197 protein-coding genes, 5 tRNA genes, 1 pseudogene and 1 riboswitch (2 of these 204 running past the window's edge) are annotated in these 230,686 nt (G+C 56.3%); of the genes and pseudogenes, 111 read left to right on the top strand and 92 right to left on the bottom strand.

Features of this window, described 5'->3' with window-relative positions:
* Positions 1-213: the final stretch of a glucose-6-phosphate dehydrogenase gene (zwf, locus tag IPM59_07900; GenBank protein MBK9215510.1), read on the top strand. 1,287 nt of this gene lie to the left of the window's left edge; 213 of the gene's 1,500 nt are visible here — the last part of the coding sequence; its start codon lies off the left edge, out of view; the stop codon is at positions 211-213.
* Between the two features lie 48 nt (positions 214-261).
* On the opposite strand, the gene IPM59_07895 is transcribed toward zwf, so the two are convergent.
* The gene (locus IPM59_07895; GenBank protein MBK9215509.1) at positions 262-2,022 is read right to left on the bottom strand and encodes a PD40 domain-containing protein; all 1,761 of its coding nucleotides are present in this window, start codon (positions 2,020-2,022) and stop codon (positions 262-264) included.
* A 123-nt stretch (positions 2,023-2,145) separates the two neighbouring features.
* On the opposite strand from IPM59_07895, the gene IPM59_07890 reads away from it, so the two are divergent.
* The 5 genes from IPM59_07890 to IPM59_07870 are packed head-to-tail and all read left to right on the top strand — an operon-like array spanning position 2,146 to position 7,827.
* A complete protein-coding gene (locus IPM59_07890; protein MBK9215508.1) occupies positions 2,146-2,709 on the top strand; it encodes a sigma-70 family RNA polymerase sigma factor in 564 nt (187 codons plus the stop codon).
* Positions 2,706-5,285 carry a serine/threonine protein kinase gene (locus tag IPM59_07885; GenBank protein ID MBK9215507.1) on the top strand — a complete coding sequence of 860 codons (2,580 nt, stop codon included), beginning with the start codon at positions 2,706-2,708 and terminating at the stop codon, positions 5,283-5,285. The genes IPM59_07890 and IPM59_07885 overlap by 4 nt, the downstream gene beginning before the upstream one ends.
* Positions 5,286-5,309: 24 nt before the next feature.
* The gene (locus IPM59_07880; GenBank protein ID MBK9215506.1) at positions 5,310-6,614 is read left to right on the top strand and encodes an HlyC/CorC family transporter; all 1,305 of its coding nucleotides are present in this window, start codon (positions 5,310-5,312) and stop codon (positions 6,612-6,614) included.
* Positions 6,615-6,667: 53 nt separating this feature from the next.
* A complete protein-coding gene (locus tag IPM59_07875; GenBank protein ID MBK9215505.1) occupies positions 6,668-7,330 on the top strand; it encodes a peroxiredoxin in 663 nt (220 codons plus the stop codon).
* Positions 7,327-7,827, top strand: a complete 501-nt coding sequence (locus IPM59_07870; protein ID MBK9215504.1) for a biotin/lipoyl-binding protein — start codon at positions 7,327-7,329, stop codon at positions 7,825-7,827. The genes IPM59_07875 and IPM59_07870 overlap by 4 nt, the downstream gene beginning before the upstream one ends.
* Positions 7,828-7,896: 69 nt before the next feature.
* Here the strand turns inward: IPM59_07870 and IPM59_07865 are convergent, their stop codons facing one another.
* From IPM59_07865 to IPM59_07835, 7 genes are all read right to left on the bottom strand, one after another.
* Positions 7,897-10,476 carry a PIG-L family deacetylase gene (locus tag IPM59_07865; protein ID MBK9215503.1) on the bottom strand — a complete coding sequence of 860 codons (2,580 nt, stop codon included), beginning with the start codon at positions 10,474-10,476 and terminating at the stop codon, positions 7,897-7,899.
* Between the two features lie 14 nt (positions 10,477-10,490).
* A complete protein-coding gene (locus tag IPM59_07860) occupies positions 10,491-12,173 on the bottom strand; it encodes a sodium:solute symporter (protein ID MBK9215502.1) in 1,683 nt (560 codons plus the stop codon).
* A gap of 131 nt (positions 12,174-12,304) precedes the next feature.
* The gene (gene mutL, locus IPM59_07855) at positions 12,305-14,224 is read right to left on the bottom strand and encodes a DNA mismatch repair endonuclease MutL (protein ID MBK9215501.1); all 1,920 of its coding nucleotides are present in this window, start codon (positions 14,222-14,224) and stop codon (positions 12,305-12,307) included.
* A 1-nt stretch (position 14,225) separates the two neighbouring features.
* Positions 14,226-15,908 (bottom strand): bacillithiol biosynthesis cysteine-adding enzyme BshC, encoded by a 1,683-nt coding sequence (gene bshC / locus IPM59_07850; protein MBK9215500.1) that lies wholly within the window; start codon positions 15,906-15,908, stop codon positions 14,226-14,228.
* A gap of 117 nt (positions 15,909-16,025) precedes the next feature.
* Positions 16,026-18,155: a hypothetical protein gene (locus IPM59_07845; GenBank protein MBK9215499.1), complete on the bottom strand. Its 2,130-nt coding sequence runs from the start codon at positions 18,153-18,155 to the stop codon at positions 16,026-16,028.
* Between the two features lie 212 nt (positions 18,156-18,367).
* Complete coding sequence (locus tag IPM59_07840; protein MBK9215498.1) at positions 18,368-20,779, bottom strand: PKD domain-containing protein; 2,412 nt, start codon at positions 20,777-20,779, stop codon at positions 18,368-18,370.
* A gap of 288 nt (positions 20,780-21,067) precedes the next feature.
* Complete coding sequence (locus IPM59_07835) at positions 21,068-22,357, bottom strand: Glu/Leu/Phe/Val dehydrogenase (GenBank protein ID MBK9215497.1); 1,290 nt, start codon at positions 22,355-22,357, stop codon at positions 21,068-21,070.
* A gap of 293 nt (positions 22,358-22,650) precedes the next feature.
* Here IPM59_07835 and IPM59_07830 point away from each other — a divergent pair, with 293 nt between their 5' ends.
* The 4 genes from IPM59_07830 to IPM59_07815 all read left to right on the top strand — a co-directional run bounded on the left by IPM59_07830 (position 22,651) and on the right by IPM59_07815 (position 25,821).
* Positions 22,651-24,039: a tetratricopeptide repeat protein gene (locus tag IPM59_07830; GenBank protein ID MBK9215496.1), complete on the top strand. Its 1,389-nt coding sequence runs from the start codon at positions 22,651-22,653 to the stop codon at positions 24,037-24,039.
* Positions 24,036-24,626: a hypothetical protein gene (locus IPM59_07825; protein MBK9215495.1), complete on the top strand. Its 591-nt coding sequence runs from the start codon at positions 24,036-24,038 to the stop codon at positions 24,624-24,626. Before IPM59_07830 ends, IPM59_07825 begins: the two co-directional genes overlap by 4 nt.
* Positions 24,623-25,186 carry a hypothetical protein gene (locus IPM59_07820; GenBank protein MBK9215494.1) on the top strand — a complete coding sequence of 188 codons (564 nt, stop codon included), beginning with the start codon at positions 24,623-24,625 and terminating at the stop codon, positions 25,184-25,186. Before IPM59_07825 ends, IPM59_07820 begins: the two co-directional genes overlap by 4 nt.
* A gap of 203 nt (positions 25,187-25,389) precedes the next feature.
* Complete coding sequence (locus tag IPM59_07815; protein MBK9215493.1) at positions 25,390-25,821, top strand: hypothetical protein; 432 nt, start codon at positions 25,390-25,392, stop codon at positions 25,819-25,821.
* Here the strand turns inward: IPM59_07815 and IPM59_07810 are convergent.
* Together IPM59_07810 and IPM59_07805 are read right to left on the bottom strand one after the other, a co-directional pair.
* Complete coding sequence (locus IPM59_07810; GenBank protein ID MBK9215492.1) at positions 25,818-27,563, bottom strand: VCBS repeat-containing protein; 1,746 nt, start codon at positions 27,561-27,563, stop codon at positions 25,818-25,820. The two genes, IPM59_07815 and IPM59_07810, sit on opposite strands and share 4 nt — an antisense overlap.
* A 57-nt stretch (positions 27,564-27,620) precedes the next feature.
* On the bottom strand, positions 27,621-29,417 hold the full coding sequence (locus tag IPM59_07805) for a VCBS repeat-containing protein (protein ID MBK9215491.1): 1,797 nt from the start codon (positions 29,415-29,417) through the stop codon (positions 27,621-27,623).
* 228 nt (positions 29,418-29,645) lie between these two features.
* On the opposite strand from IPM59_07805, the gene IPM59_07800 reads away from it, so the two are divergent.
* The 17 genes and pseudogenes from IPM59_07800 to IPM59_07720 all read left to right on the top strand — a co-directional run bounded on the left by IPM59_07800 (position 29,646) and on the right by IPM59_07720 (position 43,546).
* Positions 29,646-30,872: a glycine cleavage system protein T gene (locus tag IPM59_07800; GenBank protein ID MBK9215490.1), complete on the top strand. Its 1,227-nt coding sequence runs from the start codon at positions 29,646-29,648 to the stop codon at positions 30,870-30,872.
* Between the two features lie 72 nt (positions 30,873-30,944).
* Entirely contained in the window at positions 30,945-31,334 is a 390-nt protein-coding gene (gene gcvH / locus IPM59_07795) for a glycine cleavage system protein GcvH (GenBank protein MBK9215489.1), read from the top strand.
* Positions 31,335-31,413: 79 nt separating this feature from the next.
* On the top strand, positions 31,414-32,742 hold the full coding sequence (gene gcvPA, locus IPM59_07790) for an aminomethyl-transferring glycine dehydrogenase subunit GcvPA (protein MBK9215488.1): 1,329 nt from the start codon (positions 31,414-31,416) through the stop codon (positions 32,740-32,742).
* Positions 32,743-32,800: 58 nt separating this feature from the next.
* Positions 32,801-34,054, top strand: coding sequence for an aminotransferase class V-fold PLP-dependent enzyme (locus tag IPM59_07785; GenBank protein MBK9215487.1), 1,254 nt, complete (start codon positions 32,801-32,803; stop codon positions 34,052-34,054).
* A gap of 4 nt (positions 34,055-34,058) precedes the next feature.
* Positions 34,059-35,573 carry an aminomethyl-transferring glycine dehydrogenase subunit GcvPB gene (gene gcvPB, locus IPM59_07780; protein MBK9215486.1) on the top strand — a complete coding sequence of 505 codons (1,515 nt, stop codon included), beginning with the start codon at positions 34,059-34,061 and terminating at the stop codon, positions 35,571-35,573.
* Positions 35,574-35,806: 233 nt separating this feature from the next.
* Complete coding sequence (locus IPM59_07775) at positions 35,807-36,136, top strand: hypothetical protein (protein ID MBK9215485.1); 330 nt, start codon at positions 35,807-35,809, stop codon at positions 36,134-36,136.
* A gap of 13 nt (positions 36,137-36,149) precedes the next feature.
* A complete protein-coding gene (locus IPM59_07770; protein ID MBK9215484.1) occupies positions 36,150-36,698 on the top strand; it encodes an SRPBCC family protein in 549 nt (182 codons plus the stop codon).
* A 238-nt stretch (positions 36,699-36,936) separates the two neighbouring features.
* Positions 36,937-37,410, top strand: coding sequence for a hypothetical protein (locus IPM59_07765; GenBank protein MBK9215483.1), 474 nt, complete (start codon positions 36,937-36,939; stop codon positions 37,408-37,410).
* 85 nt (positions 37,411-37,495) lie between these two features.
* Positions 37,496-38,590, top strand: a pseudogene (locus tag IPM59_07760) (Re/Si-specific NAD(P)(+) transhydrogenase subunit alpha).
* A 141-nt stretch (positions 38,591-38,731) separates the two neighbouring features.
* A complete protein-coding gene (locus IPM59_07755; GenBank protein MBK9215482.1) occupies positions 38,732-39,193 on the top strand; it encodes an NAD(P) transhydrogenase subunit alpha in 462 nt (153 codons plus the stop codon).
* A 26-nt stretch (positions 39,194-39,219) separates the two neighbouring features.
* Positions 39,220-39,528 carry a hypothetical protein gene (locus tag IPM59_07750; GenBank protein MBK9215481.1) on the top strand — a complete coding sequence of 103 codons (309 nt, stop codon included), beginning with the start codon at positions 39,220-39,222 and terminating at the stop codon, positions 39,526-39,528.
* 514 nt (positions 39,529-40,042) lie between these two features.
* On the top strand, positions 40,043-40,495 hold the full coding sequence (gene tnpA / locus IPM59_07745; GenBank protein ID MBK9215480.1) for an IS200/IS605 family transposase: 453 nt from the start codon (positions 40,043-40,045) through the stop codon (positions 40,493-40,495).
* 252 nt (positions 40,496-40,747) lie between these two features.
* Entirely contained in the window at positions 40,748-42,148 is a 1,401-nt protein-coding gene (locus IPM59_07740) for an NAD(P)(+) transhydrogenase (Re/Si-specific) subunit beta (protein MBK9215479.1), read from the top strand.
* Positions 42,149-42,155: 7 nt separating this feature from the next.
* Entirely contained in the window at positions 42,156-42,521 is a 366-nt protein-coding gene (locus IPM59_07735; protein MBK9215478.1) for a hypothetical protein, read from the top strand.
* Positions 42,517-42,732, top strand: a complete 216-nt coding sequence (locus IPM59_07730) for a DUF4926 domain-containing protein (GenBank protein MBK9215477.1) — start codon at positions 42,517-42,519, stop codon at positions 42,730-42,732. Before IPM59_07735 ends, IPM59_07730 begins: the two co-directional genes overlap by 5 nt.
* 176 nt (positions 42,733-42,908) lie before the next feature.
* Entirely contained in the window at positions 42,909-43,154 is a 246-nt protein-coding gene (locus IPM59_07725) for an AbrB/MazE/SpoVT family DNA-binding domain-containing protein (GenBank protein ID MBK9215476.1), read from the top strand.
* Positions 43,151-43,546, top strand: coding sequence for a hypothetical protein (locus tag IPM59_07720; GenBank protein ID MBK9215475.1), 396 nt, complete (start codon positions 43,151-43,153; stop codon positions 43,544-43,546). The genes IPM59_07725 and IPM59_07720 overlap by 4 nt, the downstream gene beginning before the upstream one ends.
* 555 nt (positions 43,547-44,101) lie before the next feature.
* Here the strand turns inward: IPM59_07720 and IPM59_07715 are convergent.
* Positions 44,102-44,503 (bottom strand): (2Fe-2S) ferredoxin domain-containing protein, encoded by a 402-nt coding sequence (locus tag IPM59_07715; GenBank protein MBK9215474.1) that lies wholly within the window; start codon positions 44,501-44,503, stop codon positions 44,102-44,104.
* Between the two features lie 97 nt (positions 44,504-44,600).
* Here IPM59_07715 and IPM59_07710 point away from each other — a divergent pair, with 97 nt between their 5' ends.
* Positions 44,601-46,238, top strand: coding sequence for a trypsin-like peptidase domain-containing protein (locus IPM59_07710; GenBank protein MBK9215473.1), 1,638 nt, complete (start codon positions 44,601-44,603; stop codon positions 46,236-46,238).
* Between the two features lie 25 nt (positions 46,239-46,263).
* On the opposite strand, the gene epsI is transcribed toward IPM59_07710, so the two are convergent.
* Both epsI and IPM59_07700 read right to left on the bottom strand, forming a co-directional pair.
* Positions 46,264-47,835, bottom strand: a complete 1,572-nt coding sequence (gene epsI, locus IPM59_07705) for an EpsI family protein (protein ID MBK9215472.1) — start codon at positions 47,833-47,835, stop codon at positions 46,264-46,266.
* 56 nt (positions 47,836-47,891) lie between these two features.
* Entirely contained in the window at positions 47,892-48,779 is an 888-nt protein-coding gene (locus IPM59_07700) for a polyprenyl synthetase family protein (GenBank protein ID MBK9215471.1), read from the bottom strand.
* 87 nt (positions 48,780-48,866) lie between these two features.
* Here IPM59_07700 and IPM59_07695 point away from each other — a divergent pair, with 87 nt between their 5' ends.
* On the top strand, positions 48,867-49,346 hold the full coding sequence (locus IPM59_07695; GenBank protein MBK9215470.1) for a flavin reductase family protein: 480 nt from the start codon (positions 48,867-48,869) through the stop codon (positions 49,344-49,346).
* A gap of 223 nt (positions 49,347-49,569) precedes the next feature.
* Entirely contained in the window at positions 49,570-52,083 is a 2,514-nt protein-coding gene (locus IPM59_07690) for an adenosylcobalamin-dependent ribonucleoside-diphosphate reductase (protein ID MBK9215469.1), read from the top strand.
* Positions 52,084-52,161: 78 nt separating this feature from the next.
* Here the strand turns inward: IPM59_07690 and IPM59_07685 are convergent, their stop codons facing one another.
* Positions 52,162-54,129 carry a hypothetical protein gene (locus tag IPM59_07685; GenBank protein MBK9215468.1) on the bottom strand — a complete coding sequence of 656 codons (1,968 nt, stop codon included), beginning with the start codon at positions 54,127-54,129 and terminating at the stop codon, positions 52,162-52,164.
* Positions 54,130-54,373: 244 nt separating this feature from the next.
* Here IPM59_07685 and dacB point away from each other — a divergent pair, with 244 nt between their 5' ends.
* On the top strand, positions 54,374-55,957 hold the full coding sequence (gene dacB / locus IPM59_07680; GenBank protein ID MBK9215467.1) for a D-alanyl-D-alanine carboxypeptidase/D-alanyl-D-alanine-endopeptidase: 1,584 nt from the start codon (positions 54,374-54,376) through the stop codon (positions 55,955-55,957).
* 108 nt (positions 55,958-56,065) lie between these two features.
* Here dacB and mpl read toward each other — a convergent pair whose 3' ends face one another.
* From mpl to IPM59_07655, 5 genes are read right to left on the bottom strand one after another with little or no spacing between them, the layout of a single operon-like run.
* Positions 56,066-57,484 (bottom strand): UDP-N-acetylmuramate:L-alanyl-gamma-D-glutamyl-meso-diaminopimelate ligase, encoded by a 1,419-nt coding sequence (gene mpl / locus IPM59_07675; protein MBK9215466.1) that lies wholly within the window; start codon positions 57,482-57,484, stop codon positions 56,066-56,068.
* The gene (locus IPM59_07670; protein ID MBK9215465.1) at positions 57,485-58,093 is read right to left on the bottom strand and encodes a hypothetical protein; all 609 of its coding nucleotides are present in this window, start codon (positions 58,091-58,093) and stop codon (positions 57,485-57,487) included.
* Positions 58,094-58,097: 4 nt separating this feature from the next.
* Positions 58,098-60,167 (bottom strand): S46 family peptidase, encoded by a 2,070-nt coding sequence (locus IPM59_07665; GenBank protein MBK9215464.1) that lies wholly within the window; start codon positions 60,165-60,167, stop codon positions 58,098-58,100.
* A 20-nt stretch (positions 60,168-60,187) separates the two neighbouring features.
* Positions 60,188-61,348, bottom strand: a complete 1,161-nt coding sequence (locus IPM59_07660) for a pyridoxal phosphate-dependent aminotransferase (protein ID MBK9215463.1) — start codon at positions 61,346-61,348, stop codon at positions 60,188-60,190.
* Between the two features lie 13 nt (positions 61,349-61,361).
* Positions 61,362-61,979, bottom strand: coding sequence for a DNA-3-methyladenine glycosylase (locus IPM59_07655; GenBank protein MBK9215462.1), 618 nt, complete (start codon positions 61,977-61,979; stop codon positions 61,362-61,364).
* A 67-nt stretch (positions 61,980-62,046) separates the two neighbouring features.
* On the opposite strand from IPM59_07655, the gene IPM59_07650 reads away from it, so the two are divergent.
* The 5 genes from IPM59_07650 to IPM59_07630 all read left to right on the top strand — a co-directional run bounded on the left by IPM59_07650 (position 62,047) and on the right by IPM59_07630 (position 68,544).
* The gene (locus tag IPM59_07650; GenBank protein ID MBK9215461.1) at positions 62,047-63,369 is read left to right on the top strand and encodes a thioredoxin domain-containing protein; all 1,323 of its coding nucleotides are present in this window, start codon (positions 62,047-62,049) and stop codon (positions 63,367-63,369) included.
* Positions 63,370-63,384: 15 nt separating this feature from the next.
* Positions 63,385-64,236 (top strand): glutaminyl-peptide cyclotransferase, encoded by an 852-nt coding sequence (locus tag IPM59_07645; protein MBK9215460.1) that lies wholly within the window; start codon positions 63,385-63,387, stop codon positions 64,234-64,236.
* A complete protein-coding gene (locus IPM59_07640) occupies positions 64,233-64,709 on the top strand; it encodes a nucleoside deaminase (GenBank protein MBK9215459.1) in 477 nt (158 codons plus the stop codon). The genes IPM59_07645 and IPM59_07640 overlap by 4 nt, the downstream gene beginning before the upstream one ends.
* A 94-nt stretch (positions 64,710-64,803) precedes the next feature.
* The gene (locus IPM59_07635) at positions 64,804-66,210 is read left to right on the top strand and encodes an FAD binding domain-containing protein (protein MBK9215458.1); all 1,407 of its coding nucleotides are present in this window, start codon (positions 64,804-64,806) and stop codon (positions 66,208-66,210) included.
* Positions 66,211-66,288: 78 nt separating this feature from the next.
* On the top strand, positions 66,289-68,544 hold the full coding sequence (locus IPM59_07630) for a molybdopterin-dependent oxidoreductase (GenBank protein ID MBK9215457.1): 2,256 nt from the start codon (positions 66,289-66,291) through the stop codon (positions 68,542-68,544).
* A 16-nt stretch (positions 68,545-68,560) separates the two neighbouring features.
* On the opposite strand, the gene IPM59_07625 is transcribed toward IPM59_07630, so the two are convergent.
* The 6 genes from IPM59_07625 to IPM59_07600 are packed head-to-tail and all read right to left on the bottom strand — an operon-like array spanning position 68,561 to position 74,348.
* Positions 68,561-69,850, bottom strand: coding sequence for a serine hydroxymethyltransferase (locus IPM59_07625; GenBank protein MBK9215456.1), 1,290 nt, complete (start codon positions 69,848-69,850; stop codon positions 68,561-68,563).
* A complete protein-coding gene (locus tag IPM59_07620; GenBank protein ID MBK9215455.1) occupies positions 69,843-70,067 on the bottom strand; it encodes a hypothetical protein in 225 nt (74 codons plus the stop codon). The genes IPM59_07625 and IPM59_07620 overlap by 8 nt, the downstream gene beginning before the upstream one ends.
* Positions 70,043-70,615 carry a hypothetical protein gene (locus IPM59_07615; protein ID MBK9215454.1) on the bottom strand — a complete coding sequence of 191 codons (573 nt, stop codon included), beginning with the start codon at positions 70,613-70,615 and terminating at the stop codon, positions 70,043-70,045. The genes IPM59_07620 and IPM59_07615 overlap by 25 nt, the downstream gene beginning before the upstream one ends.
* Positions 70,612-72,615: an NAD-dependent DNA ligase LigA gene (ligA, locus tag IPM59_07610; GenBank protein ID MBK9215453.1), complete on the bottom strand. Its 2,004-nt coding sequence runs from the start codon at positions 72,613-72,615 to the stop codon at positions 70,612-70,614. Before ligA ends, IPM59_07615 begins: the two co-directional genes overlap by 4 nt.
* Before the next feature lie 3 nt (positions 72,616-72,618).
* The gene (locus tag IPM59_07605) at positions 72,619-73,647 is read right to left on the bottom strand and encodes a Rieske 2Fe-2S domain-containing protein (GenBank protein ID MBK9215452.1); all 1,029 of its coding nucleotides are present in this window, start codon (positions 73,645-73,647) and stop codon (positions 72,619-72,621) included.
* A gap of 2 nt (positions 73,648-73,649) precedes the next feature.
* A complete protein-coding gene (locus IPM59_07600) occupies positions 73,650-74,348 on the bottom strand; it encodes a GNAT family N-acetyltransferase (protein ID MBK9215451.1) in 699 nt (232 codons plus the stop codon).
* Positions 74,349-74,533: 185 nt separating this feature from the next.
* On the opposite strand from IPM59_07600, the gene IPM59_07595 reads away from it, so the two are divergent.
* The 3 genes from IPM59_07595 to IPM59_07585 are packed head-to-tail and all read left to right on the top strand — an operon-like array spanning position 74,534 to position 77,700.
* Positions 74,534-76,087 (top strand): DnaJ domain-containing protein, encoded by a 1,554-nt coding sequence (locus tag IPM59_07595; protein MBK9215450.1) that lies wholly within the window; start codon positions 74,534-74,536, stop codon positions 76,085-76,087.
* A 59-nt stretch (positions 76,088-76,146) separates the two neighbouring features.
* On the top strand, positions 76,147-76,767 hold the full coding sequence (locus IPM59_07590; protein MBK9215449.1) for an HD domain-containing protein: 621 nt from the start codon (positions 76,147-76,149) through the stop codon (positions 76,765-76,767).
* A complete protein-coding gene (locus tag IPM59_07585) occupies positions 76,768-77,700 on the top strand; it encodes a hypothetical protein (GenBank protein ID MBK9215448.1) in 933 nt (310 codons plus the stop codon). It abuts the gene before it with no gap.
* Here the strand turns inward: IPM59_07585 and IPM59_07580 are convergent.
* A complete protein-coding gene (locus IPM59_07580) occupies positions 77,690-78,979 on the bottom strand; it encodes an MFS transporter (GenBank protein ID MBK9215447.1) in 1,290 nt (429 codons plus the stop codon). The two genes, IPM59_07585 and IPM59_07580, sit on opposite strands and share 11 nt — an antisense overlap.
* An 88-nt stretch (positions 78,980-79,067) precedes the next feature.
* On the opposite strand from IPM59_07580, the gene IPM59_07575 reads away from it, so the two are divergent.
* Positions 79,068-80,030, top strand: a complete 963-nt coding sequence (locus IPM59_07575) for an NADPH:quinone reductase (GenBank protein ID MBK9215446.1) — start codon at positions 79,068-79,070, stop codon at positions 80,028-80,030.
* Positions 80,031-80,067: 37 nt separating this feature from the next.
* Here the strand turns inward: IPM59_07575 and IPM59_07570 are convergent, their stop codons facing one another.
* From IPM59_07570 to IPM59_07550, 5 genes are all read right to left on the bottom strand, one after another.
* Complete coding sequence (locus tag IPM59_07570; protein ID MBK9215445.1) at positions 80,068-81,942, bottom strand: bifunctional homocysteine S-methyltransferase/methylenetetrahydrofolate reductase; 1,875 nt, start codon at positions 81,940-81,942, stop codon at positions 80,068-80,070.
* A 123-nt stretch (positions 81,943-82,065) separates the two neighbouring features.
* Positions 82,066-82,141, bottom strand: a riboswitch (SAM riboswitch).
* 73 nt (positions 82,142-82,214) lie between these two features.
* Complete coding sequence (locus IPM59_07565) at positions 82,215-83,591, bottom strand: hypothetical protein (GenBank protein MBK9215444.1); 1,377 nt, start codon at positions 83,589-83,591, stop codon at positions 82,215-82,217.
* Positions 83,592-83,642: 51 nt separating this feature from the next.
* Positions 83,643-84,260 (bottom strand): hypothetical protein, encoded by a 618-nt coding sequence (locus tag IPM59_07560; GenBank protein ID MBK9215443.1) that lies wholly within the window; start codon positions 84,258-84,260, stop codon positions 83,643-83,645.
* A gap of 10 nt (positions 84,261-84,270) precedes the next feature.
* Positions 84,271-85,104 carry a bifunctional DNA-formamidopyrimidine glycosylase/DNA-(apurinic or apyrimidinic site) lyase gene (mutM, locus tag IPM59_07555; GenBank protein ID MBK9215442.1) on the bottom strand — a complete coding sequence of 278 codons (834 nt, stop codon included), beginning with the start codon at positions 85,102-85,104 and terminating at the stop codon, positions 84,271-84,273.
* A gap of 205 nt (positions 85,105-85,309) precedes the next feature.
* A complete protein-coding gene (locus tag IPM59_07550; protein MBK9215441.1) occupies positions 85,310-86,350 on the bottom strand; it encodes an NDP-sugar synthase in 1,041 nt (346 codons plus the stop codon).
* A 176-nt stretch (positions 86,351-86,526) separates the two neighbouring features.
* Here IPM59_07550 and IPM59_07545 point away from each other — a divergent pair, with 176 nt between their 5' ends.
* The gene (locus IPM59_07545; protein ID MBK9215440.1) at positions 86,527-88,599 is read left to right on the top strand and encodes a tetratricopeptide repeat protein; all 2,073 of its coding nucleotides are present in this window, start codon (positions 86,527-86,529) and stop codon (positions 88,597-88,599) included.
* A gap of 34 nt (positions 88,600-88,633) precedes the next feature.
* Here IPM59_07545 and purH read toward each other — a convergent pair whose 3' ends face one another.
* Positions 88,634-90,211 (bottom strand): bifunctional phosphoribosylaminoimidazolecarboxamide formyltransferase/IMP cyclohydrolase, encoded by a 1,578-nt coding sequence (gene purH / locus IPM59_07540; protein ID MBK9215439.1) that lies wholly within the window; start codon positions 90,209-90,211, stop codon positions 88,634-88,636.
* A 421-nt stretch (positions 90,212-90,632) separates the two neighbouring features.
* Here purH and IPM59_07535 point away from each other — a divergent pair, with 421 nt between their 5' ends.
* From IPM59_07535 to IPM59_07525, 3 genes are read left to right on the top strand one after another with little or no spacing between them, the layout of a single operon-like run.
* Entirely contained in the window at positions 90,633-91,853 is a 1,221-nt protein-coding gene (locus IPM59_07535) for a hypothetical protein (protein ID MBK9215438.1), read from the top strand.
* Positions 91,850-92,980: a hypothetical protein gene (locus IPM59_07530; protein ID MBK9215437.1), complete on the top strand. Its 1,131-nt coding sequence runs from the start codon at positions 91,850-91,852 to the stop codon at positions 92,978-92,980. Before IPM59_07535 ends, IPM59_07530 begins: the two co-directional genes overlap by 4 nt.
* Positions 92,977-93,276 (top strand): Smr/MutS family protein, encoded by a 300-nt coding sequence (locus tag IPM59_07525; GenBank protein ID MBK9215436.1) that lies wholly within the window; start codon positions 92,977-92,979, stop codon positions 93,274-93,276. The genes IPM59_07530 and IPM59_07525 overlap by 4 nt, the downstream gene beginning before the upstream one ends.
* On the opposite strand, the gene IPM59_07520 is transcribed toward IPM59_07525, so the two are convergent.
* Positions 93,273-93,500: a hypothetical protein gene (locus IPM59_07520; GenBank protein ID MBK9215435.1), complete on the bottom strand. Its 228-nt coding sequence runs from the start codon at positions 93,498-93,500 to the stop codon at positions 93,273-93,275. The genes IPM59_07525 and IPM59_07520 overlap by 4 nt on opposite strands.
* Positions 93,501-93,603: 103 nt before the next feature.
* Between IPM59_07520 and IPM59_07515 the strand changes: the two genes are divergently transcribed.
* The 4 genes from IPM59_07515 (at position 93,604) to IPM59_07500 (ending at position 95,410) form a co-directional block, all read left to right on the top strand.
* Positions 93,604-94,491: a dienelactone hydrolase family protein gene (locus tag IPM59_07515; protein MBK9215434.1), complete on the top strand. Its 888-nt coding sequence runs from the start codon at positions 93,604-93,606 to the stop codon at positions 94,489-94,491.
* 76 nt (positions 94,492-94,567) lie between these two features.
* A complete protein-coding gene (locus IPM59_07510; protein MBK9215433.1) occupies positions 94,568-95,002 on the top strand; it encodes a hypothetical protein in 435 nt (144 codons plus the stop codon).
* 182 nt (positions 95,003-95,184) lie between these two features.
* Positions 95,185-95,260, top strand: a tRNA-Val gene (locus IPM59_07505).
* A gap of 73 nt (positions 95,261-95,333) precedes the next feature.
* Positions 95,334-95,410: transfer RNA gene (locus tag IPM59_07500), tRNA-Asp, on the top strand.
* A gap of 52 nt (positions 95,411-95,462) precedes the next feature.
* Here the strand turns inward: IPM59_07500 and IPM59_07495 are convergent.
* From IPM59_07495 to IPM59_07475, 5 genes are all read right to left on the bottom strand, one after another.
* Positions 95,463-96,008: a hypothetical protein gene (locus tag IPM59_07495; GenBank protein MBK9215432.1), complete on the bottom strand. Its 546-nt coding sequence runs from the start codon at positions 96,006-96,008 to the stop codon at positions 95,463-95,465.
* On the bottom strand, positions 95,996-96,271 hold the full coding sequence (locus IPM59_07490) for a hypothetical protein (GenBank protein MBK9215431.1): 276 nt from the start codon (positions 96,269-96,271) through the stop codon (positions 95,996-95,998). Before IPM59_07490 ends, IPM59_07495 begins: the two co-directional genes overlap by 13 nt.
* 88 nt (positions 96,272-96,359) lie before the next feature.
* Positions 96,360-96,944: a GTPase domain-containing protein gene (locus IPM59_07485; protein ID MBK9215430.1), complete on the bottom strand. Its 585-nt coding sequence runs from the start codon at positions 96,942-96,944 to the stop codon at positions 96,360-96,362.
* Between the two features lie 36 nt (positions 96,945-96,980).
* Positions 96,981-97,349 carry a four helix bundle protein gene (locus tag IPM59_07480; GenBank protein MBK9215429.1) on the bottom strand — a complete coding sequence of 123 codons (369 nt, stop codon included), beginning with the start codon at positions 97,347-97,349 and terminating at the stop codon, positions 96,981-96,983.
* 38 nt (positions 97,350-97,387) lie between these two features.
* Positions 97,388-97,798, bottom strand: a complete 411-nt coding sequence (locus IPM59_07475; protein MBK9215428.1) for a roadblock/LC7 domain-containing protein — start codon at positions 97,796-97,798, stop codon at positions 97,388-97,390.
* A gap of 420 nt (positions 97,799-98,218) precedes the next feature.
* Between IPM59_07475 and IPM59_07470 the strand changes: the two genes are divergently transcribed.
* The 3 genes from IPM59_07470 to glmS are packed head-to-tail and all read left to right on the top strand — an operon-like array spanning position 98,219 to position 102,589.
* Positions 98,219-99,289 (top strand): YvcK family protein, encoded by a 1,071-nt coding sequence (locus IPM59_07470; protein MBK9215427.1) that lies wholly within the window; start codon positions 98,219-98,221, stop codon positions 99,287-99,289.
* A 30-nt stretch (positions 99,290-99,319) separates the two neighbouring features.
* Positions 99,320-100,723, top strand: coding sequence for a bifunctional UDP-N-acetylglucosamine diphosphorylase/glucosamine-1-phosphate N-acetyltransferase GlmU (gene glmU, locus IPM59_07465; GenBank protein ID MBK9215426.1), 1,404 nt, complete (start codon positions 99,320-99,322; stop codon positions 100,721-100,723).
* A gap of 3 nt (positions 100,724-100,726) precedes the next feature.
* Positions 100,727-102,589, top strand: a complete 1,863-nt coding sequence (glmS, locus tag IPM59_07460) for a glutamine--fructose-6-phosphate transaminase (isomerizing) (protein MBK9215425.1) — start codon at positions 100,727-100,729, stop codon at positions 102,587-102,589.
* On the opposite strand, the gene IPM59_07455 is transcribed toward glmS, so the two are convergent.
* The 11 genes from IPM59_07455 to IPM59_07405 form a co-directional block, all read right to left on the bottom strand.
* On the bottom strand, positions 102,590-103,612 hold the full coding sequence (locus IPM59_07455) for a hypothetical protein (GenBank protein MBK9215424.1): 1,023 nt from the start codon (positions 103,610-103,612) through the stop codon (positions 102,590-102,592).
* Between the two features lie 17 nt (positions 103,613-103,629).
* Positions 103,630-104,442, bottom strand: a complete 813-nt coding sequence (locus IPM59_07450) for a polysaccharide export protein (protein MBK9215423.1) — start codon at positions 104,440-104,442, stop codon at positions 103,630-103,632.
* A gap of 53 nt (positions 104,443-104,495) precedes the next feature.
* Complete coding sequence (locus IPM59_07445) at positions 104,496-105,887, bottom strand: TIGR03013 family PEP-CTERM/XrtA system glycosyltransferase (protein MBK9215422.1); 1,392 nt, start codon at positions 105,885-105,887, stop codon at positions 104,496-104,498.
* Positions 105,888-105,902: 15 nt separating this feature from the next.
* Positions 105,903-106,919 carry a CpsD/CapB family tyrosine-protein kinase gene (locus tag IPM59_07440; protein MBK9215421.1) on the bottom strand — a complete coding sequence of 339 codons (1,017 nt, stop codon included), beginning with the start codon at positions 106,917-106,919 and terminating at the stop codon, positions 105,903-105,905.
* Positions 106,920-106,938: 19 nt separating this feature from the next.
* Positions 106,939-108,090: an AAA family ATPase gene (locus tag IPM59_07435; protein MBK9215420.1), complete on the bottom strand. Its 1,152-nt coding sequence runs from the start codon at positions 108,088-108,090 to the stop codon at positions 106,939-106,941.
* 66 nt (positions 108,091-108,156) lie between these two features.
* On the bottom strand, positions 108,157-109,815 hold the full coding sequence (locus IPM59_07430; protein ID MBK9215419.1) for a hypothetical protein: 1,659 nt from the start codon (positions 109,813-109,815) through the stop codon (positions 108,157-108,159).
* 9 nt (positions 109,816-109,824) lie between these two features.
* Positions 109,825-110,016, bottom strand: coding sequence for a hypothetical protein (locus tag IPM59_07425; protein ID MBK9215418.1), 192 nt, complete (start codon positions 110,014-110,016; stop codon positions 109,825-109,827).
* A gap of 21 nt (positions 110,017-110,037) precedes the next feature.
* Positions 110,038-112,416: a tetratricopeptide repeat protein gene (locus IPM59_07420; GenBank protein MBK9215417.1), complete on the bottom strand. Its 2,379-nt coding sequence runs from the start codon at positions 112,414-112,416 to the stop codon at positions 110,038-110,040.
* A gap of 224 nt (positions 112,417-112,640) precedes the next feature.
* Entirely contained in the window at positions 112,641-112,799 is a 159-nt protein-coding gene (locus tag IPM59_07415; GenBank protein MBK9215416.1) for a hypothetical protein, read from the bottom strand.
* 90 nt (positions 112,800-112,889) lie between these two features.
* A complete protein-coding gene (locus IPM59_07410) occupies positions 112,890-115,625 on the bottom strand; it encodes a VCBS repeat-containing protein (protein MBK9215415.1) in 2,736 nt (911 codons plus the stop codon).
* A 212-nt stretch (positions 115,626-115,837) separates the two neighbouring features.
* Positions 115,838-116,482, bottom strand: a complete 645-nt coding sequence (locus IPM59_07405) for a hypothetical protein (protein ID MBK9215414.1) — start codon at positions 116,480-116,482, stop codon at positions 115,838-115,840.
* A 350-nt stretch (positions 116,483-116,832) separates the two neighbouring features.
* Between IPM59_07405 and radA the strand changes: the two genes are divergently transcribed.
* Complete coding sequence (radA, locus tag IPM59_07400; protein MBK9215413.1) at positions 116,833-118,200, top strand: DNA repair protein RadA; 1,368 nt, start codon at positions 116,833-116,835, stop codon at positions 118,198-118,200.
* Between the two features lie 54 nt (positions 118,201-118,254).
* Here the strand turns inward: radA and IPM59_07395 are convergent, their stop codons facing one another.
* Positions 118,255-118,710, bottom strand: coding sequence for a PilZ domain-containing protein (locus IPM59_07395; GenBank protein ID MBK9215412.1), 456 nt, complete (start codon positions 118,708-118,710; stop codon positions 118,255-118,257).
* Positions 118,711-118,818: 108 nt separating this feature from the next.
* A complete protein-coding gene (locus IPM59_07390; GenBank protein ID MBK9215411.1) occupies positions 118,819-119,262 on the bottom strand; it encodes a BrxA/BrxB family bacilliredoxin in 444 nt (147 codons plus the stop codon).
* A gap of 160 nt (positions 119,263-119,422) precedes the next feature.
* Here IPM59_07390 and IPM59_07385 point away from each other — a divergent pair, with 160 nt between their 5' ends.
* Positions 119,423-119,947 carry a class IV adenylate cyclase gene (locus IPM59_07385; GenBank protein ID MBK9215410.1) on the top strand — a complete coding sequence of 175 codons (525 nt, stop codon included), beginning with the start codon at positions 119,423-119,425 and terminating at the stop codon, positions 119,945-119,947.
* Here IPM59_07385 and ppk1 read toward each other — a convergent pair.
* The 7 genes from ppk1 to IPM59_07350 all read right to left on the bottom strand — a co-directional run bounded on the left by ppk1 (position 119,944) and on the right by IPM59_07350 (position 132,932).
* The gene (gene ppk1, locus IPM59_07380; protein MBK9215409.1) at positions 119,944-122,058 is read right to left on the bottom strand and encodes a polyphosphate kinase 1; all 2,115 of its coding nucleotides are present in this window, start codon (positions 122,056-122,058) and stop codon (positions 119,944-119,946) included. The two genes, IPM59_07385 and ppk1, sit on opposite strands and share 4 nt — an antisense overlap.
* A complete protein-coding gene (gene tsaE / locus IPM59_07375; protein MBK9215408.1) occupies positions 122,058-122,489 on the bottom strand; it encodes a tRNA (adenosine(37)-N6)-threonylcarbamoyltransferase complex ATPase subunit type 1 TsaE in 432 nt (143 codons plus the stop codon). The genes ppk1 and tsaE overlap by 1 nt, the downstream gene beginning before the upstream one ends.
* Entirely contained in the window at positions 122,486-124,075 is a 1,590-nt protein-coding gene (locus IPM59_07370) for an NAD(P)H-hydrate dehydratase (GenBank protein MBK9215407.1), read from the bottom strand. Before IPM59_07370 ends, tsaE begins: the two co-directional genes overlap by 4 nt.
* A 339-nt stretch (positions 124,076-124,414) precedes the next feature.
* Complete coding sequence (locus IPM59_07365; GenBank protein MBK9215406.1) at positions 124,415-131,650, bottom strand: carboxypeptidase regulatory-like domain-containing protein; 7,236 nt, start codon at positions 131,648-131,650, stop codon at positions 124,415-124,417.
* Positions 131,651-131,980: 330 nt separating this feature from the next.
* Positions 131,981-132,057: transfer RNA gene (locus IPM59_07360), tRNA-Arg, on the bottom strand.
* Between the two features lie 77 nt (positions 132,058-132,134).
* A complete protein-coding gene (locus IPM59_07355) occupies positions 132,135-132,656 on the bottom strand; it encodes an adenine phosphoribosyltransferase (protein MBK9215405.1) in 522 nt (173 codons plus the stop codon).
* A gap of 3 nt (positions 132,657-132,659) precedes the next feature.
* Positions 132,660-132,932 (bottom strand): acylphosphatase, encoded by a 273-nt coding sequence (locus IPM59_07350; GenBank protein MBK9215404.1) that lies wholly within the window; start codon positions 132,930-132,932, stop codon positions 132,660-132,662.
* Between the two features lie 99 nt (positions 132,933-133,031).
* On the opposite strand from IPM59_07350, the gene IPM59_07345 reads away from it, so the two are divergent.
* Positions 133,032-133,895: a hypothetical protein gene (locus tag IPM59_07345; GenBank protein MBK9215403.1), complete on the top strand. Its 864-nt coding sequence runs from the start codon at positions 133,032-133,034 to the stop codon at positions 133,893-133,895.
* On the opposite strand, the gene thiD is transcribed toward IPM59_07345, so the two are convergent.
* From thiD to IPM59_07330, 3 genes are read right to left on the bottom strand one after another with little or no spacing between them, the layout of a single operon-like run.
* Positions 133,896-134,699, bottom strand: a complete 804-nt coding sequence (thiD, locus tag IPM59_07340) for a bifunctional hydroxymethylpyrimidine kinase/phosphomethylpyrimidine kinase (protein MBK9215402.1) — start codon at positions 134,697-134,699, stop codon at positions 133,896-133,898.
* Positions 134,696-135,343 carry a thiamine phosphate synthase gene (locus IPM59_07335; protein ID MBK9215401.1) on the bottom strand — a complete coding sequence of 216 codons (648 nt, stop codon included), beginning with the start codon at positions 135,341-135,343 and terminating at the stop codon, positions 134,696-134,698. Before IPM59_07335 ends, thiD begins: the two co-directional genes overlap by 4 nt.
* Positions 135,300-135,671: a hypothetical protein gene (locus IPM59_07330; protein MBK9215400.1), complete on the bottom strand. Its 372-nt coding sequence runs from the start codon at positions 135,669-135,671 to the stop codon at positions 135,300-135,302. The genes IPM59_07335 and IPM59_07330 overlap by 44 nt, the downstream gene beginning before the upstream one ends.
* 16 nt (positions 135,672-135,687) lie before the next feature.
* Here IPM59_07330 and IPM59_07325 point away from each other — a divergent pair, with 16 nt between their 5' ends.
* The 3 genes from IPM59_07325 (at position 135,688) to IPM59_07315 (ending at position 138,571) form a co-directional block, all read left to right on the top strand.
* Positions 135,688-136,632, top strand: coding sequence for an XdhC family protein (locus IPM59_07325; GenBank protein MBK9215399.1), 945 nt, complete (start codon positions 135,688-135,690; stop codon positions 136,630-136,632).
* 32 nt (positions 136,633-136,664) lie between these two features.
* A complete protein-coding gene (locus IPM59_07320; protein ID MBK9215398.1) occupies positions 136,665-137,480 on the top strand; it encodes a VanW family protein in 816 nt (271 codons plus the stop codon).
* Positions 137,481-137,740: 260 nt separating this feature from the next.
* A complete protein-coding gene (locus IPM59_07315; GenBank protein ID MBK9215397.1) occupies positions 137,741-138,571 on the top strand; it encodes an energy transducer TonB in 831 nt (276 codons plus the stop codon).
* A 17-nt stretch (positions 138,572-138,588) separates the two neighbouring features.
* On the opposite strand, the gene IPM59_07310 is transcribed toward IPM59_07315, so the two are convergent.
* Entirely contained in the window at positions 138,589-140,025 is a 1,437-nt protein-coding gene (locus IPM59_07310; protein MBK9215396.1) for a DUF512 domain-containing protein, read from the bottom strand.
* Positions 140,026-140,171: 146 nt separating this feature from the next.
* On the bottom strand, positions 140,172-141,305 hold the full coding sequence (gene ald / locus IPM59_07305) for an alanine dehydrogenase (protein MBK9215395.1): 1,134 nt from the start codon (positions 141,303-141,305) through the stop codon (positions 140,172-140,174).
* A 155-nt stretch (positions 141,306-141,460) separates the two neighbouring features.
* Between ald and polA the strand changes: the two genes are divergently transcribed.
* Entirely contained in the window at positions 141,461-144,199 is a 2,739-nt protein-coding gene (polA, locus tag IPM59_07300) for a DNA polymerase I (protein ID MBK9215394.1), read from the top strand.
* Positions 144,200-144,209: 10 nt separating this feature from the next.
* Here polA and IPM59_07295 read toward each other — a convergent pair whose 3' ends face one another.
* On the bottom strand, positions 144,210-146,795 hold the full coding sequence (locus IPM59_07295; GenBank protein MBK9215393.1) for a hypothetical protein: 2,586 nt from the start codon (positions 146,793-146,795) through the stop codon (positions 144,210-144,212).
* Positions 146,796-147,045: 250 nt separating this feature from the next.
* Here IPM59_07295 and IPM59_07290 point away from each other — a divergent pair, with 250 nt between their 5' ends.
* Positions 147,046-147,711 carry a pyridoxamine 5'-phosphate oxidase family protein gene (locus tag IPM59_07290; protein ID MBK9215392.1) on the top strand — a complete coding sequence of 222 codons (666 nt, stop codon included), beginning with the start codon at positions 147,046-147,048 and terminating at the stop codon, positions 147,709-147,711.
* Positions 147,698-148,939 carry an MFS transporter gene (locus IPM59_07285; protein ID MBK9215391.1) on the top strand — a complete coding sequence of 414 codons (1,242 nt, stop codon included), beginning with the start codon at positions 147,698-147,700 and terminating at the stop codon, positions 148,937-148,939. Before IPM59_07290 ends, IPM59_07285 begins: the two co-directional genes overlap by 14 nt.
* A gap of 5 nt (positions 148,940-148,944) precedes the next feature.
* Here IPM59_07285 and IPM59_07280 read toward each other — a convergent pair.
* From IPM59_07280 to IPM59_07265, 4 genes are all read right to left on the bottom strand, one after another.
* Positions 148,945-149,020: transfer RNA gene (locus tag IPM59_07280), tRNA-Ala, on the bottom strand.
* Between the two features lie 61 nt (positions 149,021-149,081).
* Positions 149,082-149,333, bottom strand: coding sequence for a hypothetical protein (locus IPM59_07275; GenBank protein ID MBK9215390.1), 252 nt, complete (start codon positions 149,331-149,333; stop codon positions 149,082-149,084).
* 78 nt (positions 149,334-149,411) lie between these two features.
* Entirely contained in the window at positions 149,412-150,671 is a 1,260-nt protein-coding gene (locus IPM59_07270) for a hypothetical protein (protein ID MBK9215389.1), read from the bottom strand.
* Positions 150,661-151,872 (bottom strand): ATP-grasp domain-containing protein, encoded by a 1,212-nt coding sequence (locus IPM59_07265; protein ID MBK9215388.1) that lies wholly within the window; start codon positions 151,870-151,872, stop codon positions 150,661-150,663. The genes IPM59_07270 and IPM59_07265 overlap by 11 nt, the downstream gene beginning before the upstream one ends.
* Positions 151,873-151,898: 26 nt before the next feature.
* On the opposite strand from IPM59_07265, the gene IPM59_07260 reads away from it, so the two are divergent.
* From IPM59_07260 to IPM59_07220, 9 genes are all read left to right on the top strand, one after another.
* Complete coding sequence (locus tag IPM59_07260; protein MBK9215387.1) at positions 151,899-152,621, top strand: site-2 protease family protein; 723 nt, start codon at positions 151,899-151,901, stop codon at positions 152,619-152,621.
* Between the two features lies 1 nt (position 152,622).
* Entirely contained in the window at positions 152,623-153,606 is a 984-nt protein-coding gene (gene trpS / locus IPM59_07255; GenBank protein MBK9215386.1) for a tryptophan--tRNA ligase, read from the top strand.
* Entirely contained in the window at positions 153,603-153,788 is a 186-nt protein-coding gene (locus tag IPM59_07250; GenBank protein ID MBK9215385.1) for a type II toxin-antitoxin system HicA family toxin, read from the top strand. The genes trpS and IPM59_07250 overlap by 4 nt, the downstream gene beginning before the upstream one ends.
* Before the next feature lie 4 nt (positions 153,789-153,792).
* A complete protein-coding gene (locus IPM59_07245) occupies positions 153,793-154,074 on the top strand; it encodes a type II toxin-antitoxin system HicB family antitoxin (protein MBK9215384.1) in 282 nt (93 codons plus the stop codon).
* A gap of 52 nt (positions 154,075-154,126) precedes the next feature.
* On the top strand, positions 154,127-154,411 hold the full coding sequence (locus IPM59_07240) for an arsenate reductase (GenBank protein MBK9215383.1): 285 nt from the start codon (positions 154,127-154,129) through the stop codon (positions 154,409-154,411).
* A 95-nt stretch (positions 154,412-154,506) separates the two neighbouring features.
* Complete coding sequence (locus tag IPM59_07235; GenBank protein ID MBK9215382.1) at positions 154,507-154,908, top strand: DUF2237 domain-containing protein; 402 nt, start codon at positions 154,507-154,509, stop codon at positions 154,906-154,908.
* Between the two features lie 89 nt (positions 154,909-154,997).
* Positions 154,998-155,774, top strand: coding sequence for a segregation/condensation protein A (locus tag IPM59_07230; protein MBK9215381.1), 777 nt, complete (start codon positions 154,998-155,000; stop codon positions 155,772-155,774).
* A 77-nt stretch (positions 155,775-155,851) separates the two neighbouring features.
* Positions 155,852-156,412: an SMC-Scp complex subunit ScpB gene (scpB, locus tag IPM59_07225; protein ID MBK9215380.1), complete on the top strand. Its 561-nt coding sequence runs from the start codon at positions 155,852-155,854 to the stop codon at positions 156,410-156,412.
* Between the two features lie 85 nt (positions 156,413-156,497).
* A complete protein-coding gene (locus IPM59_07220) occupies positions 156,498-157,214 on the top strand; it encodes an rRNA pseudouridine synthase (protein ID MBK9215379.1) in 717 nt (238 codons plus the stop codon).
* A 46-nt stretch (positions 157,215-157,260) separates the two neighbouring features.
* On the opposite strand, the gene IPM59_07215 is transcribed toward IPM59_07220, so the two are convergent.
* Positions 157,261-157,698: a CoA-binding protein gene (locus IPM59_07215; protein ID MBK9215378.1), complete on the bottom strand. Its 438-nt coding sequence runs from the start codon at positions 157,696-157,698 to the stop codon at positions 157,261-157,263.
* 72 nt (positions 157,699-157,770) lie between these two features.
* On the opposite strand from IPM59_07215, the gene IPM59_07210 reads away from it, so the two are divergent.
* The 16 genes from IPM59_07210 (at position 157,771) to IPM59_07135 (ending at position 172,096) form a co-directional block, all read left to right on the top strand.
* Positions 157,771-158,916 carry an acyl-CoA dehydrogenase family protein gene (locus tag IPM59_07210; protein MBK9215377.1) on the top strand — a complete coding sequence of 382 codons (1,146 nt, stop codon included), beginning with the start codon at positions 157,771-157,773 and terminating at the stop codon, positions 158,914-158,916.
* Positions 158,917-159,298: 382 nt separating this feature from the next.
* The gene (locus tag IPM59_07205; GenBank protein ID MBK9215376.1) at positions 159,299-159,769 is read left to right on the top strand and encodes a DUF664 domain-containing protein; all 471 of its coding nucleotides are present in this window, start codon (positions 159,299-159,301) and stop codon (positions 159,767-159,769) included.
* A gap of 77 nt (positions 159,770-159,846) precedes the next feature.
* Positions 159,847-160,080, top strand: a complete 234-nt coding sequence (locus IPM59_07200; protein MBK9215375.1) for a type II toxin-antitoxin system HicB family antitoxin — start codon at positions 159,847-159,849, stop codon at positions 160,078-160,080.
* A gap of 3 nt (positions 160,081-160,083) precedes the next feature.
* Positions 160,084-160,272 carry a type II toxin-antitoxin system HicA family toxin gene (locus IPM59_07195; GenBank protein MBK9215374.1) on the top strand — a complete coding sequence of 63 codons (189 nt, stop codon included), beginning with the start codon at positions 160,084-160,086 and terminating at the stop codon, positions 160,270-160,272.
* 53 nt (positions 160,273-160,325) lie between these two features.
* On the top strand, positions 160,326-161,270 hold the full coding sequence (gene meaB / locus IPM59_07190) for a methylmalonyl Co-A mutase-associated GTPase MeaB (GenBank protein ID MBK9215373.1): 945 nt from the start codon (positions 160,326-160,328) through the stop codon (positions 161,268-161,270).
* Positions 161,271-161,416: 146 nt separating this feature from the next.
* Entirely contained in the window at positions 161,417-161,833 is a 417-nt protein-coding gene (mce, locus tag IPM59_07185) for a methylmalonyl-CoA epimerase (GenBank protein MBK9215372.1), read from the top strand.
* 74 nt (positions 161,834-161,907) lie between these two features.
* Positions 161,908-163,377: a peptidylprolyl isomerase gene (locus tag IPM59_07180; protein MBK9215371.1), complete on the top strand. Its 1,470-nt coding sequence runs from the start codon at positions 161,908-161,910 to the stop codon at positions 163,375-163,377.
* A 4-nt stretch (positions 163,378-163,381) separates the two neighbouring features.
* Positions 163,382-164,284 carry an MBL fold metallo-hydrolase gene (locus IPM59_07175; protein ID MBK9215370.1) on the top strand — a complete coding sequence of 301 codons (903 nt, stop codon included), beginning with the start codon at positions 163,382-163,384 and terminating at the stop codon, positions 164,282-164,284.
* 48 nt (positions 164,285-164,332) lie between these two features.
* Positions 164,333-165,208, top strand: a complete 876-nt coding sequence (locus tag IPM59_07170) for an S-methyl-5'-thioadenosine phosphorylase (GenBank protein ID MBK9215369.1) — start codon at positions 164,333-164,335, stop codon at positions 165,206-165,208.
* 33 nt (positions 165,209-165,241) lie between these two features.
* Positions 165,242-165,685 (top strand): outer membrane protein assembly factor BamD, encoded by a 444-nt coding sequence (gene bamD, locus IPM59_07165; protein ID MBK9215368.1) that lies wholly within the window; start codon positions 165,242-165,244, stop codon positions 165,683-165,685.
* Between the two features lie 126 nt (positions 165,686-165,811).
* Positions 165,812-166,192: a VOC family protein gene (locus IPM59_07160; GenBank protein ID MBK9215367.1), complete on the top strand. Its 381-nt coding sequence runs from the start codon at positions 165,812-165,814 to the stop codon at positions 166,190-166,192.
* Positions 166,193-166,272: 80 nt separating this feature from the next.
* Positions 166,273-167,208 carry a sugar kinase gene (locus IPM59_07155; protein ID MBK9215366.1) on the top strand — a complete coding sequence of 312 codons (936 nt, stop codon included), beginning with the start codon at positions 166,273-166,275 and terminating at the stop codon, positions 167,206-167,208.
* Between the two features lie 129 nt (positions 167,209-167,337).
* On the top strand, positions 167,338-168,096 hold the full coding sequence (locus IPM59_07150; GenBank protein ID MBK9215365.1) for a hypothetical protein: 759 nt from the start codon (positions 167,338-167,340) through the stop codon (positions 168,094-168,096).
* Positions 168,097-168,179: 83 nt separating this feature from the next.
* Positions 168,180-168,941, top strand: a complete 762-nt coding sequence (locus IPM59_07145) for an enoyl-ACP reductase (protein ID MBK9215364.1) — start codon at positions 168,180-168,182, stop codon at positions 168,939-168,941.
* A 2-nt stretch (positions 168,942-168,943) separates the two neighbouring features.
* Positions 168,944-169,747 carry a TIGR00730 family Rossman fold protein gene (locus IPM59_07140; protein MBK9215363.1) on the top strand — a complete coding sequence of 268 codons (804 nt, stop codon included), beginning with the start codon at positions 168,944-168,946 and terminating at the stop codon, positions 169,745-169,747.
* 96 nt (positions 169,748-169,843) lie between these two features.
* The gene (locus IPM59_07135; protein ID MBK9215362.1) at positions 169,844-172,096 is read left to right on the top strand and encodes a S8 family serine peptidase; all 2,253 of its coding nucleotides are present in this window, start codon (positions 169,844-169,846) and stop codon (positions 172,094-172,096) included.
* Here the strand turns inward: IPM59_07135 and IPM59_07130 are convergent.
* Complete coding sequence (locus IPM59_07130; GenBank protein ID MBK9215361.1) at positions 172,093-172,407, bottom strand: divalent-cation tolerance protein CutA; 315 nt, start codon at positions 172,405-172,407, stop codon at positions 172,093-172,095. The genes IPM59_07135 and IPM59_07130 overlap by 4 nt on opposite strands.
* 89 nt (positions 172,408-172,496) lie before the next feature.
* Here IPM59_07130 and IPM59_07125 point away from each other — a divergent pair, with 89 nt between their 5' ends.
* The 7 genes from IPM59_07125 to IPM59_07095 all read left to right on the top strand — a co-directional run bounded on the left by IPM59_07125 (position 172,497) and on the right by IPM59_07095 (position 181,856).
* Positions 172,497-174,062 (top strand): YifB family Mg chelatase-like AAA ATPase, encoded by a 1,566-nt coding sequence (locus IPM59_07125; GenBank protein ID MBK9215360.1) that lies wholly within the window; start codon positions 172,497-172,499, stop codon positions 174,060-174,062.
* Between the two features lie 6 nt (positions 174,063-174,068).
* Positions 174,069-174,467, top strand: a complete 399-nt coding sequence (locus IPM59_07120; protein MBK9215359.1) for a MaoC family dehydratase — start codon at positions 174,069-174,071, stop codon at positions 174,465-174,467.
* Between the two features lie 99 nt (positions 174,468-174,566).
* Complete coding sequence (locus tag IPM59_07115; protein ID MBK9215358.1) at positions 174,567-176,387, top strand: long-chain fatty acid--CoA ligase; 1,821 nt, start codon at positions 174,567-174,569, stop codon at positions 176,385-176,387.
* Positions 176,388-176,521: 134 nt separating this feature from the next.
* Positions 176,522-178,255, top strand: coding sequence for a carbamoyltransferase (locus IPM59_07110; protein ID MBK9215357.1), 1,734 nt, complete (start codon positions 176,522-176,524; stop codon positions 178,253-178,255).
* Positions 178,256-178,364: 109 nt separating this feature from the next.
* Entirely contained in the window at positions 178,365-179,390 is a 1,026-nt protein-coding gene (locus IPM59_07105; protein ID MBK9215356.1) for a hypothetical protein, read from the top strand.
* 127 nt (positions 179,391-179,517) lie between these two features.
* On the top strand, positions 179,518-180,618 hold the full coding sequence (locus IPM59_07100) for a nuclear transport factor 2 family protein (protein ID MBK9215355.1): 1,101 nt from the start codon (positions 179,518-179,520) through the stop codon (positions 180,616-180,618).
* Between the two features lie 191 nt (positions 180,619-180,809).
* Positions 180,810-181,856, top strand: a complete 1,047-nt coding sequence (locus IPM59_07095) for a nuclear transport factor 2 family protein (GenBank protein MBK9215354.1) — start codon at positions 180,810-180,812, stop codon at positions 181,854-181,856.
* A 56-nt stretch (positions 181,857-181,912) separates the two neighbouring features.
* Here IPM59_07095 and IPM59_07090 read toward each other — a convergent pair whose 3' ends face one another.
* From IPM59_07090 to IPM59_07045, 10 genes are all read right to left on the bottom strand, one after another.
* On the bottom strand, positions 181,913-184,612 hold the full coding sequence (locus IPM59_07090; GenBank protein MBK9215353.1) for a ComEC/Rec2 family competence protein: 2,700 nt from the start codon (positions 184,610-184,612) through the stop codon (positions 181,913-181,915).
* Positions 184,609-184,905, bottom strand: a complete 297-nt coding sequence (locus IPM59_07085) for a helix-hairpin-helix domain-containing protein (protein ID MBK9215352.1) — start codon at positions 184,903-184,905, stop codon at positions 184,609-184,611. The genes IPM59_07090 and IPM59_07085 overlap by 4 nt, the downstream gene beginning before the upstream one ends.
* A 39-nt stretch (positions 184,906-184,944) precedes the next feature.
* Complete coding sequence (locus IPM59_07080; protein MBK9215351.1) at positions 184,945-185,295, bottom strand: four helix bundle protein; 351 nt, start codon at positions 185,293-185,295, stop codon at positions 184,945-184,947.
* 38 nt (positions 185,296-185,333) lie between these two features.
* Positions 185,334-187,775: a DNA translocase FtsK 4TM domain-containing protein gene (locus IPM59_07075; protein MBK9215350.1), complete on the bottom strand. Its 2,442-nt coding sequence runs from the start codon at positions 187,773-187,775 to the stop codon at positions 185,334-185,336.
* Between the two features lie 33 nt (positions 187,776-187,808).
* Positions 187,809-188,177 carry a four helix bundle protein gene (locus IPM59_07070; protein MBK9215349.1) on the bottom strand — a complete coding sequence of 123 codons (369 nt, stop codon included), beginning with the start codon at positions 188,175-188,177 and terminating at the stop codon, positions 187,809-187,811.
* Between the two features lie 13 nt (positions 188,178-188,190).
* Positions 188,191-189,327 (bottom strand): peptide chain release factor 2, encoded by a 1,137-nt coding sequence (prfB, locus tag IPM59_07065; protein ID MBK9215348.1) that lies wholly within the window; start codon positions 189,325-189,327, stop codon positions 188,191-188,193.
* Between the two features lie 180 nt (positions 189,328-189,507).
* The gene (gene lnt / locus IPM59_07060; protein ID MBK9215347.1) at positions 189,508-191,094 is read right to left on the bottom strand and encodes an apolipoprotein N-acyltransferase; all 1,587 of its coding nucleotides are present in this window, start codon (positions 191,092-191,094) and stop codon (positions 189,508-189,510) included.
* A 243-nt stretch (positions 191,095-191,337) separates the two neighbouring features.
* A complete protein-coding gene (lnt, locus tag IPM59_07055) occupies positions 191,338-192,993 on the bottom strand; it encodes an apolipoprotein N-acyltransferase (GenBank protein ID MBK9215346.1) in 1,656 nt (551 codons plus the stop codon).
* Positions 192,994-193,771: 778 nt separating this feature from the next.
* Positions 193,772-195,535, bottom strand: coding sequence for a tetratricopeptide repeat protein (locus IPM59_07050; protein MBK9215345.1), 1,764 nt, complete (start codon positions 195,533-195,535; stop codon positions 193,772-193,774).
* A 168-nt stretch (positions 195,536-195,703) separates the two neighbouring features.
* A tRNA-Glu gene (locus tag IPM59_07045) sits at positions 195,704-195,778 on the bottom strand.
* A gap of 99 nt (positions 195,779-195,877) precedes the next feature.
* Between IPM59_07045 and IPM59_07040 the strand changes: the two genes are divergently transcribed.
* Positions 195,878-196,744 carry a pirin family protein gene (locus IPM59_07040; GenBank protein MBK9215344.1) on the top strand — a complete coding sequence of 289 codons (867 nt, stop codon included), beginning with the start codon at positions 195,878-195,880 and terminating at the stop codon, positions 196,742-196,744.
* Positions 196,745-196,819: 75 nt separating this feature from the next.
* On the opposite strand, the gene recQ is transcribed toward IPM59_07040, so the two are convergent.
* Positions 196,820-198,985, bottom strand: a complete 2,166-nt coding sequence (gene recQ / locus IPM59_07035) for a DNA helicase RecQ (protein ID MBK9215343.1) — start codon at positions 198,983-198,985, stop codon at positions 196,820-196,822.
* An 87-nt stretch (positions 198,986-199,072) separates the two neighbouring features.
* Between recQ and IPM59_07030 the strand changes: the two genes are divergently transcribed.
* Together IPM59_07030 and IPM59_07025 are read left to right on the top strand one after the other, a co-directional pair.
* The gene (locus tag IPM59_07030) at positions 199,073-199,258 is read left to right on the top strand and encodes a type II toxin-antitoxin system VapB family antitoxin (GenBank protein MBK9215342.1); all 186 of its coding nucleotides are present in this window, start codon (positions 199,073-199,075) and stop codon (positions 199,256-199,258) included.
* Complete coding sequence (locus IPM59_07025; GenBank protein ID MBK9215341.1) at positions 199,255-199,614, top strand: PIN domain-containing protein; 360 nt, start codon at positions 199,255-199,257, stop codon at positions 199,612-199,614. Before IPM59_07030 ends, IPM59_07025 begins: the two co-directional genes overlap by 4 nt.
* Here the strand turns inward: IPM59_07025 and IPM59_07020 are convergent.
* The 5 genes from IPM59_07020 to IPM59_07000 all read right to left on the bottom strand — a co-directional run bounded on the left by IPM59_07020 (position 199,611) and on the right by IPM59_07000 (position 205,373).
* The gene (locus IPM59_07020) at positions 199,611-201,128 is read right to left on the bottom strand and encodes an aldehyde dehydrogenase family protein (protein ID MBK9215340.1); all 1,518 of its coding nucleotides are present in this window, start codon (positions 201,126-201,128) and stop codon (positions 199,611-199,613) included. The two genes, IPM59_07025 and IPM59_07020, sit on opposite strands and share 4 nt — an antisense overlap.
* A 103-nt stretch (positions 201,129-201,231) precedes the next feature.
* Positions 201,232-202,698 (bottom strand): trypsin-like peptidase domain-containing protein, encoded by a 1,467-nt coding sequence (locus IPM59_07015; GenBank protein MBK9215339.1) that lies wholly within the window; start codon positions 202,696-202,698, stop codon positions 201,232-201,234.
* A gap of 59 nt (positions 202,699-202,757) precedes the next feature.
* Positions 202,758-203,714, bottom strand: a complete 957-nt coding sequence (locus IPM59_07010; protein ID MBK9215338.1) for an alcohol dehydrogenase catalytic domain-containing protein — start codon at positions 203,712-203,714, stop codon at positions 202,758-202,760.
* On the bottom strand, positions 203,715-204,578 hold the full coding sequence (locus IPM59_07005) for a hypothetical protein (protein ID MBK9215337.1): 864 nt from the start codon (positions 204,576-204,578) through the stop codon (positions 203,715-203,717).
* Between the two features lie 27 nt (positions 204,579-204,605).
* The gene (locus IPM59_07000) at positions 204,606-205,373 is read right to left on the bottom strand and encodes a hypothetical protein (protein ID MBK9215336.1); all 768 of its coding nucleotides are present in this window, start codon (positions 205,371-205,373) and stop codon (positions 204,606-204,608) included.
* Between the two features lie 121 nt (positions 205,374-205,494).
* On the opposite strand from IPM59_07000, the gene IPM59_06995 reads away from it, so the two are divergent.
* The 3 genes from IPM59_06995 to IPM59_06985 are packed head-to-tail and all read left to right on the top strand — an operon-like array spanning position 205,495 to position 207,054.
* Positions 205,495-206,067 (top strand): hypothetical protein, encoded by a 573-nt coding sequence (locus tag IPM59_06995; protein MBK9215335.1) that lies wholly within the window; start codon positions 205,495-205,497, stop codon positions 206,065-206,067.
* Positions 206,064-206,402: a hypothetical protein gene (locus IPM59_06990; protein MBK9215334.1), complete on the top strand. Its 339-nt coding sequence runs from the start codon at positions 206,064-206,066 to the stop codon at positions 206,400-206,402. Before IPM59_06995 ends, IPM59_06990 begins: the two co-directional genes overlap by 4 nt.
* Before the next feature lie 37 nt (positions 206,403-206,439).
* The gene (locus IPM59_06985) at positions 206,440-207,054 is read left to right on the top strand and encodes a hypothetical protein (protein MBK9215333.1); all 615 of its coding nucleotides are present in this window, start codon (positions 206,440-206,442) and stop codon (positions 207,052-207,054) included.
* On the opposite strand, the gene IPM59_06980 is transcribed toward IPM59_06985, so the two are convergent.
* Positions 206,992-207,225 carry a hypothetical protein gene (locus tag IPM59_06980; protein ID MBK9215332.1) on the bottom strand — a complete coding sequence of 78 codons (234 nt, stop codon included), beginning with the start codon at positions 207,223-207,225 and terminating at the stop codon, positions 206,992-206,994. The genes IPM59_06985 and IPM59_06980 overlap by 63 nt on opposite strands.
* 317 nt (positions 207,226-207,542) lie before the next feature.
* Here IPM59_06980 and IPM59_06975 point away from each other — a divergent pair, with 317 nt between their 5' ends.
* Genes IPM59_06975 through IPM59_06950 form a run of 6 tightly spaced genes read left to right on the top strand, consistent with a single transcriptional unit; the run spans position 207,543 to position 215,747 of the window.
* On the top strand, positions 207,543-208,415 hold the full coding sequence (locus tag IPM59_06975) for a hypothetical protein (GenBank protein MBK9215331.1): 873 nt from the start codon (positions 207,543-207,545) through the stop codon (positions 208,413-208,415).
* Positions 208,412-210,001 (top strand): oligosaccharide flippase family protein, encoded by a 1,590-nt coding sequence (locus tag IPM59_06970; protein MBK9215330.1) that lies wholly within the window; start codon positions 208,412-208,414, stop codon positions 209,999-210,001. Before IPM59_06975 ends, IPM59_06970 begins: the two co-directional genes overlap by 4 nt.
* On the top strand, positions 209,998-211,146 hold the full coding sequence (locus IPM59_06965) for a hypothetical protein (GenBank protein ID MBK9215329.1): 1,149 nt from the start codon (positions 209,998-210,000) through the stop codon (positions 211,144-211,146). The genes IPM59_06970 and IPM59_06965 overlap by 4 nt, the downstream gene beginning before the upstream one ends.
* A 24-nt stretch (positions 211,147-211,170) precedes the next feature.
* Positions 211,171-213,537, top strand: a complete 2,367-nt coding sequence (locus IPM59_06960; GenBank protein MBK9215328.1) for an alginate lyase family protein — start codon at positions 211,171-211,173, stop codon at positions 213,535-213,537.
* Positions 213,538-213,545: 8 nt separating this feature from the next.
* On the top strand, positions 213,546-214,664 hold the full coding sequence (locus tag IPM59_06955; GenBank protein MBK9215327.1) for a glycosyltransferase: 1,119 nt from the start codon (positions 213,546-213,548) through the stop codon (positions 214,662-214,664).
* Positions 214,665-215,747: a glycosyltransferase family 4 protein gene (locus IPM59_06950; protein MBK9215326.1), complete on the top strand. Its 1,083-nt coding sequence runs from the start codon at positions 214,665-214,667 to the stop codon at positions 215,745-215,747.
* On the opposite strand, the gene IPM59_06945 is transcribed toward IPM59_06950, so the two are convergent.
* Positions 215,707-216,633 carry a glycosyltransferase family 1 protein gene (locus tag IPM59_06945; GenBank protein ID MBK9215325.1) on the bottom strand — a complete coding sequence of 309 codons (927 nt, stop codon included), beginning with the start codon at positions 216,631-216,633 and terminating at the stop codon, positions 215,707-215,709. The two genes, IPM59_06950 and IPM59_06945, sit on opposite strands and share 41 nt — an antisense overlap.
* Positions 216,630-218,261 carry a hypothetical protein gene (locus IPM59_06940; protein MBK9215324.1) on the bottom strand — a complete coding sequence of 544 codons (1,632 nt, stop codon included), beginning with the start codon at positions 218,259-218,261 and terminating at the stop codon, positions 216,630-216,632. The genes IPM59_06945 and IPM59_06940 overlap by 4 nt, the downstream gene beginning before the upstream one ends.
* Positions 218,262-218,367: 106 nt before the next feature.
* Here IPM59_06940 and asnB point away from each other — a divergent pair, with 106 nt between their 5' ends.
* From asnB to IPM59_06920, 4 genes are all read left to right on the top strand, one after another.
* Complete coding sequence (asnB, locus tag IPM59_06935; GenBank protein MBK9215323.1) at positions 218,368-220,254, top strand: asparagine synthase (glutamine-hydrolyzing); 1,887 nt, start codon at positions 218,368-218,370, stop codon at positions 220,252-220,254.
* Positions 220,255-220,260: 6 nt separating this feature from the next.
* The gene (locus tag IPM59_06930) at positions 220,261-221,457 is read left to right on the top strand and encodes a glycosyltransferase (GenBank protein ID MBK9215322.1); all 1,197 of its coding nucleotides are present in this window, start codon (positions 220,261-220,263) and stop codon (positions 221,455-221,457) included.
* Positions 221,458-221,588: 131 nt separating this feature from the next.
* The gene (locus tag IPM59_06925; protein MBK9215321.1) at positions 221,589-222,455 is read left to right on the top strand and encodes a class I SAM-dependent methyltransferase; all 867 of its coding nucleotides are present in this window, start codon (positions 221,589-221,591) and stop codon (positions 222,453-222,455) included.
* Between the two features lie 357 nt (positions 222,456-222,812).
* Positions 222,813-223,028: a hypothetical protein gene (locus tag IPM59_06920; GenBank protein MBK9215320.1), complete on the top strand. Its 216-nt coding sequence runs from the start codon at positions 222,813-222,815 to the stop codon at positions 223,026-223,028.
* 29 nt (positions 223,029-223,057) lie between these two features.
* Here IPM59_06920 and IPM59_06915 read toward each other — a convergent pair whose 3' ends face one another.
* Positions 223,058-225,502 carry a protein kinase gene (locus IPM59_06915; protein ID MBK9215319.1) on the bottom strand — a complete coding sequence of 815 codons (2,445 nt, stop codon included), beginning with the start codon at positions 225,500-225,502 and terminating at the stop codon, positions 223,058-223,060.
* A gap of 168 nt (positions 225,503-225,670) precedes the next feature.
* Positions 225,671-225,892 (bottom strand): glutaredoxin, encoded by a 222-nt coding sequence (locus tag IPM59_06910; GenBank protein MBK9215318.1) that lies wholly within the window; start codon positions 225,890-225,892, stop codon positions 225,671-225,673.
* 63 nt (positions 225,893-225,955) lie between these two features.
* Here IPM59_06910 and IPM59_06905 point away from each other — a divergent pair, with 63 nt between their 5' ends.
* Positions 225,956-226,249 (top strand): (2Fe-2S)-binding protein, encoded by a 294-nt coding sequence (locus tag IPM59_06905; protein ID MBK9215317.1) that lies wholly within the window; start codon positions 225,956-225,958, stop codon positions 226,247-226,249.
* 87 nt (positions 226,250-226,336) lie between these two features.
* On the opposite strand, the gene IPM59_06900 is transcribed toward IPM59_06905, so the two are convergent.
* Complete coding sequence (locus tag IPM59_06900) at positions 226,337-226,699, bottom strand: hypothetical protein (protein MBK9215316.1); 363 nt, start codon at positions 226,697-226,699, stop codon at positions 226,337-226,339.
* A gap of 109 nt (positions 226,700-226,808) precedes the next feature.
* On the opposite strand from IPM59_06900, the gene IPM59_06895 reads away from it, so the two are divergent.
* Both IPM59_06895 and IPM59_06890 read left to right on the top strand, forming a co-directional pair.
* Positions 226,809-228,095: an efflux RND transporter periplasmic adaptor subunit gene (locus IPM59_06895; GenBank protein ID MBK9215315.1), complete on the top strand. Its 1,287-nt coding sequence runs from the start codon at positions 226,809-226,811 to the stop codon at positions 228,093-228,095.
* Positions 228,096-228,097: 2 nt separating this feature from the next.
* Positions 228,098-230,686 carry the 5' portion of an efflux RND transporter permease subunit gene (locus IPM59_06890; protein ID MBK9215314.1) on the top strand. The gene runs 648 nt beyond the window's last position, so only the first 2,589 of its 3,237 coding nucleotides appear in the window; the start codon lies at positions 228,098-228,100; its stop codon lies beyond the right edge, outside the window.

Raw genomic sequence — 230,686 nt, 5'->3', positions numbered from 1 at the left:
TTGCTCTACGACTGCATGATCGGCGACGCTACCTTGTTCCAACGTGCCGACATGGTCGAAGCTGCGTGGGCGATCGTCGATCCCGTGCTTGAGGTATGGAACGCAATTCCCGACCGCGATTTTCCCGACTACGCTGCAGGCACGTGGGGCCCCGAGGAGGCAGACCGCCTGCTCGCCGCCGACGGACGGCTGTGGAAAAACATCATAGATTGAAACGGCCGAACGACAAGTCGGGCCGTTCCTTTTCGGATATTTGACAATCTATTGCAAAGCAACGACTGGTCTATCGGTTGCCAGGCCGAATTGCTCGCTCACGACCTGGGCCGTCGAACTGCGAAGGATCCACCACGTCCCGTCGCGGAACACCGCGATATCGGTCTTGCCGTCGCCATCGTAGTCGGCTGGCACTGGTTTGTCGGTCGTGATGCCGAACGGCGTCGCGTCAAAATTCTGGGACGGAACTCCTGTCGGACGGGCTATGTACCAGGTTCCGTTTGACGGGCGAAATACGGCCAGGTCAGCGCGGCCGTCGCCATTAAAATCACCGTTGAGCGGTGCGTCGCCGGGAGAACCAAACTGGGCGGCACTTGGCTGTCCGTCGCTACTGCGAAGGAAATACCAAAAAGAGTTGGACGGACGAAATACAGCAATGTCGCGCTTCGCATCACCATCAAAATCGCCGGCCATTGGAACATCACCGTTCTGCCCAAACTGAACGCCGACGACCTGCGAATTTGAGCTGTTCCGACGCCACCATGTTCCTGTCGAGGGCCTGAAGACCGCGATGTCGGCAAGACCGTCAGCATCGTAATCGCCGGGCATAGGGATATCGCCGGCCGAACCGAATTGTTCAAACCGCACGCTGCCGTCGCTGGAGTTCAAGATCCACCACGCCCCTTCCCTAAATACGGCGTAGTCCGTCACGGCATCGCGGTCATAGTCGGCATGGGCGAGATTGTCAGACGCAACGCCCCACGGCTGGCCGGTGAACGCGCCCCCGGAACTGCCCTTTCGAAACCATTCTCCCGTAGCCCCGCGAAACACAGCCAGGTCAGAGCTCCCTTCGCCGTCAAAGTCGGCGGTCCGGACACGCACGGCGAGGTGGTTTGACGGTATCCACCGCGGGACCTCGCGATTCTCGTTGATAGCGTCCGGAAACGTGACCTGCTGAACGTCGCTACCGTTAGCGTTCATAACGAAAATGTGGTCGCGCGTGGCACCTGAGGGCGAGATTACCGACCGCTCGAAAGCGATCTTTGTACCGTCGAGCGAAAATGACGGATTCTCGTCCTGAACGTTATTATTCGTCAGTTGGCCTGAGGTGCCGCCCGGACCGACGCTGAGCGTGAAGATCTCATTGAAGTTGTTCTGGCCGGCCTCGGTCCGGCCCTGATAAACGATGGTCGAACCGTCAGGCGAGAATCGGCCGCCGAACTCGAAGAAGGTCGTCAGACGAGTCTCGTTCGTACCGTCGGTATTGATCAGCATCAGGTTCGGCAAGCCGAATTGAGAGAAGCGATTTGTGTCAAATACGATCTTGGTGCCGTCGGGCGAGAACGAGGGACGCTGATCAATGAACTGATTGGTCGTCAACCGCCGCAGATTTGAGCCGTCCCAGTTAATGAGATAGATGTCTGTGTTGTTATTTCGGCTACTGGCAAACGCGACCAGGCTGCCGTCACGAGAGATCGCTGCATTAAAATTGTTGTTCGTAAAGGTCAGTTGCCTCACCTCTTTGCCGTTCGATTGCATCACATAGATGTTGTTGAAGAATTCAAAGGCTACTCGTCGGCCATCGCTCGAAAAGTCATAGCTGAGCATGGAAAATGAGCTGATGGACGACGGACTGAAGGATACGCGGGTCGGCCCAGCGCCATCTATCTGATATTGATAAAAGTCCCAAATCCCGCCGGGACGTATCGCCGTGACGATCTTGCCCGGCCCTTGGGCCAGAGCAACCCCGGTTGCAGTCAACATAACAAGACAATTGACGGTGATAAAGAATTGTAACTTCGATCTCATGGGCCGGTTCCTCCTTTTTACGGGTTCTAACTAGTAGGGCGTGAAAACCCGCGAAAAGCGCCCGACCAGCGAGGTTTTTTTTCTCGATTTAGGCTGGCAGACCTATAATAGATAACGTCAACCGTGGAAGTCACCGACGAGATAACCCAGGTCCTGAATGATGTGAGTTCCGGTGAAGAGTCGCCTGAGCGGTTGTTGGAGCTTGTCTACGACGACCTGAGACGGCTCGCCGGGGCATATATGCAGAATGAACGCTCGGACCACACGCTGCAGGCGACGGCGCTTGTTCACGAGGCTTACATTCGGCTGGTAGATTGGAAGAACGTGTCATGGCAGAGCCGGGCACAGTTCTTTTCGGTCGCCGCCGGTGTCATGCGAAACGTGCTGATCGATCACGCGCGCAAGCGGCAAACGGGCAGGCGTACTGTCCACAAACTCGTTCTCGACGAGGCCGTCAGCCTGCCCGACAACCGGCAGATCGACCTGCTTGCCCTGGAAGAGGTACTGCGGAGCCTCGAAAAGGTCGATCCGCGGCAGGCAAAGATAGTCGAGCTGCGGTTCTTTGGCGGGCTTACGATCGAAGAGACCGCATACGTCCTCGGCATCAGCGATACGACCGTGCGGCGCGAATGGACGTTTGCCAAGGCGTGGTTTCAGCGTGAGCTTGGCAATGCTCAGACGCAATGAATGATACAGCCTGGCAAAAGCTGAAGCACCTCTTCGCCGCCGCCCGCGAAATGCCGGCGGAGCGGCGGCTCGAATTCCTAACTAAAGAGTGCAACGGTGATGAGCGACTGCTTCATGATGTGTTGTCGCTGCTTGGCGCTGAGGCGAGCGGCGAACCTGTGATCGAGACGCATGCCATCGACCTGGCTGCAAGACTGATGAGCTCGGCGGATGGACACGCTGGCCGGCGTTTTGGCAACTACCGCATCATTCGTGAGATCGGCAGCGGCGGAATGGGCACGGTCTTCCTTGCCGAGCGCGACGACGGAGAATTCGCGATGCAGGTAGCGCTGAAGGTCGTTCGCCAATCGCTTGCCGACAGCGCGATCATTGAGCGGTTTCGGCGTGAGCGGCAGATCCTCGCCGGACTCAGACATACGAACATAGCGGCCCTTTATGACGGCGGAGTTAGCGACCGAGGCGAGCCATACCTCGCGATGGAATACGTTGAGGGCGAGACTCTCGTCGACTACTGCGAGCAGCAGCAACTTAACATCGAGGAGAAGCTTGCATTGTTTCTCAAGGTATGTTCGGCGATCGCATACGCTCACAGCAACCTTGTCGTCCATCGCGATATCAAGCCCACGAACCTCCTTGTCACAGCGGATGGCGAACCAAAATTGCTCGATTTTGGCCTCGCAAAGGCGTTTGAAGCCGACGCCGAGAAGACGCAGACCGAGATGCGTGCCTTCACGCCCGCCTACGCGTCACCCGAACAGATATTGGGCGGATCGATCACCACGGCGACTGACCAATTCTCACTCGGCGTCGTCCTGTATGAACTCCTCACCCGCGAGAAACCCTTCCGATTTGAGGGCCGTTCATTCGAGGAGATCGCCCGCTCGGCCGACAGCGCACAGGCCGACCCGCCGTCGAGAATCATCAGCGGCAAGACGCAGCGCCTATCAAGCGACCTCGACAACATCGTGCTCAAATGCCTGCGGCGTGAGCCCGAACGCCGCTACGATTCCGTCGCCGAACTTTCGGCCGATATCGAGCGGTTCCTCGACGGCAGGCCGGTCGCCGCACGCCCGAGCACGTTCAGCTATCTCGCGTCGCGGTTCATCGCCCGAAACAAACTCGCCGTAGGGGCAACCCTCGTTGTTCTACTTTCAGTGGTCGCAGGACTAGCAGTTGCCCTCTGGCAGGCTGACGTGGCAAACGCCGAACGCGATCGCGCAGAGCGTCGATTTGCCGAAGTGCGGCAGTTGACGAACGCGCTGCTGTTTGAGATCGCACCTAAGATCGACAGGCTCCCCGGATCGACCGAAGCCCGAGAACTGCTTGTCTCGCGCGGGCTTAGTTATCTCGACAGCCTGGCTGCCGAGTCACGATCGGACGAAAAACTCCAGGCCGAACTCGCCGATGCGTATCAAAAGATCGGTGACATTCAGGGCAATCCGACTAAGCCCAACCTAAGCGACTTTGTCGGAGCGATCGCTTCATACGAGAAATCACGGTCGATCCTGCAGACGCTACCGCAGACCCGCGAGAACCGGATGAGGCTCGCTGCCGCTGCGCGTGAGCTGGCTCGGATACACTCGGCACAACGCGAGGTCGGGGCGACTTTACGAGATTCCGAGACTGCCATTGCGATATATCGGTCACTTATCGCTGAGGAGTCAAGCGACGTCGGACTAATGCTTTCGCTTATCGCAACTGAGATCGATCACGCGCACGAGTACGCTACGAACAACCAATATGACGTTGCTATTCCCATGTATCGCGAGATCGTCGCACGGCTGGACGGGCTAGGTGACGGACTCGAGACACTTCGGCTTAAGGCCCTAGCCTCCGCGTACCTCAGCAACGGCTTGTCGTGGGATGGCAAGCAGGACCTCGCCGAGGCCGAGAATGAGAGAGCCGTTGGCTTCGCAGACCGGTTGGCTTCGGCGGCGGAAGCCGATACCAGGGTGCGTCGGACGACATTCGAGGTGTATTCGCTGGCGAGCAGCACGTTTGAGACGATCAAGAATGACGTGTCGCTTGATTTTGCAGAAAAGGCACTGTCTGTCGCGCGAAAAGCCGCGGACGCAGACCCGTATGACACTCAGGCCAAACAGGACCTGGCAAAGGCCGTCTCGCGCAAGGGCATCCTATTGACGCTGATCGGGCGGACCGAAGCTGGATTTGAGCAGCTCAAAAGATCCGAACGAGCTCTGCTCGAACTCATCGAGCGAGAGCCGCGAAACATCGGTTACCTGGACGACCTCGGAACCCTGTACACACGGTTCGGCGACGCCGAGAAACAGCGGAATGACCTAACCGCCACCCTCGCCGCGTACCGACGAAGTGCCGATGTCTTTGGGAAACTGGCCGCCGATGAAAAGAACCTCGTGGCCCAACGCGACTATGCTCAATCACTCAAAAGTGTTGGCGTCACCGAGATCAAACTAGGCCTTAAGGGGGATGCGAGGGCCACCATCCTTAAGGCGATCGGCATCGTTGAATCGCTCAAACAGCGAAATGCCCTAGGCAAGTGGGACGAGATGATCTTTGATGAGATGCCCTCTCTCCTCGCAAAACTTGGGGACTGAGCTTAACATTACCTAGACCTGCCTATGCAGCTTGAGATCATTGCCGGCCTGCTCCTGCTGTTGCTAATGATATTTCTGGCGACCGTGGATATGGCTTTCTCGCATATCTCTGACGTGGGGCTGAGACGTATCTCGTCTGACGAAGAGTTCGCCGGGAAGAAGAGGTCCGTCAGCTTTCTGCGCGAGATACTCGACAACCGGCCACGGTTTCGGTTTGCCATCTCGTCGGCTATTCAGGTGCTGCTGATCGGGTTTACGGTGCTGGTGACCTTGGTTCTCGCGGAGCGGATCACGGTGAAATGGGAGCTTCTCGTCACGGCATTTGGCGGCACCTTGGTTGCAACGGTTGTGCTGCGACAGATCGTCCCGCGCGTTCTCGTTATCAACGATCCTGAACGCAAGCTGCTCTTTCTGCTTCCGGCGATACGGCCGCTGTATTGGCTGGTCTCACTCTTTATCGATCCCGTAATGAGCCGCCGCGAACGCACGCGGCAAAAGCTTGAGGCAACGATAGCCCCTGACGGGCCCGAAGATGCGGACGAGGATAACGACGACGATCTTCAGGCGTTGATGGAGGTCGGCGAGGCCGAAGGGATCCTGGAAGAGGACGAACGCGAGTTGATCGAGACGGTGCTCGAATTCGGCGACACCCTCACGGGCGAGATCATGACGCCGCGGACGAACATGATCGGCATTGCTGCCGGAACGCTGATAAAAGATGTCCGCGACGTGATGATCGAGGAAAAATACTCTCGGCTCCCGATCTATCGTGACAGCATCGACAACATCGAGGGAATGGTCTATGTCCGCGACCTGCTGGCCGCGCTTGCGACCGGCCGCAAAGAGGAACCTGTCGAGTCGATCAAGCGCGAGGCTTTCTTTGTGCCGGAGACAAAAACCGCCGCCGACCTGCTCAGAGCGATGCAGCAGAACCACGTCCAGATCGCCATCGTCATCGACGAATACGGCGGCGTCGCAGGCCTTGTCACGCTCGAGGACATACTCGAGGAGATCGTCGGTGAGATCGAAGATGAGGACATCAGCAAGGAGGAGATCGTTGAGCTTGAATTGCGTGATGACGGTTCGTGTGAATTGCCCGGAGCAACGGAGATAGATGAGATCGAGGATCTATTCGATCTGAAGCTCGAGGGCGAAGATTATACGACCGTCGCCGGCCTGGTCGTAAAAGAGGCGGGCTACGTCCCAGCGGTCGGCGAAAAGCTGGAGTTAAAGGGCCTGTCCGTTGAGATCCTGGAGGCTGACGAGAAGCGGGTCACGCGACTCAGATTGGAGCGGACGGCTGACCAAGGCGAAACGACTGATGAATAGCACAGGCAGATGTCTGCTATGATAGTTACAAAAAGCAACTGGAGGTAATGGCTATGGCTATAAGACTAGGCGACGAGGCACCGGATTTTGCGGCTGAGACGACGCAGGGAACGATCAATTTTCACGAATGGCTGGGTGACAGTTGGGGCGTGCTATTCTCACACCCTAAGGACTATACACCGGTCTGTACGACGGAGTTGGGCATGGCAGCGAAGCTCAAGCCCGAATTCGATAAACGCAACGTAAAGGTCATGGGCCTCAGTGTCGATCCGCTCGATTCGCATCTCGGGTGGGAGAAGGACATCGAGGAGACTCAGGGGCAGGCGGTCAATTTTCCCATGATCGCGGACAGTGACCGCAAGGTATCGGATCTCTACGACATGATCCATCCGAACGCGAGCGACACACTGACGGTCCGTTCGGTCTATGTGATCGGCCCGGACAAGAAGGTCAAGCTGATGATCACATATCCCGCTTCGACAGGGAGGAATTTTGACGAGATACTCCGCGTGATCGACTCGCTCCAGCTAACGGCCGACTATAGTGTCGCTACGCCGGTGAACTGGCGCGATGGGCAGGACTGCATCATCGTGCCGTCGATCTCGGATGAGGAGGCCCGCGAGAAGTTCCCGGCCGGCTGGCAGGCATTGAAGCCTTACCTGCGCGTTACGCCGCAGCCGAACAAGGTCGATCGCAGCGATTCCACGGCGGCATGAGACTTCAGGCAAGCGTCGGCGAAGAGTGCCAGGAGATCGAGATCACTCGTGACGGTCGCGATTGCCGGACCGTGGTTGATGGGCGCGAATATTTGCTAGACGTTTCGCAGCCCGAGCCGGGCGTCTATCTGATCAAGAATGGCAATACCGTTCATGAAGCATCGGTAACGGCTGAGGACGGCGGAACGTTCAATGTGCGGCTTCGCGGGCACGAACACGCCGTAACCATCGTGGACCCGAAACGGCTTCGGGGCGGCGGAACGGGCGCTGCCGACACATCGGGTAAGGTCGAAATAAGGACCGCGATGCCGGGCAAGGTAGTTCGCCTTCATGTTTCTGTCGGAGACACCGTCGAAAAAGGCGATGCCGTTATGGTCGTCGAGGCGATGAAGATGCAGAACGAGATGAAGGCCGCGAAGTCCGGCACCATTGTCGACATCCGCGTTGCCGAGGACGATACGGTCGGCGCGGGCGATGTGTTGGTTGTGATCGAGTAGCCAGAACCGCCTAGTGACCGGGCGGCCAGATCTTTGACAATTTATCAAGCATCGGTGAGCGATGAGCGCTCACTTAAACGACCGCGGCAAACTCAACAGGTTGGCAAACAGCCGATACGCTCCCGGCACTCCGGCGGGCAGTTGACGGAACATCGAAAGGCTGCAATAGACATAGTTGCCTTTGCCCAGTTTTGCGATGGCAAGGCCGCCTGAGTTCTCGGGCTCGCCGACGTCGTGCGATTCGATCAGGCCGGTGTAGTCGGCCGGAAGCTGAGCGAAATTGTACAGATTCCGCTCCTGCACCCAGCCAACGAAGTCGCTTGCTCCGATCTTATTTGGAAGGTTGAAAACCGCGTGTTCGGGCACGAGAATTTTCATTGCGGCATTCTCATCCGTGACGCGCGGGCCCATCTGGACGGGGAATGGCGTGAGGTTCTGCTGAGCGTAACCCGGCAGTTGATACTGCACGATCAGCGTTCCGCCATTGCGAGCGTAATCGAGCAGGCGCTGATTATTCGCGACCACGTCAGGCCGCACCTGGTATGCACGAATACCGATAACGACGGTGTCGAATTTAGAAAGATCGCCGTTCGCTAGTTCACTCTCCGAGATCATCTCAACCGAAAAGCCCATCTGCCTGATTGCTTCGAGTACGCGGTCGCCGCTGCCGGTGACGTAGCCGACCTTGCTAGGCGCGGTCTTTAGGTCGATAACCTTCGCATCGACGACCGCCCGGCGATAAAAACGGTGCGTCTGGATGTGCGGATAGGCGACGGTTCGCATCGTCGATGATGCCAACGCTTCGCCGATCATCGCCTGGCCCAAGATCTGATAACTGCCCGGACGCACGCGCGCCGGGATCGTCACGTCAAACGCTATCGCCGCCTTCTCGCCCGTGCGTTTTAGCTCAAAGGTCTTTGAGGAGGCCGAGTATTGCCAATGCACCGGCATATTGAAATTGAGCGAAACATGGCCGCTCACCGGCTGTCTTGAATGGTTCGTAACGGTCATTACGATCTGCTTCGTCTGCGGCTTGTCCGACGACGCCACGATCATCAGCGGCTGGCCCATCTCAACGGAAACCCGCGGCACCACATCGACATTTCGCCGTATCTCGCCGCGGATGTCATCGGCGAAGCGAAACTCGACCGGTCGACTGACCGAGATCTCTGTGCCCATCACATCGATCGTGGTCGTGACCAGCATCTCCGACGCCTGGATCGGCAGCGTGTGTGATGCGGCGTCTTGCGTCCACGCGAACATATCGCCGGTGCGTTCATCGGCCAGCCAGTAGGGCCGTGTCGACGGCCAGTCGGTCGGAGGTGTTACGCGGAAGAATGCGCTCGCCACGCCGACCTCACGTGTTACGAATGCTGCCGATTGCGTCTTTGGCGCCTCAGCATTCTCGACCAGCCAACGCGACGGAGCATGGACGGCGATAAGCTTCACCTTGGCCAATTCCGGATGCGGCGAATACGCCTTTGTTCCCACGAGTACCGACTCGCCGGGCACGACGGTCTCAGCGTCGGCCAACGCATCGACCTGAACGCCGGATGCAATGACGATCGCATCGGCAAGCTGTTTGAGTTTGGCATCGATCAGCAGCCGAGCGGTTTCGGACCGCATCAGCATGGCCTGGTTCTCAAGCATCGTATATGCCCGGAGGAGATTCGGCACCACTTTGTCAGTCGAGCGAATGTCGAGCTCGCGTTGAGCGGCTGCTAGCTCAGATTGATAGTCAGCAAGAGCCTCGGCCGATATCGGCAGGTGGTCAGCGGCACCGCTTACGGTCGTGTCGATACCCTCGAAAATGTCGGTCTCTTTCGCATCGCTGCCGACGAGGTTCAGCCCGGAAAACTGATCGCCCCGAAGCTCCAACACACCTTGCTCTTGCGACTTATGCTGGCTGCGTGCCTCCATTGCGATCTCGAAATATGAACGGCCCAGCAACGGATCGTAGCGGCCAGTGTTCACTCTGAGTTTCGGTTCGCCGGTCGCCCTGAAGCCGTGACGAACGTACATCTTCTGCACCTGCCACGCTCGCCCGGCTTCAACGCACTGCGACGCATCGTTAGCGGCTTTTACTGCCAGCGGAGCGATATAGCCCGCGAATTGATGCTGCCCGTGACCGTCCGCCGGAGTGCCTGTGAACTGCGCGACAACAACGAGCGGGCGAAACGTGCGGATCACTCGGACCGCATCACAGAGGATGGCCTTTTCGTCCCACTTACCTTTGGCCTCGTCGAGCGTCTTTGAGAATCCGTAATCGTATGCCCGTGTGAAATACTGCTCAGCGCCATCGAGCCGTCGGGCCTGGAGCAGTTCCTCGGTCCTGATCAAACCTAACGCCTCGCCAAGCTCCGGGCCGATGATATTCTGCCCGCCGTCGCCGCGAGTGAGCGAGAGATACGCCGTCCGAGCGTTCTCGCCGCGAGCGAGATAAGAGAGCAAGGCGGTGTCTTCGTCGTCAGGGTGGGCTCCGATCATCAGTGCACTGGCGTTCGTGTTTAGCCGCTTGAGCATCTGAACGAGTCCGACAGCCCCGCGATCATAAACCGGACGCACCTGGGCACGTGTAGCTAACCGCAGAGGTGCAGAGATACAGAAGAAAGCAAATATTACCGTAAGGAGATTTCTGAACTTAATCATACAGACAACCAGATCTAACCACTTTGCGCCTGCGCGTCTGTGCGGTTTACATCATCGCCAACTGTCAAGCTGATCAGATAACCCGCGATCACAGTCACAAGACAGCCAATGACGTTGAACCATAGGAATTCAATGCTCGTATACACACTTGCGACCCAAACCGACGACATGCCGAAGAGCAGTCCAAAGAACGCCCCGCGTGCCCGCGCTCGTCGGACGGCAAAGGCCAAAACGAATACGCCAAGCAGCGAACCGTAAAAGAATGAGCCGAATTTGTTCACGACCTCGATCAGTGAACCGAGATTCGTTGCAAAGACCGCAACTACACACGCGAATATGCCCCAAACAAAGGTGCTGAGCCGCCCGACCCCGACATAGTGAGCATCCGTCGCCTCAGGACGGTATAGACGTCTGTAGAAATCGATCGTAGTCGCCGTGGCGAGCGCATTCAACTCAGCCGAGATCGACGACATCGCGGCGGCAAAGATCGCCGCGATCAGAAGCCCAATGACGCCGATTGGCATATGATCGAGCACAAAGGTCGGAAAGACATAGTTGATGTCGTTAAAGGATGGACTACTTGTCGCTTTGACGAACGCGATAGCCTCTTTTCGAGTATCGTTGAACTGCTTGTCCGCCGACGTGTATCTCTCTCGCGACGTCATTTCGGTCGAGTCAAAATCGATCGCAGCGGCTTTTCTGGCGGCATGCGCCGCCGCGTATCGTGATTCGATATCGCGAAACTGCTGACTCTGTTGCGCAGCCATGATCTCTGGACGATTGAATATCACAGGCGGCGCGGTGAACTGGTAAAAGACAAAGACCATAATGCCGATGAGCAGGATCCCGAATTGCATCGGTATCTTTAGGAATGCGCTCATCAGGAGCGACGTGCGTCCTTCGTCAACTGATCTTGCCGTCAGGAACCTCTGGACTTGGCTCTGATCCGCTCCAAAGTAGCCGAGCATCAGGAAGAGCCCGCCGATCAGGCCGGACCAAAGAGTATATTTCTCCTTAAGATCAAAGGTCGTATCGACCATACTAAGTTTGCCTAAACTACCCGCCAGACGTAAGCCATCGCCGAGAGTAACGCCGGGCGGAAAGCTCATCAAAATGACAACGAAGCAGGCACCGAGGCCGACAAAGATCACTACCATCTGCTTAACGTCCGTCCATGTTACGGCCTGGACGCCGCCAAAGACCGTATAGATCGTCGTGCTCATTCCGATCGCAAAGATCGTCGCTATTAGGTTCCATTCGAATACTATCGACAGCACGATCGACGGCGCAGATATGATCGTTCCCACGCCTAGGCCGCGAGAGATGAGAAAAAAGAAACTGGTCAACGAACGAACCCTAACGTCAAAACGCTTTTCAAGATATTCGTATGCGGTAAAGACATTCGCTCGATGGAAGAACGGTACCGCGGTCACGCAGAGGATGATCATCGCGAACGGCAGGCCATAATAGAACTGTATGAAACGCATCCCATCCGAGAACGCCTGGCCCGTCGTCCCAACCAGAGTGATAGCCGAAAGCTGGGTCGCCATTACCGACAGTCCTACGGCCCACCACGGCAGTGATCGATGAGCAAGAAAGTAACCCTCTTTAGTCCTGCTGTGCTTGGTCATTCGGACGCCGTCCCAAATTACGTAGGCAAGATAAGCGACGACGATGACCCAGTCGAGTGTTCTCATCGGCTGAAGCAATATGAAAATGCCCACAGCCCCGCGATGACAACAGCGGTCGTGATCACGACGGCGACGTAAACGCGATTCCAGAAACTAGCCGGCTTTTCAATTGGTGTTCGTTCGGTGTCAATATTCATTTAGGTCCTGTGAAACCCACGCTCTATGTCCTTCATCGACAATCGCAAGATGACCGGCCGCCCGTGCGGACACGTCGTAGGCGACGTACTCAATAACAATCGGTCGATGAGCCAGCTCATCTTTTCGGGCGTAAGTTTCATGTTTATCTTCACGGCAGCCTTACACGCTAGGCTGGCAGCTATGTCATCACGCAAAGTCGATTTGGGTGCTCCTTTCTTCTCAGCCTCTATCGTATCGAGGATCTCAGCGAATAGATTCCTTGCCTCGGACGCTGGGAGGTCGGTCGGTATACTCTTGATCGCAACAGTCCGTCCCGAGAGGCGCATTAGGCCGAATCCGAGTCCCGCTAGGTCGTCTTCAATCAGTGCAAAAGCCTCTGACTGGGCCGGCGTAAGGTCGAGCGTTTCGGGTAGTAAGAGATTCTGTGACTCCGGCTCGCGGTCCGTCTCACTAAGGCGGTATTTGTCGAAAAGGATGCGCTCGTGAGCGACGTGCTGATCAATAAGCAACAGTCCCTCGTCGTCGACTGCGACAATAAAACTCTCCTGAAGCTGGCCAAGCGGCTGTATCTTCGCCGTCGAAACGCTTCCAACCTCGACACTCTTTGCAAACCTCGCAGCCGAATCCACCGGCGGCAGTTCAGCGTACGCCGACGCGTTCATTCGCTCGCCAGGCACAGCAAGCTCCTCGACGGCAGGATTGTGCTGATCGAACCGCATCTCGACCGTCCCGGCGGCAGCGACACCCTCACTCGTGCCTGCAGTTGCAACCGCTACCATCTCATCAGACGGGTTTGAGATCTCGCACTCAACCGGAACAGAAAATGCGATGACTGGTTGCTCGACGATCTCGATGTTCTCGATCCGTTCGACGGTTTCGGATTTCTCAGGCTGGACGAAGCGCTCGGGAGTCGTCTCCGCGATAATTCCCTCGCGTGTCAGCGCAGTTCTTACGGCCTCGGCGATCACGTCCTTCACGGCCTCGCCGCGGCGAAAGCGGACTTCGGTCTTGGCGGGGTGCACGTTGACGTCGATCTCCTCCAGCGGCATTTCGAGGAAGAGAAACGCGACAGGATACACGCCGTGGGGCAGGACGCTGCGAAAGCCCTCGGCGAGACCACCGGCAATGGTCTTATCGCGAACAAACCGGTTGTTGACAAAGAAATATTGCGAATCGCGTGTCGTTCGACGCTCGCGAGGAGCCGAGATAAAGCCAGTGATCTTTGCGACATATTCGCGGCCGCCGTCCACGGGCAGCAAACTGTCGAGCAGGCCCGAGCCAAACACCTGGAAAGCGCGTTCGCGCAGGTGCTTCGCCGGCGATGTCCGCAGGACCTCGCGACCATTATTGGTCAGTGTGAACGCGATCTCAGGGTGCGCAAGGGCATAGTGCGTGACGATGTTGGTGAGGTGGTAGTTCTCCGTCGCCTCGGATCGCATGAATTTACGGCGAGCCGGCGTGTTGAAGAAAAGGTCGCGGACAGCGATCGTCGTCCCGCCGTCGCGGGCGGCATCCCTAACGTCGATCAACCGCCCGCCCTCCACGATGACCTGAGTGGCGATCTCATCCGATGCGGTCTTCGTCAGCAATTCAACCTTTGCGACCGAGGCGATCGATGCCAAGGCCTCACCGCGAAAACCCAGAGTGCCAATGCGGCTAAGATCGTCGAGCGTGCGTATCTTGGACGTCGCGTGCCGCTCGAACGCAAGAACTGCATCGTCGCGCGACATTCCCTCGCCATCGTCCGTGATCCGCATTAGACGTCGGCCGCCGAGTTCGATCTCGATCGAGAGTCGTGTCGAACCGGCGTCGATGGCATTCTCGACAAGCTCCTTCACCACTGATGCAGGCCGCTCCACCACCTCGCCGGCGGCGATCTGATTCGCGAGATTGTCGGGCAGCACTCTGATCTTGTTCATACTACAGCTTGATAATACGGTGGCCGTCATCGTTGAGATCGATTGCCGTATAGAGCCAATCCAAGAAACCCGGGCCGAACTTATTTAGATAGACGAGTACGTTAAGACTACGTTCCTGCAATGCTCCATTTGGGAGTAAATTCGCGAAGAGGCTGTCGATCCGTCTGATCGCGGTCTCATCACGCTGAACAGCCGAGAATAGAGCTTTTTGTCTCAGCACTCCGATGTGGAAGATGATCTTCCGACGCCGCGTCGCAAGATTTGCCGCCAAGGACGGATCGCTATCTGACAACAGGCGATCAAGGCGATTCAACTGCGTATTTACGATCTCCTCGACGTCCGCGAACGTCACAGCAGAGTCGCCCCCATGGATCCGTTCGGCCGTCTTGAGGGAAATCACCTGTCTCCCCTCAAAAAGGTCTGTGAAGCTAAATTCAAGCTTATCGAATGCCCGCGTATGCCTCGGTTCGACCACAGTGAAACTCTGCCGATGCCTGATCGGTGTCACCGGTCGTCCGAGGGTTTCGTAAACCGCACCATTCTGTGCAAAATATGCAACCTCGGCGACACCGCCAAAATAGCCGATGCTCGGCAGAAGATAATCCTGGACTACCGGGCGCAACATCACGCCGGGGCTGAGTCTGGCCGGACTTGTATCCGCGATTGCGGCAAGGTCGGCCCGGGTAAACTCCGTTCCGTCGAGCTTGGCGCGAAAAAGATCTGGACCGATCTTTCTCAATGCACTACGACGACCGGCGTCGTCATGCCAAAAAAGTGGGACGTAATCGTCCTCGATCAAGACCTGTGCATGAAACCCTCTCGATTCTATCTCCAACGTGCGTTTACGGATTGCCGTGACAACGCCATCCGACCGCTCAATTGCCTGACGATATAGGGGGGCAGCCAGTCGTTTTAGATCGTCGTTCAACGGATCGATGATGACGAGGCCGTGTGGCTCAAAGAGCCGGTCCAGCAGCGATGCGAACGCCTGGCCAAAGGTGGCTCCTTCACGATACGACCGTTCGACCAGATCCCTCGCCGAATTCGAAAATTCTGTCTGCGGCAGCAAGTGGAAGATCTCTTCGATCACTTGCGATATCCCGCTATCGAGGACCGCAGAACCGACCGGCATTTCGTCAACGTATGAAACGGGCCGATACTCAACTGTGCCGGCCTTATCAAGGGTGTCAATGACATTGACCGTCGACACCTCGTCAAAATCGTGATCCTCGTTGGCTACCCAGAATACCGGCACCGCCTTGATCCCCTGGGCGTTCAGATACTCGGCATAGCGGACGGCAGAGAGAGCCTTATAAATGGTATAGAGTGGTCCCGAAAACAGCCCAGCCTGCTGGCCGGTGACCACGGCCACGGTGTCGGCGTTGCGAAGCAACTCGATATTGGCAAGGGTCGCAGGCCCTGCATCTGCGACAGTGTTAACGTCCGTGAGAGCGTTAGCAAGCGCAGATCGATCGGTCTCGTAGCGTTCAAGTACTTCTCTGGAATACGCCTTCGGATCGGTGAGGGCAAGTTGGCGATTTGGATAGAGATCGCTGACTTTTCCAGGCGCTTCGATGAATGTGAGAAAGAGCCTCGTCTGTCCGGGAACAGATGCGAACGGCAAGCTGGCCACCTCCATTTTGGCCTGTGTCTGTCCTGCTGCGAGGGCGGTCTCTTGCTTCAATTCGTCCGGCTCCTTTGTTTAACCAAATTATAGAAGCCCGTAGCAACTTACACCAAATCACAACGGAAAACGGCCGCTAGAATGGCGGCCGCGATCAGAGCTCAGAAATGCCAATAGCTAGTTTCCCGATGCCGTTGTGGTTAGCCGATCTATCCGATAAACACCTGACGAATGGGAGCCAGCGAAGATCCGGTTAGGGTCTTTTGGATCGAAAGCCATCGACCAGACGCGTCGGCTCGGCAGCTTCATCTCCTTTGAATCGACACGCTTCCAACGCATACCGGCATCGGTCGAAACATAAACGCCACCGTCTCCGTCAAGAGCGCTGGAAAGCAAGATCTCGTCAGGATTATTCGGATTGATAAGTATGCTCGTAAAATTACCCAGCGTGAGATTTCCTCCACGCCGCATCCACGTCGCACCGGCATCACGGCTTATGTAAAACGTCTGCGTCGTCCCGACGTAAATATAGTCCGGGCGGGTTGGGTCAGACGTTATCGAGCTAACGGGTATATTGTCGACAGCTCCTGACGTCTTCGCCCACGTCTTGCCGTGGTCACGGGAAACGACAACGCCGGAGGTGGCCGTGCCGGCCCAGATTGTCGCGGGCCGCGACGGCGAAACATGAATGGCAAATATGTTCTCATTAATGCCAAGACCCAAACTCAGCTTTTCCCAACCCTTGGCGAGGTCACGGCTGCGATAAAGCCCCTTGTCGGTGCCCGCGAGAAGCCCGCCGCCCGGGATGATCTCAAGGACCTTGATCTTCTCGGTTATCGCAGGCAGCATCGGGGGCACGATCGCAGATGGACTTGAGGGCTGCACTCTAGCTGTTACCGCGCCGGTCCGTTTGACAGGACGTTTCGGTGTTGCCTTCCTGACCGGTGTCTTTCGTGTCGATCGTGCAGCAACGACCTGCACCCAGGAAAGCCCACGATCCGCCGAACGAAAGAGGCCGACATTCGTACCCAGATACATTTGATTCGGATCCTTCGGATCCTGCCGGAGCACAAAAGCGCGTACGCGGTTCACATCAAGATTTCGGGCCTGCTGCCAGTTTCGGCCTCCATCAGGACTAATGAAAAAGAAACCGCCGCCTGTCGCTGTATTATGCGTGGCGGCATAGAGCCGATTCGGCTGTTCGATATCAGGCGTCACTGAGTATGTAAAACGACTCGTAAAGCCGTCATTCGTCTGCAGGAAATTGCGGCCGCCATCGTTCGACACCATCACGCCGTAGTTATTCGTGCCGATAAAGACCCGGTTTGGCTCACCTGGGTGGATGGCAATCGAGTTGATCTCGAGATTGCGCTGTGTGGTCAGCGACCAGGTCTTGCCGCCGTTTGTCGTCATCCAGAAACCCTCGGTTGTTCCTGCATATATTGTGCCCGCGATGGTCGGATGCTGAACGATATCTCTCGTTCGACGCGACTGTGAGGGGATGCCCTGGATCTTGGACCATTTTTCACCCCCGTTTATCGACTCGTAAATGCCACTGCACGCGGACGCAATGACGTGTTCCGGGTTCCTGGAGTTTAGCGTGATCGCAAAAACATCAGAATCATCGATCATCCCATTCTTGATCAGACGCCAGTTCTTACCCGAATCGACCGTCTTGTAGGCACGCCACCACGTGCCAGCGTACATGGTGCTGGTATTGCGCGGATCCATCGCGAGTGAGTCGATATTGACCGGCATCGTTCCTGACGATATCTTCTCAAAGTCCTCACCTGAGTCGCGTGAGATCCAAACGCCATTGATCGTGCCAACAAGAATTACCTTAGGGTCGAGCGGCGACTGAGTCATTGCATGAATGGATTCATTTTGAAGGTCCTTTGACTCCTTCCAGGTTGCCCCGCCATCTGTCGAGCGAAAGAAACCGCCTGCCATCTTATGCCGGTGACCCGAGGCGTATATCTTCTGCGAATCACTTGAATCCACGAACAATTGATCAAGCACGAGTTCAGGTTCATTCAGATTTACAAGTAGATGCCAAGAACGGCCGCCGTCAGATGATGTATGTATCTGTCCGTCCAGCGTGCTGATGTAGAGGCGATCCTTATTACGGGGATCGATCGCGACCACCCGAACATCGCCGCCACTCGGGCCGACAACCTGCCACTGGCCAAATCCACCTGGCGTTGCGGAGATGTCCGGCACATCCACGCCCACGACATGGCCCGGAACCGCAAGTAGCAGGAGTAGAAGGAGACTTAGGACTCTGGATAGCCGAAACTGTAACAGCATAGAATTCGATTCCCTTTTATTACTAAGGCAAGACGGTCGAATCACGGAACTCGCCGACGCACGTTTGATGATTGAGGAGTGGTTCTGGGTTCGCACCCTTATCAAGCCAATACTACAAAAGTTCGCACAAGAATGGAAGAAAAATGGCCGGAACTGTGTACAGCCCCGGCCATCGGTATTAATGTTCGCATCCCAAGGGATGACGAAGCTCATTACGGATTCGGCCTGTCAGCTCCGGCCGGAACAACGTAGAACTTGGTCTGTTCGCCCGTTCCGTTGTCAGGGCCGTCAATGAAGGTAAAGCGGCTCGGATCATACTTGAGGAAGTTTATCGCCTTCATGATCTGATTGCGACGCTTCTTGATCTGGGCCGTCGTTCCATAGTTGATGACGTAGCCCTGGGCCGACGGATTCGCATTCAACTGAACATAGAAGTTCTGAACACGAGCCTTAACATCATCATCAGGAGCCTTACCAAAGTCATCGACCGGGATCGCCGTCGGCTTGGTATCGACCGACCCCGTTTCACTGGCGGTGGTCGTACAATTACAATTCGGATCGACACCGCCGATCTCTACCGTAGCCGTGACATTGCTGCCCGCCATCGCTTCGGTAGTCCGGACCGTGATGCTCGAGGTACCTTGGCCAGACTCGATCGTACCGGCCGAGACAGTCCAGTTGTACGTGACATCACCGCTCGATGATGCCGTGAAGGTCATCGTGTCGCCAGGCTTCGTAACCGATGCAGGGCCGCTGATCGTCAATGTCGGACACGAGCAGATCACTTCGCAATCCTGACACTCCTCAACGCGGATCGTCTTTGTATCAGTCTTTCCGCAAACTCCGCAGCCATCGTCAACGCCGGTCGTTATCGTATATGTGCCGGGCTGTGCCGAGCTGAGGTCCCACTGGACGTTAGCACCTGTGCCGACAATACGTCCGCCTGAGACCGTGTAGTTGTAGGTCAACACGTCATTCTCAGGGTCGCTTGCCCGCGTAGCAACGCTGACGGTGCGGTTGTCGTTGCATGATCCCGACTTCGACCGACGTCCCGGAGGGCACGGAAGCGTTATGACCGTGTCGCTAAGATCAACCGAATCAACCGACGGAGCACGGTTAAGAACTTCACTCTTACGGTCATCGCGGCGGCCGATCCAAAACTGCGCGACATATCCGTGAGGATCGAGCGAGGTCTGGAATCCCGGCGGCGGGCCCGAGAACCGGTTGACGATCGTTACAGGTGTACAATTGGGCTGGGTGCCGGAGCACGGCAATGCGATCGATGTCGCAAACGAGGTATCATCGAAGCTAGCCATGTCCTGCTGGTTAAAGTTGTACCGATATCCGAAGCCGAAGCCCCACCATCGACGTGGATACGCCCTAAAGCCCAAGAGGAGGTCCATCGGATGACGCTCGAGGGCGTTCGGTGTGCGGCCGCCAACATATCGCATAGCTCTGAACTCAGCGATCGGCTGGAAGTGCTTATTGACCGGAAAATCAATACCGATCGATCCCGACAGTTCATCCGGCCGATCGAGCATTACATACTCAGAACCGCCAAAGGTCCCCTTGGACTTTGTCGTATATGTGTAGCCGACGTTTGCTGACATATTGACCCATGAGGCCAGCCGAGCGTCCGCAAACAGCACCGCTCCAATGTCACCCTGATTGGCTCCCGGACCGGCACCACGCTGCATCATGTTGAAACCGGCTGGATCGTTGGCCTTATCCCAATACCAGCGATAGAAGCCGACCAGGCCATAGCCAATCGCCTCATCCGGATCGTTGAAACGCCACTTGAACCCGAAATCAACCGAATTAAAGGCTGACGTCCCCCATCTGCGGTTGATGAATGGTGCATCGGCGATATAGGTTGGAGCTACTGTGAAGCCGACCGGCCCTTCTCCCATCGGGGCTCCTGTTGGACTCAGCAAAGTCGTAGTTGAGAAGACGATGCCAGGAAGGATTCCACCAAATGGAGAGCCAATACCGTAGAAATTATCCGCCGCTCCGCCAGACGAGCCGACTCCAAGCAATGCGTTCGTCCCTGCAGGAAATCCGAACAGCGGCCCCGAATAGAAAGGGTGCTGGAGGCCGTAGGTTCCCGCATTCGCGTTAATGTATGGAAAATTGGCATACGGCATGCCGGTGGGCCGGAAAATCGTCGCTCCATTGTATGGACCGGCTGCAGGGCCATTCGGGCCCATCACGATAGCCGGCGGGCTACGGAAGGCTCCGTTTATGAACAACGTCGAATTGGGCAGGTAGAATCCCGAAAGGTTCCTGGGTGCGTTCACCTTGACCCCGCGATACGCTTCCGTACCAAAAAACAGCTCGAAGCGGTCCGCTATCCCAACCTGGAAGCTCACCGGAACTGATGTGATATCCACATCCCCCGGATCGCGGTCATAGTTGCTGACACCCAAGCTCAGCGTGAACTCACCCTTCCGGAGAGTTTTGCCGTCATAAACCGTGAACAGGCCGGTCGGCCCGCCGACCGCTCCGGCCGTACCGACCGTAGAGGTCGTATTACGGTTGTCCTTTTCCGACATCTGGGCCGGCACAATAAGTGCCAACGCCAACAACATTAGGCTTATCACATACGCCCTTTTCGCGAGTTTCATCACATTCCTCCGCCGAAATAGAAATTTGTTCTCAATACACAATGCCCGGTAACTAAAGCGTGCATCCCTTTCGTATAATGACGGCACACTATCCTAAGCACTGCCAAGCGGCCCATCAATCACGACACGGCCAGAATAAGGCAAATTCGATACTTACGCTAAGTTTATATAGGAGTATTCTCCGAAAGTCAATGTTTCCTTACAAAAACTTTCATACTCCCGCAACAACGACGTTACCCCAAACAAAGACCAAAAGCAAGATACAGAAGTCGCTAGGCTCATGATTCTTTATGCATAGATCCCGCGCATTCGCGTATCGTACGCCACTCTATCGATAGCCAGCATATACGCGGCCGTACGAGAGTCTACCTCATGTTTCTCAGAATAATGGACAAGTTCATTAAAGCTCGCGACCATCTTGTCCTCCAAACGCGAGTTGACCTCGGCCTCGGACCAGAAGTAGCCAATTCGATCCTGGACCCACTCGAAATATGAAACCGTAACGCCGCCCGCATTCGCCAGAATATCAGGGACTACGAACACACCGTTATCGTGAAGGATCTTGTCGGCCCTCGGTGTAGTCGGGCCATTAGCTCCTTCGGCAAGGATCTTACAGCGGATCCGGCCAGCATTCTCGGACGTTATCTGATTTTCCGTTGCACAGGGTGCGAGGACATCGCACTCGAGTTCGAGCAGTTCCTTATTATCTACGATATCCGCTTCAGGATAACCCTCGAACGACTTGTTCCTCTGCAGATACTGCAGGGCGCTTGGGATGTCAATACCATTCGTGTTGACGATCCCGCCATGAACGTCCGCGATCGCTATGATCTTATAGCCCGTATTGTGCATCAATTCGGCACCGATGCCACCGACATTCCCAGAGCCCTGAACAACTACTCTTGTCTTTTCCGGTGTGAGATTAAATCGCTTGATAGCCTCATTGACGGTTATCAACACTCCGCGTCCTGTGGCCTCGCGCCGACCCAAACTGCCGCCGAGAGCGACTGGCTTACCTGTGACGATCGCATTGACGGTGTGACGGCTGTGCATGGAGTAGGTGTCCATGATCCAAGCCATTGTCTGCTCGTTTGTATTCATGTCCGGGGCGGGCACGTCCTTGTCCGGGCCAATAAAATCAATAAGCTCCGCGGTGTAGCGTCGTGTTAGACGCTCGAGTTCGCCGATCGACATTTGTTTGGGGTCGCAAATGATCCCGCCCTTGCCGCCGCCGAAGGGCACATTGACGACAGCGCATTTCCAAGTCATCCAAGCCGAAAGCGCCTTGACCTCGTCGAGTGACACGTCCGGAGCGTAGCGAATGCCGCCCTTTGCGGGGCCGCGGGCAAAGTTGTGCTGAACGCGAAAGCCCTCGAAAACCTGGATATGTCCCGTGTCCATTCGCACGGGAATATACACCTTCAATTCCCGGCTTGGGACGCGCATAACGGCATATAGATCTTCTTCCAGGTTCAATAATTTTGCGGCGCGATCAAAGCGTTCGCTCATTGCCTCAAACGGATTTTTCTCATCGCTGCCGCGGAATCGCCGCATTTCATCGGCCATCGGGTTTGCCATCTCTGTAAAGTTTCTCCAAGTCCTCGTTAATGTATCGTGGATGCGATCATAGTCTCGCTTCGTATGCTACCAACACAATGCGACAACCACGCATCTGAACTCTTTCAGCGTGCGGTCGAGCTTCGTTTGATTGTGCGAGTGATGCGGTCATTCCCGGATGGAAATTTGAGATATTGGTCGCTTCCAATGCCAAAATCTTAACTTACGAGAGCGAGATAAGGCAAACCTCCAGTGCTGAAAGGCTTCGCATGTGGAATTGCGAATGATACGATGAGAATCTACGGTAAGAATTAATGAGTTGGAGTCGTAGTTTGATTGCGTTCATGCCGGTTGTGATAGCGCTTGCGGCAAGTACGGCTACAATTCGGGCGCAAAGCGAGCCGGGAGACAATGACGACCCCGTAGCGGTCTTCAATGCGGGCCAAGAACAGCACGAGAAAGGCAACCTTGTCGAGGCGATAAAGCTATACGAAAAGGCGATCTCGATAGTTACCGATTTCCCCGAGGCCGAGTATCAACGGGGAGCGGCGTTTCTCAGCCTAGGCAGGACGGACGAGGCTGAACGAGCGTTCCGCCGTGCGCTCGATCTCAGGCCCGAGTGGACGCTGGCGATGACCAGCCTCGGCTCACTGCTCGTACAAAAGACACCAACCGAGGCCGAGCCGTTGCTCGAAAAGGTCGTCAAGGCCGAGCCTCAGAACTCGCTCGCCATGGCTGCATTGATAGAGCTTCGCCTATACGCAAAAGCCCCGAAAACTGTCCTTTACGACCTGCTCGCAAAGGTCACGGCTCTAACGACCGGTAAGGCCAACCCGACTGCGGCCCTCTGGACGGCCCGGGCTGCACTCGAATCGGCCCTCGGCCTGATGAAGGACGCCCGTGCGAGTCTCGCAAACGCTCTGGTAATAGACACAGGCAACCGGACCGTATTGCTGCAGGCGGCCGAGGTGGCGCTGGCGGACGGTGATCCCGTCAGGGCAAAGGCCCTTGTCGATCGACTAAGGCCACTAGCCGGAACGGCGGACCAGGTCAAGTATCTCGAGGCGGCCATTCTCGCCTATGAGGGCAAGGTCGAAGATGCTCTTGCCGCCCTGTCGGTAATCGCGGAACCGACACCCGCGGCCAAAGAGCTTCGCGAACGGCTGCGAGCAAAGACGGCATCACCGACAGAACTGGAGAAACTCCTCGATGCCGATCCAGGCAATGCCGACATCGCAGGGCGCCTGTGTTGGGCCTATCGCCGCAATGAACCGGCAAAGGCCCTAGAATACTGCCGCAGGGCGAACGCGGCCGAGCCAGAGAATATCGATCACGCAATCGGCTACGCTGCGGCGCTCGTTCAGGCAAAGCAATATGACACGGCGGTGAATCTGCTCAGACGCATCCTAAAGATAGCACCTGAGCACGCGACGCTGCATGCAAACCTCGCGGCGGCACTGTTCCAGCTAAAGCGTTACGCTGAGGCAAAGGCAGAATTCGACTGGCTGACGCGGACCAGGCCAACTGAGCCCATGGCGTATTTCTTCCTGGCTATTTCGCACGATCAACTTGGCGAATATATCGACGCACTGGCAAACTACCAGCGTTTCTTGCGTTTCGCTGAACCGGAACGCGATAAGCTGGACATCGAAAAAGTAAACTTGCGGCTTCCGCAACTCGAAAAACTGGCAAGAAAGAAATGAACCACGGAGTCGGGGCAACGGCGATAGATATTCGAAGGCGATGGCCGCTCGGTTTCTCGGCCATGGCTTTCGTGTTATTCGCTGTCCTTTTCTTAATGTTCATTCCCGCATCGGCCCAGGACGGGCCGGACGATGTGGCCCCGCCGCCGCTCAAGGTGTTTTCGAAAAAAGAACGTGATCGGCTTCGTGCCGAGCTCGACCTCAAGGATCGGACAAAACTTGCCCTTGAAATGATGGACACACGACTGGCGAACAGCGAAAGGTTCAACGACAATGGCGATCCTGCGCGGATGTACACCGAGCTTGGCGGCTTTCATGCTCTGATGGATCATGTGATCGAACATCTCGACCGGCTTGACCCAAGCCGGGGCCGCGTGCTCGACAGCTATAAGCGATTCGAGATAGGGCTTCGCAAGTATACGCCGCGTCTTGAGATCCTTAGGCGCGAAGTCCCGTTGAGATACGAGCCTTATATCGAAAAACTCCTCAATTATGTCAGAGACGCGAGGGCTCGTGCCCTGGACCCGATGTTTGCCGAAACGGTGATTGAGGATAACGATCCTAAGCCGAGACAGGACCGTCCATGAAAACTCCGATCATACTCATTATCTCAGCCGCCGTGTTCGCGTGTATTACGGCACGGGGTGCACTCGCCCAGCGTGATTATTTTACGGCGGAAGAGATCGAGATGATCCGCGATACGCAGCAGCTCGATAATCGCACGATGCTGCTCACAAAGATCATCGACCGACGGTTTACCGCTCTGAACAATAACGTCGGCGGCGAACCGATCTCGCCAAAGGAGGTCGAAAAATGGGGTACGCTGCCAAGCTCTTCGAGGCGCGACCTGCTCTGGGACATTCGCCGCATCCTCGAAAAAGCGATCGCCGACATCGACAATCTCGCCGAGCGGCCGAAGTCGATGGTCATCGATCCGGATAACAAGAAGCCCAAGAAATTCGACGACGTTTTTCCTAATGCGGTCCGCATTCTGGCGAAGGCGGCCGGACGCTATCAGATTGCACTCAAGACGGAACTCGACAAGGCAACCGAACCCGCCGAGAGTGGATCGATCCTCGCCTCGCTCGAAATGTGCGCCGAGATCATCGCCGCTCAGGCAAAACTGCCCAGCCTTAGTAAGAATTGAGACGCGACCGTCTGGTCGACAGGGTTTTCTTCTTGTTGGCTCCATAGTTCACGTCCCTGTGTTGCATGCCGTATGACCAAAAGAAAAACGGCATGACCCGCGCTGCATAAAAACGGACCGTTTTTACGTCCGTGGAACGCCTTTTTTGAGAGGTCAGATATTTCACACTTGACACGTTCTAGATTCTGTGATATCATGACAAAATGACACAACGACATTGGCTGATCTCGGCCGCTGACAAGCCTAAGGGGCGTTGGGCTGCGATGTATGCCACCATGAACACCGAGGGACACATCTTTGTCACCAGCCACACATTTCGGCAACTCGGCCAACCGTCCGCGGTCATCGTGATGTGGGACAGGCTAACTTCCACTATCGGCTTGCGGCCGGCAGAACGCGGCATTAAGGGATCGTATCCGTTTCTCAGCAGGAGCGGCCATGGAGGCCGCGTCGTTCGGATCTACAGCTTTATGCAGGAGTTCGGTTTTCGGCTCAGCGAAACGGTCCGCTTCACCGACGCTCACATCGATGACGAAGGGATACTGATACTTGACCTCAGAAAGGTCACCTCGGCCGCGAAGCCAAAACGTCCGCGAAAACCGGAGACGGACCCAGGCCCGGCTCTTACTTCTTAGTAAATGAACGCCGCCGGGATCGGCTTATCGTCGCTGAGGCCGAATTGCTGGACCATCACGCCCGCGGATGAGCGCATTATCCACCAGTTGCCATCTGAGGGGCGGAAAATTCCTATGTCAGCGCGGCCGTCGCCGTCGTAGTCAGCCGGGACGGGGAGGTCGGTGACGCTTCCCCAGACGAACATGTAGAAGCCGGGCGTGCCGCTTGTCAAGACGTACCAAACGCCTTGTGAAGGCCGATAAACCGCGAGGTCAGTGCGACCGTCGCCGTCATAATCGGCGGGTACAAGTTTGTCACCGGCTTCGCCCCACTTATAACCGCTCGCTGCACCGGTCGATGTCCGGCGAACGAACCACGAACCCGTTGAAGGCCGAAAGACAGCAATGTCCGAGCGTCCATCGCCGTCGTAATCACCTGTCGCTGGCATGTCGTCGGTCTGGCCAAAATGCACGCGGCCAACATCAGCGAAACGCGAGCGGGCATACCACCAGTCGCCAGTGGACGGGCGGAATATTGCGATATCCGCCTTGGCATCTCCGTCGATATCGAGCGGGGTGGGAACGTCTTCGGACAGGCCGAACACATTGACACGCATTGTCGAATTTGCGCTATTGAAGATATACCACCGGCCGTCGGATGAGCGGTAGACTGCGTAATCGGTCTTGCGGTCGCCGTCGTAATCCGCAGGGACAAGGGTGTCGGACGCCACTCCCCACTGGCGGACGGACTGGCCCTGAACGTACCAGTTCCCTTCAGACGGCCGGAATGTGGAGATATCCGCACGCCCATCGCCGTCAAAGTCTGCTGAAGTGGGCGACACGGCCACAAGCTGGACATCATTACCGTCGCCGCCGCGATACGTGAACCTGAACTGTCGCCCGCCGACCATCAGAAACGTTCCCTCGGGATAATCTGTAAAGCTACCGGCGATCTGCGCTATGCCAGCGACAGATATCATTGGGCTGAATGGGTCGGACGTGCAAGCCCCGAAATTCAACGTCAATTGAGCTTGCGTGAGTATTGGAGGGTTGACCACCGCCACCGCGAGATTGCAGGTAGTAACCGATAGCCGACCGCTCTTGCTGACCTCTAACGCACCGGCAAATATAACCGACCCAGCGAACTCAGAGTTGGCACCTGTCACCTTTAGGGCTGACGTGGCAATGTTAAAGCCTGCCAGCGTCCCTCCGTTTATGGTGAAGGGCCCGCTGGCATTGATGAGCGGTGAGCTAATCAAAAGTTGGCCGCCGTTTACGGTGAGAGAGGCGACGGGTGAGCCAAAGAACAAACTAGAGTTGCCGGGGCCGTTCTTCACGATAACACCGCCGAAACTGCCATTGAGCGTAAGTCCAACCGAGCCCGGGCCGTCGATCGTCACATTCGCGCTCGGACTGAATACCGTTATGGTCACACTGGACCCAGTGCCCGCAAAGATCGTTCCGGATATCCGCCAGAGGTTTGAGAACTGTTGGGTCCCGGAATTGGCTGTGATAGATAGCGTGCCGCCGTTACCTGAGATCGCGTAGTTACCGCCCTGAAATGTCATGCTGTGAAAGAAATCCATCGAGGTCATCGGGAGGTCGTTGAAGCCCGTGAACTGCTGTGACGACGCGGGAAATATCAGGTCGTCACTAATTGCCGCCGGCGCGTTCTCAGCCCAGTTCGCGGCAGTCGAGAACCGGTTATCCGACCCCGCGCCTGTCCAGGTCCGCGTCGCGGCGCCGGCAGGAGTGATCGACACAATAAAAAAAAGAAGCAGGAAGAGAGAGTTCAATTTCATGAAACACCGTCAATCAGGTCAAGGCACAAATACGCCCGGGATAGGTCGATCTTCGTTCGTGCCGAATTGCTGGACCATCACGCCCGCGGTTGAGCGCATTATCCACCAGTTGCCATCTGAGGGGCGGAAAATTCCTATGTCAGCGCGGCCGTCGCCGTCGTAGTCAGCGGGCACGGGTTGATCGGTGGCGATGCCCCAGTTGACGATGCTAGGTGACTGCGTGGAGCTAAGGAACAAGTACCAATTTCCTTCGGACGGCCGAAAGACCGCGACATCAGCCTTGCCGTCGCCGTCGTAATCCGCAGGCACCGGCCTGTCGCTCGCGAGCCCCCACTGCGTATTCCTAATGGAAATGGGATGGCAATTGTAGGCATAGCAATGGCTCCACAGGCCGGTTGAAGGACGAAAGATCCCGACGTCGATACGACCGTCGCCATCGTAATCGGCCGCAACGGGAAGATCGCCCGGCAGGCCGTACTGCACGCTTTTGATCGAGCTAGACCATGAACTCCGTTTTATCCACCAGACGCCATCGGCGGGCCGATAAACAGCGGGATCGGTTCGGCCGTCGCCGTCAAAATCCAGCGGAATGGGAATGTCATTCTCAAGTCCGAACGGGACAGTCATCGATGTGCCATCAAGTGAGCGCAGTATGTACCATATTCCTTCAGCGGGCCTATAGACGGCGAGGTCCATCCGTTCGTCTCCGTCGTAATCACCCGGCACGGGTTTATCAGTCGTGCGACCCCATTGAGTGGCGCGATTTCCGCCGGACGGTTGTAAATACCATGTGCCGTCCGAGGGCCTGAAGATCGAGATATCCGCCCTGCTATCGCGATCCAGATCGAACCCAATCCCGCGCACAGGCCGGATGACAACCATGAAGGATTCATACTTGATCTTGAAACGCCGCCCGCCCGCTGGGAAAACTGTCCCATCCGGATAACCCACAAAAGTGCCTGAGATACTATTCCCATTATCAAAAATTATGGGATTCAGTTCGAAGCCGCAATCCGAGAACTGCGGATTTAGGTAGGCGTCACGCAGTACTACATGGTTGCCAGAAAACCCCGAAAAGCAACTCTTTAGCGTCAACTTGGCACCATCGCTTATCTCGAGATTTCCCGTTGCCCTGATGCTAAAACCGGTGAGTTCAGCATTCGGGCCTGTGATCATGGCGGAGGTCAGATCATAGTTGGCATAACTCTCAAGCGTGCCGCCAGTCACCAGTAACGGCCCACTAACCAGAAAACTTGGACTGTCTATGACCCGAACACGGCCCGACTCGACAGTTACGGCGAAACCGCCGTTGGAATCGCCGAGGTCAAGGTCGACTTGACCGGAGCCTCGCTTCCCCATACGGCCACCAAACCCGCCCTTCACCCTTAATAACGCAAAGCCTCCGCCGTCAAGCGTAAAATCGGAACCGAAGCCGGACACAGTGGCCGTCAAAGCAGTTCCGTCCGCTACTGTTGCGGGGCCGAAAAGCGTCCATGAACCCGGTCCGAGATTATGAGTGCCGGAGTTGACGGTCAGGGCAAGGGTTTTTGAACCACCTCCGGTGCATGCATAGCTATTCCCCGAAAAGGTGACACTGTTAAATGACACGCTCCCGAGGTCGTTCAGAAAGAAATACTGATTGGCGAAGGACGGGAAAATGATGTCGTCGCCCGTGATCGGCGCAATGCCCTGGATCCAGTTCTCAGGTGTCGACAGCCTATTGTCCGCACCATTGCCGATCCACGTTCGTGTTGCGCCTTGCGCAGTGGTAACCGAAAGGAAAGTTACGAGCAGGAAAAGAGGGAGCAGTTTCATGGGTGACGCTCCGGTTTCTAAAAACTCACCGACAGTATACTCCTGTTCTCGTTTTGCGCAAGCGTCAATTCAGAACCGGTCGCGGTAGCGACCGGATTCCCGCAGGTCGAGTACTAATACAAGATCGATGACGACCGCGACGTATATTTGTTCGACGCTCGTTTCGCCTAAACTCGAAAGAATCCGGTCGCTACCGCTCCGGGTTCTGAATTGCTAGAATCCTTATCTATGTCGGAAACAGAATTGAAAAAGACGCCATTGAATGCGGTGCATCGCGCTTTGGGCGGGAAGATGGTCGATTTTGGCGGGTGGGATATGCCCGTGCAATATACGGCCGGTGTAATCGAGGAGCATATGCGGTGCCGCACACATGCGGGCCTTTTCGACGTGTCGCACATGGGCGAGATATGGGTCGAAGGGCCCGGATCGATCGAATTTGTAAATTCGATCACGACGAACGACGTGACAAAGCTGGTCGATGGGCAGGCTCATTATTCGGCGTTCCCAAATGAGGATGGCGGCGTCGTGGATGACCTGCTGGTATATCGATTCGGGCCGGAGAAACTGCTGCTCGTGGTGAACGCAGGAACGACCGATAAAGATTGGGCGTGGATACATCGGAGTGCGGACACTCTTGTCCGCATGGACGCCGCCTCGGCGTCCAGACTTGCTGCCCAAGGCCGCACGATGAATGAACCCGACACACGGCTCGCCGGAGGAACCGGCGATTCGGACAAGAGTGTCCGCACTCCGTCGCTAACGAATGCAAGCAGCAATTTTTGCCAGATCGCCATTCAGGGGCCAGACGCGATTGGTATTTTGCAGACGTTGACCGAGACGGAGCTTGAGCCCATCAGGTATTACCATTTCACGACCGGCAAGGTGGACGGCGTTGATGCGATCATCTCGCGAACGGGCTATACCGGCGAGGACGGATTTGAGGTTTACGCGGCACCCGAGTTTGCCGAGCAGTTGTGGAAGAAGATGATGGAGACCGGCCGCTACGGCGAGGCCGACGGAATACTTCCCTGTGGGCTGGCGGCGCGGAATACACTCAGGCTCGAGGCCGGAATGTCGCTCTACGGCCACGAGCTCGGCGACGACATCTCGACCTATGAAGCCAATCTAGGCTGGATAACTAAACTCGACAAGGGCGATTTTATTGGCCGCGACAAGCTGGCAGCCCAAAAAGAAAGTGGCCTCACGCGCAAGCTCGCGGGCTTTGAGATGACCGAGCCGGGCATCGCGCGCGACGGTTATGACGTGTATATCGACGGCGAAAGATGCGGCGTTGTGACCAGCGGTTCGCCGGCACCATTCCTCAAAAAGAACATCGGCTATGCGTTCCTGCCAACCGAGCTTGCAAAAGTCGGACAAGAAATTAAAATCGATGTCAGAGGCAGACAAGTGAACGCCGTCGTTGTACCGACGCCGTTCTATAAGAGACAGAAATAAGGCCTTCGGTCTTGGGTCTTTGGTCTTCGCAAAGACCTAAGACCAAAGGCCCAAGACCTTTCTTACGAACCTATGTCAAACATTCCAGATAATCTTCGTTACAGTAAAGACCACGAGTGGGTTGCCGTTGATGGCGATGTCGCCACGATCGGCATCACTGACCATGCTCAGCATAGTCTCGGCGATGTCGTTTACATCGACATGCCGCGTGCCGGTGATAAGTTTGATACGCATGAGGCCTTCGGCTCGGTCGAATCGGTCAAGGCCGTGTCCGAGTTATTCACGCCCGTCGGCGGTGAGATCGCAGAGGTGAACGACGGCCTCAATGACACTCCCGAGGCCGTCAACAACGACCCGTATGCTGCCGGCTGGATGGTCAGGATCAAGATGGCCAATCCCGGCGAGGCCGACGCGATGATGTCGGCCGTGGAATACGAAGAATACCTTTCCGCAAGTGCATAATGCACAATGCAAAATGCACAATGTCAGAGCCTGACATCTGCGTTTGTATTGTGCATTTTGCATTTTGCACTGTGCATTGATGAGATACATTCCAAATTCACCCGAGGAACGCGCCGACATGTTGGCGTTGTTGGGCCTCACAAGCGCTGATGAACTGTTCCGCTCGATCCCTGAGGACGTGCGTCTCGGCCGTCAATTGAACGTCACCGAACCCCTCGCCGAGAGCGAGGTCATCGCTGAGATGGAGCGAATGGCGGCGAAGAACACAGCCGCCGCGAAGCCTTCATTCCTCGGCGCGGGCGTCTACTCGCACTTCTCGCCGACGATCGTCGATCACCTGATCCAGCGGAGCGAGTTCTTCACGAGCTACACTCCGTATCAGCCTGAGATATCGCAGGGCACGCTGCAATACATCTTTGAGTTTCAGACCTTAGTGTGCCAACTCACCGGAATGGAGGTCGCGAACGCGTCGATGTACGACGGCTCGACCGCCATGGCCGAGGCATATCTGATGGCCCGCCGCGTCACTCGTCGCGACAAGATCGTCGTCGCCGAAACAGTTCATCCCGAATACCGCGAGGTCGCAAGGACCTATTCGCAGCACGGCGACACGGTGATCGAGACCGTCGGCTACGACGCCGAAACCGGCCGCGTCGGCGACCTTTCGTCGCTGGACGACAAGACCGCCGCGTTGGTCGTGCAGTCGCCGAACTTCTTTGGCTGTATCGAGGACCTTCAGGCTCTCGCCGATCAGGCGCACGCGGTCGGTGCGTTGTTCGTCGTCGTCGTTACCGAGGCAATCTCCTTCGGTTTGCTAAAACCGCCCGGAGCCTGCGGCGCCGACATCGTCGTCGGCGAAGGCCAGTCGTGGGGTGTGCCGATGAGCTTTGGTGGGCCGCATGTCGGTATCTTTGCGACGCAGGAAAAACACGTCCGCCAAATGCCCGGCCGCCTCTGCGGCATCGCATACGACAAGGACGGCAATCGCGGCTTCGTCCTAACACTTTCAACCCGCGAACAGCACATCCGCCGCGAAAAGGCCACTTCAAATATCTGCACGAATCAAGGCCTGATCGCCCTCGCCGCTACCATTTATATGGAGGCGATGGGCAAAAAAGGCCTCCAAGAGGTCGCGATGCAAAACGCCCAGAAGGCGGCTTATGCGAAGCAAAAGATCAGCGAGATCGACGGATTCTCGATAGCGTTTTCGGCGCCGACATTCAATGAATTTGTAGTTCGGGGGCCGAAACCCGCGGCGGAAACGCTCGAAGCGGTCCGAGCGAAGGATATCGTCGGCGGCCTTGCCATATCTATGTATTACGGCGGTCACGAGAACGACTTTCTCGTATGCGTGACCGAGACGAACACCCGGGAGCAGGTCGACGCCCTGGCCTCCGCACTCGCCTAATCTGATGGATATTGATCGCAGGAAATTCCTCTCGTCCGCCGGTAAAGGCCTCGGCCTAATGGCATTGTCGTCGGCAACGGTTAGTTCCCTTCTAAAGGATGTTGTTGCGGCGGGCAAGTTTATCGATTACCTGTCGCCGATCGAGGCCGCGATGGACGAGGATTATTGGGCGACGATCCAGCAGGCTTTCTCGGTCACGCGCGGGATCATCAATCTGAATAACGGCGGCGTGTGCCCCAGCCCGCAGATCGTGACCGAGGCGTTTGTTCGCTACACATGGCAGCAGGAGGATGCGACCGCTTACACGATGTGGCAGATCCTCGAACCGCAGTCGGAAACGGTGAGAACGGGCCTAGCAGAAGTATTCGGATGCTCCGCTGAGGAAATCGCCATTACTCGTGGGGCCAGCGAGTCGCTTGAGACGCTGTTGATGGGCCTGGATCTCAAATCGGGCGACGAGGTCCTCACCTCCACGCAGGATTACGGCCGGATGCTTACGACGCTGCGTCAGCGAGAGATGCGCGAGGGGCTGAGGCTCAAGCTAATCAAGATACCGATCGCTCCTGACAATGTCGACGACATTGCTGCGGCGTTTGAGCGTGCCGTCACACCGACGACGAAGCTCATACTAATCTCGCATCAGATCAACCTGACGGGACAAATATTGCCGGTGAAGAAGGTTTGCGACATGGCCCGCGCTCGCGGGATCGAGACGATCGTTGATGGAGCACATTCGTTCGCGCAGTTCGATTTCAAACGCGACGACCTTGGCTGCGATTACTTTGGAACGTCTCTTCACAAGTGGATCTTTGCACCGAAGGGCACAGGTCTGCTTTACGTGAAGAAGGACAAGATCCCGAAGGTCTGGCCGATGATGGCGTCCGAAGATAAACAGAAGAACGACATTCGCAAATACGAAGAGATCGGCACGCACTCGGCCGCTATGCGGCTGGCCATCGGCGAGGCGATATTGTTCCATAACGCCATTGGCGGCAAACGAAAAGAGGAACGTCTCCGGTACTTGTCGCGTTACTGGATGAATAATCTCAAGTCGGTGCCAAAGGTCGGCTTTAATACGTCGTTCGACCCGAAACAGTCATGTGCTATCGCCAATTTCAAGATTGACGGCGTCGATCCGGTCGCACTCGGCAGTTATCTCATGTCAAAGCACAAGATATTCACCACTCCGATAGTGCACGAGGAGTTCACCGGCATTCGGATCACGCCGAATGTCTATACGACGCTCTGGGAACTCGACAGGTTCTGCAATGTCGTCGCGGACATAGCACGAAAGGGTCTGCCAAAGGCATAGATTTATGGGAATCAAGAAAGTCACATCACACCCAACACAGAACGAAGGCCTGATATTTGAGCGGTCGCAGAACGGACGGGTCGGCTATTGTCTGCCGAAGCTGGACGTGCCTGAAACGGCGGACGTCGTACCGGCAGAATTACGCCGCACCGACGATCTCGACGGTGTGCCTGAGGTGTCTGAGATCGACGTGGTCAGGCATTTTACACGAATGTCGTCGTGGAATTATTCGATCGATCTCGGTATGTATCCGCTTGGCTCGTGCACGATGAAATACAACTCGCGGCTCAACGAAAAGGTCGTGAGGATCAGCGGTTTTGCGGGCCTGCATCCATTGGCTCCCGAGGAAGAATCGCAGGGATCTCTTGAGTTGATCTACAAGCTGCAACAGGACCTAGCCGAGATCACAGGTTTGCCGGGCGTTTCGTTACAGCCCGCAGCCGGAGCGCAGGGCGAGATGACGGGCGTGATGCTGATACGGGCGTTTCTCGACCAACGGGATGGCGAAGCGTCAGCCGAGCGGCGAGTGATGCTCATCCCCGAATCGGCGCACGGGACGAACCCGGCGTCGGCGGCGCTGGCTGGATTTACCGTCAAGGCAATCCGAGCGACGAGTGACGGCCTTACCGATTTGGCTCACCTGCGCGAGCTTTGCGCCGAGGGCGGCGTGGCGGGCGTGATGTTCACAAACCCGAATACCGTCGGCATTTTTGAAAAGGACATCAGAGAGATCTGTGAAGTGATCCACGACGCGGGCGGCTTGGTGTATATGGACGGCGCGAACATGAACGCCCTCGTCGGTGTGGCGCGGCCGGGCGATATGGGCGTGGATGTAATTCACCTCAACCTACACAAGACGTTCTCGACGCCACACGGCGGCGGCGGCCCCGGCTGCGGGCCGTGCCTGTGCACCGAGCAGTTGATGCCATTCCTGCCTACGCCGCGAATCGAAAAGGACGGTGACCGTTACCGTCTAAACTATGATCTTCCGTACACTATCGGCCGCGTAAAGGCGTTCTACGGGAATTTCGGCATGATGGTGCGGGCCCTGTCGTATATCCATACGCACGGCAACACGGGACTCCGCGAGGCGACCGAGACGGCTGTTTTGAATGCGAGATACGTTTCGCAAAAGCTCGCTGACATTTATGAAAAGCCCTACGAGCCCGACTGTATGCATGAGGCGATCTTTTCGCATAAGCATCAGTCAAAACGCGGCGTCGTGACGCTCGATATCGCAAAGCGGCTGATCGATTACGGATTTCATCCGCCGACCGTCTATTTCCCGCTCGTCGTTGAGGGTGCGATGCTGATCGAACCGACCGAATCGGTCGGACGCTCTGACCTTGATGCATTTTGCGACGCGATGATCGACATCGACCGCGAATCACAGGATTCGCCCGACCTCGTCACCGACGCACCCCATTCGACGCGAATCGGACGCCTTGACGAAGCTGCAGCGGCACGCAAGCCCGTGCTGCGTTGGCAAAAAGACCTCGATTCGGCCCACGCGGCATAGGTTGACATCAAACTTATATGAATGCACGTTTTCTACTTCTGTTCGGCTTGATCTTATCTTCATTGACATTTTCCGCGTGCTCGGCATGTTCGCCGGCCGCACCGGCAAATGGCAACAGCAGCATTGCCGTGAATACCGTTAACTCTCAACCGGTGGCCGGAGCACCCAGCCCATCGAATACCAGGCCAATCTCCAGGGCCGTTCCCCAGGGGCCCGCCGACCCGATGGTTCAGATGGAAGGTCCTGACGCGGGGCCGATAAGGATCAAGTTTGCGCCCGGCGAGACGTCGTCGACCATCGCCGGCAAGGTAGAGAATACCGGCCGTGTCGATCATGTTGTATCGGCCGTGAGTGGCAAGACCATGACGGTCAGTATCACCTCGACCGACAGCAATGCGACGTTTTGGATACAGCATGAAAAAGGAAAGGAAATGAAGGGAGCAGTTCCAGCCGACAATGCCCGCAATTGGAGCGGAAAGATCGGGATGAGCGGCGACTACTACGTTATCGTCAAGGGAGCCAAGGGAGCGGCCGACTATAGGCTGACTGTAACTATTAAGTGATCGGAGGGAACTAATGATCAAGAAACTTCTCATAGGCATCGTCGTGCTGGTCGTGGTTGTTGTCGCGGCATTAGCCATCATATCGTTAACGACCGCCACGGACTGGAAGGTCTCGCGCGAGGTCACGATCGCCAAACCGCGGGGTGAGATCTTCTCGTACGTCAAGTTCCTCAAGAACCAGAATGAATGGGGGCCGTGGTTCAAACGCGAACCGACAATGAAACAGGAATTTCGCGGCAGTGACGGCACAGTCGGATTTGTCTCTGCATGGGACGGCACAAAGGAGGACGTCGGTGCCGGCGAGCAGGAGATCAAGGCTCTCGTTGAGAACGAGCGGATGGATACAGAAGTGCGGTTCAAGCGTCCTTTTGAATCGAAAGCCGACAGCACGCTCTTGCTCGAGCCTGTGGGTGACACCGCTTCAAAGGTAAAATGGTCGATCTCCGCTTCCGTCCCCCGCCCGCTCAACCTGTTTCTGCTCGCAGTAGATATCGACAAGGAGATGGGCAAGGACATTGACGACGGACTGGGCAGCCTCAAGGCGATAATGGAAAGGAAGTGACGTCACATAAAACGACTGTGGAAACAGGCCGGCGCACAGGGCGTCGGCCTTATTTGTTTTAAGGCAATCTTGATTCAGAACCTGACCAAGTATATAATTCGCGCAACTCCTAATCTGTGCCGCGTCCGCCCGGTCACCTTGAGAATGGTGGACCGCGGAGCGTGTGATCTCGGTCATACAAGGGGAGCGGTATCTCGAGCGAAAATCGCAAAGATAGAAACCGTTTGCGGGAGGAGATATGATACGAGCTATTGCGGGAACTCTGTTGTTCTTGGTATGTACGCTGGCCGTAGCTGGCGGGTCTGAAGCTAAACGGCTGGATACTACGGCGATCCCGCACCCGACGCCTGAGACGATCGTATTCACCGGCTATCGAGGGATAGCTATCGGGATGGGGGCAAAAGCCGTCAGGGAGAAACTAGACAACCCCAAGGAAAAATCTGACACTGTTGACCTTTATATCTTCTCAGATGACGAATCGGCACAGTTCTTTTACGACGATGCCAAAATGGTAAATGCGATCATGATCACCTATACCGGCAACCTCGAGAAAGCACTGACACCCAAGGCCATCTTTGGCGAAGAAGCTGAGACCCGGCCCGACGGCGGCGCATTTAAGATGGTCCGTTATCCAAAGGCAGGTTTCTGGATCTCGTACAACCGCTCAGGCGGTGAGGATGCTGTCATCAGCATCGCCGTGCAGAAGATCTAAGTGGTTTGTCAGGTTTGCCGCCATCCTATAGAATTCATTCCAGTTATTGACCCCCAAAGATCCTGCCGGGGTCTCGCAACGCACTATGACCACCATTGGTATTCCGAAAGAGATACATCCGGGCGAAAAGCGCGTCGCCGCCACGCCGCAGACGATCCTTAAACTAAAAAAACTCGGCTTTGATGTCGTGGTGGAGGGCGGCGCGGGCCATGGTATTAATGCGCCAAACAGCGCATATCGCGAAGCCGGTGCAACCGTGATCGACGATAAACGCGAATTATGGTCGTCGTCCGATCTCGTAATGAAGGTGCGCCCGCCGGAAGGCGATGAGCCCGACCTTATTCGCGAAGGCGGATGGCTTGTCGGTTTCATATGGCCTGCACAGAACAAGGAACTGGTTGATCGCCTCGCAAAGCGTAAGGCTACCGTCTTTGCAATGGACAGCGTTCCGCGTATCACGCGTGCGCAAAAGATGGATACGCTCTCGGCGATGGCGAATATCGCGGGCTACCGCGCCGTCATCGAGGCCGCGAATCATTTTCCAAGGTTCTTTACAGGACAGATCACGGCCGCAGGAAAGATCGATCCGGCGAAAGTGCTGGTGATCGGCGCAGGTGTTGCCGGATTATCCGCAATTGGTGCTGCAAAAGGTTTAGGGGCGATTGTGCGTGCGTTCGATCCGCGTTCGGCGACAAAAGACCAAGTCGCGTCGATGGGCGCCGAGTTCCTTGAACTCAACATAAAAGAAGAAGGCGAAGGCAAGGGCGGCTATGCCAAGGAGATGTCCGACGAGTTTCTCAAAGCCGAGATGGCGCTGTTCGCTCAGCAAGCGATGCAGGTCGATATCATCGTCACCACGGCTCTTATCCCGGGCAAGCCCGCGCCAAAACTGATCACGACAGGCATGGTCGAGTCGATGAAACCCGGCTCCGTTATCGTCGATCTCGCCGCCGAACAAGGCGGCAACTGCGAATTCACCGAACCCGGCAAAGTCGCGCACCACAAAGGCGTCACGATCATCGGCTACACCGACCTGCCGTCGCGAATGGCGTCGATGTCTTCGCAATTGTACGGCGCATGCGTGACTGCCCTGCTCGAAGAACTTCGGAGCGCGGGCACTCCTGAAAGGAGCGCGGGCACTCCTGAAAGGAGCGCGGACGCTCCTGTCCGCATCGACGACGTTTCGTCGGCCACCGATGTCGCCAACCAAGATCTCGCCGGAGGAACCGGCGATGCGGACAAGAGTGTCCGCACTCCATCGCTTCACGTCGATCTCGATGACGAGGTCATCCGCGGAGCCATCGTCCTTCACGAAGGCAAAATGCTCTGGCCCGCTCCCGTAAAAGAACAACCGCCGCCGCCCGAGCCGGGCGTTCCAACAAAAAGCACCGCCTCCGTCGCCGCAGCCAAGCCCGCATCCGGTCACGGCCACGGCGAAGGCGTCGGCATCAGCCCCGTAATGCTGATCGTCATCGGCCTCGCGCTTCTCGGTCTCGGCATCGTCGCCCCGAATAGCGTGCTGTCGCACTTTACGGTCTTTATACTCGCGATCTTCGTCGGCTTTCAGGTCGTCTGGAACGTCAAACCGGCGCTCCACACACCGCTAATGAGCGTCACCAACGCCATCAGCGGCATCATCCTCGTCGGCGGAATGCTCCAGCTCATCGACACGTCGCTGAATTTAACCGTCATCCTCGGAGCCATCGCCACCCTAATCGCCGCCATCAACATCGCCGGCGGCTTCCTGGTCACGAATCGAATGTTGGGGATGTTTAGGAAGTGAATGGAATGTCGCGGTCTGGTTCGACGTTGAGTGAAGAGTTGGTGCGACGTTCGCACGTCAAAGTTAGCGCGATGTTTAAATACTGGCGACAAATAGTGATTTCGATCCCATCGCTGAGCCTTTTGGTGTTGGCCATTCTGCGAAATGTTTTTGGCTTCGATGTTTCTTTCAATGGTGTCGGGTGGCTGATCGGCGTGAATTTGCTTTCTTTTGCAGCGTGTGTAGCATTTGCTCAGCTACGCCCGCAGAACAAGGCTTGGCGTTATGCGGCCTTTTTCAACGCTTGGCTTTTTATCCTGGGTCTGATCGCCGGCATTTTTCGGTTTGGGGCCTAGAAACTGTTGAGAAACTTGATACGAAGAGGTAAAGGTTTGATACGAAGCACTACAAATCGCTCACGAAGGCCTGAAAGTGCCTCACGAAGCGATGAAAGTTGGTCACGAAGCGGTTAAGATCGCTTACGAACCCTGAAAAGTCGCTCACGAAGGCCTGAAAGTGCCTCACGAAGGCCGACAAATGGCTCACGAAGGCCACGTAGCGCTCTGCGTCCCGAAGGGACAACGTGAAAATAGCCCACCGATTCATCGGTGGGAAAGGTTTGAAAATCGAATACAGTCCCGTATGGAACGGCTGAACGTCCGCTGCCTACACGAATTCATCCGTCCCTACGGGACGCGCGTTTCGTTTCGATCCCATTCCCACCCATAAATGGGTGGGCTATTATCGGGATGTCCCTTCGGGACGCATTACGCGGATGAATCGGCATTCCCACCCATGAATGGGTGGGCTATTATCGGATGTCCCCGTTGGGGACACATGATTTTCCTACGGGACGCGGACGAAAATTAAATGGCACATTCGTTGGTTTCACAATTAATGCATTGCGTGTTCAGCACGAAGGAACGACGGCCAATGATAACACCGGAATTGCTCGCTCGATTGATTCCTTACATTGGTGGCATCGCGAGGGAGAATGGTTTTAGACTGATTCACGGAGGCGGCGTCGATGATCATATTCACTTGCTGATTTCGCTCGCGAAGACGATGGCGATTTCGAAAGCAATGCAGTTGATCAAAGGCGGCTCGTCGAAATGGATACACGACACGTTTCCCGAGCATCGGTTGTTCGCGTGGCAGGAAGGTTACGGCGCGTTCTCCATTTCGATCAGTGAGAAGGAACGGACGATTAAATACATTGATCGACAGGCGGAGCACCATAAGAAGGTGGATTTTACGACGGAGTTCATCGTGTTTCTCGATGCGCATGAGATGGAATACGACATCCGATATGTATTCGATTGATGTTCATTCGTCCCGTCAGCGACGATGTAACGTCCCGAAGGGACGACGTGAAAATAGCCCGCCGATTCATCGGTGGGACGGTGACGAAAAGATCGCAAGTCCCATAGGGACGAATGAAAATGGTGACGAATAAAACAACGCGAGGTAATCATCCGTCCCTACGGGACTGCGAATTTATTTTGACCTGTTCCCACCGATGAATCGGTGGGCTATTATCGTTCGTCCCTACGGGACGCCAAGAAAATCGACTTAATGCAACAATCTTTAATCACAATCGCATACATCGCCGCGAGTGCGTTGTTTATTTTGAGCCTTGGCGGGCTGTCTCAACAGGAGACGGCGCGGCGGGGGAATCTGTACGGCATTTTAGGAATGCTGATCGCGTTGGTGGCGACGGCGGCGGCGATGAATGTTGGGGGCTTGCCGGTGCTGGCGGCGGCGCTCGTGCCGGGGCTGGTGATCGGGGCGATTTTGGCGTCGCGGGTGCAGATGACTTCGATGCCGGAACTGGTGGCGATACTGCACAGCTTCGTCGGGCTGGCGGCGGTGCTGGTGGGCTTTGCGACGTATCTTGGGCCGCACGCGACGATGACCGCAGCGGAGAAGAACCTGCACACGGCCGAGGTTTTTATCGGAGTCTGTATCGGGTCGATCACGTTCACTGGTTCGGTGATCGCGTTTCTAAAGCTGCGCGGCACGATCGGCGGCAAACCTTTTCTGTTGCCCGGAAGGCACTTGATAAATATCGTGATGCTGCTGGTGACCATCGGTTTGGGCGTCGCGTTCTTTATGTCGCCGAACGAAGCCACGGGTGCATGGCCGCTGCTGATCGCGACGATATTGACAGGCATCCTCGGCGTGCATTTCATCATGGCGATCGGCGGAGCGGATATGCCGGTCGTCGTCTCGATGCTCAACAGCTACTCCGGCTGGGCCGCGTCGGCCGCGGGCTTTATGCTCTCGAACGACCTGCTCATCATCACGGGCGCGCTTGTCGGATCTTCCGGCGCGATCCTCAGCTACATAATGTGTCGCGGGATGAATCGGTCGTTTGTCAGTGTGATGCTCGGCGGATTCGGAACCGAAGGCGGAACAGTTGCTTCGTCTCGCGAACAACCGCAAGGCGAGGTCACTTCGGTCGATGCAAACGGTGCGAGCGAGCTTCTTTTGAATTCTAAAAAAATCATCATCGTTCCCGGCTACGGTCTCGCGGTCGCACAGGCGCAGCATTCGCTTGCTGAAGTCTGCAAGCTGCTCAAGGAACAAAACGTCGAGGTCAAATTCGCCATTCACCCGGTCGCGGGCCGTCTGCCGGGCCACATGAACGTCCTGCTCGCCGAGGCGAACATCCCGTACGACATCGTCTTCGAGATGGACGAGATCAACGACGAATTTCCCGCCACCGACGTCGCCTGGGTCATCGGCGCCAACGACATCGTCAACCCTTCGGCGATGGACGACCCCGCGTCCCCCATCGCCGGCATGCCCGTCCTCCACGTCTGGGAATCGCGCGACACCATCGTTATGAAACGCTCCATGGCCAGCGGCTACGCCGGCGTCGACAACCCGCTGTTCTATAAAGAGAACACGCAGATGCTGTTTGGAGATGCAAAGAAGGTTGTGGATGAGATACTGACGGCGATGAGAGGTTAAGTAGCGGATGCGATTGCCAAACGGAGAAAACGCAACTGTAGACATCCGCAAACTGACCGAATACTGTCTAAACCCTGACGATCCACGCGGCAGACATAAGGCCCGCGTTTTTGCGTCGGCTTTGGGAATAACCGTCGCAGATGCCGACGAACTGCGCGAAAAGCTACTCGATATTGCCAGAACCACAGAATCGGCCGTCACGGGAGAAAACGATGCTTACGGACAGCGATTTGTGGTAGATTTTGAGTGGACAACGGCCGCAGGGACGGCATCCGTACGCAGCACCTGGATCGTGCTAACCGACGAAGACTTCCCGCGTTTGACGACTTGCTACGTGCTGAAAAGGAGGCAAGATGCAGAAGAAACAGATTGAACTGCTAGACACGGTGGCCTTGCTCGAAGACATGCCCGAGAGAGACCTTGATCGAGGCGAAGTGGGAACCGTCGTAGAACTCCTCGCGCCGGACGTTTTCGAAGTCGAGTTCAGCGACGATGATGGCGAGACCTACGCTCAATTTGCCCTACAAAGCAATCAGATAATTGCGCTCCACAACCAAGGCGAAGGCTTGAAGCTGGCGGCATAACCCGTTCTTTTCTAAGCACGTCAGCCCCGACAAAAAACGTCGGGCCTGCCACCCCTCCTTCGTAAGGAGGGGAGCCATTGTTGATGCTCTTCGGCGACGCAAAGAAGGTTGTGGATGAGATACTCATGGTGACGAGGGGTTGACGATGGTGATAGACTACATTTATGGAAACTACGGTGTCAGAAAATGGGAAAGTCGTGTTACCGGCCTCACTTCGGAAGAAGTTGGGCATCAAGGACGGTGACAAGTTGACGGCGAATTCACTGAACGGAAATATCGTCCTTTCGCCAAAACGTAAGCCAAAGTTCGAAACCCGCATCATAACCAGTCCGATTACGGGACTTCCGGTCCTGACGTCTGGTCCTAATGCCCCAACCTTGACAAGTGAAATGGTCGCGGAATTGCTTTCCGATTTCCCATGAGATTTCTCCTCGATGTAAACACACTAGTTGCTTTCGGTCATGAGGGACACCAATTCTACGTTCGCGTGGCGGAGTGGGCAGCCAACCTGGCTCGTGAAGACAAGGCTGAATTCGCGACAACGGCGATATGTGAGCTCGGATTTGTCCGAATCATGTCTCAGGTCTACGGTACGAGCGTTTCGCAAGCGAAAGAACTATTGGCAAGCTTGAAAGAGTCGGACGTTTATGAGTTCAGTTTCATATCGGATGATCACGATGCATCCAAACTTCCCGCTTGGGTAAACGCCGCAAAGCATACGACCGACGGTCATCTTGTTGAACTCGCAAAAGAAAATGGCTGCGTCTTGGCGACGCTCGACGAAAAGATTCCGGGAGTATTTGTAATTCCTTAAGTAATGCTCTTCGGCGACGCGAAGAAGGTTGTGGATGAGATACTGACGGCGATGCGAGGGTGAGCACGCAACCTTTTTTGCTTTTACTTTGGAGACGGTCTTCACAATTAGGAGAGTCACAATGAAAATTGATCGATTTGCGAAAATACTTCTGTTGGTAATCGCCTTGCTACTGTCAATCCATATCTTCACGATGATTGACACACCAATAGAGCGGACTGCCCTTGCGGATCCGGCCCCTTCGTTTATTCAAGTCGGCAAAGAATACTCGGAATGTCACAATTGCGATGTACGCTGGAAAGTTCTAAAAATTGGGTCTAACGGTTGGATATATGTAGAAGCTACCAGGCTTGGACAAGGAGCACGATCTTGGCATAACACTAACGAGTTCAAGGTTCTTTTCGAAAGGACGCCATAGCATTATCTGACGACAGTAGAGTTTGCCGTCGGGCTAGACCATGACCGCGGTGCCGACGTGTCAGTAGCCCGCACGTAAGTAAGGGCTCAAGTTACGCGGTTACTCAACGCGCGATGGTCGGCAATGTTGAGCCTTACTTACGTGCGGGCTACTGACAATTCCATCAACGCCAATCTCTCAACAACATTTCCCTTCTCCAAATGCTCCTCGACGATCTCCTTCACATCGTCAGGCTGAACTTGCCCATACATCGTGCCGTCGGGATAGACCATGACGGCGGTGCCGATGGAGCAGAAGCCGATCGAGCCGCATTCGGTGAGGACGCAGGTGCCCATTGGGTTGCGGCCTTTTGATTCCTTGCCTTGACGGAGGTTCTTTTCGACCAGAATACGGTCGAATTCGGCCATCACTTCGCGGCCGCCGACTTTCGAGCAGGACTCGCCGGTGCAGACAAAGACCTGCCGCTTTATCGGCGCCTTAAGCATCGGTGCGAGCTTTTCAAGCTTGTTGCGGTCGGTGATGAACTTCGGCTTGGGCACAAAACAATGGTAAACGGTGAACGCTGAATGGTAAATGAGACCGACGATCTAAGTTTCTTATTTACCATTCACCATTTACCATTTACCATTTACGTAGATGGCATCAGGCATTATCATCCACATCACAGCGGGTAGCGAGAAGCGGACGGAATACTTCTCGCAGGAGCGGATTCGCATAGGCTCCGGCGAGACTGCCGATCTGCAGATACAGATGCCCGGCCTGGATGGGAACGGCGATTGGTTCAGTCTAGAGAATGCTGACGGGGCCTACCGCATCGTCGATTTTGACGAGAAGCTCGGCCTGCGCGTCAATGAAAATCCGCTGCGACGCTTTATAGCGATCAGCGACGGCGATGTGATCGCGATTCCCGATGCGAACGTGTCGTTCTCGTTCTTTTCACTCGAACAACGCTCGTCTCTGATCCGCACAAACCGCGAAACGCCGCATATATCGCGTTTTATCGAGGATGCTGCCCTTGAATCGGCGACTTCCGCCAAACGCGATGACGCTAAGGCATTCCTAAAAGAATTTGTCCGCGAACTCGGCCGCGAGATATCATGGACGACAAAGCTGATCGCGCTTGTACTGATCGTCGCCTTTATCACGGGCGTGCTGTATATCGGCTTTGCGGTCAACCGTGAGCTTCGCGAGAGCCGTCATCAGGCAGAGCTTCAGGCCGACATCATCAAACGACTCGAGGACAAGCTCGGCCAGACGAGCGACCAGCTCGGTGAGCTTGATAAGACGAACAAAGACCTGATGAAGACCGTCTCGCTCGCACCGACGCTGCGGGTCGAATACGGCAACGCCGTCGGCCTGATCGTCGGTGTTTACGACCTCGTCGATAAGCGCAGCGGCAAGGTGCTGCGCTACGCCGACCCGCAGGCGTTCCGGCCCAATCCGTTCGAGCCGAGCGAATCAGAAGATCCGTCAGCACCGGCAATGCCGCCTCAGATCGGGCTCACGACCGAAGGCAACGGTTCGCCGGTGGAATATGATTTTATCGGGACCGGCTTTCACGTCGGCGGCGGCTATATCGTCACCAACCGGCACGTCGTCCAGCCGTGGCAAGAGGACGACAACGTCAAGCAGATGATGCGCGTCGCCAATGGCCGAGCCCGTGTCAAACGGCTCGTTGTTTACTTCCCGAATTTTGCACAGCCGTTCCCGCTCAGGGTCCGGCAGTTGGGCGCGAAGGAGGACGTCGCGGTCGGTACTATCGATCCGCAAATGGTGCCAACCGAGGTGCCGCCAATACCGCTCGACGAAGATTCAACATCGGCCGCGATCGGCAAGACGGTAGTCTCAATGGGCTACCCGAGCGGCGCCGACCGTCTATTAGCGATGGTCGATGACGACACGGCAAAGTCAATAAACCAACGATTCGGGAACTCGCGCCAGAACCTGATCAATTTTCTCGCACAGTCGCAAAAGATAGTTCCGCTTACGACGCAAGGGCTGATCACTGACCTCGACATGAACCGCATAGTCCACGATGCTAAGACCGCGGAAGGCGGCTCAGGGGCGCCGCTATTTGGGCAAGCCGGCAAGGTCATCGGCGTCAATTTCGGCGTTTTTACGGAAAACACCGCCGCCAACATGGCCGTCCCGATCCGTTTCGCCGTTGAACTTCTAAAACGCGCCGGATGGGAAACCCCCGAGCAAAAGGCAAAAGAAACCGAACAGCAGACTGCTGTCGCCGATACTAACAGCAACTCAGCCGGAAAGCCCTGACTCATGGCGATTCAATCAGCAGATCCTACTCAGGGACATAGGGCGATAGGGCTGCGGCGAGGGATGCGGACAGGTCTTTGGCCGCTTGGATGGAAGCGGCTTCGTCGCCGCCGACGCTCGTCATTACGCGGACGAGGGCACCGTCGGTGCGGCTTCTGGTGACGCTGTCCCAGATGGTGTTGAGTTTGTCGGTGTATTCGCTGGCTTCGGTGCGGCCGCGGCCTTGATACCAGTAGATCATCACCTCTTTGTAGGGGCCGTTTTCGAGGGTATAACGGTTGGCCCGGAAGTGGCGGCCGTCGGGCGTCGTGATGCCGATGTATTGCGGGTCGGTCATCACCCAGCCGGCACCGGGCAGGCAGTTTTGCGGGCTGTGATACGTCGCTCCGGTCCGCTGCGAGCCGTAGTAGCCGACGTAGATATTCGCGATACGGCCGTCGGGCAACGTGTATTCTCGCATAGTATAATCGGTCGTCTTAAGCACGCTCTCGACGCCCGTGTCAAAACGGAACTCGCTTCCCTTCTGCCGCCAATCGCCGAGCGTCGCGGGCAGTTCCGCCAGGCTGCGGCGAGACGGAGTGGCTTCGCTGCGAAACGCGAACCAGTTCACGGCCGCGCCGGCGGCAACGAGCAGAACGATCACGGGCAGGATCGGCATAGGCCTGACGCTCGCCCGTGCGGTATGTGTGGCGGACTTTTCGCCGCTTGTCCCGGATCGAAATATCTTTATGAGCAGGTAGTTAGCGGCCAGCAGTAATGCTAGGGCCGTGACATACACGAGCCACCCTGATAGGTCATGCCACGAGCCCTCCGTAGCCTGCTTGCCGTAATAGTAGGTCAGAACGCCGGTCGCCGTGACGCGAGCAGCGTTGGTCAAAACCGCGATCGGCACTGCCAGCACCATCAAGGCGAAGGCGCGCAAGAGGTCAGGCGATGAGAGATTCCCCAATCGGCCGCCTTCACTTCGTCGCGTGAAATAGGCCAAGATCAATGCGAGCGTGACCAGCGTCATCAGGCTCCGGATGCCGCTGCAGGCCTCGACGACCTCGAGCGAGATCGTCTGCATCGAGCCGCGTGGCAGGATCTCGATCACGTTGCCTTTGCGGAGCGTCGGCACCTCGAAAAGTCGAATTCCCCAGACGGCCATCTGCGACGCCCATATCTGCAGAGGAAACGCGATGCGGTTAAAGACGATCTGCGGTATCGGAATGGCCAACAGCAGCAGAGCGAACGGCACCGCGAGCAGATTCAGCAGCCGCAGGCCGTGGAAATAGACGGCCAGCCCGGCAAGCATCATGACCATCGAGATTCGCTGTGTAAAGAGCTCTGCTCCGAGCGTTCCGGCGATCAGGAGCAGGACAGCGATTACGACCATTCCACCGCCAAACACGATCGAGCCGTGGCCGGCTGCGGTTTTGATCGAATCCCATTCGCGCCAAACGATCAGACCGATCACAAACGGGACTAAGAGGCCGTGCGAGTAGTTCTCGTCCGACCACCAATCGACACCGAGCTTCGTCATCACCGACGCGTAGAGGAAGCCGAACGCGAGGGCGATGAGCAAAAGCGAAGCTAAGTTTTGCCGATAGTTGATCATCGGTATCGAAGAGAGCAGAAAACGGCTAATCGAGCGGAATTTCCTTCCGGATACAGCTATTTGGTGCGGCCTGCAACATGTCCGGCAAGTGATCTAAGCAGCGATGCGTCGCGGCCAATTGCATCGAGAGCGCGGCAGGCCTCCGAACGTATCGTCTCGATCACGACCATGGTCCTGTCGATGCCAAGCAGGGATGGATACGTGGCCTTTTTAGCGGTCCTGTCTTTTCCGGCGGTCTTGCCGAGGCCCTCGGTCGATTGCGTAACATCGAGCAGGTCGTCGGTGACCTGAAATAACAGGCCGAGCTTATCCGCGTATTCGCCGATCGCGATCATGTCCTGTTCTGACGCATTGCCGATGATCGCCCCCGCTCGTGCCGACGCTGAGATGAGAGCTCCCGTCTTGCGGCGATGAATGGAGCGGATCTCATCGAGGCCGAGGCCCTTACCTTCCGCGTCAAGGTCAAGCTGCTGTCCGGCGACCATTCCGTCGGGCGTGCCCGACGCCGAGGCCAAGAGCGAGACGAGTTGAACACGCACGTCTGTCGTCAATCCGGCGTCATCGGCGATGTTCTTGAACGCCAATGTTTGCAGCACGTCACCTGCGAGAATTGCCGTCGCCTCGTCAAACTGCTTATGACATGTCGCTCGGCCCCGTCGTAGGTCGTCGTCGTCCATCGCCGGCAGATCGTCATGGATCAGCGAATACGTATGGATCATCTCGACTGCCGCAGCGGTTTTGACCAAGACATCTCGCTCGGCCGCAAACGTCTCTCCCACCGCAATGACGATCGCCGGCCGGACACGCTTACCGCCCGCGAAGAGGCTCCAGCGGATGGCCTCATGCAGGCGTGTCGGTTGTTCCACAGATGCAGGAACGATCCCATCGAGAGCCGATTCAACGGCAAGTCGAACGTCAACAAGAAATCTGTCCAGGTCGGGCATCGCGTTGAATTATCATTTATTGATCGCGGTTTATCAAAGTGGCCCATTTTTTGCGAAAGTCACGCAGATAAGGTAGATTCAATCTCCATGTCGGTTTCGGAACACGAATTTCGGGATGCTCTATCAAGATTTGCGAGCGGGGTCAGCGTCGTAACCACACGCGACGCCTCGGGCCGCTGCCACGGAATCACCGTTTCGGCATTCTGCTCGGTGTCGCTCGACCCGCGATTAGTTCTTATCTGCATCGAAAAGGCGACGGCAAGTCATTACGCATTTCACGTATCAGGAGCATTCATCGTTAATGTCCTCGACGCAACGCAGCAGGACATATCCGAGCAGTTTGCTGCACCGGCGGCAGACAAATTTGCTGACAGGGAGTTCGATTCCGGCATCGAAGAAATACCGCGTCTCAGGGCCGCGTTAGCGTCTATAGAATGCCGCATCGTGACTGCTCATGACGGCGGCGATCACACGATCTTTGTCGGCTCGGTCGAGCGCGTTAGTGCCCGTGATGGTGATCCGCTGATCTACTTTCATCATGAGTACGGCTCTTCGGCCGCGTTTTAGCTCGATATCTAGTAGTTGTTGGCAGCCCTGCCGCCTACCACGAGATATTGTGGAAATAACTATTGACATTCCTGCCGGCATGAATGATACTAGTTCAGCTTGAGTCCGTTCTTTAGCCGCGAATCTCAAGCATTACACCAAGAATTTCACCGTTTTTTGGGTCCTTTGAGCGTGATAGAATAACATCACACGACGAAGCGACGCCTCAGGAGGAGAATTCCCTATGAGCACAGTTTTCGAATCGGCGATAAACACATTTCTCGACAAGAATGGCGTCGGCAATGGCAATGGCACCGGAACCGCAACGGCACGCTCGATGTCGCCGTTGGGCCTGAATGCCCAAAAGGTCGTAGCAAAGCGGTATTCCCTTCGAGATGAGACCGGCGAACCGTTTGAGACCTGGACCGATATTGTCAATCGCGTCGTCGGTCATGTATCGAGAGCCGAGACTGACCCGGCACAGCGAAACCTGTTCTTCAATGACATGACTGCCGTCATGCTCGCACGAGAGTTCGTCCCCAATACGCCTTGTCTGGTAAATGCGGGCAAGCCAAAAGGGCAGCTAGCGGCGTGCTTTGTACTCAATGTCCCGGATTCGATCGAGGGCATTATGGAGCATGCCCAGAACGTCGCGATCATTCATCAGACAGGTGGCGGAACGGGCATGACCTATGAATTCCTGAGGCCGGCCGGCTCGATGGTGAATTCGACGCGCGGTGTGGCATCAGGGCCGGTCTCGTTCATGAACATCGTCAATCAGACAACGGAAGTCGTAAAGCAAGGCGGCGTCCGCCGCGGCGCGAATATGGGAATTCTCAGCGTCGAGCATCCCGATATTCTCCGCTTTATTCACGCTAAGAACGACCAAACGAGCCTGACGAATTTCAATATCTCTGTTACGGTGACAGACCTCTTTATGGATGCTGTGGACAACGGCGCGTGGTTCCAGACCGAGTTTGACGGTGAACCGTGGACACAGACCGTTTTTGACAGCGTAACGGGTAAGGATTATGTCGTGTACCGCCGCCCGGACGGTTCGACAGCTACGTTTGCGGACAAGCTGGCATTCGAGACGTCAGACCTTTCGGACTGTACCATTGAGGAGCCGCCGATGCCCGGCATGGTCTTTGCTCCGGACGTCTGGAATCGAATAATCGCTTCAGCCCACAAATATGCCGAGCCGGGCATCATCTTTATCGACGAGGTCAACCGGCACAATCACATGATGGCCTCGATGGGGCCCATCTTCGCATGTAATCCGTGCGGCGAACAGCAGTTGCACTTTAATAATTCGTGTAATCTCGGTTCGATCGATGTTGCGAAGTTTTATACGACGACGACAGACGGCGACGGCATCGTCGATTGGGCCCGCCTGTCGCGCGTGACACAGCTCTGCACCCGATTTCTGGACAATGTGGTCGATGCCGGCCACTTCCCGCTGCCTGAGATCGACGACGTCGTCAAGCGGACTCGCCCCGTCGGCCTCGGCATCATGGGATTTGCTGACCTTTGCCTCAAACTGGACGTCACCTATGGCAGCGACGAATCTCTCGATCTGATGGAGAAGGTCATGGGGTTTGTCCGCCGCGAATCATGGCTGGCATCCCTGCGTCTCGGACAGGAAAAGGGTGTTTTTCCCGAATTCGAAGCCAATCGCGAGGCGTATGACCGGTTCATATACGAAGACATAGGGATCCCGCGCGATATCCCGCTCACCCCGCGCAACTATGAGGTAACGACCATCGCCCCGACAGGCACTATCTCGCTTGTTGCCGAGACCTCGTCTGGCATCGAGCCGAATTTCTCGTGGGCATATGTGCGTCAGGACACGCTGGGGACGAGGACGTATGTCCACTCGCTGGCCGCACAGGCGCTCGGTATCGATGTTGATCAAACGAGTGAGACCTCAATAAAGGAAGCTGCCGAATATGTGGTCGAGCACGAATCGGACCTTCCGGCTGAGTTTATTTCGGCGATGAAGATCAGCTCAGAACAGCACGTTCGAGTGCTTGCGGCTGCCCAGCGGCACGTTGATAATGCTATCTCAAAGACCTGCAACGGAGCGACCAACGACACGGTCGAGTCAGTTGACAGCCTCTATCATCTGGCACGAGAACTCGGCTGCAAGGCTGTGAGCTATTACCGCGACGGTAGCCGCGAGGGACAAGTGCTGAACTCGATGAAGAAGGAAGCACAGGCACCGCAAGGCCCCGAGGACCGAACGGATACAGCTGATTTTGCAGCTTCACCTAATCCGAATATAGAAAGCTCACGGCGTGTATTGCGTCCTCGCGAACTCCAGGGCTCGACCTGGCGGATACCTTTCGACGGACAGAACCTATACGTTACGGTAAACCACGACGGCCAACAGATCCTGGAGGTTTTCGTCGCAGGCTCGATCAGTGCCGGCGTAGGCTTGCTCGCGTCAAAGATGCTCCGTGGTGGCTTCGATGTTGATGAGGTCGCCCACAGCCTGAACAAAGTGATCGGCACGCACGCAGTGTGGTTCAATGAGCGTCTGTTGACGTCGCCCGAACAGGCCGTTGCCGAATGTCTCCTGCTTGTCGACCGCCGCCTGAAGAATCTTCCTGAATCGGCGCGAATGATCGGTAAGACTATGGCATCCGAAACGTCAATGTCAACGATGGTAGGCCAATGTCCCGAATGCCGAGGCCAATTGGAGCACGCTTCGGGGTGTGACACCTGCCGCGACTGCGGTTACTCAAAGTGTAAATAGCAAGACAGGACCGTAAAACGACGAATGCACGAATGAGTTACCTCTTATTCGTGCATTCGTCGTTTCTGCCTATTGTTTCTAGAAAACGGTAAAGGTGACGAGCTTGCTGACCGAGAATCCGCCAACCGCCCTCAGGTCCTTTACATACCAGCGGCCGTAGTAGGTCTGCCCGGCCAGCGTAAGATTGTCCGGGATCGCAATGCTAACCGAACCATAACCGTCAAAAGGCCCGTAATCGGATAGAGTGATCGTGTGATAGGCGAATGAACCGCCGGCCGGTATTGTCGTCCCGATACCGGGATCGGCCGAACCGATAACAAGGGTCGCCTGAGCTCCGCCGTGACCACCGGCAACCGCCACCGTAAAACTCGGATTTCCGGCAATCGGCGGCTCGAGAGCGATCATCTGCGGAATTCTGAATTTTGCGCCGGGCCGGCCGCGACCTGAGATGACCGGAACGTGGTTTGTCTCCGTGTAGAGCGTCGGACGGTCGAAGGGTGGTAGTTCGTTGGCCACACGCGGATCGGTAAGCGGCCGTCTAAGGAACGCCAGTAGATCAGATTTCTCACCGGCAGTCAGGTTCAACGGCCGGATAACATCGCGATCAATGTTTGGAGCATCAAAATCGCCGCCGCGATTGTAGAATTCGACCACATCCGTCAATGTCGCAAGGCCGCCGGTGTGCATGTAAGCGCCGCGAAGCTCGACATTCCTCAGGCCCGGCGTCTTGAAGCGGCCGCGGTCACCCGGCTCACCCGTAACGGCGAACCGGCCCGGATCATCCGTTCTGGGACGCACGCCGATGTTATGAAAGTTATGCTCGGTCATTGCAGGCCCGCCGTGACAGCCGCTGCAGTGTTGGGCAACGAAAACGTCCAGGCCGCGCGCCTCATCTGCTGCCAGAGGCTCCAGTTCCATCAGGTATCGATCAAACGGAGAGCGATCGGAGAATAGCGTCCTTTCATGCGTCGCGATCGCCATTGCGATTCGGGCCGGGGTCACATCAGGCGTCCCAAACGCTTCTTCGAAGAGTTGCGGATAGGTTCGGCCATCGATCCACGTTGCCAGGGCAGTCGGGATATTTGCCGCCAGTGCGAGCGGCCGTGACACCTCGATCTGCGCGGCCGCCTCTGTCCAGTTGCGATTCATGTGCCCCATCTCAGCCGATGAAAGCGGCGGGCCCGTCGCCTGGCTCTCGAGCGAGCCCCATGAAGTGATCAGGACATTATTCGTCAGCGGATCGCGGAACTGGTTGCTCGCGCGTCCGTCCCAGAAGAGACCCTGCGAAGCGAGACCTACGTTTAGATAGCTCGGTGATTTTCGGCCCGTCACCTGCTCCCGCATGCCAAAGAGCGGATTGACGCCATAGGTCCCATCCGAATAGTTTTGAGGCACACCGGGTGAGCCAAAGATATCATCACCCGTCCCAAAGAGGTTGTCCGGGCCCGGATTGCGAGATCGTTCGCGGTCAGCCACCGTCCGCGGATCGGAACCACCAGAACCGGGGCGATGACATGTGCCGCACGCGACCGTGCGCGTGGACGAGAGCTGCTCATCCCAAAAAAGAGCCTTACCAAGATAGGCTTTTGCAGCGGTCACCGGATTCTCCGCCGGTGTAATCGGAGGCTCCAGCGGCGAGAACGGTCCCGATAGCATTCCGCCCTGGCCACGCGTTCCCTGATCAGGCGAGCTAAACTGGCTCGTGCCGGATCCGTTCTCGGCCCTGACCCAATAGAAGTAGTTCTGAGCCACGGCCGCACTCATATCAAAGAAATAGTTCGCTTGGGTGGTGCCAACTTCTGTGGCAGTCGAGGTATCGTTTACAACATTGCGAAAGATCCGATATAACGTCGCCCCGCGGATCGTGTCCCAATTGACACCGACCTTCATCGAGTAGTCGTTATCTGAAGCTTTTACATTTGTCGGGGCCAACGGGGCCGTTCCTGCTGCCACGTGCCGGCCATCGAATCCACCATTCTGAGCGAGATATGCCCCGCCCAAAAAAGCAGTGAACAAAACCAGAATTGCTCCCTTGATTCGCTTCATACTACCACGAACTAGAACACACGCGGCTTCGAGACGCAAGAAATTATGCTATCACCGCGAGGTGATGGCTTCAATCTGTCGCGGTATAGGCGAACTCAGCGACAGTTGAAAGAGTATATGTCGTTCTGAATGCGGAGAAAATGACCTGAGTCACAAACGCTCGTGTTCTCCGCGTTAGTTTTAGCATCAAATCGATTCAGGTAGAATCTCCAAAGACCATATGAAAACTCATTCCGCCAAAATCATGCTGTCGATATCGCTGTTGCTGACCTGCGCTCTCGCATTGAGCGCTCAAGGGACGCAACGGCCGCGCGTCGCCGGCCCGTCACCCACCCCTACACCGGCGCCGGCAGATGATCCCCGTCTGACTCCGTCGGGCCAGACACTCGAACAACTGCAGACTAAGATCCGGCAGCGGATGTATTCGCTCGACGTCCGACGTGGCCGCGTGGGCATCAAGATAGCATCACTTAACAGCGGCAAGGTCATATTCGAGAATGACTCTGAGAAATACTTCATGCCTGCGTCGAACATGAAGAACTTTACCGTCGCGGCAGGTTTTGATCGGCTTGGGCCGGAGTTCAGGTTCGTCACGAGCGTCTTTGCAGGCGCAGTGCCGGACGCGGCCGGAACACTCAAGGGCGACCTTCGGATATACGGCCGCGGCGACGTTTCGATCTCGACCGCATTCTTTGGAACTGCGGCGGGAGATCCCGAGACCTACTACAAGGGTATCGACAGGCTTGTAGAAAAGATCGCCGCTGCCGGGATCAAACGCATCGAGGGCAGCATCGTAGGTGACGAGAGCTATTTTAAGGGATTCTCCTTGCCACTGACGTGGGAATGGGACGATCTGCAGTGGGATTATGGGGCCGAGATCTCGGCCCTGCCGATCAACGATAACGCAGTCGATATCACCGTCAGGCCGGGAGCGGTCGGCGGGCCATGCCAGGTCAATATTTCGCCGGCCAATGCCCTTTTTCAGATCGTCAATACATGCACGACGACATCCTCGTCGGTCGCGCGAGATCTGGACGTGCACAAGCGGCTTAGGCAGAACATCCTCGATATTTCAGGCACAATGCCGTCCGGCGATCGCGCCTTCGCGAACTCCATCACCGTAAGCCGCCCGGCCGAACTCTTCGTCGCCCTTCTAAAGCAGCGTCTGGAAAAGCGAGGTATTACCGTGACCGGCGGAACGCGTATGCTGGCTGCGAATGTCGTTCCCGAAGCTCCCACGGTCGAGATCGCGACGCTCGAATCGCCGCCCTATCGCGAGATCGCAGCGAAGACGATGAAACCGAGCCAGAACATGTTCACCGAAGTAATTCTGTGGACGTTGGGTGAACGATCCAGAACCATGCCGGGCTCAACGACGGGCACAAGGCCTGAGAGCTCGTCGCTGGGACTGAACACTGTGCGGTCGTTCCTAAACCAAGCCGGTATTGAAAGCGACAGCGTCGTCCAATACGATGGCAGCGGCATGTCGAGGCATGATCTCGTCACCCCGGCGGCAATAGTGGCTCTCTACACATACATGGCGAAGCAGAGCCGTTATTCAATAGATTGGCGCAATAGCCTCACGATAGGTGGCGTCGATGGGACGCTTCGCAACCGGTTCAAAGGAACGGCTGCGAGCGCAAACATGCGTGGCAAGACCGGAACACTCGACCAGGTCTCGGCTTTATCAGGCTATGTAACAACCGCGGGCGGTGAAGAATTGGTCGTGTCGATTATTGTGAACGGCGTGACGGTGCCGTCGATTCGCACATCGCTGGCAGATGACATCGTTGTCCATCTGGCAAACTTCAACGGAAAGATCGATTAGTCGGAACCGCCTGCGTAAGCGGGCGGTCAGTTCTTTGCGTTATTGTTCAATACGTGAGAACCGAACCGCAGTTGGGGCGGTCTTTGTGGGGTCGAACTGGCCGCCCGCTTACGCAGGCGGTTCTGACCGAACTTCCAGCAGTTTTTCGTGGATGCCGTCAAAGCCGCCGTTTGACATGACGGCGATAACGTCGCCGGGCTGCATTCTCTCGGCTAGATGCGTGACGATCGCGTCAGCGTCAGGAAAAGTAGCGGCTGCTTTGCCTGTCGCGGCAATATCCGCCACTAATTTGTCAACGTCGAGTAAATTGTCGCCAAACCGCTTGGCATCTTCCGGATTGAACACGCCGGCGATAATTACGTGGTCGGCGTGAGAGAATGCCTGCCTGTATTGCTCCTCAAAGATCGACAGCCGCGATGAACGCGAACGCGGCTCGAATACCGCGATCAACCGGTTGTCGGAATAGCGTTGGCGTAATGCCCTTAGCGTTTCATCAACGGCCGTCGGGTGATGTGCAAAATCATCGATCACGGTCACGCCGCGCTCGACGCCGCGGACCTCCATACGGCGTTTGACAGACTCGAACGTGTCGAATGCCTCCTGCATCTTTTCCCGTGAAATGCCCCACGCATCGGCTGCGATGATCACGGCAAGGCAGTTGCGGATGTTGAACTCGCCGATCATTTTTGTGGTGAATTCAGCCCACCGCTCGCCGTCGCGATAGACGGCAAACCGCGTCCCATCGACGGTGAATTCGATATTCCGTGCCTGCCATTTTGCCTTTCCGCTCAGGCCAAAAGTCTCGACCGTCGTAAACAGCTTGCCGGACATTGAATCAAGCACTTCGCCCACCACCGGCGAATCGATCCCACAGATCAGGCGGCCGTTACCCGGCACGAGATTCATCAGCCGTGAGAATTGCCACTTGATAGCGTCGAGATCCTTGTAGATGTCAGCATGGTCGAATTCGATGTTGTTGACGATCGCTATCTCGGGGAGATACGACATGAACTTCGGCTTCTTGTCGAAGAATGCCGTGTCGTATTCGTCGCCCTCGATCACAAAGTAGTCGCTTTCAGTCACCCGGAAGCTCTGTCCGAAATTTTGTGCGACGCCGCCGACCAGAAACGTCGGGTCAAGCCCGCCGATATCGCAGACCCAGGCCGCGAGTGAGGTCGTTGTGGTCTTGCCGTGTGTTCCGGCCACGACGAGCGAATGCCGGCCGCGAATGAACTCTTCCCTGACCGTCTCGGCCTGTGAGCGATACTCCAGCTTGCGGTCGAGCACCTCCTCAAGCTCAGGATTGCCGCGCATGATCGTATTGCCGACGACAGTGACATCGCGGCGAATATCGGTGTTCTCGGCCTTGTAGCCCTGTGTGATCTCGATCCCGAGCGACTCGAGTTGGGTGGACATCGGCGGATAGACGCTCTGGTCAGAACCCGTCACCGTATGGCCCCGAGCCTGGAGCATTCCGGCAAGCGAAGCCATAGCCGTCCCGCAGATTCCGATCAGGTGATAGTGCATCTATTTCGGAAGGAGCCGGGCAAAGGGTAGTTTTTTCACAGATCTGTAGAAGGCCTCGGCACTTTCGTTATCGCCCATCACGCCGTCGCCCTTGTCTTTCGGTTTGCCCGATTGCAAGTCGAGATATTTGATCGAGGAGCTGATCTGGCGGCCGGCGGCATTGAAATACCGCATCCGAACGATCTTGAAATCGCCCAGGAATGTCCTGTAATCCGTCTCAACACGCGCCACCGTCCCGTCCGCACGAAAGCAGTGGTTGACATAATTCACCCAATCGCCCGACGGGCTAAAATGCGTAAAATTGCTCGCGATCAGGCGGCCGCCGCTGCGCCAGTTATAAGCGATGTCATAGGTCTCGCTGCCCTCGCGATACTTATCCAGGGCCTCTTCTGACTTAAATCTACGCCACTTCACTTTCCCGTCATTGATGCCCGACGTGTCCGCGAAAACAAGCTCCGGCGTCTTGCGACGCTTTTGCACGGCGTCGATCTGCTTGCAGTAGGTGTTGATCTTCCTTACCTGGCTTGCGGTACTCTGGGCCATGACGCCGGCCGACAGAGCCCCGAAGAGAGCCATCAGGCTAAGAATTACGGTGGATCGTACGTTCATTCTCTTAACTCCGTTTCGAGGTGCCGATCAATTCGGTGACGAGCGCTTGAGCATTGTAAACCTTCCGCAATGCCTCGATGATGCCCGCTGAGTGGACGCCGACCGCGCGGGAGCCTTCATTCTCGTCAATGTACCAGTAGCGGTTCGAGAGCTTTTGGTTGTTGCTGTCAAAGTTGAGGCCGACGACCTCGCCATTGCGATTTACCACGGGCGAGCCCGAATTGCCGCCGATGGTATCGGCAGTATATACAAAGTTAAGCGGCGTCGCGAGGTTGATACGCGTCCGAGCGGCCTTAATGCTTGCGGGCATCTCGAACGGGTGTTTCTCGGCAAAGCTCAATGCGCGGTCGTAGAGGCCAAAAAACGTCGTCTTGAAGGGCACGAGAGTCGTATCTTCGTCATAGCCCTTGACGATGCCGTAGCAGAGCCGCAGATTGCCGTTGGCGTCGGGCGGCATCGTCTTGCCATAAACGGCGAAACGCGCCTGTGCGATCTTGCTGCCATTGGAGGCCTCGACAGCCCTGATATTCGCGTCTTCCCACGCCCGCAGTTCGCGCATGACAGGCTCGACGCGGCGTGCGAGCGTGATCATCGGATCGCTTGAATTGGCCACCGCGTCCGCCGGGCCTTCGAGCAGGGCTTTGCGAACAGCGGGATCGGTCAGTTTGGTCTCCCGAAACGCACGATCCACGACCTCAGCCACATCTGCGTCGCCGATCGCGGCCCTGATGAACGGGTCATCGGAACCGACCTGTTTGATCGCCTCGGCGAACCACGCCTTCAGGGCATGGTTTTCCATCTCAGGATAAACCGGCGCGGGCGATAGCAGCGAGGTCTTTAGCGCTTCGAGCCGGTTATCGCGGTATTCGGGATATCGTTTGTCGTTGGGCTTCGCTGTTTCGATGTGATAGTTGACGATCTGTTGGGCAAAGCCCGCGATCTTAGACGACGCGAGGCTTGAGAACGCAAGCCGTTTTGCCATCGACGGATATTTCGTATAGGCCGCCTCTATAGCGGCCCACGCAGGTGCGTATTGGCGGTCAAGCTCAGGCTTTGCGGCCAGTTTGTCACGAAGGTCCTTTTCCTCGGCGACCTTTTTTAGGAAGTTTCGCGGATTTAGGAGGCCGTTCTGCTGGCCTTCGAGTCGTTTGAGCGAATTGGCGAACGACCGCATACCCGGATTTGCCTGCCGAAGCTGCTCGGGCCCGCCTTTCGAGTATTCCTCCAACGCCTTGCGGCGCGTTTTCCAGACAAGTTCCTGAAGCGGGTTTCCAAGATCGCGCTGGTACGCGAGTTGGGCAACGGTCAGTAGCCGCGCGGTAGATCCAGGATATCCCGAAACGACAACAAACTCGCCATCGGGTGCCCCGATCGCAGACCATTTGAGATAGTTCGGCGTCTTTGCGGGCTTATTGTTCTCGTAAACTCTGACAAACGTGAAATCAAGATCGTGCCGAGGAAACACGAAATTATCATAGTCGCCGCCAAAGAATGCCGCCTGTTCCTCCGGCGCCATCACGAGCCTGACGTCGGTGTAGCGTTTGAAGCGATACAGCCAATACTCGCCACCGCTGTATAGCGACACAACCTCGCAGCGGAGGGTAGCCGGACAGTCCTTCTCTATCGCAGCGATCTCAGCAGAACGTCTTGCCGATGACTCGGCCGTGGTAGCCCCTGTCGCCGCAGCGTTATGGACACGCTCGGTAACATTGTCATACGACTCGAGGATCGAGACATTGCCATCTGGCACTTTGAGTTCTTTCGCTTGCGTTGCAGCGTAAAAACCGGTCTTGAGCAGGTCGCGCTCCTTGCTAGACAAACGCTCGATAAAGCCGGACGCGACGTGATGATTCGTCGCGATCAGCCCGTTGGGCGAAACGAAAACGCCAGATGCTCCCGGAAATTTGACCGATGCTAGCCGCAGGCGGTCGAGCCATTCCCGCGACGGCTCGAAGTTGTAGCGTTCCTTCCACTGCTGAAGCGGCGGATTATCGAACGTCCACATGCCGTCGTCGGCGAAAGCGACCGGCACGAGGAAATTGAGAAAAAGCAACAAAGAAAGAGATCGTTTCATATTTACAAAAGTAGATCTTGCTAGCAGAGAATGCGTTGCAGCCGTTCCATTGAGCCCTCTAGGATCGAGTCCTCGCGAGCGATGCAGATGCGGACGTGTGCATCCCATAGGTCACCGTCGGCAAAGGCCGAGCCGGGCGTCATACCGACGCCCGCGTCGCGCATCAGCATTTCGTTAAAGGCGATGGCGTCATCGAATTGCCGCGGGATTCGCGCCCAGATATAAAACGCTGAGCCGGAATGGTATATCTCGAAACCGAGCTTTGCGATGCCGTCTGAGAACTCTCGGCGTTTGGCGTCGAATTTGTCACGCAGCCGCGTATAATACGTGTCGTCTGCCATCAGAGTTTTGGCAAGTGCCGCTTGGAGCGGCGTCGCGGGACAAACGTAGATGACGTTGGCCGCATTGTTGATCTTCGCGATCAGTTCCCTGGGGCCGTATGCGTAGCCGAGACGCCAACCTGAGATGTTCCACGACTTTGAGAACGAATTTACCGTGATCGTTCGCTGCCACATGTCCGGCAACGTGGTGATCGGCGTGTGCGGGCTCTCGCCGGTAACATAGTGCTCATAGACCTCGTCTGAGACGACGAGCAGGTCGAGATCTTTCGCCACATATGCGATCGCCTCCAGTTCGGCCTGTGACAGCACTTTGCCGCTGGGATTTGCCGGCGAACAGACCAGAATTGCAGCCAACGGAAAATCAACGCGGTCTTTGAGTTCTCTGCATCGAGCCAGCAGGGCCCCTTTTTCGAAGCAGAGTTGCTCGTCAAGCTCGAATGTTTCTATCTTACTGCCGAACTCCTCCAGAATACGTTTGTGATAAGGATAATACGGCTCAAATACGAGGGCCGACTTCCCTTTCAGATAGCTCTGGGCCACGCCAACAAGAGCACCTGTGCCACCGTTCGTGATCATCAGTTCAAAAGGCCGCGCCTCAGGATCAACCTTAATGTTGTTATATTTTGCGATCTTTTCGGCGACGGCCCGACGCAGCCCTTCGTGGCCCTCGCTGCCTCCGTAATGGTTTTGGCTGGCAGCGATTATGGCCGCGGCCTCAGCCGCCAATTGCGAGTCGATCGGCAATTCCGACTGCCCCTGAACGAGATTCCCGCTCGGCGGTACCAGCCGCGTGATCGCGCGGATATCCGGCTTGACCTTCCCAAGTTTTGCTTCTGACATAACAATAAAAGTATCAGGTTTTGCTCAGTTGTTCTACGCGAGGGTTACTGACATATCGATTCCCACGAAGCCAAAATCGATACGGCTGGCCGGCGTCCTCTCCGGCGTAGTCGATACCGATACGTGGGCCTGTCGCGATCTCGTCCGCCTTGATCGAACGGTACCGTTCCAGCCAGACGGCGTCGCCGCAAAGATCTTCGCCGTTAAGAGCTCGGTCAATGCCGAGCGCGATACAAAGTTTGCCGGGGCCTGACGTGAGGTTGCTGTCGTTCATATTGCCGCGACGTGAGCGCATTAGCTCTATACCATCGATGGGTTCGATGGCGCGGATAAGGATGGCGTGCGGGTGATCGGTCGGGCCGGAGACTATATTGAATTGGTAATACATCCCATAGACAAAAAAGACATAAACGTGGCCGGCACGGCCATACATTACCTCGTTGCGCTCCGTGCGGCGGCCACCGTATGAATGAGCGGCCCGGTCAGTAACGCCGAGATATGCCTCGGTCTCAACGATCATCCCCGAGACGCGCGTGCCGTCGGTTGTGGGCACGACAAGCTGTGTGCCAAGCAGATCGCGGGCGACGGCGAGTGTGTCTTCGCGTTCGTAAAACCTTCGGGGAATCTTCATAAGCAACTTTTACGATACGGTGAAACTCAAATTTTGTTAATATCACACCGGCCACAGTGGCAGATTTATGTATCGAGCGATCATTGTTTTTCTTCTTCTCACTGCCGCAAGCGTAACCGCACAAAAACCCGACGACGTCCTCGCCACTTCGACGGGGCGGACGTTTAAGCTACGCGATCTTTCGCCAGAGGTCCAAAAAGCGGTTGCCAACCTGCCGTCGAGCATCGAAAAGGCGCGAACCGACTTGTTTGCGCAGTTCGTCAATCAGCGGTTGATCGATCTCGAGGCCGGGTCGCTCGGGCTGTCGAGCGGCAAGTTCATCTGGAACGAGAAGGCCAAGGTCAAGAACCCGACCGAAGCCGACATCAAGGCGGTCTATGATGCAAACCAACAAGCTATGGGCGGCCGCCAGCTCTCGGAGGTCCGCGAGCAGATCGTCGATTACCTGCGTGCCGATCCGCAGCAGAAGATGTTTGCAGCACTGTTCACCCGACTGCGGACAAAATACAAGTTTTCGGCGGGAAAAGATATTAACGCCGCGAACCTGACGCCGACAGACACGGTCGCAACGATCAATGGCAAGGCCGTTACGGCCAGGGAATTTGAGGATCTTGCCGCGATCGAGCTTCGCGAAGGACGCGCTGACCTTGGTGATATCATCACTGACGACCTTACCGAAACGATCCGTACCGCGCTGATCGCGGACGAAGCAAAGGCCGCCGGTATAGACGCCGGAGCTTTCATCGCCCGCGAGATCACGAACAAGATGAAAGAGTTCTCGGACAGCGAAAGGCTGACTCTGGAAGATGCCCTCGCGAAACGCCTTTTTTCAAAGTATCTGGTCAAGATCCTTTACAAGGCACCTGAACCGCCGGTTGAGGTCGTCTCGGCAGACGACGATCCGGCGATCGGGCCGGTAAACGCCCCGGTGACGGTCATTATGTTCAGCGATTTCCAATGCTCGGCCTGCGCGGCAACGCATCCTATGCTCAAACAGGCCCTGTTACACTTTGGCAGCAAGGTCAGGTTCGTGGTACGCGATTTTCCACTCGAGGCGGTCCACGGCTACGGCTTTGACGCCGCCCGAGCCGCGGGAGCAGCGAACGCACAAGGCAAGTTCTTTGAATACATAGAGTTACTGTATAAACACCAAAACGCGCTCGATGCTGTATCGCTCAAGAGGTACGCGGAGCAGATCGGTTTGAATGCCGCTCAGTTTGAGATAGACTTTAATTCCGAACGGATCGCCGCCGAAGTAAGAAAGGATATGAGCGACGGCGAGGCCCTCGGCATCAGCGGAACGCCCACGATCTTTGTCAATGGCCGCCGCTTGCGTAATATCTCGGTCGAGGCGATCACGTCCATGATCGAGACCGCGTTATCTAAGTAATTGAGTATGCGAACTTTGCTCGTATTTTTTTTAGCGGCTATCGCATTAGCGTGCTCCGGTACGGCGAACACCCCGAGGCCAAATAATGCAAACGTGACAAAAGCTCCGCCACTGCCGATTTATGGTTACGAAGTCGTGCGGTCGTATCCTCACGACAGCGGGGCGTTTACGCAGGGGTTGTTCTTCTATGATGGCTCGCTCTATGAAAGCACGGGCCAGGAGGGCCGTTCGCAGATCCGAAAGGTCGATATCGAAACCGGCAAGGTCTCTCAGAAATGGGATCTGCCGAAGGATGAATTCGGTGAGGGCTCGGCCGCCCTTGGGGACAAGTTCTACATGGTTACGTGGCAGGACGGCATTGGAAGGGTGTTCGATGCAAAGAACCTGAAGGTGCTCAACGAATTCAGCTATCAAGGTGAAGGCTGGGGCATTACAACTGACGGAACGAATCTGATAATGTCGCAGGGCACGCATGTCCTGAAGGTGATCGATCCGAACAGCTTCAAACAGTTGAAGACCATTCCGGTAATGCGTGAGGACGGGCGGCCCCTGATGCGGCTGAACGAACTGGAATTTGTAAAGGGAGAGATCTGGGCAAATGTCTGGCACTCAGAGGACCCGGGAACGCTTGGCAGATCTAACTACATTGCCCGCATCGATCCTCAAACCGGAAAACTGACGGGCTGGATCGACCTTGCCGGCATCTCGCCCGATGACCAGCCAAAAACTAACAGCCCATACGACGACAAGGTCGAGAATACTCTTAACGGTATTGCCTACGACGCCGCGACGGATCGCATCTTCGTGACAGGCAAACAGTGGAAAAAACTCTACGAGATCAAGCTTACGCCGCCCAAGAGCCAATGACGCAACAAGACGAGCGATTTATGCGTCGCGCGATCGAGCTAGCGCGCGAGGGCATGGAGGAAAATGCCGGCGGCCCATTTGGCTGCGTGGTCGTTCGCGACGGCATGATCATTGGTGAGGGCAACAATCGCGTCACCTCGACAAATGACCCGACCGCGCACGCCGAGATCATCGCCATCCGCAAGGCGTGTAAATCATTGAATGCGTTTCAGTTAGACGGCTGTTCGATCTACACATCGTGCGAGCCGTGCCCAATGTGCCTTGGCGCTATCTATTGGGCAAGGCCGGCTCACGTTTATTACGCGTGCACCCGCGACGACGCGGCTGAGATCGGATTCGACGATGATCACATTTACCGCGAACTCGAAAAAGCGAACGACGAACGCGAGTTGGCCCTTATGCCCCTGATGCGCGACGAGGCTCTTGAGGTTTTCCGTGCATGGGACGCGAAGACGGACAAGATAGAGTATTAACTTATTGCTTTTCACCTATCCCTTATCACTTATTCCGATGGCCCTTCCGAAATAAGTGATAAGGGATAAGTGGAAAGTGTCAAATAAAAGCAAATTGATCCGATTTATCCTCAATCGTGAAGATATCGCATCCGACCTGCCAATGGGCACGACGGTGCTGGATTTTGTCCGGTACCACAAGAACCTGAAAGGCACAAAGATCGGCTGCCGTGAGGGCGACTGCGGTGCGTGTACGATACTTGTCGGTGAACTGGTCGACGAGCGTGTCAGATATCGCTCGATGACATCGTGCCTGATGCCGTTGGCAAATGCGGCCGGAAAACACATCGTCACGATCGAAGGCATCAATCCGACTGACGGTTCTTTTACCCCGGTTCAACAAGCAATGGTAGATGAAAGCGGGACGCAATGCGGGTTTTGTACGGTCGGTTTTGTGATGTCGCTGACGGGACACTGCTTGGATCGTGTCAGCAGCCCGACCGTCAGGAAGGCTGCCGATACGTCAGTTGAAGCCGCAATATCATCCATCGACGGCAATATATGTCGCTGCACCGGTTACAAGTCGATAGAACGAGCGGCGTGCCGCCTGTCAGAACCGCCTGCATCAGCGGGCGGCCAGTTCGTCCCGGACTATTTCGAGACTATTGGAACGCGCCTAAAGACATTAACGAGTGACCCGCAAGGAACTAGCCGCCCGCTACCGCAGGCGGTTCCGACAGGCGGCGGCACCGATTTGTATGTCCAGCGGCCCGAGGAAATGGCTGAGTCCGCATCAACACCGTTGCTGTTTGACGATGCGCTGCGCGGCATTCGCGACACAGGTATCGATATCGAGATCGGGGCCTCCGCGACCGTCACCGACCTGCTCGAATCGCCGGTGATGCGCCTCATCTTCCCCGACCTCTACAAACATCTAAAACTCGTCTCATCCACACCGATCCGCAACATGGCAACGCTCGCGGGCAACTTCGTTAACGCCTCGCCCATCGGCGACATGACCGTCTGGTTCCTCGCCCTGGATGCAAACGTCGATCTGAGTTGCGCAAGCCCGCACGTAAGTAAGGGCGTAACACGCACGCTACCCCTTCAGGGCTTTTACCTCGGTTACAAACAACTAGCAAAACAACCTGATGAGATTATCGTCGGCGTTCGTTTCAAGAAACCGACCAGCGACTTTCGTTTCAATTTTGAAAAAGTCTGCAAACGCACGTATCTCGATATCGCGACCGTCAACACCGCGATCTCACTAATAATGTCGGGGGAAACGATCAGCGGAGTCCATGTCGCCGCCGGCGGCGTCGCACCGATCCCACTTTATCTGAAAGAAACCTCAGCCTTCCTGCGAGGTCGGGAACCTAACGAAGAAACGATCACCGCCGCCAACGAAATAATGCAGTCCGAGATCTCGCCGATCTCAGACGTTCGCGGCGCGGCGGAATACAAACGACTGTTACTCAGACAACTATTCCGCGCACATTTTCATGAATTATTTGGAAGCTGATTCACCACAGAGCCACAGAGGCACAGAGCGATCAAGGCCGCTCCGTGTGCTCTGTGTCTCTGTGGTGAAATTTCTTGAATGAAGAACATCGATTCACATTCACACGTGCGCGGCGAGAGTGTCTATCTCGACGATATTCCTGTGGTTCACGGGACGTTGTTTGCGTGTGTCTATGATTCGCCGGTTGCGCACGGAAAGTTGAAAAGCGTCGATACGAGCGACGCTGAACATAGCGACGGTGTTGTTCGTGTCATCACGGCTAAAGATTTGATCGGCGAGAACCAGATCGGCGGCATCGTGCCGGACGAACCACTCCTGGCTGACGGCGAAGTGCATTTTGCGGGGCAGCCGATAGCAATTGTAGTTGCGGAGACAGAAGAACTTGCCCGCAAAGCCGCAAAGAAGATCCAAGTTCAGATTGAGCCGTTAGAACCTGTGATCGACCCTCGGGTTGCTGCGGTCAATGAGAGATTTATCGTTCCGCCGAAGAAGTTCGTGCTCGGCGACACGGCGGCAGCATTCAGAGACTGTGCTCACGTTTTCGAGGGACGAACCGAGCAGAACGGACAGGAACATCTTTACATCGAGACGCAGGGCGCGTATGCCGTGCCGACCGAGCAGAGCGGCATCCGCGTTTATTCATCGACGCAAGGACCGACGGCAGTTCAGCGTGCCGTTTGTCGTGTCACGGGTTTGCCGATGCACAAGGTCGAGGTCGATGTGCAGCGCCTTGGTGGCGGTTTTGGCGGCAAGGAAGATCAGGCGAATGCGTGGGCAGGCATTGTTGCCGTCGCGGCTCAATTGACTGGCAAGCCCGTAAAATACGCTCTCCACCGAATGGAAGACATGCGGATGACCGGAAAACGGCATCCGTATTCGAGCGACTACAAGATCGGGCTCGACAAAAATTTGAAGATCGTTGCGTATGAAGCGACATTTTTTCAGAACGCCGGCGCCGCGTGCGATCTATCGCCGCCAGTGCTCGAACGAACGCTGTTTCACTGTACAAATTCGTATTACATCCCGAACGTCACTGCGACCGCGTATTGCTGCCGCACAAATCTGCCGCCGAACACGGCGTTTCGCGGCTTTGGCGGCCCGCAGGGAATGTTTGTGATCGAATCGGCGATCGCTCACGCAGCCGACAAACTCGGCGTAAGCGCGACGGAGATACAGCGGCGTAATCTCTTGGTCGATGGCGACGAATTCCCATATGGACAGCTTGCCGAGAGCGAAGCCGTGACCAGTTGGACACAGGCCGACGAAAAGTATGATCTCGCGAGGCTGCAAAAAGAAGCCGATGATTTCAACGCTGGCTCGAAATACTTCAAGAAAGCCGTCGCGACAATGCCCGTGTGCTTTGGCATCTCATTCACCAAGACGCCGATGAACCAGGCCCGCTCGCTCGTGCATGTTTACACGGACGGCTCGGTTGCGGTCTCGACGGGCGCGGTCGAGATGGGACAGGGCGTGAATACAAAAATGGCGCAGGTCGCGGCAAAGATGTTCGGGCTTGAGATTGACGCGGTCAAAGTCCAGACGACGAACACGTTGCGGATCGCCAATACCTCGCCTACCGCGGCATCCGCAGCGGCCGACCTGAACGGCAAAGCGACGCAGCTCGCGTGTGAGGTGATCCGTGGCAGACTGTTTGAGGTCGCAAAAGACCTCGTTGAGGCGGCGAGTGTCGATGACCTGTCATTGCAAGATGGCTTTGTTTACCGCAACGGCGACAAGACCTCGCTCGCTTGGCAATCGCTCGTAATGGAAGCTCATCTCCAACGTGTAAATCTAAGCGAACATTCACATTACGCGACGCCGGGCATCGGGTTTGACTGGGCAACGGCGAAAGGACATCCGTTCGCATATCACGTTTATGGGACCGCCTTTATCGGCGTAACGGTCGATTGTTTGCGGGGCCGTTATGAGGTCGATTATGTGAAGTGCTGTCACGATTTTGGCTCGTCCATGAACACGGCGGTCGATCTCGGCCAGATCGAAGGCGGCATCGTCCAGGGCATCGGCTGGGTGACGATGGAAGAGGTCGTCTATGATGCCGACGGCCGTCTGAGGTCAAATGCCCTTTCCACCTACAAGGTGCCGGACATCTACAGCGTCCCCAAAGAGATCGCCGTCGAGCCGCTCGCGACGAAGCGTTCAAACCTCGCCATATTCAACTCAAAAGCCGTCGGCGAACCGCCGCTGATGTACGCTCTTGGGGCCTATTTCGCGATCCGCAATGCGATAAAGGCGTTCACCGACTGTTCGCCGTCATTCGACCTGCCGTTCACGCCGGAAAAGGTGTTAATGAATTTATACGGACACAAGGCGTAAAAGTCGGTTCATTGGATCACACAGCCGATATCGCCTCGTTGTTCGCCCGGCCGGGATACATTGGGAACTTGGCGGTCAGTTCAAGTACCTCGCGGCGGACACGCGTCCGCACGTCTTCCGACTCAGGCTCATGGATGACCGACGCGATAATCCCCCCGATCGCACGCATCTCGTCCTCTTTCATGCCGCGAGTCGTCAGGGCTGGCGTTCCTAAACGGATGCCGGAGGCGACGAAGGGTTTTTGCGTGTCAAAGGGAATGGTGTTCTTGTTCACCGTGATGTGGACCTCGTCGAGTGCCTTTTCGGCGGCCTTGCCCGTTATGCCTTTGCCGTCCATAAATACGTCCACCATCATCAGATGGTTGTCCGTGCCGCCCGATACTATCCGCAGTCCAGCATCCTGCAATGTTGCAGCGAGGGCCTGAGCGTTGGCCAAGACCTGTTGTTGATACGCCTTGAATTCCTGCTCTAACGCCTCGCCGAATGCCACTGCCTTAGCCGCGATGATATGCACCAGCGGCCCGCCCTGAACGCCGGGGAAGACGCGTTTGTTGAGATCGGCGGCGAATTCCTCTTTGCACATCGCCATCCCACCGCGCGGGCCGCGGAGCGTCTTGTGCGTCGTCGTCGTCACAAACTCACAATGCGGCACTGGCGAAGGATGCAGGCCTGTGGCGACAAGCCCGGCGATATGCGCGATGTCGGCCATCACCTTTGCCCCGACCGAGCGTGCGATCTCGCCAATGCGTGCAAAATCTATCGTTCGCGGATATGCCGAAGCACCGCAGATCAGCAGCTTTGGCCGCGATTCCTCGGCGATCTTTTGCAGCTCGTCGTAATCGATCTGCTCGGTGTCACGGTTTACGCCATAATCCGCAACCTTGTAATTGATGCCCGAGAAATTCAGCGGGTGCCCGTGCGTCAGATGCCCGCCGTGCGAGAGATTCATCCCCAATATCGTGTCGCCATGCTCAAGCGCCGTCAGCAGCACCGACATATTGGCCTGAGCCCCGCTGTGCGGCTGCACATTCGCATGATCGCAGCCGAAAAGCTCCTTCGCCCGGTCGATCGCCGTCTGCTCGACAACATCCGCAAACTCGCACCCGCCGTAATACCGCTTGCCCGGATAGCCCTCGGCGTACTTATTAGTAAACACCGTCCCCATCGCCTGCAGCACCGCCTCGGACACAAAATTCTCCGAGGCGATCAGCTCAAGGCCGTCAGTCTGGCGACGGACCTCGTTGTCGATGGCGTCGGCGATCATGGGATCGACGAATACCAGATCAGCGGTAAAAAAGTCAGTCATTGTTCTCCCTCACCATATCAACAAAATCGGCGCCGTAGAATTCCTGGATAACGAACCATTTCTTCTCTTCAGCGGAAAGATCTGCGGGCGCTCGTTCAAGTGCGGCCAGTTTAGCAAGCGCGAATAATTGACCGCAGCGGCGAAAGCGTTCAGCTTCTGGCAGGCTCATCCAGTACGAATGCTGCAGCCGCCTCACTTCTGTGTTTGTGTCATCCATTCCTTGAATGCCATCCAAACCTCACTAAGTCCTTCTTCGTCCACCCGCGTTCTTATCGCTTCATCGGGCACGCCCGATTCCAAAAGTCGCTGGACGTCGCGGAACTGAAGCTCGGAGTGCGAGTCTTTAGCCCAACGTAACTTAGACATTATAAGGTCGTTCTTGTCGATTGCCCAAAATTCGACTCCGCCCAGAGTCGCCAAGCGTCGTCTTTCGAACTTCTCACGCTCAAAACGGTCCGATTTTCTTGGGATACAGTCGATCTTGATGCCGGTCGCATTGCTCAACATATTGAACATCAACCCTTGCCGTCGGGAGCGTTCGACCGATTCGGAAGTGACGTAGTAGTCGTTCGTAAACTTAGTGGCAAATCGATGTGCATCGATTCCGGCGATCTCGATAACGATATCGATATCGAGCGTTGTGCGTGCAATAGCGTAGGTACTCATCGCAAACGAACCCGTAACCATGTACGCGACACCAAGTTCGTCCAACCGTCTGGTCACGTCACTCAGCGTGGACAGCATCTCGTCGGCCTCGATCATCATGCTCCTCCGATCATGGCCTGAAGCTCATTCTCGGCCAGGACTGTCACGCCCAGACTCTCCGCCTTCGTCAATTTCGACCCCGCATCCTCACCCGCGACGACGTAATCCGTTTTCTTACTCACCGACGATGAGACGCGGCCGCCGCGGTCTTCGATGAGTTTAGCGGCCTCGTCGCGGGTGTAGTTCTCAAGCCTTCCGGTGAGGACGAATGTCTTGCCGACGAAGCGTTCATCCAACGCCGCGGTCGAGGTTGCGTCCATCTCCATCTGGACACCGGCGTTGCGAAGTCGCGCTATCAGATCGACATTCTTTGGATCACGCATCCATTGATGCACGCTCTCGGCTACGGCGAGGCCGATCTCGGGGATGTCGTCTAGATCTTGGACACTCGCCTCGGCGAGACTATCGATTGAGCGGAAATGCCTCGCGAGCAACTTTGCATATCGCTCGCCGACGTGGCGAATATCGATACCGAAGAGCAGCCGCTGAAGGCCGCCCGTCTTGCTTGCTTCGATCTGGTCGATCAGATTTGTGCCAGACTTTTCGGCCATGCGTTCGAGAGTGGCGATCTGCTCGACGGTAAGGTTGTAGAGGTCGGCGACGTCGTTGACCAGGCCGGTGTCGACGAGAGTATTGATCAACACGTCGCCGAGGCCCTCTATGTCCATTGCCTTTCGCGAGGCGTAATAGCCGATACGGCCTTTTATTTTGGCGGGACAATCGGTATTGATGCAGCGGCGAACCGCCTCGCCCTCCGGGCGAACGGCGGGTGATGAGCAGACGGGACAGATGTCAGGAAACTTAAATTCAGTTTCGCTTCCGTCACGTCGCGCCGAAATGTTTTGCAGCACTTGCGGGATGATCTCACCGCTTTTTTCGATCAGGACGTGGTCGCCGATCATCAGGCCGAGCCGTTTGATCTCGTCCTCATTGTGCAAAGATGCGCGGGCGACGGTTGTGCCGGCCAGCAGTGTCGGTTCAAGCAGGGCGATGGGCGTCAGTGCGCCTGTGCGGCCTACGCTGATCTCTATGCCGAGCAGTTTTGTCGTCGCCTGCCGGGCCGGATATTTGTATGCGATAGCCCAGCGAGGGGCTTTGCTCGTTGCCCCGAATTCGTCCTGAAGCGCGGTTGAATTGACCTTTACGACCACACCGTCGATCTCGTAATCGAGCGTGTCGCGGTGCATTTCCATCTCGTTGACAAACTCGACAAGCTCATCAAAATCGCGACACAATCGCCGATTCGGATTGACGTTAAACCCATTCTTCTCGCACCACTCAAAAACCTCGGCGTGCGTTGCAAACATCTTTGACGCGCCGGTGAACGCGTCGTAGGGAAACATATCGAGTCGCCGCGACGCTACGATCTGTGAATCGAGCATCCGCAGCGTCCCCGAAGCGCAGTTACGCGGGTTGGCAAACGTCTTCTCGCCCTGCATCTCAAGCTCGGCATTGATCCTGGCAAACTGCGACCGTGACAAAAACACCTCGCCGCGCACCTCAGCGTGCGGCGGCAAATCCGTTTTGAGTCGCAGCGGGATCGAACGGATCGTCTTTACGTTCTGTGTTACCTCATCGCCGGTTGCCCCGTCGCCGCGCGTTGCACCGGTCGCGAGAATGCCGTTCTCGTAATGCAGTGCCACCGACAGGCCGTCGATCTTAAGCTCAGCGAAATATTCAAGTTTGCGGCCCTCGGCCAGCTTTTCGCAACGTTCGGTGAAGGCCTTGAGATCGTCGAGGCTGTAGCTGTTGTCGAGCGACATCAGCGGCACGGTGTGCCTGAACGGCCGCAGGCTGTCCGCCTTGCCGCCAACACGCTGCGTCGGGCTGTCGGGCGTGATGAGTTTGGGATGCTCTGCTTCGAGGGCTTTTAGCCGTTCAAGCAGTTGGTCAAACTCAAAATCCGATATCTCCGGCTCGGCTTTCTGATAATAAAGCTCGTTGTGCCGCTCGATCTCAGCCCTAAGCTGTTCAATTTCTTTATTTACGTTCGGTGTCATCAGCTATCCGGACATAAACTCGGCGATCAGGCGATGAAAGTGATGCGTTCCTTGTTCTCGTGTCGGTGAGTATCGCCCGTGCGTGTAAAAACGCGACCGGATGCCGCGCTGCACACTTTCGACCACAGCCTCGTCCTCTAATTCTACCGAATGCAGGTCGGCGCCCGCACCTTGATCGACCAATGAATCGTCGCCGACGTAGGTCAGGAATTCGACAACCGTTTTGGTCGGCGTCACGGGCCGGACGACGTTGACCGAGACGCCCCACGGATAAAAATTGAACATCATATTCGGGAAGATGAACAGGTATCGCGCGGCAATGTTTCCTTCACCGTCATAACCGGTCTGGAGACTCGAATAGCGGAACGTCTCGGTCTTGTACGTGCCGTAATCGACGATCTCGTTGAGGCCCTTGTGGACGTAAGGGATGTGAAATCCCTCGAGATAGTTCTCGCAATACAACGCCCAATGTGCTCCGATCTCGTATTCCCGTTTTGAGGTCAGACGCAATTGTGAACTGTCTATATCGTAATCGCCAAATCGTTCTGCTGCATCGGCCGTGAACGTATCGAACGACGCCTTAGATTCGACAGACGCGAACATAAAACCTTGCCGCACTGCGAATTCCACCTGCTTTAGGTTGTCGGCGTCAGACGGAAAATCCTCTACGCCCTCGAATTCCGGCATCGACACGAATTTCCCGTCAAGCGAGAACCGCCGGCCGTGATATCCGCAGCGGATCAGCTTAGCCTCGCACGGCTCCTCGACCAATATTTTTGCGCGATGCGTGCAGACATTCGAGAGACAGCGGAACTGATCGCCCTTCTGCGCGAGCAAAACCGGTTCATCGAGCATTCCGGGCAGAAGCGTCAACGGCGTCAGGCCGGTGAATTGGCTTTCGTGCCCAAGGAATTGCCACGAATGCGCGAATATTTCTTCTTTTGAGAGTTCAAACCAAGCTCGATCGGTGTAGAAATCCGATGAGAGCGTCCGGGCTTTCTTGATATCGGGATCGATCTCAAAGATGGACATCACTATGACCTGTAAAGCAAAAACGCGGGCCGATCCTTGTCCCGGTAAAATCCGCGGCAGATGAAACCGAATTCGAACGCCTCTTGAAACTCCAAGCGGATCCGTAATTGCTCGGTTCGGGCTTTCTCAGGGTCGGCTGCTACCAGACCGGGCCAGTCGTTCATGATCTCGATATTCGCGACAGGCGGCTGCGGTTCGCTGACACCGTCGCCATTAGCCAGAGCGGCGACCTTGTCGCTCGCGAGATGCCATTCGGCAAAGAGTCTGTCACTTGCCATGCCCTGTCTTAATTCCGGAGCCGTCGCATAGTCAACTCCGTAGAAATTCTCCCGAAACTCGCCGACGATCGCTCCGAGCTTCTCGATATTAAAGTAGGCGTTCCGGGCTTTAACCGGCTCGAAGGTCCACTTAACATAATTGACGCCGAGAGCCAGGGCCCGTTCTCTCTGGGCCCATTTTAATTTCGCTCCTAACCCGTGAGATTGATATTCCGGCAGGACGCCTGTCATGTGCGAATAGAAGGCCCGCGCACCGCGCAGAAATGCCGGAACGCTCAATGAAAAGCCTGCTAGACGGCCGCCGTCAAAGGCTCCCAGCGCGAATCCTCCTGCGTTCTTCGTCACAACAAAGTGGCGGACCGGCGATATCTCGGCCTCCGGCAGAGGGAAAACCGCACGCTGCAATTGTACGCATGCGGCCATTTCGTCCAACGTAGTACATTCGCGAATTTCCAGATCAGTGGCCATGCTTGCAGATGCTCAAAATGCTAACAGATAGCGTGACCGAACGCTAAAAATAGGTCTTAACTTTCGCTGTGAGTATTTGATATCCTTGAGAGAAGGCCGTCATTCGGTCGTTTCGCCTGCTCCCGCGCTTTCTGCCTAGCATGACCTCGCAGTCCGAACTCGAAGTTCAGGGAACTGTCCTGACCCATCCGTTTGCCGAATTGATGGCGGAAATCGCCACCGCACGGCTCAATGGCAGCCTGCGCGTGTCGGACAAAGAGAAGAAGTGCGTCGTATATTTCAAGTCAGGACGTGTAGCTTTTGCTGTCTCGAACGCACGTTCATCACGGCTTTTCGACATTCTGCTTCGGCGAAACAGGCTAAAGAAGGAAGACCTGAAACAGATATCTAACTTTGCTAACGATCACGAACTTGCGGCCTATCTTGAAGAAAAACATTTTCTGACCAAGAGTGATATCGAACGGCTCTTTACCGAACAGATCGAGGCCATCATCGTCGACCTCATGACGTGGGCAAGCGGTGACTGGACATTCAGTTCGCTCGCGAGGATCCGCGACGGACTATCCTTCGATATCGACACCCGCAGGCTGCTGATCGACTACGGGCGATGCATGCCGGAAGCGATCCTGATGGATCGATTTCGCAGCTTTGACGAGGTTTTTGGCCGCTCCGATCTAGCCGTCGAGGGGTTTGAATTGACGGCCGAGGAATCGTTCGTTCTGTGGTGCACCGACACGGGCAAGCTAACCGCACAGAACATTGTCGACGTCTCGTCCTACTCCGATGCCACGGCGTTGCACCTGATCTATACCCTTTGGCTTGGTGGGCTTCTCGAACGTTACGATTGGCAGCCGGCCCTTTCTCCCGAGGCCGTCGCCGCGATGCGAACCGCAAAGCTCGAACTGCGTCGCGAGGCAAAGCTTCCGGGTACTCCGGAAGCTGTTGCAACCGTCGAGCCAACCGTCGAAGCACCACCGGCCGATGTGCACGCCCCCGTTCCGGAGATCACGCTCTCGTTGGATGAGTATCTCGACAGGGTCGAGAATGCCGCCACATATTACGACATACTGGGCGTCGATGTGTCGGATGAAGCAAGCAAAATAAAACGATCCTACTTTGCATTGGCAAAGATGTTCCATCCAGATCGCTTTCACGCCGCCGGCGGCGAGACATTTAGACGCGTTCAGCACGCCTTTACCGAACTGGCTCAGGCACACGAGACGCTAAAGAGCAGCGAATCTCGCGAAATGTACGATTATCGAATGCGCAAAGAACTCGCAGCCCGTGAGAAAAACCAAGCGGACGGTGCAGCAGGCAACGCCAGCCTGCAGTTGGAACAGGCGGCCGAGAGCTTCCAAGTCGGTTTCAACCTGCTTATGGACGGTGACAATGAGAATGCCCTGCCGTTGCTCGCCCGAGCAGCCCACTACGCACCAAAGAATGCAAAATATCATGCGTATTACGGCAAGGCCCTCTCAGAGGACCAAAAGCAGCGGCACAAGGCCGAGGCTGAAATGCAGGCTGCCCTCAAGCTCGATCCCGATAATTGGACGTTCCGTCTTATGCTCGCTGAGTTCTTCATAAAGATGAATCTAATAAAACGGGCCGAGGGCGAACTTACGCGCCTGTTGGCAAAATTCCCGAGCAATCGAGAGGCGCAGCAGATGCTGGAATCGCTCAAGGCAAAGGTCTAGAGAATTGAGATTGACCGGCTACTTGAAACTATCCCAACAAAAAAGGGAAACTATCAGTCGTGGAGAGCATACTTGCCGAAAGGACCGACGCTGAAGAGAAGCTCCTGCGGATTTCGGCGCAAATGGACGATTTTGAACGGTACCCCGCCGGGCACGCCGCTCACGTTGCGTCGATATCAGATGCCTTGAGTGCCTCGTTCAATCTCGCGTCGCGCGATCGGTTCCTTTTAAAACAGGCCGCTCTCGTCCACGACCTCGGCGAGATGTCAATGAACCGCGAGTATATTCACTCGCCTCGCGACCTAAGCGTAAGCGAATTGCTCGACCTACAGCGACATCCTGTGATCGGTGAGCAGGAGGCCGCAAAGCTCGGGCTGCCGCGCGGCGTTCAACTTATTATTCGTTGGCATCATGAATGGTGGAACGGCTGCGGTTACCCTGACGGCATCGAGGGCGACCAGACGCCGCTCGCGGCACGAATATTGCGAGTCGCTGACACTTACGCATCGATGACCGCCGCACGGCCGTTTCGGCAGCCGATATCGGTGGACGAGGCCCGAAAATATCTGATCGAATGGGCAGGGATCGAATTTGATCCGGCCGTAGTGCGGGCCTTCATCTCGATCCCGCAGGCTGAACAACCCGCCGCGGCAGCCGTTCATATCCACGCAACGCAATAGATGCTTAGCCAAACGAAGATATCGCCGAAAAGCTGGCTCGCGTTTGATCTCAATGTGGTCCGGCGTCTCAAGTTTGATTCCGTCCTGCTGCCGTTTACTGACAGGCCTGCGCTCGGAGCGTATCTCAAACGCTGGAACGCCCGCGTTATGGCAAATGATCCGCTGCAGTCGTCCTGGGTCCGCTGTGTCGCACAGATAACGAACGGCTTCGAACGCCTCTCCGCGGATGACGTAAACACGGTGCTGGAAGATGCCTATGTTCCCGGTTACAAACTCATCAATCCCTCACTGACCAATTGGTTCTCGGAGACGGATTCGTGGTGGTTCGACAATGTCCGCCGGAATATTGATCGGCTCCAGTCGTCGAATTTGCGGGCCATCGCATCGACCATCGCCATGGCAACAGGTGATTACGTGCTCTCGTTCGCCGACGAAACACGCGAGCTCCGGCAGCCGCTGTCGAATGTCTTTCGCCGACTGTGGTCGATCCAACCGGAACCACATGGGAACGGCCAGGAAAATACCGCTTATAACAGGTCGGCTGACGACTTTCTTGCGGAGGCGACGGGCGATTTGATGTTCCTGCGGCTGCCGGGCGCTCATGCACACGGCCTCAGGACATATCTCGGCCGCTCGGCATGGCGAGAGGAATGGCTGCGTCAAGGAAGCGATTTTTGGGACCGTCTCGAACTCAACCAACACGGCAAGCTCGGCGCTCCGACCGAGACAAAGTCACAATACCTGCACCTGCTCGAAGCCACGCTTCGCCGTGCGTCACATATCCGCAACTGGGCCCTCGCCCACGTCGAATCGGGCTTTATTACGACGCAAGACATCGTCGATACGATAGCCGCCATCAGACGGGTGGACACTATTTACACCAAAGACTTTTCTGAGTTGACCGGGACCAAAGCCGTTATCATCACTGCGTAAGGTCGCGCAACCCGCCCGAGCGTGCCGTTCGCCCCTCTCGAATAAACCACACGACACCGGCCAGGGCTGACAGAATTCCGGAAATTATCGTCAACGCCTGTGGCGTCATGTAAAGCATTAGTTCGCCCGCCACATAGCTCATCAGGCCGAAAACCGTCAGTTCTGCCCCACGGTCAAGTGTCGATATGCGGCCGCGAATCTTATCGGGCAGGCTGCGCTGAAACATCGTCTCCTGCACCGCATACTCGACGCCGACTATCGCCCGCGAGACAAAGACGATGATCGCGAACAGCACAAGCGTCGGCATCAAACCGCCTACCGAAAAGATCACGCCATGCACGATCAGCGCCCAGCCGATAAACCCGTAGTGTCGGCCTCGCCGGTCAAGATAGGCGGAGGTGCGATGCGCTATGAGCATCCCTATCGTCAGGCCCAGACCGGTGGCCGTCCACAAGATCGCGACGGCGATATCAGGATTCCAGCCCTCGGTCGCCGCAAATTCGACGCCGCCAATCCGCTCATAGATGATATTGATCGCCCCGCCGCCTGTTGCCCAGATGACGTTCATTATCAGGATCGTCAGAGCAAAATGATTCTTGACCGAATAAACGAGGCCCTCACGAAGCTCCTGCATGAATGGCCGTCGCGCGGCCTTGTCGCGCATTCGGAGGCCCGTCTCGTCGTCGCGAGTGGCCTCCTCAGGGATTCGCCAGACCGACCAGGCCGAGACGAGGAACGAAAGAGCGTTAATGATAAATGCGGCCTGATAGCCAAATATTGCCGACGCCCAGCCGCCCAATGCGGAGCCTATCGCCATAAGCAAGAAGCGTGTCGAAAATAGCAGAGCGGTGCCCGCGAGAAGCCCTTCCTTTCCGGTCAGATTCGGAGCGGCCGCATTCTTCGCACCATCGAAAAAGGCTCCAAAGGTATGCAACAGGATCGTTGCAAGATAGGCGATCCAGAGGTCGCCGGCGTCCCGGACAAGGAGAAACGACAACGCAACGCCGAACCGCAATACATCGGTCGCGATCATCACCTGACGCCTCGAGAATCGATCAACAAATGTCCCTGCTATCGGCGACGCTAGTGCAAACGGCAGCATCCTTGCCAGAAAGAACACCCCAGCCGCAATGGGTGAGGCATCCGAGACAAGACGCACCAGTCCCAGGCCCGCGATAAAGTTGAACCAATTCCCAAGTTCAGAGATGAATTGCCCGGCGAGCAGATTGCGAAAGTTGCGGTTGCCGCGTATCAACTCGCCGTAGCCGAGCGACCGCATCAGTATAGGATGGAGATTAACGGCTGCAACAGCAAGCTGAGCACGGTCAAACTGTTCATTTTTAATGCGTTTGTGTAATCTTCAGGTTATGAGAGCGATCGTCGTTCGAGAATTTGGCGAACCCAACGTCATGCGTATCGCCGACGTTGAAACACCGCAGCCCGCGGCCGGCGAGGTGCTCGTTCGCGTCCACGCCGCAGGCGTAAATCCCGTAGATACATATCTTCGGACCGGCAACCACGCGCACGCGCCGAAACTGCCCTACACGCCCGGCAAGGACGGTGCGGGCATTGTCGAAGCGATCGGCGAAGCCGTCAAGCGGTTCAACGTCGGTGATCGTGTTTATACTGCCGGTTCGCTGACGGGGACATATGCTGAGTATTCGCTCTGCGATGAGAAACACCTGGGACTGTTGCCCGACAATGTGACCTTTGAACAGGGCGCAGGTATCTGGACGCCATACGCAACCAGCTACCGTGCACTGTTTCAGAAGGCCGACGCAAAGGTGGGCGAGAGCGTCCTCATTCACGGGGCATCTGGCGGCGTGGGCCTTGCGGCCGTGCAGTGGGCAAAGCGAGCAGGGCTGACCGTGATCGGTACGGCAAGTTCGCCCGAGGGCAAAGAGATGGTGGCTGCACACGGGGCTGATGCCGTGTTCGACCATTCGGACGAAGAGCACTTTGCTGCAACTAGCGAGTTCACAGGCGGGAAAGGCGTTGACATCATCATCGAAATGCTCGCCAACGTCAATCTCGAACACGATTTCGAATGCCTCGCGATGTTTGGCCGCGTTGTGACCGTCGGCTCTCGCGGCTCGATCGAGTTCACGCCGAGGCTCGCCATGACAAAGGACGCGACCATCTACGGGATGTCCCTGTTCAACGCTCCACAGCCTTTGCTCGACGAGATCCATCCCGCTATCTACGACGGCCTGTCCAAAGGCCATTTGCTCCCGGTCGTTTCTCGCACATTCGAGCTCGATGATGCGCCCGAGGCCCACAGGCAGGTCATGGAAAACAAGGCTCTGGGTAAGATCGTTATCAGTCTGTAGAGCAGGCTCTGGGTTTGATGTGTATCGTGATGGAGCCCTATTCAACGGCAGCCTTGAAGTTATCCAACACCTCAAACACCTGCAGCGCATAGCCGACATTCCCGAACGGGGCCGATACCTGCACGCCCTGGATCAGATCCTTGACCTCGCTCAGTGATTCGCGGGCGATCGTGATGCCCTCATCGCGAGCGGTCTCTTTGTCCTTGTCCGAGGCGACACGCATGCGTTCGAGTATCTCAGGCGTGACGTTTACGCCCGGGACTTCGTTGTGCATAAACTCGGCATTTCGGTAACTAATTAGCGGCCAGATGCCGGCGATTATAGGTATTCGCACATGCTCGATCATATCGAGAAACCGTTTGAGCTGATCGGTATCAAAGACAGGCTGCGTGATGGCGTATTCGGCCCCGGCCTCGACCTTCCATTCAAAACGACGGAGTTCCTCGTCCATATTCACCGCGCCGGGATTTACGCCGACGCCGATCGAGAAGGCCGTCGGTTTGCCGATCGGATTGTTACCGAGGTCCATGCCGTGATTCAGCTTGTTGACCATGTTTGTCAGGCCGATGGCGTCGATGTCGAATACGGCGGTAGCGTCGGGGTAAGGCCCCATCTTTGGCGGATCGCCGGTGATGAGCAGCAGATTGTGCAGCCCCAACGCCGCCGCCCCGAGCAGGTCGCTCATCATACCGAGCAGATTCCGGTCGCGGCAGCAATAATGCAGCACGGCCTCGATGCCGATCTCGCGTTCGACGAGCACGGCCGTCGCCTGGGCCGACATTCGTGTCTGTGCCCGCGGGCCGTCAGGAATATTCACGCCGTCAACTCCGGCGTCCTTTAGCAATCGGATCGAATCAAGCGTTTTCTGTGCATCGCAGCCCTTTGGCGGCAGCACCTCGACCGACGTGACAAATTCCCCACGCGCGACCTTTGCCGCCCAATTTGAACGTTCCTCGGCCGGAACGACCGTCACGTTCTCCGGCGTAAGTTCCTCGATGTGAATGCTCTCTGCTCGCGCTTCACTGATCGCCTGACGCGGGCTGTTTGAGCGGATGCCTTGCGAGATGTGCTTGATGTGTGTCGGCGTCGTGCCGCAGCAGCCGCCGACGAATCTCGCCCCGGCTTGCACGAACCGCCGCGAGAACTCCGCCATATACTCAGGCGAGCCCATATAGAATTGCCGTCCCTGCACATCACGCGGCAGGCCGGCGTTAGGCTGAGCCGACAGGGGCTTGTCGGTCACGCCTCGCATCTCCTCGAGAGCATGCAGCACGTGCGTGGGGCCCATTCCGCAGTTGAGGCCGATGATGTCTGCGCCAAGCTTGTCGAGAGCCTTTGTAAACGTCGCCGGCGACGTCCCGAACGTCGTCTTCAAATCAGCCTGAATTGTCATCTGAGCGACGATCGGCAGTTCGCAAAGCTCCCGCACGGCCCTGATCGCCTGTTCGATCACCGGAAGCTCGGAGAATGTCTCTAGCACGAACAGATCGACGCCGCCCTCAAGCAACGCCTCGATCTGCTCCTTATACATCTCTTTTGCCTCATCAAACGACGTCGGCCCAAAAGGCTCAATACGCAGTCCAAGCGGCCCGACCGCGCCCGCGACAAAAACCGTTTCGCCCGCCGCCTCACGCGCGATCCGGGCAGCAGCGACGTTGATATCGCGCAAACGCGATTCCAGTCCATAGGATTGTAATTTGTGGCGCGTGGCCCCAAACGTATTTGTCTCAATGATGTTCGCCCCCGCTGCAACGTACTCGTCGTGAACCTCACGCACAAGATCAGGCGCAGCGATATTCAGTTCGTCATACGACCGATTGATATAGACGCCCTTTGCATACAGCCGCGTCCCCATCGCCCCGTCAAAGACATAAACATGGTCGGCATCGATGAGTTCTCTGAAGTTCTTCATGTATTATTTGCGATCCGCGAATGTCGATCTGCGATTGCCCCACGAAACGCCAAGCTCGAAAATCGCAAATTCAAATTCGCAAATCAAAAAGCCTCGCCAAACAGCGAGACTTTTCTTGAGCAAAAAGATTTGTCTGTCAGCTGTTTAGCAGTTTATTTAACGTGGTCGCAAGTCGCAATAACTCACCACGAATCTATTAGAATAGTCGGTCGAAATTGTTTGACTGTCAAGCGCCGCTGGTATTGTGGATCCTCTGGTAGTGGACTACTCCATTACCGATCCTCCGCTTGGCTGATATCGATCATACCTGAATCGTCGGTTGTTTCCTTGATGAACAGCATCTTACCGGCGTCTTCTGGAGAAAGTTCATAACCGAGAATCTTCACCGCGGCGGCTAGTACCGGATCAAGCTTCCTCCTAAACGCGGAACCTTTCGGAATTAGTGGAATGTCCGGCACGACCCCCTTCTTTTCAAGGCGTCCGCCGTCGGTCATCACAACATCGCCGATCGACAAACTCATGAACAGTGGGAATACCTTAGTCCTGTAGCCAAATCTCACTTCGGCGCGAACCAACGGGATCACGGCGCTTGTCATAACAGATCCATGGGTTCGATCACCAGCTACTTTCCCCCTTTTCTCAAGTTGCACAACACGGGCAAATACTTCTGACGCCGAGGCCGATCGGCTGTCGACCAAAACGATAAGTTCCCCATTAAAGACCTTCTCCTTCTGGGACTTCGCAACGCGTGCCTCGGTTTTCTTTCGTAGGATGAGATCTAGCATCTTTAGGTCGCGATCAAAAAAGTAGCCGGTCAAATATTCTTCAATGGCTACTGATCCTCCACCATTGCCCCGAAGGTCAAGAATCAGCTTCGAATGCCCGGCAACGCTTTTCATCATCCTGTCGATATCACGCTTTTCGGCCTCAAAAGTGTAAAGCTTGCACGCAATAACTTCCTTGTTTATCTCTACACATTTTACCGGCTCGCTTTTTTCTTTGTCCTTCCGTTTTTTGCGTTCCGCCAAGTGCTCTTTAAGACTCGTTCTCTTTGCCTTGATCTCAAGCTCTCTTTCGGAGCCGGATTCCTTTCTTACAATCAGTCCAAGGGTCTCTGTCGGCGCGAGACTGTGCATGACGTAGAAAAGTTTCCATAGGCTGTCCCGGTCAGGTTCGACCGCGCCGACACGTATGATCTGATCACCGACTTCGAGTCCCGCTTTCTCTGCATCGCTGTCCTTCGTTACCGAAGTCACCAGACACCTGACTCCGACGATCTGCATATAAAAACCGTAGTCAAAATGGTCCTTGCGGGGAGGCATTATCAAAGACGTATGCGAGTCGTCAAACTCCATCAAGAGCTCGGCCAACACTTGAAACATTTGCCAATCGTAACGAAGTGATTCTATGCGGTTTCTGGCGACGTCAAATCGTTCATCCAGTTCGATTCCGCGATATTTAGGATCGTAATAGTCCGCCTTGATGGAATCTTTCATTGCACCCAACCAGGTAAGGAAGATGTTGCGCAACTCATTTGGGCTATCATTTTTCATCTGCCTTGGGGTTTGACTGAACGCGCACCGTTCCGCATATGCTCCGGATAGGGCCAAGTAGGTGAAAATTGCAAAAACGATTGCGGCTTTCTTCATAGGTTGATAACTCGCCGTCAATTGAACAGCGACAAAATCGAGCTCGAGGAGTTATTGCAACAGGATGCCAAAAACCGCGTAGTCTGCTTTCGGCCCGGTCAACTCCAGTCGCCAGTGCGTAAAATCCGACGCATTGTCGCAGCCGTTGCCGCGGCCCTGAAATACCAGGAAATAAGACGTGCCGGCGGCTATGCCTTTCTTCAAAAAACCCGTAGCCGAGCCGACCGTGCCCTTGAATCTCAACTCTTTGTAAAGCGATACCATCGAGCCCTCTTCGCGTGGCTCGCGGAGGTCCACGCCGAATTTGACCATTGTTCGCGGCATCGGGAGCGTGAGCTTGCCCTCGCGTCCCGATGCGGATTTGATCGTGAACATCCAACGCCTGTTCGCGAATGCCTCAACGATGCTCAGGTCGATCTTCTTGCCCGCATCCTCGTCTTTGTCGAGATCGCTCAACCCTTTGATGCCGTCCCAGCCGGCTTCGGTCATGTAGAGGTCGGTGGGGGCATCGAACCTGATCTCATTGAGCAGACCGAGCATATAGCTGTCCGGCCGCTCTGTCGAGATCGCATAGTAACCCGGATCTACACAACACGCGCAGGCAAGCGTCCGAGATGGCAGGGCAAAAAGGAACCCGAGGGAAAGGGCACAAACAAGCAGCTTCTTCATTAGCGGCCTCCTATCGCTTCTGGCAATTGCGGCAGTAATATGTCGAGCGTCCACCTTGTTTTAACCGACTTATCGGCGTTTTGCAAGCCATGCACGCTTTGCCTTCTCTGTCATAGACGTACCATTCCGGATCATTGCTCCGGCTGAAGTAATTGCCCTCGAGATCTCGCGGATCGACCTCGAGCATTTCCGCACCACCGATCGCGGTTTGCAGAACGGCCCTGATGCTCTCGAATAGCACCGCCGCCCGCGGACGCGACACCTTGTTAGCTCTCATCGCCGGATGCAGCCGGGCGTGAAACATCGCCTCCGAAGCATAGATGTTGCCGAGGCCCGTGACCTTTGTCTGGTCGAGAAGGAATTCTTTGAGGCTGCGTTTCGACGCCTTTAGCGTTGAATGCAGATAGGCCGGGGTGAAATCTTCACCGAACGGCTCGGGTGCGAGTTTTGACAGCTCTTTTGCTTCGTCCAGCTTTGCGGTGGGAACGATCTTCATCAGGCCGAAATGCCGCTGGTCGTCGAAAACGAGCTTCTCATCGGCGTCAAGATGAAACAGCGCATGAGTAAATTTCGGCTCCGCTTCCTCCACCGGCAGCAGCGAGAATCGCCCGCTCATCCGCAAATGCACGATCAGCGTCTTTGCATTGTCGAGGTCGATCAGAATGTGCTTGCCGCGGCGGCCGACAAAGTTAACACGCACATCAGCCAAAGCAGAGGCAAACTTTCGCGGCGTCGTATCCGGCGCCAAGCGTGCCCGTAAAAGCTGTGCGGTCAATATCTTGCGGCCGCGAATCAAGTGATCCAGGGATCGGGCAATTAGTTCAACTTCTGGCAACTCGGGCATGGGAATTAGGATCGACCGCGTAGCGGTCCGTTGAATATAGCCGTGGGTTTCCACCCACCGACCGGGTAATGATATAAGTCTCGTCGCGTAGCGACGATTGAGTGCGGATTCAGTCGTCGCTACGCGACGGGCCCCGTCTGGACATCTAACCGTGGGTTGAAACCCACGGCTACGATCACGCCATCGCTGCGCGATGTAAGACGGGTCAAACCTTTGTATAATCCGTCAGAGCCGTCTTGTCGCCCAGTACTGAGCCCGGCCCTACCGATGCGTTGCGGCCAATGTGGCAACTGCGGCCGATGACCGCGTTGTGGATCTCGGCGGCGGCGGCAACACGCGTGTGGGCCCAGATGACGGAGTTCTCGACGACCGCCTTTTCCTCGAGCAGTACGCCGGGGCCGATGACTGAATTAATAACTTGTGCACCCGGCTTGATCGTGCAATCCTCACCAATGACCGAATTCTTGTCCACCTCGGCATGCGTTGCGACGCCTGCCAGATCGCGTCCATCGAGATCAAATCCACTGACAACGCCACTCAGAAAATCGTGATGCACCTTTAGATACGTCGCCGGTGTGCCAATATCCAGCCAGTAATCGCCATTTATCGTAAACGCAAAGAATGGCTTTTTGCGCTTCAAAATGTCCGGGAAAACATCGTACTCGAATGACTTGTTTGCATCCTTTGCGATAATGTCGAGTATCGACGGTTCGAGAACGTAAATACCTGCATTTATGTTGTTTACCGTTCTATCCGCAAGCTCGTCGGGTTGCGGCTTTTCGATAAACCGCAGCACATGCCCGTCGGCGTCAGTCTCGACAAGCCCGTACCGCGAAGGGTCCTCAACCGGCATCAGCGTGATCGTCGCCTCGGCTCCCTTCTCTTTATGCAGTTCCAGTATCTTCGTTAGATCGACCGTCGTCAGGATATCGCCGTTAAAGACCACCGTCGTCTCGCGCAGCGCGTCCTCGGCAAATTTGTATGCGCCGCCCGTGCCCATCGGGCTCGGCTCGGTGATGTATGTCAGGCTGACGTCAAATTCCGCCCCGTCGCCAAGGATCTGTTGTATCTTGTCGGGCTGATAGCTGAGCGAAAGCGTAATGTCAGTGATCCCAGCCTTTTTGAGGACGTCGATCTGATACAACAAAAAAGGCCGATTAACGACGGGGACGATCGGTTTTGGCGTATAAACCGTCAACGGCCTCAGCCGCGTCCCCTTACCACCTGCAAGAATCAGTGCCTGCATAGAAATTACAAGACTAAAAAATGCCGCCCCAAAAATCAAAACAACTCGATCCACAACCGATCGCTGCATGGTAAATAAACAAGTTTGTGTAAACATAAAACTGATTGACACTTTTCAGGTCAATTGCTATCCTGTATCTCACAGGTCCGTAAGGGTTTACCTGTACCCGTCCTCCCATGAAAAAGACCCTCACGGCTTTGTCAGGCGGAATTTTTTCCGCACCTCCAACACCAGCGATAATGGGCTTCGATAAAGCAAAGGCGATGCGCAGTGCTGAAAAGTATGTTGCGCAGGGCAAGATACGTCAGGCGATAGCCGAATACCGGGCCGTCGTTGACAATGACCCGCGCGATATCGCGACGCTCAACATGCTCGGCGATCTCTATGTAAAGGCTGCCGAGAAACGCGATGCGGTCAACTGCTACATGCAGGTCGCGGACCATTACAACAAGCAGGGCTTTGCGCAGAAAGCCATCGCCGTTTATAACAAGATCTCACGCATCCAGCCCGATTCCATCGACGTCTCAGCGAAGCTCGCCGAACTGCATAAGGTCAAGGGATCACTTGCCGAGGCGCGTTCGCATTACACGACCCTTGCCGAACATTACCAAAAGCAGGGCCGTCGGCTCGAAGCGTTGGCGATGTATAAGCAGATCGCGCTGCTCGACCCTAACAACACCGACGTCTGCATCAATCTGGCAGACTCATACCTTCGCGAGGGCCAAAAAGATGACGCCGTCGAGGCGTTTGCCGAGGCCGGTGCCCGCTTTGGCCGGCTTGGCCGTCACGAAGAGGCCATCCGAGCCCTGATGAAGGGCTACGACATCCATCAGACAGACCTGCGCATTCTCAACGGCCTCGTCAAGGCCCAGTCCGCTCTCGGCCGCGCGGGGAAGGCCGTTTCCCTGCTCGAAGAGATCCTTGAGAATGAGCCCTACAACCGCGAGGTACTGTTCCTGCTGATCGAATGCTGTATCGATTCGCAGAACGCCGCGGGTGCTGAAAAAGCAGTCGTAAGGCTTGTCGAGACCGAGCCGGCCAACTACCCGAAATTCCTCGACCTCATCCGCATCTACCTCAACGTCAACGACGCGGCTTCGGCCGCACGTATCCTGACAATGTCGGCGGAATACCTGCTCGCGGGCGGCCAGTCGGAAGAATGCGGCCAGTGGATCAATGAGATACTCGAACGCGACCCGAACCAACTCGCCGGCCTGCGGCTGCTCTATCGCTATAACTCGTGGCTTAACGACGAGAACGGCATCCGGCTCGCCCTGGAAAGACTCTACGCAGCGGCCTCGATACAAGGCTCCGTCGAAGACGAGCGAACGGCACTAAAGCAGCTCGTCATCCAGCGCCCACACGAGACGCGCTACCGCGACCGGCTCGCCGAGATCCGTGACGAGTTCGGCGCAGACAACGACGAGGAAATGTCGCCGATCGCAACGGAGGAGGCTCACGCGACCGACTACGATCTTCCACAGATGACGGCCGTCGAGCGGAACGGTGAGGTCATCGATGCGCACGTCGTCGAAACAGTTCACCAGGCTTTGGTTGCGGACAGAGAGGAGGCTTCCGGGCTCTCGCACGCCGACGAGCAGAAGATTCAAACAGAGCTCGAGAGCATCGAGTTCTATATCGACAACGATTACAATGACCTCGCAGAAAAGGCGCTTGCTGAGCTTGCCAAGCAATTCGGCGACCGCGAAGAATTTGCCCGCCTCCGCTCTATGATCGGTGCCGCCCCCCCGGCCGAACCCGTCACCGAGATCGTCGTAGAGGAATGTGTCGCAGCCAACGCGATCGGCATTGATGAGATCAGGTCTGAGTTTGGCCTTGACGAGAACCCAACCGGCGACCACAGCGACTACGACACGCACTATCACATGGCCGTCGCATATCAGGAAATGGGCCTGATGGAGGACGCCATTCGCGAATATCAGGACGCCGCCAATATGGTCACGCCAAACGACGGCACGCGGCGATACTTCCAGTGTGCCAATCTCCTCGGCCACTGCTTCCTCGAGAACGGCATGGCCCACCACGCGGTTACGTGGTTTGCCCGGGCCTTGGGTACGACCGAATTATCACAAGAGGAATATCACGGCCTCTGGTACGAACTCGCCTCAGCTCACGAGGCTAATGGGGATGCCGACGAAGCTGCCACTTTGTTTGAGAAGATCTACGCCGAAAATGTCGACTTCCGCGACGTCGCAACCCGCGTCCGCGAACTCGTCCCAGCACGCTGACATGTAGGCATGTGGCCCCCATGCCCGTGTGGGGTTAATGTTTGAAATGGCGAATCCCAGTGAACGCCATTGCGATGCCGTGTTCGTTGGCGGCGGCGATGGATTCGTCGTCTTTGACCGAGCCGCCCGGTTGTATGATCGCTGTCACGCCGAGGCGTGCGGCCTCATCGACGCTGTCGCGGAAAGGGAAGAACGCATCCGATGCCAGGGCCGAACCCGTCAGGTCGAAACCGAACCGTTCCGCACGCATCGCCGCGATCCGCACCGAATCGACACGATTCATCTGGCCGGCACCGACGCCGAAGGTTTGGTCAGGGCCGGCGAGGACAATGGCGTTTGATTTGACGTGCTTACAAACAGTCGAAGCGAAGAGCATGGCTTTCACTTCGTCGTCGGACGGACGGCGTTCGGTGACGATATTGAGATCGGACATCTTGAGAGTATGGTCGTCACCGTCCTGAACCAGGAAGCCGCCTGCGATCTGCTTGTACTCGACGTGCGTTGAGCCCTTACTTACAGGCGGGCTACTGACACGGAGGACACGCAGGTTCTTCTTGGTCTTGAATACTTCGAGGGCATCGTCGTCGTAATCGGGAGCGATGATGACCTCGGAGAAAACTTCTATAACGACCGCGGCGGCTTCGGCATCGACCTTACGGTTAAATGCGACGATGCCGCCAAATGCCGATACGGGATCGGTTGCGAGGGCACGTTTGTAGGCTTCGAGGTTTGTTTCGCCCACGCCGACGCCGGATGGATTTGTGTGCTTGATGATCGCGACGGCTGTGTCGTCAAGATCGTTCACCAACGCCCAGGCCGCGTCGGCATCGACGTAATTGTTGAACGACATCTCTTTGCCGTGAAGCTGCTCGGCGTTGGCGATACCACCGCCGTCGGCCGTGTAGCGAGCCGCTCGCTGATGCGGGTTTTCCCCGTAGCGGAGGTCTGAGACCTTGGCAAACCTGAGAGTAGCCTGATCTGGAAAGAATCCGGTCGCTATCGCTCCCGGTTCTGCATTGTCGCTCGGATTCGAGAGGTAGTTCGAGATCGCCGTATCGTACTGAGCGGTTCTCGTGTACGCGGCGGCGGCCAATCGGGAACGCATCTTAAGCGACAGCGAGCCTGCGTTGGCAGTCATTTCAGACTGAACGTCGCCGTATTGAGCGGGATCGGTTACAATTGCAACATCGCGCCAGTTCTTAGCCGCTGAGCGGATCATCGCGGGGCCACCGATGTCGATGTTTTCGACAGCTTCGGCGAGGGTGACGCCGTCTTTGGCGATGGTTTGTTCGAATGGATAGAGGTTGACCACGACCAGATCGATCGGCTCGATACCGTGCTCGTCCATCGAGGCAATGTGCTCTTCATTGTCGCGCAGGGCGAGAAATGCCCCGTGGATCTTAGGATGCAGCGTCTTGACGCGGCCGTCCATCATCTCTGGAAAACCGGTCACCCCGGACACGTCGCGAACCGTCAACCCGGCATCGCGCAATGCCTTTGCCGTGCCGCCGGTCGATATGATCTCGACGCCAAAACCGTCGAGCACCCGAGCCAATTCGACAAGACCTGTTTTATCGGAAACGCTCAATAGAGCACGTCTCACCTTAATCAATTCACCCATTGTGTTGACACTCTTATTCGTGCATTCGTGGCTTGGTTTTTAGCCACGAATGCACGAATGAAAACAAAAAAGCGGCCGTAACGACCGCAACCCACTTTTAATACTCGCCATCCTATAGTCAAACAAAGAACCGCCCGATGAACAGCAGGCTGATCAAAAATACGAGGGCGACGATGATAATTTTGATTAGGCTCACGAATCTTCTATCCTGAACTCGGTCGCGATAAGAAAGAGAAATTCTATTGCGCCGCTATTCCCGATGTCAAAAGCCTGCCGGTCGATATTGTCTTTCTTTACTGGCTTGCTGGTCATTCTAGGGGCATTCATCACCGCAAGTGCACAGGACATCGAGGCTATTGTCCGTCCGGATGCGGAGCGGTCTGTTGCCCACATCCAATGGCGTGATCGTCCTATGAGAGACGAACGTTCGCCCCTCACCTTTCTCTCAAGCTACGCGGGCATTGGCCTTCCGAACGAACGCATTATCAACGTTAGGCGTGATCGGGAATGGTGGTCTTATGATGTCGATCTTAGGCCACCAAAACCATCGGCAGCCAGGGCTCATATCTCGTGGCTCACGACAGAGGGTGGAATTCTGATGCTTGGCGACCTCCTACCACAGCCTACATCAGGTAGGTCGGTGAAACTCAGCCTGAAACGGTCTGAGGACCTAGATTATGAGATTATGAGTCTTGCAGATGCCGACAATGCGGTCCTGATCCTGGGCAAGAACTGGAGGCGAGAACAAGTCGTCGCCGGCGAAGCAAACCTCGGCACGCAACTATTAGGCGAGTGGCAATTTGACGACGCCGACCTAGGATCGCTCGCGGCGGAAATATTCGACCGTCAATCTCGTATATTCGGCGATCTTCCCGCCGGAAAACATTATCAGATCGCGCTGGCCAAGTTAGGCGGCCCTCATGGCATCTGGGAAGGCGACACGCGCGGCACGAATGTGACGATATTGTCCACCGATATGCCGTTTAGATCGCAATCTCTCCAGCGTCTCCACGAACAATTGCGGCATGAGATGTTCCATTTGTGGATCCCTGAGGGCGTGAATCTGACCGGGAATTACGACTGGTTTTATGAGGGGTTTGCGTTGTATCAGTCGCTCAAGCTCGGCGTGGCGGTGAATCGGCTGCGGTTTGAGGATTATCTTGATTCGCTTAGTCAGGCGTATTCGATCGACCGGCGACTTGGCGGCAAGTTGTCGCTGATAGACGCGTCAAAGACCCGTTGGTCGGGCGACAATAACTCGCTGATCTACGCCCGCGGGATGCTGGTGGCGTTCCTGTGCGATCTGGTGATGCTTGAGGTGTCTAAGGGGAAACGCTCGACCGACGACATCGTGAGAGAAGCCTATCAGAAGCACAGCGGCACGGCGGCACCGACGGATGGCAATGCGGCAATCACGGCGATAATGAAGCAACGGCCGGAACTTGTGCCGATCGTCGAACGTTATGTGACGGGCCGAGAAAAGCTTGATTGGACGGCACTTATTAGTTACGCCGCTATTGAATCGACAGACGGTACATTAAAAGTCGTAGCAAAACCAAACAGTCGGCAGAAGAAATTGCTCGACAAGTTGGGTTATAATAACTGGCGAAAACTGTCCTCGACCCGTAAATGAGAACGCATTACCTGACCTTTATTCTCCTACTACTGCTCGCGCTCGCTCAGCTTGGCTGCGGCGATATGGTCGGCAGCATCATCGGGCCTAGTGATACGGCCACTGTCATCGCCAAGACTGCGCAGATCCGCACCTCTTACGCCGTGGTTGCGGCCGATCTGCTTGAGGTCAAGCGTGGCGACCGACTCGACGTTATCGACACGATGGAGTACGAAAAGGTGCTCTGGTATCGCGTGCGTGCGTTTGACGATGCACAGACCGAGGGCTGGATCGAGGCGCAGAATGTCATCACAAGCGACACGCTGGCACGCTCGCGTAAGATCGCCGAGGACTTTAAGGACCAGACGCCTCAGGCCGCAGGCATTATCCGCTCGGCATCGAATCTTCGTTCAGCCCCGGATATGGATCCGGAGAACGTCCTATTCAAGCTGGCGCACAGTTCAACCTTCGAGATCATGGCTTGGAAATTCGTCCCGAAGCAGGAAGTCCCTGATGTCGATGATGCTCCACGCGGCCAGCGAAAAACGGGCAAGCGAACCAAAAACGAGGATATCGAAGCAGCCAAAGAAGGGGAACCTGAGAAGATAGATGAGAAGTACGACATCTGGTATCTTGTCAAGCTCGACCCATCGGTCTCACCGGCACCGGCCGGATGGCTGTTTGGCCGCCAGGTCGAGTTGCAGGTGCCGAGTGATATCGTCTTTTTTCAGCACAATAACCGGAAGTTCGTGACCTGGCAGCGGCTCGACGCCGACTCGGCAAACAAGGTCGGAGCGGGTGATAAAACGCTTGCACCGGGCAGTTGGGTCATCCTCTCGCGCAGCAGTTTTTCAAAACCGATCGACGGTGTCGAGCCCGATTTCGACAGCATTCTTGTGCTGGCTTTCGACAAATACGACCAGTCGTATTACACCGTCTGGAAGACCTCGCCCAATACCGAGGTTTGGGGCACGCTGCCGCTGGTCGTCGACGGCAGAGGTGACAACAAGACCTTCACGGTCAAGATCCGCAATCCTAACGGCCAGATGGACGACAAGCGATTCATTGTCTTTAAGGACAAGAACCGCCTAAAAGTCACGCCGCCCGAGGACATCGCCCAGTACGAGGTCAAGCAGGTAAAGAAATGACCTCGCCCGACGACGCAGAAAATCCATTCCCGGAACCTGTCGAGATCGAGATCACGGATTCGCTCGACCTGCATTCGTTTGCCCCGCGAGATATCCGTGCGGTCGTTGAAGCATACATGGCCGAGGCTCACAAGAAAGGGTTTCCGATCGTGAGGATCATCCACGGTAAGGGCGTCGGCGTTCAGCGTGAGATCGTGAGAAAAACGCTGTCTGAGATGGATTTTGTCGAGTCGTTCAAAAATGCGCCTGAGTTCTCAGGCAGTTGGGGAGCGACCGTCGTAAAGCTCGACCTCTAATGTTCCTCTATAACCTCAGCCCACTCGTGGACCGGTTCGTGCACGGCCAACCGACGCTGAGCATCATCTAACTGCGCTTTGAGTTCGTTGTAACGATATTCGAGGCCCTGCAGGTATCTCTGCCGTTCGCGATAGATGCGGTCGATGTAGAAGAGGTAGGCGAACTGAAGGCCGGCAACGCCGACGAGGACGAGTGAGAGGCCGATCAGGGCATACATGAGCATAATCCAGCAAGCTCGCGAGTGCGGCTGATTTGCCGATTATACCTTTTGACGTGCGAGAAATGAAAAGTAGAATCAAAAGCATGGCCACTGAAAGCTATCCAACATGCACATTGACATTGTGAATTCGAACCCGGACGCGCCTGCTCTGGATCGACGCGAGTTCTTCGTAACGTCCATCCTCGGTGCGGGCCTGTATGCCGCCGCCGTGTCGCCGATACAGGCCCAGACGCGGATCACGACCGACGACAAAGGACTGATCGTCGGCGAGGTGAAGATCCCCGTCGCTGACGGTGAGATACCGGCGTATCGAGCGATGCCGGATAAGAAGGGCAAGAAATTCCCGGTTGTGCTCGTGATTCATGAGATATTCGGCGTTCACGAGTGGATACAAGACATCTGCCGACGGTTCGCAAAGCTGGGTTTTATGGCAGTCGCGCCGGCCCTTTATGCCCGCGTCGGCGACGTCAAGGATCTTAAAGACCCGCGCGAGATCAACCGGCAGATTTACAGCCGAATTCCCGATACGCAGTCGATGTCTGACCTCGACGCGGCGGTCGCGTGGGCTGCCAAGAACAGCGGCAACACCAAAAAGCTCTCGATCACCGGCTTTTGCTGGGGTGGCCGAATTACTTGGCTTTACGCCGCTCATAACTCGAAAGTGAAAGCCGGCGGTGCCTGGTATGGCCGTGTCGTTCCGACGGCGAATTCACCCATCAACACGCTGCAGCCGACGACGCCCATCGACCACGCCGCCGAGATCAAGGGTGCGGTTCTCGGCCTTTACGGCGGGTTGGACAAGGGCATTCCGGTCGAAGGCGTCGAGCGGATGCGCGAGGCGCTCAAGAAAGCCAAGGGCGAGTCCGAGATCATCATCTACCCCAAGGCCGATCACGGCTTTCACGCCGATTACCGGCCAAGCTTCAACAAAGAAGCCAGCGAAGCGGCTTGGGCGAAGCTGGTCGCCTGGTTCAAGAAACATGGAGCAGCTTAACGAATGGAAAGTGGAAAATGACTGGATCCACTCTTGATCTCATACTCAATTCTCCATTCTCAATTCTCAATTACGTATGACGTCAGCAAACCTCAAATTAATGTACACGCTCCTCTGCGACGACGTTCGCATCGAGATGGGCAACAAGATCTCACTGATGGGCGTTTTTCAAAACATAATGGTCGAGAAGCTCCCCGTTTCACTGATCAAGTTCGCCGTCATTAACCACTGGGCCGGTGCAGGCAATCATGAGACCGAGGTTCGAATTCTCGCTCCTGACAAGCAGAACCTCGTCGTTACATCGGCCCCGACGACCATCCAACTCGCCGAGGGTGGATTTACCGACAATGTCAGCTTTTTTGTCAACGTCGTCTTCCCCGATCCCGGCACCTACTGGATCCAGACCATCGCCAACACCGTCGTCCTCGATGAACTTCCGCTGATGGTGACCGATCAGGCGAACGCCCAGGCGATGACGCCAGCCGAAGTGGTCTCAGAGACGGTGAATTGACCAAGGCGAGATGGTTTGGTGGTGAAAGTTTCTGTCCGGCGATAATTGCCGCACGAGTCAGCGACGAGGGAGAGACATGAACTTGACTAGGTGAGGTTATTTTCGTAAGGTATCACTTCGCCCGCCGTATGGCACACGGGCGCGTTTTTTTGACAATTAGTCGGGCATCAATAAGAGTTCTCGGGCATGTATGTCAATTGGTAGACAGCCTCTCTTACAAGGAGGAAGTTAGGGGTTCGAGTCCCTTCGTGCCCACCATATCCATTGCAAAATTAGAAGTGAAAAATGCAAACCTTTGAATTTGTATTCTTGAATTTTTAATTGGCATCGCGGGGTCGTAGTTCAGTTGGTTAGAACGCCAGCCTGTCACGTTGGAGGTCGCGGGTTCGAGCCCCGTCGGCCCCGCCACTTTCAGCAGTTCAGAGTTTAGAATTCAGTGTTCGGTAATAGGAGGGCAGAATTAAGTCGAGGCCTCTTTTTGCTTGCGCTCCAGAACCGTCTCAACCACAGAATTCTCGAATGCTACGGGATCTATAGCCGGATAGAGATAGAGTGACGGTTTGATCCGGTCGAAGAATTCTAGCAACCCATCGACGACGACCAATCTAGCCTCAAACATCGCACGTACATCATCGACATCCTTTTCGTGACGCCTCTGCAGCTTAGATAGGGCCTGACTATAAGGATCGAAATGGTAGAAATCAACTTTTCCCTCTCGAGCGATAAAGATGGAGCGGTCCTCCCAGCCGTCGACCTCCGGTATGAAATCCGGCGGAGCGGCAAGCTCAACATTAACCTGAAGCCGCTCCTTCTGTTCACTCACCGCGCGGAATAATTCGTCGGCCTCGGGGACGAATCGTAGGTCAATGTCGATCGTGCTCTCACGCCAGCCGTGAAGAACTGCGGTCACTCCGCCCGTGAAATAGACACGCACAGGTTTTCGTGCAGCGTTGCCGATTGCCCGCATAAATTCAGCGATACGTTCTCGATCGGTCAGGCCGCGCATTTGAAAGAGTTTTCAAAACTGACCAGCCTGCGAACAAGCGCATTATACCGGGAATGGGCCGAATCGCTGTCCTCAGAGGCGAGCCTGAGATAGAGGCGATGCTCGGGGCTGTCTAATGTATGCAACGGAACGTCAATCCCAAGTTGTCTGAGGCGCGGAGCTCCGATTGCGACGAGAAGCGCGGCCACTGTTTCGCGGCCTTCCCGCAGGTCATTGAGGCCCTCGTACACGAACTCTTCCCCAGGCAGCTTCATACCAGCGATTGTAGTGAAAAAGTGACAATGTGAAAAGATGAAAAAGAAGGGAGGAGCCGAAACTCCTCCCTTAGCACTTGTTTCGTTTATTTGCCCCTTACCCTTTTCGAAGCTCGGTAAGGACCTGTTTGGCCACGGCTTTGAGTGTGTCAAAAACGCCGGTGCCGTTGGTGGCGACGGCTTCGAATACGGGTTCGCCCTTCTTTTGAAGTTCGCCGGTCAGGTCGTGAGCCGGAATTACGTTTGGCAGATCGCGTTTGTTCAATTGCAGAACGTAAGGGATATTGTTTAGCTCGTAGCCCTGAGTTTGCAGGTTTTCTTCGAGGTTATAGAGCGATTCGACGTTGGCGTCCATCCGCTCTTCCTGGCTGTCGGCGACGAAAACGACGCCGTCTACGCCCTTGAGAATGAGCTTTCGTGACGCGTCGTAATAGACCTGTCCCGGAACCGTGTAAAGGTGGAATCGCGTCTTAAAGCCGCGAACGGTCCCCAGTTCCAGCGGCATGAAATCAAAGAACAGCGTCCGGTCCGTCTCGGTCGCGAGCGAGATGAGTTTGCCCTTCGCCTGCGGCGCGGTCGAGTCGTAGATGTATTGCAGATTCGTCGTCTTGCCGCACAAACCCGGGCCGTAGTAAACGATCTTGCAGTTGATCTCGCGTGATGCGTAATTGATGAAAGTCATAAGAAAGTAAACAGTGACAGGTAACAGGTAACAAGATCAGGATTTGTCGCCCTTTTGACGCAAATGCTTCGACAAGCCCACGAACATTCGACCGATCGCGTCTGCCTCACCTCTCAATGTCGAATAAACCCCTGGAGCTAGGAAACCAAGTCTAGACCCGATCAGAAGTTCCGTTTCGAGTTCACTGCACGAGCCTTGCGCAACGGCGACGAAGTGTGCGAATTCTTTGTCCGAGTGTCTTGCCGCTCCTTCGGCAATATTCGCCGGGATTGAAACCGCCGCACGTCTTATCTGAGATGTGAGGCCGAATTTCTCATCTGACGGAAAAGTTCCCGTCTGCTCATAGACATTAACTATAAAGTCGACGGCCTTTTTCCAAACTTCGAGTTTTTCGTGTGGCCTCATCGCGTTCTTGCCTGTTACTTGTCACCTGTCACTTGTCATCAACTGAACAGGCTGTCGATGTCTTCGTCCGTGATCTCCGCAAAGAACGAATTGTTATTTAGCTGATAGCTCGCCGAGGCAGTCGTTGCTTCGTCAAGAATACCGGCAACCTCGTAGCTGCCTCGTTTTGAACGGATCTTTACCAGGCTCAGTGTCGAACGTTCGTCAAAGACGACAACCAACAATGCCCGGCCGATGATGCTGATATAGATGCTCTCGTGTTCGCCTTCGTGAAACACGCATGGAAAGGCCTCCTCACCGATCAGCTTGGCCATCGAGCTCGTCGCGGCAACATTACCCGCCGCGAGCGAAGCGAAGCTGGTCGTGTCCATGTTGCCGATGTCGCCGCTGAATGCGATAGGCTGGCCGTCGCGGTCGATAAGGAAGACGACACGCGCCGCACACTCGATGCGGACGCGCCCAGCACGGTCTTGAGCCGCAAAAACTGATCTTCCTGCAGGATAAAAGGCGTATCGGGCATTTGATGTTCGTGATGGTGCTGTGACCTGAAACGCAGCTAAATCTTATATCGGGTTAGGTGCTAAAGGCAATACGGCCGCCGGTAAGGACACGGTCGCAAAACTAAATTTAACATACGGTATTGCCCGCAGACAAGGATTTTTTGGGATGCGGAGCAGATCGAGCCGTACGCAACAACCTCCGACCGGCTCCCGACCGTGGTTCGTATTGTTTTCTTGTCGCTGCCAGTGCTAAAATTATTGCTTGTCGGCAAGCGCTCGCCGACGGCTGTTGCGGGTTCGCACGGCCAACCACCCTGACTTCCTTTCCGTTAGACCTGCGGCAAATGATAGCCTACGGTCGTTCAATCGATGAAGCACCACCTGTTCTCGGACAGTTCTGACGGGCTGCGTTTTGTTGCCATCGGCGGCGGCAACGGCCTGTCGACACTGCTGTCGGGACTCAAACGGTTTGTCCACGCACGCGACACCGAGCCGGTGTGGCTCGATGACCTGTCCGCGATCGTTGCCGTGTCCGACGACGGCGGAAGCTCAGGCCGGCTGCGCGAAGAGCTTCAGATGCTGCCGCCGGGCGATATTCGCAACTGCATGGTCGCGTTGAGTGAAGACTCGCGGCTGTTGTCGAAACTCTTCAAGCATCGCTTTCGCGGCGACGGCGACCTCGGTGGGCATAGTTTTGGGAACATCTTTCTTGCGGCACTTGCCGAGATGACCGGCGACTTTGCCGAGGCTGTCAAGCTGTCGAGTGAGATCCTCGCGAGCAAAGGCCATATCTATCCCGCAACCGTCGCCGACGTGCGGCTGGCGGCCAACTTGAAGGACGGAAGCATCGTAAAGGGCGAGACGAAGATCTCGCAGGTCGGCCACGATATCGAGCGTCTTTATCTTGAACCAGCGGATTGCAAGCCGATGCCGGAGGCCCTAGCCGCGATCGAGGCTGCCGATGTCGTAACTATCGGTCCCGGTTCACTGTTTACGAGTTTGTTGCCGCCTATATTGGTTGACGGCGTGGCTGATGCTATTGCGGCTTCCCAGTCAACAAGGGTATATGTCTGTAACCTGATGACGCAGCCGGGCGAAACGACTGGATTTACAGCGCGGCATCATCTTGAGATAATTCGCGACTATGCTCCGCAGATCGAGTTTGATTATGTGATCGTCAATGATCATCCGATCAGCACCGGCCAGGCCGACAAATACGCCGATGAGGGGGCCGAGCAGATCGGCGTTCACGGCTCGATCTCACCCGACACCATCGAGGGAGCCGAGATCGTCTATGGTAACCTGTTGGACGAAGGCGAAATGGTCCGACATCAGCCTGAGAAATTGGCTCAAGTATTGTTATTGTGTGCTTTGCAACCGCGGAAGGAGTCGATTACGAATTATCAATTACGAATTACGAATGCAGAACGCACTTCCTAATTCGTAATTCATAATTCGTAATTTGTAATTGTGCATAAAGATCTCGACATACTGATAATGGCCGCCGGCCTCGGCACGCGGATGAAGTCGAACCTTGCGAAGGTGCTGCACCGGCTGGACGGTCGCGCACTCATCAATCACGTCGTCGAGACTGCGTTCGAATTGGAACCGGCAAAGGTCGTCGTCATTGTGGGGCATCAGGCCGAGGATGCTGAGGCCGAGGTTCTGCGTGAGTTTGACGACAAGCCGGTCGAGTTTGCGTTGCAGGAGAAACAGCTTGGGACGGGCGATGCGGTGAATGCGGCGAGGTCACTGCTCGAAGGGCGCGATTCGACGACGATGGTGCTGTCGGGCGACGTGCCGATGATAACCAAGACTACGCTGGATGGGCTGGTCGCCGCGCATCGGGAAAATAAGGCCGTGTGCACTGTGCTGTCGGTAAAGCTAAAAGACCCAACAGGTTACGGCCGCGTTGTTCGCGGCGGCGACGGTTCATTTGACCGTATCGTCGAGCAAAAGGACGCTAGCGAGGACGAGAAGAAAGTCAGCGAGATCAATTCGGGCATTTATTGCTTTGATACGCGGAAGCTGTTTGACGCGCTCACGCAGGTCGGCAATGACAACGCGCAGGGCGAGTATTACCTGACCGACGTGCCGCGAATTCTCAAGGAAGACGGCGGCCCGATCGCGATCTTCGAATGCGACGACTATCGGCAGGTCGAGGGCGTAAATGATCGCCGTCAGCTCGCGGCGATGGAGAAGGTCATTCGTAAGCGGACGATTGGGCGGCTGATGCTCGAGAGCGGCGTGACGTTTGTCAATCCGAAGACGGCGTATGTCAGCGGCCGTTCGACGATCGGCCGCGACACGGTCATTCATCAGAATGTAACTATTGAGGGCAAAAGCATTGTCGGCGAGGGCAGCGTTATTCGTCCGGGCACGCGGATCGTCGATTCCGAGATCGGCAGCGGCGTCGAGATACGGGATAACTGCTTTATCACCGACTCGACCGTCGGAGACAACTGCACGGTCGGCCCGATGGCGCACCTTCGCGGCCACGCCGTGATGATAGAGGGCTCAAAGGTCGGCAACTTCGTTGAGCTAAAGAAAACCACCTTGGGGCGCAAGTCAAAAGCCAGCCACCTCACCTATCTCGGCGATGCCACGATCGGAGAAAGCACAAACATCGGCGCCGGCACCATCACCTGTAACTACGACGGCAAGAACAAACACGAGACCCACATCGGCAATAACGTAAAGATCGGTTCGGACACGATGCTGATAGCCCCGATCACTGTCGGCGAGGGGGCGGTGACCGGTGCGGGCAGTGTCGTCAACAAAGATGTGCCGAAAAACAAGCTCGTCGTAGGTGCCCCGGCAAGGGCGATCAAGGATCTTAGCCATAACGAAGAAAAGGCGTCGGAACAAAACTAGATTATGTGCGGAATAGTCGGATACGTTGGAAATAAACAGGTTGTGCCGTTGATCATTGACGGTTTGAGGAAGCTGGAGTATCGCGGATATGACTCGGCGGGGATCGCTGTGGTCGATGACGACCGGCATATGGAATTGCGGCGAGCTGAGGGCAAGCTGCGCAATCTCGAGGAAGCGATACGGCTGAATCCACTCGATGGGAATTACGGCATCGGGCACACGCGTTGGGCGACGCACGGACGGCCTACTGAGGAGAATGCTCATCCGCACCGCGACCAGTCGGGCAAGGTCGTGGTCGTTCACAACGGCATTATCGAGAACTATCTGCACCTGAAAGAAAGGCTGCAGGCCGGCGGGCATGAGTTCGTTACCGAGACTGACACCGAGGTCGTGGCGCACCTCATTGGGCATTATGTTGACACCGAGAATTTGTCACTGGAACTCGCGGTTAGGAAGGCCGTTAGCGAGCTTCGCGGTATTTTTGCGATGTCGATCATCTCGATTGACGAGCCGGATACGATCATCGCGGTGCGCGAGGGGCCGCCGGTCGTGATCGGTTTGGGAGACGGCGAGTTCTTTGTCGCAAGCGACATTCCGCCGATCCTGGCACACACCCGGGACGTGTTTTTCCTCGGTGACAAGGAGATGGCGATCCTCACGAGAGACTCTGTTCGCGTCACGGATTTTGACGGAAATGTTGTCGAGCCCGAAAAGCAGCGGATCACATGGGACCCGATCCAGGCCGAGAAGGGCGGCTTTAAGCACTTCATGCTCAAGGAGATATACGATCAGCCGCGTGCGGTTCGCGACACGGTGCAGGGGCGCATCTCGCTCGACACGGGCAAAGTATATCTCGACCCGATGGACATCTCTGAGGACGACTTTAAGGCGTTGACCTCGATCAAGATCGCCGCATGCGGCACCTCATGGCATGCCGGATTAGCGGGCAAGTATATGCTCGAACAGCTTGCCCGCGTGCCCGTAGATGTTGATTACGCTTCCGAATTCCGCTATCGCGACCCCGTTTTGACCGAGAACGACCTGCTGATCGTGATCTCGCAATCGGGCGAGACGGCCGACACCATAGCCGCGATGCGCGAGGCAAAACATGCCGGCTGCAAGGTGCTCGCGATCTGCAACGTCCATGGCTCGATGATCACGCGTGAGGCCGATGGGACGATCCTGACTCACGCGGGGCCTGAGATCGGCGTGGCATCGACAAAGGCGTTCACCGCGCAAATGATCGCGTTGTATCTCTTTGCTCTTTATCTCGGCGAGCTTCGCGGCCAGATCGACGAAGAGCGGGCCAAACACCTTGCCCAGGACCTCGCCGAACTGCCATTAAAGATCGAGCATCTGCTCAACAACGCCGAATCGATCGAGGAATTGTCGAAAGAGTTCTTCCGCGTACAGGACTTTCTCTATCTCGGCCGCGGGATCAACTTCCCCGTCGCGTTAGAGGGAGCACTGAAACTCAAAGAGATCAGCTACATCCACGCAGAGGGTTACCCGGCGGGCGAGATGAAGCACGGCCCCAACGCGCTCATCGACGAAAAACTCCCCGTCGTCATCGTCAACACAAAAGAGGACGGCAACGCAGGCAGCGAGCTTCGATACGAGAAAACCCACTCGAATATCGTCGAGGTCAAATCGCGCGACGGCATTATTATCTCGGTCCTCACCGAAGGCGATACGATGTCGAGCACCGTCTCAAGCCACGTCATCGAGATACCGCATACCTCAGACCTGCTCGGCCCCGTGCTCTCGATCGTGCCTTTGCAGTTACTGTCATATCACATCGCCGTCCGCCGCGGCTGTGACGTCGATCAGCCGAGAAATCTCGCTAAATCGGTGACTGTGGAGTAGCTAGCTTCGCTTTTGCATTGATGGTTTTGATCCCGGGTCATTGGGTGCCGATGCCGCCTCGTATCTTAGCAGCGTACCGCCGAAGCCGATAGCCCAACCGCGGCCGCCGTTGAAGATCACTTTTTCCAGCTTGTGGGTGACGCCTGACTTGACGTCGGTCCAGGTATTGCCGCCGTCGCGCGTGCGGACGATGATGCCGTGGTCACCAACGGCCCAGCCGCTTGTGGGGCTGGTGAAATAAACGTCGTTGAGGTTTGCCGTGACGGTCGAGTCCTGCTGTCGCCACAGTCGGCCGCTTCCGGCCGAGCGAAAAATGCGTCCCCGCGTGCCCACTGCCCACGCACCCTGTGTGCCGGTGAAAAAGACAGCGTTGAATTTGGTGTCGGCCTCACCCAGCAGCGACGCTTTCTCCCAGGTCAGGCCGGAGTCCTCGGAGAACATGATCGTGCCGCCGGCCCCGACCATCGCTCCGATACGCTCACTGCCAAAACTGCCGTCAAGCAGGAGAAAGTGTATCGCCGTCTGCACTCGCTTCCAGGTCTTGCCGTCCTCCTGAAGGCGAAAGAATACGCCGCCCTCGCCAAATGCAGTTGCCGAGCCGTTTTGGTTAAAGAGCAGCCGAGTTATTCGTTCGCGGCCGGCATCCTCAAACTCGAATTTCTCCCATGTGCGGCCACCATCGACCGTCTTGCGGACGTAAGACGTCGGGTTGTTCCCGCGTGCGAACACGTTCCGCTCGCACAGCAGCCAACCCGTCGTTTCGTTGACAAAATGGACCTGAAGAAAGGTGTCCGTGCTGAATTTCGGCTGCGGTGTCCAGGTGGTGCCACCGTCGGCCGTCTTGACGATTATCCCGTCCGTGCCAACAATGAACCCGCGCTGCGCATCGATGAAAGTGATATCACGGAACCAGCCAAAGCTATTAGTCGTAAGCTTTTGCCAATCGGCACGCGCCGCCGAGGCCCCCGCGAGGATAAACGCGGCCGCTAATGAGCAGCAGAGAGCTTTGGTGTATCGCTTCATTTTTCTTTCTCCGTTCCTTATAGCGGGCTTCCCATCATATATCGGACCATGCTCGCTTTTCCGAGAATATCGAATACCTTTTGGATGGTGAAGCCCTTTCCGGTCACGAATACCTGGTCGCCGGGACTAAGGAAGACCATCTCAGATTTGCCCGCTTCCATATCGGCGAGGCTGACTATGCGTTTGCTGAGCTTGCCATCCTTTGTGTAGCTGACTAGGGCGATCTTTTTCTTGTCGCCGTTCTTGGTCACGCCACCGGCCTCGAGGATCGCTTCATACACACTCACCTTGCGGTCCATCACGCGAACGCCGGGTGTCGCTACATTGCCCATCACGCTGTAACGCGTTGCATTCGCTTTGTCGAGGGTCACGGTGACCTTAGGGTCTATGATGAATTCGTCAAGTTTCTGCGTGATCTCGGCCGCTACCTGCTCGACCGTTCTGCCGGCGACAAAAACACCGTCACGGACGAGCGGATAAGAGATCTTCGCGTTCGGCGGAATGGTAATACCCGTTTTGCAATAATCGGGGCACTGCCCAAAGACCTCGACCGAGATAACATCGCTCGGGCCCAGCCGGTATTCGCGGAGGTAATTGTCGTAGTACGGCAGGATCGCTCCTTCGACCGACTCTTGCGGGTCATCTGTGATGTCGTCGCTCTCGGACGAAGGTGCCGCCAGCGGGACCGTCTTTTCTGCGGTCTTGTCCTTGTCACCACGGCCCTTCGTGTCCTTGGCTTTCGCCGTCGTCTGTGCAAGGCCCGATAGGGCCACGGCCGCAATGCAGACAGCGATCATCAAACCTCGGTTGAGAATTTCCATTACTTTCATTTCGACTATTCCTCGCTTCAACTACAAACGTCTATTGAACTTTATGCTCCAGACTATCGGCCGCCCTTGCCAAACAGCACTGTCTTCACGGTCTCAAAAACGATCACCAGATCGAGTGTCAGGCTTTGATTCTTGATGTAATACAGATCGTACTGCAGCTTCTGGATCGCGTCATCGACCGACGCGCCATACGGATACTTGATCTGGGCCCAGCCTGTCAGGCCCGGCGCCACCAGATGACGATGCTCATAGTACGCGATCTCCGTCGCAAGCTGCCGGACAAAATGCGGACGCTCAGGACGCGGGCCGACAAAGCTCATCTCGCCCTTGAGTATGTTCCAAAATTGCGGGATCTCATCGATCCTCAGCTTGCGGATGAGACGTCCGACCCGTGTGATGCGTTCGTCATTCGATGCCGCCCAGATCGGTTTGCCGTCGGCTTCGGCGTCAGCCCGCATCGAGCGAAACTTGATCACCCTAAAGACGCGGCCGTTCTTACCGACGCGTTCCTGCCTGTAAAAGATGGGCCCGCGCGATTCTATCTTGATCAAAATTGCCGTGAGGACTGCCACAGGGAGCGATAGGACGATACCCGTCAGCGCGAGCAGGCGATGAATCGATTCACGAAACACAGATTTGATCGGGGTGTCACGCCTACGGCCCGCAAAGATAAGCCAGGACGGCCGCAGCATGTCCACGTGGACCTTGCCCGTGATGCGTTCAAAGAAGGACGTGCACTCCTCGATCGAAATGTCGCCCGCGAGGCTCATCTTGAGCAGCGCCTCGGTCGGGAAGGCACCGCGACGTTCGCGCACGGCGATCACGACGCGGTCGACCTTTTCATTTACGATGACAGACTCAAGCTCGTGTGCCTTGCCGAGGATGACCGAGCGGCCGAGCTTTTGCATCGGCTTGGCCCCGTTCTCTGACACAAAACCGACGATGCGATATCCGGCGTCGCGCCGCTGCCAGACGGCCTCGGCCGTGTCGATTGCGGTCTGGCCCGTTCCGACCACAAGGATCTTTTCACCGATCTCTGGATGCCCCGTGAGCGAATGAATAAAGATTCGCCAGCCGATCAAAAGCACAAGGACCAGCGGCACCGATATTACTGAAACACCGCGGCCGATCAGCAGAGGCGGTGCGAAATAGAACAGCAGGGCCAACAGGGCCCACGCGATCCCGAGCGCCTGCACGAGCCGCAGCAGCAGCTCGCGGCGGTTCGTCATTACGATGTAATCGTAAAGGTCGTAGAAATAGAGGATCACGAGACAGACGACAGACGCCAATCCGATCTTGAGCCAGCCATTCTTGTTGTTGAGTTCGTTCTCTGAGCCCGCGAAGCCGAGTCGCAGGTACATCGCGAGTATGACGCCAGCGTAGAGTATCGCGGCGTCGGCGATGAGCAACCAGAGTATTCTCGGACTAAACCGTGCAGAACCCATTTTCTCAGAAGAGATCTACGGGCTGACGCCCGTTTCATTCAAACGACGATAATTGTAGTAACCGTAGTTATACTGGCTCTCGTCCATCACGTCCTCGCTCTGATTCAGGACGACACCGAGCAGGCGATCCTTGGGCAGCGGCTCGAGGAGCCGTTCGAGGACGGCATAACGCGTACGATTTGCCCTGACAACGAGCATTGCTCCGTCGGCGTGATTGATAAGAACCGTCGCGTCAGTAAAGATGCCGAGCGGCGGCGCATCGACGATGATGTAATCAAACATCTCTCGAGCCTCGGCCAGAATGTCTTTGAATTTTGGGCCCGAGATCAGTTCCGCAACGTCCGTGCGGGCCTCGCCGCCCGGCAGTATGTGCAGGCCGGACGGTTCGAGCCTTACGATCGCCTCGGCCAGCGAGCATGTACCGGCGAGCACATCTGACAAGCCGCGATCCGTCTCGATGCCCAGATAATCCGCCAGGCTCGGCATGCGCAGGTCGCTGTCGATGATCAGAGCCCGCACGCCGTCGGTCTGAGCAAGCAGCCAGGAGAGATTCAATGCCGTTATGGATTTTCCCTCACTCGGATTGACGCTGGCTACGACGATGGATTGCAGCTTTTGCCGCTGGCTGCGGTGAAGCACATGTGTTCGCAGGCTGCGATACTCTTCGCAATAGGAAGAGTTGGGGCTGGTTATCGCGACCAGGCGCGGCTCAATGCGCTCGGCATCGACCGTCCACCTGACAAAGTCAGGCAGCGGCCGATCACCGACGCGCGTTAAGGTATCGGCGTCCAATTTTGCCCCGGCAGTTATTTCCGACCTGTGATCAGGGAGTGCCGTCCCGATCAAAAGGTCCGGCTGCCCCATGAACGCCGAACTTGGTGTACCGATCTTAAGGCCGTTCGCGAGCAGGTCGGGCGGCGTGTTAGCCTCGCGAGAGCTGCGGTCAAACGGAACGATCTCAGCGGGCGGCCTGACGCTCAGGCCCTCGCGAGACTCGGTACTCTTCTTTTGCATTGCCTTTAGGATGCTCATCGTCTAATGCTCCTAAACCCTAAAACTTATGAAATGTCGGCCTTGACGAGCCGATCTCGAGGTTCACGTCGTCATCGACAGATTCAAATGTGAGCGTGCCGCCATTCTTGTAGCCATTCCCGCTGCTTCTTCCATTGCCAATGCCGTTGCCGTTGGTTTTGATCTGGCCGTTGGAATGGCCATTGGCATAACCGTTTGGGTGGCCATTGCCGTTATCGCGGATCGTGTCGTCATTAAAAACACGCGGCTTGACCGCTTCGTTGCGGGCCTGGCCCTGCCACATCTCCTCCTGAGCTGTGGGTAGGAGCACACCGCCGTTCGGTGCGTCGTGAACAGCATCTGCGATGGCCAGTGCCTCCTTGCGCGGCAGCATATCGAGGTTATCTGCGACCGTTTCGATGATCTGGCGGCTGATCACCTGTTCGCCGGCCGAATAGGCCGCGAGCATAGCGTTGTCGCAGAGATTGTTGATGTTCCTCGGAATTCCCTCCGAGCACTGGTAGATAAAATCGACCGCGCCCGGCGTGAATATATTCGGCTGGTCAGAACCCGCGATCAGCAGCCGCTCCGTAATGTAGCGATCGACCTCTTCGACCGTCGGGAAGCAGTGCATGTTGCACCTTAGGGCAACACGCTGCTTGAGCTGTCGCAGGTTCATCTGGTTCAGTTTGTCGCGCAGCTCCGGTTGGCCGGTCAACACGATCTGCAGGTGCTTGGCATTGTCGGATTCGAAGTTAAGCAGCAGGCGTATCTCTTCGAGCACGTGATCCGATAATTCATGAGCCTCATCGATGATTATTACGGTACGAAGGCCGCGGCGATGCCTCTCCTCCAATACCTTGCCGAGTATCGAGAGCAGTTCGCTTTTGTTCGACCAGTCCTTGATGCCGAGCATCTGTGTGACGTGGTGATAGAACTCATTGATCGAGAGCCGCGGATTAAAGACATACGCAGCCAGCACGCTCGAATCCAGCCGCCGCAGTATCCAACGAAGCGCCGTTGTCTTGCCCGTGCCGACCTCGCCCGTGAGCACGATCAGCCCTTTGGCCTGCTCGAGCCCGTAATACAGGCTAGCGAGCACTTCGTTATAGCTCGGCGTGAATACGATGAACCGAGGATCGGGCGTCAGCGTAAATGGCGAGTCGTCTAAACCGAAGAATTCGTTATACATAACCTTTGCACTCCATTGAGATCTGAATTCAAAATTCGAAATTCAAAATTCAAAAACTAAAACCCGCTATGAGATCAACTTGTCGAAAAGCTTCGTCGCCTGCAGGATGATCACGATCAGCGGAATGACCCCGATCGCTGCGGCTACGCCGGCGGCGAGTTTCAGCCATCCCGAGCGACGGATCCACGTCTTTTCCGTTGCTGAGAGCAGCGGCGGCACCGATGCAAGCACGGGCAGGCCCGTGTAATGCTTCGCGTCGTCGATGTTCTGTATCTTGAACAGCCGCGGTATCTCGAAGAACGCCGCAATAAGTAGCCCGAGCGCCAGCCCAATGCCGGTGCCGACCATCGTCAGCAGGAAGCGTTTCGGTGCGACAGGCGATTGCGGCACATTCGCCGGATCCTGAACGCGAATGGTCTCGCCCTGCGCGTTCGTCTCGACTCCAACGACCGTCTCGGCATCATTCTTTTTCTTCAAGATCTCGTCATACGTTGCCTTGGCCGACTGGTAGCGGGCATTCACGCCTTCAAGGGCCACCTTGACGTTTGGTATCGAATTGATCCTCGATTCAAGAACTGCTATCTGGCCGGCGTTCTGCTGCCTCTCAATGTCCTTTTGAGCAAGCTGTTGGTCGAGCTGTCCCATCTGCGACTGTATCCGCTGATTCTCAAGCTCCAGGTTCTTTCTCTGCAGTTCCGCCTTGCGGGTGCTCGCCTGGCTTGCGACCTGGACGCGCTTGTCGGTACTCTTGCGCAGATTCTCGACCTCATCATTCACACGCTTGATCTCGCTCTGTTTGGCGATCACCGCAGGGTGCTTCTCTTTGTAAACCTTGAGCAGATTGTCGAGTTGGCCGTTGAGGTCGGCCCGTTTTTGAATAAGCTGGGCATACGCCGGCGTGTCTTCGATCTGTGACGCCTGACGAGCTGAATCCTGAGTTTCCTTTTCGCCAAAGTCCTCGATCAGCCGCATCTGGCGATTGTTTGCTGAGATGGCGTCGCTCAGGCGGCCTTTCTCGTTGAATAGGGTCTGTTTTTCCTTAACGATCGAATCGTCGCGTGCCCGCAGCCCCTGAAGCTGAGCCACCAGGCCCTGTTCCGACTCCGGAAGCGTGGCGACGTTCTGCGTCATGATGTCGAGGCGCTGCTTTTCGAGGTCGTCGAGAGCAGTTTTCTTCTCGTTCAGCTGGCGTTCAAATAGCTCGTTTGTTGACTCGGCGATCTCGACCGAATTCTGCACCTGCGCGTTGACGTACTTGCTCGCAAGCTCGGCTGTCACATTACGGGCCGCTAGCGGATCGCGGTCGCGATACCGGATGCGAAATGCCGCGACCTTGTCATTGCCGGTGTTTTCGAGTTCGACCTTGATGTTCTTGTACATCTTGTCCACGATCAGTTCCATCGGCATATTTGAGGCACGCTCGGCCTTGTAAAGGTCATACTTCTGGATCATCGGCTCGAGCGACGATCGACTGAGTACTTCTTGATTAATGGTCGAAAGTCGTTGCGAAAGGCCTTCGTCTGACAGCGGCTGCACAAGATTTGCTGAGATCGTCGGTGGCTTTACGGTCAGCAGCGAGGTTGACTCGTAGATGCTCGGCAGTCGATAGACGACGTAACCGATCGCAGCCGTCAGCGTGATCACCGGGAGCAGGATCATCCACTTGTTCCGTTTCAGCATTCCGGCGATCTCGCCGGGCTTTCTTTGTCTGAATTCAACGCTCATTACTTCCTCTTACCTGTTTGCCAATGCCTTTCCCGTCGGATCTGCCTTTTTCTCAGCCTCAGTCTGCCTGGACATCCACCGCCTGATAATGACTGCCGCCGCAACCAGCACGATGCCAAACACCAGCACGCCGAGCGATTCGGGGATCGAGATGAGAAACATCTCAACCGAGTCAACTGCGTTTTCAAATACAGCTAACATCCCTGAAATTCCTCACTTGCCCTAGAGACTTGCGAGAATGTCCTTTGCCTCCTTGACCTCACGCTGCGTGAGAACGTCGATGCTGCGGAGCGACATCTCGACCTCGCGTCGTGCTGATATCTTGTCGCCGGCCCTGGCCAACGCCATGCCTAAACGCACCCGATAACCGGGATTCGGGGCCGAGCCGGACTTGCGGGCATTGGCCTCTTCGATTGCGACCGCTTTCCTCAGTTGCTCGACCGCAGGCGAGGTCAATCCCTTCTGCAGATAGACCCAGCCAAGGGTGTCGTAATAGCCGGGCACCGATTGATTCTTGCTTACGGCCAGTGTCGCCAACTGCAGGGCTTCGTCCAGATTGCCCTGATTGTCAGCTATCAACCACGCAAGATTGTTTGCCGCGATAGCAGTCTCAGGCGCGAGTTCCAGGGCCTTTCGATATGCCTTTTCGGCCTCGATCGTGTTGCCGCGTGAACTCTCCAGAATGCCGAGAAGTGTATAGACCTGTGCCGTTGGCTGCATCTCTAGTGCCCTGTTATATTGAGCAAGAGCCTCGTCGGCCCGGCCCTGCGACATCAACAGGCTCGCGTAGGCAGAATATGCCGGCAAATAACTTGGATCGATCTCTATCGCCGTCGTCAGTTCTCTCTCGGCCATCGCCGGGTTCTTTTCGGCAGAAAAAACGGTCGATCTCAGATAATGAAGGGCCGCCATCATGTCCGCGCGGCCGGCATTTCGCCCTAGCAGTTCCTCGATACGCTGATGGGCACGGGCGCTTTGGCCAAGTTTGATTGAGGTCGCGACGATGCCGGTAACGGCGTCAAAATTCTGCGCGTCCAGGTTCAGTGCTTTTTCATACAGCTCGCGCGCACCTTCGTTGTTGCGTTCGGCGATCAGGGCCTTGGCAAGATTCACTAAGGCCGTGTCCGACCGTGGCGATACGCGAACGACCTCTTCGAGGTCGCCCTTTGCCTCGGCCAGTTTCCCGAGGTCGAGATTTGCCAGCCCGCGTGACGAGATGCCGCGGATCCGCAGGTCGGCAAGGGCCTGGGGGCCAAACTCTGCATTCGGCATCGCCGCATTTGCACGGTCGATAAGCTCGTTCGAGAGCCTCAAAGCCGCCGTTGGGTCGCCGGCGGTGAATGCCGACTGGATCTTGAGCAAGCCCGTCTTAATGTAGGCCGGATGATAACGGTCGAGGTCGCCGATAAAGGCGTTCGCCTGCTCAACCTGGCCGAGGGCAAGCCGTGCCTGCGTCATCAGAAACAGAGGCTCCTTGGCGCTCGGCGTCTTTTTCAAGACGTCTTCGAGGTCCTTAACGGCATCGTCAGGCTTGTTTTCCTGCATTCGCAAGCGAGAACGCAGCATCAATGCTTCGGCGTCTTCGTCGTTGATCTTAAGGAGTGCGTCAAGTTGTTCGTTTACGCGCGGGGCATCTTTGCGGTCAAGATACATTTGCCCGAGCTTGTAGCGAGCCCGAACGTATTCGGGAGTGTCGGCGACAATGCCGTTAAGCACATTGACGGCCTCATCGTCGCGGTCCGATGTCTCGTAAAATTCGGCCAGCACAAGCCTGCTTTCAGGGCTGTTTTCCTGCACCTGAACGAGATCGAGATAGGCCCGCTCGGCCTTGTCCATCTGCTTGCTCGTGACGTAGAAGTCTGCCGCGGCCTCACGTGCCTCAATATTCTTTTCGTCGATGGCGATCGCCTTATTGAACTGCTCCTCAGCCTCTGTGTCGCGGCTCAGGTACATCAGAAAGCGCCCGTACTCGATGTAGCCGAGCGTCGCTTCAGGATTTGCCGCGATGCCCCGCTTGATCGCAGCCTCGGCCTCGTCAGCCTTTTCGCGAGTCATGTAAAGACGCTGGAGACTGATGTATGATTCGATCCGTCGAGGATCCATGTCGATCGCCTTATTGACGACGCTGACAACCTCGGCATCCGATCGCCCTTGCGCCGCGAGGAGCGACGCTGTCAGCAGATGTCCTTCGATAAATTTTGGGTTCGCGACCAGGATCTCGTTTCGCAGTTTCTCTGCCTCGGCCACCAGCGGCGGCTGCACCAGTAGAAAATAGCTGCCGAGCTTTGCCTTAGCCTCGAGGTTGTTTTCGTCCAATTCGACCGCCTTGCGCAGCTCATCCATTACCTCGTTAAACTGCCCGAGGTTCTCGTATGTCCGTGCAAGGCCCCAATGAGCATCCGCCGAGAACGGATCGGATTCCGTTGCCGAGCGAAACTGCATCAGCGCGTCGTGGAATTTTCGTTTTGCGAGATATTCTTCGCCTTTGGCAAGAAACGCCGCCGTCGAATGCCCGCACGCGGCTATTAGCAGGCCCAGAATGATGATCAGGGGAAGCGAAAAGAAACGGGCAAAAAGCCCTTGGCACTCTCGGTTTAGCATAACTCTCGATCCTGTTCCGCTGATCGTCAAGACACTATCGGCGTCAGCGTCGGGCAATTGACGTCTGCTGCCGGCCTTGAACGTGCGGCCCCGGCCTTATGGCCGGCGGTAACACCTATCTCAAAACCTCAGTGCCGTCCGCAGCCAGAAACCGCGACCGGCAAGTGAGAAATAGATTCAATTGACTGTGGATTTCAGAAAATTGCAGGAGTTTGTGACCGGCATCACACGTGGACCGGCCCACACGGGCCCGTGTCCGCATCCCGACCGTCAGCGAGGCGCACCCGCCGTGTCGGAACGCGGGCACCCTGCCCGCGCGTGACGTTCCCAAATAGAACGCGGATAAACGGATCAAGCGGAAAAAACCGGATATGAAGACCCATTATCTTATCCGTCCTTATCCGCCCGATCCGCGTTATCCGCGGCCAAAATGACGTTCGCTACTGGCGGGCAAGGTGCCCGCGTTCCGGCAATCAATTGCCGTAGGCAGACGGTGTCGGCTTGTCGCCATTCTGGCCCCACGGGAAGACGATGAATTGCGAATTTGACGAACGTTTGATGTACCAAGTCCCATCCGACGGCCGCCACACGCCGATGTCGGCTTTGCCGTCGCCATCGTAATCGGCGGCGATCGGAATGTCCGCCGGGGCCCCGAAGACCTCGTACGAATACGTCGCCGTCGCCGAATTCCTCACCACCCAAAGGCCCGTTGATGGGCGGTAGATGGCGATGTCGGTTTTCCCGTCGCCGTCATAGTCAGCCGGTGCGATACGATCACCGGTCTGGCCAAATCTCTCGCCAAACACAGAACCGTTCGAGCTGCGGATGTTGTACCAGTCGCCGACGGACGGGCGGAAGATGCCAAGGTCGTTCTTTCCGTCCCCATCAAAGTCGCCGACCGTCGGCACATCGCCATTGGCCCCGAACTGCATCCCGAAGGTCGTCCCATTAGACGAATTCGTCCGATACCAAGTCCCCTGACTTGGCCTGAACACCGTCAGATCTGCCTTCCCGTCCCCATCATAGTCCCCCGGAGCCGGCAAATCCTCGGCCACGCCAAACACCGGATACGAAACGGTCCCATTCGAGCTGTTCAGGATATACCACAATCCCGTCGAAGGCCGATATATCGCAATATCCGTCTTACCGTCACCATCGTAATCCGCCGGCGTCAGCTTATCGCCATCTGCCCCGAACTGCAGCCCCTGAAACCCGGCCGTGCTCCTTTGCAGATACCACGCACCATCGGCCGGCCTAAAGACCGAATAATCCGTCTTGCCGTCGCCGTCGTAGTCGAACAAGGCAGAGCGCACGAACGTTTGGACCGTCTGGGCTGTGTTATTCGATTCATTGCTCTCAAAAATGAGGTTGCCCGGATCGATGACGACATTACCTCCGTAGCTGGTCACGACACCGGGAGACAGGGGCCTAAGCACGATGCTCAACGTCGCAGTTCCGGGATTCGTTCCGCTGGTCGAGATCACCCCGCCTGAGAAGCTGATACCTGTCGAGTCGACGGCCCATGAGTAGCCATTCGTCCCGTTGGCACTAACAAATGCTACCGGCACTCCGACTGGGAAGTTGAAGCGAACAACCGGGCTTGCCGTCCCGCCAAGAGCGGTCGGGAGAATGCTGGGCGTAAGCGTATAGGTGAGCTCGCCACCGACGACCACCGGATCGGGTGCATCTGCCTGAGCTATGGTCAGATCAAATTCCGGTATCGGCGTCGGCGTGGGTGTCGGTGTCGGTGTCGGTGTGGCCCCGCCAACGGCCCCCGGCTCGGCAAGCGTCCAGTCAGTAGTCTCTAGCTGGGGCAGGACTACGTTGTTTATATAGAATGTGTTCGCATTGGTATCGATAACACCTGTCGGCTGGGTAAACCCGGTATTATACTTTTGGATTGCAAATGCAGATTCATTAGCTGTTGCCGGAATATCCAACGGGTCAAGATACGTAAACATGAGATTCGCTTGAATATTTGGAAAACCAGTCACCTGCCAGTACCTAGTGAGTGCTCGTGACGGATCCAACAAGTTCGGATGAGCCTGCCCGACCGCCTTTACATTTAACCCCGCAGAGGGGTCTCCAGCAGCCGTTACCTCCACCGTTAGAGGTGAATACCCGTTCTTCGTTCCGACATCGAATCTATAGGTTCCGGGTGTTCCAACTTCGCGCGATAGCAACCCGTCAATGTAGCCATTGTCTCGGGATACGGTTCCGCTGACCCTAAGAAAACCAGTCGGATTAGTAACGGTAACAACACCGCTAACAAATTCGAGATTCCCGGCACCAAAGAAGGTCGTAACGGAAACACCGGACGGGTTGTCAAAGGCGACGGTGTTGCCTGGGTTCCTAGAGACGCCCCCCAAAATAGTAATGGTTTGTGGAGCGCTGCCGTTCACGTTAATAGTGTGTCCAAGAAAAGTGGACTGCATATCCAGGCGAGCGCCGGGCTGGACCAGGATATCCCCGCGTATTGAATGGCCGGTGCCTGTCACCCAGAGGTGTAACTGACCGGCGGTTAGAGTCAGATCATCAATAGTCAAAGGACTGGACCCTTCGATAAATGGGTCGCCACCTGGATAATCGAGTTCAAAATTCGCATATGTCCGCCCCGAAAAAAAAGAGGCACCTACCGCCTCGCCCCGCAAACTGAAGAGGCTTCCACGTTCAAAGACGACCACGGAATCAGGTTCAGCCGCTCCGAAGGGATCGCTGCCGGCAAAGCATATGTAAGTAGAACCAGAAGCGAAAACGACGGACTTCAAGTGGGTTGTCCCGAACGCATTGCCGGAAAAACCCTGTCCGGCAGTGAATATCGAACCATCGCCAAAAACCACAGCTTCTGTATCCACAGCCGTCAGCTTGTGAGCAGCGGTTCCGGTAGACGAGAACAGAACGGAACCGTCGATGGCCGCAACGGCACCGCTGCCGAGATTCGCCCTTATCGCGTTCTCCCCACTGAAATTAATAGTGGAATTGAACTCGACGTCCAGATCAATTCCGTCGTCGCCGAGGATAGTCAGGTCTACTGGCTCCTTAGACCGTAGATTTAGGGTAGTGTTCTCTAACACGAGTAACTGACCGATGAATTGCGTGGGGACGTTCGTCGCGGTCGTTGGCCCGCCAACACTAAAAACAAGAATGTCCGTGGGCGCCGGACTTGTTCGTGCCGGCACCCAACTTGAAGGCTGTTGCCAGTCAGCCACGGTGTTCGACTGCCATTTGTATACGGTACCCGACAGTCGTTGACTTATTGGCGGTATGATCCGGAGTACTCGATTGCCAACAAAAGCAGGGGCAAACCCCATGGCCCCAATTACGCCGATACTGAGCCAAACGAAACCTACGCTACCAAAGCGACATCTCGCCGCTAGCCGTGCAAACACCTTCCAGCACTGTGACGAACCAACATCCATCTTCATGGGGCACAACCGGGATCTTCCGACTGGAGCGTGATGGTGCCAAGATCATACTGGTATACATAGCCCTCAGGGGGAGTCCAAATTACAGCGTCATCATCGTAGAACAGATAATCACATTCGAGTTCTCCAAAAGTGAGAGTGCCTGAGATCTTTAGATCATAAACTTCCGAATAAGGCAGGAACTCACTTGAATTCACGCTGTTATAGTAGACTGAAGCGTAACCGTTCCCATTTGTTTTCGCTTTGTAAAAGTAGAATCCGGGAATCCCGGCAAGCGATATCGTCGCATTCGTATGTGCCGTTGTCGTCCCGCCCTGACCGGGTATTTTGGCTAAAACGACGCCATGCACACCTACCGGCCAAGACGGCGGATTGTTGAATGCCCGAATCTGATAACCGTTGGTGTTGCCAGAGTTTGCTGTATATGCGACATCGTCATATCCGTACGTTGTCGTCTTATCCTTTCCGAAATACCACACTCGGTAGCTGCTCGATGGGATAAAATCAGTTCCGTCTGGCGTGTAATAGAGATTGAAGTTGCCCAGCCCGTTGACCGGTCGAAAATGATCCGGAGAACCATCCCATGCCGGGTGGCTCACCAAATATACATACGCAATGTCTTCTGCGTGTGCGTCTGGCACTCTGCCGTAGATGCCTAAATTGCCGATCTGGGCGTTAGTGCTGGACACCCCGATTGTGAGAAGGGCTAAGATCAGAATACCGATCCAGAGAATCGGGGGGGGGGGCATGTTTTTTCATGGTTTTAGACTCCTTTTTTTGTGGCTCGAATGTTGAGCATTCGAGGTTTGGGAAAACTCGTCCGGCAGGATCTCTCGCTAAGGTCCGTGGGAACGAAACAATAGACACCCCATGTCTTCTGCGCCAACACTATATACCCAGTCGAGATCGATTGCAAGACCCATTTCGAGCATGGCGGACTTTGGAGATCGGTCATTTTCGGCGATTCGCATAGCAGTGCTATCCTCACAGCATGGCAAAGCAACCGGCGAGCGTGTATGTCTGCCAGAGCTGCGGTTCGCAGTCGCGTAAGTGGCTGGGGCAGTGTCCCGACTGCGGTGAATGGAACACGCTGGTTGAAGAAAGGTTCCGTGCGTCGGCACAAGCTTCGAGCGGCGGGCGAGCGGTCTATCCGAGTTCGTCACCGGTGGCTTACGGAGCTATCGAATCGCAGGACGACAGCCGCACAACATCGGGCATAGACGAGATGGATCGGGTGCTTGGCGGCGGCATTGTTGCGGGCTCGCTCGTACTGATCGGCGGAGCTCCGGGCATCGGCAAATCCACGATCGTCATTCAAATGGCCGATAAGCTCGGCCGCAACGGCACAAAGGTGCTCTATGTGTCCGGCGAGGAATCCGAACGACAGATCAAGATGCGCGGCGAACGCCTCGGCGTCGAGGCCGAGAATCTCTTCCTGCTCCCCGAAACCAATCTACAAGGCATCCTTGCTGAGACAGATCGGATGAAGCCGGACTTTGTCATCGTCGATTCGATACAGACCGTGTTCAGCGATCAGATCGAATCGGCCCCCCGCAGCGTCTCGCAGGTGCGTGAGGTCGCGGCGCAATTTATGCAGTTTGCCAAGCGAACGGCGACGCCCGTCTTTCTCACCGGGCATGTGACAAAAGAAGGCTCGATCGCCGGGCCAAAAACGCTTGAGCACATTGTCGATACGGTGCTCTACTTCGAAGGCGACCGGCACCACAATCACCGCATCATCCGCGCGACCAAGAACCGCTTTGGCGCGGCCAATGAGATCGGCGTTTTTGAGATGACGAATGCCGGACTGGTCGCCGTAGGCAATCCGTCGGAGTTGTTCCTGCAGGAGCGGCCTGAGAACGCTACCGGCTCCGTCGTCACCGTCTGCATGGAGGGCACGCGGCCGATGCTCGTCGAGGTGCAGGCGCTTGTGAGCGGGACAAAATTTGGGTCAGGGCGGCGGATGACACAGGGCTTTGACCAGAATCGCGTGGCGCTGCTGATCGCGGTTTTGGAAAAGCGTTTGGGCTTTCAATTAGCCGGCGACGACGTTTTCGTCAACATCGCCGGCGGCATGGAGATCGACGAGCCGGCCGCCGACCTCGGTGTCATCGCAGCCATCGCCTCGAGCTATCGAAATCTGCAAATACCACCCGAAACCGCCGTTTTCGGCGAGGTCGGCCTGACCGGCGAGGTCCGCGGCGTCCTACAGGCCCAAGCCCGCGCTCGCGAGACACAAACCTTGGGCTTTAAGAAGCTAATACTGCCTGAGTCCAACAAGAAAGGTCTCGAAAAGCTCCTAGGAATGCGTGTGGTCGGTGTAAAGAACTTAGAGCAGGCGTTGGACGAGTTATTTTAGCCACGAATGCACGAATAAGATCTTCATTCGTGCATTCGTGGCTAATTCTTCGACTTAGACACCGTCATCCGCCGCCATGATCTTCGCGAGCATCGCGTCGCGGACCTGGCGAATGTCACTGATCCGCGGGCTCGGGTCGTCGGCGACGAAGGTCGGCGGCAGTTCGAACGGATCGACCTGAAGCGGAACGCCCTCTTCGTCGAGTTTGTGGGCAATGATCTTTGAAATGAGTTCCTGTTCAAACTCGCTGATGTCGAGGAACTTGATACCGATGCCGGTGTGCTCAAAGCGATAGAGCGCCTTGCAGTGGAGAGGCAGATAATTGCCATTCGGCAATTGAATTTCCATGCGGAATTCATCACCGATGTAGATATTCTCTTCCCAGCCCGTAAAGCACCCGCCGATCGAGATCTGCTGCAGCAACGTCTCCTGCCGTTCGCCAAATTTTGAGTAGATAAATGCCGGTATATCCAGCGAAAAGCGTATGTGTTTTCGTTGATTTATCGACATTGTGGCGACGGCCCGGTCGGAACGCTTTTGGGCTGATTCAATTCTAGCCGCTAAGGGCAAAAGGGCGCAACAACTAGTTGTCACGCCCCGTAAAAATCGAATAGTAGGTTAGTTGTTGACGGCCTCGGCCTTGCTGCAGTGCGTGTTGAAAGCCTCGATTAGCGATTCGGCGATCATCTGCGGCGGACGCCCCTCGAGATCGCGACGCTCGAACATCCCGACGAGCTGGCCGCCCTTAAGGAATGCTATCGACGGCGATGACGGCATGTAGCCGGTGAAATATTCGCGAGCCGTCTCAGTCGCGTCGATGTCAGCCCCGGCAAATACGGTGATCGACCGATCCGGCTTTGCATCCGAATGCTGCAAGGCCATCGCGATGCCCGGCCTGACGCCGCCGGCAGCACAGCCGCAAACGGAATTTACGACGACCATAACGGTGCCGTCGGTATTGGTTACGGCGTCGGTCACGGCCTCAGACGTCTTTGTCTCTTCGATGCCGAGCTGAGCAAGCTCAGACCGCATCCCGTGGATCATCATTTCTGGATATGGCATAAGTATTCTCGAAGTCAGGTAATCCTGAACTTTTTTTCAAGTATCCGTTCTACAGGCAATTTAGTCAAGACGGCTTACATATTGCGGACGCTCCATGTAAAAACTTAGAATTACGCGCATGGCACTCGAGATCGAAAAAAAATACAGAATTGACAAGAAGATGCTTTTCGAACTTACGGCACGGCTTGCGGAGCTTGGGGCTGTTTTCGCCTATGAGAGCTTCGAGGAGAACTATCTGCATCGCGGTGGCGATCTCGCAGAGAGAAATGCATTTCTTCGCATACGGAAAACCAACGAAGGAAACACTTTGACGTATAAAGAAAAGGTCAATGCGGCGGGCGACCTCAAGCGCCAGATCGAGTTCGAAACGGTCGTTTCAGATCTTGAAGCGACCGAGAGCATTATCGAGAGGCTCGGGTATGAATTGGCTATCGTATACGAAAAGCGACGCAAAGCCTGGAAACTCGGAAAGGTCGAGGTAGTTCTTGACGAGTTGCCATTTGGTTTTTATATGGAGATCGAAGGTCCGACGAGAGAGATCAGACGAGCGGAGAGGCTGCTCGGTGCCGACGAGCTCGAATCCGAGGCTCGCGGCTACCCACGGCTTACGCTCAGATTCGGCCGGACAACCCGCAGCGGCGTGATCGAGTCTCGATTCAGTCGAAAAAAGAAGCGTCGCAACTAATCCAGCGTGTCTCGCCCGATAAAGAAGGCCTGCGAATCGAAACCGCACCCGTTTGCCGCAACCCTCTCATAAGAACCGTCCGGCATGAGCGCCCATGCGTTCGCCTGATCACGGAGATACGCGTCGAGGACCGTGTCCGTCAGGTATCGTCGCGCCGCCGCGTTAAGCACGGGCACCAGAACCTCGACACGACGGTCAAAGTTGCGTTGCATGATGTCGGAACTGCCGATATAAACCTTATCTTCGCCGCCACTGGCAAATGAATATATCCTGCTGTGTTCGAGAAAACGGCCGACGATCGAACGAACACGAATGTTCTCGGACATGCCCTTAACACCAGGCCTGAGACAGCAAATTCCCCGGATCACCAGGTCGATGTCCACACCGGCCTGGGACGCCGAATACAACTCTTCAATGACCTCAACATCAGTCAGGCTGTTCGCCTTGATGATGATCCGCGCCGGCCGGCCGTCCTGCTTGTTTTGGGCCTCGCGGCGGATGAGAGAGATCAGCCATTCGCGCAGATCCACGGGTGATATGATCAGGCGCTTCCATTCCACGGGACGAGAGTATCCCGTCAGAAAGTTGAACAGTTCCGTGGCATCACCGGTGATCTCCCGATCTGCGGTCAGGAGCCCGACGTCCGTGTAAGTCGCGGCGGTTATCCGATTGTAATTACCTGTCGAGATATGTACATAGGACCGCAAACCGTCGTGTTCGCGGCGAACCACAAGCAGGACCTTGCCGTGCGTCTTTATGCCCTTGATACCGTAGACGACTTGAACGCCCGCGTTTTCCAGTCGTCTCGCCCACTCGATATTGTTCTCCTCATCGAACCGGGCCATAAGCTCAACAAGCGCCGTCACTTGCTTTCCTCGGCGGCTTGCTTCGATCAGCGAATCAACGACTTGCGAGTCCTTTCCCGTGCGGTAGAGGCATATCTTTATCGCTTGTACCTCTGGATCCTCTGCTGCCTCAGCGAGAAGATCCGTAACCGCCTCGAACGACGTGTAGGGATGATGGAGCAGAATGTCGCCGCGCTTGAGGATGGCAAATATACTCTCAGGCTGTTGCATCATCTGAGGAAAGACTGTCCGAAACGGTAGGTCCTTCAGGTCCGAACGATCGAGGTCGTAAAGCTGCATCAGGTCCGAGATATTGAAGAAGCCTTCGACGCGCTCCACATCGTTACGGGATACGCCAATGCCTTTTGCAAGCTGTTTGACCATCTTGTCCGGCATCGCTCCGGCAACCTCAAGGCGGACTGGAAAGCGGTCGTCGCGGCGACGCAGTTCGCGTTCAAGCGTACTGAGAAGATCGCCGGCCTCGTCTTGCCGCAGTTCGATCTCGGCGTCACGCGTCACGCGAAAGAGAAATACCTCGCCGGCCTTCATCCCGGGAAATAGCTCACCCACGTTCGCTGAAACCACGTCCTCGGCCAACACGAATCTCCTCATACCCGAACCAACCGGAATTAACCTGGGAACGGCCGGTGGGACTTTTATCCGTACGAGACGCCTTCCGCCGTTCGTATGGATGACTTCAGTTTCGGTTAAGGGATCAGCCGAGATATAGAGTCCGAGGTTCAGATTAAGGTTTGATACATACGGAAAAGGTTGGTTGCGATCAATGGCCTGAGGTGTCAGCAATGGGAAGATATTCGCCCGGAAATATTCGTCAAGCTGCCTCTTTTCCGATAGCGTCAAGCTCTCATATCGTTCGATCTTGATTCCCGCCTTCTTTAGGTCAGCAAAGACTTTCTTCCTCAGATACTTAGCCTGAAGCCTAAGCATCGGCTGCAGCCGCTCTCGAATCGCGCTGAGTTGCTCGGCCGAGGTCAGCCCGTCAGGTGATAGCCTGCTGACACCCTCGGCTTGCTGCTGCATCAGCCCGGAGACGCGGATCATAAAGAACTCGTCGAGATTGGTAGAGAAGATCGAAAGGAACTTGACCCTCTCCAGCACCGGCAGCGTTTCATCGAGCGCCTCGCCGAGCACTCGACGGTTGAATTCGAGCCAGCTCAGTTCGCGATTGAAGAGCCTCTCATCCCTCGCCAAATGAATAGCATCCACCGATGCTACTGCGGTCAAGCCTTTTGCCTCAGCATCCATCATTGCCTAATGACTATCTCACGGAGCGAATCACCATCACCGGTTATCTCGATCGTAATTATCCGGTGCCCTTCAGGGACAGCTTTTAGCCGATCCGCCCACTCGATGATCGTTACAGCGTCGTCATTAGCGAGTATTTCCTCAAGGCCGACATCACTGGCTGGATCATCCGACGCATCGAGCCGCCAGAGGTCTATATGAAAGACATCAAATCGCGGCGTCCGATAGAGATTAACGAGCGCAAAACTCGGGCTGGTCACCTCATCGACGTCGTCGTCAAGCCCGTGCAAGATGCCCTTGGTCAGCAGCGTCTTTCCGGTTCCGAGGCCGCCGTAGAGCAGCACAATATCGCCCGATGTGAGCGAATTGCCGAGCTTTTCACCGAGTCCGAACGTCTCGTCGGGCGAGGTTGAGGGATATTCACCGGTCATCTGCTGCTTAGCTCGTCAAACACCTCAGCCAGACATTCACGCACATCCGACGCGGTCATTACACGCTTTCCATACTTTTTCTCGGCAGCATCACCGGCCATTCCGGCCACATAAACGGCCGCGACGACTGTCTCGAATATGTCAATGCCCATCGTTCCCGCCTGCGCGACAAAGCCCGCTAGAATTCCCGTCAGCGTGTCGCCATTCCCCGCCTTGCCTAAGCCCGAGTTTCCTGTCGGATTAACGACAACGCGGCCGTCGGGATGACCGATCAACACACGTTCACCTTTCAGTACGAGGATGACGTCATTTTTTGTGGCAAAGTCACGAACAGCGGCAACTCGATCTTTCACCGCGTCCGTGTCATCCGTCCCGAGCAGCCGCAAAAACTCGCCCTCGTGCGGCGTCAGTATCAGGTCAGAACCGCCTGCGTAAGCGGGCGGCCAGTTCGCATTATCGGAGTTTGGTGCAAGGACTGACAGGGCGCCCGCATCGACGATGACAGGCTTTGTCCGCGTCGCGACGATCTTGCGAACAATCTTCTCAATTTCTTCATCATTTGCATCGAGCCCACACCCAACAGCGATCGCATCGGCCTTTTCAAGATGCCCGCCAAACTCTTCCGACTCGATGGTCGAAAGTATCACCTCCGGCAGCAACCGCGACGCGATCTCAGCCTTGGCCCCCGCCGGACACGCCAACGTCACCAACCCAACCCCCGACCGCATCGCCGCATTCCCGGCCAAAACCGCTGCACCGGAATAATCCTCAGAACCAGCAGCGATCAGGGCGTGACCGCGTTTGTTTTTGTAGGAATCGTGTAGAAATGGCGTTTCGAACAGCCAGTTGTACGCATCGTCACAATCGGCCAGATACATTTGGGATTCGAACTGCTCAACGAACTCAGATGGCGAGCCGATCTCAGCAACGATCAGTTCGCCTCCGTAACTCGACGCGGGTGCCAGCACATTTGCAGGTTTGGGAGCCGAGAATGCGACCGTAATGTCTGCCTGAAACGCTTCACCGATCGGTTCGGAGAGGTCTGAATTCAGCCCGGAAGGGATGTCGACGGAGATCGCCAAACGGCCGGCGGGCCGGTTGGCTTCGTTGTGGAAATTGATCTCTCGAATAACATTCCCAAGCCAGCTATCCAGTGGACGGTTCAGTCCCGTCCCGAAAACTGCATCCACAACAACGTCCCAATCCTGAAAAGACTTGGCCAGCCAGGCATCAAACTCCTCTTGCGAATTTATCTCTCTCAGAAAATCAACAGATCGCTCGGCCGCATCAAAATTGATTCGCGCGTCGCCCTTCGTATCAGCAGCTTTTCCAAAAAGCAGGATCTCGACCGCGGCATCCGCGATGGCAAGCTTCCAGCCTACCGCCGCCCCATCGCCGCCATTATTGCCCTTCCCGCACAGGATCAGGATCGACTTGCCCTTGACCGATCCGCCAAGTTTTTCGGTGATGACGCGCGCCACGGCGTGGGCCGCATTCTCCATCAACAGGATCGACGGAATGCCGTAACGCTCGGTCGTCAGCCGGTCGACCTCGCGCATTTGGGCGGCTGTCAGCACCTTTTGCATAAAGACATATTGACCGCGAAATAAACGAAAGTCACGAAAGCATGCGTTCTTCTTTTCGCCTCTTTCGTGTATTTCGCGGTTAAATGAAAAAGGCCGCGTCCCATCGGAGACGCGGCTCGGATCAAGTTGGAGATCGTGAACGAACTCAAGTTTCTAAGAGCGGCAGTCAAAATGTTTGCCACTGTGCTCTTACACGCTTATCTTCCGTTCAAGTAATAGAAACGGTCATTCGCGAATTGGTTCCACATTTCCATGCATTTTGATCCGCAGAAAAAAATAGGCGAGACCGTACACGTCTCGCCCAAAGCATCCGCATAGCGGACGATCATGGCCCCGTATTTACGGGTCCATCACCTCCGGGCCGGGCCCGGCGATGAAGTCGAGGTCGGCGATGTTGTCTGTGAGGGTGACAACGCGGCTTGGGGTTTGGAAGATGAAGCGGCGTTGGCTGACGGTGACAACATACGTCTCGCCGGTGGCAAGGCCGTCGAATGAGTAGTAGCCGAATGAGCCGGTCTGGACCACACGCGGTTCGCTGAGCGAATTGCCGGTGATGGTGACCGTTGCGTTGCGTATAGGCCGCCCGTCGGCTGTCATCACGCGGCCTGAGATCGAGGCTTGTGCGGCCGTTGTCGCAAAGAACTCAAGGCCCCAGCCGCCCGCAAAGCAGCCTGATATGGACTCAGGTGCGTGCAGCGGGTTGCCAGCGTCATCGCGGATGTAGAGGTTCCATGTGCCATTGGCGTTCGTCAGGCCGTAGTTGCCAAAGAACGTCTGTGTGCCCGTGCCGCCTATGGTGCTGCCCGGCTCAGAGTACGGCCCCGGTGGTGCCGCTCCCGGGAAGTTAGTGACAGGCGACTCCCACGTTGTCGGTTCAAAGTTCCCTGATGCAAGCGGCCCTGCATTTGGCAGCACGCCCGTACCGGCATCCGTAAAGCTGAGCGTCACGGGGTTGCCCGTCGGGATGGCCAGTGCTCCGCCCGAATCGCCCATGATCACGAACTTCTGCCCCAGCGGGCCTACCAGCAGGGCGTCTATGTTGTCAGGCACCGTGTATGACAGGTCATACAGCGTCACACGCATCGACCCAAGGGCCAGCGGGGCATTCGAGACGGTGAGTTGTGACGGATACGGAGCGGCCGTTCCGGCCAGCGTTACGCACATCGGGTCGGCATTGCGGAACTGGCTCGCCGTGTCGTTGATGTTCAGAACGGCGTTCTGGGCCTCAGGCATGTAAGAGTGGCCCTCTGCCTCGCGGCCCGTGAATGGCCCAGTCAGATGCAGGTTAACCGTCTGGTTCGGCTCAGGTATCACATCGCCGCACACTGTGACATTTACCAGCTTCAGCGTCTCCATCGGGTTGAACGTCACTACCTGTCCCGTGACCGTTATGTAGTCTATCCCCGAAGTACAGGCCGCTCCGCCGGTTGCCGTGCCGTCAGAGGTCGAGAACGTCACTGTATTTGTGCCTGACAGGTCTCCCGTTCTCACTATCTCGATCACGGCCGTCTGTGATTCGTCCTCTATATACGTCAGAGAGCCGAATGTAATGAACGGCGTAGGCGACGGTGTAGGCGTCGGCGTTGGTGTCGGCGTCGGTGTTGGCGTCGGTGTCGGCGTCGGTGTAGGCGTCGGCGTTGGTGTAGGTGTCGGCGTCGGCGTCGGCGTCGGCGTCGGCGTCGGCGTCGGTGTCGGCGTCGGCGTCGGCGTCGGTGTCGGCGTTGGCGTCGGTGTTGGAGTTGGCGTCGGCGTCGGCGTCGGTGTTGGCGTCGGTGTAGGTGTCGGTGTTGGCGTCGGCGTAGGTGTCGGTGTAGGTGTCGGTGTTGGCGTCGGCGTAGGTGTCGGCGTAGGTGTAGGTGTCGGCGTCGGCGTTGGTGTCGGCGTCGGTGTCGGAGTTGGAGTTGGCGTCGGGCTTGGGGTTACGAAGGGTATATTCACCGTGAATGTCTCCACAGTGCCCGTTGCTACAAAGTTTGGCCCGATGTCTGCCACCTGCGTCGGCTGAACCACGATCTGATACGTCCCGTTATCGGCAAAGTCCCACGTCCCGCCCGGCGGGATGATCCCGTACTGGGCCGTCCTTGGCGTGCCGTTTGTCGGGTTGTCCACGATAAAGTACGCCGCAGGCACGTCGAAGCCGCCCGGCCCCGTTACGCGTACGTCACCGCCGTCGAGCGAAGAGACATTCATCCCCGCATTAAAGCCCGTGTCCGTGTATGTCACGTCAAAGAAGTGCATCACACCGCCCGGTGCAGTGATGTCCACAGAATTCCCCACCGCCGTTGGTGCAGGATCCGGCGGTGTCGGCGTCGGAGTCGGCGTCGGCAGCGGGCACTTGCCGGCGCTTCCGGCGTTGTATATGCCAAAGACCTCGGCGGCCGTAAGGGCACGATTGAAGACCTCAACCTCATCGGCCCTTCCGTTGAAGAACCGCTGGTGGTCGCCGCCGAAGGCCCCTATCACGAATGGGGCATTTGTACTCGATAATACGCCCGATACCGTGTTCGATGTGGTTAGCACTGCGCCGTTTACATAGATCGTTGTGCTTGGGTTGACCGCACCGTTATAAACAAGCGTTAGATGCGTCCACGTGTTGGCGGGCGGGGCGTAGACAAAGGTCGTGATCACGCCGTTGGCCCGCGCAACGATCGTCCCTGTTTCCCATTGGAGCGCGTACGGAATGTAACCGTTCTGCGACTTGCCGAAGAACCACTGTTCGCCGGTCATGGCCGCGGCCGGGTAGATCCAGCCGTCGATCGTCACTTCGTTTCCGGTTATATCGAGCGTCGGGCTGCTCGGCGCCTCAACATAGCCGCTCGTCCCGTTCAGGCTGAACGCCTGGCCGACCATGCCGGCCGCAAAGCCCGCTCCGCCTTGGAGCGTGCCGTTGTTAAGGCCGGTCGCGTCGCTGGCGTTGTTCTCGCCCTTATACCACGCCACCATCCCGCTCGGTGCCGGATAACACGTCGGCGACGGCGTCGGCGTAGGTGTCGGCGTCGGTGTCGGCGTTGGTGTCGGTGTCGGCGTTGGCGTCGGTGTTGGAGTTGGTGTCGGCGTCGGTGCCGGAGGCAGCATACAGCCCGCTATCACGGCCGGCGAAATGAGGAACGGAACGAGATCGACCGTTGCTCCATTGACCGCATCACCAATGCCGCCCGGATTGCTCGCATGGGTCGGGCCTGTCGGCGATCCCCAGTAATTGTTCTCGGCATTGATCGTCTCAGTGCCGGTGTAGGTCGCACCAAGATTGTTGCCGCCGAGATTGTTCTGGTTGAACTGATTGGTCGAGATCGTCCCCGCCGCCTGAGTCGCACTGAACGAGACCCCGGCGCTTGTACCGGCCACCACAAGGCCGTTGCCCGTAAAGCAGTTGCCTGTGATCGTGTTGTTCTGAGCACCGCGATCCGGGTTCGTATTGCCAAAGCTCGTCAGTGCCAAGCCGTGGCGTTCATTACCGGTAAAGAAGTTGCCGGTGATCGCCACATTCTGCATGCCGCCCTGCAGGCCGTCAAAGTCGTTGTTGCTGAATGTGTTATTCGAGATCGTGCCGGCGTTAGGCGTCGCAAACGAGCCAAAGGCACGGGTCCCGAGATTAACGCCGACATTGTTGTTGTGGAACAGGTTGCCGCTGATCGACGGATTACGCATCCCGCTCGGGCCCACATTGTGATTACCGTCAACAAAGAAGCCTTCGGTAAAGTCGGCGTTCCGCACCGTATTGTTGGTGAAATGGAACCCGTGGAAGGTGTCCGTGTCCAGATGGAAGACGCCGCTGACCGCTGTCGTGTTGCCTGAGCCTTCGACGAGGTTCTGGTTCGCCGTTATATCGGTCCCGCTGTCATTCAGGTTGACCGCACGGCCCGGGAACGACGTGAACCGGTTGTTCAGCATCTGGAGGCCGTTGAGCGGCCCCGAAGTTGATTCAATGAGGCCCGATGACCCGACAAGCGTGCCGCCCGAGAAGGTAAAGCCGTTGATCACAGATCCGGCCGACCCTGTCTGCAGTTCAAGGGCACGAGCGGCACTTGCCGGCGTGACAATAGCTTCGTTCGTGCCCGGTCGCGTACGGGCGTCGACGTTGTCCTGGGCACCGCTCAAAGTGGCGCTCTTGTTCAGTACCACATTCTCGGTGTAAGTTCCCGCCTCGACATAGACCGTTCCGCCCGGCGTTACGGCATTTATCCCGCCCTGGACGGTTGCGAATGCCTGATAGTCGAAGATAAGCCCGGTCACCGTTCCGAGCGGATGCTGCGTGCCGTCGGGGTTCCATGTGACCGTGTCGCCTGTGGAGAGCCCGGCCGGTGCCACATCATTGGTGATCACAAAGTCCGTCGCCGCATTCTCTCCTACATAAGCGGCCACCGGCGTTGGCGTCGGCGTTGGCGTCGGCGTAGGTGTCGGCGTCGGCGTAGGTGTCGGTGTCGGCGTCGGCGTTGGGGCCAGGATATCGGTCGTCTCGTCCTCAATGTTGTTAGTCGGCGTTGGGTCTGACTCGGTTGCCGATGCCGAAGCGCTGTTGGTCACCGTCTGACCGCCCGAGCCGGGCGAGGCCGTCACGGTTATGCGTATGTCAGCGTATTCGCCCGCCGGTATCCGTCCGCCGGTGCAGGTAACGGTCCCGTTCAGGCCGGGCGGCGGCGTCGTGCAGGTGAAGCCCTGTGATGTAAATGTCCCCGACTGATTAAAAATGGTTGGGATCGGACATTCCAGCGGGCCGCCGGGCGGAGCCGCCCGTGTAAATACGAATTTAGCCTGAACCGGAAGCGTCGAGCTAAACGTGCCGCCATTCACGCTCATCCGGTTCAGGGTCATCGAACCGACCGGCTGTGGGCCCGGCGGCAGCACCGCTTTGACATCCCACAGTTCCGGGGGTGAGCTGCCGTAGGTGATCGTTATCGGCTGGGCGCTCCGCAGTTCGAGCGCGACAAGCTCGATCGGGACCACGTCTGTGCCGCCCGGCATCGGAATATGTCCGTCGCCCGATCGCCGGACGATCGTATCCGGCAGTGGCAGCACCGGGGCGCAGCCCGGATCGGACGTCGTGCCCTCATGTTTCCCATTCGGCCCGTTGCCCAGCCCCGCCGGGCCGAGACACGTGCCATTACCATCGTCCGTCGGCGATGTCACCGCCCCCGGCCCGAAGAATACCTGTCCGCTGAACGGGTCGGATCCGGGCCCAAAGAACCCCGCCGGCAGCGGCGGCGGCTGAAGTATCGTCCCTGTTGTAGGCGGCGCGCCCGGTATCGTCTGGATCAGTTGGTCACCCGCCTCGATATTCAGGTCATACGTAATATCAAAAAACGAGAGCGGCAGCGGCAATGGGTCCGAAACGGTCACGTTTGTCGCCGTGTCAGGGCCATTATTCTGCACCCTTATCGTATAAGTGAACTGATCGCCCTCCGTCACCGGATCCGCCGAGTCCGTCTTTGTCACTACCAGATCCGCGGCCGGTGGAGCGAACGGTATGCCTTGCTGCATCCGGATCGTCGCCGTCGTAGAGCCTGACATCCCGCCAACCGGCCCGCCAGGAGCGCCGACAAAGTCGATCCGATAAGTGATGTCAAAGAAACTATCGACGTTCCAGTGCCCGCCCGGCAGCTGAGTCAACGTCGTATGGCCCGGGCTCGGCAGGCCAAAGCCAGAACCCGCAGTAATGCGCAGCAGGTCAAAGTCCGGATCGCCCGTCGGAAGCTGTCCCTGGCATCTGAACATATCGGTCGGGAATGACTGCACAGGGGCGCCGGGCACGCGCGGGCCGGTGTGGACCTCGCACTGGACCTGCATTGGAATTTGCCGGTGATATCCGCTCAGATTTCCGGTCCCGCCCATGTCCATCGTCAGTGTGCTCGAAAACTGCTCGATCTCACCGCCCAGCGGGCCGCCGGGCGTGCGAACAATACCCGTGAAAACGTCAAAGAACCCGTCGCTTTGTATCGTCGTGCCGGGCGGGAGCCCCTCGATAACGGACAACGGCCATCCCCGGTACGGACACGGTGCCGGCAGGTCGGCCGTGCCCCCGCCATTGTCTAACGGCTGGCACTCCGTTGGCGCGACCGGCCCGCGGACCTGATGCATGCGGATCGTGCCCGTCGTCGAGCCTGACATTCCGCTCAGCGGCCCACCGGCCTTTCCGACAAAATCGATGCGATATGTGATGTCAAAAAAGCTGTCAACGGCCCAACTGCCGCCCGGTAATTGCGTCAGCGTCGTATGGCCCGGGCTCGGCATTCCAAAACTGCTGCCCGCCGTAATCCTCAGCAGGTCAAAGTCGGGATCGCCTGTAATCTGCGCCTGCAGGCCCGCCATCTCGGTCGGGAACGACTGGACCGGTGCACCCAGGACGCGCGGCCCATTGTCAATGGTCACCTCGCCGGGTATGTCCTGGATCTTGATATACGCGGCCAGAGCTCCGGTTCCTCTCATGACCAGCCGCAGCCTGCTATGGAACTGATCCCGCTCGCCGCCTAACGGGCCGCCCGGCGTCCGGACGATGCTCGTGTTTGTGTCAAGCGATGCCGCGCTAAGGATCTTTGTGCCGGGCGGCAACCCGCTCGATATTTCCATCGGCCCACCAAGATACCTGCATGGCGTCGGAAGGTCAGCGGTCCCCAGACCATTGTCCGGCGTCAAACACGTCGTCGGTGGAGGCGTTGGCGTCGGTGTCGGGGTTGGGGTTGGGCTTGGTGTCGGTGTCGGAGTTGGTGTAGGTGTTGGTGTGGGCGTGGGCGTGGGCGTGGGAGTTGCCGGCGTCGATAGCGAGAATTCATCTATCGCCAGGGCGTGATCGCTGCCGGTATCGTTTCGCTCGACCCATCGGATCCACAACGTCTCGCCGTTGTCCCAGCCAAGGCTCGAGATCGTCCCGCCGCGGCCGGCTACCTTTCCTGCGGCGTTACCATCGACCGCCGCCCCTCCGCTCGTAAAGACCGGCGAAGCCCAGTCAAAGTTACCGCCCGGTGCTATCCAGGTCCCAACGCTTCCAAAGCTGCTGCCGATGCCATATTCGAATATCATCGACTGGGCGACAGTATCTCCACTCTTCCGCCATTGCTCTCCGTCAAAGATAATAATCACATCATTGATCGTCGCCCCGGTATCATTGGTGGCAGAGAATGCGATCCAGCCCGCGATCGCACCCGACGATGGAGAACCAAAATACGTGCCTCCCGTCCCGAGGCCTCCGAGCGCACGCTCACTGCTGCCCGTGCTTCCATAACTGTAGAAACTGCCGCCGCTTGCGGTGCCGCTGTCTGCGTTATATGTCGTTATAGCGGTCCCCGGCGCGGGCTGTGCATAGAGAAACCAGCCGGGTAATGTCGAATCGTTCGTCCACGCCACTCCAGAGCCGGCCGACGCAAGCGAATCAAAATTCTGCGAATACGTCGTCCCGGTATAGCTGATCGCGTCATCGGGGGGCTCCCACCATGCTCTTCCGAGCCAATCGCCCGAGCGCGCGCTCCCGCTGGGTTCGACAAGACTGCGCTCGCCTAGCTCGGCCTGGGCGAGATCGGCTCCGCTCCAGAAAAGGCCAACCAACACCAACAACATCGCTTGTGCAGCTAATGAATATCTCATTGTCTTACCTCGCAGCATCATCGCTCTCAACGCGTATGGAAAAGCCCTTTCTCCGATACCTCCTGCCTCACAGGCGGGCATGAAGATCGATCAAACTCTCGCGGGCAAAAAAGAAGATGCTCCCCAACCCCTTTGCCGTGGGAGCATCTCTCAGAATCCAAAATCCAGCGATTAGGAAAACTAATAGACCTCTTTTGCTGAAATGTCTGTGACCGATGTCACAAATTGAGAAAAAAATACAGAGCAGCCGTCGCAAATTTGGAAGGACTGGAAGCCGGGCAGAAACAACAAATCCGCGTTCCAGCGAAGACTGAAACGCGGATCAGATGGTGGTGATCCCGGGTGGATTCTAACCACCGACCTTCCGCTTAGGAGGCGGACGCTCTATACAGCTGAGCTACGGGACCACAACGACAGTGAAAAAGGGCAAAAGTAAAACGGTGAAAAAGCATTTTCACTCTTTCACGTTTTCACTCTTTCACTATCACTCGTCGTAGTGAATAAGCGACCTGACGTCATAGGACGACAATTTGTCTCGGCCGCCGAGAAAGTCCAATTCTACTACAAAGAGTAATCCTGCGACCTGCCCGCCGACACTCTCTACCAGATCGGCAACGGCACGAGCAGTGCCGCCGGTCGCGAGCAGATCATCGACGATCAGCACCCGATGGCCGTCGCCGACCGCGTCCTTGTGCATCTCGAGCGTGTCTTGGCCATATTCGAGATCGTATGAGATTGACACCTTCTCTGAAGGGAGCTTCTTGGGCTTCCTGACCGGCACAAAACCGGCTCCGATCCGATAAGCGATAGACGGCGCAAAGATAAATCCGCGCGATTCGATGCCGATAACGGTGTCGATCCGGCCGTCGGGCAGCTCGCTGATAAGGCCGTCGATCGTATTCTTCAGCCCATCAGGATCGAGCAGCAGCGTCGTGATGTCGTAAAAATTGATGCCCGGTTTGGGAAAATCAGGCACTTCGCGAATGAGGTTTCTAAGATGTTCCATATGTTAACGTTCTATCCTAAATGTTGAATATAAGCCGCTTGGCTCGACAACTATCTCCTCGACGCCCGAAACTCTCGAATATACAGGCCCCGCTCCGAGATCGAGTCGAAACGCATCGACGGCCCTCGCGCTCCCCTCCGCGACGACCTCGACACGGCCATCGGCCAGATTCTTGACATAACCTCGCACCTGATGCCGCGCGGAGGACCGCTGGACAAAAAAGCGAAATCCGACACCCTGCACGAGGCCGCTGATCAAAAAACGTCGGGCGATCACTACAGTAATTCTGCCCCGACGCTCGCCGTTGTGCAAACCTGAACGGTAACCCTCGGAAACGGATTTACAAACCGCAGAATTGGTGCCAGAATGAGTCAAATGCGGCGTGTGCTCCTAACTCTTGCCATCGTGATCGTGTTCGCGGCAATGGCACCGGCTCAACAGCGGCCGTTGCTCACCGACGACATCGATATCACTCCGGCGGGGGCGATCGAGATCGGAGCGGGCGTCGATTTCTTCCAGGACGCCAAGTTTCCGCTGTCAGGCCTGACGGGCGATCTGAGCCGAGTTGGCGATATTCGATTGCGGACGGGTTTTGCCCCAAATGTCGAACTGCAGATCGAAGGGGCACTTCGCAACTATCTCGCCATCAACTCTCAGGGCTCGTCACCGATCCCATTAAGCGTATCAGGCAACTCGACGAGCGATTTTGACGATTTCACGATCTCGGCCAAGATCAAGCTGCGGAACGAGACAAAAAAGCTGCCGGCCGTCGGTTTTAAGTTCGGCTATCAGATGCCAAATACCAATCAGGCCCGCGGTATCGGCACGAACCAGATCAACATATTTGGCAAGATCATCGCCCAGAAAAAGTTCGGCAGCTACGTTGGGAAAGTGCCTCGATTCACGGCGATCGGTAATCTTGGCATGGTCATTATGACCGCGCCGATCGAGCGTTTCACGCAAAACGATCTGGTGCTGTATGGAGTCGCCGGTATCTTCCGTGCGACGAATCATGTCAACATCGTCAGCGAGGTCAACGGCCGCTTGAACACTCGCGGCGGAACGGTGCCGCTAGGCACCGAGAGCGTCGGGCAATTTCGCATCGGGGCGCAGGTTCAGGCGTCGGGACTGCGATTTGATACGGCCGCGGCTTTCGGCCTGACAAAATATAGCCCACGCAGCGGATTCATCTTTGGGGTGACCTATCAGTCGCCGACCATCTTCACGCCGGCCAAATAGTCAGATATTGATCGGAGAGTGTCCGTGGCCCAGATGCGGCGCACTGCGGATCGCTTCGGTCACGAAGTCCTTCGCGACCTTTATCGACTCGGTGAGATCAAGCCCGGCCGCCAGATTTGCAGCGATCGCTGCCGCCAGCGTGCAGCCGGTGCCGTGCGTGGCGGTGGTATCAATAAAGTCGGCGTCGAACACGGTCCGTTCGCTGCCGAAAAAGAGAAAGTCCTGGGCCTTACGCTCAGAGCCGTTCGGCTGGAAATGTCCGCCCTTTATCAGGACATTTGCCGCACCGAGCCGCTGCATCAACTGCGCGGCATTATCGATGTCGGCCTCTGATCGGATCGCTTTCTCCGAGATACGCTCCGCTTCAGGAATATTGGGCGTGATCAGAGCAGCCAGCGGGAAGAGATGTTTCGTTAATGCATTGAGGGCGCCATCGTCTATCAGATCATAGCCCGAGGTTGATCGAACGACAGGATCGACTACTACATTACGCAGGTCGCGCTCCGTAATGATCGCCGCGACCGCCTCTATCACCTCACGCGTGGGCAGCATCCCTGTCTTTACGGCTGCCACTTCAAAATCGTCCAGAACGGCCTCAGCCTGACGGCGCACCGAGTCCGCCGTTTGATGGACCGCGCCGAATACGCCCATCGTGTTCTGAAAGGTCACCGATGTGATCGCGGCCGTGGGAAAGCAGCCAAACCGTGCAAACGTCTTAATGTCGGCGATGATCCCCGCTCCGCCCGACGGGTCAAGCCCGGCGATCGTGAGGCAGACGGGCGGCTTTTGTCGCGACGCAGTCATTTACTGATGATCTCCATGATGACGGCCAACTCTGCGTGGTCGTTCATAGCTCGGATCGCGGCAACTCCGGCTGCACCGGCCGATAAGGCATCGCTGACATTGTCCGCCGCGATGCCGCCAAGCGCAATGACCGGAAAATCGGATAGTCGACGACAGACTGCCGAAAGCTCGACCAGCCCGGCGGGACTGCCTTTTCCCGGCGTAACGAAGACCGGGCCGAATATTACGAAATCCGAACCTCTCGATGCTGCCTCAGCCTCGTCCGCAGAATGGACCGAACTTCCGATCAACAGATCAGGGAAAGCCGAGCGGACTACGAACGGTGGCATGGAATCGGATCGCAGCTGCACCCCATCGGCGCCGGCCGCCGCAGCGATATCGGCGCGGTCGTTGACGAGGAGCTTGGTCTGTGTATTGCGTGTAATATCAACGCCTGCCCGCACAAGGTCGAAGAGATGCCGTCCGGAGAGTTGCTTTTCGCGAACCTGGACCATTGAAACGGCGTGCTCAACCCCGAGACGGACCGCCTCGAGCACATCCTGTCGCGACCCAGCGTCATCATCGGTCGCATGGCCGCCGGTGATCAGACAAGTTAAAGGCCTAACGGTCGGCAGCATCGTCGTTGGGCCCTGAGCCGCTGACAAGCAGGTCAACGCTCTGTCGGAAATGAGTGAGTTCCCAAATGGCAATGAGAATATTGAGGGCCCCAAGACCGGTGACCGCTCCGCGAAACCATGTCGAAGCGACGGCCTGTTGAACGATCGGCGCGCCCGTCTTGTCGGAGAGATAGACCAGCAACGCGTTCTCTCCCCAAGGGCCAAAAAGGGCGTCCCACGGGGCCAGGATCAGATAGCATCCGAGCAGAACGCACAGGATAATGAAGAAAACGACCGTCAGCCGCTCGACCATATCGAGAGTATAGCCTGTTAGCCGAAATGTGACCATCCTTGCGCGCAGGGCCGATTTCTTCATACCCTAAGCCGATAGTATGTCGAACGAGAGCGAGCTATGGACGTTCATCGCGACACGTCTCGATCGTGGCGAACACGCTGCTCTGCTGGTCGTTACGGAAAGCAATGGTTCCAGCCCGGGCCGTGCGGGTTACAAGATGGCTGTCGCTGCTGATGGCGAGATGATAGGGACCATCGGTGGCGGTGTCATGGAAGTGTCGCTCGTCGAACGAGCAAGAACAGCTCGCGAGACTGAGATCGTCGAACGCATCCATCGGCGCGACGTCGTGAATTCGAGCGGCATGATCTGCTCTGGCCGCCAAACGGTCCTCATCAAGCCGCTTTCACCGAACGACCTTGACACGGTTCGAGACATCCTTGGATCGTTGGAAGGAGGCGAATCGGTCCTTACCATCACGCGAACAGAGATATCAGTGTGCAAGGCGGATGCTAGTTTTCCGGCGATCACGTTCGAGCAAGGAGCGGATGCGGAGTTCGCGTATCACGAAAGGATCGCAAGTGGGCCTGACCTCTACATCGTCGGCGGTGGCCATTGTTCTCTCGCGTTGAGCGAGGTTGCGGCTCGGCTCGGCTTTCGGGTCCACATCTTCGACGACCGGCCCGATCTGAGCACGCTTGCCAAGAATGAATTTGCCCACGAGGTAACGACCATCGTAGGCTACGAGCATATAGGCAAATATATTCCGTCCGGCCGCGCGGCCTATGTCGTGGCGATGACTCTGGGCTACGCGAGCGATGCCGTGGTTATCCGGCAGCTTATCGATCATGACGTTAGATACTTTGGGGTCCTCGGCAGCAAAGCAAAGATCGCGACGATGATGAAAGAACTGAGCAGCGAAGGACTTGATACCTCTAAGCTCGATGCGATCCGAACACCGATCGGCCTGCCGATCAACAGCCGCACGCCCGAGGAAATAGCTATCTCGATCGCGGCCGAGATCATCGCCGTCAAGAACACATGACGCCGTTCCGCTATGCTAAACTCACCTTTCCGATGGATAGCAGGAGCATTCATAAACCACGCACACGCAGCTATTTACGACGCCTCATCGGCCGCGAATATTACACGCTGAGGCGCCACGCGAAGTGGATCGCGAATTCGCGTAATTTCGCGCGGCTGTCGCCAAATGTTCGGCTCGAACACTCGATCTTCCAGCACCACTCGATGCTCCTGCGCCCGCTCAAAGACGTGGAGATGTATCTGCAGCACAACAAGGTCACGAACCTTCGCCTGGCTCTCGATCGCATCGAAAGCGTTGTTATTCGGCCCGGCGAAACATTCTCCGTTTGGAGGCTGGTCGGCCGGCCAACCGCGCGACGCGGATTTCTGGACGGCCTTGTGCTGCACAATGGACGCATTGAGAAAGGCATCGGCGGCGGGCTGTGTCAGCTTGGCAATCTGCTCTATTGGATGGCCCTCCATTCCCCGCTGACCATAGCCGAGCGATATCGACACGGGTTTGACGTGTTTCCCGACATCAACCGGACGATCCCGTTCGCCTGTGGAGCCACCCTCGCCTACAACTATATCGACCTTCAGTTGCGAAACGACACATCCGACACCTACCAACTCAAACTCTGGCTCGGCGACGAATACCTCCACGGCGAACTGCTCTCCGATCGTGCACCTGAATACAGCTATGAGATCTTTGAGACCGACCACCTTATCAAACTCCAGCCCTGGGGTGGCTACACGCGTCACAACCGGATATGGAAGCGGACGACCAGCCTGATCGACGGCTCGATCGACGAACGGCTAGTGACAGAGAACCACGCGATCATGATGTACGAGCCGCTGCTCACCGCCTAACCGGTAGTGGTTCAGTTTGAAAAACCGCCTCTCCGCGAACTCTGCGTTGCATTCTCTGCGTTCTCTGCGTGGAAAAAAACCTTAGCAAAGATTCCACGCGGAGAACGGAGAGAGTTTCGCAGAGATCGGAGAGACGATCACAATTTGAAACTGAATCATTACTGCCTGACCACAAAACTTTACAAATCGTTTGGGAACCTTCCTTGCCCTATTGGTGTCTAAACAACCAGCGGACGGCACCGCCGCTGGGAGGATAGGAAATGTTTGATCGATTGATAATTACCGAGCCTGAAAAGGCCAATATCAAAAACCGTCGAGGTTACTTCATGGTGTCAACCTTTGGTGTCGGAATTGCCCTGTCCGTAGCGGTGGTTGTCAGCATATTTGCGGCAGACTTTACCTTGGGTACGAACGACTTCGAGATCACTACGCTGTTGGCCCCGGTTAATATCGCCCCGGCTGCGCCCGAGCCGCCGCGTCAGCAGCCGCAGCCGCAAACGTCGGCACCGACGACGAACAAGCTCCCGACCCGTGTCGCAAATATCCAAAATATCATCGAGACGCCCCGCGAGGCGCCGCCGATCTCCGCCACGCCGAGCACTCTTAAGGCACGGCCGGAAACAGGCCGTTTTGAGATGGGCAAACTTGACAGCGATCCGGTACTGCCGGGCACCAGCGGCCGCGATACAACGGGAACCGGCACCGGGCCTTCCGGCGGAGGCCTCACGCCGAGTTCGACCGTAGCTGAGACAAAGCCTGACCCAATTCCGCCGCCGCCACCGGTGAGATCTCCGACGCCGGCGAGAAAGCTCGTGCAGTCAAAGGGCGTCGTCAACGGTCTGGCAACCAGCCTTCCGCGTCCGCATTATCCGCCGGCGGCCAAAGCGATGCGGGCCGAGGGTGCGGTCAGCGTTAAGGTCCTCATTGATGAGGCGGGACGCGTGGTCTCGGCAAATGCCGTAAACGGCCATCCGCTTCTGAGAGACGCCGCAGAATCTGCCGCAAGAGATGCCAGATTTACGCCGACAATGCTGTCCGATGTGCCGGTCAAGGTCAGCGGCACGATCGTATATAACTTCAGCCTGAGCTAAGTCTGATAAATTATCGATCAAGCGGCGGGCCCGACGGCCCGCCTTTTTGCGCCCAAAAACTCGATCAGTCCGTCCGTGTCCAGATCATAGACCGGCACATCGAAGGCAGCTTTTAGGTCCTCGTATGTCATGCCGTCAATAAAGATCGGTTCGTCTGATTTGATCGTGACGCTCGGAATGATGATGAGATCACCGCCGACCTTGTCCTTGATCGCGACAAAGTCTTGCCCCGAAAGCAGCCCCGCTACCGACACGTCGCCGCCAAAATAGTTGTTCGGGACGCCAATGACCTCCAGTTGCGAGCCGGTCATTGCGTTGTATTTGTCGATCTGCTCGCGCAATATCGGCGCGAACATTTCCCCAGTGAGCAAGGCGGCAGAACCGCCGGCGTAAGCGGGTGGATGGACCCTCTGACGAACAACGGCCGGGCTGATCGCATCAGCATGTTCACGGCCATCTCGCCGTCCTCGTGACGCAGAGTCGGGCTTGCTGAGAAACCGTTCAAACTTCTCGATAAATGTCCGCACCATCCCGACACCGTCCTCGATCTGCGGATAATTTCCGTATTGACGACGCGACGGTATGTCGATGCCTCCCTTGATGTATATCTCATCGCCGAGAAATGCGAATGTCGTCCCGAGCGCGCGGCGAAACTCTTTTTGCAGTTTCTCGATCTCGCGAACCGTGCGGCGACAGAACTCGGGCGTGACACGTGTGAGCCGTTCATCGGTGTTATAGCGAGTCAGGGCGACTGGGACGACGGCAGCTGAGATCACTTTTGGAAAATGCGCGGCGAGGTCGCGGAGCGTATTCTCCAGCACCACGCCGTCGTTGATCTCGGGGCACAGCACGATCTGGGCGTGGATCTCGATGTCATTATTGAGCAGGAATTGCAGTTTGTCGGCGATGTCGGCACGCGATTCGTCAACGCCGAGCAGGTATGCCCGCGTTTTAAGGTCGGTCGCGTGGACCGAGACGTATTGCGGCGACAACCGCTGTTCGACAATTCTGTGCATCTCATCGTCGGTGATCGACGAAAGAGTTGTGTAGTTGCCGTAGAGAAATGAGAGCCTGATGTCCTCGTCGCGGACAAACAGCGACGGCCGGGCGTCATCGGGGTTGCCTTTGCAGAAGCAGAAAATGCACTCGTTGGCACACTGCCGCGGCACGATCTGCTCGAACATAAGCCCGAGGTCCTCGCCCTCTTCGCGATCGAACTCGATCTCGACTGAGTGGCCATCGGCCTTTTTAACGTGAAATATCAGGTCGGTCTCGCCGGCCGTTTGAAACCGAAAGTCAAGATAGTCACGCACCGCGCGGCCGTTGACCTTCGTGATGCGGTCGTGCGGCCGGAGCTCAAGCTCTTCGCCGACACTGCCCGGCGTGACCTCGGTAATAATCACGCCCGGCCGGCGGAGCTGAGTAACGGCAGGTGTTACGGCAAACTCGTACATTCAGTCCTTAAGCTATATGTTCGGTTAGGTTAACCACGGTTAGAGTCATCCCGAACGCGGATAAACGGATCGAGCGGAAAAGTCCGGATCTTCTTAAGTCTGATCCGATCTTTTCCGCTCGATCCGTTAAATCCGCCTTCAAACTTCTACCCCACAGATGCCGCTTTAAGATCGATCAGAGAATCGAGCGGCGTGTATTCGAGGCCCTGCGATGTAGCAACCGCCTCGTAGGTCAGCTTGCCGGCGTAGGTATTGACGCCCTCTGCCAGGCCGGCGTCGTCCTTGATCGCCTGCTCAAAGCCTTTATTCGCAAGGTCCAATGCATACGGCAGCGTGGCGTTGGTCAGAGCAAACGTCGATGTTCTCGGCACTGCTCCCGGCATGTTAGCGACACAATAGTGCAGCACGCCTTCCTCGTAATAGGTCGGATTCGAGTGCGTCGTCGCATGCGTCGTCTCAAAGCAGCCGCCCTGATCGACGGCAACGTCCACCAGCACAGCTCCCTGCGGTATCAGGTGCAGCATATCGCGTGTGACGAGTTTCGGTGCCGCCGCGCCAACGACCAAGACTGCTCCGATCACGAGATCGGCATGCGAGATCGCTTCCTCGATCTGATACCGTGACGACGCCAGCGTCTGGACCTTTGATAGGAAAATGTCGTCAAGCTGCCGCAGCCGGTCGAGGTTTCGGTCGATGATCGTGACCTTTGCCCCAAGCCCGACAGCCATTTTTGCAGCTTCGGTTCCTACAATCCCACCGCCGATGATGACCACATTTGCCGCAGGCACGCCCGGCACACCGCCAAGCAGGATGCCCTTGCCGCCATTCATCTTTTCAAGATACGTCGCGCCGACCTGAACCGACATGCGGCCTGCGACCTCGGACATCGGTGTCAGCAGCGGCAGCTTGCCGTCCTTGATGATCGTCTCGTAGGCAACGCCGGTGACTTTCCGCTCGAGCATCACCTTGGTGAGCTCGAGTTCCGGTGCAAGGTGCAGATAGGTAAAGAGCAGCTGGTTCTCACGCATCCTGGGATATTCGGGTGCAACCGGCTCCTTCACCTTGACGATCATATCGCCCGTCTGCCAGATCTCATCTGCCGTATCGAGCATGTGGCCGCCGGCCTTGACATACTGCTCATCCTTAAAGCCCGAGCCCTCACCCGCTGTCTTTTGCACATAGACCGTATGCCCGGCAAGCGTCAACGCCTGAACGCCCGCAGGCGTCAGGCCGACACGGTATTCGTTGTCCTTTATTTCCTTCGGTAAACCGATCTTCATTCAGATTCTCCAGATATTATTTCTTCGATCCAAGCAAACGGTAATTTTAGCAGTTTTCGCAAAATAATCAGAACGCGTCAGCGGTATGCTGAGAGAAATCCCAGACCTTGTTTCGCCATCGAGGTTTCTCTATCATTGACTAACGGGCCACGCGAATGAAACGTGTTTTTCTCATCGACGCCATGTCGCATATCTATCGTGCATTCTTTGCACCGATGGGCATGCGGCAGGACCCGCTGCGAAACAGTAAAGGCGAGGTAACGCAGGCGGTCTTTGTCTTTACTAACATGCTCCGCAAGCTGCTCAACGACGAGCGGCCGGAATATATCGCAGCGGTGTGGGACACGTTCGCACCCACGTTTCGGCATGATTCCTACGCCGATTACAAGGCGAACCGGCAGGAGACGCCGGACGATCTCCTCACTCAATTGCCGTGGGTCGAGCGGGTTTGCGAGGCGTTTGGGATCAAGAATCTCCGCCTCGACGGCTACGAGGCGGACGACATCATCGGGACCCTCGCAAAAGAGTGCGCGGCAAAGCAAATGCAGGCCGTTATCGTCTCAAACGATAAGGACCTGTGCCAGCTCGTGACCGATCCATATGTGATCGCCATGCGGCAAAACTCGGTCAATGTAAAACGCAAAGTGCCCGTCCCGCCCGTCGAGTGGTGCGACGAGGCTTGGGTCATCAACAAATTTGGAGTGCCGCCGGACAAGATCATCGATCTGCTCGGCTTGATGGGCGATTCGGTCGATAACATTCCCGGAGCTCCCGGCATCGGTGCGAAGGGTGCGTTAAAGATCGTTCTCGATTACGGCTCCGCCGAGGAAGCGATGCGGCGTGCCGACGAAATAACGCACAAGACCTATCGCGAGAGCCTGCAAAATAACCAAGAGATCATTCGCCAATCGCTCGAACTCGCAACGATCCACTGCGAGGTGCCGATCGATCTCAATCTGGAAACTCTAAAACGTGTCGAATCCGACCGAAAAGCGGCGTATGAGCTGTTTCACGAGCTTGAATTCAAGACCTTGATGAAGGAATTCGGCGACGGTGCGGCCGTCTCGGTCGGTGCGGCAGCGGGAACCGGCAGCGGCAGTCTTTTTAACAGCCTACCGAGCCACACGGGCACGGTAGATACGAAATATTCGATCATCACGACGCGAGCCGCATTCGACGTTCTGATACGACGATTGTTCGATAACACGCAGTGGAGCTATCACGTCAACGACGCCAACTCGAACGAAAAGTCGAGTGCTTACGATAAACAGGCGCCGCTCGGCGTCGCGATCGGCCTCGGCAACGGCGAGGCATTCTATATCGACCTCGATAATTTTGAGGACGCCGGTGAAAAGGCCGTCAGGCCGCTCGGCGACATTTTGACTAATCCGTATTTCGACCGCTACGCGCACGATGCGAAGCGAAACGCCGCCGCGCTTCTCAAGCTCGGCATCCGGCCGCTGCCGGCGAATGATGATGTGATGGTCGCTGCGTATCTGCTTGATCCTGGCCGTTCGAATTACGGTATCGACTTTCTCGCGCAGGCGTATCTTGATACCGACCTCGCGCACGCTATTCCGGACGGTTTTGACGAGGCGTCGTTCCGCGTCGCCGAGACCGCCGATCTGACCGCTCGACTCGCGCCCATTCTGCGAAGCAAGATCCGTGAGAATGGTCTTGAACGCGTGTATTCCGAGATCGAGATGCCAACCATTGATGTCTTGCTGGACATCGAGCTCGCCGGAATGAAGGTCGACGGCGACGATCTGACGAAATTCTCAAAGGAGATCACCGAGAACCTTGCGGAACTGAGCAAACAGATATTCTCGCTCGCGGGCCGCGAGTTCAACATCGGCTCCCCAAAGCAAGTCGGCGAGGTGTTTGGCGAGCTAAATATCGCCACCGGCAAGAAGACTGCAACCGGCCAAATATCGACCAGCCACGATGTGCTCGTCGAGCTTGCACAAACCTACGAGATCGCGCAGCTCATCATCGATTACCGCGAGATGGACAAGCTCAAGGCGACTTATGCCGATGCCCTGCCGCGAATGATTCGCGACGACGGCCGCGTCCACGGATGTCTGAACCAGACCGTAGCCGCGACCGGCCGCCTTTCATCGACCGAGCCGAACCTGCAGAATATTCCCGTTCGCACCGAGCTCGGTCAACAGATCCGCAAGGCGTTCATTCCCGAAAAAGGCAACAAGCTGATCTCGGCGGACTACTCGCAGTTGGAATTGCGCATCCTCGCCCACATCACGCAGGACCCGAATATGCTCGAGGCGTTCAAGAACAATGAGGACATTCACGCACAAACGGCCCGCCTGGTCTTTGGAGCAAAGGACGAGAAGGAGATGAAGGAGAAACGCCGCCTTGCGAAGATAGTGAATTTTGGCATCGCCTACGCCGTCGAGGCGTTCGGCCTGTCCCAACGGGTCGGCATCTCACGCGCTGAGGCACGAAAGGTGATCGACGATTACTTTGAAACCTACAAAGGCATTCGCGAATACATGGACCGAACGCCGGAGGAAGCGCGAAAGAATGGCTTTGTCACTTCGCTCTTTGGCCGCAGGCGATATTTCGCCTCGATCAACGACCGCAACTACACCGTTCGCAGCCGCCAGGAACGCGAAGCGATCAACATGCCGATCCAGGGCACGGCCAGCGATATTGTAAAGATCGCCATGATCCGTGTCGCTAACGCATTGAAACAGGACGATTTAGCGACGCGTATGATAATGCAGGTCCACGACGAACTGCTCTTCGAATCGCCAAAGGCCGAGGTCGAGCGTGCGTCCGAGATCATCAAACGCGAAATGGAATCCGCCGCCGAGCTCGACGTCCCGATCGTCGTCGAGGTCGGTGCCGGCGACAATTGGATGGATGCGAAATAGGATCATCGCCCTATCGCAATCCCGTCGTTATCAACAGTTGTCGGCCATCAAATTTCACCACCGGATATCGACTCGGGTCGCTTGGGTCACCTTCCCAATTTCGCGTTGCGATGACCTGCCCACTGCGGCCCACAACGAACTTTACCCGTCCTGTCGCCGGAATTTTTATACGAACCTCTCGCCGGCCGCCCGGCGGTATCTTGTTGCCCGGGCCGAATGTCTCGCCCTCGACGAAGATATGCGCGGGCTCGGACGACATGTTCTGAAAGACGGCCGTAACGTATGCTCCCGCAGCCGGCGGCGGCTTTGAGACAACTGGCGTCCCGCCGGATGGATAGCCGTCTATCATGGCATGCCCCATCCCGCCGCTTGCCGCATTCTGAGCCCAGCTTGCCGGCTCGGAATCGATGATCGTATATGTCCCGGCCGGCAACACTAGATTTGGGTGCACGGTCCACAAAGCGTTTTTCACGCCGCCCTGTCCCGGGGACCCGGTCGCCTGCCATGGCCCGAATACCTGCCCGGTGGCGGAGCGTATCGCGATCGTGCCCGGATGGACCGTTCCGACGGCATTGTTCCAGTGATACGTCGATACCGACGTGATCATGTATGGAACGGGCAATTTGAAAGTGGTCGGTTTCGTGGGCCGGTTTTGCACCCCGTAAATGTTCCCGCTGTTGAAGATCTGTTTGGCCTTTCCGGGTATCGGCGTGGCCTCGGGCGCAGGCTTCGGCGTTGGTTTAGGTGTTGTTGCCGGTTTCGGCGTCGGCCTTGGTGTTGGCTTGGGTATGGGCTTCGGCGTCGGTTTCGGCGTTGCTTTGGGCGTGGGCGCGGGCGTCGGTGCGGCTCCCGGGCCGGTGAGCGGAGGGCCGTTGTACGGCACCTTTGTCCAACCGCCTTTCTTAACGATCGAAAGACTGCCGATTATGGCCGTTGCCTCGGACTGAGCGGCTGTAGCATGCGACGTGAGAAATGCTTTTAGCGTATTTGTCCAGCAACCGCCGCCGCCGGCGCTGTATCCTACCTCGACGACATGCCGGCCCTTGAATGCCCACCCGATGCCTCCGACCGAGACCGATTCCGCCCTAAACCCGGCGTCCGACCAGCCACCGGCGTACCACGCGACACTGGAATGGACCATCTTTCCCGTAAAACCGCTAATATTCAGTGGCGTGACCTTTGTCGTCTTGCCCCAGGCCTTGTTAGATGCGGTGATGTCAGCGATCTTCCGGTCGATCTCGTCGCGGCTCGGCGAACGCCAGTTATCGAGTTCGCCCCACACCTCGGCATTGACGACGCCCTCCCAGCGGCATTCACCGGCTGCATAAGAGCTAGCTTTCTGACGCTTGAAACGGAACTTCTGCTTGTCGCCGCCACCTTCCCAAACGCCGGGCACGCTACCCGAGAACTCGTACTTCGATTCGTCGATCTCAGCAGGCGTCGGGCTCGGGCTAGCCTTTGGCTTCACCCGCACTGTGTGCTCACCATGAGCTATAACGTTGTCCTTGCCCATGAACGGCACGACCAAGTCGACCGTCACCGTGTAAGGGATCGCCTCAGTAGGTTTGAACTTCAGGGTTTGCCCATAGACGGCGTCGCGGCGCGGTATTCGCCAGCGGAATTTTGCTTTGAGCTTCTTGTCCAGGACCACGTCGAATTGTTTCTCAATATGTTCGTAAGGCCTAGCAGTGATCGTAGCCTCGTCGCCCAAAGTGATCTCGTCAGGACCCGTCATATCCAGTTCCCAGTCGAGTTGGGGCACAATCTCGGCAAGGTACATAAGCATGCGCAGGTCCTCGCCGCACTTTCCGCCTTTGTAATAGTTCGTAAGGTGCTCGAGGTTTGCATAGAAGCCGGTCAGGGCCTGTAGATTTCGGTCGTGCTTGTTACCGCCGGCGAAGTCTCCGTTCTCGCCTTTCTTCAGAGCCTTTTCGACCTCTTTCCAGGCTGAGATCGCAGTACCAAGCGGCAATTCCTGTTTTGAAAGTGCAATATCATGTGCAAACCATGGAACAAGCGCGTCGGTCACTTTGTCCTGATATTCGGAATTCCTCTCCGACGCCGGGTTAGCACCGCCGTTTGACGCCTGCTTTACACCGTTGAGCCACTCGATGTGGTGGGTAACCTCATGCAGCATCGTTTGGCGGCTGGGCATGCCTATCCGTTTCCTCGGATCGAACCTAAAGTAGATGTATGCATCGCCCATACTGCCCCATGGATCGTAGTGCGACGAGTTTGCCCCCGACGAGTTCTTAACAAGCCAAGCCGATCCATCGTTTCCAACGACGATCTCCTGGATGTTTCGGTTTAGCGCAGCGACGAACTTGTCGTAATCGCCGATGCTGAAACCTCCGCTTTCAAAGCACGTTCCCTTCATTTGTTCGAGGTACGTCTTGATGCCTGCAAGCACAGCTGATTTGATGTCCGCGCGAGATACTTCGACCATGCCCTCAACACTTCCGGGTTGGCCCGACCGGTAATACGACTGCGTGAATACTGGAGAGATGATGAACCACGAGACTACCAATGTGGCAGTAACAGTACGCCCTAAAAACTTCATTGCGGCCTCCATGCCCGAGAGGCGTCCAGCCGTCATCCCACTCATTGAGATCCGACTTAACGCACCTCACCCGGGCCTTTTACTGTTTTCTAATGCACATCCTGTGCCTGTAATGAAAGGAACGCAGTGCCCTATCGACCGCTCATTTGTGCCGCTTCGTGATCTAATAGGCAAGGCAGAACCGGAAATAACCCGCGAAGAGCGCGAAATTCTACGCGGTGATCAAAAATTGCAGCGATATTCTTGAGCCGGTCCCGTGGCCTGTATAATCACACTGTTCATCAATATGAACTTAAACGAGATGCAAAGTGAAAGAACGCGGGTTCGCCGGCTGCCGAATCGCGGCAATTACGAGCGCGAGACGATCAATGCGATCCTCGATGAGGCGTTCATCTGCCACGTCGGGTTTGTCGTCGACGGCCAACCGTATGTGATACCGACGGCGTATGGCCGGATAGGCGACGATCTGTTTATTCACGGCTCGGCGGCGAGCCGGATGCTGCGCGAGATGTCGAAGAGCGTCGATGTCTGCGTGACGGTCACCATCGTTGACGGGCTGGTGCTTGCGCGGTCTGCGTTCCATCATTCGATAAACTATCGCTCGGTCGTGATCCTCGGCAAGGCGACGCTCGTGACGGAAGCAGAAGAAAAGAACACAGCTCTCGAAGCCATCACGGAGCACATCGTGCATGGCCGCTGGCCTGATGTCCGGTGGCCAAATGAAGTGGAACTCAAGGCAACAAGCGTCATCAAGCTGCCGATCAACGAAGCCTCGGCAAAGGTCCGCACGGGCCCGCCCGTGGATGACGAAGAGGACTACGCAATGGATGTCTGGGCCGGCGTCGTGCCGTTGTCGCTTGCTTACGGCCCGCCGATAGCCGACGACAGGCTTGCAGACGGGGTCGCGGTTCCCGAACACGTCTTAAACCAATCCCGAAATGGCAAAGCGTAGCGACGGTTACGGCTGGGTGATCGTGGGCATTTCAACGTTCGCCCTCGTGATAAGCAACGGCCTTGCCGTCGGCGGCCTGCCACCGTTTTACAAGCCGATACGCGAAGAGTTTGTCGCCATCGGCGCCGTCGATGCCGCACACGCTGAGAGCTTTATCGCCAACGCCGCGAACATCACGTTCCTGATGTCGGGCGTCTTTTCATTGATCGGCGGATGGCTGGTGACGCGTTTCCGGCTCAAGCCGCTGATGGTGATCGGTTGTGTTCTGCTTGGCGGTGGTCTGATACTGCATTCGCAGGCAGCGACCGCCAACATGGTCTATCTCTCGCGTGTCCTTATGGGGGCGTCGCTGGGTTTTATCGGCGTCGCTCCAAATGTTGTCCTCGTGTCGCGATGGTTCACCAGGAAGCGCGGCACCGCGCTCGGCATAGCTCTCACCGGCACGAGCATTGGCGGTGTCATCATTCCTCAGATCGCACAGCCGCTGATCGCGGCCTACAATTGGCGTTCGGCAATGCTGGCGATCAGTATGCTCGTTTGGGTCGTGCTTCTGCCGGCGGTCTTGATCCTGGTCAAGGACCAAAAACGCGGCGGGCCCGCTGAGCAACCTACCGCTGAAGGGATGACCTTGGCCGATGCCCTCAGAACGCCGCTATTCTGGGCCCTGGCCGCGTGCGCCGCGCTTGTCTTTTATCCGATATTTGTCACAAGCCAACAGTTTATTCTTTACCTTCAGTCGCCAAAGATCGGCCTCTCGGCTGAGACGGCAGCTTTTGCCCAATCGGCACTCTTCGCGGTGAGCGTGGGCGGAAAATTTCTTGCGGGCTTCTTTAGCGACCTCTTTCGCTCAGTTCGCGTAATGGCCGCTTCGGCGCTGCTGATGCTGGCAGCGTCGTTCGTTCTGCTGGCATTGACGGCGTCAAACTGGGCATGGTTCTTGCTGCCGTTCGCGTTGGGCTATGGCGGCACCTTTGTGTTGATCCAGCGGCTGACCGCGGACCTCTTCGGCCGACGCGAGGCCGGAAAGATACTCGGCGTCATCACACTGATCGAAGTGATCGGGGCCGCCATCGGCGGCCGTATTACCGGTCACCTCGCCGACCTGCACGGCGGCGATTACACAACGGCGTTTCGCGCCGTTATCGTTGCTTCCGCTCTCGCCTTCGCCGCATCCCTGCTCGTGATGTTCCTATACCGAAAGAGGCTCTCGATGGACGAGAGCCTCTAGAGAGGTGGTGGAGATGAGGAGGATCGAACTCCTGGCCTCGGCATTGCGAACGCCGCGCTCTCCCAGCTGAGCTACATCCCCGGAAGAATTGATAGTTTAGAATCGAGAATTGAGAATTTCAAGCCAATTCTCCATTCTCAATTTATTGAGTTCCGGCCGGCAATAGTGAGCCTTTCGGATCTGATGCAAAAGCAAAACCGTCCTCGATCTTGCCGATGATGCCGTGAAAACTGATATCCTCGCCCGATACGACAACTACCACGTCACCGGGGCTGACCTTCTTTTCATCGACGGCAAACTTGATGACCGTCGCATTACCGTTCTCCTGAGCGGCGGCCTCGTATTCAAAATCGTCGGCATTAAAGCTCAACGTCTGGCAAAAAGCAACTTCCATAATCTGAGGTTAATTGATGCCTTTGCACTTGTCACTTATCAGGTATCACTTATTCCGAAGTAAGTGATAAGGAATAAGTCATAAGTGAAAGGATACGGTGATCGCGTCGTGGTCCGAGAGAGGTTCCCCGGCATCGTTTACCAGGCCGCCGATCGTTTGCGGCGACGTGTCGGACGCCGGTTCAATTCCCTTCCCCGCAAACCAATCCAGCCTCACGGACACGCCGCCGCCGACGCGGCCGGCGGCCCAGAAGATAAATTTGAAGCACCATTCAGGCACCCAATCGCGGAGGTTTGTGTTCTTTTCGATGCTGTCAATGTGATAGTGAAGCGTGCCGACGCCGGGTTCGTTGAACGCTTTATATTGAAACCCGCGCGATCCGAGATCGGTAAACAAGCCTTTTTCAAAATATCTGTCGGGATGCGGAAAGTGGTTCTTCGCAACATTCTTGACGCCCATCATCACGCGTCGCCAATAGCCGAGGATCGCGTGCGTCGCCGTCTGGGCATTGAACGTTGTCGTATTCCAATCGCCGCCAATTATAGTCGGCAGCGGCGGCAGCGTATCTAGATGGTCGAGGATGATGTTCATCTGCCGCCTTCGATGCTCACGCGAGCAGTGCACGTCGAGATGCACTGTCACTGCCCGAAACGTCCCCGCTGGATGCTCAATATCGGCGATCAAAGCTCGCAGCCAGCCTAGCCGCTTTTCCTTGCCCCACATCTTGTCTTTGCCGTTCGGCAGCGGCACAGCGTGAACATTCGCCATCGGCCACGGCGACATCATCGCCAGGCCGTGGATCGACAACGTATTCTCGCCCTCCATCTGGGCCTCGACGCCGCTGCCTTTCTGAAGTGCAATGTATACAGGTGCGAACGCATAGTTCAGCCCCAGTCGCTTTGCCAATTCCGTTGGGACAAACCGATTGCCGCTCCGTGCCATGCCGTGGTCGAGTTCGGGCAGCATCAGCACGTCTTTGTTCGTCAATGCCGGATGCGTCGCCAACGCATTGGCGATACCGTCAAATTGAATGCCGCGTTCAAGATTCCACGCAAGCGCGTGCAAGGCAGAACCGCCTGCGTAAGCGGGCGGCCAGTTCGAATCGCTAGCGGCTGGTTTCCGTCTAGGTGACTCTTTGCCAGCGAACTGACCGCCCGCTGACGCAGGCGGTTCTGACACTACCGCATTCATTATCCGCTCGACCTCATCGCGAACCTCCGGCCACAACGATGACGTCTCAAGCTCAGGTTTAGAATCGAACTTCAAAAGTTCGGAAAAATGTCTGTTCAGGTCGTGTTCGAGGATCGACGGCGGGCCGGCAAAACTGCTAGTCGTCATACCTCTCTTTTACGGGCGCGACGGCGAGAAAATCCGCAGAGATACGGTCCGTGTAAATCGAGATGAGTTCGTCGATCCGTTTCTGCGTCTTTGAGCGAAAGATCAGCCCGACATGCTTTGGTTTATCGACGCGGTAAACGATCTCTTCGTCGCCGTAACCAGAGGTGTCGGGCTGGTCAACATTTGCGAGGGCGAGCGTGATGCCGGCAAACTCCTTGCGTAGCTTTGGCAGCAAGTAGGGCCGTTCGGCGGTCGCGGTTTCCAGTTTTGCCCATTCACGCCATAGGTTAAAACCGCAGGCGTGCTCGAGGACGTTGGCGATATAGGCGCCGCCTACGCGGCATGCGACCTCGAGCAAATAGAACTGGCCGTCCGCCTCGCTCTGCAGGAATTCCGCATGCGAAACGCCCTGATCATAGCCGAAGGCCATCAGCAATGCGTTATTGAGAACTTCGAGTTCCTTGCGCTCTTTCGACCGGTACGACACGATCGACGACGAAAACACGCCGCCGTAATGCGATACCTTGAATGGCGTCGTGCCGTATTGGCTCACGCCGCACGCCGCGACCTTACCGTCGGCGACAACAGAATCGACATGAAAAACGCGGCCCTCGATAAACCGCTCGATCAAGAATTGCGACGGGTGATCGCGCCAGTTGTGGCGGTTGTCGAGATCATTCAAAACGCCCCAGACCTCATCGGCCGTCTCGCATTTGCGGATGCCAAAGGCCGACACCTCGTGCCGCGGCTTGACGATCCACGGCCCCGGAACGTCCTCGAGATACTTACGGATCTCATCCTGATTAAACGCGCCGATAAACGCCGGGCACGGTATGCCCGCATTTCGTGCGAGATTTCGCATCGTCAGCTTGTCGCGAAACCGCCTGACGAAAGAACTCGTCATGCCGCTGATCTGCAAATGTTCGCGCGTCAAAGCAGCGGTAATCACATCAAATTCGTCCAGGCCCACAACACGGTCAATATTGCGAGAGCCTGCGAGATTCGTCACCGCGCGGACGTAATCGACCGGCTGCGCAATGTCATCAACGGTTTTGGCATCCGTGATCGCGTCCCATGGCCATGCTTCCTCGAGCAGCTTCTGCCGCGTCACGAGCGTTACGTCCCAACGGGCCGCGCGGGCCTCTTCGAGAAACTCGTTCCCCTTGTGTTCGCTTGCGATGCAGACAATATGTTCAGCCATACAAAATTTTATTTTGGGCTAAAAGAATGGCACAATCTAGCCACGAATGCACGAATAATCTTATGGGCGACGGCGATATTCTCAATCTGGTCAGCCACCTCGTGATCTACATGGTCGTGTTATTGCTCGCGATATCGTGTCACGAGGCAGGTCACGCGTGGATGTCGTATAAGTTCGGCGACGACACAGCATATATGCTCGGCCGCGTCACGCTCAACCCCGTAGCTCACACCGACCCCATCGGCACCCTGGCGATACCGATGATCGCATTTATCCTCGGCAGCGTCGGCGGAGCCCTTGGAAGCATTCCGCTGATCGGATGGGGCAAACCGACGCCAGTGAACCCGCGCAAATGGACAAACTATACGTGGGGCAATGTGATGGTCTCGATCGCAGGTGTACTCGCGAATCTTATTCTGCTCATCATCGGCATTATCGCGGCGAAGGTAATGTTGAGCCAAGGCTTTAGCGTCGTCGACTTTTTTGGCCACAGTACAAATCCGCTGGCTATCTTTGTCGGCAACCTGATGCTGCTGAATATGTCGCTGTTCGTGTTCAACCTATTGCCATTTCCGCCGCTTGACGGCAGCAAGATTCTCGCGACGTTCCTACCGGATTCAGCCCAACCGGCGCTTGCGCTGCTTGAGCAGTACGGCTTTTTGATACTGATGCTGCTGATCTATATGGGCGTGTTCCGGATGATAATCACGCCGTTCCTTTACGCACTTCTTTTTGTTCTATCTGCCTGATATGAAGAAACGCATTTTCAGCGGCGCACAGCCGACCGGCGAATTGCATATCGGCAATTATCTCGGTGCGATCAAGAATTGGGTCGCGCTGCAGGACGAGTACGAATCGTTCTTTTGCATCGTCAACCTGCACGGCATCACGCTGCCGCAGGAGCCGACAACGTATCGGCAAAAAACGCTCGACCTCGCCCGCATCTACCTAGCCGCCGGTGTCGATCCCGAAAAGTCGCCGATCTTTGTCCAATCCGACGTCGCCGAACATGCCGAACTCACTTGGGTGCTGTCATGTATTGCCCGCATGGGCGAGCTTGAGCGGATGACTCAGTTCAAGGACAAATCGCAAAGAGGCGGCCGCGAACGCTCAAGCGTCGGCCTCTTCACCTATCCCATCCTGATGGCAGCCGACATCCTGCTTTATCAGGCCGATCTCGTCCCTGTCGGACAGGACCAAAAGCAGCATATCGAACTGACACGCGATCTTGCCGAGCGATTCAATCGCGATTTTGGCGAGACTTTTAAGGTGCCCGACGTTTACATTCCACCCGCCGGCGCCAGCATCAAATCGCTCCAGGACCCGACGAAAAAGATGTCTAAATCCGACGAAAATCCGAACGCCTCGATCTTTCTGCTCGACGACGCCGATACCGTCACCAAAAAGATCAAACGCGCCGTCACAGACAGCGGGACCGAGATTACATTCGACGTAGCGCGACCCGCGATCACAAACCTGCTGACGATCTATCAACTGCTGACCGGTAAATCGACGGACGAATGCGTATCGCATTTTGCCGGTAAAGGTTACGGCGATTTCAAAAGCGAACTGGCCGAGGTGACAGTCGAGTTCCTGCGACCGTTTCAGGAGCGCGTAAAGCAGTATGACGACGCCTCACTGAAGTTGATACTTAATAACGGCGCGCAAAAAGCCCGGTCTATCGCGGGCGATACACTTGCGACGGTCAACGAGCGATTAGGTATCTCGTTGTGAAGGTCCGCGAACTTATCAAACTGATCGAAAAAGACGGTTGGGTCTTGGCCCGTACTCGCGGCAGCCATCGACAGTATCGTCATACCGTAAAACCAGGTACGGTCACCATTGCGGGCCATCCTTCGGACGAAGTCCATCCAAAAACGGAGCGTAGTATTTTGACGCAGGCAGGACTAAAATAATCTCATGAAGAACAGATATCTTGTTGTTATAGAAAAAGGGGCCCGGAACTACTCGGCGTTCTCGCCGGACGTGCCCGGATGTATAGCGACCGGTCGAACGATTGAGGAAACAATTGATTCGATGCGAGACGCGTTGGAATTTCACATTGAGGGCATGATCGAAAACGGTGAGACCGTCCCGGCTCCAAAACCTTTACAATATGTTCTGCACGACACAAATGATGTTACAGGTGAGGACATAATCGCCCATGTGATCGTTCAGACACCAGAACTCGCCTTAGCCTAAAATGAATAGAATTATCGTTTACGAAAAACCGACCTGAACCACGTGCCGCAACTTGGCGACGCTGTTCCGTGAGAACGGCATTGAATGGGACAAGGTCAATTATTTTAATGAACCGTTCACCGAGAAGAACCTCGGTGCGTTGATTGCCAAAACGGGCCTCAGGCCGATCAAGCTGGCCCGCGGTGCGGCGGCGGCCGGAATTAACGACAACACGCCAGACGCCGACGTGATCAAGGCAATGGTCGCCGATCCGAATCTGATCCAGCGGCCGATAGTCGAGGTCGACGACAAGGCGGTGCTGGCTCGGCCGATCGAAAAGGCACTGGAATTAATATGAAGAAGAATTCACCACAGAGGCACAGAGAACACGGAGTATCGACCTAAATTGTGTTTCTCTGCGCCCTCCGTGCCTCTGCGGTGAATCAAACGTAGATGAGCATTACCTACGGCAACGGCCACTACCCTAAACCTCGCAACGTCCTCGGAGGCAACCTCGAGTCGTGCTGCACCGATCCGATGACGGGATTTTATCGCGACGGCTATTGCCGCACCGGTGCCGACGATCTAGGGCGGCATACAGTGTGTATTCTCGCGACGGACGAGTTTCTGGAGTATTCGCGTTCGGTCGGCAACGACCTTTCAACGCCGATGCCGCAGTACGCATTTCCCGGTGTCAAGGACGGCGACAAATGGTGCCTTTGCGTGACGCGATGGCAGCAGGCATTTGAGGACGGCATGGCCCCGCAGGTCGTGCTTGCGGCAACGCATGAGTCCGCTCTGCAGGTCGTAAACCTCGATGACCTCAAGCTACACGCGGTTGACGCAGAAGAATAAGTCGGAAAGAATAGCCACGAATGTACGAATAAGAACAAGATCATGGTTTATTCGTGCATTCGTGGCTATTTCTTTGTTTAATTTGCCTAATGCCTGCAGCAGAAGAACAACTCGATCAATTTACATTCGACTTTCATAAGGAGACGGCCGAGATCGTACGCGAATCGGACGAGCTGCAGATAAAGATCGGCGACTTTGCCGGCCCGCTCGATCTACTGCTCTATGTGATCCGCCAGGAGCAGGCAAACATTTTTGACATTCCGATCGCCCGTATCACCGAGAAATATCTCGAATACATCCGCCTAATGAAGCGGCTGGATATCGCCGTCGCAGCAGATTTCCTCGTAATGGCCGCGACGCTGATCGAGATCAAGTCAAAGATGCTGCTGCCTCGCGACCCCAAGGCCGAGGAAGACGAGGAATTCGAGGACCCGCGCCAGGAGCTTGTCGACCGCCTGCTCGAATACGAGAAATTCAAATCGGCCGCCGGCATGCTTCACGAACGCGGCGAGATCGAACAGGCGACGTTCACCCGCGGCACCATCGAAACTGACGGTGACATCGGCGAGGTGGACGCGACCGTCTTTGACCTGCTCAAGATATTTCAGCAGATCGCTACCCGCCACGCCGATGAGGTCAAGATGGAGATCGAGCGCGAAGAGATCTCGCTCGCCGACATGATCAAAACCCTCAAACGCCGCATCCTAGACGACGGCGAACTTAGCCTGCTGAAGTTTTTTGACGAAATGCACACCCGCCGCGAACTCGTAACCGCCTTTATCGCCGTGCTCGAGATCGTGAGGGCCGAGAACGTCAAACTGCTGCAAAAGAGCACGTTTGGCGACATAATACTGAAAAAGATGTAACCACGGATGGACACGGATGGACACAGATAAGGCAATTCTTATCGGTGTCCATCTGTGTTAATCTGTGGTTGATTTTTATGACCGAGCAAGCGGCCGCAAAGCAGAGAAACCGAACGCCCTCCGAGTTGGTGGCCCTCGTCGAGGCACTCATTTTTGTCGCAGACGAGCCTGTGACGGCAAAGCTTATCGCCGAGGTCCTTGATGAAGACAAAGGAGCGGTAAAGGCCGCCGTTGAGCAGCTTGCAGCCGAATATACCGAACGCGGCAGCGGCCTGCAGATACGCGAGATAGCCGGTGGCTATCAGCTTGCGACTCGGACGGAACTGCACGAAGAGGTTCGTGCATTCCTAAAAACACGTCCGTCTGCCAAGCTCTCTATCGCCTCGCTCGAAACGCTTGCGGTCATCGCATATAAGCAACCCGTGACCGTTCCCGAGATCCTCGAGATCCGAGGTGTGCAGAGTGCAACGTCGATCAAAACGCTCCTCGACAAACGCCTCATCGTCGCAAAGGGCCGCAAAGAGGCCGTCGGCCGCCCGATGATGTACGGCACGTCAAAAGAATTCCTCATCCAGTTCGGCCTCAACGACCTGACGGAACTGCCGAGTATCGAAGACTTCGAGGACCTAGTCCAATAAGATTAGCCACATAGGCACATAGAAGACATAGAAGTGCCGGTTATATCTATGTGTTCTATGTGCCTATGTGGTTCAATAGCGTTCTGTGCCGGAAAGATTGCAGAAACTCATCGCCCAAGCCGGTATCGCCTCACGCCGGGCGGCCGAGCAGCTTATCGCTGCCGGCGAGGTCACGGTCAACGGCGAGATCGTGACCGAACTCGGCACTAAGGCCGATCCTGAGCGGGACCACATCAAGGTTCGCGGCAAGCTGATAAATGCCAAGCTCCAGAGCCGTTCCAAAACGTATGTCCTCGTAAACAAACCGAAAGGCTACCTGTCGAGCGTCAGCGACCCCGAAAATCGCAAGCTCGTCGTCGATCTCGTGAAAGGCAAGGGCAAACTGCATCCGGTCGGGCGGCTCGATTACAACAGCGAGGGGCTGATCATCCTGACAAACGACGGTGAATTCACGAACCGCGTTGCGGGATCTAAAAAGATCCCAAAGGTCTATGAGGTCAAGGTCAAGGGCCTGCCAAACCGCAACGCGATCAACAAACTCCGCCGCGGCGTTACGTTGGAAGACGGCTTCAAGACCGCTCCCGCAGAGATACGCGAGCTAAAACCGACGCAAAACAATGGCTGGTACGAGGTGACACTGCATGAGGGGCACAATCAGCAGTTACGCAAGATGTTCGACGCGATCGGCAATTCGGTCGTGAAATTGCGGCGGACACGGATTGGCGCGATCAGCGATCCATACCTAAAAGTTGGGGCATCACGCGAATTGACGGTAGAGGAAGTTAAAAAAATTACAGGATGAACATGATAAATAAGATATCCTGTCAATCCTGTGCATCCTGTTCCAATTAAGCGTCGATCAGTGCGCGGTGCTCGACCATTAAACAAAGGTCCTGCACGACCTTGATGCCCGCCTCAGCCCATTTCTCAGCCGCCTCGTCATCGCGTATCCCAAGTTGCAGCCAGACGGCCTTTGGCTTCTTCTGCAATATCTCAAACGTGTGTTTAGCCACGTCCGAACTGCGGCGAAAGACGTTGACCATATCGATCTCACCGGGTATATCGTTCAGATCGCGATAAACAGGCTTTCCCAATATCTCGGTAACCTCTGGATAGTAGACGGGCACGGGAATGATGTCGTAGCCGTTATCGGCCATGTATTTCGGCACATAAAACGCGGGCTGTCCGGCGTGGGTTTCGGGTTTGATGCCGAGAACGGCGATCGTCTTTACCTCGCTCAATAATTGCCTGATCTCGTCGTCGGTTCGCAGTATCTTCTCGTGCATACACCGAGTTTACACAATATCCTTGTGTAAAACTATTTGTTATGCGAACATAATGGATCGTTATATCGCCTTATGAACTTCGAACTTTCAGACGAGCAGCTACAGATCAAACACAGCGTCCGCGAATTCGCCGAGAGCGAGATCCGGCCCTGCGTGATGGAATGGGATGAATCGCAGCATTTTCCCGAAGAATTGCGGCCAAAGCTCGCCGAACTCGGCCTGATGGGCGTTGTTTTCCCGGAGGAATACGGTGGGGCCGGAATGGGCTATGTCGAATACGCGACGATCATTGAGGAGCTCGGCCGCGTCTGCGGCTCGGTCGGCCTGTCGGTCGCGGCTCACAATTCACTCTGCTCGAACCACATCTACATGTTCGGCAGCGAGGAGCAGAAGCAAAAATATCTCGTCCCGCTCGCGCAGGGCGAATCATTCGGTGCCTGGGGCCTGACGGAATCGCAGGCCGGCTCGGACAGCGCGGGGACGCGGACGAACGCCGTTCGCTCAAGCGGTGGTTGGACGGTGAACGGCTCAAAGAACTTCATCACTCACGCGCTCGCCTGCAACACGCTCGTCGCGGTCGCGGTAACTGATAAAGAGAAGGGCAATCGCGGGATTTCGGCATTCATCTTTGACAAATCGATGGACGGTTTTCGCGGCGATAAGAAGGAAAACAAACTTGGGATGCGTGCGAGCGAAACGGCGTCGGTGGTGTTTGAGGATTGCCACGTTCCGGAAGAAAATCTCCTCGGGACTGAGGGCGAAGGCTTCCTCCAATGCATGCAGGTCCTCGACGGCGGCCGTATCTCGATCGCTGCCCTGTCCGTCGGCATCGCGCAAGGGGCGTATGAGGCTGCGGTGAAATACGCAAAAGAACGTCAGCAGTTCGGTAAACCCATAGCCGAATTCCAGGCGATCCAGTTCAAGCTCGCCGATATGGCCACGCAGATCGAGTGTGCCCGCCTGCTCACATTACAGGCGGCTGCTACGAAGGACGCGGGCAAACCTGTAACCCAAAAGTCCGCAATGGCAAAACTCTACGCCTCTGAGACCGCCGTCCGCGTTTCTGAGGAAGGCATCCAGATCCACGGCGGCTACGGCTATACCAAAGACTACCCTGCGGAAAAATACTGGCGCGACTCAAAGCTCTGCACCATCGGCGAAGGCACTAGCGAGATCCAGCGTGTCGTCATCGCTAAGAGCCTGCTTAAGGCTTTCTAAACAAAGTACCTGACGGCGGATTAGTTTGAATTCATAGCCATCGTAGATGGCGTCGGTATGTAGCCCAGTCCGCAAGGACTGGGGAGGCAGGCGTAATAAAAAAAGCCCGTGTAACGGGCGACAAGGCGACAAGCCGTCTCTCGCTATCTACGATAGCTCTTTAATCGCTCCGCACTCTTCCCCAGGGCTTATGGCCCTAGGCTACATGCTTACGCCATCTCCGATGGCTGGATCTAAACTGAATCACTAACTTGTCTGTTTCACCTGTTGCACTTCTGCAACGACTGTGCTAAACTCACCCCCTGATCTAACCCAAGGAGAAAAAACTATGAGTTCTACAGGCACAAGTACAGGCCGTTTGGCGACGGCGTTTTTGGCGGAGATGGACAATGAGGCAAAGGTCGCACGTGAGTGTCTCTCGCGCGTTCCGGCCGATAAGTTCGACTGGAAGCCGCACGAAAAATCAATGACGATGGGCCGGCTGGCCGTTCACGTCGCCGAGATGTTCGGCTGGACAAAAGAGACGCTGACGCAGGACGTGCTCGATTTTGCGACGGCCGATTTCAAGCCCTTCGAGCCGTCGACGACGGACGAGTTGCTCGCGTTCTTTGACGATCACGTCGCAAAGGCAAAAGATGTGCTTTCGTCAACCTCGGATGAGACCTTCTTTACCGACTGGACGATGCGCAACGGCGATCAGGTGTATTTCACCATGCCAAAGGTCGCCGTGATGCGCTCATTCGTGATGAATCACATCATCCACCACCGCGGCCAGCTTTCGGTCTATCTCCGCCTCAACGACATCCCCGTCCCGTCGATCTACGGGCCGTCGGCCGACGAAGGGCAGATGTAGTTTGAGAACATTGACCTTTTTTGGAAGCGCAGGTGATTATCGGCGCTTTCTCCGTCGTGTGAGATATAATTCGAAATATGCACGAACTCAAATTCACAGCTATTTATGAGGAAGCTGAGGAAGGTGGATTTATTGGCTATGTGGCCGAATTGCCGGGAGCCAATACTCAGGGCGAAACTCTAGCTGAAACTCGCGAGAATCTTAAGGATGCAGTCGAGATGCTGCTGGACTGTTATCGCGAGGACGCCGAACAGAGGTTCGCATCGAGCCCAAAAGCCACCAAAGAGGACCTGATACTTGAGGCGGCCTAGCGAATGAAGAGAACGGAACTCGTTCGTCATCTTGAACGGACAGGCTGTGTCCTGTTTCGTGAAGGCGGAAAGCACTCTGTTTACAAAAACGCCAAGAGCGGGCAGATGACCGCGGTGCCGCGCCACCGCGAGATCAAAGAATACTTAGCAAAGAAGATCTGTGACGATCTTGGAGTTCCTCGGCGAGCATAAGAGAGCTCGCCTTTTTAACTTTATCGATAGAATGCGAAGATTCTTGATAGTTAATGACTAAAAGCGAATCTTTTAAACAACTCCTCCATGGTCAACCTCGTTCGATCGCCCGCGCGATCACGCTTGTCGAGAACGGCGGCGATGCGGCGGCGGAGTTGATGAAAGCGGTCTTTCCGAAGACGGGCAGAGCGTCGGTCATCGGCATTACCGGTGCGCCGGGGGCCGGAAAGTCCTCTCTGGTCGATAAACTTGCGCTCTATTACAAGGATCAGGGCCAGAAAGTGGGCATTGTGTGTATCGATCCGTCGTCGCCATTCTCGGGCGGGGCGATCCTTGGTGACCGGATCAGGATGTCGGCGCTTGGGACGGACAAGAATATCTTTATCCGCTCGATGGCGACGCGAGGGAATCTGGGCGGGCTGTCGCGTGCGACGGTTGACGCTGTCGCGATATTGGATGCGGCCGGTTTCGACAAAGTGATCGTTGAGACCGTCGGCGTCGGCCAGGACGAGGTCGAGATCGTAAAGACGGCGGACGTTTCGGTCGTGGTGCTGGTGCCCGGCATGGGCGACGACATTCAGGCGATAAAGGCCGGGATAATGGAGATCGGCGACGTTTTTGTCATCAATAAATCGGACCGCGAGGGTGTATTGCGCACGCAAAAGGAGCTTGAGGCCTTGCTATCGCTTGCGCATCGCCCTGATATGTGGCATCCGTCGATCGTCAAGACCGTCGCGACCGAAAGCAAAGGTATTGACGACCTCGCCGCTGCTATCGCGAAATATCTCGAATTTCAGGCCGGCGAAGGCAAAAACAGCGAACGACGCCGCTCTATCGCCCGCTGGCGGCTGACGGAACTGCTGAGAGAACGGCTCGTAAATGATCTTCTAAACCGTAATGCGGCAAGCGACCGGCTGGACGAGCTTGCAGCTATGGTTGCGGACAAAACGACGGACCCATATTCGGCGGTAGAGGAACTTTTGAGCGGAGATGTGTAACGCGCCTTGTTTTTTGCGCGAAATTCGTGGAACACGCTGAAAAATAGGTGATAAGTTAACTGATATCAATGGTTTACAGCGTTCCGCCTAGGGGTGGAACACGGCCGGAACAGGCGGCACGCGTTCCGAATGGTCGTTTCGGATCTATCTGTATGAAAATAAACCACTTAGGCATCGCAACTAAGGATATCGACGCTGCCCTCGCCTTCTGGCAGGACGCTCTTGGTCTGGAACACGTCCATAGCGAGACGGTCGAGGACCAAAAAGTCCGTGTAGCAATGTTGCCGATCGGAGAGAGCCGCGTGGAGCTTCTTGAACCGACGAGCGACGACTCGCCGATCAGCAAATTTCTTGAGAAACGCGGCAGCGGCATTCATCATATCGCCGTCGAGGTGGACGATATCGAGGCCGCATTGGCGCAACTAAAGGGCCGCGGCATGCGTTTAATCGATGCGGCCCCGCGTGTCGGGGCCGAGGGCTGTCTGGTCGCATTTGTACATCCGTCTTCAACCGGTGGCGTATTGCTTGAACTTGTGCAGACACTGGACGGCAGCGCGGATTAGTGATATCGGCGGTGTTTTGTTATTATGCCCGTTTGGCGCTAACGCGGAGATACAAGTAAGAGAGGACCGGAGAATTGAATAACCTAACTAAAGCATTGATCCTGATCGGCGTGATATTGCTGATCGGCGTAGGCCTGGTGGCCTGGAAAAAGAAAGTCGGCGGACACGCGACAGAATCGTACAATTCGATCTCGAAGGCAGAGGTCGAATCGCTTCTGGCCGATGTCGCCAAGAACAATCCGATGCTGATCAAGCGTTGGAATGAGGATCCCGACACGGTCAAGAAGCAGATGGAGGGGCTAAAGCAGATGTTAGCCTTTGCCAGCGAGGCACAGCGCGAGGGCATGGCCGATTCGTCAGCTAACCGGCAGGAACTCCGCAGCATCAAGGCCGAGGTCATTGCTGTCAACTACGACCGCGAGATCAATAAGGACAAAGGGCCGATGCCGCCTTTCGGCTTCATCACAGAGGATCAGATCAACGCATACTGGGGAGCTGCAGCACCGGCGGGGCAGCAGGGCTTTCTCGACAGCTTGATGAGCAAACTCGGCCTCGGCGGTGATAAGGAAGCTCGCAGCCACGAGGAAGAGTTTACCGATTACCTCAACTCCAAGATCGAGATCATGAAGGCCGGCAGTCCTGAAATGAAGGATCGCGAGATCAGCGAAGAGGAGCGGACGCAGGCGAGAGAGATGTTCGCCAAGATGCGGATCTATACCGACGAATTTGAGGCGAAAGCCGCTTCCGGTGAGCTCGATAAAGCGTTCGTTGATAAGACATATCTTCAGGTAAAGCTGCAGCAGGCGCAGTTTCTCGCCCGGATGTATGCTGAGGCTTCAGCCGAGCGGACCAAGGTCACTGACGCTGAGATCGACGAGTATATTGCCGCTCATCCCGAGCTCGATCCGGCCGCCAAGCGTGAAAAGGCCCAGGGCATCCTCGACCGTGCAAAGGCCGGTGAGGACTTTGCGGCGCTGGCAAATGAGTTTACCGAGGATCCCGGCAACAAGGGCGTTGACGGAACGCCGCAGGGCGGGCTTTACAAGGACGTGAGCAAGGGCCGAATGGTCCCTGCGTTCGAGGCCGCTGCCCTAGCCCTCGAGCCAGGGCAGGTCGCAGCCGAGCTGGTCGAGACGAACTATGGCTTTCACATCGTCAAGCTCGAACGCAAGCTCGAACCGCAGGAAAAGGACGGTAAGACGACCGAGACCTACGACGTTCGTCACATCCTGATCTCGACCGGCGTAAAGGATCCCGACAAACCGAATTCGCGCGAGATGCCGCTGAGGGACTACGTCAAAGCCAAGCTCGAAGAGGAGAAGGACAAAAAGCTGATCGACGAGCTGATCGCTACGAATAATGTCCAGATACCTGAGGACTTTGAGATTCCGCAGGTCACGGATGCACAGCTCGAAGAGTTCAGGCAAAAGCAGCAGACCCAGATGCCCGGAGCGCCTCCGGGGGCCGCACCGGGAGCGCCCGGTGCTCCAAAGGTGGAGGTCAAGCCGGCCCCGCCCGCAAAGCCGGACGCTAAGAAGAAGTGATCGGATGCAGATCGGTGACTATCGCGTCGAGATAATCCCCGACTGCGAGTTCAAACTAGACGGAGGGGCGATGTTCGGTGTCGTCCCTCGCGTTCTTTGGGAGCGAGTTTTCCCGCCTGATGACAAAAACCGCGTCACGCTAACCTGCAACTGCCTCTTTATCGACACCGGCAGTCAGAAGGTCCTCATCGAGACCGGCATGGGTGACAAATGGACGCCGAAAGAAAGGTCGATCTACGGCATCGACCGAAAGAAACCGCTCGGCGAGACGCTCTTTGACATTACCGGCAGCACAGCCGACGAGATCGATATCGTGATCAACACGCATCTGCACTTTGACCACGCCGGCGGCAATACGTCAGAACCACCTGCGGTAGCGGGTGGTTTTACGCAAGCGGTACTCAAGCCGGTGTTCCCAAATGCTCGTTATCTTGTTTCAAGAAGCGAGTTTGCCGCAGCCGAATCGCCGCACGAGCGCGACCGGGCGAGTTACCTGTCAGAGAACTGGCAGCCGCTCATCGAAAGCCGTCAGCTCGATCTAATGCCCGACCGGTACGAACCGGTTGATGGCCTGATCGTCGAAACGGTCCGCGGCCACAGTGAGACGATGCAGACGATAAAGCTCACGCGCGGCGACGAAACGTTATTTGGCTTCTTTGACATGGTCCCGACGCAGCATCACGTGCCGTATCCGTGGATAATGAGCTACGACCTGTACCCGACCGAGACGCTGGAATTCAAAAAACGTATCCTGCCGCAAGCGGTCGAAGAGAATTGGATCTGTCACTTTTATCATGACGTCGAGATGCCGTTGGGGAGATTGGTTGAGGTTGATGGGAGAATAGTTGCGGTGAGAGAGCAGGCAGAAACACGACCGGTAGGGAGTGTGCCCTGTAGGGTTGAATAAATACGACGGGGCACACTCGCTACTGCTCGTGTTTCCGCCTGTATGACTATGGAAAAAGTAAACATCGGAATAATCGGCGGCTCGGGGCTGTATCAGATGCCGGAGCTCGCGAATGTGAGGGAGCAGGCGGTCGAGACGCCGTTTGGGGAGCCTTCGGATGCGTTTATTGTGGGCGAGCTGGACGGCGTGACGGTCGCATTTTTGCCGAGGCATGCGCGGGGGCATAAGTTTTTGCCGACCGAGGTGCCGTACCGGGCGAACATCTACGCGATGAAGCTGCTGGGCGTCGAGTACATCCTGTCGGTGTCGGCGGTGGGCAGTTTGCAGGAGCAGTACGCTCCGACGGATTTTGTGATACCGGACCAGTTCTTTGACAGGACGCGGGCGAGGGCACGGGAATCGACGTTCTTTGGCGAAGGCATCGTCGGGCACGTGACGTTTGCGCATCCGGTGTGCAATGAGCTTGGCGACATTCTCGAGGCCTCGTGTAATACAGTCGGCGTCAAGACGCACCGCGGCGGAACTTACCTTTGTATGGAAGGGCCCGCGTTCTCGACCGTCGCCGAATCCAACGTCTATCGCCAATGGGGCATGGACATCATCGGGATGACCAATCTGCAGGAGGCCAAGCTCGCCCGCGAGGCCGAGATCGCTTATGCGACGCTCGCGCTCGTGACCGATTACGACTGCTGGCACACCGACCACGACGCCGTCACCATCGACATGGTCGTCGAATATCTCAACAAGAACGTCCGCAACGCCCAGCTCGTCCTAAAAGACGCCGTCACGCGCCTCGCCGCCAAAGAGACGCCGAACCAATACCGCGACGCCATCAAAAACGCCATCTTCACCGCCCCGGATCATTGGCCGGAAGCGACGGCGAAGAAGCTGGAGGCGATCATCGGCAAGTATCGGCCAAAGTAAACGATTGACGACATTGAATCATCTGACCATTCTATGAAGCGTGTAGCCTTTATATTCGTCGCATTCGTCCTATTCGTCGCATCGGCCTCAGCCCAGCGCAATGTCGCACCGGTGCTGGATGTCATCATGGAGCGGGATGCTAAGCATAACCTCGACGTTGCGAAGCAGTATTTTTCGCCGCTCAAAAAGGCGTACAAGTCGGTGATCGACCGGTTCGAAGAGACTTACGCGGCGTATCCCGAGTTTACGGCGATCGACGAGTTTCTCTACATCGCCGGCATGAGCAGCTATTACCTCTCAGAGGGCAAGGGCAAGCAGAAGGTGAATCTCAAGAGCGAGCGTGAAAAGGAAAAATATGCCCCCGAAAAGCTCAAAGCCGACGCCGTTGCGTACCTTTCAACGATCGTTGATAAGTATCCGGAGAGTAAGTTCAAGGGCGACGCCGAGAAAACGCTCGCGGAGATGAAGGGAAAATGAGTTGCCACTAGCTTTAGCTAGTGGTTAGATGCCCAAAATGATTCCGGGCTTTAGCCCAAAGATTCGGCTAAAGCCGGGTCTTTTTTGATTGAACCTGTCCACTAGCTAAAGCTAGTGGCAATTCATATGAACCTCAACCAAGTCACGATCTATTCCGACAAGACGGTCGAGACGGTCGAGTTCTTTGAGAAGCTCGGTTTGCGGCGGATCGTCGATTCGCTGCCGCGATACGCGCGGCTTGAGTGCCCCGACGGCGAGGCGACGCTGTCGGTAAACGAATTTCACGAGCACACGCCGTTGAATAATGTCGTTCTCTACTTCGAATGCAACGACATCGACGCAGAAGTCGAACGCCTCAAATCGCTCGGCCTCGAATTTGACGAAGACCCGACCGATCGCCCATGGCTCTGGCGTCAGGCATACCTAGAAGACCCTAACGGCAACAAAATATGCCTCTTCCACGCCGGCGAAAATCGCAAAAATCCGCCGTGGCGTGTAGAATCGTAGAAGTCGGAAATCAGAATTCAGAAGTCAGCAGAGAAGCCTTTTTCTGATTTCTGGCTTCTGAATTCTGGCTTCTTAAATTTATGTCATTAACAGTAGTTGGATCGGTCGCGTTTGATGCGTTGGAAACGCCATTTGGCAAGCGCGAGCGGATTTTGGGCGGTGCGGCGACACATTTTGGATTGAGCGCGTCGTTCTTTACCGAGGTGAACGCCGTGGGCGTGGTCGGCGGCGATTTTGGCGAGGCCGAATGGGACGTTTTTCGGCGGCACCAGATCAATACCGACGATATCGAGGTCGTGCCGGACGGGCGAACGTTCTTCTGGAGCGGCAGTTACGATTACGACATGAACACGGCACACACGCTCGACACGCAATTGAACGTATTCGAGACGTTCCAGCCGAAGCTGAGCGATAGATCGAAGAACGCCAATATGCTATTCCTCGCAAATATCCTGCCGTCGCTGCAAAAGGACGTTCGCCTACAGTGCGCCGACGCCAGATTTGTCGCGATGGACACGATGAACTTCTGGATCTCGTCGATGAAGGACGCGGTGATAGACACGATCAAGGCCGTCGATTGCATGATCATCAACGACGCGGAGGCACGGCAGTTGACCGGTGAGCCGAGCATCTATAAGGCCGCTCGGTTGATCCTCGGCTACGGCCTGAGGGCCGTCGTCATCAAACGCGGCGAATACGGCGCGACGTTGTTTACAAAAGACGGCTATTTCACGACGCCGGCATATCCGCTCGAAAGCGTTTTTGATCCGACCGGCGCGGGCGACACGTTCGCGGGCGGCTTTATGGGCTATCTTGCCGCCCAGAACGATATCAATGACGATGTGCTGAGGCGGGCATGCGTCTATGGCTCAGTGATGGCGTCATTCAACGTCGAGAAGTTTGGCACCGAGCGCGTCGATGCACTGAATTACACCGAGATCAATCAGCGATTCAAGGACTTCAAGCTGATGACGCACTTTGACGACATTCCATTCGAACGCGCAACGGCAGCTTAACGCTTTTTGAATTGCCGCCACCCTTAGGTGGAGGGTGGCTGTCAATACAACTTCGGGCTTTAGCCCAATTTCGGCTGAGGCCGGAGAATTTTCCGGATCGTTACCTCCAGCAAAAGCCGGAGGCAATTCATGGCAAGCTCAGGCAAAAACCCGCTCAGCCGCGTAGAGCGGCGCAAGACCAACTATCCGCTCATCGCGGCGGCCGTGGTGCTGTTCGCTCTGTTGGCGGCGGGTGCGGTCTTTGCCTTTCGCGACCAGAACTGGATCGCAGCAATGCTAGTCGTCGCGGCGATACTCGTCCTCATTCTCGCGATACTGATCGAGATCACGCACAGCCGGCGGCTCGCGGCGTTGGATGACCGCAAATTTATCCGCTGGGACGCCGCGATGCCCGAGGTGCAGCGCCAGAACGTCAATGTCGAAGTGCGCGAATTGGCCCGGCTGCTCAATGTCGGCAGCGATCAGTTGCCCGACCTCTTGTCGGCGTATATCGTCGCCGAGGATCTGGCCCTGCGACAGGTTCAGCAGGAGGAGAACCTGCCGCTGATGCGGCACGTCAGCATTGGGAAGATCCCATTTGACGGTATCCTGATCGATCAGGACCTGATCACCTGCATCGAGGTAGCGTTCCTCGTCGTGCCCGACGTGCGGCAGGAAAAGATCGAGTCGATGCTCAAGAAAGCGGCCATGGCAAAGAAAAATCTCGCCGATATGAAGAGCCGCCTGCGGCTCAAACTAATGCTGGTCCTCGTCACGCAGCTAACTCACGACGAGGAAGAACAGCTTCGCGGTGTCCTGACAACGCGCCGGTTCACAGACACGCCCGTCGATATCGACATCAGGATGCTCGATTTTGAGATGCTGCAAAAGGTTTACGTTAGTGAATAGGAGCGTTAGGTGCTAGGTTTTAGGTGTTAGGTGTTAGACCAAAAAGCTAACACCTAAAACCTAACACCTAACACCCAAAACCTATGTTAGAAAACAAGATCGGAATGATCCTCGGTGTCGCTAATAAGCGTTCGATAGCTTGGGCGTGTGCTGCGGCGTGTGCTGAGCACGGAGCTCGGATGGCTTTCACCTATCAGGGCGAGAGGCTCAAGGAGAATGTCGAGGAACTCGCCGGCACGCTCGACGATTCGCTCGTCGTGCCGTGCGATGTAAGTGACCAGGCGACCGTCGATGCTGCATTTGATGCCGTTAAGGCAAAATACGGTAGGCTCGACTTTGTCGTGCATTCAATAGCGTTTGCTCCCCGCGAGGCGCTCGAGGGCGAATTCATCGCCACAACGCGCGAGGCATTTACAACGGCACTCGAGATCAGTGCCTTTTCGCTCACGCAGGTCGCTCTCGCTGCTGCCCCGCTGATGGCAGACGGCGGATCGATTGTGACGATGACATACTACGGTGCGGAAAAGGTCGTGATGAATTACAACGTCATGGGCGTAGCAAAAGCCGCGCTTGAGGCGTCAACTCGCTACCTCGCCGCCGACCTCGGCAAGAACAATATCCGCGTAAACGCGATCAGCGCCGGCCCGATCAACACCTTGTCGGCTCGCGGCGTAAAGAACATGGGCTCGCTTCTGAGTTATGTCGGCGAAAAATCGCCATTGAAGCGAAACGTAACCGCCGGCGAGGTAGGCAACACAGCGTTGTTCCTGGTCAGCGACCTCGCAAGCGGCATTACGGGCGAGACGATCTATGTCGATTGCGGCTACAACATCATGGGAATCTGAACATGGCAGTAACCGAGGACAAGAAGACGAAGTCAAAAAACCGCAAGACCGGCGGCGAGCCGGAGACCGTTGCCGAGGCAAAGGAACTGGAGGTCGCTCAGGGCTATTGGAAACTCACTGACGACGAGGTCCTGCTGCGCTCGCCAAAGCCTGAGGACGATTACAGAACGTCGGATTCATGGCGGGTGTTTCGCATCATGGGCGAGGTGATCGGCGGATTTGATGATTTTGCCACGGTCACCCGCGGAGTCTCGATCTTCGGGTCTGCCCGCACGGGCGAGGGCGACAAGCATTATGAAGATGCACGCCAGACAGCATATCTGCTGGGCGCCGCCGGCTTTGAGATCATAACGGGCGGCGGCCCCGGCATCATGGAAGCCGCTAATCGCGGTGCGCACGAGGCCGGGGCCGTTTCGATAGGGTGCAATATCGAATTGCCGCTCGAACAGATGCCGAATCGCTACCAAAACCGCTCACACAGGTTCAAATATTTCTTCGTCCGCAAGACGATGTTCATTAAATACAGCAATGCGTACATTATCTTTCCGGGCGGCTTTGGGACGATGGACGAGCTTTTTGAGGCACTTACGCTGATCCAGACGCGCAAGATCCGTAATTTCCCCGTTGTGCTGTTCGGATCTCAATATTGGCGCGGCCTGCTGGCATGGCTTACGTCCACGATGCTCAATGAAAAGATGATAAATGCCGAGGACCTAAGCCTGATCCACCTGACCGATTCGCCACGGGACGCGGTGGATTTCATCATCAAGACCTGTTACGCGGGAATCGATAACGGCGATTCCTGAGCTTGAAATGGGATCGGGATTTGCGCGCTAGCGGCTTTGGGTTTAGGGACGAATCGGGTATGCTTGTTTCCAAATTTTTGTTTTGAGGAAGGATGTATGATTAAGACTTGCTTGCGCCTCCTGTCGGTGGCGATAGTTATAGGGCTGGCGATCTCGTTTGCCGTGGTATTCAACACTCACACAAGCGGAGCGGCCGTCGTCGGCAAAGGCCTCAGTGTCGCACAGGATGCCGAAATGTCGATTCTGTCCGCGGACGGTATCGGCGAAGTTTACAGGTCGTCGGCTCCCATCAGTGCGGCCCGAATGACCTCATACCCTGATTCGACTGCCCGCACCGTGATATGGACCGCAGGCGGCGAACATTTCTATGCGATCAGCCTTGATGGTAAATCGTTCGCGCGAATGACACCGGCAGACTACAAACTGATGCTTCGCTACGCGGAGTTTGATCCGCTTGAGAGGCTGCCAACGGTTGCGTCTGAGCTGAGTTCTCGGCGTGATGGCTCGACGAAGGAACGTGCGTTCATCGTTCAGTTTGCCGCGCAGCCGCTTGATGCAGATCTCAGCCAGATGGCCGCGGCCGGTGCAAAGGTCCATATTTACCTCCCGAACTACGCATATCTCGTTTCGATGGATGATATGGCGTTCGCGGCCGTGTCGAACCTTCCGTCGGTTCGCTGGGTGGGCAAGTACGAGCCCGCATACCGTCTCGAGGAGGTTCTCGTCAGCCAACTCACCTCTGACCCGTCACGGCTCGGCCCTGAGCGATACAACATCATGGCTGTCGAGCGTGGGGCCGATACACAGAATGATATTGGGTCTCTTGTCAGGCAAGTAGGCGGAACGGTTGATAACATTATCCCTGAAGGGCTCAGGATGGAGGCTACCCTCACCGGCGAGCAACTGCTTGAGATCGCACATCACGAAAAGGTGCTCTTCATCGACCGCTGGTCCGCTCCTGAGCATGATATGGACATCGTCAGGGCCGTCGGCGGTGCGAATATTGTGGACAGCGTTGCCGGCTATCGCGGCCAGGGCGTGCGAGCCGAGGTGATGGACGGAGGATTGCGCACGACCCATGCCGATTTTCAAGCCGGTGGGCCGCCGATCCTGCACGGAACCGTTGGTGTCGATAGCCACGGCACGGCAACCTATGGCATTAATTTTGGTCGCGGCACCGCCAACCCTCAAGGAAAGGGAATGCTGCCCGAGGCCCAAGGCATTATCGCAGCCTACTCACAGTTGACGAACCGCTATACGCATACTGCGGAACTCCTGCAAGATCCCTACAAGGCCGTCTATCAGTCGAATAGCTGGGGCAGTGCTCTGACGACCCAATACACGACAATCTCGGCCGAGATGGACGACATCCTCTTCCTTAATGATTTCACGCTGCTCAATTCGCAGAGCAACGCCGGCAGCCAGAACTCGAGACCGCAGGCGTGGGCGAAGAATGTCGTCTCGATCGGCGGTATCCGGCACTTCAATACCGCTTCGTTTACCGACGATAGATGGCAGAGCGGCGCGAGTGTGGGCCCCGCTGCCGACGGACGCCTTAAGCCGGAGCTGGCTTACTTTTACGATAGCGTCTTCACCACAACAAGCACGAATGATACGGCTTACACGTCGTCGTTTGGCGGCACAAGCGCCGCTACGCCGATCACGGCCGGACACTTCGGGCTCTTTTTTCAGATGTGGCACAATCGCATTTTTGGAAATTCAGCGGCCGGGCCGACGGTCTTCGATTCACGTCCGCATATGACGACGGCTAAAGCCGTGATGATCAATACTGCCGAACAGTGGGACATGACCATTCCGGGAACTGACGTTACACGTGTCAGACAGGGCTTTGGGCGTGCGAATGTGGCCAATCTGTATAAGCTGCGTGGCAGCATCTTTATCGTCAACGAGACGTTCCCGCTGACCAACCTTCAGACAAAGACGCACCAGGTCGTTGTCACTGCAGAATCGTTGCGTGCACCGCTCAAGTTCACGATGGTTTACGCCGATCCGATGGGTAGCCCCGGCGCTACTCGGGCCCGGATCAACGATCTCACAATGAAGGTCACGGCGCCGGACGGCACCATTTATTGGGGCAATAACGGCCTTGGTGTCGGTGGCGGCATGTATTCGACGCCGGGCGGAACTGGAAATATCGTTGACACGGTGGAGAATGTCTTTATCGAGAGGCCGATGGTCGGCACGTGGACGGTCGAGATCATCGCTTCTGAGATCGTTGCCGATGCTCGCCCCGAAACGCCGGAGATGGATGCCGACTACGCGCTGGTTGTGAGCGGGCCCCTTGCTCCGGGTGCACGCAGCCGCATGCGCTTCGAAAAGGGAGATTAATCCGGCCTTACCGCCGCCTCCAACCATTCCCTATATGGGCCCGAGACGTTAGCCGCATCTACGGCAACGATCTCGGGCACCGAATAGCTATGGTTATCGGTGATCAACCGGTGCAAGGCGTCCCACCTATCGGCCGTCGTCTTTATCAACAGCAAGTGTTCAGGCTCGCGTTGGACGGCACCATCCCAGATATAGAATGACGTCATCTGGGGCAGCACCTGCACACACGCCGCGAGCCGGGCCTCGACGATCGTTTCAGCCAGCATCTCGCCATCGGCGGAGGTGGCAACGGTCGTAATCACTACTATCATGCACGTAATTATAACCTACGCAGGTGTAAGGTTTATTTGCATCGTCAAATACGATAGACTTGCAAACGCTCCAGTAATAGTTTGCGGCTATGCTCTTCCTAACGCAGTCGGCGACCGTTTACGGCATCAATGCGCTGATCGTCGACATTGAGGTGAACCTCAGTTCTCGGTCGGACAATGATCAATCGCCGCAGATCACGATCGTCGGATTGCCTGACACCGCCGTTCGCGAATCGCGTGAGCGGATCCGCGCGGCGATCACGAACAGTAAGTACTTCTTCCCGCCCGAGAAGATCACCGTCAACCTTGCCCCTGCCGATCTTCGTAAGGAAGGCGCGAGTTTTGATCTGCCGATCGCCCTCGGTATTCTGGGCGCAAACGGCGATCTGACCGACGGCCGTGATATATCCAATACGCTCAGCGTCGGCGAACTCTCGCTCGATGGCCGCGTTCGCCCGGTCAGGGGCGCATTGTCGATCGCCCTGGCAGCGCGCGAGGCAAATATCGCCAACCTTATCGTCCCTGAAGAGAATGCTCGCGAAGCCGCTGTCGTCCGGGATGTCAATGTTTACGCAGTCAAAGACCTTCGCTCGGCCGCCGAGATCGCCCGCGACCTTGACGCCGGCCGCAATACGTCAGAGCCGCCGGTCAAGCTCGACATCTCAGATCTGCAGGCCGATACGAGCACGTACCGAGTCGATTTTAATGAGGTTCGTGGTCAGCAGACGGCCAAACGGGCTCTCGAGATAGCTTCGGCCGGCGGGCATAACATCCTCTTTATCGGGCCGCCCGGCTCAGGCAAGACGATGCTTGCCAAAAGGCTGCCGACGATCCTGCCGCCGCTTGAATTTGAAGAGGCGCTCGAGATTACCAAGATACATTCCGTCGCCGGCCTCACGGGCCGGGCCGGACTTGTTATCGAGCGGCCCTTCAAATCACCGCACCACACCGTAAGCCAGGCCGGTCTGATCGGCGGAGGATCGATTCCCAAGCCCGGTGAGGTCAGCCTCGCTCACCTCGGCGTTCTGTTTCTCGATGAGCTGCCCGAATTCGATCGCAGCGTTCTCGAGGTGCTTCGCCAGCCGATGGAGGATAAGACCGTGACGATCTCGCGGGCGGCAACGTCATTGACGTTTCCGGCAGACTTCACGCTTGTGGCGTCCATGAACCCATGCCCGTGCGGGTACTTCGGATCGAGCCGCGAGTGTAAATGCTCGCCGATGCAGATCCAACGATACGTCGGTAAGATCTCAGGCCCATTGATGGACCGCATCGATATCCATATTGACGTGCCCGCTGTAAAGTTCAATGAGCTCCGCGGTAAGGGGGCTCCTGAAGGTGACTCCAGTGAAGAGGTCCGCAGCCGCGTAATGCGTGCCCGCGAGGTGCAGCTTTCGCGATTCAGCGGCGAGGGCATATTCTCGAATTCTGCAATGTCGCCAAAGCAGATTCGCACATTCTGCGTACTCGACGACACCAGCGAGCAGCTTCTCGAAAACGCAATGCGCCGCCAAGGCCTCTCCGCCCGTGCCCACGACCGCATTCTCAAGGTCGCCCGCACGATCGCCGATCTGGCAGGATGCTCAAATGTCGAAGCAGAGCACCTGAGCGAGGCGATAAACTACCGTTCCCTTGACCGCAACTACTGGATGTAGAACAAGATGGACTTGAAACTAGGCGATACCTTTTCAACGACCCGCGAGATCACGGATGGGTTGATCCGTCAGTTTGCCGAGGTTTCCGGCGACTACAACCCGATACATCTCGATGACGAGTTTGCGGCCAAGACGCAATTCGGCCGTCGCATAGCGCACGGTGCGCTGAGCGGCGCCTTTATCTCGGCCGTTCTCGGACACGAGTTTGCCGAACGCAAGATCGTCTATCTGTCGCAAACTCTCAAATTCATCAAACCCACATTCCTCGGTGATACGATCACCGCGACCGCAACCGTATCTAAGATCCGTGAGGAACGCGGTATCGTCTTTCTCGACACCGTCTGCACCAACCAGCACGGCGAGACGACCGTCAAAGGCGAAGCCGCCGTGATGATCTTGCCCTAGGAAATGACGCACGAAATTCACGAAAAACACTAAAAGTGAGGCCGTCCTTTCGTGCCTTTCGTGTTTTTCGTGGGCACTCTTTGGTAGAATTGGCTATTCATGGTCGCCGAGAACCTAGCCGGTTTCGACCGGATCCCACAGACGATACCGCACTATTGTTTCGAGTCGTTCACTCGCCACAACAAGCGCGATGCGCTCGCGTTTAAGATCGACAACGTTTGGAATCACCTCAACGGCATCGATGTCGTCGAGCGTGTAAAACGCATCGCCATGGGTCTTGCGGCATTGGGCGTGAAGGCCGGCGACCGTATCGCGATCATCAGCGAGAACCGTCCCGAATGGTCGCTTGTGGACCTCGCGATACTGAGCCTCAGGGCTGTTAATGTCCCGATCTACACCACTCAGGCCGTCGAGCAGATACGCTTTATCCTCGAGAATTCCGGTGCCCGGATGCTCTTTATCTCCGGCAAAAAGCTCTGGAAACACGCCGAGCAGGCACTCGTGAGCGTCGAGAGCCTCGAAAGGCTCATCTTCTTTGACGCAGAGGAGAATGTCGCTGACAGCCGAGCCTTCAGCCTTGCTGATGTCGAGGCGGCGGCCGACCAGCGTTGCAAGATCGATGCCGACATCGTTGAGCGTTCACTGGCAGAAATTCAGACTGACGACCTCGCGACGATCATTTACACCTCGGGCACGACGGGAGAACCAAAGGGCGTTATGCTGACGCACGACAATTTCGTCTCAAACATCGTCGCGATCTCAAAGGGCCTGCCGATAAAGAGTTCAGATCGCAGCCTAGCCGTATTGCCACTGTCCCACATCTTTGAGCGCACCGTCTTTTACGTGCTCTGTGCAAACGGCGTCTCTATCCACTACTGTGCGGCGTTTGACCAGTTGGCATCGCATCTCGCTGAGGTCAAGCCGACGATCATGACGGCAGTCCCGCGCCTTTTTGAGCAGGTCTATCATAAGATCGTCAAAAAGGGTAAGGCTGCGGGCGGCTGGAAAACACGCCTCTTTGACTGGTCGCTCGACGTCGGCCAGAAGTATTGGGCTGCAAAGGACAACCGCGAGGGCATCTCGCCCGCACTCGCCGCAAAGCATGCCGTCGCTAACCGTCTCGTGTTCTCGAAATGGCGGGCAGGAGTTGGCGGAGCGTTGCGCTTCTTCGTTTCGGGCGGCGCTCCGCTCAGCAAAAAGCTCAGTTTCGCTTTCTGGGCCGCAGGCATCCCGATCCTGCAGGGCTACGGGATGACCGAGGCATGTATCGTCTGTGCGAATCGCCCCGACGACAACAAGGTCGGCTCGATCGGAACTCCCTTTGACGGCATCGAGATGAAGATCGGGGCGCAGGACGAGATACTTATCCGCGGCCGCAATGTGATGACCGGCTACTATCATAATGACGAAGCGACCGCGTCCGCTCTCGATTCTGACGGCTATTACCACACGGGCGACGTCGGCTACGTGGATACGGACGGGCATTTCTACATCACCGATAGGCTCAAAGACCTGTTCAAGCTCTCAAACGGCAAATACGTCGCCCCGCAGCAGGTCGAGAGTCTGCTCAAGCAAAGCCCACTCATCTCCCAAGCCGTCGTCGTCGGTTCGGGCCGCAAACAGGTCGGAGCCCTAATCGTTCCCGAATGGGACGCCCTCAAGGATGATCTGAAGGACAATACTGACACCTCTCGCCCACGCGAGGAACTTGCGTCGGACGCCGCCGTTATCAAACGCGTCCAGCAAGACGCCGTCGCCCTCACCCGCGAGCTTTCCGACTACGAACGCGTCAAGCGCGTATTTCTATTGTCCCGCGAATTCTCCATCGACAAAGGCGAAATGACGCCAACGCTCAAGATCAAACGCAGCGTCATCGACGAAAAATACTCCGACGAGATCGACGACATCTGCGGCAGTTGAATCTCGCGATTTGGAGATCGGCGTGCCTTGAGTCAGATCGCGATCGCCGGCAACACCGATCCGCCGTCTTTGCTAAAGTGCGCGTCGTAATGTAGATTTATCCTTTTGCCGCAAGGGCCCCTTCCGCTGTAAGAATGAGTGTAGTTCTCGGAGTCAATTCCTTCCACGCGGGTTCGTCGGCCGCAATATTGGTTGACGGAATGCCTGTTGCTGCTATCGCGGAGGAACGACTGAATCGCGTCAAGTACTTCGCGGGTTTTCCGCGTCTTTCGATCCTGAAATGCCTCGAAATGGCGGGCCTGACGCTGGCAGATGTCGATCACGTCGCGGTCGGGCGGGATTCGTCGGCGAATCTGCATAAGAAACTCGAATTTGCGATCAAGAATCCGTCACGGCTGCTGAATCTCGCCCGTATTCGCTCAAAGAGCAAGACATTTGACGATATGAAATCGCTCATCGCCGCCGAATGCGGCGTTGACGCGTGTAGTCTTAAATTCCAGACACACAACATTGAACATCATCTCGCCCACACGGCAAGTGCGTATTTTGCTTCGGAATGGGATCACGCGGCGGGCATTACTATCGACGGATCGGGCGATTTTGTGTCGTGTCTGGTGAGCGAATGCGTTGGCGACGAGATCCGGCCGCTAAAACGGGTGTTCGTGCCGCACTCGCTGGGGACACTTTACACCGCCGTTTGCCAGTTCATCGGCTATCCGAAATACGGCGACGAAGGCAAGGTCATGGGACTCGCACCACTGGGCGAGGACACTTATGCCGACTTTTTCGAGGGCATCCTGAGCACCGGCAAGAACAGCTTTGAATTGAATCCCGAATACTTCCTGCCCTTCGGAGCAAATCAAGGAATGGAGATCACCGACGATGGTGAGATGATCGTCCACCGACTCTATTCGGACAAGTTCATCAATGAGCTCGGACCACCGCGCGAGGCATATGCCGAGATAACGCAGCGGGACATGGACGTAGCGTTCGGGCTACAGCGGATATTTGAAAAATACTATATGCATGTGCTCCGCGACCTGCATTCGCTCGTTCAGAGCAGCCGCATGGCCATGGCCGGCGGCTGTGCGCTAAACAGCGTCGCGAATGGAAAGGCGCTTCTTGAAACGCCTTTCACCGAGCACTGTATTCAGCCCGCCGCAGGCGACGACGGCCTAGCTCTTGGTGCCGCACTTTACGCGTCAAATGTCACCCTAAAAGAAGGCAAACGCTGGGTGATGCGCGACGCGTATCTCGGCGACGAGTATTCTGACGAACAGGTTAAACCCGAACTCGACCGTTATGGCGTTACCTATCGCGAACTAAACCGCGAGGAATTGATCGACGCCACCACCGACGAGGTCAAGAACGGCAACGTCATCGGCTGGTTCCAGGGCCGGATGGAATGGGGCCCGCGTGCGTTGGGTAACCGATCGATCCTCGCGCATCCGGGCTTTCCTAACATGAAAGACATCCTTAACGCCCGCATCAAGCACCGCGAGGCGTTCCGTCCGTTCGCACCGTCAGTGCTGGTCGAGCGACAGGCCGAGATCTTCGAGCAGGACTATCCCTCGCCGTTCATGCTGCATGTGTATAAAATAAGGCCCGAATGGCGCGAGCGGCTCTCGGCCGTAAATCACGTCGATGACACAGGCCGCCTTCAGACGGTCGCCCGCGACGAGAATCAGATCTATTACGACCTGATCTCGGCGTTCGAAAAGAAGACAGGTATTCCGGTGATCCTTAACACAAGCTTTAACGAGAATGAGCCCATCGTCTGTAAACCATCAGAGGCGATCGAGTGCTTTCAGCGGACAAAGATGGACGTGCTCGTGATCGGCTCGTTTTTTTGTAAGAAGGATGGTTGACCCTTCCTGCGGCTTGCCGCTCTATTTGCGGCAAGGCGGTGCTTTGCCGTGAGCGTGACTCATGCTTTGCGGCTACGCCGCCGGACGGAATTTGGGCAACCCAGTTATTGTGAAACGCAGAGTAGAAATCCTTTCTGAACTCTTCGGCTACCAGATCGAGTGGGCCGAGCCCGGCAACTATTACCTCTCGCAGCGAAACGTCCTATATCACTCGTTCGACCTGAAACAACCCTTTACCGAGATCGGCCGCGTCACCGTGCCGTCGTGGCGGGCCGCCGCGGCAAACATTCGCCTCGCCCAGCGGCTGTTTCGCTTCTTTTTCTACAACGTGATTCCGCTGGCTAACGGTGAGATATTTGTGACCTTCGATAAGACCGTTGGTGTATTTCGCGACGGCGAATATGTATCGCTCGGCGGCCTCGCTCGCCCGTGCCGCGTGCTGCGTTCAGGCTGTGCGGTCGATAATAATGGCGATGTCTATTTCGGCGAATATCTTGGGAACGACGAACGCGGCGCGATGCGAGTATATCGCTACAAGCCGGGCAGCGAGTCGGTCGAGGTCGCTCACACGTTTCCCGCCGGATCGATCAAACACGTTCACGGCTTGTATTTCGACAAGTTCACCGACGCCGTCTGGTGTCTGACGGGCGACAAGCCTCACGAGTGCCAAATGCTGCGCACGACAGATGGCTTTGCGACGGTCGAGACAGTCGGTGCAGGTGATGAGACGTGGCGAGCCGTGAGCGTTCTCTTTTCGGAGGATCATTTCTATTACGGCACCGACGCCGAATATCGGGACAATGAGATATTCAAGGTCGATCGCAGGACGTTGGACAGAACGAGTCTGGGCGAGGTGAGCGGGACGGTGTTTTATTCAAAACAGATTGGTGAAGACCTGTTCTTTGGCACAACCGCCGAGAACGCTCCGAGCCAGAAAGAGAATGTCGCTGCCGTCTGGCACGTCGATGCGGATGGCAAGATCGAGAAGATCGCTGAATATGCCAAGGACTTCTGGCATCCGGGTCTATTCCTGTTCGGGACGATCCATTTCCCGGCATCGAATGACCGCGAGGACAGGTTATTTTTCAACACGGTCGCGGTGAAAGGCGACAATTTGACGCAAGTTATTTCTTGACAATGGGTTGTGGCAGTGTTAAAACTATACGCAATTAGGACGACCAGAAGGAACGCTCGAAGGTTTTCAGGACAGGAACCCTTGGGGGTTTTTCTGTATTTACTTAAGAACAAATAGGAGAAAGACTATGAGAAAGACCGGAACACTCTTGCTGGCGGCTGCATGTGCCGTCGTGTTGGGTGCCTGTGGAGGCACAGTCGAGAACAAACCCGCTAACGCAGCGAATACAGCCAAACCGGCCCCGGCCGCACCGACTGCCGACATGCTCCTCGAGATGGAAAAGAAGGCAAATGAGGCCTATACCAAGGCTGACGTAGCATATTTTCAAACGCTCCTTTCCGACAAGGCCGTAATGTCGATGGGCAAAGATCGAATGGACAAGGCCGCGATCATCAAGATGATCGGCTCGGCAAAATGCGAGAGCGTCGAGGTCAAGCTCAGCGACCCGCAAATGTCAAAGATCGATAATGACACCTACGCGTTTAGCTATAAGAACGAGAGCACCGGCAAATGCAACGAGAGCCCCAACGGAGCAATGGTCGAGGTGAAGCCAATGCGCGAAGCAACCATTTGGGTTCGTAACGGCGACAAGTGGCAGGCAGTTTGGCACGCTTCGACACTGATCGTCGATCCCAAGGGAGCTGCGCCGACCGCCGACAACAAGGACGACAAGTCCGCCGACGCTAAAAAGGAAGTGCCGAAGAAGCTGGAGGGGCCTGCGGAAGCCAAGAAGGAAGAACCCAAGAAGGAAGACAGCGCCGTTGATCTGAAGAAGGAGGAAGCCAAGAAGGATGACAAGGCGGCTCCGGCCGATGCCAAGTCTGCTGCTCCGCAGGCTTCGGCCAATACCGACGCCCTCGCAAAAGCACATGCTGCCGGCTGGGAAGCATTTCGGACAAAGGACGCAAAGTTCTTTGAAACGACAATGGCACCGACGTTTGCCTTTGTCGATCCGGTCGGTGGATGGCACAGTGGTAAAGCCGAGGCAATCAAGATATGGACCGAGACGATGAAGTGTGAGGGCGTGACCAAGACGAGCTTTACGGACACTTTTGCGTCGGCAATCTCGCCTACGGTAGAGATCCTATTTGGTAAGGGCACTGCCGACGGGTCATGCGACGGCCAGAAGAACGGCGACCTGTGGCAAACCGCGGCTTATGTCAAGGAAGGCGACGCATGGAAACTCGCCTTTATGTTTGAAACGCCAGGGAAACCGGCTGGGAAATAACCGACCGTTGATAGTTATCAGCAAGGGGCCGCCCATCGGGCGGCCCTTTTCCTTGACAGCAGCTCGTAGCGGTGATAAAACCTTACGCGTTACGATCGGCTTGAGGTAACGCTCGACGGTTTTCCCTGACAAGAAGACCATTGGGTCGTTTAGTTCCTTTCCAAAACAGAAAACATCAGGAGAATATGATCATGAAAAAGACCGGAACATTGCTGCTCACGGCTTTCTTGGCCGCGATGATCGCCGCATGCGGCGGTACCGCAGAGAACAAACCAGCAAACGCCAATGCCAATACCGGCGCGGCCCAGCCCGTAACGGTCGCGATGTTAAAAGACCTCGACGTAAAGGCATATGAGGCATATAAGAACAAAGACACGAAGTATTTTGAGACTTTCCTCGACCGTAATTTTGTGCAGTTCGATAATGGCCAGAAATCGGACAAGGCGGCTGCCCTCAAGGGTATCGGCGAGCACAAGGAAGAGATCAAGGGATTCACATTCTCGGATGAGAAACTCACAAAGCTCGGCCCGACGACTGCAGTCCTTACGATGAAGGTCGTGACCGATGGAACGCGTGACGGCAAGAAGATCCCCGATGCGATCTCATCGACGCTCTTCACGCGGATCGGGACCGATTGGCGTGCCGCATGGCATGGCGAAGTCGATATAAAGACCCCGCCGGCAGCCGATGGCCCGCCTGCTGCAAACACGGGCAAGACCAACCCGACCGGCGCCGCGCCCGCGAAGACCGATGAGAAACCAAAGGCTGAGAACAAGGCCGAAGACAAGAAGCCCGAGGCCCCGGCCAAAGAACCTGCCAAGCCCGCCGACAAGCCTGCGAATGCGGCCAATACGGCTGCCGCACCGGCCGGCGAAACTGAGGCATTGCTGGCGCTCGAAAAGTCAGGCTGGGAAGCATGGAAAGCCAAGGACTGGACAAAGCTCGGCACGATGCTCGTCAACGATGCGACCTTCGTTAATGTCATGGGTCTCGTGACCTTCGGCAAGGACGCCACGATCAAGGGCTGGACCGACGCTAATTGTGACGTTAAGAGTGTGGCTTTGAGCGACGCGTCGAGCGTGACGGTTGATGGCTCTACATCGATGCTTGTCGTCAAGGGCTCACCCACAGGCACCTGCGGCACCGAAAAGCTCGCCCCTGTTTGGGCTTACGGCATCTACGTAAAAGAAGGCAGTAGCTGGAAGCTCGGCTTCCATTTCGAGCAGCCTGCAAAATAGACTCGTTTATAGAGTTTGATAAAAAAGGAACCGGCCTCACGCCGGTTCCTTTTGCTTTATTTGGTTTCGAGGTCGGCGGTGAGGTCGCGGCCATCGGTTGAGATCGAGATCATTCCGCTCGTTCCGGTGGTCAGCACGATCGCGCCTGCACCTTGCCATCGCTCGACTACCTCAGGATGCGGGTGGTCAAACTGCGAACGCCGTCCGACCGAGATGATGCCGACCTCTGCATTAGCTGCCCTTACAAACGGAGGTATCGAGCTGGTCCTACTGCCGTGGTGAGCGATCTTGACAACATCTGCTTTGATAGGCCGATTACTATCGACGATGTCCTGTTCAGCGGCTAATTCGATATCGCCTGTCAAGAGAAACGCCCGCTCACCGAAGACGATGCGAAGAACGACAGATTCGTTATTCGTTGACGGCGCGTCAGGTTCAATGGTAGCAAGGGGATGGATGACCTCGATATTGACCTCGCCGATGCGGAGCACATCCCCGCGCGCAACGACTTGGGCCAGAACGCCGCGGCCCTCTAACGCCGCGTATAGACCACTCAGATCGGGATCGCCCTCCGGCATACGACCAAACAGGGCCCGTCCGACACGGAAGTTCTTGACAACATCCGCTAGGCCTTGAACGTGGTCGGCATCGGCGTGTGTTGCGACGATGTAGTCGAGTCGTGAGATCCCTTTTGACCAAAGGAACTCAGAGACCACTGCTTCACCTATCCCGCGAACATCGGCTTCGAACGGCTCAACCGTCTGATCATCGGATCTTTTATATTTGATTTGTCCGCCGCCATCCACCAGCATCGTCTCGCCGGTCGGGAATGTTATCAACACGGCATCTCCTTGGCCGACGTCCAGAAAGTCCATATGCAGTCGCCCGTCGGGCCTGGACGCGCTAAACGGATGCACGACGACGATCACTGCCAGCAAGACACCTAGTGAGATCGTGACTGTGGTCAGGCCGCGATTCCACAACAGTACTGTTCGTTTAAGATCGAACGGCCGCCACCGCCGAACGGCCACGGCCATCAGCAGCATCGGGACAAGATACAAAAAGTAGAGAGAAATGCCCGGCCCCGAATAGGCGGGGAGCCGAAAACTCATCCACTCGAACGATGAGACAGCACGCGGCAACGCCAACATCAGCCAGTTCATCGCATCGGCCAGTAGGAACAGCGATGCGGCAAGAAACTCGCTCCCTTTCGCCGCCAACGCCGCCGCGACCGCCGCAAAGCTCTCGACCGCGATGAAAAACCCGACCCAGAGATTTAGCACAACCGATACCAGCGGTACACGGTGGAAATAAACGACCGTCAGCGGCAGCATCCACAGCTGTACGATCAGCGAGACAAGCAAACCTTCGAGCAAATACCGCACCGCCTTCTGAATCACGTTGCCCGTTCGTCGCAACAACGGCGATTTTGGTACTCCGGCGGTCCATATCTGCCGCCTTGCGTTCACCGCCCACGCATCCGCGTTCCAATAGAGCGTCTCGCACACACGCTTTAGCCACGGACTGACATTCGGTGGAAACGGCGTCGTGTGCGAAGGTGTCCATTCACCGATTGCTCTCAAATGCTCGATCAGCGGATACGCGCAGGCGACGATCGCAGCAACGCTGACGACCGTCAGCTGCAGCGACGCGTCGAACAGATCCGACGGCCGCCAGATGAGCAAAAGTAATGCACTCAGCGCAAGCGAATTGAGCAGCGTGCCGCTTCGGTAGATTGCGTACCCGAGCAGCAGCACGGTAAACATCACCGCCGCCCGCACGACCGGAATATCCGCACCAACGGCGAGCGTGTAAGCCCACAGCGCACTACTCGTCACGACGAACTGCACCCAACGCTTGCGTGTCAGTCGCCTCACGACCAGCAGCAGAATTCCTCCGATAAACGTAATGTGCAGGCCCGAGATCACGAGAATGTGAAACGTGCCGCCCTCACGAAACAGCTCCGCCGTGTCTTTATCGAGAAAATGCTTATTTCCCAGCAAACTCGCGATCATAACGCCCGACGCCTTAGGGCTGAGGCTCTGACGAAACTCGTCTATCAGTCGAGACCGCTGCTCATAGACCCACGCGATTGGCAAGAACACGCTCTCATCCGCGAGGTGTTCGATTAACAGCGGACTTTTGACCGAGCAAGATGCATCAACGCCCATACGGTCAAGCAGTTCGATCCGCGAAATTACTCCGGGATTCTGGTACTGCTCCTCGCGTGCGAGGGCACACGCCACACGAACGCGCGAACCGTATTTCAAATTTGAAATTTTAGACCTGAGATCTGAAATATCGGAGTCTATGTGCACGAACACGCGCACGGCACCGGTGACGGCCCGTTCCGCACCTCGATAGACAAGACGCTCGCTCTGCAGCGTCAAAAACCTTCCATCCAACGTAGCCTCGGGCTGGCGTGCCAGCACGCCCTCGACCTCAACCGGCATTCCGGAAGCGATCTGTCCGCTATCATAGATCGTCCGAATCCGATCCGCAGCCTTGTCGCGTTTTTGCTCGATCTCAAATGAAAAGGCGCCGGCGGCGACAAATGCGAGCAGGACAAAAGCTGTCGAGATGGCATGCTTTCGAGTGGCAAATCCCGTGAGGCCCAAGATCAGGGTCACCACCAACGATACAGAAACGCCTGCCGACGTAAACTTCGCGGCGACGATACCGGCCGCAAACGCGGCCGCTATCGCGACCAGCGGCTCGCGATTGAAAGGCCGTGGCGTGTCTGCCGTGTCGCTCATTCGACACGAATGAGCGGCCGGAACTCGGCAAACCGCTGCTCGCTGATTCCACGGATCAGCATGAGATGCTCGACCCTACGAAACGGCCCGTTCTCTAGTCGATGAGCGACGATGGCCTCGGCCGTCTTGCGTCCTACGCCGGGAAGGCGTTCGAGGTCATCAACATCAGCCGTGTTGATGTTGATGGCATCCCGTGTGGGCACGATCGGCGACTGTTCGTATGCGACACGCGACGAGCACCCGCCGGCAACGGCCGCGATCACGAGGGCGAGATAGCATGTTCGCGCAGTCATTTTCGGAATAACTGATAACTGAAAACTAATAACTGATAATCAGGAGTTTTGTCGAGTTGTCTTGACGGTCGCGATGAGCATCTTTTGGATCTCTTCGCAATCGCTTATTAGTGACGCCGCCAGTTTCTCGGCGATATATTCTTTATCCCGAAGCAGCCTCAGCATGAAATTGCATTTAAAGGCTTCCTTGGTCGCAACCGAATGTCTCTGCAAAAAATCTGCCCGATCAAACGCCTGTTTGCCTTCTTCGAGCAACAGGCCAACATTCAATGTAGAATCAAGGATTTTACGAGAGACAACATACTCCTGCCTTTCGTTGTGCAAATACTCACACAAACTCATGATGCGAAGAGCAAACGCATACGCCTTTTCTCTCAACGGATCGGCCATTATCAGTTATGAGTTATCAGCTATCAGTTATTCCGAATCTAATCTTCGCCCAAGGCACCTTCTTCGATATCCTGCAAGTCCTCATACGCCTTTGGCAGCACGGGCCTCGCTCGGGTTGAGCCGTCCATTTCGCCGATGTAGCCTTCGCGGACCATGGCATCTAAGATGGCGGCGGCGCGGCCGTAGCCGATGCGGAGGTGGCGTTGAAGTAAGGATGTGGAGCCGCGTTTGGCCTGGACGACGCATTTTAAGGCGTCGGTAAAGAGCGGATCGCGGCGGCCCGGCAGGTCGCCGCTGTCATCCATTTCTTCTTCCGACTTGGTGATGGTCTGGTCGTATTCGGGATTGCCTTGCTGCTTGATGTGGTCGACGACCTTTTTGATCTCGCTCTCGTGAACGAAAGCCCCGTGCACGCGGACCACTTGAGCATTGCCGGGCGGCAGGAACAGCATGTCGCCCTGACCGAGCAGCGATTCGGCACCATTCGCGTCGATGATCGTCCGGCTGTCCACCTTGCTGGATACACGGAAAGAGATACGCGACGGAAAATTCGCTTTGATAAGGCCGGTGATTACATCGACCGACGGCCGCTGCGTTGCGAGCACCAAATGAATGCCGACGGCTCGCGCCATTTGGGCGAGACGCGTGATCGATTCCTCGACGTCCTTGCCCGCGACCATCATCAGATCGGCCAGCTCGTCGATGATAATGACGATGTAGGGCAGTTTACGGTGAGGTTCGCCGTTGTCGTCCCACTGTTCGAGATCGTTGCGGCGTTTGGCCTCGGTGTTGTAACCGTCAATGTTGCGAACGCCGTAGCCCGCGAGGTCTTTGTATCGTTTCTCCATCTCGGAAACGGCCCAGCGTAGGGCGTTTGCCGCTCGCTTCGGGTCAGTGATTATCGGGACCGAGAGGTGCGGAATGTCGGCATAGAGGCCGAGTTCGAGCCGCTTTGGATCGACCATGATGAACTTCACTTCGTCGGGCCGTGCCTTATAGAGCACCGACATCACCAGCGTGTTGACGCCGACGGATTTACCCGCACCTGTCGCACCCGCAATCAGCAGATGCGGCATTTTCGTGAGATCCGAAACATATTTTCCGCCGTCGATCGTCTTGCCGAGGCCCAAGGTTAGCAGCGACGTCGATTGTTGAAACTGGGATGACTCGACCACGTCGCGAAGATGAATAACCTCGCGTTTCTTATTCGGCACCTCGATGCCGACATACGCCTTGCCGGGGATCCGGTCGATACGAATTGACGGAGCTTTTAAGGCCAGGCACAGGTCATCGACCAGGCCCGTCACGCGGCTGTATTTGACGCCCGCATCGGGCTTGAACTCGAAGGTAGTCACGACCGGCCCCGGAAAGATGTGCATCACCTTGCCCGGCACGTTGAATTCCGCGGTCTTCTCTTCGAGCAGCTTTGCCTCGGCACGCAACTCATCCTCATTGTGAGCTACCGCTGCCGCAGCCGGATCGAGCATCGACGGATCGGGAAGGACGTAATCGTCGTATGTCTGTCCCGGAATCGATGGCGGCTCGACGGCGACCTTGGTCGTCTTGCCTTTTGACTTCCTGACTATCGGCTCGGCATCTTCCTCGTTGACGGTGACGGTCTCGTACGGATTCCGCTCGCCCTCGATGGTCGGTATCGACGGACCTTCGTCGAATGAGGCGGAGCGGCCAACCGCCGCACCGGCGGCCATAGCCTCGATCTCTGCGATGTTGATCGTCGGCGGAATGGCGTCAGCCTGTGCCTCGCGTATCGCGCGGCGTTTATCGGCACGTTTCTTTGCCTCGTCGATGACCGGAGCGCGTTCGGCCCTTCTCTTTTCGCGCCAGTCGTCGAGACGGATACGCAAATTGCCCCAAGCAACGTCAAAGTGGCCCATGAAGCCCTCGAGCGTAAAATTCGTCACCAGCAGGAGTGAACTGACGAAAACGGCGGCAAGCAATATTGCCGCACCGATCTTGCCAATGAAATACGCCGTCCACTGGGCCGCCCCTTCACCAACGATCGCCCCGGCCGACGCTCCAAAGGTCAGCGACAACAGGCCCGCGAGTGAGACAACAAAGAACACAAAACCCAGCACTCGCAACGGCCTCGGCATCATCGTATCCGATTGAAAAATGCGCCACGCGATCAGACCGATCAGCACCGGTAGAAGATACGACGCCCAGCCAAAAAAACTGAACAGCAACGCCGCAATATTCACCCCGACCGGCCCGATCCAGTTCCTCGTTGCCATGCCGTTGCCCGTCGCAAAGCCGAACCAATCTCTGTCCGCCGCACTGCTCGTCAGCAAGCTGAGCAGCACCAGCAACGCCACGGCCCCGACGATTATCGCCAACACGTCGTTGACGTACGAGTGCTTCGGCTGCTTCTTGCCTTTCTTTTTGATCAGGGTCGTTCCGTCGGCAAGACAAAAATTGGTCTCGTCGTCGTAACTTTCCTTACAGGTTGGGCAGACTTTCATAACGAACAACGAACAGTGAATAGTGAACAATAGCTATCCGGGCTGTGTCGTTTTAACCGTAGCGATGAGGATCTTTATCAGTTCGACGCAGTCGACGGATAGACTTCGGAACAGTTTTTCGTCGAGGTAGTCGGTGTCCCTTAAGATCGATAACCAGTATTCGGTTTCGTTCGCTTCTTTCAATGCAATGGACATCTTGTTTCTAAAATCCGCCTTAGAGATACCGTACTCAGCTTCCCGAACAAGTGCGCCGATTGCTGTCCCGGACCTGAGAATCTGCCTGCTCAAGACATATTCCCGATGTTCGGATACAAGAAACTGACTGAGCCGAACGACCCTCACGCCGAAAGCATAGCTCTTGGTTCGCAAAACCGATTCCCTTTTCGCCGCAGGTTCTGGCACTGTTCACTTTTCGTTATTCACTGTTCACTTTCTTAAAGTGCAGCACCTCTTGAATAAACTCATCTATATCGCCGTCAAGCACCGCGTCCACGTCGGCCGTTTCATGTTTCGTTCTCGTATCTTTCACGAGCCTATACGGGTGCAGCACATAGTTACGTATCTGCGAGCCAAAGGAGATTTCCATCTTCCCGGCTTCGAGTTCGGCAGCGCCTTCGCGGCGTTTTTCGAGTTCGAGTTCGTACAGCTTTGAGCGCAGCACCTGCATCGCGACCGCACGGTTTTGTATCTGCGACCGCTGATTCTGACAAGTTACCACAATTCCGGTCGGCAGATGCGTAATTCTTACGGCCGAATCAGTCGTATTAACGTGCTGCCCGCCCGCACCGGTCGAACGATAGGTATCGACCCGCAGGTCCTTGTCCTCGATGTTGACCTCGATGTTCTCGTCGATCTCAGGCGAGACGAACATCGACGCAAAGCTGGTTTCCCTGCTGCCGCCCGAATTGAACGGCGATATCCGAACCAGCCTATGCACGCCCGCCTCGGCCGCGAGCAAACCGTAAGCGTAATCGCCCTCAACGCGAAACGTCGCCGATTTGATGCCCGCCTCCGATCCCGGCTGTTCATCGAGCAGTTCCGTCCTGAATCCACGCTTCTCAGCCCACCGCAGATACATCCGCAGCAGCATCTGACAAAAATCCTGTGCATCCGTCCCGCCCGCCCCCGCCTGAAGCGAACAGATCGCGTTGTTAGGGTCGGTCTCGCCCGCAAGCAGCGATTCGATCTCAGCCTCGGCAACGTCCTGTTCGAGCTTGGCGATAAGGGTTGTTAGTTCCGTCGCGCTATCCGCATCCGCAGCCGCGAACTCAAACAAAACCTCCGCATCCGAAACGCCCGTCTCAAACGCACGCTGCCGTTCGAGAGCTTTCTCAATGCGGCTTCGCTGCTGAACGACCCTCTGCGCAGCTTCGCTGTCGTCCCAAAACCCGGGAGCCGCGATTCTCGATTCTAATTCAGTTAATTGTTTCTCTTTTGCAGGAGCGTCAAAGAAACCTCCCAAGTTGGGCAACTTTTTCTTTAATCTCTTCGTGTTTTGTCTGTAGGTCTGTAAGTTCCATGGGTCAGCTTCCTGTCGCCAACGGCGACAAATATTAAAGCCTAGGGTGCAGCGAGTCTTCGAGCGAAACCCTAGGTTGGAGCCAATATAGAATACCGTCCCTGAAGGGGACGAACAATATGGCGGCGACAATTATTGCTCGCCTTCAGTGAGCGAGACCGTTTGCTTCGTTTACCTAGGGTTCCAGTCGCTCCGCTCATTGCACCCTAGGCTTTAATATTTGTCGCCGTTTGGCGACTCTGATCGCCTCGTGGGAAAACCGAAGATCAACAATCCAAGTGTCACCACCGAACACAACCACGCAAACCAATCGCCGTATTTCACATAGAACGTCTGCGAGCCGTCGCTTTTTGATACGGTCCAGGTACGGGTGCCTTCTTGATACACCGGAAGCGGGTCCAAAACGGTGCCTTTTTCGTCGATATAGGCGGTAATTCCGACATTTGTGACGCGTATAACGGGCCGATTGGTCTCGACTGCACGGAAAACGGCGTTGGCGAGATGCTGCCGCAAAACCGGCGTCGGGCCGAGATAGCCGTCGTTTGTCATCTCGATGATGACGTCTGCTCCATTGCGAACGTATTCACGCGAAAGCTGGCCAAAGTGCGATTCGAAACAGATCATCACGCCCGCCTTCGCATCGCCGACCGGCAGCAGGTCGTATTCGCGGCCATACGAAAAGTTCCCGACAAAGCCCGGCATTATCCCGTCCAGCGGCCGCGGCACCGCCTCGCCAAACGGCAGCAGGTAAAGCTTGTCGTACTGATCGAGTATCTTCCCATCCGCCCCGACCATCACGGCGGAATTGAAATACTTCCCATTCGTCGCATCCGGCTCGGCCGAATTGAACAGCACGCTCACGTCATTCCGCCTCGCAAATTCACCGATAAACTGCTGAAACTCCCGGTCGTCGTTGTACATGAAGTTCATCGGCGATTCGGGGAGAATGACGGTGGTCGGCAGTTCGTTGTTCGTGGCTCTGAGGCGGCTGATCTCGGCTTCCGCGAGGTCGATCTGTCGTTGGCGAAGTTGTTCGAGGCGCCGGGAATCGAGGCCGGACATTGGGACGTTAGGTTGAAGTCCGATGATGGCGGAGTTGCGTTGCCCAGCGACAGGCTCGGCTGTCTCAGGTCCCGAGACAAGGAACAGTGCGATTGCAAGTACCAAGGCGTATCCAGCAATCATCGCGACTACCTTCGATGGTAAGCCCCACTCTCGAAATATTAGAGCTAATTGAAAAACGCTTGTGTTGATCAATACAACCAAGCCGCTCACGAGAAGGACACCACCGTAGGCGGCGATGGAGTTAAACAGCGGTCCGGCAAAAGCGAGCGAGTAACCGACGGCATTCCAATCGTTACCGGTTACCCAGTATCGAGCGAATTCGGTCGCAACCCATACCCAGACGGCACTGCCAGCCCCCGCCACGCCCAATCGTTTTATTCGTATTGAAAGAAGTGCGGCGAATATTCCCGGAAACACGCCCGCTCCGAGGCAGGCGATCAGGATGAGCAGATAGGCTAGCGGCCACGGTACCGCGGCGTAGTGGATCGGGGCGTAGGTCAGCCACCAGCACGTGCCAAAAAAGAACGCCGTGCCGAACAGCCACCCGAGCAGAAAGCACGCCGTAACGCTTTCCTTCTGCCGCTCGACCGCCCACATCAACGGCACCAACGCAAACCACGCCGTCCACCACCATTCGAAATCGGGAAATGCGAGGATGAGCAAGCCGGCAGCGACGAGAGCGAGCAACGTGTTCTGCCATGCAGGGATAATTCGACGCAAACCAGCGATAGCCATCGCCTTATGTTAACCGAAACAACAACGAAACGCGTCGGCCTCCTGTCGCCAACGGCGACATAAATTAAAGCCTAGGGTGCAGCGAGTCTTCGAGCGAAACCCTAGGTTGGAGCCAATATAGAATACCGTCCCTGCAGGGGACGAACAATATGGCGGCGACAATTATTGCTCGCCTTCAGTGAGCGAGACCGTTTGCTTCGTTTACCTAGGGTTCCAGTCGCTCCGCTCATTGCACCCTAGGCTTTAATATTTGTCGCCGTTTGGCGACTCTGATCGCCTCGTGGGAAAACCGAAGATCAACAATCCAAGTGTCACCACCGAACACAACCACGCAAACCAATCGCCGTATTTCACATAGAACGTCTGCGAGCCGTCGCTTTTTGATACGGTCCAGGTACGGGTGCCTTCTTGATACACCGGAAGCGGGTCCAAAACGGTGCCTTTTTCGTCGATATAGGCGGTAATTCCGACATTTGTGACGCGTATAACGGGCCGATTGGTCTCGACTGCACGGAAAACGGCGTTCGCGAGGTGCTGCCGCAGCACCGGCGTCGGGCCGAGGTAGCCATCATTGGTCATCTCGATGATCGCGTCGGCACCGTTGCGGACGTATTCGCGGCTGAGCTGACCGAAGTGCGATTCGAAGCAGATCATCACGCCTGCTTTTGCGTCTCCGAGTGGCAACAGATCGTATTCACGGCCGTAAGAAAAATTGCCGACAAAGCCGGGGACAATGCCTTCGAACGGCTGCGGCACAGCCTCACCGAACGGCAAAAGGTAAATTTTGTCATACTGCGCGACCTCATTGCCATCCGGCCCGACCATCACGGCCGAGTTGAAATACTTTCCGTTCGTCGCATCAGGCTCGGCCGAGTTGAACAGCAAGCTCATATCATTCCGCGTCGTAAAGTCGCGTACAAACTGCTGAAACTCGCGATCGTCGTTATACATAAAGTTCATCGGCGATTCGGGGAGGATGACGAGAGTAGGTAATTGGCGGTCGGCGGTCGGCAGTTTCTTGATCTCGTCTTCCGCCAACGCAACGTGGCGATTACGGAATTGGTCGGACTTTATCGAATCCATTCCGCTCATCGGAACGTTGGGTTGGAGGGCGACAACGTTCGACGTGCCCGATCCGCGTCGTTCCGCCAATGGAGGCGAAAAGAGAAACAGTGCAAGCAGAAGCGTTGAAGTCAAAAAGATCGTGAAGGCCACCATGGCATAAATGCCTTCTGATGTCGGAATTGGGCTCGTCAACGTCTCTCGCTTATCTGGTGTTAGTCCGCTATTTTGTCTAAACCGCCGGCCAACGCCGACAATCCCCAAAAGTACCAGTTGCAGGAAAGGCAATGTAGCGACAACTACAAATGAGATCATTGCATTCCCGCCAACTGATCCGAGGCTCAAAAGCCGACTCGCTGTGAACGCCTGCGAATACCCAACCGCATTCCAATTATTCCCCGTCGCCCAATACCGCAGAAACTCGGTAAACACCCAAACAAACGGCGCGGCGAGGAATGCCCACGAGCCGAAGCGGCGGAGCAGGATCGATAGTATCGCGGCGAATATCCCCGGAAACACGCCCGCGCCGAGACAGGCGATCAGGATGAGCAGATACGCTATCGGCCACGGCACCGCGGCATAGTGGATCGGGGCGTAGGTCAGCCACCAGCACGTGCCAAAAAAGAACGCCGTGCCGAACAGCCACCCGAGCAGGAAGCACGCCGTAACGCTTTCCTTCTGCCGCTCGACCGCCCACATCAACGGCACCAACGCAAACCAGGCCGTCCACCACCATTCGAAATCGGGAAATGCGAGGATGAGCAGGCCGGCAGCGACGAGAGCGAGCAACGCGTTCTGCCATGCAGGGATAATTCGACGCAAACCAGCGATAGCCATCGCCTTATGTTAACCGAAACAACAACGAAACGCGTCGGCCTCCTGTCGCCAACGGCGACATAAATTAAAGCCTAGGGTGCAGCGAGTCTTCGAGTAGTAGACAGAGAACGTTTCGCTCGCTGAAGGTGAGCAACATCGACGTTGATGTGCGTCCCCTTCAGGGACGGATCGGTGGTTGAATCGTTCCCTGGGGTTCCGCTCGTTTCACTCGCTGCACCCTAGGCTTTAATATTTGTCACCGGTGGTGACAGATCAGTTTCAGCCATTCTGACCGACATTCGGTCAGAAAGCGACAAATTTTGTCACCTAAGGCTGACGTGTAATGTCATTGGAACCACGTTTGACGAATAGTCATGTCAGACTGACGGAACGAACAGATCAATGCGTCGCACGGGCAATTCAAAATGAACGAAAACGTGTAATTCGCTAACAAACTCGCAGAGTCCCGATAAAATAAGGCGAGCCCGGCCTTGGGGGCCGGGCTCGATAGGGTAGGACAACTGAAGGAACGCTCGGAAGGTGTTAGAGCACAGTGGCAAACCGCGCTCGGAGTAGAGTTGGCGGCGGGGTCTTGATCAACTTCATCAAGCTAGCCGCAGATGTATAAAGCACATAGCGTGCCACGGAAGCGAGTTTAGAGTTCGGAGTTTAGGGTTCAGAGTTGGGGAAATAAGAAAAAGCCTGTGTTTACAGGCTTTTCCCACAGAAATATTTTTGGAAAGACGGCGGTTTTACAACTCTGAACCCTAAACTCCGAACTCTGAACTGCCTCGGCGCACTAAATGGAACATTTATCAACCAACCGCTGAAGCGAGCCTACCTCGCCTCGTAGGGTTTCCAGTTCGACCTTGCTGCGATCTACCGAAGGTAATGCCTCATTCGCCTGCGTCGCGTATGTTTTGGCCTGTTGGCAATCTTTCCGTTCGACATAGATCTTGACCAGCGCAACGTAAGCTTCGACGGTGCGATTGTCCCAGAACGTCGCGGTCTTAAAATAGCTGATGGCGCGGTCAAGCTCACCTCGCCGCATGTTGACCTTTCCCAACAGCAGGTATACCTCAGCATTCATCGGTTCTCTGAGCAGCAGGCCGTTAAGGGCAACAACCGCTTCGTCGTCGCGACCCATCCTTACAAGGTCACGGGCCTCCGCGAGCTTTGCGTCGGTTTCGGATACTTGAGAGGCTTCGCCACTGCCCTTGCGTTTTCGGCTTAGGATCTCGGCGACAAAATCCTCTCGGCTTGGGTCATCAAACCTAAGCGAGATCCCTGCGATGCTCTTCGCCTTTTGCCAATCGAGCTGCAACCGGGCATAAGATTTTTCCGGATCGAGAAGCTGTCTCGCTGAATTGTCGATCACGGTCGCGTGCGGGTCATTAAGCAACTCAAGCACGCGGGCAAGCAGAAAATGTGCCTCACCGTCTTTCGCGTCTAGATAGATCGCTGATTCAAGCGCTTTTCTCGACGCGGCATAATCGCCGCGAAGAAACTCAGCGACGCCATAGTTGAACTTGTAGTTCGCTCGACTAGTAGTCGATTCCGCAGCAAGCTTAAGAAACTTGGTTCCCTCGATCAGGTAGGCTTCGGATTTCCCCTGATTCTTGCGTTCCGCCCGCGCGGCCTCGACATTAAGCACTCCAAGCATGTTTGCAATGCTTTCGGTCTCAAGCGACTTGTAGATCGGTGTCAGTGTGCCGAGCGCAACCTCAAAGTTACGGTCCTGCATTGCCTGGAGACCTGAGAAAAACGCAGCCTCGACGTAGGCATCTTCGTTGCAATTGCTTGCGATCTTGTTCCCGGGTGCCTGTTGACGACAAGCCTCGACGCTCTGGATCACATCATTAAAGGCCGCTACCGAATCGCCCTTTCGCCCTTGAGCGGCGTAGAAGTGGCCCAACTCGAGGGCCGCGTCCGCATAGGTGCCCTCGGGACGCGCAAGTTTGTATTCGCGGATAGCATTTTTCAGGTAGATCTCGCGAGCTGATGCGTTTGAGCGCGATGTGGTAAGGGCTTTGACAAACGCCTCAAGCGCGCGCGAAGGAACCTTAGATTCTGCTTCAGCGATGAAGTTGTTCTTCATGAACGGGAACTGATTCTTGTCGCGGCCGTAGATGACCTTATCGATGCGGTACAGTATCTCCCACGCCAGTTCTCCCTGGATCCGCGGCAGATTTTTGGTCGCATCGCTGATGTTGAACCCGATACGTCGCCCATCAGGAAAATCCTCACTGACTATCGAACCGCTGGCCCGCACAACTCGAGCGTTCACAATGATGCTCGACGCCGCTCCATCTGCTTCGGGCAGCAGATCGTAGTCACCAATTACCAACAGCGTCGCTCCGGCTCGCTGTGCGATCCTCAGCGACGTTGCGATTGAAGGCACGGATGCATCCGGCACACGCATCTCGCGCTGGATGACCTTGCGTTCTTGATTCGAGAGCACGCGAAGGCCCTTATTACTCAGCAGGTCGGCGAGCGATTCCGCAAAACTCTCACCGATCCAATTTGACTCTCTGTTTGTTGATCGATTAGCGAACGGGAGCACAAGAACCGCGCCAGACGACCGAGTGTTCTGCGCCGAGCCAACCGAGGCAGCAAGGCATAGCAGGAAACATAATAAAACTGGTCTTCTTATCATTCTATAAAAATAAAAAATCGCTCGACGGGCGAGCGAATTGTATTACTAATATGATGCCTTTTTGGCCGATAAGGATGGTATCCGGTACGGGATTTGAACCCGTGTTGCCGCCGTGAAAGGGCGGTGTCCTAACCCCTAGACGAACCGGACACAACTCGTTCGCCTGCCCGCAAGCGAACAGTAAGGATATCGGACGGCCATTTTGATGTCAAACAGGAACGGATCGACCCATTCTGGTAAAATACTCATATGGGAGCAATAAAGACTGTGGAGCAGGTCATGACACCTGCCGAGACGCATTGGGTAGGCGACGGGTTCAGGGTACATAATTTCTTTCCCTTCGCTCTGCCTGAGGATCGAATGAGCCCGTTTTATCTATTGGATTACAATTCGCCGCACGAATTCCCGCCGACGCTCAAGCCGCGCGGCGTCGGGCCGCATCCGCACCGCGGGTTTGAGACAGTGACGATCTCGTTTCAAGGCAAGGTCGCGCATCACGACAGCCGCGGTAACGCGGGCGTGATCGGCGAAGGCGACCTGCAATGGATGACGGCCGGCAGCGGCATCCTGCACAAGGAATATCATGAGGAGGGCTTCGCGCGCTCCGGCGGCATATTTCATATGGCCCAGCTTTGGGTCAATCTGCCGTCGAAAGACAAAATGACCGAGCCAAAGTATCAGGCGATCGAGGACTCGCAGATACCACGCGTTGAGGTCGCGGGCGGCACGGTCGAGGTGATCGCGGGCGAATACAACGGCGCGAAAGGCCCCGCGAGCACATTCTCACCGGTCGAGATGTACCGGATAAAGCTGTCAGATGGCGGCAAGGCCGACATTTCGCTGCCGGCCGGCTTCAACACCGGGATGCTCATCGCCACCGGTTCGGTCGTGATCAACGGCAGTGATGAAGCCCCGGCGGACAGCTTTGTCGTGTTTAATAATGACGGCACCGATATAACTGTTGGGGCAGCGGACGATACGCTTTGTTTGTTGTTGAGCGGCGAGCCATTGAATGAGCCGATCGCCTCATATGGCCCGTTCGTCATGAACACGCAAGACGAGATCCGCCAGGCGATGCGGGATTTTGGCAGCGGGCAATTTGGGGAACTTGAATAGAGGCATCTTAATTCGTGCATTCGTGGCTAATAGCGGTTCAAGGGAATTAGCCACGAATGCACGAATAAGAACCGGTTACTGCATCGACGCGATAACGGCCCTGATCTCGCCGTAGCTATAATCGTCGCCTAGTTCTGTTTTCAACAGGCCGAGCGATTGGTCGCCGTGAAGGGCGATCGCTTGACGGATGGGTTCGATCTTGTGTTTGGAGACAAGTTCGCGAAGCTCGATCGTTCCGGCCGGGATGAACATCGCCAGGTGGCCCTCGATAGTACTGGCGGCCATTTCCCGCGTCCGGGCGATCTGTTCGACTGACATTCCTGAGCGGAAAAGATCGAGCGAGACCTCGAAAGTGCTGCGCTTATCGGGGCCCCGGCGCGTGCGGGACTTTCTGGCTCGGCTCGATGCGTTGAGGTCCATTCGCGTCGTCAGGCTGTTCTTTGAGCAATACGCCTTGATCCCATTGAGGAAATCGCGGCCGTACTTTTCCCATTTCACGTCGCCAACGCCCATTATCCGCCGCATATCGGCCTCGGTAAGCGGCAGAAACGCGGCCATCTGAACGAGCGTGGCGTCGGAAAAGACGATGTAGGGCGGAAGGTTTTCGCTCTTTGCGATCACGGCACGAAGCTGGCGAAGGTGATCGAATAGCGGCTTTTCGTGCTGGATCTCGCCGGCGATGGCCTTTTGTTTTTCGACCTTTACGCGAGCCTTGGTGAGTTGGACTTTGACGTTTCCGGTGAGCACGTCGCCGCTTTTATCGGTCAGGGTAACGACGGGATATTGGCCGTCGGTCTTGGTCAGATAGCCCTGCGCGATGAGGTCTTTGAAATGCTCGAACCACGCATTCTTTGACACGTCAGAGCCGACGCCGTAGGTTTTAAGGTTCTTGTGCTCGTCGCGGATAGCCTGGGCCTCAGAGCCGCGGAGGAAGTCGATCAGGTAGTTGACGCCAAACCGCTGGCCCGTGCGGGCTACTGCGCTGAGCGCCTTTTGGGCGATGATCGTACCGTCGAAGGTCTCGCGTGTCGTGACACAGTTATCGCAGTTGCCGCAGTCTTCATTTAATTCTTCTGAGAAGTAATTGAGCAGGAATCGCCGGCGACAGGTTCGCAGATCGCCGAACTCGGCCATCTGGTCGAGTTTCTTGAGCATTATCGCGGTCTGTTCGCGATTGCCCTCGACGGCGGCGAATTTCTGCAGCTTGAGCACATCGGCGTATGAGTAGAACAACAACGCCTCGCTCGGCAGGCCGTCGCGGCCCGCGCGGCCGGTCTCCTGATAGTAGCTCTCGATGTTCTTTGGCAGATCCATGTGAACGACGAATCGGACATTCGATTTGTCGATTCCCATGCCGAATGCGATCGTCGCGACGACGATTTTAGTGTCGTCATTTATGAAACTCTGCTGGTTGCGATCACGGGTCGCTTTGTCGAGGCCCGCGTGATAGGGCAACGAGCTGTAGCCCTCGTCGGTCAGGTCCGCCGCCAATGAATCGACCGACGCCCGGCTGAGACAATAAATGATCCCGCTCTGGTCGCGCCGCGTCGAGAGGTATTCCAGCAAGCGGCGATAAGAATTCTGCTTCTGCTCGATCGCGTAGTAGATATTCGGCCGGTTAAAGCTCGATACGAACCGTTCGGCGTGCAGGATCTTGAGCCGCTCGACGATATCGCCGCGGACAAGTTTATCGGCGGTCGCGGTCAGGGCGACAACGGGCACGCCTGTGAAATGTTCTTTGATCAGAGCGAGTTTGAGATACTCCGGCCGGAAATCGTGCCCCCAGCTAGAGATGCAATGAGCCTCGTCGATCGCAAATAGTGATATATTCAGGCCTTTGAGAAATTCAAGGAACTGGTCGCCGCTCTGCAGCAGCCGTTCGGGCGAGACGTAGAGCAGTTTGAGTTTCCCGTTGCGTGCCGCCTGAAAGACCTCGACCTGCTCGGGCGTCGTCTGGGTGGAATTGAGAAAAGCTGCCTCGATCCCATTCGCCTTGAGGGCATCGACCTGATCCTTCATCAGCGCGATCAGGGGCGAGATAACCACGGCAAGGCCCTCCATCATCAGCGCAGGCACCTGATAACAGATCGATTTGCCGCCGCCCGTCGGCATCAGGACGAGGCAATCTTTGCCCGCCGCCACCGCTTCGATGATCGCCTCCTGCTGCGGCCGAAAGGCGTCGTACCCAAAGTTGTGTTTGAGTATCTCTCTGGCCTTGTCAAGTGCGGTTGCGGGCTGCATGAAGTCTAATTTTAGGCTTGTCCTTTTGTTATCTCAACCTCGACAAGGCTGTTGACATATGCATATAAAACATACATACTCATATGTATGAGGACGACAGTCATTCTTAGGGAGGATACGCTGAAACTAGCGGCCGAATTGACGGGTATCAAGGGCAAGACGGCTCTTTTACACGCTGGCCTCGAAGCTCTCATTGAGAAGAAAGCCAGAGAGAGACTGATCGCAATGGGCGGTTCCGATCCAAAAGCGACGGCAGGACGCCGTAGGCGATGATACTCGTCGACACTTCAATATGGATTGACCACCTACGATCCGCAAATCGCCCCCTTGCGTCGTTGCTAGAGCGAGAACTTGTCCTCACCCATCCGCTCGTTATAGAAGAGTTGGCGTGCGGCAGCATACGACATCGCAACGAGTTTATCCGCCGACTAAATTCGCTTCCGACAGCGACAATTGCCGCACACGCCGAGATTCTCGGCCTAATCGAGGAGAAATCCCTTCACGGGATCGGGATCGGTGCCGTAGATACTCACCTACTCGCATCGGCTCTGCTCGACGGCGCAAAGGTATGGAGTCGGGACAAAGCGTTGATAAAAGCGGCGACGCGACTTAATCTCTCATTCGATTAGCTTATTTGAACCTCGTCGATCTGCGCTTTTTGGAGTTTGCCGCTGTAATCGATATATAGGGCTTTCCACTCGCTGAAGATGTCGAGCACCTGCGTGCCCGCTTCGCGGTGGCCGTTGCCGGTACCTTTTGTGCCGCCGAATGGCAGGTGCACCTCGGCTCCGATGGTGGCGGAATTCACATAGCAAATACCCGTATAAAGCTCCTGCATCGCGTAGAAGGCCTGATTCACGTCCTGCGTGTAGATCGCCGACGAGAGGCCGTAGGCAACGCCGTTAACGATGTCGATAGCCTCGTCGAGGGTACCGAATGGAATGACGCAGGTTACGGGGCCGAAGATCTCTTCCTGTGCAATACGCATGCCTGGCTTAACGTCGGTAAAGACGGTCGGCTCAATGAAAAAGCCTTTTGCATAGTCGCCCTTTGTCAGGCGTTTGCCGCCACAGGCAAGGGTGGCCTTGTCGATCAGCTTGCCGATCTCGATGTAGCCGAGGATCTTTTCCAATTGCGGCTGGTTGATGACCGGACCGACCTCGGTCTTTGGATCGAGGCCGTTGCCGACGCGAAGTTTTTTGGCCCGCTCGACGAGCTTTTCGCAGAACTTTTTATAGACCTTCTTGTGAACGACCAAGCGAGACGAGGCCGTGCACCGCTGGCCGCTGGTTCCAAACGCTCCCCACAACGAACCGTCCACGGCGTTGTCGATTTCGGCGTCGTCCATCACGATGATCGCGTTTTTGCCGCCCATTTCGAGGCTGACGATCTTGTTGTCACGGGCACAATGCTCGGCGATGATGCGGCCCGTCGCCGTCGAGCCGGTGAAAGAGATCAGGCGAACGTCGTCGTGGTTCACAAGGGCCGCACCGGGCTCGGCGGCACCATTGACGAGATTGACAACGCCCTTTGGGATTCCGGCCTGCTCGCAAGCTTTAATGAGATTAAGCGATGACAGCGGCACGTCCTCGCCTGATTTAAGAACGACGGTGTTGCCGCAAACGAGGGCGGGAATGAGCTTCCATGACGGGATTGCCATCGGAAAGTTGAAGGGCGTGATCAGCCCGCAAATGCCGACCGGTTGGCGGACGCACATCGCGAATTTGTTCGGCATCTCGGCCGGTGTCGTAAATCCGTGCAGCCTGCGGCCCTCGCCCGCCGTGTAGTAGGTGCAATCGATAGCTTCCTGCACGTCGCCGCCCGCTTCTTTGACGACCTTGCCCATTTCGCGGGTCATCTGTCGGGTGAACTCGTCCTTATTCGCCCGTAATATCTCGCCGAGGTTGAAAAGTATCTCTGCCCGCTTTGGCGCAGGCGTTCGACGCCAGCGTGTGGCCGCGTCCTTTGCGGCCGCCACGGCACGGCCAACATCCTCAGCAGTTGATTCCGGAAAACGCCCGACGATGTCCGTATTGTCGGCCGGATTGACGTTATCAAACCACTGCCCCGACGACGACTTGACCCATTCGCCGCCGATATAATTGCTGTATTTCTTTACCGAAGGCCGCTTTGTCTTTGCCATTTTTGCTTTTGCCATACTCTTCAAGTCTAAGGTCTAACGCCCAAAGTCCAAAGTCACCGGTATCAGGCCGGAACTTTGGACCTTGGACCTTGGGTATTGAGCTTTATTTGACCGTGAACTGCACGATCTTCAGCTGCGGTGCCCTCGCCGCCGGACTATAGGCCAGGACGTGTAAGACGACGGCGTCGCCGACCTTGAGTTTGGTGACTGCGTCGGTGAATGACTTAAGGTCGGTGACCGTTGCACGGTTGATGCGCTGGATCAGGTCGCCTTCGGCGAGGGCCTCATTGCCGGCAGAGTTCTTAACATCCGCAATAAAGCTCGTGGGATCGATCTCCGTCACGATAAGCCCCTTTTGGCCTTCCAGCTTGTAGGTCGAGGCGAGAGTCGGCGTGATCTCAACGAGCGTAAGGCCGAATGGCTCTTTGTCTGTGCCGTCCACAGGCAGAGAGCGGCTATCGCGGTCTTGAGTCGAAGCGGGCCGGCCGCCGGGACGTTCGCCAAGCTTGACCGTTGTAGTGTGCGATTCGATAGTATCGCCATTCTCGCGAAGATAGTTGATAGCAACCGCACGGGTCGGCGGCGTCATCGCTACGCGGGAGATCAGGTCTTGCGCGCTCGCTACTTTTTGTCCGTCAAATTCGATTATGATGTCCCCTGCCTTGATCCCCGCCAAGGCGGCCGGGCCCTGCTTTTCGCGAACGTCTGTGACGATAGCACCGCGACCGTCTTTAAGCCCATATACAGTCGCGAATTCGGCACGGACAGATTCTAGCAGGATACCGAGATAGCCGCGGCGGACCTTACCATTCAGAACGATCTGTCGGTAAACTTGCTCGACCTCTCGCGACGGCAAAGCGAAGCTGACGCCGTTGTAATCACCGGTCGAAGTGGCGATCTGCGAATTTACACCGACGACTTCGCCGGCCATATTGACTAGCGGCCCGCCTGAGTTGCCACGATTGATCGCCGCGTCGGTCTGCAGGAACCTCTGAAACGAAGTCGTCAAAGGCGTTTCGCGGTGTGTTTGCGAGATGATGCCCGCAGTCACGCTCTTGTCTAGGCCAAAGGGCGAACCAATGGCCAGTACCCAATCACCGACCTGCACTTTTTCCGAGTCGCCGAACCTCACAAATGGGAGGTCGCTTTTCGCACTAACCTTGAGCACGGCGATGTCGGTCTCGTCGTCGGAGCCGACGAGCGAAGCCGCAAGTTCCTCACCAGAGTCGAGCTTTACCGTTATCTTTGCCGACCCGTCGATAACATGGGCATTTGTAACGATGTAGCCCGCCTTGTCAACAATAAATCCGCTGCCGACCACCCTTACAGGCCGCTGCGGCATCTGCCGGCGGAGAAACTCAAGCATATCGCTCTGATCTCCCGGTGCGGGCGTTGCTTTGGCTACGGAGCGTGAGACGCGGCTCTTGGTATCGATGCTGACAACTGCCGGTTCGACCTTCCTGGCCGCTTGTGCAAACATGCTGACCGCCGCCTCGGGCTGTGCCGACGCCGAGCAGACGATGGCGAATACGGCCCCGATGGCCCAACCAAACCTCGAAAGGCTGCTCATATTGATCACTCCTGATGTCGCCGCAATCACTGTCCCGTCGTGATTATAACAAAACGCCGTCAGGGCCTCAGAAGAACTTTCAGAACGCCCTTCTCTGCCGCGTGCAGCATAGCTGGAACGGCATCACCCAAAGAATACTCAGCGTGGATCAGCGGGCTAACATCGATCGCGTGTTTTTCCAGCAGGGCGAGCGCGGGAGCTAACCGGCCGCAGCGTGAACCGACGATGGTTATCTCGTCCACGACGACACGCGAGGCTTGCCACGTTGGCGTGCCGTGAAATGTCGATTTCAGCACAATCTTGCCCTGCGGCCTGACAAGGTCGAGCGCTGTCGCAAATCCGGACTCGGAACCGCTTGCCTCGACGACAACATCAAACGGGCCGATCTCGGGCGAAAGGCTGTCAAGCCCGATCGGCCTCACTCCGGCGTTTTGTGCAATGGCGAGTTTTTCCGGGTGCTTGCCGATTATCGTCACGTTGCCCGACCTCAACCGCAGCGACATGGCACACAATAGGCCGAGTTTGCCATCACCGATAACGGCGGCAGTTGTCTCAGGAGAGATCGCAACTTGTTCTGTTATGCCGACCGCGGCCGCCAGCGGTTCGGCAAAGACGGCCTCCTCGTCGCGAATAGGATCAGCGACCATCAACAGATTGGCCGCCGGCAGTTGAAGGTACTCAGCGTGGGCACCGTCGCGGCCTACTATGCCAAGGACCGTGCGTGTCGGGCAATGACGAGGATCGCCTGCGACGCACCGTTCACATTTGCCGCAGCCCGCATTTATTTCCCCGACCACACGCTTACCTATCAGGTCAGGCCGCACGTCAGAGCGTTCCACAACGCCCACAAACTCATGCCCGATCGTCCCGGTAAATCCGGCATAACCACGAGCTATTTCGAGGTCCGTGTTGCAAATACCCGAAAGCAGGACGCGGACCAGCGTCTCGGACGCGTCGTCAGGCCGTGCGCTCTCCGCCAGATACAGTTCGTTGCCGTCAAATCTGAGCGCCTTCATCTAGCGTGTGTAATAGACGCGCACGTCGCGTTCCGACACGATCAGCCAGCGGCCGCCGATCTCCTGAAATTTGAGTTGACTGCGGACCTTTCCATTGTTAGACGAACCGCCTCCGGAAAACGTCCATTCCTTGTCAAACGTCGCCGTTGCCGAACTCGGCCCGTCAGATGTTACGACCATGTTTGACACCGTGACGCGCATAGAACTGAAGCGGTTAAAGGCTCGGGCCTTGTCCGAGCGAACTTCGCTGCGGCTCATGCCGCTTCGCGTGTAGTAACGTTCCAGCGTCGATGCATAATTGTCCATGAAAGCGTCCAGATCCCGAGCCTCCATATTCGATTTCCAAGCGTAAACACGCTGCGGTATTTCGGTGTTAGCCGGCCCGTCGGAGATGTTCGAATTCACATTAGTATTTGTCTGAGGCAGCGAAACAGTCGGTATTGGCGACGAAGTGGTATTGGAGTTCGTCACGGGCGTGGCGGCATTGAGATTAGTATTCGGCGTTGGGGGCGGCAGCGAGATGTTGGTATCGACATTTGCCGCCGGTGGCGGGCTCGATCTCATATATAGCAACGCAGCGATGCCCGCGACCACGAAGAGCAGGAGCATGCCGAGCGCTGTCAGAGCGACCGTCAAGCCGGTGTTGGCCCCTTTTTGCGGCGGGCTTGGATCGAAGGTTTGAACTCGAGTGACTTCCGACGGCTGTGGGACGAATGGGCCGCGGGCAACATACGTTTCGGTCTCACCGAGCACCACTGTCGGCGTATCGGCCTGCATGCCGTGGACAAGTGGTGTGCCGTCGTCCAGACAGAATGAGAGCGTGTCGTCGGCATATTGAGCGTTGCAGTGTGGACAGACTTTCATACGCCGGTCGGATAGCCTCGCTGTCGCTTAGATTATCGTGATCGAAATACTGAAGCGCGCGACCTGCGCGCATCGGTTTGTAACAGTAACGTAGTTATCGCCACCGTGCGTCGTCGTGCGCATAGATGAGCCGCCACCGCGAATACTTACGCACGAGCCTCCGCCCGATACTGTTGCTGACAGCGATTGCCCGGCGCGGCACGCGAGCACCATCGAACGATCGTCCCCTGGGTTGAGGTCACCTGAAAATGACGTCGTATATGCCCCGCGGGCAAACCTTAAACGAGTCGTCGAGGGATAAGTTTTCAGACCAGGCGGCTCGTCAACCGTCGGCAGCGGCGATGGACGTGGCGATGCTTGAGGCGAGGGCGATGGCCGCGATGCCACATTCGTATTCGGTGTGCTCGAATTGAGATTTGTGCTGAGATTTGTCGGCGGGATCAGTACATTCGTATTCGCGTTCGCCACCGGCGGGCGACTCGAGTTCATATAGATCAATGCTGCGATACCGATGACCCCAAACAGCAGGAGCATCCCGACTGCTGTCAGAGCGACCGCGATCCCTGTCTTCGAGCCTGTCTTTGGTTGTTGAAGCGACTGAACCCGCGTTACCTTAGAGGGCTGCCAAGCGTGCGAGGCCGGCTGCGAGCTGCGCGCGACAAAGGTCTCCGTCTCGCCAAGGACCACCGTCGGCGTATCCGCCTGTGGCCCGTCGACCAACGGCGTCCCGTCCTGAAGGCAAAACGAGAGCGTCGCATCAGCATACTGGGCCTGGCAGGCCGGGCATTTTTTCATTGGTCAAGCCTCCGTCTGCGAACCGGTAAAATCATACTCCAGCTCGTCGCATACGTAAATACACAACTTGGAAGCGGCCCGATTTCGGATTTTTCTGATGGCATAATATACTCTTCTGGCAATGAAAAGGATACTTATCTTAGCTTTCACTCTCTCGACGCTCGCTGCCCTCTTTGCTTGCGGCGGCGGCCCGAGTCGTCCGGCGGCCGGTAACGATTCCCCGACAGAGGCATACAAACGCCTTTACGCCGCCTGTAAGAGCAAAGATATTGAGGCCATCAAGCAGGAACTCTCCAAAAAGTCGATCGAGCTCGGCCTTATGGTCTCGCAGCGTAACAACACGCCGATAGAGAAAGTGTACGAGAACGGATTTACGGCGACGACCTTTGCCGAGTCACTGCCGACGATCCGTGACGAACGGATCAAGGACGACATGGGCGCGGTCGAGGTGTGGAATTCGAAAGAGAGCAAGTGGGAAGATCTGCCCTTTGTCCTCGAGGACGGCCAGTGGAAACTCGCCGTCGGCGACCTTTTCGCCGGCTCATTCAAATCGCCCGGCAAGGGCCTTGACCTTAAGGAACGCGAGGCCGCAAATGCGATCGCGGGCAATCAGATCCCGGTCACGAACGTCAACATGAATGGCGTCGTGCCTGTGAACAAGGCTCCGGCACCTCCCGCCAATACCGGCAAATGATCTCTGCCGCCTCGGTCGCCGAGATCATCGCAACATACGCGAAGCACGGCTGGCTGTTCCGCCGTGTTTTGCTTTCTGATGCGTCGAGAAAGGCATTGGCGGATCGTGCCGATGAATTGTTCGCTGACGTAGACATCAACACGTCTCGTCTTGACGCAGCGTGGTTCTCGCGGCCGCCGAAGCCCGGCGAGACAGCGTGGGAGCTTAGGTATTTGGGAGATATCGCGTATGCGGTGCTCGAATACGTTGACGAAGATTCGGCCGGGTTCGAGACCGCCCTCGCGGATGTTGAGGCTCGAATGGCCGAGGCGATCACCAGAAAACATCAGGCTTGACAACCGATTTCGCTGATAGCAAACTTTAGTAGTTGACATGACGATCAAGGAATTCGGCGGAAAGATCGCTACCATCTGGGAAGGCCTCAGGCCAAACACCCAAAAAATGCTAGTCGGGGCAATGCAAGGCAAGGCCCCGCACAACTCTCAGGCCCCAAGATTCTTCTACGACGCGACCGCTGATTGGGAGGTCAGCCGCCTTTTGTCGGCGCTGGACGAACGCTCACGTGCGTCCGAGGTCCGCAAGAATAAAGCGAAGCTTAACGAAATAACGCTTCTTGCCGACACCTGTGCCCGCGTGCTCGAATCACAATCGGCATCGGCTGAGGTCTTTATTCTGCTTGCCTCTCGTGCGGTCCAGGATAACGATTACAACCGACTCGACCGGCTTGCCGATACGCTCGCTGACCGCTATTCCTCCGGCGAGATCGCAGAGATCGTCCGCCAGACAGACATCCCTCAGATACGGGCCATCGCATACGAAACGCTCGCCATGCTGCCTGTTCCTAACCTGCTACCGCTGCTCGACGACCCGCTGTATGCGGGCATCGCCGCCGCCGCCCTTGACCAAAAAGCATACGAATTTGACTCAGACGAGGCCCGCGATATCCTCGACCAATTCGACGCCGAGAACGCCCATCGGGGCGACTAACCCCACCGCCAATCTTGGTGTAGAGTGACAACGCGTCGCGTCATCCGCGTTCAAATTCGCATTAAGCACACGTGGGCAGCGTGCGCCCCCTGATGGCAAGGCCGACATCGGCGTCTGGCGTCCTTCGGACGGCACCTGGTACATCGTCAGGAGCACAAATGGCCAGTTCATAGTCTTTGCCTGGGGACAGAACGGCGACAAGCCGACCCCATCGGCCTACAGCAACTGATCGCCGGAATGCGGGCACCTTGTCCACCAGTGCCTCAAGCCGGTTCAATTGCGGATGACGCGGATAGAAAGATATGAATTTATCTTTCTTTATCCGCGTTATCTATTTTGTCTGCGGTTGAGAGGTGCGATACAGGCAACGTGCCGGCTTTCCGGTCGCTGCAAATAAATGAAATTCCGTGCTGATTGAGCCTATTCTTTGTCTGGAATTCCGCCGATCCGCCCCGGTCGGCGTTTGGCGGAGCCACAGGTGACTCTGCATGGCGGAAGTGCTAACGACCAAGAAGGATCCCACGCTGATCTTTGATGTAGGACTACATCACGGTCAGGACACTGATTTTTATCTCAAGAAAGGATATCGGGTAGTAGCCTTCGAGGCTGACCCCGGCAACGCCGCATTTTGCCGCCATCGGTTTGCTGACGCGATCGCCGACGGGCGCCTGATCATCGTCGAAGGAGCTATCACTGAGGATGTAGATTCGAACGGCGGTCGTGGCGAGGTCAAATTCTACCGCAACACGGACCATTCGCTCTGGGGCAGTACCTGCAACGACTGGGCGTCGCGCAACGAGGTGGTCGGCACGCGAAACGAGATCATCCGCGTCCCGGCCATCGATTTTGCCGAGTGCATCCGCAAATACGGCGTTCCCCACTATTTGAAGGCCGATATTGTCGGATCTGAGGCCATCTGCCTGCGTGCGATGCTTGGATTCGAGAACCAACCGGACTACATCTCGATACGCTCGGAAAAGCTCGTCTTTCGCAAGCTCGAATCCGAGTTTGACCTGCTCGAACAGCTAGGCTATGACCGGTTCAAGGCCGTCAAGCAGGACTTTGAAGGCGTCCGAGCCGAACTGCCGTCAAACAACGGCCGGCTGGAACACGAATTTGAAGAAGGAGCGTCAGGGCCATTCGCCGAGGAGTCCGATGGCGCGTGGAAAGCGCGTGATGCCGTGCTCCGCGATTATAGGCGAATCTTTATAAAATACTGGCTATTCGGCGACTACTCGTACCTGATCCAGACTCAGAAGGGGCGTCGATTGATCGGAAGATTGGAGACAGCTCTCGGCCGCTCGATCCCCGGCTGGTACGACACACACGCACGGCATTCGTCGCTCGGCGATACACAATGAAGCAGGAACCAAAAAGATCATTGCGTGAACAAAGTGCTTGGCTGCTTGCGGCCAAGGTCACGGGTTTTGCGCTCAGCTTCTTTCTGCCGCTGCTGATCGTCCGTTATCTTGCGCAGGACAAGGTCGGCGTTTATCGCGAGTCATTTCAGGTGATCACGAACGCGGTCATCATCCTGTCAATGGGCTTTGCGATGAGCGCGTACTATTACCTTGCCCGCGAAAAAGAACGCCGCGGCCCCGCGGTATTGAACATCCTGCTCTTCAATTTTGTGATGGGCGGCCTAGCCTGCCTGACGCTATTCTTCTTCCCGCAGATCATTGGGAACATCTTTCGCAGCCAGGAGTTGACGCATCTCGCTCCAAAGATCGGCGTCGTTATCTGGATCTGGATATTCTCGAGCTTCCTTGATACGGTCGCCATCGCCAATCAGGAGGCCCGTGTCGCGACCGTGTTTATCATTGCGGCGCAGTTTACAAAAACACTGCTCATGGCGAGCGCGGTGTTTGCGTTCGCCACTGTCGAAGCTTTTATCTATGCCGCGATGGTGCAGGGCCTGCTGCAAACTCTCATCCTGATCTACTATCTGCGATCACGCTTCCCCGGATTCTGGCGCGGTTTCGATCTTGCTTTCTTCCGTGAACAGATGGCCTACGCAATTCCGTTCGGCCTGACAGGCATCCTTTGGATGGCTCAGAGCGATATTCATAACTATTTTGTTGGTTATAAATTCTCATCGGCCGAGTTTGCGATCTACGCTTACGGCTGTTTCGAGATACCGCTGATCGCAATGCTGTCTGAATCGGTCACGTCTGTGCTGATCCCACGCATGAACGAGTTGCAGCAGGCGAATGACCGCGACGAGATGATCCGGCTGACTGCCCGGGCGATGCACAAATTGGCGCTTGTTTACTTCCCTATCTACGTCTTTCTGATGATCACGTCGAAGACGTTCATCATTACGCTGTTTACGCAAAACTATGCGGCGAGTGCCTCGGTCTTTGCGGTCAATCTGACGCTGCTGCCCTTCAGCATTCTGATCACCGACCCGATCGTGAGGTCTTATAAGGAGCTCGGCCGACTATTCCTGCTGACCAGGGTCCTCGTGCTTGCGGCCCTTATCTGCGTCCTCTATTACGGCCTAGGCCACTTCGGCCTGACCGGAATGATCACGACTGCCGTCGGTGCGATCCTGGTGGAGAAACTGATCGCCGAAACTATGGTGATCCGCAAACTCGGCCTCGGATTGAAGCATCTGCCTTTGCTGAGGAACGTCGGCAAGACGGCCGTCGTCGCCGCATTCGCCGGGCTTGTTACCTATGTCGTGTATACGAATCTTAAGGATTATCTGCTCAGCGTCGGTGAGCATTTTGCTGCAGAAACGCTTCACACGACGCAGCTCGCCGCATTGAACTTTGTGGGCGGCAGCCTGGTGCTTCTGATCTCAGGATTGGTTTTTGTCCCTATCTATCTGATCGCCGCCAACCTGCTCGGTCTCATTGAAGACAGCGAGAAACAGGCCGTGATGAAGATGATTCGCCGGTTCATTCCTCGCCGCGGCGACGAGCCACTACCCGAAACGCGATGAGCGACACACCCACATTGATGACAAAGTTCGGCTGGAATCTCCCATGGCTGGCCCGATATCCGTGGTCGCGGGCTCGATCGCTGCTTCACCGAACGGCATTTGAGAAGAAACACTTCATCATTACGATCGCAAACCACTTTGAGCCCGGCTGGAGCGAGCACGGTGTGCTTGATCACAAGACACAGATGCGTCGGCTTAAGGAGTATCACGAGAAGGCACGCCAAACAGGGGAGGCGGTTCGGGACGCGGACGGAACGAAGTTTCGCCACACAAATTTCTATCCCGCGGAGCAATATCATCCTGAGATACTCGACGTGATGTCCGAGATGCAGGCCGAAGGCCTCGGCGAGGTCGAGGTTCACCTGCATCACGGCGTCGATGACCCCGATACTGCCGAGAACCTGCGGACTACACTGATCGAATTTCGCGACACGCTCGCCGACCGGCATCGGTGTCTGTCGCGACGGGCCGGCGAAGGAGGGCCGATGTATGCGTTTGTCCACGGCAATCTGGCGCTCGCAAATTCCTGCGGCGGACGCTTTTGCGGCGTGGACAACGAGATGCGCATCCTCGAGCAGACCGGCTGCTATGCCGACATGACGCTGCCATCGGCTCCCGATCGATCGCAGGTTGCCGTGATCAACCAGATCTACGAATGCGGCCGCTCATTAGACGAAGCCGTGCCGCACGCAGTCGGGATCAGGGCCGTCGTTAACGGACATCAGCCGCAGCTTCCGCTGATCTTTACCGGCCCGCTGATTATGAACTGGACACGCCGGATCAAGGGAATGCCCGTCCCGCGCATAGATGATGGAGCATTGACGGCAAATCAGCCGCTCGATGGCGCCAGGTTTCGGCGATGGACATCCGCAGACATCACCGTGGATGGCAGGCCGGATTGGGTCTTTATCAAACTCTACTGCCACGGCTTTTTCGACCGTGACCAGCGAGCCTGCATCGGCGAAGACGCGAGAAGGTTCTTTACCGAAATGATCGAGATAGCGGACAAAGCAGGTAATAAGATCCATTTCGCTACGGCCCGCGAGGCATACAATATCGCCCGTGCCGCAATGGACGGAAGATCAGGTGACCCGAACATTTTTCGCGATTATCTGCTCACGCCGATCATGGCCGAAGACAGGTAAGAGCTTGTTATCATGGCAGTTGGGATGGCCAAACCTTTATCCAGGATCAAGAAGGTCCGCAGCCTCGACGAGATAATCACTCGGGGCGGCCAGGCTATCTCCGCCTATCGTGACCAGCGCGGCGGTTTTGAACTCCCCTCGAACGAGGGCTTTGCCAAGCTCATCGACGAAAGGCAGTTTGGTTCGGCCCCTATAATCGCCGAAAGCCTGTGGCAGATGTTCTTCAAGAATGGTTCTGAACGATTCTTTCCGTCGCTTCAGGACCGCGCAGTGTCGGTTTCCGCCTTCAGGGCCACATTCGACGATGCAACGGCCGGGCGTTTCATCGCTCAGGCAGATAGTATCGTGGAGGGCCGGATCGACCTCCTCGGCTTCAAGGGCCTGTTTGTCGGTACGGACATCGACTGGCTTCGCGAGCCACTCTCAGCTAAGCGTTCGCCGCTGAAACACTGGAAGGAGTTTGACGACCTTGACACCGAATCAGGCAATAAGAAGATCGTCTGGGAACTCAATCGCCACCAGCATTTTTTCACGCTCGGTGTCGCATTCTGGCTGACCGGCGATGAAAGGTACGGAGAGGTATTCGCACGGCATTTATCGTCATGGATCGAGCAGAATCCGCCCGGGCTTGGCGTTAATTGGTCGAGCAGCCTCGAGATAGCATTCAGGTCAATGTCATGGATCTGGGCATTTCACTTCTTTAGAGATTCCGACCATTTGACGCCAACGCTCTTTCTCGACGCACTGAAGCACCTCCACCGCCACGGTCGGCATATCGAGCGATACCTGTCAAAGTACTACAGCCCTAACACGCACCTCACCGGTGAGGGGCTCGGCCTATATTATCTCGGAACGCAGTTGCCGTTCTTCAAACGCGCGGGAAAATGGCGCCGGCTGGGCGAGGACATCCTTACTGCTGAGATCGAGAAGCAGATACTGCCTGACGGCGTATATTTCGAGCAAAGCCTTTGGTACCAGCGATATTCGGTAGATTTCTATTTGCATTTCGTGATCCTGCGTTCGCTCTTTGGCGGCCCTTATCTGAGTGCTGATGCTGCCAGGGTCGAAGATCGGCTTCAGGCAGCTTTCGACTGGATGATGTCGGTCACGCAGCCTAACGGTACGACGCCGCTCATCGGAGATGACGACGGCGGACGCATGCTGCCGCTAACTACCGCCCAGCCTGATGATTTTCGAGGCTCACTGGCGGTTTCCGCGATCATCTTTGACCGGGCCGACCATAAGTTTGCCAGCGGCGGCATGAATCAGGATATTTTCTGGCTGACCGGGCCCGAAGGTATCGCCACATTCGACAGGCTGGGTGCTGCTGAGCCTACGATTGGCTCGGCAGAATTCAATGCAGGCGGCTACTGCGTAATGCGCGACGGCTGGGGCGATGGAGATAACTATTTGGTCGTTGATGCCGGCGAGGTCGGCGCGCTCTCCGGCGGCCACGGGCACGCTGACGCCTTGTCCATCGTAGCGTCGATCAACGGACAACCGCTATTGGTCGACTCGGGCACCTACACCTACCATGAATCCCGTGAGCTGCGCGATTACTTTCGCTCGACGTCGGCCCACAACACGCTCGAGATCGACGGCCTCTCGTCGTCAGATCCTGCTCACACTTTTGGCTGGCGGACCCGTGCCAATGCGACGATTGACCGCTGGATCAGCACGGGCCGTTTTGATTACTTTGAGGGTTCCCACGATGGCTACGAACGCCTCGAATCGCCGGCAACACACATTCGTTCGATCCTGTTTCTGAAGGGCGATTACTGGATAATTCGTGACGTGGTCGAGACCGACGGCGACCACTTGTATTCGCTTAATTTTCATTTTGATCCGATGATCTCAACTGCGGTCGGCGACGCTGCGACGTGGATCGGCGGCGACGGGCACCGCATTCAAACGTTCGGTGACAATGGCACATGGGAACAAAAAGAAAGCTGGGTCTCAACGAACCACGGCAACCGCGTCAACGCACCGCTGATGAGGTTCGTCTCGCAAGGGGCGGGCAAACAGGAATTCTGGACGTTCATCCTGCCCGCGGACGAGCACAGCGTGCCCGAAGTGATCGAAGTCGATTCGCCGACGGGACGAGCATTTGTGATCAAGCATTGCGGCTATTCTGATACGCTGCTGTTTAACGACGACGCGGGCGAGACAGTAGAAACGGCGGCGTTCGAGAGTGACTTCAGGTATTCTTGGTCGCGGCTGAGCCATGGTGAAACGCTGCCCGACGAGTTCGTCGCGATCGACGGCAGCTTGTTCGTTTTTGGCGATACCGCCGTAGTCGATAGCAGCGACGTGGATCACGCATCAGGCCGACGCCTTGGTTCCGACGTTTACATGACGACCGATGCGGGGCGTTCTGTCCGTTCGATCTGACCGTTCCGGTGAAGAGACGAGTCTTACAGTTTATCGGGAGTTTTCACCAAGGCGGCTCCGAGCGTCAGGCGGTCGCCTTATCACAGCTGCTAAAACGCGAAGGCAGTTTCGACGTCTTCGCCGCCACGCTGAATAGTGAAGGCATCCTTTCTCTCGACATGGCTGATGCGGGCATCTCAGATATCCCGGAGTTTCGGCTGAGGTCCTTCTACGACGTCAACTTCTTCCTGCAAGTCGGACGGTGTGCAAAACATCTGAGGGAACAGAAGATCGACGTCGTTCATACGCACGACTTCTACTCGAACATCTTCGGCATGGCGGCCGCCACCCTCGCCGGCGTGCCCGTCCGGATCGCGTCAAAACGTGAGACCGGTATGCGAACTCGTGCCCAGGATATCATCGAAGGCATCGCCTTCGGCCGGGCGCACGCTATCGTCAGCAATTCGAAGGCGGCCCGGGATATGTTGGCGAAACGCGGTTTTAGGAACGTCAGCGTCATCTACAACGGGACGGACGTCTCTCGTTTTGACGTCAACGTCGATCAGGTAGGGGCACGACAAGTCTTTGGCCTTCCCGGCAGCGACATTCGGCTGGTCACCTTGGTCGCGAATCTCCGCCACACTGTAAAAAATGTCCCCATGCTTCTGCGTGCCGCGAAGCAGGCGCTGAAAGCGACCGAACACGTTCACTTTGCCATCGCCGGCGAAGGCGGGCTTGAAGGCGAACTCAAACAGCTCGCCGTCGAACTCGGCATATCTCAACACGTCACCTTCCTTGGTCGATGCACCGATATCCCGGCCCTGTTGGCTGCGTCGGACGTTTGCGTCCTGACCTCAGATTCGGAAGGGCTGTCAAACTCGCTTCTGGAATACATGGCCGCCGAACGGCCAGTCGTGGCGACAGATGTAGGTGGGGCGGCAGAGGCTGTGATCGACGGCGAGACCGGTTATCTCATTGTTCCAAACGATCACAGCGAATTGGCGGTGCAGCTTCTCGAACTTCTGTCGGATCCTGACCGTGCTCGTCAAATGGGCAGGGCCGGAAAGGCCCGGGTAATGGCCTCCTTTTCCGAAAGTGCGCTGCTTGCCAACACGCTCGGCCTGTATAATTCCCTACTGGACCGCTAGATGCCGCTGCACATCCTTCAACTCGGCCCCTACCCGCCGCCAGAGGGCGGCATTACGCGTAATATCATCGCGATCCGCGATATGCTCCGCGAACGCGGCCACCGATGCTCGATCGTGGCGACCTCACGGAGTGCTCGTGTCGATTACGAGCCGGACGTTCATCATCCTCGCTCGGCACTCGCACTGATCAGAGCGCTGAGGTCGCTCGAGTACGACATTCTCCACCTTCATATCGGCGGCGACGTGACACGCCGTGTTCTTGCTCTTGCATTCGCATGTACGCTGCTGGCGAGGGGTAAATGTGTGCTGACGCTACATTCGGGCGGCTATCCGAGGAGTAAAGAAGCAAGAGCGGCCTCGCCCGGCTCTCTGCGCGGACGTATCTTTCGGCGGTTCGATAAGGTCATCGGGGTCAGCAATGACCTGGCGGATGTTTTTCGTGCATATGGCGTTCCTAGTGATCGCATAGCGGTCATACCCCCTTATTCGCTTCAGCCGCCTGACGCGAGCGTGAAAGTGCCGGGCGATATACTCGCATTCTGCGAATCCGCTTCGCCGCTGCTGGTTGCGATTGGCGGACTGGAGATCGATTACCAGCCGCTCTTTCTTCTGGATGCCATGGAGGACATCTCGGCCCAATTTCCAAATGCCCGACTGGTGATCGTCGGCGACGGAGCGTTGCGCAGCGACGTTGAGGCGGCGATTGATTTGAGACAGCTCGACGACAGAGTTCTCCTCACGGGCAATGTTGGCCATTCGGTATCACTACATCTGATGCAGGCCGCCGACATCATGCTGAGAACTACGCTGTTCGATGGTGATGCTATCTCGATACGCGAGGCCCTGTTCCTCGGAACACCCGTGATCGCAACAGACACGGGCACACGACCGGGGAACGTTAAACTGATACCGATCGGCGGACGACAGGAACTGGCTGCTGCCGTGGGCCAGATATTTACGTCTCGCCAAAGACAGAAACTGCAAGGCGAAGCCGACACAACGAATATCGCCGCCGTTGTAGACCTTTACGAACGGATCGCGGCTAGAGCAACCGGTCGAGGCAGGTCCGCAGATAGTATCTAACGAGGTTGTCCTTGTGCAGGTATCGGTCAAAGAAGTCGCGGGCGTTCCGGGCGATCTGCTCCCGTTCGTCATCGTGGTCCAGGTAATACTCACACAACTCAACGAGATCGGACATATCCGGCTTGCAATAAATAATATGCTCGCGGTCAACAAGCGGCACATGCATTAGGGCCGCATGCGGATAGGCGATAATACATGAACCGATCGCCAGATAGTTGACCAGCCGAAAGCAGAACGGCCCCAGGCCCGGCAGATCTATGCAGATACGGGAGCGACCGATCTCCTCAAGGAATTCGGCATAACCGATCGGATTCATTCCTCCCTCGAACCCGAATCTGTCCTGAGCAGCCAGCAGCTGCGTAGCCCCTTCCCGGATCTCGCGGGCATAGGCCAAGCCAAAACGCCCGGTAACATCGTTGAGATACTCACGTCGATCGCGGAGCTTGCGAAGCTTGCCAAGGCGACGGTAAAGCATCTTGCCATCAGCAACGTAGCCGCCCGGTACCACATGCGATGCTGCATAGCCTTTTGCGTCATACTGCATCTTAAAATAGAGGTCGCATTTGCCCGCGCAGTCCTCATCGATCGGAAGATAATCCGAGTAGCCGATAGCAACCTTGCGACGTCTGCCGGACATCACGATCTCGATGACGACAGTTCCCTTGTAAGGCTGGTCAATATCATCGACGAGTTCAACTGTTGCGTAACGCCTGAAACCGACCTTTAGTAACTCGACCCAGTCAGAGGCCGCATCCCACTCATATTTGGTCGGCCAGCGAACGCTGACGTTATGCAGTTCGCCGGGCAATAGGCTCCAGTCAGGATTGGGGATCGCGGCTCGATGCTCAAGAAACCTGAGGATGGAAGAGGAGATGAGTCCGTTCACGGGGTTGATTCTACACCAGATCTGACGGAGTCACTTGGCAATGAACCGACCCTGCAGCCGATACTCCCTCCATCGGTCGCTTTGTCGCTAAAGCGACTGCCTGCGGAGAGGCCAAATCTCCGCTCGCCCGGACTATCGAATCCAACCGCCGCAATGTCCGGCAGCCAGATGCTGTCGGGAGGAATGGCCGCGTCGTCACGGTTAACACGCTTGTTGTTGATGATGATGTTGTTTACAAAGAACCGTCGCGCATCCGGCGAACGCAGATCAGCCAACCCGTGAACACCATAGTTGCCGTGGCAGATAATATTGTCGCGGATAACCAGCCTCTGTGGCTGATCGCCATAAAAGGTGACGGTGTTGCCCTCATTCAGAGCGGTGTTATTCGCCACCGTTACATCTTCCCCGCCGGAGATCTGCAAAAAATAGCCGGAGCCCGCGTATGGTGGGCCGCCGATGTTCAGGAATAGGTTGTTTAGGATGCTTATCCGCTTCGCTATCTGGCTCGGTTGCGTATCATCACGACCGAGCACGTTGACGCCCTCGCCGGCCCCGTCGATGATATTATCGCGGATAACCACATCCTCGATCGTCGAGAACGGCGCTCCGCCATCCTGGTTGCGCACCGTGATGCGAAAGGCAGAGCCCTCCCAGTTGTGTTCGAGATAGTTACCCGTAAAAGCTACACGTCTCGCATTCTTCAACTCGAAAAGTGTCTTGACCGTTGCCGTTTTGAACCAGGCTCGCGGTTTGTTTAGATGATTGCCTGATATCTCGATGTCCGTCGGAATCAGTTCTCCGTTTGCCGGATCGGCCCCGCCAAACAGGATATTCTCAGCGCCGCCCTCAACGTAATTGTTGATGATCTTGACGTTACGGGTTCCCGACCATCCGCAGATACCCTGCGTCTCTTCGCTGCGAAATGCGAATCCCTCAATATAACTATTCTTGATCGTCGTGTTCGCGCTATTGAGCGCGATACCGCGACGCGAGACCGTCGGGCCGGTCGCATGAACATAGCTCCGGTCGACCTCTAATGTGTGTGGCACATTCTCAGGCCCTGTTTCCTTGCCGCCGAACACAACGACGCCATAGTTGAAAAGCCGACCGCTCGCGGCAAACTCAATGCCTATGAAGCGATAATGATGTGCTCCGTTCGTGGCCTGAACGGCAGGGCGGCCAAATATCCCTGAGGTAATTGTCGCCATCGACGATCGCTGGGCGGGACTAACGCGCTTTTCGGCCGGCAGATCAGCCGCGGCAGACGAACGGATCGTGACAAAGTCGGTCAAAGGTTTGTTTGGCAGGTTTATCGTTCCGCTGTAAACCGCGCCCGCCTGCAGCTCGACGATGTCGCCGCTTTGGGCAGCATTAAGGGCTGCCTGAATGTTGCCGCCCGGCGGAACACGAATGATGCGGCCACCCTCAGGACTCGACTCGATCACGGGTTGTGGGCCAATGATGCCAAGACGGCCATCGTACCAGTCATACCATGCGGATGCCGCGACGGCAGCCAGTGCGACTATCGGTATCACCAGCCAGCGGCTCACGTTAAGCCTGCGGCCCTTTCGAGAACCTTTTTCTCGCACTCGAACAACATTCATCTGGATCGCTTCTGATACCGGCATTCTCGCCAAAAATAAACGCGCAAAGGCAATAAAAATCTACAAAATTGCTTCGATTACGAGTTTCCTTACCTGATCGCGCCGCCCTCGCGTCGGCGCCCACGTGTCTATGTGCGGCATCAACGGCATCGCATTCTCCCAAGAATCCGGACGAAAGGTCAGAGAACGCTCGCTCGTCGCGATGCGCGACATACTATATCATCGCGGCCCGGACGACGGCGGCGTTTTCGTCGACGACAATATCGGCCTCGCCATGCGGCGTCTTGCGATAGTGGACGTAGCCCACGGAGCCCAGCCGCTAATGAGCGGCGGCCAGGTTATCGTCTATAACGGCGAGATCTACAACCATGCCGAAAGCCGTCCCGGCCTGATCGCTCGCGGGCACACATTCACGACGCACTGCGACACCGAAACGATCCTGCATCTCTACCAGGAATACGGGCGTGACTGCGTCGAACACCTTCGCGGGATGTTCGCGTTCGCCGTTTGGGACAAGGCGAAGAGAGAGTTGTTCATCGCCCGCGACCGCTTTGGCGTCAAGCCGCTCTATTACGTTCACGCGGACGATGGCTCGTTGTATTTCGCATCCGAGATCAAGGCCCTGCTTGAAGTCGGGGCCGTAAAGCCGGAGGTCAATTTCAACGCCCTGCCCGACCAGTTTGGCAATCACGGAACGAGCGGCGACGAAACGCTCTTTAGCGGCGTAAAACGCCTGCTGCCCGGCCATACGATGGTCTGGAAAGACGGCAAGCTCAACATCCGCGAGTATTGGGACCTCGAATTCGAGCCTAAAAATGAGGTCCGCAGTGACGCTGAATATGTCGAGCAATGGCGTGACCTCTTTGAAGAATCTGTCCGTCTCCGCCTGATGGCCGACGTGCCGTTGGGAATGTTCCTCTCGGGCGGCATCGATTCGTCCGCTATTGCCGCGATGATGTCGCGAATGGTTGACGAGCCTATCAAGACCTTCTCCGTAGGTTTTGCTGAACGTGAGGCCAATGAACTCGAATACGCCCGGCTCGTCGCAACCACGTTCGGCACCGACCACCACGAGATCACGATCACGCCGGACGAATTCTTTGAGGCATTGCCAAAGCTCGTCTGGCATGAAGACGAGCCTATCGGTTTTGTCGCCAGCGTCCCGCTGTATTTTGTGTCAAAGCTCGCCCAGCAGCATGTAAAGGTAGTGCTCACCGGCGAAGGCTCCGACGAAATGATGGCCGGCTACGGCCGCTATGCAAAGGCTCTCAAATTGCTCGAATACGGCGAAAAATACGAGGCACTAACGCCATCGTTTATCCGAGACGCCGTCCGTGGCGGCGTAGCTACACTTCCTCCGGGCGTCGGGCGTAAACTGGGCCGCACGTTTCTAAGCCGCGAGGCGGATATCGAAAATCTTTTCTTCGACAACTTCGCCGTCTTTCCAAAGGCGATGCAGAAGGATCTGTTTAACCGCGAAACACGCGAAAGGTTCGAAAACGCAGATCCATTTGCAGGGCAGAATAAGTGGCTCGACAAAACCGACGCCGAGGACGTTCTCGACAAACTGCTCTACGCCGATACAAAGACCTATCTCCACGAACTGCTGATGAAGCAGGACCAGATGTCGATGGCGGCATCGATCGAGAGCCGCGTTCCGTTCCTCGATCACAAACTCGCCGAGTTTACCGCTCGGATGCCGCGCGAGATGAAACTTCGCGGCGGCACAACGAAATGGATACTTCGTGAAGCGATGAAGCGCATCCTGCCGGCGGAAATTCTCGACCGTCCAAAAATGGGCTTTCCCGTCCCTGTTGGCCGCTGGTTCAGGGGCGAATACAAACATCTCGTTGATGAATACGTGCTTAGCGAACGCACATTGGCACGCGGCATTTTTGACGAACGGTTCGTACGCGAGTTGGTTGCCAAACACAACGCGGGCGATAACCACGACGAACGGCTGTGGGCCCTGGTGAACTTTGAGGTCTGGCAGCGAGGCTTTATTGACGGCGAATAGTTGGCGATGCTTTTAGACACGGGGACAAACGAAAAGTTGAGCAGAGAAGGCTCGCTCCACGGTCGTGACATCGTGTGCTTCTCACACGACTGGACCGGCGACCCGCTGTCAAAAACGCACCTGATGCGCATTCTCGCCCGTGACAACCGTGTGCTCTGGGTTAACGCCATCGCCAACCGCATGCCAACGGCGTCGAGCAAAGACGTATCGCGTATCTTTAACAAACTAAAGAGCTTTACCGAGCCAATTCGCGAGGTTGAGCCGAATATCTTTGTCCTTAATCCGCTCGCAATTCCCGCCTACGGCAGCAAGAATGTGGTCTCGATCAATCAGGCTTTCCTTGTTCGCCAGGTCAAAGCCGCGATGCGAAAACTCGGCTTTGCAAACGTCGTCAACATGGTCTTTAACCCAGCCGCCGGCATGATCGCCGGCCGTCTCGGCGAGAGCGAACTGATCTATTACTGCGTTGATGAATACACCGCATTCACAGGCGTCAGCGACGGTCTAAAGTCTATCGAAGACGACTTGTTCCGCCGCGCCGATCTTGTTGTCGTCTCGGCCGAGCGGCTTTTTGACTCAAAGAAACACCTCAATCCAAACACGCACATCATCCGACACGGCACGGATTGGCAGCACTTTCGCGCAGCGGTGGACGGCGGCCTCACAATGCCCGCCGACATCGCCGATCTGCCGCGGCCGATCATCGGTTTTCACGGCCTGCTTGCCGATTGGGTCGATTACGAACTGATAAAAAAGGTGGCTGAACACGTTGCCAATGGCTCGATCGTCCTTATCGGCAAAGTCGCTGTCGATGCCGAACAGAAGATCAAGACGCTCGACGGTGTTCCGAATGTTCACCTGCTCGGCCGCAAACCTTACGCCGACCTCCCCGCATATTGCGCAGCGTTCGACGTCGCCCTCAATCCATTCGCGATCAATGAATTGACGCTCGCGGCGAATCCGCTGAAGGTCCGCGAATACCTCGCCGCCGGACTGCCCGTCGTCTCGACCGACATCCCCGAGGTCCGCATCCTCGACGACGTGCTCGTCGGCGCCGATCACGCAGATTTCATCGCAAAGATCGAGACCGCGCTGTCCGCGCCAAAACCGCGAGTCCAGGTCAGTGACGCCATCCGGCACGAGAGTTGGGACGCAAAGGTTGAGGAGTTGAGGAACATCATGCAACGGGATCGCTCTTTATGAGTTGCCTCCACCTTTAGGTGGAGGTTGCGATCCCTTCCGATCGGGGCTTTAGCCCAAATTTCGGCTAAAGCCGAGGACTTGTTTGATATCCACCTCCAGCTAAAGCTGGAGGCAACTTATAAGAAATGAAGATGAGTGCCACGATGACAAACGATCTGAAGATCGCCGAGCAGCACCAAACCGAGGTCGCCGCCGGCGAGCGGTTTGAGTTTGGCAAGAACTGGGCCGCGTTTCTCGCGTTGCTCGATGATGAGCGCATCGCGAAGGCCGAGGAATCGCTCAAGGCGATGCTCGAGGTCGATTCGCTTGAGGGCAAGGCGCTCCTCGACATTGGCTCGGGCAGCGGGCTGTTCTCGCTTGCGGCAAGGCGCTTGGGTGCACGGGTTCATTCGTTCGATTTCGATTCGAGCAGCTTTGCGTGCACGCAGGAATTGCGTAATCGTTACTTCCCTAACGACCCGAACTGGCGTGTTGAGCAGGGCTCGGCACTCGACGCCGAATATCTCAACAGCTTAGGCGCATTTGACGTCGTTTACTCTTGGGGCGTCCTGCATCACACAGGTGAGATGTGGCGGGCACTTGAGAACGCCGTGATCCCAACCAAACCCGGCGGCAAGCTCTTCATCGCCATTTACAACGACACCGGCAGCCAGGCCCGCAGATGGCATTGGATAAAAAAGACATACTGCCGGCTTCCACGAATATTCAAGACGCCGTTCGCCGTCGCAGTCTCATTGCCCGACGAACTAAAACGCCTCGTCTCGGCCCTTGGTCGCCTCAAGCCATCCGAATACGTCCACTCCTGGACCCGCTACAAGAACGGCCGCGGCATGAACCGATGGCATGACATCATCGACTGGGTCGGCGGGTTTCCTTATGAGGTCGCAACGGTCGATCAGATCTTCGACTTTTACAAAGAGCGCGGATTTGCTCTTACCAAAGTAATGACCCGCGGGGTTGGCCTTGGATGCAATGAATTTGTGTTCCGCAAAAACTGAGGCCCGGGAATGCTGCGTTTCATGCCTGCTTGGATGGATCGTTTCTACAAATTCCGCTTGACAAAGAAAAGATCTTGTGATACGTTGTTGCATATCTCGCACGCACCTGCGAGAGCCGTGCAATGGCTGTAAGACAATGTCTTATGATTTTTCAAAAACGGCGGGAAAAGGTACCCTGAAGGTACTAAAGCCTGCATTTACAATGGGTTATGTGTCCCACAGCGGGCCGGGACACAGATCGGGACACGTGGAACAAGCGATCTGTCCAAATGGCTGCATCTTATTGAAGTCAAAGGGGATCGTTCCGCCGGTGTTTCATCAAGTGTCCCGCCGTCCCGCGGATAGCGGAGGAATCTGATGCGGCGAACTATCACTATCTCGGTCTCTGAAGACCTGCACGCGGCCATCCTCGATGCGGCCCGCAAACGCTTCTATTCGTCGGTGAGTGAATACATCCGGTTCCTCGTGCGAAACGATAACTTGAAACCGGAGGCAAAGCCGGCAGGGCCGCCCCGGCTTCCCCGCAGCGCAAACGAACGCATAGCGGCAGCAACCGCCGGATCTGATCTTTGATAATTTTACGCGAGCAGCAGGAGGACGGCTTAGTCGTCGCTTGTGTCGATCTTTTCCATCAACTCCGTCCATCGTTCGTCAGAGCGGAGCGATTCGATATTGATGTCGTTTTCGAAGTGCGGTTTGTTTTGATTGCCGAGGCGGATGGCTTTGTTTAGCCATTTGAAGGCGAGGTCTTTGTCGCCCAGCAGAGCGTAGGTGGCTCCGACCCAGTATGCCATGTCGTGGTCGGAGCGAGAGATGGCGAGAGCGTCGTCAGTGAGTTGTTCGCGGGCCTCGTCTTCGCGGCCCGAGCCGGCAAGGTAGATCGCAAAGAGAGGCCTCACGCCATCCATTCGCGGATTCTCCTTGAGCACCTTGCTCATCACATCGATCGCCTCATCCTTCTCGCCGGTGTAATAGAGCACGCCCGAGCGAAAGATCCTCAGCATCGGATGGTTCGGCTCGACCTTAAATCCCTTGTCCAATTCCTCGTTCGCCTTGTCGAACTCACGTTTGTAGATAAAGATACGGGCACGGTTGTAAGCCGCGACAGCACGGGCCGCGGGGTCGAGACGCGTGAGCTTATCAAACGCCTTTAGCGATTCCTCGTATTTACCGTCGAGGCGGTTGATGACGCCGGTGACGAAATAGAGAGCAGCATCATTCGGAAACTGTTTTTGCAGCAATTCGATCTCGCTGCGGGCCTTTTTTTTCTCGCCGCGGGCCATGTAGATCATGACCATCAGCACGCGGGCCTCGACAACATTCTGGTCGTAGAAGAAGGCTTTGCTGAACGCCGCTTCGGCGTAGGTGTAGTCCTCAGGTTCGCCCAGCCCTTTGAAGACGCGGTTCGCATAACACGCACCGAGCCCGCTGTAGGCGAGGGCAAAATGAGGATCAAGTTCGATCGCTCGTTTGAAGCAAGCGATCGCGGCGTCGCAATCCTCTGCGTCGATCGTGCGAAAGATGAACCGTCCAAAATGGTCGCGGCCGCGAAGGTATTCTTCCCAAGCCTCGGCATTATCGGTCGCCCGCTTGCCGAGTTTCTCGGCCTCGAGGTCGGTGAGTTCGAGCCGCAGCCCTTCCAGGATGCGGTGAGCAATGCCGTCCTGCAGAGCGAGAATATCGCTGCCCTCGGCATCGATACGGTCCGACCAGAGGATGTCGCCGGTCTGTACGTCGAGAAGCTGGGCGGTCACACGCAGCTTTTCGCCAGCTCGGATAAATCCCGCCGAAAGAACAGCATGGACGCGCAGTTCCTTTCCGGCATCGCGCGGGTCGATCTCTTTGCCCTGATATTTTGCGATCACCGACGATGGCCTGACGATGATCGAGCGGATCTGAGCAAGTTCCGTGATCACGGCGTCCGCGAGAGCAAACTCGTAAAAGGCCGAAGCCCCGTCCTGGCTGAGGTTCTGGAACGGCAGTATGGCAACGCTCTTCTTTTCGGTGCCGGTCGCCGTCATTGAGATATCAGGCGCGAATGACGGCTGACTCGACGCGGAGATCTGCGATGGGAAAGATTGCGAGCTTGTCGATTCGGGCGTCGATCTGCCGGTGAACCAGTTGAGCATGCGTTTCACCGTGCTGCCGTCCGCATGCGCCGGAGCGTATGTATCAGATGGCATTAGGGGAGCACCCGCTACCTGCTGCATCACGGCACGAAGTTCATCGCGCATCTGTGCGATCTTCTGATAGCGGCCCTTGGGTTCCTTTTGCAGGGCCTTGTCGATGATCTGCTGCAGTTGCGGCGGCAGCGGCCCCGTTCGCATGTCAGCAAGGGGTTTTGGCGTACCGTAGAGCACCTGATGCCGCACGTCTATAACGGTCTTGCCCTGAAATGCCCAGATGCCGGTGAGCATTTCATAGAGCAGAATGCCCGTTGAGAAAATATCCGACCGCTCATCAGCTCGCTCGCCTCGGGCCTGCTCGGGTGCGGCGTATGTCGCCGTCCCGTATGGAATTCCAAGCTCGGTGATCTCGGTTTTATCGAGGCCCTCGTTCTGCTCTATCTGTTCGTCTTCGAGCAGCTTGGCGAGGCCAAAATCGAGGATCTTCACCTGCCCCGAACCGGTCACCATCACGTTGCCGGCCTTGATGTCTCGGTGGATGATGTTCTTTGAATGTGCGTATGCTAGCGCATCGCAGACCTGAATGGCGATCGACAACGCACTTTTCAGTTCAAGCGGGCGTCCGGCGACAAGCTGGCGCACATTCTTGCCCTCCACATACTGCATCGCGATGTAAAACGTCCCGTCGGCATCGTTAAAGTCGTAGATCGTGCAGATATTCGGATGGTCCAGTTGTGAGCAGAGCTGTGCCTCGCGTTCGAATCGTTTGAAGTTAGCGGTCTTCTTCGTAAGATCCGGCGGGAGAATCTTGATGACGGCCTGACGGTTGAGCTTTGTGTCGAGGGCCTTATAAACGGTTCCCTGGCCACCCGAGCCGATCTTTTCGAGGATCTTGTATTGGTTGATCTGAGAACCGACCATAAGGACAATGCAGAATTCAGAATGCAGAATCCAGAATTAAAAACGCCGCCCGCAGGGCCGCGTCTTGGGAAATCACTTTCCTAATGTAACGGCCTTTATTTTGCATTTTACATTTTGCATTTTGCATTGTTTGCGTCCGGCCAACTGCCGGCACTACGGATGAACCGTTCAGCCGCGGAGCGGATCGCCCCAGCCGGACTGCTTCCAAACCCCGTCCTCGATGATCGCCGGAACCGTTGGATCGCCGTCAGTAATGGCAAGCATCTCGCGCTGACGGCCCTTGTCCGTCTGAGCGTCGTATTCGGTAAACTCGACCCCGTGCGAGTTGTAATGGTCACGCGCCTGTTGACAGTACGGACATCCGGGCTTGGTGTAAATTACTATTGCCATTCCTCAAAGCTACACCTTTTGGATAAGATAATCTAGCTGCAATTGGCGTGGCCCCCGGCTCATATGAATACGTCTGATATGTTCCAGCCATATGACCGGCTCATTGAGATCGAGATACTCGGCGAAGCCCGATCGGTGCCGGAGAATAATTCTCTGCTTCGCTGCTTTCAGTTCCTTTCGATCGAGAGCATCTCCTACGGTGATTTCTGCTGGAACGGCACCTGCCTTAATTGTCAGGTCTGGCTCAGGATCGGGAAGAAAGAGAAAGCTGTGATGGCGTGCCGAACCCAAGTCGAAGAAGGTATGGTGGTATTGCGCGTCGCCGACGAGATCGAACTGTCAGAACCGCCTGCGTGAGCGGGCGGTCAGTTCGGCTCGCTGTGTTCAATATCGCCAAACCCCTAGCTGACCGAGGATGACGCCCAACACATCAGGCGGCCTTGCCTAGTACTTTGGCACCCGCGGATCGACATCGTTAGACCATGCCGTGATCCCGCCCACGAGATTGGTCAAGCTGCCCTCGTAACCCGCCTGTTGAAGGGCCATTATTGCCTTTGCGCTTCGGCCGCCCGCCTTGCAGTGGACGACCGTGTCGCGTGACGGGTCGAACTCGCTCATTCGTGCAATGACCTCGCCGAGCGGGATCAGCTTTGCACCGTCGATATGAGCGAACGCGTGTTCGTCCGGCTGGCGAACGTCTATCAACTGAATATCCTCTCCGGCGTCCAGTTTCGCCTTGAGCTCTGCAGCAGTGATCTCTTGCATAGTCAAAAACGCGCCTTCTCGGCGCATCGGAAACTTTACCATTTTGACCGGATGAATTCACGTCAGCAGCCCGTCACCGTTGACAAATCTTTACAGTGCGGCTGCGGCAACAAACGGCCGGCCTGTTATAGAATACGGTATCTAGACGCGTATGCTCGATCTACGAACCAGTGCGATCTTTTGCTTAGCCGGCTTGTCAGCCGCGTGTGCTTCATCAGGCGGTGATCGTCAAGCGCGCAACGCCAATGCTGACGCCGAACCGCCGCCAATCGCGATCACGGTCGCAAAGAGCGAATCGCGTGATGTCGCGTCGGTCATCCAGGCGACCGGCAGTTTTACCGCGGACGAGGTGTCCGACATCGCGCCGAAAGTTGCCGGAAAGGTCGCGAATATTGCCGTCAACGTCGGCCAATTTGTCGGCAGCGGTGCCATTATCGCTAAGATCGACGACCGTGATGCTCGACTCGAGCTCGCGTCGGCGCGGGCCGCGGTAAAAAAGGCACGGGCCTCCGTTCTCCAAGCCGAGGCACGACTGGGACTCGGGTCCGGCGGTTCATTCAAAGCATCGGCCATTCCCGAGGTGCGGTCCGCAAATGCGAACTACGAACAAATGAAGGCGGAACTTCGCCAGGCGGAAGCAAACGAGAAACGCTATCGCGAGCTGGCGGAGACCGGCGACGTCGCAATGATCACCTATGAGCAGTATCGAACGGCCCGCGATACTGCGCGGTCGCGTGCAAATGTTGCAAAGGAACAGCTCGACGCGGCGGTCAATACCGCCCGACAAAGCAATCAGGCCATCGCAAGCGCGAGGGCCGATGTCGAATCTGCACAGACCCAGGTCGCCTTGGCGGAACAGGCCGTCACCGATACCGTCGTTCGGGCCCCATTTTCTGGCTATATCAGCAACCGCGCGGTCGCGGTGGGCGAATTCGTCTCGACCGCAACTGTCGTCGCCACGATCCTGCGGACAAACCCCATCAAATTACAGATCCAGGTTGCCGAGGCAGATGTGCCCTATGTATCGGTTGGCCGTGGTGTTTCCGTTCAGGTCGACGCTTACAAGGACCGCCGTTTTGCCGGCTCGGTCATCGCCCTGAATCCTGCGGTCGATCCGGCCTCTCGTTCTGCTCAGGTCGAGGCAACCTTCGAGAATGGTGATAACGCATTGCGACAAGGGATGTTCGCCACCGTCCGAATAAATCGGGAAGGCGGCAGCAAGGGCGTCTTCGTCTCGAAAGCCGCGGTTTACAACGACGAGGCGACGCAATCGTACCGCGTCTTTGTTATCCAGGAAGGAATTACGAAATTGCGGGTAGTCCAGTTAGGTGTCGAAGAAGGTGATTCCTGGCAGATCTTGTCGGGAGTAGATGCCGATGAGACAGTCGCGACGAGCAATCTTGGCCAGCTCTACGAGGGAGCAAAAGTAAGTTTCTAGGTATGCAATGGCTGGCTGAAATATGCGTCCACCGACCGGTCTTTGCGACCGTGATCGTCATGTTCCTGACCGTGGTGGGCGGTTTTAGCTTCTTTACCCTGGGCGTCGATCGATTCCCAAAGATCGACCTGCCTACGATCTCTGTCAGAACAAGCAATCCCGGAGCCGCTCCTGAGGAGATCGAGACCGAGATCACCGACGTTATCGAGGGTGCTCTGAACACTGTTCCCGGTGTCGAGGAAATGCGGTCCAGCTCGTCGCGCGGAAGCTCGAATGTCACGCTGGCCTTCAACCTCGACAAGGACCCTGATGTCGCCTTTCAAGAGGTCCAGCAAAAGCTCAGCAACGTCCTCAACCGATTGCCCGAAACAGCCGACCCGCCGTCAGCACAAAAGAGCGACCCCGATTCGCAGCCGATCCTGATGTACACCATCAGTGCTCCGCGAAATGTAATGGAGCTGAGCGAACAGGTCGAGGAGCTCATTCAGAAACGGATCGAGAGTGCTGACGGCGTCGGCGAAGTTTTCATTTGGGGCGCGCGTTCGCCGCAGATCAGGATAAACGTCAATCCCGACAGGCTTCGAGCATTCAATATCGCTGTCACCGAGGTAACGGCCGCGATCCGCTCACAGAATCAGGAAATGCCGGGCGGCTCGATCGTCGAGGGGCAGCGAACGCTCGGCGTTCGGACGATGAGCAAGTTGACAGAGGTCGGTCAATTCAATGATGTCGTAATCGCGACGCGCAACGGATTTCCGATAAAGATCAAGGACATCGGAACGGTCGAAAAAACAGGCGGCGAGCCCTCCTCCGCCGCCTCGCTTGACGGGAGCCCTGCGGTCTCTGTCGGCATCCGTAAGCAGGCCGGTGCTAACACCATCGCGGTCATCAACAACGTCAAGACACGGATGGCCTCGATCATTCCAAACCTGCCTGACGATATGAAGGTCGTTCTGGTTCGCGACCAGGCAGAGTTCATCCAGAACTCGCTGACAGCCATCGAAGAACACCTCGTGCTTGGCGGCTTGTTCGCCGCCGTCGTCGTCTTTCTGTTCTTGTGGAATTTTCGGTCGACGATCATCGCAGCATTGGCAATACCGGTATCTATCATCGCAGCGTTTGCCGCAATTGCGGCCCTCGGTTATTCGCTGAACCAGATGACGATGCTGGCACTGACGCTAATGGTCGGCATCGTTATCGACGATGCGATCGTCGTGTTGGAGAATATCTATCGCTTTGTCGAGGAAAAGGGCGTCGATCCGTTTCGGGCAGCCGTTGAAGGAACTCGAGAGATCGGACTCGCCGTGCTGGCGACGACGCTGTCTCTGCTGGCGGTTTTCGTTCCGGTCGGTTTCATGACCGGTATCGTCGGCCGTTTTATGTCGTCCTTCGGCCTTACAGCAGCGGCGGCGATCGCAGTTTCGCTGATAGTTTCGTTCACGCTCACGCCAATGCTTGCGGCACGGTGGATCAAGCGGAAGAAGGTTCAGAGCTCAGAGTTTAGTGTTCAGAGTGTCGATGATCGCGATGTGGCCATTACATCGGAAAACGAAAACACTGAAAGCAGAACGCTGGATTCTGAACACAGTTCCAAGTCCGGCTGGTTCTACAGCAAGGTCGAGGGAACATACACATGGCTGCTGCGGCTCGCAATGAGGTTTCGCTGGGCGGTCGTGCTGATTTGTATCGTCACAGTGGCGTCGATCGTGCCGCTTTACAAATTTGTCGGCATGGCGTTCCTGCCCGACGAGGATGAATCGCTCTTTCAGGTAAATCTACGAGGCCCGCAGGGCACGTCGCTCTCGGCGACACAATCAATGCTCGACCGCATAGCCCGTGATATCCGTGCCGAGGTGCCCGGCGTGAGAAACACGCTCATTCTCGCCGGTTTCGGCCGTGGTTCGGGCTCGAACAACGGATTTATCAACGTCGCGCTGCTGCCGGTAAAAGAGCGGGCTCGTTCGCAGGCAGATCTCATCAACCAAACGCGGCAGATCGCAAAAAAATACTCGTCAAAGGACTATCAGGTCTCGGTCTCGGCGTCCTCATCGATCGCCGGCAGCATCGGCTTGGGTCGCGGCGGATCAGGTGTCGGCATGTATATCGCCGGGCCGGACATGGCAAAGCTGACCGAGTATGCCAACGCAATGGTCGAGAAAATGAAGCAGGATCCTGTCTATCGCGATCCTGACACGTCGATCGAGGTCGGCAATCCTGAAGTCCGTGTCACTATCGACCGCACAAAAGCCGCCGACCTCGGCGTGCGGGCCGGCGATGTCGCGCAGGCGTTAAATATCCTGTCCGCCGGCCAGATCGTATCGACCTACAGCGAGAATTCGCGTCAATACGACGTCGTGGTCCGTGCCGAGGAATCCTATCGACGCGACCGCAGCAACTTTCGATTCTTTACCGTCAGCTCATCCAACGGCGGCACCGTCGATCTCGACCGCGTCATCAAGATCGCCGAGGGCACGTCGCCGTCGTCGATCAGCCGACTCAATCGCCAGCGTCAGGTCACCGTCTCGGCCGGACTGCCGCCAAACGCAGCTGAATCTGACGCGATCGCAAAAATGGAGCGCATCGCCAGCGAG

This window comes from Chloracidobacterium sp. (genome assembly GCA_016715795.1).
Taxonomy (GTDB): Bacteria; Acidobacteriota; Blastocatellia; order Pyrinomonadales; family Pyrinomonadaceae; genus OLB17.
Note: the sequence above shows the minus strand (reverse complement) of the source record. Positions and strands in the feature narration are given on the sequence as shown.

What these genes read in the sequence shown, in the direction of transcription:
- IPM59_07895 (MBK9215509.1), bottom strand. Translation starts at nt 2,022, where the DNA reads ATGAGATCGAAGTTACAATTCTTTATCACCGTCAATTGTCTTGTTATG.
- IPM59_07885 (MBK9215507.1), top strand. Translation starts at nt 2,706, where the DNA reads ATGAATGATACAGCCTGGCAAAAGCTGAAGCACCTCTTCGCCGCCGCC.
- IPM59_07880 (MBK9215506.1), top strand. Translation starts at nt 5,310, where the DNA reads ATGCAGCTTGAGATCATTGCCGGCCTGCTCCTGCTGTTGCTAATGATA.
- IPM59_07875 (MBK9215505.1), top strand. Translation starts at nt 6,668, where the DNA reads ATGGCTATAAGACTAGGCGACGAGGCACCGGATTTTGCGGCTGAGACG.
- IPM59_07870 (MBK9215504.1), top strand. Translation starts at nt 7,327, where the DNA reads ATGAGACTTCAGGCAAGCGTCGGCGAAGAGTGCCAGGAGATCGAGATC.
- IPM59_07865 (MBK9215503.1), bottom strand. Translation starts at nt 10,476, where the DNA reads ATGATTAAGTTCAGAAATCTCCTTACGGTAATATTTGCTTTCTTCTGT.
- IPM59_07860 (MBK9215502.1), bottom strand. Translation starts at nt 12,173, where the DNA reads ATGAGAACACTCGACTGGGTCATCGTCGTCGCTTATCTTGCCTACGTA.
- mutL (MBK9215501.1), bottom strand. Translation starts at nt 14,224, where the DNA reads ATGAACAAGATCAGAGTGCTGCCCGACAATCTCGCGAATCAGATCGCC.
- IPM59_07845 (MBK9215499.1), bottom strand. Translation starts at nt 18,155, where the DNA reads ATGCTGTTACAGTTTCGGCTATCCAGAGTCCTAAGTCTCCTTCTACTC.
- IPM59_07840 (MBK9215498.1), bottom strand. Translation starts at nt 20,779, where the DNA reads ATGAAACTCGCGAAAAGGGCGTATGTGATAAGCCTAATGTTGTTGGCG.
- IPM59_07835 (MBK9215497.1), bottom strand. Translation starts at nt 22,357, where the DNA reads ATGGCAAACCCGATGGCCGATGAAATGCGGCGATTCCGCGGCAGCGAT.
- IPM59_07830 (MBK9215496.1), top strand. Translation starts at nt 22,651, where the DNA reads ATGAGTTGGAGTCGTAGTTTGATTGCGTTCATGCCGGTTGTGATAGCG.
- IPM59_07825 (MBK9215495.1), top strand. Translation starts at nt 24,036, where the DNA reads ATGAACCACGGAGTCGGGGCAACGGCGATAGATATTCGAAGGCGATGG.
- IPM59_07820 (MBK9215494.1), top strand. Translation starts at nt 24,623, where the DNA reads ATGAAAACTCCGATCATACTCATTATCTCAGCCGCCGTGTTCGCGTGT.
- IPM59_07815 (MBK9215493.1), top strand. Translation starts at nt 25,390, where the DNA reads ATGACACAACGACATTGGCTGATCTCGGCCGCTGACAAGCCTAAGGGG.
- IPM59_07805 (MBK9215491.1), bottom strand. Translation starts at nt 29,417, where the DNA reads ATGAAACTGCTCCCTCTTTTCCTGCTCGTAACTTTCCTTTCGGTTACC.
- IPM59_07800 (MBK9215490.1), top strand. Translation starts at nt 29,646, where the DNA reads ATGTCGGAAACAGAATTGAAAAAGACGCCATTGAATGCGGTGCATCGC.
- gcvH (MBK9215489.1), top strand. Translation starts at nt 30,945, where the DNA reads ATGTCAAACATTCCAGATAATCTTCGTTACAGTAAAGACCACGAGTGG.
- gcvPA (MBK9215488.1), top strand. Translation starts at nt 31,414, where the DNA reads ATGAGATACATTCCAAATTCACCCGAGGAACGCGCCGACATGTTGGCG.
- IPM59_07785 (MBK9215487.1), top strand. Translation starts at nt 32,801, where the DNA reads ATGGCATTGTCGTCGGCAACGGTTAGTTCCCTTCTAAAGGATGTTGTT.
- gcvPB (MBK9215486.1), top strand. Translation starts at nt 34,059, where the DNA reads ATGGGAATCAAGAAAGTCACATCACACCCAACACAGAACGAAGGCCTG.
- IPM59_07775 (MBK9215485.1), top strand. Translation starts at nt 35,807, where the DNA reads ATGGAAGGTCCTGACGCGGGGCCGATAAGGATCAAGTTTGCGCCCGGC.
- IPM59_07770 (MBK9215484.1), top strand. Translation starts at nt 36,150, where the DNA reads ATGATCAAGAAACTTCTCATAGGCATCGTCGTGCTGGTCGTGGTTGTT.
- IPM59_07765 (MBK9215483.1), top strand. Translation starts at nt 36,937, where the DNA reads ATGATACGAGCTATTGCGGGAACTCTGTTGTTCTTGGTATGTACGCTG.
- IPM59_07755 (MBK9215482.1), top strand. Translation starts at nt 38,732, where the DNA reads ATGCTCTGGCCCGCTCCCGTAAAAGAACAACCGCCGCCGCCCGAGCCG.
- tnpA (MBK9215480.1), top strand. Translation starts at nt 40,043, where the DNA reads ATGGCACATTCGTTGGTTTCACAATTAATGCATTGCGTGTTCAGCACG.
- IPM59_07740 (MBK9215479.1), top strand. Translation starts at nt 40,748, where the DNA reads ATGCAACAATCTTTAATCACAATCGCATACATCGCCGCGAGTGCGTTG.
- IPM59_07735 (MBK9215478.1), top strand. Translation starts at nt 42,156, where the DNA reads ATGCGATTGCCAAACGGAGAAAACGCAACTGTAGACATCCGCAAACTG.
- IPM59_07720 (MBK9215475.1), top strand. Translation starts at nt 43,151, where the DNA reads ATGAGATTTCTCCTCGATGTAAACACACTAGTTGCTTTCGGTCATGAG.
- IPM59_07710 (MBK9215473.1), top strand. Translation starts at nt 44,601, where the DNA reads ATGGCATCAGGCATTATCATCCACATCACAGCGGGTAGCGAGAAGCGG.
- epsI (MBK9215472.1), bottom strand. Translation starts at nt 47,835, where the DNA reads ATGATCAACTATCGGCAAAACTTAGCTTCGCTTTTGCTCATCGCCCTC.
- IPM59_07700 (MBK9215471.1), bottom strand. Translation starts at nt 48,779, where the DNA reads ATGCCCGACCTGGACAGATTTCTTGTTGACGTTCGACTTGCCGTTGAA.
- IPM59_07695 (MBK9215470.1), top strand. Translation starts at nt 48,867, where the DNA reads ATGTCGGTTTCGGAACACGAATTTCGGGATGCTCTATCAAGATTTGCG.
- IPM59_07690 (MBK9215469.1), top strand. Translation starts at nt 49,570, where the DNA reads ATGAGCACAGTTTTCGAATCGGCGATAAACACATTTCTCGACAAGAAT.
- IPM59_07685 (MBK9215468.1), bottom strand. Translation starts at nt 54,129, where the DNA reads ATGAAGCGAATCAAGGGAGCAATTCTGGTTTTGTTCACTGCTTTTTTG.
- dacB (MBK9215467.1), top strand. Translation starts at nt 54,374, where the DNA reads ATGCTGTCGATATCGCTGTTGCTGACCTGCGCTCTCGCATTGAGCGCT.
- mpl (MBK9215466.1), bottom strand. Translation starts at nt 57,484, where the DNA reads ATGCACTATCACCTGATCGGAATCTGCGGGACGGCTATGGCTTCGCTT.
- IPM59_07670 (MBK9215465.1), bottom strand. Translation starts at nt 58,093, where the DNA reads ATGAACGTACGATCCACCGTAATTCTTAGCCTGATGGCTCTCTTCGGG.
- IPM59_07665 (MBK9215464.1), bottom strand. Translation starts at nt 60,167, where the DNA reads ATGAAACGATCTCTTTCTTTGTTGCTTTTTCTCAATTTCCTCGTGCCG.
- IPM59_07660 (MBK9215463.1), bottom strand. Translation starts at nt 61,348, where the DNA reads ATGTCAGAAGCAAAACTTGGGAAGGTCAAGCCGGATATCCGCGCGATC.
- IPM59_07655 (MBK9215462.1), bottom strand. Translation starts at nt 61,979, where the DNA reads ATGAAGATTCCCCGAAGGTTTTACGAACGCGAAGACACACTCGCCGTC.
- IPM59_07650 (MBK9215461.1), top strand. Translation starts at nt 62,047, where the DNA reads ATGTATCGAGCGATCATTGTTTTTCTTCTTCTCACTGCCGCAAGCGTA.
- IPM59_07640 (MBK9215459.1), top strand. Translation starts at nt 64,233, where the DNA reads ATGACGCAACAAGACGAGCGATTTATGCGTCGCGCGATCGAGCTAGCG.
- IPM59_07630 (MBK9215457.1), top strand. Translation starts at nt 66,289, where the DNA reads ATGAAGAACATCGATTCACATTCACACGTGCGCGGCGAGAGTGTCTAT.
- IPM59_07625 (MBK9215456.1), bottom strand. Translation starts at nt 69,850, where the DNA reads ATGACTGACTTTTTTACCGCTGATCTGGTATTCGTCGATCCCATGATC.
- IPM59_07620 (MBK9215455.1), bottom strand. Translation starts at nt 70,067, where the DNA reads ATGGATGACACAAACACAGAAGTGAGGCGGCTGCAGCATTCGTACTGG.
- IPM59_07615 (MBK9215454.1), bottom strand. Translation starts at nt 70,615, where the DNA reads ATGATGATCGAGGCCGACGAGATGCTGTCCACGCTGAGTGACGTGACC.
- ligA (MBK9215453.1), bottom strand. Translation starts at nt 72,615, where the DNA reads ATGACACCGAACGTAAATAAAGAAATTGAACAGCTTAGGGCTGAGATC.
- IPM59_07605 (MBK9215452.1), bottom strand. Translation starts at nt 73,647, where the DNA reads ATGTCCATCTTTGAGATCGATCCCGATATCAAGAAAGCCCGGACGCTC.
- IPM59_07600 (MBK9215451.1), bottom strand. Translation starts at nt 74,348, where the DNA reads ATGGCCGCATGCGTACAATTGCAGCGTGCGGTTTTCCCTCTGCCGGAG.
- IPM59_07595 (MBK9215450.1), top strand. Translation starts at nt 74,534, where the DNA reads ATGACCTCGCAGTCCGAACTCGAAGTTCAGGGAACTGTCCTGACCCAT.
- IPM59_07585 (MBK9215448.1), top strand. Translation starts at nt 76,768, where the DNA reads ATGCTTAGCCAAACGAAGATATCGCCGAAAAGCTGGCTCGCGTTTGAT.
- IPM59_07580 (MBK9215447.1), bottom strand. Translation starts at nt 78,979, where the DNA reads ATGCGGTCGCTCGGCTACGGCGAGTTGATACGCGGCAACCGCAACTTT.
- IPM59_07575 (MBK9215446.1), top strand. Translation starts at nt 79,068, where the DNA reads ATGAGAGCGATCGTCGTTCGAGAATTTGGCGAACCCAACGTCATGCGT.
- IPM59_07570 (MBK9215445.1), bottom strand. Translation starts at nt 81,942, where the DNA reads ATGAAGAACTTCAGAGAACTCATCGATGCCGACCATGTTTATGTCTTT.
- IPM59_07565 (MBK9215444.1), bottom strand. Translation starts at nt 83,591, where the DNA reads ATGAAGAAAGCCGCAATCGTTTTTGCAATTTTCACCTACTTGGCCCTA.
- IPM59_07560 (MBK9215443.1), bottom strand. Translation starts at nt 84,260, where the DNA reads ATGAAGAAGCTGCTTGTTTGTGCCCTTTCCCTCGGGTTCCTTTTTGCC.
- mutM (MBK9215442.1), bottom strand. Translation starts at nt 85,104, where the DNA reads ATGCCCGAGTTGCCAGAAGTTGAACTAATTGCCCGATCCCTGGATCAC.
- IPM59_07550 (MBK9215441.1), bottom strand. Translation starts at nt 86,350, where the DNA reads ATGCAGGCACTGATTCTTGCAGGTGGTAAGGGGACGCGGCTGAGGCCG.
- IPM59_07545 (MBK9215440.1), top strand. Translation starts at nt 86,527, where the DNA reads ATGAAAAAGACCCTCACGGCTTTGTCAGGCGGAATTTTTTCCGCACCT.
- IPM59_07535 (MBK9215438.1), top strand. Translation starts at nt 90,633, where the DNA reads ATGAGAGACGAACGTTCGCCCCTCACCTTTCTCTCAAGCTACGCGGGC.
- IPM59_07530 (MBK9215437.1), top strand. Translation starts at nt 91,850, where the DNA reads ATGAGAACGCATTACCTGACCTTTATTCTCCTACTACTGCTCGCGCTC.
- IPM59_07525 (MBK9215436.1), top strand. Translation starts at nt 92,977, where the DNA reads ATGACCTCGCCCGACGACGCAGAAAATCCATTCCCGGAACCTGTCGAG.
- IPM59_07520 (MBK9215435.1), bottom strand. Translation starts at nt 93,500, where the DNA reads ATGCTCATGTATGCCCTGATCGGCCTCTCACTCGTCCTCGTCGGCGTT.
- IPM59_07515 (MBK9215434.1), top strand. Translation starts at nt 93,604, where the DNA reads ATGCACATTGACATTGTGAATTCGAACCCGGACGCGCCTGCTCTGGAT.
- IPM59_07510 (MBK9215433.1), top strand. Translation starts at nt 94,568, where the DNA reads ATGACGTCAGCAAACCTCAAATTAATGTACACGCTCCTCTGCGACGAC.
- IPM59_07495 (MBK9215432.1), bottom strand. Translation starts at nt 96,008, where the DNA reads ATGCGCGGCCTGACCGATCGAGAACGTATCGCTGAATTTATGCGGGCA.
- IPM59_07485 (MBK9215430.1), bottom strand. Translation starts at nt 96,944, where the DNA reads ATGACTTTCATCAATTACGCATCACGCGAGATCAACTGCAAGATCGTT.
- IPM59_07480 (MBK9215429.1), bottom strand. Translation starts at nt 97,349, where the DNA reads ATGAGGCCACACGAAAAACTCGAAGTTTGGAAAAAGGCCGTCGACTTT.
- IPM59_07470 (MBK9215427.1), top strand. Translation starts at nt 98,219, where the DNA reads ATGAAGCACCACCTGTTCTCGGACAGTTCTGACGGGCTGCGTTTTGTT.
- glmS (MBK9215425.1), top strand. Translation starts at nt 100,727, where the DNA reads ATGTGCGGAATAGTCGGATACGTTGGAAATAAACAGGTTGTGCCGTTG.
- IPM59_07455 (MBK9215424.1), bottom strand. Translation starts at nt 103,612, where the DNA reads ATGAAGCGATACACCAAAGCTCTCTGCTGCTCATTAGCGGCCGCGTTT.
- IPM59_07450 (MBK9215423.1), bottom strand. Translation starts at nt 104,442, where the DNA reads ATGAAAGTAATGGAAATTCTCAACCGAGGTTTGATGATCGCTGTCTGC.
- IPM59_07445 (MBK9215422.1), bottom strand. Translation starts at nt 105,887, where the DNA reads ATGGGTTCTGCACGGTTTAGTCCGAGAATACTCTGGTTGCTCATCGCC.
- IPM59_07440 (MBK9215421.1), bottom strand. Translation starts at nt 106,919, where the DNA reads ATGAGCATCCTAAAGGCAATGCAAAAGAAGAGTACCGAGTCTCGCGAG.
- IPM59_07435 (MBK9215420.1), bottom strand. Translation starts at nt 108,090, where the DNA reads ATGTATAACGAATTCTTCGGTTTAGACGACTCGCCATTTACGCTGACG.
- IPM59_07430 (MBK9215419.1), bottom strand. Translation starts at nt 109,815, where the DNA reads ATGAGCGTTGAATTCAGACAAAGAAAGCCCGGCGAGATCGCCGGAATG.
- IPM59_07425 (MBK9215418.1), bottom strand. Translation starts at nt 110,016, where the DNA reads ATGTTAGCTGTATTTGAAAACGCAGTTGACTCGGTTGAGATGTTTCTC.
- IPM59_07420 (MBK9215417.1), bottom strand. Translation starts at nt 112,416, where the DNA reads ATGCTAAACCGAGAGTGCCAAGGGCTTTTTGCCCGTTTCTTTTCGCTT.
- IPM59_07415 (MBK9215416.1), bottom strand. Translation starts at nt 112,799, where the DNA reads ATGGGTCTTCATATCCGGTTTTTTCCGCTTGATCCGTTTATCCGCGTT.
- radA (MBK9215413.1), top strand. Translation starts at nt 116,833, where the DNA reads ATGGCAAAGCAACCGGCGAGCGTGTATGTCTGCCAGAGCTGCGGTTCG.
- IPM59_07395 (MBK9215412.1), bottom strand. Translation starts at nt 118,710, where the DNA reads ATGTCGATAAATCAACGAAAACACATACGCTTTTCGCTGGATATACCG.
- IPM59_07390 (MBK9215411.1), bottom strand. Translation starts at nt 119,262, where the DNA reads ATGCCATATCCAGAAATGATGATCCACGGGATGCGGTCTGAGCTTGCT.
- IPM59_07385 (MBK9215410.1), top strand. Translation starts at nt 119,423, where the DNA reads ATGCTTTTCGAACTTACGGCACGGCTTGCGGAGCTTGGGGCTGTTTTC.
- ppk1 (MBK9215409.1), bottom strand. Translation starts at nt 122,058, where the DNA reads ATGGATGCTGAGGCAAAAGGCTTGACCGCAGTAGCATCGGTGGATGCT.
- tsaE (MBK9215408.1), bottom strand. Translation starts at nt 122,489, where the DNA reads ATGACCGGTGAATATCCCTCAACCTCGCCCGACGAGACGTTCGGACTC.
- IPM59_07370 (MBK9215407.1), bottom strand. Translation starts at nt 124,075, where the DNA reads ATGCAAAAGGTGCTGACAGCCGCCCAAATGCGCGAGGTCGACCGGCTG.
- IPM59_07365 (MBK9215406.1), bottom strand. Translation starts at nt 131,650, where the DNA reads ATGAGATATTCATTAGCTGCACAAGCGATGTTGTTGGTGTTGGTTGGC.
- IPM59_07355 (MBK9215405.1), bottom strand. Translation starts at nt 132,656, where the DNA reads ATGGAACATCTTAGAAACCTCATTCGCGAAGTGCCTGATTTTCCCAAA.
- IPM59_07345 (MBK9215403.1), top strand. Translation starts at nt 133,032, where the DNA reads ATGCGGCGTGTGCTCCTAACTCTTGCCATCGTGATCGTGTTCGCGGCA.
- thiD (MBK9215402.1), bottom strand. Translation starts at nt 134,699, where the DNA reads ATGACTGCGTCGCGACAAAAGCCGCCCGTCTGCCTCACGATCGCCGGG.
- IPM59_07330 (MBK9215400.1), bottom strand. Translation starts at nt 135,671, where the DNA reads ATGAAGAAATCGGCCCTGCGCGCAAGGATGGTCACATTTCGGCTAACA.
- IPM59_07325 (MBK9215399.1), top strand. Translation starts at nt 135,688, where the DNA reads ATGTCGAACGAGAGCGAGCTATGGACGTTCATCGCGACACGTCTCGAT.
- IPM59_07320 (MBK9215398.1), top strand. Translation starts at nt 136,665, where the DNA reads ATGGATAGCAGGAGCATTCATAAACCACGCACACGCAGCTATTTACGA.
- IPM59_07315 (MBK9215397.1), top strand. Translation starts at nt 137,741, where the DNA reads ATGTTTGATCGATTGATAATTACCGAGCCTGAAAAGGCCAATATCAAA.
- IPM59_07310 (MBK9215396.1), bottom strand. Translation starts at nt 140,025, where the DNA reads ATGTACGAGTTTGCCGTAACACCTGCCGTTACTCAGCTCCGCCGGCCG.
- ald (MBK9215395.1), bottom strand. Translation starts at nt 141,305, where the DNA reads ATGAAGATCGGTTTACCGAAGGAAATAAAGGACAACGAATACCGTGTC.
- polA (MBK9215394.1), top strand. Translation starts at nt 141,461, where the DNA reads ATGAAACGTGTTTTTCTCATCGACGCCATGTCGCATATCTATCGTGCA.
- IPM59_07295 (MBK9215393.1), bottom strand. Translation starts at nt 146,795, where the DNA reads ATGACGGCTGGACGCCTCTCGGGCATGGAGGCCGCAATGAAGTTTTTA.
- IPM59_07290 (MBK9215392.1), top strand. Translation starts at nt 147,046, where the DNA reads ATGAACTTAAACGAGATGCAAAGTGAAAGAACGCGGGTTCGCCGGCTG.
- IPM59_07285 (MBK9215391.1), top strand. Translation starts at nt 147,698, where the DNA reads ATGGCAAAGCGTAGCGACGGTTACGGCTGGGTGATCGTGGGCATTTCA.
- IPM59_07275 (MBK9215390.1), bottom strand. Translation starts at nt 149,333, where the DNA reads ATGGAAGTTGCTTTTTGCCAGACGTTGAGCTTTAATGCCGACGATTTT.
- IPM59_07270 (MBK9215389.1), bottom strand. Translation starts at nt 150,671, where the DNA reads ATGACGACTAGCAGTTTTGCCGGCCCGCCGTCGATCCTCGAACACGAC.
- IPM59_07265 (MBK9215388.1), bottom strand. Translation starts at nt 151,872, where the DNA reads ATGGCTGAACATATTGTCTGCATCGCAAGCGAACACAAGGGGAACGAG.
- IPM59_07260 (MBK9215387.1), top strand. Translation starts at nt 151,899, where the DNA reads ATGGCACAATCTAGCCACGAATGCACGAATAATCTTATGGGCGACGGC.
- trpS (MBK9215386.1), top strand. Translation starts at nt 152,623, where the DNA reads ATGAAGAAACGCATTTTCAGCGGCGCACAGCCGACCGGCGAATTGCAT.
- IPM59_07245 (MBK9215384.1), top strand. Translation starts at nt 153,793, where the DNA reads ATGAAGAACAGATATCTTGTTGTTATAGAAAAAGGGGCCCGGAACTAC.
- IPM59_07235 (MBK9215382.1), top strand. Translation starts at nt 154,507, where the DNA reads ATGAGCATTACCTACGGCAACGGCCACTACCCTAAACCTCGCAACGTC.
- IPM59_07230 (MBK9215381.1), top strand. Translation starts at nt 154,998, where the DNA reads ATGCCTGCAGCAGAAGAACAACTCGATCAATTTACATTCGACTTTCAT.
- scpB (MBK9215380.1), top strand. Translation starts at nt 155,852, where the DNA reads ATGACCGAGCAAGCGGCCGCAAAGCAGAGAAACCGAACGCCCTCCGAG.
- IPM59_07215 (MBK9215378.1), bottom strand. Translation starts at nt 157,698, where the DNA reads ATGCACGAGAAGATACTGCGAACCGACGACGAGATCAGGCAATTATTG.
- IPM59_07210 (MBK9215377.1), top strand. Translation starts at nt 157,771, where the DNA reads ATGAACTTCGAACTTTCAGACGAGCAGCTACAGATCAAACACAGCGTC.
- IPM59_07205 (MBK9215376.1), top strand. Translation starts at nt 159,299, where the DNA reads ATGGACAATGAGGCAAAGGTCGCACGTGAGTGTCTCTCGCGCGTTCCG.
- IPM59_07200 (MBK9215375.1), top strand. Translation starts at nt 159,847, where the DNA reads ATGCACGAACTCAAATTCACAGCTATTTATGAGGAAGCTGAGGAAGGT.
- IPM59_07195 (MBK9215374.1), top strand. Translation starts at nt 160,084, where the DNA reads ATGAAGAGAACGGAACTCGTTCGTCATCTTGAACGGACAGGCTGTGTC.
- meaB (MBK9215373.1), top strand. Translation starts at nt 160,326, where the DNA reads ATGACTAAAAGCGAATCTTTTAAACAACTCCTCCATGGTCAACCTCGT.
- IPM59_07175 (MBK9215370.1), top strand. Translation starts at nt 163,382, where the DNA reads ATGCAGATCGGTGACTATCGCGTCGAGATAATCCCCGACTGCGAGTTC.
- IPM59_07170 (MBK9215369.1), top strand. Translation starts at nt 164,333, where the DNA reads ATGGAAAAAGTAAACATCGGAATAATCGGCGGCTCGGGGCTGTATCAG.
- bamD (MBK9215368.1), top strand. Translation starts at nt 165,242, where the DNA reads ATGAAGCGTGTAGCCTTTATATTCGTCGCATTCGTCCTATTCGTCGCA.
- IPM59_07160 (MBK9215367.1), top strand. Translation starts at nt 165,812, where the DNA reads ATGAACCTCAACCAAGTCACGATCTATTCCGACAAGACGGTCGAGACG.
- IPM59_07155 (MBK9215366.1), top strand. Translation starts at nt 166,273, where the DNA reads ATGTCATTAACAGTAGTTGGATCGGTCGCGTTTGATGCGTTGGAAACG.
- IPM59_07150 (MBK9215365.1), top strand. Translation starts at nt 167,338, where the DNA reads ATGGCAAGCTCAGGCAAAAACCCGCTCAGCCGCGTAGAGCGGCGCAAG.
- IPM59_07145 (MBK9215364.1), top strand. Translation starts at nt 168,180, where the DNA reads ATGTTAGAAAACAAGATCGGAATGATCCTCGGTGTCGCTAATAAGCGT.
- IPM59_07140 (MBK9215363.1), top strand. Translation starts at nt 168,944, where the DNA reads ATGGCAGTAACCGAGGACAAGAAGACGAAGTCAAAAAACCGCAAGACC.
- IPM59_07135 (MBK9215362.1), top strand. Translation starts at nt 169,844, where the DNA reads ATGATTAAGACTTGCTTGCGCCTCCTGTCGGTGGCGATAGTTATAGGG.
- IPM59_07130 (MBK9215361.1), bottom strand. Translation starts at nt 172,407, where the DNA reads ATGATAGTAGTGATTACGACCGTTGCCACCTCCGCCGATGGCGAGATG.
- IPM59_07125 (MBK9215360.1), top strand. Translation starts at nt 172,497, where the DNA reads ATGCTCTTCCTAACGCAGTCGGCGACCGTTTACGGCATCAATGCGCTG.
- IPM59_07120 (MBK9215359.1), top strand. Translation starts at nt 174,069, where the DNA reads ATGGACTTGAAACTAGGCGATACCTTTTCAACGACCCGCGAGATCACG.
- IPM59_07115 (MBK9215358.1), top strand. Translation starts at nt 174,567, where the DNA reads ATGGTCGCCGAGAACCTAGCCGGTTTCGACCGGATCCCACAGACGATA.
- IPM59_07110 (MBK9215357.1), top strand. Translation starts at nt 176,522, where the DNA reads ATGAGTGTAGTTCTCGGAGTCAATTCCTTCCACGCGGGTTCGTCGGCC.
- IPM59_07100 (MBK9215355.1), top strand. Translation starts at nt 179,518, where the DNA reads ATGAGAAAGACCGGAACACTCTTGCTGGCGGCTGCATGTGCCGTCGTG.
- IPM59_07095 (MBK9215354.1), top strand. Translation starts at nt 180,810, where the DNA reads ATGAAAAAGACCGGAACATTGCTGCTCACGGCTTTCTTGGCCGCGATG.
- IPM59_07090 (MBK9215353.1), bottom strand. Translation starts at nt 184,612, where the DNA reads ATGAGCGACACGGCAGACACGCCACGGCCTTTCAATCGCGAGCCGCTG.
- IPM59_07085 (MBK9215352.1), bottom strand. Translation starts at nt 184,905, where the DNA reads ATGACTGCGCGAACATGCTATCTCGCCCTCGTGATCGCGGCCGTTGCC.
- IPM59_07080 (MBK9215351.1), bottom strand. Translation starts at nt 185,295, where the DNA reads ATGGCCGATCCGTTGAGAGAAAAGGCGTATGCGTTTGCTCTTCGCATC.
- IPM59_07075 (MBK9215350.1), bottom strand. Translation starts at nt 187,775, where the DNA reads ATGAAAGTCTGCCCAACCTGTAAGGAAAGTTACGACGACGAGACCAAT.
- lnt (MBK9215347.1), bottom strand. Translation starts at nt 191,094, where the DNA reads ATGGCTATCGCTGGTTTGCGTCGAATTATCCCTGCATGGCAGAACACG.
- lnt (MBK9215346.1), bottom strand. Translation starts at nt 192,993, where the DNA reads ATGGCTATCGCTGGTTTGCGTCGAATTATCCCTGCATGGCAGAACGCG.
- IPM59_07040 (MBK9215344.1), top strand. Translation starts at nt 195,878, where the DNA reads ATGGGAGCAATAAAGACTGTGGAGCAGGTCATGACACCTGCCGAGACG.
- recQ (MBK9215343.1), bottom strand. Translation starts at nt 198,985, where the DNA reads ATGCAGCCCGCAACCGCACTTGACAAGGCCAGAGAGATACTCAAACAC.
- IPM59_07030 (MBK9215342.1), top strand. Translation starts at nt 199,073, where the DNA reads ATGAGGACGACAGTCATTCTTAGGGAGGATACGCTGAAACTAGCGGCC.
- IPM59_07025 (MBK9215341.1), top strand. Translation starts at nt 199,255, where the DNA reads ATGATACTCGTCGACACTTCAATATGGATTGACCACCTACGATCCGCA.
- IPM59_07020 (MBK9215340.1), bottom strand. Translation starts at nt 201,128, where the DNA reads ATGGCAAAGACAAAGCGGCCTTCGGTAAAGAAATACAGCAATTATATC.
- IPM59_07015 (MBK9215339.1), bottom strand. Translation starts at nt 202,698, where the DNA reads ATGAGCAGCCTTTCGAGGTTTGGTTGGGCCATCGGGGCCGTATTCGCC.
- IPM59_07010 (MBK9215338.1), bottom strand. Translation starts at nt 203,714, where the DNA reads ATGAAGGCGCTCAGATTTGACGGCAACGAACTGTATCTGGCGGAGAGC.
- IPM59_07005 (MBK9215337.1), bottom strand. Translation starts at nt 204,578, where the DNA reads ATGAAAGTCTGTCCACACTGCAACGCTCAATATGCCGACGACACGCTC.
- IPM59_07000 (MBK9215336.1), bottom strand. Translation starts at nt 205,373, where the DNA reads ATGAAAAAATGCCCGGCCTGCCAGGCCCAGTATGCTGATGCGACGCTC.
- IPM59_06995 (MBK9215335.1), top strand. Translation starts at nt 205,495, where the DNA reads ATGAAAAGGATACTTATCTTAGCTTTCACTCTCTCGACGCTCGCTGCC.
- IPM59_06990 (MBK9215334.1), top strand. Translation starts at nt 206,064, where the DNA reads ATGATCTCTGCCGCCTCGGTCGCCGAGATCATCGCAACATACGCGAAG.
- IPM59_06985 (MBK9215333.1), top strand. Translation starts at nt 206,440, where the DNA reads ATGACGATCAAGGAATTCGGCGGAAAGATCGCTACCATCTGGGAAGGC.
- IPM59_06980 (MBK9215332.1), bottom strand. Translation starts at nt 207,225, where the DNA reads ATGAACTGGCCATTTGTGCTCCTGACGATGTACCAGGTGCCGTCCGAA.
- IPM59_06975 (MBK9215331.1), top strand. Translation starts at nt 207,543, where the DNA reads ATGGCGGAAGTGCTAACGACCAAGAAGGATCCCACGCTGATCTTTGAT.
- IPM59_06970 (MBK9215330.1), top strand. Translation starts at nt 208,412, where the DNA reads ATGAAGCAGGAACCAAAAAGATCATTGCGTGAACAAAGTGCTTGGCTG.
- IPM59_06965 (MBK9215329.1), top strand. Translation starts at nt 209,998, where the DNA reads ATGAGCGACACACCCACATTGATGACAAAGTTCGGCTGGAATCTCCCA.
- IPM59_06960 (MBK9215328.1), top strand. Translation starts at nt 211,171, where the DNA reads ATGGCCAAACCTTTATCCAGGATCAAGAAGGTCCGCAGCCTCGACGAG.
- IPM59_06950 (MBK9215326.1), top strand. Translation starts at nt 214,665, where the DNA reads ATGCCGCTGCACATCCTTCAACTCGGCCCCTACCCGCCGCCAGAGGGC.
- IPM59_06940 (MBK9215324.1), bottom strand. Translation starts at nt 218,261, where the DNA reads ATGCCGGTATCAGAAGCGATCCAGATGAATGTTGTTCGAGTGCGAGAA.
- asnB (MBK9215323.1), top strand. Translation starts at nt 218,368, where the DNA reads ATGTGCGGCATCAACGGCATCGCATTCTCCCAAGAATCCGGACGAAAG.
- IPM59_06930 (MBK9215322.1), top strand. Translation starts at nt 220,261, where the DNA reads ATGCTTTTAGACACGGGGACAAACGAAAAGTTGAGCAGAGAAGGCTCG.
- IPM59_06925 (MBK9215321.1), top strand. Translation starts at nt 221,589, where the DNA reads ATGAGTGCCACGATGACAAACGATCTGAAGATCGCCGAGCAGCACCAA.
- IPM59_06920 (MBK9215320.1), top strand. Translation starts at nt 222,813, where the DNA reads ATGCGGCGAACTATCACTATCTCGGTCTCTGAAGACCTGCACGCGGCC.
- IPM59_06915 (MBK9215319.1), bottom strand. Translation starts at nt 225,502, where the DNA reads ATGGTCGGTTCTCAGATCAACCAATACAAGATCCTCGAAAAGATCGGC.
- IPM59_06910 (MBK9215318.1), bottom strand. Translation starts at nt 225,892, where the DNA reads ATGGCAATAGTAATTTACACCAAGCCCGGATGTCCGTACTGTCAACAG.
- IPM59_06905 (MBK9215317.1), top strand. Translation starts at nt 225,956, where the DNA reads ATGAATACGTCTGATATGTTCCAGCCATATGACCGGCTCATTGAGATC.
- IPM59_06900 (MBK9215316.1), bottom strand. Translation starts at nt 226,699, where the DNA reads ATGGTAAAGTTTCCGATGCGCCGAGAAGGCGCGTTTTTGACTATGCAA.
- IPM59_06895 (MBK9215315.1), top strand. Translation starts at nt 226,809, where the DNA reads ATGCTCGATCTACGAACCAGTGCGATCTTTTGCTTAGCCGGCTTGTCA.